The 230,686-nt window shown below is 49.4% G+C and carries 211 protein-coding genes, 9 tRNA genes and 3 pseudogenes (2 of these 223 cut by a window edge); 161 read left to right on the top strand and 62 right to left on the bottom strand.

What is annotated here, in order from left to right; genetic code table 11:
- The 4 genes in view from ACQ5ES_RS05560 to ACQ5ES_RS05545 are tightly spaced (each overlapping or abutting the next) and all read left to right on the top strand, a layout consistent with a single transcriptional unit that may run on beyond the window.
- Nucleotides 1–550, top strand: partial view of a hypothetical protein gene (locus tag ACQ5ES_RS05560; protein WP_445014941.1) — the 3' portion only. 287 nt of this gene lie to the left of the window's left edge; only the last 550 of its 837 coding nucleotides appear in the window; the start codon falls outside the window, past its left edge; the stop codon is at nt 548–550.
- The gene (locus ACQ5ES_RS05555) at nt 531–1,337 is read left to right on the top strand and encodes a GumC domain-containing protein (RefSeq protein ID WP_445014940.1); all 807 of its coding nucleotides are present in this window, start codon (nt 531–533) and stop codon (nt 1,335–1,337) included. Before ACQ5ES_RS05560 ends, ACQ5ES_RS05555 begins: the two co-directional genes overlap by 20 nt.
- On the top strand, nt 1,334–2,602 hold the full coding sequence (locus tag ACQ5ES_RS05550; protein WP_445014939.1) for an O-antigen ligase family protein: 1,269 nt from the start codon (nt 1,334–1,336) through the stop codon (nt 2,600–2,602). The genes ACQ5ES_RS05555 and ACQ5ES_RS05550 overlap by 4 nt, the downstream gene beginning before the upstream one ends.
- Nucleotides 2,574–3,710: a polysaccharide pyruvyl transferase family protein gene (locus ACQ5ES_RS05545; RefSeq protein WP_445014938.1), complete on the top strand. Its 1,137-nt coding sequence runs from the start codon at nt 2,574–2,576 to the stop codon at nt 3,708–3,710. Before ACQ5ES_RS05550 ends, ACQ5ES_RS05545 begins: the two co-directional genes overlap by 29 nt.
- Before the next feature lie 53 nt (nt 3,711–3,763).
- Here the strand turns inward: ACQ5ES_RS05545 and ACQ5ES_RS05540 are convergent, their stop codons facing one another.
- Genes ACQ5ES_RS05540 through ACQ5ES_RS05525 form a run of 4 tightly spaced genes read right to left on the bottom strand, consistent with a single transcriptional unit; the run spans nt 3,764 to nt 7,543 of the window.
- On the bottom strand, nt 3,764–4,834 hold the full coding sequence (locus ACQ5ES_RS05540) for a glycosyltransferase family 4 protein (protein WP_445014937.1): 1,071 nt from the start codon (nt 4,832–4,834) through the stop codon (nt 3,764–3,766).
- On the bottom strand, nt 4,831–5,970 hold the full coding sequence (gene wecB / locus ACQ5ES_RS05535) for a non-hydrolyzing UDP-N-acetylglucosamine 2-epimerase (protein WP_445014936.1): 1,140 nt from the start codon (nt 5,968–5,970) through the stop codon (nt 4,831–4,833). The genes ACQ5ES_RS05540 and wecB (ACQ5ES_RS05535) overlap by 4 nt, the downstream gene beginning before the upstream one ends.
- Nucleotides 5,967–6,800, bottom strand: coding sequence for a glycosyltransferase (locus ACQ5ES_RS05530; RefSeq protein ID WP_445014935.1), 834 nt, complete (start codon nt 6,798–6,800; stop codon nt 5,967–5,969). Before ACQ5ES_RS05530 ends, wecB (ACQ5ES_RS05535) begins: the two co-directional genes overlap by 4 nt.
- 11 nt (nt 6,801–6,811) lie before the next feature.
- A complete protein-coding gene (locus tag ACQ5ES_RS05525) occupies nt 6,812–7,543 on the bottom strand; it encodes a WecB/TagA/CpsF family glycosyltransferase (protein ID WP_445014934.1) in 732 nt (243 codons plus the stop codon).
- A 141-nt stretch (nt 7,544–7,684) separates the two neighbouring features.
- Between ACQ5ES_RS05525 and ACQ5ES_RS05520 the strand changes: the two genes are divergently transcribed.
- From ACQ5ES_RS05520 to ACQ5ES_RS05495, 6 genes are all read left to right on the top strand, one after another.
- On the top strand, nt 7,685–8,851 hold the full coding sequence (locus ACQ5ES_RS05520; protein ID WP_445014933.1) for a nucleotide sugar dehydrogenase: 1,167 nt from the start codon (nt 7,685–7,687) through the stop codon (nt 8,849–8,851).
- 44 nt (nt 8,852–8,895) lie between these two features.
- Nucleotides 8,896–9,996, top strand: a complete 1,101-nt coding sequence (wecA, locus tag ACQ5ES_RS05515) for a UDP-N-acetylglucosamine--undecaprenyl-phosphate N-acetylglucosaminephosphotransferase (RefSeq protein ID WP_445014932.1) — start codon at nt 8,896–8,898, stop codon at nt 9,994–9,996.
- Nucleotides 9,997–10,021: 25 nt separating this feature from the next.
- The gene (locus ACQ5ES_RS05510; RefSeq protein ID WP_445014931.1) at nt 10,022–12,778 is read left to right on the top strand and encodes an SLBB domain-containing protein; all 2,757 of its coding nucleotides are present in this window, start codon (nt 10,022–10,024) and stop codon (nt 12,776–12,778) included.
- A 181-nt stretch (nt 12,779–12,959) separates the two neighbouring features.
- Nucleotides 12,960–14,420 carry a glucose-6-phosphate isomerase gene (gene pgi / locus ACQ5ES_RS05505; protein WP_445014930.1) on the top strand — a complete coding sequence of 487 codons (1,461 nt, stop codon included), beginning with the start codon at nt 12,960–12,962 and terminating at the stop codon, nt 14,418–14,420.
- Entirely contained in the window at nt 14,421–15,026 is a 606-nt protein-coding gene (locus ACQ5ES_RS05500) for a 2OG-Fe(II) oxygenase (protein WP_445014929.1), read from the top strand. It begins immediately after the preceding gene.
- Nucleotides 15,026–16,447: a capsule assembly Wzi family protein gene (locus ACQ5ES_RS05495; RefSeq protein WP_445014928.1), complete on the top strand. Its 1,422-nt coding sequence runs from the start codon at nt 15,026–15,028 to the stop codon at nt 16,445–16,447. Before ACQ5ES_RS05500 ends, ACQ5ES_RS05495 begins: the two co-directional genes overlap by 1 nt.
- 18 nt (nt 16,448–16,465) lie before the next feature.
- Here ACQ5ES_RS05495 and ACQ5ES_RS05490 read toward each other — a convergent pair whose 3' ends face one another.
- Together ACQ5ES_RS05490 and ACQ5ES_RS05485 are read right to left on the bottom strand one after the other, a co-directional pair.
- Nucleotides 16,466–17,731 carry a type II toxin-antitoxin system HipA family toxin gene (locus tag ACQ5ES_RS05490; RefSeq protein WP_445014927.1) on the bottom strand — a complete coding sequence of 422 codons (1,266 nt, stop codon included), beginning with the start codon at nt 17,729–17,731 and terminating at the stop codon, nt 16,466–16,468.
- Between the two features lie 2 nt (nt 17,732–17,733).
- A complete protein-coding gene (locus ACQ5ES_RS05485; protein ID WP_445014926.1) occupies nt 17,734–18,021 on the bottom strand; it encodes a helix-turn-helix domain-containing protein in 288 nt (95 codons plus the stop codon).
- Nucleotides 18,022–18,260: 239 nt separating this feature from the next.
- On the opposite strand from ACQ5ES_RS05485, the gene rfaH reads away from it, so the two are divergent.
- From rfaH to ACQ5ES_RS05380, 21 genes and pseudogenes are all read left to right on the top strand, one after another.
- Entirely contained in the window at nt 18,261–18,788 is a 528-nt protein-coding gene (rfaH, locus tag ACQ5ES_RS05480) for a transcription/translation regulatory transformer protein RfaH (RefSeq protein WP_445014925.1), read from the top strand.
- Nucleotides 18,789–19,029: 241 nt separating this feature from the next.
- The gene (locus tag ACQ5ES_RS05475; RefSeq protein ID WP_445014924.1) at nt 19,030–19,299 is read left to right on the top strand and encodes a hypothetical protein; all 270 of its coding nucleotides are present in this window, start codon (nt 19,030–19,032) and stop codon (nt 19,297–19,299) included.
- Nucleotides 19,300–19,326: 27 nt separating this feature from the next.
- Nucleotides 19,327–20,745, top strand: coding sequence for a YjbF family lipoprotein (locus ACQ5ES_RS05470; RefSeq protein WP_445014923.1), 1,419 nt, complete (start codon nt 19,327–19,329; stop codon nt 20,743–20,745).
- Nucleotides 20,742–22,985, top strand: a complete 2,244-nt coding sequence (locus ACQ5ES_RS05465) for a YjbH domain-containing protein (protein ID WP_445014922.1) — start codon at nt 20,742–20,744, stop codon at nt 22,983–22,985. The genes ACQ5ES_RS05470 and ACQ5ES_RS05465 overlap by 4 nt, the downstream gene beginning before the upstream one ends.
- 15 nt (nt 22,986–23,000) lie before the next feature.
- Nucleotides 23,001–24,146: a polysaccharide export protein gene (locus ACQ5ES_RS05460; protein ID WP_445014921.1), complete on the top strand. Its 1,146-nt coding sequence runs from the start codon at nt 23,001–23,003 to the stop codon at nt 24,144–24,146.
- Nucleotides 24,147–24,318: 172 nt separating this feature from the next.
- Complete coding sequence (locus ACQ5ES_RS05455) at nt 24,319–24,795, top strand: low molecular weight protein-tyrosine-phosphatase (protein ID WP_445014920.1); 477 nt, start codon at nt 24,319–24,321, stop codon at nt 24,793–24,795.
- Nucleotides 24,777–27,008 carry a polysaccharide biosynthesis tyrosine autokinase gene (locus tag ACQ5ES_RS05450; RefSeq protein WP_445014919.1) on the top strand — a complete coding sequence of 744 codons (2,232 nt, stop codon included), beginning with the start codon at nt 24,777–24,779 and terminating at the stop codon, nt 27,006–27,008. Before ACQ5ES_RS05455 ends, ACQ5ES_RS05450 begins: the two co-directional genes overlap by 19 nt.
- Before the next feature lie 175 nt (nt 27,009–27,183).
- On the top strand, nt 27,184–28,458 hold the full coding sequence (tviB, locus tag ACQ5ES_RS05445; RefSeq protein WP_445014918.1) for a Vi polysaccharide biosynthesis UDP-N-acetylglucosamine C-6 dehydrogenase TviB: 1,275 nt from the start codon (nt 27,184–27,186) through the stop codon (nt 28,456–28,458).
- Between the two features lie 10 nt (nt 28,459–28,468).
- Nucleotides 28,469–29,506 carry an NAD-dependent epimerase/dehydratase family protein gene (locus tag ACQ5ES_RS05440; protein ID WP_445014917.1) on the top strand — a complete coding sequence of 346 codons (1,038 nt, stop codon included), beginning with the start codon at nt 28,469–28,471 and terminating at the stop codon, nt 29,504–29,506.
- Between the two features lie 68 nt (nt 29,507–29,574).
- Complete coding sequence (locus ACQ5ES_RS05435; RefSeq protein WP_445014916.1) at nt 29,575–30,528, top strand: Gfo/Idh/MocA family protein; 954 nt, start codon at nt 29,575–29,577, stop codon at nt 30,526–30,528.
- Between the two features lie 2 nt (nt 30,529–30,530).
- Nucleotides 30,531–31,124 carry an acyltransferase gene (locus tag ACQ5ES_RS05430; RefSeq protein ID WP_445014915.1) on the top strand — a complete coding sequence of 198 codons (594 nt, stop codon included), beginning with the start codon at nt 30,531–30,533 and terminating at the stop codon, nt 31,122–31,124.
- Nucleotides 31,125–31,136: 12 nt separating this feature from the next.
- Complete coding sequence (locus tag ACQ5ES_RS05425; RefSeq protein WP_445014914.1) at nt 31,137–32,219, top strand: DegT/DnrJ/EryC1/StrS family aminotransferase; 1,083 nt, start codon at nt 31,137–31,139, stop codon at nt 32,217–32,219.
- A gap of 498 nt (nt 32,220–32,717) precedes the next feature.
- Entirely contained in the window at nt 32,718–33,977 is a 1,260-nt protein-coding gene (locus tag ACQ5ES_RS05420) for a lipopolysaccharide biosynthesis protein (RefSeq protein ID WP_445014913.1), read from the top strand.
- Nucleotides 33,970–34,512 (top strand): acyltransferase, encoded by a 543-nt coding sequence (locus ACQ5ES_RS05415; RefSeq protein WP_445015402.1) that lies wholly within the window; start codon nt 33,970–33,972, stop codon nt 34,510–34,512. Before ACQ5ES_RS05420 ends, ACQ5ES_RS05415 begins: the two co-directional genes overlap by 8 nt.
- Nucleotides 34,513–34,524: 12 nt before the next feature.
- Entirely contained in the window at nt 34,525–35,619 is a 1,095-nt protein-coding gene (gene wecB, locus ACQ5ES_RS05410) for a non-hydrolyzing UDP-N-acetylglucosamine 2-epimerase (protein WP_445014912.1), read from the top strand.
- Complete coding sequence (locus ACQ5ES_RS05405) at nt 35,616–36,800, top strand: glycosyltransferase (protein WP_445014911.1); 1,185 nt, start codon at nt 35,616–35,618, stop codon at nt 36,798–36,800. Before wecB (ACQ5ES_RS05410) ends, ACQ5ES_RS05405 begins: the two co-directional genes overlap by 4 nt.
- Nucleotides 36,801–36,852: 52 nt before the next feature.
- Nucleotides 36,853–38,058, top strand: coding sequence for an O-antigen ligase family protein (locus tag ACQ5ES_RS05400; protein WP_445014910.1), 1,206 nt, complete (start codon nt 36,853–36,855; stop codon nt 38,056–38,058).
- On the top strand, nt 38,036–39,049 hold the full coding sequence (locus tag ACQ5ES_RS05395; protein WP_445014909.1) for a glycosyltransferase: 1,014 nt from the start codon (nt 38,036–38,038) through the stop codon (nt 39,047–39,049). The genes ACQ5ES_RS05400 and ACQ5ES_RS05395 overlap by 23 nt, the downstream gene beginning before the upstream one ends.
- Nucleotides 39,033–39,632, top strand: a complete 600-nt coding sequence (locus ACQ5ES_RS05390; protein ID WP_445014908.1) for a sugar transferase — start codon at nt 39,033–39,035, stop codon at nt 39,630–39,632. Before ACQ5ES_RS05395 ends, ACQ5ES_RS05390 begins: the two co-directional genes overlap by 17 nt.
- A 5-nt stretch (nt 39,633–39,637) precedes the next feature.
- Nucleotides 39,638–40,813: a DegT/DnrJ/EryC1/StrS family aminotransferase gene (locus ACQ5ES_RS05385; protein ID WP_445014907.1), complete on the top strand. Its 1,176-nt coding sequence runs from the start codon at nt 39,638–39,640 to the stop codon at nt 40,811–40,813.
- Between the two features lie 3 nt (nt 40,814–40,816).
- Nucleotides 40,817–41,437, top strand: a pseudogene (locus ACQ5ES_RS05380) (UDP binding domain-containing protein); the annotation flags it as partial.
- 260 nt (nt 41,438–41,697) lie between these two features.
- Here the strand turns inward: ACQ5ES_RS05380 and ACQ5ES_RS05375 are convergent.
- The 3 genes from ACQ5ES_RS05375 to ACQ5ES_RS05365 form a co-directional block, all read right to left on the bottom strand.
- On the bottom strand, nt 41,698–42,090 hold the full coding sequence (locus tag ACQ5ES_RS05375; protein WP_445014906.1) for a hypothetical protein: 393 nt from the start codon (nt 42,088–42,090) through the stop codon (nt 41,698–41,700).
- Nucleotides 42,091–42,118: 28 nt separating this feature from the next.
- A complete protein-coding gene (locus ACQ5ES_RS05370; protein WP_445014905.1) occupies nt 42,119–42,706 on the bottom strand; it encodes a DUF6036 family nucleotidyltransferase in 588 nt (195 codons plus the stop codon).
- A 271-nt stretch (nt 42,707–42,977) separates the two neighbouring features.
- Complete coding sequence (locus ACQ5ES_RS05365; protein ID WP_445014904.1) at nt 42,978–43,688, bottom strand: competence protein CoiA family protein; 711 nt, start codon at nt 43,686–43,688, stop codon at nt 42,978–42,980.
- 100 nt (nt 43,689–43,788) lie between these two features.
- Here ACQ5ES_RS05365 and ACQ5ES_RS05360 point away from each other — a divergent pair, with 100 nt between their 5' ends.
- From ACQ5ES_RS05360 to ACQ5ES_RS05320, 9 genes are all read left to right on the top strand, one after another.
- Complete coding sequence (locus ACQ5ES_RS05360) at nt 43,789–44,763, top strand: hypothetical protein (RefSeq protein WP_445014903.1); 975 nt, start codon at nt 43,789–43,791, stop codon at nt 44,761–44,763.
- A 186-nt stretch (nt 44,764–44,949) separates the two neighbouring features.
- A complete protein-coding gene (galE, locus tag ACQ5ES_RS05355; RefSeq protein WP_445014902.1) occupies nt 44,950–45,960 on the top strand; it encodes a UDP-glucose 4-epimerase GalE in 1,011 nt (336 codons plus the stop codon).
- Nucleotides 45,961–46,177: 217 nt separating this feature from the next.
- Nucleotides 46,178–46,450, top strand: coding sequence for a hypothetical protein (locus ACQ5ES_RS05350; protein ID WP_445014901.1), 273 nt, complete (start codon nt 46,178–46,180; stop codon nt 46,448–46,450).
- Between the two features lie 300 nt (nt 46,451–46,750).
- Nucleotides 46,751–49,003 (top strand): TonB-dependent receptor, encoded by a 2,253-nt coding sequence (locus tag ACQ5ES_RS05345; protein ID WP_445014900.1) that lies wholly within the window; start codon nt 46,751–46,753, stop codon nt 49,001–49,003.
- 17 nt (nt 49,004–49,020) lie between these two features.
- Nucleotides 49,021–50,001: an alpha/beta hydrolase gene (locus tag ACQ5ES_RS05340; protein WP_445014899.1), complete on the top strand. Its 981-nt coding sequence runs from the start codon at nt 49,021–49,023 to the stop codon at nt 49,999–50,001.
- 61 nt (nt 50,002–50,062) lie between these two features.
- Nucleotides 50,063–51,034: a helix-turn-helix domain-containing protein gene (locus ACQ5ES_RS05335; RefSeq protein WP_445014898.1), complete on the top strand. Its 972-nt coding sequence runs from the start codon at nt 50,063–50,065 to the stop codon at nt 51,032–51,034.
- Between the two features lie 195 nt (nt 51,035–51,229).
- Nucleotides 51,230–51,499 (top strand): type II toxin-antitoxin system HicA family toxin, encoded by a 270-nt coding sequence (locus tag ACQ5ES_RS05330; protein ID WP_445014897.1) that lies wholly within the window; start codon nt 51,230–51,232, stop codon nt 51,497–51,499.
- Nucleotides 51,500–51,502: 3 nt separating this feature from the next.
- Complete coding sequence (locus ACQ5ES_RS05325) at nt 51,503–52,018, top strand: type II toxin-antitoxin system HicB family antitoxin (protein ID WP_445014896.1); 516 nt, start codon at nt 51,503–51,505, stop codon at nt 52,016–52,018.
- 11 nt (nt 52,019–52,029) lie between these two features.
- The gene (locus tag ACQ5ES_RS05320; protein ID WP_445014895.1) at nt 52,030–52,473 is read left to right on the top strand and encodes a hypothetical protein; all 444 of its coding nucleotides are present in this window, start codon (nt 52,030–52,032) and stop codon (nt 52,471–52,473) included.
- A 381-nt stretch (nt 52,474–52,854) separates the two neighbouring features.
- On the opposite strand, the gene ACQ5ES_RS05315 is transcribed toward ACQ5ES_RS05320, so the two are convergent.
- Nucleotides 52,855–53,178 (bottom strand): DUF2846 domain-containing protein, encoded by a 324-nt coding sequence (locus ACQ5ES_RS05315; protein ID WP_445015400.1) that lies wholly within the window; start codon nt 53,176–53,178, stop codon nt 52,855–52,857.
- Between the two features lie 62 nt (nt 53,179–53,240).
- On the opposite strand from ACQ5ES_RS05315, the gene ACQ5ES_RS05310 reads away from it, so the two are divergent.
- The 6 genes from ACQ5ES_RS05310 (at nt 53,241) to ACQ5ES_RS05285 (ending at nt 60,004) form a co-directional block, all read left to right on the top strand.
- Nucleotides 53,241–53,420, top strand: a complete 180-nt coding sequence (locus tag ACQ5ES_RS05310) for a hypothetical protein (RefSeq protein WP_445014894.1) — start codon at nt 53,241–53,243, stop codon at nt 53,418–53,420.
- Nucleotides 53,421–53,438: 18 nt separating this feature from the next.
- Nucleotides 53,439–53,915, top strand: a complete 477-nt coding sequence (locus tag ACQ5ES_RS05305; protein ID WP_445014893.1) for a hypothetical protein — start codon at nt 53,439–53,441, stop codon at nt 53,913–53,915.
- A gap of 125 nt (nt 53,916–54,040) precedes the next feature.
- The gene (galE, locus tag ACQ5ES_RS05300) at nt 54,041–55,045 is read left to right on the top strand and encodes a UDP-glucose 4-epimerase GalE (protein ID WP_445014892.1); all 1,005 of its coding nucleotides are present in this window, start codon (nt 54,041–54,043) and stop codon (nt 55,043–55,045) included.
- A 322-nt stretch (nt 55,046–55,367) separates the two neighbouring features.
- A complete protein-coding gene (locus ACQ5ES_RS05295) occupies nt 55,368–56,687 on the top strand; it encodes a type II toxin-antitoxin system HipA family toxin (protein ID WP_445014891.1) in 1,320 nt (439 codons plus the stop codon).
- Nucleotides 56,684–56,992, top strand: coding sequence for a helix-turn-helix domain-containing protein (locus tag ACQ5ES_RS05290; RefSeq protein WP_445014890.1), 309 nt, complete (start codon nt 56,684–56,686; stop codon nt 56,990–56,992). The genes ACQ5ES_RS05295 and ACQ5ES_RS05290 overlap by 4 nt, the downstream gene beginning before the upstream one ends.
- A 603-nt stretch (nt 56,993–57,595) precedes the next feature.
- Nucleotides 57,596–60,004, top strand: a complete 2,409-nt coding sequence (locus ACQ5ES_RS05285; protein WP_445014889.1) for a DUF748 domain-containing protein — start codon at nt 57,596–57,598, stop codon at nt 60,002–60,004.
- Between the two features lie 100 nt (nt 60,005–60,104).
- Here the strand turns inward: ACQ5ES_RS05285 and ACQ5ES_RS05280 are convergent.
- Nucleotides 60,105–60,530, bottom strand: a pseudogene (locus ACQ5ES_RS05280) (GTP-binding protein); the annotation flags it as partial.
- Between the two features lie 308 nt (nt 60,531–60,838).
- Nucleotides 60,839–61,450 carry an HNH endonuclease family protein gene (locus ACQ5ES_RS05275; RefSeq protein ID WP_445014888.1) on the bottom strand — a complete coding sequence of 204 codons (612 nt, stop codon included), beginning with the start codon at nt 61,448–61,450 and terminating at the stop codon, nt 60,839–60,841.
- A 301-nt stretch (nt 61,451–61,751) separates the two neighbouring features.
- Between ACQ5ES_RS05275 and ACQ5ES_RS05270 the strand changes: the two genes are divergently transcribed.
- A complete protein-coding gene (locus ACQ5ES_RS05270; RefSeq protein WP_445014887.1) occupies nt 61,752–62,462 on the top strand; it encodes a ZIP family metal transporter in 711 nt (236 codons plus the stop codon).
- Nucleotides 62,463–62,559: 97 nt separating this feature from the next.
- Here ACQ5ES_RS05270 and ACQ5ES_RS05265 read toward each other — a convergent pair whose 3' ends face one another.
- From ACQ5ES_RS05265 to ACQ5ES_RS05230, 8 genes are all read right to left on the bottom strand, one after another.
- Entirely contained in the window at nt 62,560–62,985 is a 426-nt protein-coding gene (locus tag ACQ5ES_RS05265; RefSeq protein WP_445014886.1) for a hypothetical protein, read from the bottom strand.
- Nucleotides 62,982–63,926: a tetratricopeptide repeat protein gene (locus tag ACQ5ES_RS05260; protein WP_445014885.1), complete on the bottom strand. Its 945-nt coding sequence runs from the start codon at nt 63,924–63,926 to the stop codon at nt 62,982–62,984. The genes ACQ5ES_RS05265 and ACQ5ES_RS05260 overlap by 4 nt, the downstream gene beginning before the upstream one ends.
- Nucleotides 63,913–64,200: a hypothetical protein gene (locus tag ACQ5ES_RS05255; protein ID WP_445014884.1), complete on the bottom strand. Its 288-nt coding sequence runs from the start codon at nt 64,198–64,200 to the stop codon at nt 63,913–63,915. The genes ACQ5ES_RS05260 and ACQ5ES_RS05255 overlap by 14 nt, the downstream gene beginning before the upstream one ends.
- 11 nt (nt 64,201–64,211) lie before the next feature.
- Nucleotides 64,212–65,825 carry a DUF4331 domain-containing protein gene (locus ACQ5ES_RS05250; RefSeq protein WP_445014883.1) on the bottom strand — a complete coding sequence of 538 codons (1,614 nt, stop codon included), beginning with the start codon at nt 65,823–65,825 and terminating at the stop codon, nt 64,212–64,214.
- A gap of 92 nt (nt 65,826–65,917) precedes the next feature.
- Nucleotides 65,918–66,595, bottom strand: a complete 678-nt coding sequence (locus ACQ5ES_RS05245; RefSeq protein ID WP_445014882.1) for an anti-sigma factor — start codon at nt 66,593–66,595, stop codon at nt 65,918–65,920.
- Complete coding sequence (locus ACQ5ES_RS05240; protein WP_445014881.1) at nt 66,592–67,137, bottom strand: sigma-70 family RNA polymerase sigma factor; 546 nt, start codon at nt 67,135–67,137, stop codon at nt 66,592–66,594. The genes ACQ5ES_RS05245 and ACQ5ES_RS05240 overlap by 4 nt, the downstream gene beginning before the upstream one ends.
- A 181-nt stretch (nt 67,138–67,318) precedes the next feature.
- Entirely contained in the window at nt 67,319–68,095 is a 777-nt protein-coding gene (gene cysQ, locus ACQ5ES_RS05235) for a 3'(2'),5'-bisphosphate nucleotidase CysQ (protein ID WP_445014880.1), read from the bottom strand.
- Between the two features lie 80 nt (nt 68,096–68,175).
- Nucleotides 68,176–68,298, bottom strand: coding sequence for a TFIIB-type zinc ribbon-containing protein (locus ACQ5ES_RS05230; protein ID WP_445014879.1), 123 nt, complete (start codon nt 68,296–68,298; stop codon nt 68,176–68,178).
- 285 nt (nt 68,299–68,583) lie between these two features.
- Here ACQ5ES_RS05230 and ACQ5ES_RS05225 point away from each other — a divergent pair, with 285 nt between their 5' ends.
- Both ACQ5ES_RS05225 and ACQ5ES_RS05220 read left to right on the top strand, forming a co-directional pair.
- Complete coding sequence (locus ACQ5ES_RS05225) at nt 68,584–68,973, top strand: cytochrome c oxidase assembly factor Coa1 family protein (RefSeq protein ID WP_445014878.1); 390 nt, start codon at nt 68,584–68,586, stop codon at nt 68,971–68,973.
- A gap of 89 nt (nt 68,974–69,062) precedes the next feature.
- Nucleotides 69,063–69,755, top strand: coding sequence for a transposase (locus tag ACQ5ES_RS05220; protein WP_445014877.1), 693 nt, complete (start codon nt 69,063–69,065; stop codon nt 69,753–69,755).
- A gap of 69 nt (nt 69,756–69,824) precedes the next feature.
- Here ACQ5ES_RS05220 and ACQ5ES_RS05215 read toward each other — a convergent pair whose 3' ends face one another.
- A complete protein-coding gene (locus ACQ5ES_RS05215; RefSeq protein ID WP_445014876.1) occupies nt 69,825–71,381 on the bottom strand; it encodes an MBL fold metallo-hydrolase RNA specificity domain-containing protein in 1,557 nt (518 codons plus the stop codon).
- A 251-nt stretch (nt 71,382–71,632) separates the two neighbouring features.
- Here ACQ5ES_RS05215 and ACQ5ES_RS05210 point away from each other — a divergent pair, with 251 nt between their 5' ends.
- A complete protein-coding gene (locus ACQ5ES_RS05210) occupies nt 71,633–73,537 on the top strand; it encodes a polysaccharide biosynthesis protein (protein WP_445014875.1) in 1,905 nt (634 codons plus the stop codon).
- Here the strand turns inward: ACQ5ES_RS05210 and csrA are convergent.
- Nucleotides 73,534–73,716: a carbon storage regulator CsrA gene (csrA, locus tag ACQ5ES_RS05205; protein ID WP_445014874.1), complete on the bottom strand. Its 183-nt coding sequence runs from the start codon at nt 73,714–73,716 to the stop codon at nt 73,534–73,536. The genes ACQ5ES_RS05210 and csrA overlap by 4 nt on opposite strands.
- Before the next feature lie 377 nt (nt 73,717–74,093).
- On the opposite strand from csrA, the gene ACQ5ES_RS05200 reads away from it, so the two are divergent.
- From ACQ5ES_RS05200 to ACQ5ES_RS05135, 14 genes and pseudogenes are all read left to right on the top strand, one after another.
- A complete protein-coding gene (locus ACQ5ES_RS05200) occupies nt 74,094–74,276 on the top strand; it encodes a hypothetical protein (RefSeq protein WP_445014873.1) in 183 nt (60 codons plus the stop codon).
- A 73-nt stretch (nt 74,277–74,349) separates the two neighbouring features.
- Complete coding sequence (locus tag ACQ5ES_RS05195; protein ID WP_445014872.1) at nt 74,350–77,082, top strand: putative bifunctional diguanylate cyclase/phosphodiesterase; 2,733 nt, start codon at nt 74,350–74,352, stop codon at nt 77,080–77,082.
- Between the two features lie 201 nt (nt 77,083–77,283).
- Entirely contained in the window at nt 77,284–79,227 is a 1,944-nt protein-coding gene (acs, locus tag ACQ5ES_RS05190) for an acetate--CoA ligase (protein ID WP_445014871.1), read from the top strand.
- A gap of 256 nt (nt 79,228–79,483) precedes the next feature.
- Nucleotides 79,484–79,591 (top strand): annotated as a pseudogene (locus ACQ5ES_RS05185) (DNA-binding response regulator); the annotation flags it as partial.
- A gap of 104 nt (nt 79,592–79,695) precedes the next feature.
- Nucleotides 79,696–83,934: a S8 family serine peptidase gene (locus ACQ5ES_RS05180; protein ID WP_445014870.1), complete on the top strand. Its 4,239-nt coding sequence runs from the start codon at nt 79,696–79,698 to the stop codon at nt 83,932–83,934.
- Between the two features lie 19 nt (nt 83,935–83,953).
- Entirely contained in the window at nt 83,954–84,373 is a 420-nt protein-coding gene (locus ACQ5ES_RS05175; protein WP_445014869.1) for a putative periplasmic lipoprotein, read from the top strand.
- A gap of 744 nt (nt 84,374–85,117) precedes the next feature.
- On the top strand, nt 85,118–85,249 hold the full coding sequence (locus ACQ5ES_RS05170) for a hypothetical protein (protein ID WP_445014868.1): 132 nt from the start codon (nt 85,118–85,120) through the stop codon (nt 85,247–85,249).
- Complete coding sequence (locus ACQ5ES_RS05165) at nt 85,206–88,055, top strand: TonB-dependent receptor domain-containing protein (protein WP_445014867.1); 2,850 nt, start codon at nt 85,206–85,208, stop codon at nt 88,053–88,055. The genes ACQ5ES_RS05170 and ACQ5ES_RS05165 overlap by 44 nt, the downstream gene beginning before the upstream one ends.
- Nucleotides 88,056–88,156: 101 nt before the next feature.
- On the top strand, nt 88,157–90,121 hold the full coding sequence (locus ACQ5ES_RS05160) for a S9 family peptidase (RefSeq protein WP_445014866.1): 1,965 nt from the start codon (nt 88,157–88,159) through the stop codon (nt 90,119–90,121).
- Nucleotides 90,122–90,264: 143 nt separating this feature from the next.
- Nucleotides 90,265–90,531, top strand: a complete 267-nt coding sequence (locus ACQ5ES_RS05155) for a DUF4212 domain-containing protein (RefSeq protein WP_445014865.1) — start codon at nt 90,265–90,267, stop codon at nt 90,529–90,531.
- A 12-nt stretch (nt 90,532–90,543) separates the two neighbouring features.
- Nucleotides 90,544–92,259, top strand: coding sequence for a sodium:solute symporter family protein (locus ACQ5ES_RS05150; RefSeq protein WP_445014864.1), 1,716 nt, complete (start codon nt 90,544–90,546; stop codon nt 92,257–92,259).
- A gap of 78 nt (nt 92,260–92,337) precedes the next feature.
- A complete protein-coding gene (locus tag ACQ5ES_RS05145) occupies nt 92,338–94,251 on the top strand; it encodes a DUF294 nucleotidyltransferase-like domain-containing protein (RefSeq protein WP_445014863.1) in 1,914 nt (637 codons plus the stop codon).
- A 5-nt stretch (nt 94,252–94,256) separates the two neighbouring features.
- Nucleotides 94,257–94,907, top strand: coding sequence for a 3'-5' exonuclease (locus tag ACQ5ES_RS05140; RefSeq protein WP_445014862.1), 651 nt, complete (start codon nt 94,257–94,259; stop codon nt 94,905–94,907).
- 302 nt (nt 94,908–95,209) lie between these two features.
- Nucleotides 95,210–97,888: a TonB-dependent receptor plug domain-containing protein gene (locus tag ACQ5ES_RS05135; protein WP_445014861.1), complete on the top strand. Its 2,679-nt coding sequence runs from the start codon at nt 95,210–95,212 to the stop codon at nt 97,886–97,888.
- A 147-nt stretch (nt 97,889–98,035) separates the two neighbouring features.
- Here ACQ5ES_RS05135 and ACQ5ES_RS05130 read toward each other — a convergent pair whose 3' ends face one another.
- From ACQ5ES_RS05130 to rpsT, 4 genes are all read right to left on the bottom strand, one after another.
- Nucleotides 98,036–99,010, bottom strand: coding sequence for a class I SAM-dependent methyltransferase (locus ACQ5ES_RS05130; protein ID WP_445014860.1), 975 nt, complete (start codon nt 99,008–99,010; stop codon nt 98,036–98,038).
- Between the two features lie 48 nt (nt 99,011–99,058).
- Nucleotides 99,059–99,135: transfer RNA gene (locus ACQ5ES_RS05125), tRNA-Arg, on the bottom strand.
- Nucleotides 99,136–99,160: 25 nt separating this feature from the next.
- Nucleotides 99,161–101,104 carry an alpha/beta hydrolase family protein gene (locus tag ACQ5ES_RS05120; RefSeq protein WP_445014859.1) on the bottom strand — a complete coding sequence of 648 codons (1,944 nt, stop codon included), beginning with the start codon at nt 101,102–101,104 and terminating at the stop codon, nt 99,161–99,163.
- A 149-nt stretch (nt 101,105–101,253) separates the two neighbouring features.
- Complete coding sequence (rpsT, locus tag ACQ5ES_RS05115; protein WP_445014858.1) at nt 101,254–101,514, bottom strand: 30S ribosomal protein S20; 261 nt, start codon at nt 101,512–101,514, stop codon at nt 101,254–101,256.
- A gap of 152 nt (nt 101,515–101,666) precedes the next feature.
- Between rpsT and ACQ5ES_RS05110 the strand changes: the two genes are divergently transcribed.
- From ACQ5ES_RS05110 to ispH, 9 genes are all read left to right on the top strand, one after another.
- On the top strand, nt 101,667–101,954 hold the full coding sequence (locus ACQ5ES_RS05110) for a four helix bundle protein (RefSeq protein ID WP_445014857.1): 288 nt from the start codon (nt 101,667–101,669) through the stop codon (nt 101,952–101,954).
- A gap of 90 nt (nt 101,955–102,044) precedes the next feature.
- Nucleotides 102,045–103,586 carry a murein biosynthesis integral membrane protein MurJ gene (gene murJ / locus ACQ5ES_RS05105; RefSeq protein WP_445014856.1) on the top strand — a complete coding sequence of 514 codons (1,542 nt, stop codon included), beginning with the start codon at nt 102,045–102,047 and terminating at the stop codon, nt 103,584–103,586.
- 131 nt (nt 103,587–103,717) lie between these two features.
- Entirely contained in the window at nt 103,718–103,996 is a 279-nt protein-coding gene (locus ACQ5ES_RS05100; protein ID WP_445014855.1) for a type II toxin-antitoxin system Phd/YefM family antitoxin, read from the top strand.
- A complete protein-coding gene (locus ACQ5ES_RS05095; protein ID WP_445014854.1) occupies nt 103,980–104,327 on the top strand; it encodes a hypothetical protein in 348 nt (115 codons plus the stop codon). Before ACQ5ES_RS05100 ends, ACQ5ES_RS05095 begins: the two co-directional genes overlap by 17 nt.
- Before the next feature lie 87 nt (nt 104,328–104,414).
- A complete protein-coding gene (gene ribF, locus ACQ5ES_RS05090) occupies nt 104,415–105,338 on the top strand; it encodes a bifunctional riboflavin kinase/FAD synthetase (protein ID WP_445014853.1) in 924 nt (307 codons plus the stop codon).
- 105 nt (nt 105,339–105,443) lie between these two features.
- A complete protein-coding gene (gene ileS, locus ACQ5ES_RS05085) occupies nt 105,444–108,296 on the top strand; it encodes an isoleucine--tRNA ligase (protein WP_445014852.1) in 2,853 nt (950 codons plus the stop codon).
- Complete coding sequence (gene lspA, locus ACQ5ES_RS05080; RefSeq protein ID WP_445014851.1) at nt 108,289–108,801, top strand: signal peptidase II; 513 nt, start codon at nt 108,289–108,291, stop codon at nt 108,799–108,801. The genes ileS and lspA overlap by 8 nt, the downstream gene beginning before the upstream one ends.
- The gene (fkpB, locus tag ACQ5ES_RS05075) at nt 108,801–109,235 is read left to right on the top strand and encodes an FKBP-type peptidyl-prolyl cis-trans isomerase (protein WP_126762760.1); all 435 of its coding nucleotides are present in this window, start codon (nt 108,801–108,803) and stop codon (nt 109,233–109,235) included. Before lspA ends, fkpB begins: the two co-directional genes overlap by 1 nt.
- Before the next feature lie 36 nt (nt 109,236–109,271).
- Nucleotides 109,272–110,213: a 4-hydroxy-3-methylbut-2-enyl diphosphate reductase gene (ispH, locus tag ACQ5ES_RS05070; protein WP_445014850.1), complete on the top strand. Its 942-nt coding sequence runs from the start codon at nt 109,272–109,274 to the stop codon at nt 110,211–110,213.
- Between the two features lie 30 nt (nt 110,214–110,243).
- On the opposite strand, the gene ACQ5ES_RS05065 is transcribed toward ispH, so the two are convergent.
- Nucleotides 110,244–110,630: a type IV pilin protein gene (locus tag ACQ5ES_RS05065; protein ID WP_445014849.1), complete on the bottom strand. Its 387-nt coding sequence runs from the start codon at nt 110,628–110,630 to the stop codon at nt 110,244–110,246.
- Between the two features lie 107 nt (nt 110,631–110,737).
- On the opposite strand from ACQ5ES_RS05065, the gene ACQ5ES_RS05060 reads away from it, so the two are divergent.
- From ACQ5ES_RS05060 to ACQ5ES_RS04985, 16 genes are all read left to right on the top strand, one after another.
- Nucleotides 110,738–111,283, top strand: coding sequence for a GspH/FimT family pseudopilin (locus ACQ5ES_RS05060; protein ID WP_445014848.1), 546 nt, complete (start codon nt 110,738–110,740; stop codon nt 111,281–111,283).
- Nucleotides 111,277–111,894 (top strand): prepilin-type N-terminal cleavage/methylation domain-containing protein, encoded by a 618-nt coding sequence (locus ACQ5ES_RS05055; protein ID WP_445014847.1) that lies wholly within the window; start codon nt 111,277–111,279, stop codon nt 111,892–111,894. The genes ACQ5ES_RS05060 and ACQ5ES_RS05055 overlap by 7 nt, the downstream gene beginning before the upstream one ends.
- Complete coding sequence (locus tag ACQ5ES_RS05050) at nt 111,884–113,005, top strand: hypothetical protein (protein ID WP_445014846.1); 1,122 nt, start codon at nt 111,884–111,886, stop codon at nt 113,003–113,005. Before ACQ5ES_RS05055 ends, ACQ5ES_RS05050 begins: the two co-directional genes overlap by 11 nt.
- Entirely contained in the window at nt 112,995–114,944 is a 1,950-nt protein-coding gene (locus tag ACQ5ES_RS05045; RefSeq protein ID WP_445014845.1) for a prepilin-type N-terminal cleavage/methylation domain-containing protein, read from the top strand. The genes ACQ5ES_RS05050 and ACQ5ES_RS05045 overlap by 11 nt, the downstream gene beginning before the upstream one ends.
- Before the next feature lie 71 nt (nt 114,945–115,015).
- Nucleotides 115,016–115,624 (top strand): cytochrome c biogenesis heme-transporting ATPase CcmA, encoded by a 609-nt coding sequence (ccmA, locus tag ACQ5ES_RS05040; protein ID WP_445014844.1) that lies wholly within the window; start codon nt 115,016–115,018, stop codon nt 115,622–115,624.
- The gene (ccmB, locus tag ACQ5ES_RS05035) at nt 115,621–116,304 is read left to right on the top strand and encodes a heme exporter protein CcmB (protein WP_445014843.1); all 684 of its coding nucleotides are present in this window, start codon (nt 115,621–115,623) and stop codon (nt 116,302–116,304) included. The genes ccmA and ccmB overlap by 4 nt, the downstream gene beginning before the upstream one ends.
- Before the next feature lies 1 nt (nt 116,305).
- Nucleotides 116,306–117,076, top strand: coding sequence for a heme ABC transporter permease (locus tag ACQ5ES_RS05030; RefSeq protein WP_445014842.1), 771 nt, complete (start codon nt 116,306–116,308; stop codon nt 117,074–117,076).
- A complete protein-coding gene (gene ccmD / locus ACQ5ES_RS05025; protein ID WP_445014841.1) occupies nt 117,076–117,276 on the top strand; it encodes a heme exporter protein CcmD in 201 nt (66 codons plus the stop codon). Before ACQ5ES_RS05030 ends, ccmD begins: the two co-directional genes overlap by 1 nt.
- Nucleotides 117,277–117,281: 5 nt before the next feature.
- Nucleotides 117,282–117,770 carry a cytochrome c maturation protein CcmE gene (ccmE, locus tag ACQ5ES_RS05020; protein ID WP_445014840.1) on the top strand — a complete coding sequence of 163 codons (489 nt, stop codon included), beginning with the start codon at nt 117,282–117,284 and terminating at the stop codon, nt 117,768–117,770.
- Nucleotides 117,767–119,722, top strand: a complete 1,956-nt coding sequence (locus ACQ5ES_RS05015; protein WP_445014839.1) for a heme lyase CcmF/NrfE family subunit — start codon at nt 117,767–117,769, stop codon at nt 119,720–119,722. The genes ccmE and ACQ5ES_RS05015 overlap by 4 nt, the downstream gene beginning before the upstream one ends.
- Nucleotides 119,719–120,273, top strand: a complete 555-nt coding sequence (locus ACQ5ES_RS05010; protein ID WP_445014838.1) for a DsbE family thiol:disulfide interchange protein — start codon at nt 119,719–119,721, stop codon at nt 120,271–120,273. The genes ACQ5ES_RS05015 and ACQ5ES_RS05010 overlap by 4 nt, the downstream gene beginning before the upstream one ends.
- A complete protein-coding gene (locus ACQ5ES_RS05005; protein ID WP_445014837.1) occupies nt 120,273–120,767 on the top strand; it encodes a cytochrome c-type biogenesis protein in 495 nt (164 codons plus the stop codon). The genes ACQ5ES_RS05010 and ACQ5ES_RS05005 overlap by 1 nt, the downstream gene beginning before the upstream one ends.
- Nucleotides 120,764–121,999 carry a c-type cytochrome biogenesis protein CcmI gene (ccmI, locus tag ACQ5ES_RS05000; RefSeq protein WP_445014836.1) on the top strand — a complete coding sequence of 412 codons (1,236 nt, stop codon included), beginning with the start codon at nt 120,764–120,766 and terminating at the stop codon, nt 121,997–121,999. Before ACQ5ES_RS05005 ends, ccmI begins: the two co-directional genes overlap by 4 nt.
- Nucleotides 122,000–122,011: 12 nt before the next feature.
- Nucleotides 122,012–122,761, top strand: a complete 750-nt coding sequence (locus ACQ5ES_RS04995; RefSeq protein ID WP_445014835.1) for an MlaA family lipoprotein — start codon at nt 122,012–122,014, stop codon at nt 122,759–122,761.
- A 35-nt stretch (nt 122,762–122,796) separates the two neighbouring features.
- Nucleotides 122,797–123,681 carry a UTP--glucose-1-phosphate uridylyltransferase GalU gene (gene galU, locus ACQ5ES_RS04990; protein WP_445014834.1) on the top strand — a complete coding sequence of 295 codons (885 nt, stop codon included), beginning with the start codon at nt 122,797–122,799 and terminating at the stop codon, nt 123,679–123,681.
- A gap of 168 nt (nt 123,682–123,849) precedes the next feature.
- Nucleotides 123,850–125,400: a peptide MFS transporter gene (locus tag ACQ5ES_RS04985; protein ID WP_445014833.1), complete on the top strand. Its 1,551-nt coding sequence runs from the start codon at nt 123,850–123,852 to the stop codon at nt 125,398–125,400.
- Between the two features lies 1 nt (nt 125,401).
- On the opposite strand, the gene ACQ5ES_RS04980 is transcribed toward ACQ5ES_RS04985, so the two are convergent.
- The 3 genes from ACQ5ES_RS04980 to cmoA are packed head-to-tail and all read right to left on the bottom strand — an operon-like array spanning nt 125,402 to nt 128,076.
- Entirely contained in the window at nt 125,402–126,301 is a 900-nt protein-coding gene (locus ACQ5ES_RS04980) for a LysR family transcriptional regulator (protein WP_445014832.1), read from the bottom strand.
- An 11-nt stretch (nt 126,302–126,312) separates the two neighbouring features.
- Nucleotides 126,313–127,284, bottom strand: a complete 972-nt coding sequence (gene cmoB / locus ACQ5ES_RS04975) for a tRNA 5-methoxyuridine(34)/uridine 5-oxyacetic acid(34) synthase CmoB (RefSeq protein ID WP_445014831.1) — start codon at nt 127,282–127,284, stop codon at nt 126,313–126,315.
- Nucleotides 127,285–127,335: 51 nt separating this feature from the next.
- Nucleotides 127,336–128,076 (bottom strand): carboxy-S-adenosyl-L-methionine synthase CmoA, encoded by a 741-nt coding sequence (gene cmoA, locus ACQ5ES_RS04970; protein ID WP_445014830.1) that lies wholly within the window; start codon nt 128,074–128,076, stop codon nt 127,336–127,338.
- A 173-nt stretch (nt 128,077–128,249) separates the two neighbouring features.
- Between cmoA and aspS the strand changes: the two genes are divergently transcribed.
- From aspS to nadA, 15 genes are all read left to right on the top strand, one after another.
- The gene (gene aspS, locus ACQ5ES_RS04965; protein WP_445014829.1) at nt 128,250–130,022 is read left to right on the top strand and encodes an aspartate--tRNA ligase; all 1,773 of its coding nucleotides are present in this window, start codon (nt 128,250–128,252) and stop codon (nt 130,020–130,022) included.
- A gap of 10 nt (nt 130,023–130,032) precedes the next feature.
- On the top strand, nt 130,033–130,779 hold the full coding sequence (locus ACQ5ES_RS04960) for a YebC/PmpR family DNA-binding transcriptional regulator (RefSeq protein WP_445014828.1): 747 nt from the start codon (nt 130,033–130,035) through the stop codon (nt 130,777–130,779).
- Nucleotides 130,779–131,318 carry a crossover junction endodeoxyribonuclease RuvC gene (gene ruvC / locus ACQ5ES_RS04955; protein ID WP_445014827.1) on the top strand — a complete coding sequence of 180 codons (540 nt, stop codon included), beginning with the start codon at nt 130,779–130,781 and terminating at the stop codon, nt 131,316–131,318. Before ACQ5ES_RS04960 ends, ruvC begins: the two co-directional genes overlap by 1 nt.
- Entirely contained in the window at nt 131,315–131,935 is a 621-nt protein-coding gene (ruvA, locus tag ACQ5ES_RS04950) for a Holliday junction branch migration protein RuvA (RefSeq protein WP_445014826.1), read from the top strand. The genes ruvC and ruvA overlap by 4 nt, the downstream gene beginning before the upstream one ends.
- A 112-nt stretch (nt 131,936–132,047) precedes the next feature.
- Nucleotides 132,048–133,058 (top strand): Holliday junction branch migration DNA helicase RuvB, encoded by a 1,011-nt coding sequence (ruvB, locus tag ACQ5ES_RS04945; RefSeq protein WP_445014825.1) that lies wholly within the window; start codon nt 132,048–132,050, stop codon nt 133,056–133,058.
- A 477-nt stretch (nt 133,059–133,535) separates the two neighbouring features.
- Complete coding sequence (gene ybgC, locus ACQ5ES_RS04940) at nt 133,536–133,952, top strand: tol-pal system-associated acyl-CoA thioesterase (protein WP_445014824.1); 417 nt, start codon at nt 133,536–133,538, stop codon at nt 133,950–133,952.
- The gene (gene tolQ, locus ACQ5ES_RS04935) at nt 133,942–134,643 is read left to right on the top strand and encodes a protein TolQ (RefSeq protein ID WP_445014823.1); all 702 of its coding nucleotides are present in this window, start codon (nt 133,942–133,944) and stop codon (nt 134,641–134,643) included. Before ybgC ends, tolQ begins: the two co-directional genes overlap by 11 nt.
- Before the next feature lie 2 nt (nt 134,644–134,645).
- Nucleotides 134,646–135,083 carry a protein TolR gene (gene tolR / locus ACQ5ES_RS04930; protein WP_445015398.1) on the top strand — a complete coding sequence of 146 codons (438 nt, stop codon included), beginning with the start codon at nt 134,646–134,648 and terminating at the stop codon, nt 135,081–135,083.
- Between the two features lie 10 nt (nt 135,084–135,093).
- A complete protein-coding gene (tolA, locus tag ACQ5ES_RS04925) occupies nt 135,094–136,017 on the top strand; it encodes a cell envelope integrity protein TolA (RefSeq protein WP_445014822.1) in 924 nt (307 codons plus the stop codon).
- Between the two features lie 76 nt (nt 136,018–136,093).
- Entirely contained in the window at nt 136,094–137,401 is a 1,308-nt protein-coding gene (gene tolB / locus ACQ5ES_RS04920; RefSeq protein WP_445015396.1) for a Tol-Pal system beta propeller repeat protein TolB, read from the top strand.
- A 52-nt stretch (nt 137,402–137,453) separates the two neighbouring features.
- Nucleotides 137,454–137,993, top strand: a complete 540-nt coding sequence (gene pal / locus ACQ5ES_RS04915; RefSeq protein WP_445014821.1) for a peptidoglycan-associated lipoprotein Pal — start codon at nt 137,454–137,456, stop codon at nt 137,991–137,993.
- Nucleotides 137,994–138,003: 10 nt separating this feature from the next.
- Nucleotides 138,004–138,747, top strand: coding sequence for a tol-pal system protein YbgF (gene ybgF / locus ACQ5ES_RS04910; RefSeq protein ID WP_445014820.1), 744 nt, complete (start codon nt 138,004–138,006; stop codon nt 138,745–138,747).
- Between the two features lie 137 nt (nt 138,748–138,884).
- Nucleotides 138,885–138,960: transfer RNA gene (locus ACQ5ES_RS04905), tRNA-Lys, on the top strand.
- 31 nt (nt 138,961–138,991) lie between these two features.
- A tRNA-Lys gene (locus ACQ5ES_RS04900) sits at nt 138,992–139,067 on the top strand.
- Between the two features lie 68 nt (nt 139,068–139,135).
- Nucleotides 139,136–140,191 carry a quinolinate synthase NadA gene (nadA, locus tag ACQ5ES_RS04895; RefSeq protein WP_445014819.1) on the top strand — a complete coding sequence of 352 codons (1,056 nt, stop codon included), beginning with the start codon at nt 139,136–139,138 and terminating at the stop codon, nt 140,189–140,191.
- A gap of 4 nt (nt 140,192–140,195) precedes the next feature.
- Here nadA and ACQ5ES_RS04890 read toward each other — a convergent pair whose 3' ends face one another.
- The 13 genes from ACQ5ES_RS04890 to ACQ5ES_RS04830 form a co-directional block, all read right to left on the bottom strand.
- Nucleotides 140,196–141,017, bottom strand: a complete 822-nt coding sequence (locus ACQ5ES_RS04890) for an NAD(P)H-binding protein (protein WP_445014818.1) — start codon at nt 141,015–141,017, stop codon at nt 140,196–140,198.
- Complete coding sequence (locus ACQ5ES_RS04885) at nt 141,014–141,790, bottom strand: ZIP family metal transporter (protein WP_445014817.1); 777 nt, start codon at nt 141,788–141,790, stop codon at nt 141,014–141,016. The genes ACQ5ES_RS04890 and ACQ5ES_RS04885 overlap by 4 nt, the downstream gene beginning before the upstream one ends.
- Before the next feature lie 65 nt (nt 141,791–141,855).
- A complete protein-coding gene (locus ACQ5ES_RS04880; RefSeq protein ID WP_445014816.1) occupies nt 141,856–142,062 on the bottom strand; it encodes a helix-turn-helix transcriptional regulator in 207 nt (68 codons plus the stop codon).
- Complete coding sequence (locus tag ACQ5ES_RS04875) at nt 142,059–142,457, bottom strand: hypothetical protein (RefSeq protein WP_445014815.1); 399 nt, start codon at nt 142,455–142,457, stop codon at nt 142,059–142,061. Before ACQ5ES_RS04875 ends, ACQ5ES_RS04880 begins: the two co-directional genes overlap by 4 nt.
- Before the next feature lie 185 nt (nt 142,458–142,642).
- Nucleotides 142,643–144,346, bottom strand: coding sequence for a gamma-glutamyltransferase (gene ggt, locus ACQ5ES_RS04870; protein WP_445014814.1), 1,704 nt, complete (start codon nt 144,344–144,346; stop codon nt 142,643–142,645).
- Between the two features lie 100 nt (nt 144,347–144,446).
- Complete coding sequence (locus ACQ5ES_RS04865; RefSeq protein WP_445014813.1) at nt 144,447–144,770, bottom strand: c-type cytochrome; 324 nt, start codon at nt 144,768–144,770, stop codon at nt 144,447–144,449.
- 142 nt (nt 144,771–144,912) lie between these two features.
- Nucleotides 144,913–145,000 (bottom strand) — tRNA-Ser (locus ACQ5ES_RS04860).
- Between the two features lie 171 nt (nt 145,001–145,171).
- Nucleotides 145,172–146,185 carry a mechanosensitive ion channel family protein gene (locus ACQ5ES_RS04855; RefSeq protein WP_445014812.1) on the bottom strand — a complete coding sequence of 338 codons (1,014 nt, stop codon included), beginning with the start codon at nt 146,183–146,185 and terminating at the stop codon, nt 145,172–145,174.
- Nucleotides 146,182–146,652, bottom strand: coding sequence for a bacterioferritin (gene bfr, locus ACQ5ES_RS04850; RefSeq protein WP_445014811.1), 471 nt, complete (start codon nt 146,650–146,652; stop codon nt 146,182–146,184). The genes ACQ5ES_RS04855 and bfr (ACQ5ES_RS04850) overlap by 4 nt, the downstream gene beginning before the upstream one ends.
- Nucleotide 146,653: 1 nt before the next feature.
- The gene (gene bfr / locus ACQ5ES_RS04845; protein ID WP_445014810.1) at nt 146,654–147,130 is read right to left on the bottom strand and encodes a bacterioferritin; all 477 of its coding nucleotides are present in this window, start codon (nt 147,128–147,130) and stop codon (nt 146,654–146,656) included.
- A gap of 36 nt (nt 147,131–147,166) precedes the next feature.
- The gene (locus tag ACQ5ES_RS04840) at nt 147,167–147,391 is read right to left on the bottom strand and encodes a bacterioferritin-associated ferredoxin (protein WP_445014809.1); all 225 of its coding nucleotides are present in this window, start codon (nt 147,389–147,391) and stop codon (nt 147,167–147,169) included.
- An 80-nt stretch (nt 147,392–147,471) separates the two neighbouring features.
- Nucleotides 147,472–147,906: a DUF3429 domain-containing protein gene (locus tag ACQ5ES_RS04835; RefSeq protein WP_445014808.1), complete on the bottom strand. Its 435-nt coding sequence runs from the start codon at nt 147,904–147,906 to the stop codon at nt 147,472–147,474.
- Complete coding sequence (locus ACQ5ES_RS04830) at nt 147,907–148,872, bottom strand: calcium/sodium antiporter (protein ID WP_445014807.1); 966 nt, start codon at nt 148,870–148,872, stop codon at nt 147,907–147,909.
- Between the two features lie 98 nt (nt 148,873–148,970).
- Here ACQ5ES_RS04830 and ACQ5ES_RS04825 point away from each other — a divergent pair, with 98 nt between their 5' ends.
- Complete coding sequence (locus ACQ5ES_RS04825; RefSeq protein ID WP_445014806.1) at nt 148,971–149,930, top strand: CorA family divalent cation transporter; 960 nt, start codon at nt 148,971–148,973, stop codon at nt 149,928–149,930.
- On the opposite strand, the gene ACQ5ES_RS04820 is transcribed toward ACQ5ES_RS04825, so the two are convergent.
- The 3 genes from ACQ5ES_RS04820 to ACQ5ES_RS04810 are packed head-to-tail and all read right to left on the bottom strand — an operon-like array spanning nt 149,904 to nt 153,683.
- The gene (locus tag ACQ5ES_RS04820; RefSeq protein ID WP_445015394.1) at nt 149,904–151,016 is read right to left on the bottom strand and encodes an ABC transporter ATP-binding protein; all 1,113 of its coding nucleotides are present in this window, start codon (nt 151,014–151,016) and stop codon (nt 149,904–149,906) included. The genes ACQ5ES_RS04825 and ACQ5ES_RS04820 overlap by 27 nt on opposite strands.
- Nucleotides 151,003–152,670 carry an ABC transporter permease gene (locus tag ACQ5ES_RS04815; RefSeq protein ID WP_445014805.1) on the bottom strand — a complete coding sequence of 556 codons (1,668 nt, stop codon included), beginning with the start codon at nt 152,668–152,670 and terminating at the stop codon, nt 151,003–151,005. Before ACQ5ES_RS04815 ends, ACQ5ES_RS04820 begins: the two co-directional genes overlap by 14 nt.
- Nucleotides 152,670–153,683, bottom strand: a complete 1,014-nt coding sequence (locus ACQ5ES_RS04810) for an extracellular solute-binding protein (protein WP_445014804.1) — start codon at nt 153,681–153,683, stop codon at nt 152,670–152,672. The genes ACQ5ES_RS04815 and ACQ5ES_RS04810 overlap by 1 nt, the downstream gene beginning before the upstream one ends.
- Before the next feature lie 209 nt (nt 153,684–153,892).
- On the opposite strand from ACQ5ES_RS04810, the gene ACQ5ES_RS04805 reads away from it, so the two are divergent.
- The 13 genes from ACQ5ES_RS04805 to ACQ5ES_RS04745 all read left to right on the top strand — a co-directional run bounded on the left by ACQ5ES_RS04805 (nt 153,893) and on the right by ACQ5ES_RS04745 (nt 167,483).
- Nucleotides 153,893–155,728, top strand: a complete 1,836-nt coding sequence (locus ACQ5ES_RS04805; protein WP_445014803.1) for a cation:proton antiporter — start codon at nt 153,893–153,895, stop codon at nt 155,726–155,728.
- A 177-nt stretch (nt 155,729–155,905) separates the two neighbouring features.
- Complete coding sequence (locus tag ACQ5ES_RS04800; protein WP_445014802.1) at nt 155,906–156,382, top strand: hypothetical protein; 477 nt, start codon at nt 155,906–155,908, stop codon at nt 156,380–156,382.
- A 3-nt stretch (nt 156,383–156,385) separates the two neighbouring features.
- Complete coding sequence (locus tag ACQ5ES_RS04795) at nt 156,386–156,712, top strand: BolA/IbaG family iron-sulfur metabolism protein (protein ID WP_445014801.1); 327 nt, start codon at nt 156,386–156,388, stop codon at nt 156,710–156,712.
- Nucleotides 156,713–156,794: 82 nt separating this feature from the next.
- Nucleotides 156,795–157,976, top strand: a complete 1,182-nt coding sequence (fabV, locus tag ACQ5ES_RS04790) for an enoyl-ACP reductase FabV (RefSeq protein WP_445014800.1) — start codon at nt 156,795–156,797, stop codon at nt 157,974–157,976.
- A gap of 256 nt (nt 157,977–158,232) precedes the next feature.
- Nucleotides 158,233–159,573, top strand: coding sequence for a Na(+)-translocating NADH-quinone reductase subunit A (locus ACQ5ES_RS04785; protein ID WP_445014799.1), 1,341 nt, complete (start codon nt 158,233–158,235; stop codon nt 159,571–159,573).
- Nucleotides 159,574–159,575: 2 nt separating this feature from the next.
- On the top strand, nt 159,576–160,772 hold the full coding sequence (locus ACQ5ES_RS04780; RefSeq protein WP_445014798.1) for an NADH:ubiquinone reductase (Na(+)-transporting) subunit B: 1,197 nt from the start codon (nt 159,576–159,578) through the stop codon (nt 160,770–160,772).
- Nucleotides 160,765–161,553 (top strand): Na(+)-translocating NADH-quinone reductase subunit C, encoded by a 789-nt coding sequence (locus ACQ5ES_RS04775; protein WP_445014797.1) that lies wholly within the window; start codon nt 160,765–160,767, stop codon nt 161,551–161,553. The genes ACQ5ES_RS04780 and ACQ5ES_RS04775 overlap by 8 nt, the downstream gene beginning before the upstream one ends.
- Nucleotides 161,546–162,181: an NADH:ubiquinone reductase (Na(+)-transporting) subunit D gene (locus tag ACQ5ES_RS04770; RefSeq protein ID WP_445014796.1), complete on the top strand. Its 636-nt coding sequence runs from the start codon at nt 161,546–161,548 to the stop codon at nt 162,179–162,181. Before ACQ5ES_RS04775 ends, ACQ5ES_RS04770 begins: the two co-directional genes overlap by 8 nt.
- A 10-nt stretch (nt 162,182–162,191) precedes the next feature.
- Nucleotides 162,192–162,800 carry an NADH:ubiquinone reductase (Na(+)-transporting) subunit E gene (gene nqrE, locus ACQ5ES_RS04765; RefSeq protein WP_445014795.1) on the top strand — a complete coding sequence of 203 codons (609 nt, stop codon included), beginning with the start codon at nt 162,192–162,194 and terminating at the stop codon, nt 162,798–162,800.
- A 60-nt stretch (nt 162,801–162,860) separates the two neighbouring features.
- The gene (gene nqrF / locus ACQ5ES_RS04760) at nt 162,861–164,087 is read left to right on the top strand and encodes an NADH:ubiquinone reductase (Na(+)-transporting) subunit F (RefSeq protein WP_445015392.1); all 1,227 of its coding nucleotides are present in this window, start codon (nt 162,861–162,863) and stop codon (nt 164,085–164,087) included.
- Entirely contained in the window at nt 164,087–165,109 is a 1,023-nt protein-coding gene (locus tag ACQ5ES_RS04755; RefSeq protein WP_445014794.1) for an FAD:protein FMN transferase, read from the top strand. The genes nqrF and ACQ5ES_RS04755 overlap by 1 nt, the downstream gene beginning before the upstream one ends.
- A 14-nt stretch (nt 165,110–165,123) precedes the next feature.
- Entirely contained in the window at nt 165,124–165,336 is a 213-nt protein-coding gene (gene nqrM / locus ACQ5ES_RS04750) for a (Na+)-NQR maturation NqrM (protein WP_445014793.1), read from the top strand.
- Nucleotides 165,337–165,371: 35 nt separating this feature from the next.
- A complete protein-coding gene (locus tag ACQ5ES_RS04745; RefSeq protein ID WP_445014792.1) occupies nt 165,372–167,483 on the top strand; it encodes an aminotransferase class V-fold PLP-dependent enzyme in 2,112 nt (703 codons plus the stop codon).
- Here ACQ5ES_RS04745 and ACQ5ES_RS04740 read toward each other — a convergent pair.
- The 4 genes from ACQ5ES_RS04740 to ACQ5ES_RS04725 all read right to left on the bottom strand — a co-directional run bounded on the left by ACQ5ES_RS04740 (nt 167,443) and on the right by ACQ5ES_RS04725 (nt 171,956).
- Complete coding sequence (locus ACQ5ES_RS04740; RefSeq protein WP_445014791.1) at nt 167,443–168,435, bottom strand: WD40/YVTN/BNR-like repeat-containing protein; 993 nt, start codon at nt 168,433–168,435, stop codon at nt 167,443–167,445. The two genes, ACQ5ES_RS04745 and ACQ5ES_RS04740, sit on opposite strands and share 41 nt — an antisense overlap.
- A 119-nt stretch (nt 168,436–168,554) precedes the next feature.
- Nucleotides 168,555–170,801: a heavy metal translocating P-type ATPase gene (locus ACQ5ES_RS04735; RefSeq protein ID WP_445014790.1), complete on the bottom strand. Its 2,247-nt coding sequence runs from the start codon at nt 170,799–170,801 to the stop codon at nt 168,555–168,557.
- Between the two features lie 24 nt (nt 170,802–170,825).
- Nucleotides 170,826–171,113: a metal-sensitive transcriptional regulator gene (locus ACQ5ES_RS04730; protein ID WP_445014789.1), complete on the bottom strand. Its 288-nt coding sequence runs from the start codon at nt 171,111–171,113 to the stop codon at nt 170,826–170,828.
- A gap of 105 nt (nt 171,114–171,218) precedes the next feature.
- On the bottom strand, nt 171,219–171,956 hold the full coding sequence (locus ACQ5ES_RS04725; protein WP_445015390.1) for a YciK family oxidoreductase: 738 nt from the start codon (nt 171,954–171,956) through the stop codon (nt 171,219–171,221).
- Nucleotides 171,957–172,203: 247 nt separating this feature from the next.
- Here ACQ5ES_RS04725 and ACQ5ES_RS04720 point away from each other — a divergent pair, with 247 nt between their 5' ends.
- The 4 genes from ACQ5ES_RS04720 to ACQ5ES_RS04705 all read left to right on the top strand — a co-directional run bounded on the left by ACQ5ES_RS04720 (nt 172,204) and on the right by ACQ5ES_RS04705 (nt 176,975).
- Nucleotides 172,204–174,594, top strand: coding sequence for a VolA/Pla-1 family phospholipase (locus ACQ5ES_RS04720; RefSeq protein ID WP_445014788.1), 2,391 nt, complete (start codon nt 172,204–172,206; stop codon nt 174,592–174,594).
- A 91-nt stretch (nt 174,595–174,685) separates the two neighbouring features.
- A complete protein-coding gene (gene sohB / locus ACQ5ES_RS04715) occupies nt 174,686–175,675 on the top strand; it encodes a protease SohB (RefSeq protein ID WP_445014787.1) in 990 nt (329 codons plus the stop codon).
- A 12-nt stretch (nt 175,676–175,687) separates the two neighbouring features.
- Nucleotides 175,688–176,257, top strand: coding sequence for a DNA endonuclease SmrA (smrA, locus tag ACQ5ES_RS04710; RefSeq protein WP_445014786.1), 570 nt, complete (start codon nt 175,688–175,690; stop codon nt 176,255–176,257).
- 16 nt (nt 176,258–176,273) lie between these two features.
- Complete coding sequence (locus ACQ5ES_RS04705; protein ID WP_445014785.1) at nt 176,274–176,975, top strand: hypothetical protein; 702 nt, start codon at nt 176,274–176,276, stop codon at nt 176,973–176,975.
- Between the two features lie 23 nt (nt 176,976–176,998).
- On the opposite strand, the gene ACQ5ES_RS04700 is transcribed toward ACQ5ES_RS04705, so the two are convergent.
- Together ACQ5ES_RS04700 and ACQ5ES_RS04695 are read right to left on the bottom strand one after the other, a co-directional pair.
- Complete coding sequence (locus ACQ5ES_RS04700; protein WP_445014784.1) at nt 176,999–178,297, bottom strand: dicarboxylate/amino acid:cation symporter; 1,299 nt, start codon at nt 178,295–178,297, stop codon at nt 176,999–177,001.
- A gap of 206 nt (nt 178,298–178,503) precedes the next feature.
- The gene (locus ACQ5ES_RS04695) at nt 178,504–179,100 is read right to left on the bottom strand and encodes a Yip1 family protein (protein WP_445014783.1); all 597 of its coding nucleotides are present in this window, start codon (nt 179,098–179,100) and stop codon (nt 178,504–178,506) included.
- A gap of 194 nt (nt 179,101–179,294) precedes the next feature.
- On the opposite strand from ACQ5ES_RS04695, the gene miaE reads away from it, so the two are divergent.
- Nucleotides 179,295–180,077 carry a tRNA isopentenyl-2-thiomethyl-A-37 hydroxylase MiaE gene (gene miaE / locus ACQ5ES_RS04690; protein ID WP_445014782.1) on the top strand — a complete coding sequence of 261 codons (783 nt, stop codon included), beginning with the start codon at nt 179,295–179,297 and terminating at the stop codon, nt 180,075–180,077.
- Here miaE and lpxH read toward each other — a convergent pair.
- Complete coding sequence (gene lpxH / locus ACQ5ES_RS04685) at nt 180,034–180,789, bottom strand: UDP-2,3-diacylglucosamine diphosphatase (RefSeq protein WP_445014781.1); 756 nt, start codon at nt 180,787–180,789, stop codon at nt 180,034–180,036. The genes miaE and lpxH overlap by 44 nt on opposite strands.
- A gap of 8 nt (nt 180,790–180,797) precedes the next feature.
- Nucleotides 180,798–181,298: a peptidylprolyl isomerase gene (locus tag ACQ5ES_RS04680; protein WP_445014780.1), complete on the bottom strand. Its 501-nt coding sequence runs from the start codon at nt 181,296–181,298 to the stop codon at nt 180,798–180,800.
- Between the two features lie 134 nt (nt 181,299–181,432).
- Here ACQ5ES_RS04680 and cysS point away from each other — a divergent pair, with 134 nt between their 5' ends.
- Entirely contained in the window at nt 181,433–182,815 is a 1,383-nt protein-coding gene (gene cysS / locus ACQ5ES_RS04675) for a cysteine--tRNA ligase (RefSeq protein WP_445014779.1), read from the top strand.
- 22 nt (nt 182,816–182,837) lie between these two features.
- Nucleotides 182,838–184,367: a M17 family metallopeptidase gene (locus tag ACQ5ES_RS04670; RefSeq protein ID WP_445014778.1), complete on the top strand. Its 1,530-nt coding sequence runs from the start codon at nt 182,838–182,840 to the stop codon at nt 184,365–184,367.
- Nucleotides 184,368–184,405: 38 nt separating this feature from the next.
- On the opposite strand, the gene ACQ5ES_RS04665 is transcribed toward ACQ5ES_RS04670, so the two are convergent.
- From ACQ5ES_RS04665 to ACQ5ES_RS04655, 3 genes are all read right to left on the bottom strand, one after another.
- Nucleotides 184,406–184,804 (bottom strand): acyl-CoA thioesterase, encoded by a 399-nt coding sequence (locus ACQ5ES_RS04665; RefSeq protein WP_445015388.1) that lies wholly within the window; start codon nt 184,802–184,804, stop codon nt 184,406–184,408.
- Between the two features lie 43 nt (nt 184,805–184,847).
- Entirely contained in the window at nt 184,848–187,109 is a 2,262-nt protein-coding gene (locus ACQ5ES_RS04660) for a S9 family peptidase (RefSeq protein ID WP_445014777.1), read from the bottom strand.
- Between the two features lie 98 nt (nt 187,110–187,207).
- On the bottom strand, nt 187,208–189,367 hold the full coding sequence (locus ACQ5ES_RS04655; protein WP_445014776.1) for a TonB-dependent receptor: 2,160 nt from the start codon (nt 189,365–189,367) through the stop codon (nt 187,208–187,210).
- 174 nt (nt 189,368–189,541) lie between these two features.
- On the opposite strand from ACQ5ES_RS04655, the gene ACQ5ES_RS04650 reads away from it, so the two are divergent.
- Nucleotides 189,542–191,179 (top strand): M28 family metallopeptidase, encoded by a 1,638-nt coding sequence (locus ACQ5ES_RS04650; protein ID WP_445014775.1) that lies wholly within the window; start codon nt 189,542–189,544, stop codon nt 191,177–191,179.
- A 58-nt stretch (nt 191,180–191,237) separates the two neighbouring features.
- On the opposite strand, the gene ACQ5ES_RS04645 is transcribed toward ACQ5ES_RS04650, so the two are convergent.
- A complete protein-coding gene (locus ACQ5ES_RS04645; protein WP_445014774.1) occupies nt 191,238–193,604 on the bottom strand; it encodes a zinc-dependent metalloprotease in 2,367 nt (788 codons plus the stop codon).
- A gap of 37 nt (nt 193,605–193,641) precedes the next feature.
- Between ACQ5ES_RS04645 and ACQ5ES_RS04640 the strand changes: the two genes are divergently transcribed.
- On the top strand, nt 193,642–194,082 hold the full coding sequence (locus ACQ5ES_RS04640) for an HIT domain-containing protein (RefSeq protein WP_445014773.1): 441 nt from the start codon (nt 193,642–193,644) through the stop codon (nt 194,080–194,082).
- Nucleotides 194,083–194,090: 8 nt separating this feature from the next.
- Here the strand turns inward: ACQ5ES_RS04640 and fldB are convergent, their stop codons facing one another.
- Nucleotides 194,091–194,615 carry a flavodoxin FldB gene (gene fldB / locus ACQ5ES_RS04635; RefSeq protein ID WP_445015386.1) on the bottom strand — a complete coding sequence of 175 codons (525 nt, stop codon included), beginning with the start codon at nt 194,613–194,615 and terminating at the stop codon, nt 194,091–194,093.
- 139 nt (nt 194,616–194,754) lie between these two features.
- Between fldB and ACQ5ES_RS04630 the strand changes: the two genes are divergently transcribed.
- Entirely contained in the window at nt 194,755–195,033 is a 279-nt protein-coding gene (locus ACQ5ES_RS04630) for a YfcL family protein (RefSeq protein WP_445014772.1), read from the top strand.
- Here the strand turns inward: ACQ5ES_RS04630 and mnmC are convergent.
- The gene (gene mnmC, locus ACQ5ES_RS04625; RefSeq protein WP_445014771.1) at nt 195,030–196,871 is read right to left on the bottom strand and encodes a bifunctional tRNA (5-methylaminomethyl-2-thiouridine)(34)-methyltransferase MnmC2/FAD-dependent 5-carboxymethylaminomethyl-2-thiouridine(34) oxidoreductase MnmC1; all 1,842 of its coding nucleotides are present in this window, start codon (nt 196,869–196,871) and stop codon (nt 195,030–195,032) included. The genes ACQ5ES_RS04630 and mnmC overlap by 4 nt on opposite strands.
- Before the next feature lie 134 nt (nt 196,872–197,005).
- Here mnmC and fabB point away from each other — a divergent pair, with 134 nt between their 5' ends.
- From fabB to purF, 10 genes are all read left to right on the top strand, one after another.
- Nucleotides 197,006–198,217 (top strand): beta-ketoacyl-ACP synthase I, encoded by a 1,212-nt coding sequence (fabB, locus tag ACQ5ES_RS04620; RefSeq protein WP_445014770.1) that lies wholly within the window; start codon nt 197,006–197,008, stop codon nt 198,215–198,217.
- Between the two features lie 107 nt (nt 198,218–198,324).
- Complete coding sequence (locus tag ACQ5ES_RS04615) at nt 198,325–199,497, top strand: 4-phosphoerythronate dehydrogenase (protein WP_445014769.1); 1,173 nt, start codon at nt 198,325–198,327, stop codon at nt 199,495–199,497.
- A 10-nt stretch (nt 199,498–199,507) separates the two neighbouring features.
- Nucleotides 199,508–200,524, top strand: a complete 1,017-nt coding sequence (locus ACQ5ES_RS04610) for an aspartate-semialdehyde dehydrogenase (RefSeq protein ID WP_445014768.1) — start codon at nt 199,508–199,510, stop codon at nt 200,522–200,524.
- Between the two features lie 57 nt (nt 200,525–200,581).
- Nucleotides 200,582–202,585, top strand: a complete 2,004-nt coding sequence (locus ACQ5ES_RS04605) for a FimV/HubP family polar landmark protein (protein WP_445014767.1) — start codon at nt 200,582–200,584, stop codon at nt 202,583–202,585.
- Nucleotides 202,582–203,391: a tRNA pseudouridine(38-40) synthase TruA gene (gene truA / locus ACQ5ES_RS04600; protein ID WP_445014766.1), complete on the top strand. Its 810-nt coding sequence runs from the start codon at nt 202,582–202,584 to the stop codon at nt 203,389–203,391. The genes ACQ5ES_RS04605 and truA overlap by 4 nt, the downstream gene beginning before the upstream one ends.
- 102 nt (nt 203,392–203,493) lie before the next feature.
- Nucleotides 203,494–204,357, top strand: a complete 864-nt coding sequence (gene accD, locus ACQ5ES_RS04595; RefSeq protein WP_445014765.1) for an acetyl-CoA carboxylase, carboxyltransferase subunit beta — start codon at nt 203,494–203,496, stop codon at nt 204,355–204,357.
- Nucleotides 204,358–204,365: 8 nt separating this feature from the next.
- Nucleotides 204,366–205,646 (top strand): bifunctional tetrahydrofolate synthase/dihydrofolate synthase, encoded by a 1,281-nt coding sequence (gene folC / locus ACQ5ES_RS04590; protein WP_445014764.1) that lies wholly within the window; start codon nt 204,366–204,368, stop codon nt 205,644–205,646.
- A gap of 2 nt (nt 205,647–205,648) precedes the next feature.
- The gene (locus ACQ5ES_RS04585; protein WP_445014763.1) at nt 205,649–206,230 is read left to right on the top strand and encodes an SPOR domain-containing protein; all 582 of its coding nucleotides are present in this window, start codon (nt 205,649–205,651) and stop codon (nt 206,228–206,230) included.
- 78 nt (nt 206,231–206,308) lie between these two features.
- Nucleotides 206,309–206,794 (top strand): CvpA family protein, encoded by a 486-nt coding sequence (locus ACQ5ES_RS04580; RefSeq protein WP_445014762.1) that lies wholly within the window; start codon nt 206,309–206,311, stop codon nt 206,792–206,794.
- Between the two features lie 20 nt (nt 206,795–206,814).
- Nucleotides 206,815–208,335, top strand: coding sequence for an amidophosphoribosyltransferase (purF, locus tag ACQ5ES_RS04575; protein ID WP_445014761.1), 1,521 nt, complete (start codon nt 206,815–206,817; stop codon nt 208,333–208,335).
- 72 nt (nt 208,336–208,407) lie between these two features.
- Here the strand turns inward: purF and astB are convergent, their stop codons facing one another.
- A complete protein-coding gene (astB, locus tag ACQ5ES_RS04570) occupies nt 208,408–209,766 on the bottom strand; it encodes an N-succinylarginine dihydrolase (protein ID WP_445014760.1) in 1,359 nt (452 codons plus the stop codon).
- A gap of 225 nt (nt 209,767–209,991) precedes the next feature.
- Between astB and topA the strand changes: the two genes are divergently transcribed.
- From topA to ACQ5ES_RS04515, 11 genes are all read left to right on the top strand, one after another.
- Nucleotides 209,992–212,625, top strand: coding sequence for a type I DNA topoisomerase (topA, locus tag ACQ5ES_RS04565; RefSeq protein ID WP_445014759.1), 2,634 nt, complete (start codon nt 209,992–209,994; stop codon nt 212,623–212,625).
- A 110-nt stretch (nt 212,626–212,735) separates the two neighbouring features.
- Entirely contained in the window at nt 212,736–213,137 is a 402-nt protein-coding gene (locus tag ACQ5ES_RS04560; protein ID WP_445014758.1) for a hypothetical protein, read from the top strand.
- Nucleotides 213,134–214,645, top strand: coding sequence for a secretin GspD/PilQ domain-containing protein (locus ACQ5ES_RS04555; protein WP_445014757.1), 1,512 nt, complete (start codon nt 213,134–213,136; stop codon nt 214,643–214,645). The genes ACQ5ES_RS04560 and ACQ5ES_RS04555 overlap by 4 nt, the downstream gene beginning before the upstream one ends.
- Nucleotides 214,642–215,835, top strand: a complete 1,194-nt coding sequence (locus ACQ5ES_RS04550) for a hypothetical protein (RefSeq protein WP_445014756.1) — start codon at nt 214,642–214,644, stop codon at nt 215,833–215,835. Before ACQ5ES_RS04555 ends, ACQ5ES_RS04550 begins: the two co-directional genes overlap by 4 nt.
- A complete protein-coding gene (locus ACQ5ES_RS04545; protein ID WP_445014755.1) occupies nt 215,832–216,287 on the top strand; it encodes a hypothetical protein in 456 nt (151 codons plus the stop codon). Before ACQ5ES_RS04550 ends, ACQ5ES_RS04545 begins: the two co-directional genes overlap by 4 nt.
- A 1-nt stretch (nt 216,288) precedes the next feature.
- Nucleotides 216,289–217,686: a GspE/PulE family protein gene (locus ACQ5ES_RS04540; protein WP_445014754.1), complete on the top strand. Its 1,398-nt coding sequence runs from the start codon at nt 216,289–216,291 to the stop codon at nt 217,684–217,686.
- Nucleotides 217,674–218,711 carry a type II secretion system F family protein gene (locus ACQ5ES_RS04535; RefSeq protein ID WP_445014753.1) on the top strand — a complete coding sequence of 346 codons (1,038 nt, stop codon included), beginning with the start codon at nt 217,674–217,676 and terminating at the stop codon, nt 218,709–218,711. The genes ACQ5ES_RS04540 and ACQ5ES_RS04535 overlap by 13 nt, the downstream gene beginning before the upstream one ends.
- A gap of 35 nt (nt 218,712–218,746) precedes the next feature.
- Nucleotides 218,747–219,190 (top strand): type II secretion system protein, encoded by a 444-nt coding sequence (locus ACQ5ES_RS04530; RefSeq protein ID WP_445014752.1) that lies wholly within the window; start codon nt 218,747–218,749, stop codon nt 219,188–219,190.
- A 12-nt stretch (nt 219,191–219,202) separates the two neighbouring features.
- Nucleotides 219,203–219,445, top strand: a complete 243-nt coding sequence (locus ACQ5ES_RS04525) for a hypothetical protein (RefSeq protein WP_445014751.1) — start codon at nt 219,203–219,205, stop codon at nt 219,443–219,445.
- Nucleotides 219,442–220,164, top strand: coding sequence for a hypothetical protein (locus ACQ5ES_RS04520; protein WP_445014750.1), 723 nt, complete (start codon nt 219,442–219,444; stop codon nt 220,162–220,164). Before ACQ5ES_RS04525 ends, ACQ5ES_RS04520 begins: the two co-directional genes overlap by 4 nt.
- Entirely contained in the window at nt 220,161–220,844 is a 684-nt protein-coding gene (locus ACQ5ES_RS04515) for a TadE/TadG family type IV pilus assembly protein (protein ID WP_445014749.1), read from the top strand. The genes ACQ5ES_RS04520 and ACQ5ES_RS04515 overlap by 4 nt, the downstream gene beginning before the upstream one ends.
- Here the strand turns inward: ACQ5ES_RS04515 and folD are convergent.
- The gene (gene folD / locus ACQ5ES_RS04510; protein ID WP_445014748.1) at nt 220,841–221,701 is read right to left on the bottom strand and encodes a bifunctional methylenetetrahydrofolate dehydrogenase/methenyltetrahydrofolate cyclohydrolase FolD; all 861 of its coding nucleotides are present in this window, start codon (nt 221,699–221,701) and stop codon (nt 220,841–220,843) included. The genes ACQ5ES_RS04515 and folD overlap by 4 nt on opposite strands.
- Nucleotides 221,702–221,944: 243 nt before the next feature.
- On the opposite strand from folD, the gene ACQ5ES_RS04505 reads away from it, so the two are divergent.
- From ACQ5ES_RS04505 to ppiD, 12 genes are all read left to right on the top strand, one after another.
- A tRNA-Pro gene (locus ACQ5ES_RS04505) sits at nt 221,945–222,021 on the top strand.
- Between the two features lie 17 nt (nt 222,022–222,038).
- Nucleotides 222,039–222,115 (top strand) — tRNA-Arg (locus ACQ5ES_RS04500).
- Nucleotides 222,116–222,144: 29 nt separating this feature from the next.
- A tRNA-His gene (locus ACQ5ES_RS04495) sits at nt 222,145–222,220 on the top strand.
- 29 nt (nt 222,221–222,249) lie between these two features.
- Nucleotides 222,250–222,326, top strand: a tRNA-Pro gene (locus ACQ5ES_RS04490).
- A gap of 167 nt (nt 222,327–222,493) precedes the next feature.
- On the top strand, nt 222,494–223,606 hold the full coding sequence (locus ACQ5ES_RS04485; protein ID WP_445014747.1) for a sensor domain-containing diguanylate cyclase: 1,113 nt from the start codon (nt 222,494–222,496) through the stop codon (nt 223,604–223,606).
- 128 nt (nt 223,607–223,734) lie between these two features.
- A complete protein-coding gene (gene tig / locus ACQ5ES_RS04480) occupies nt 223,735–225,036 on the top strand; it encodes a trigger factor (RefSeq protein ID WP_445014746.1) in 1,302 nt (433 codons plus the stop codon).
- A gap of 105 nt (nt 225,037–225,141) precedes the next feature.
- On the top strand, nt 225,142–225,759 hold the full coding sequence (gene clpP / locus ACQ5ES_RS04475; RefSeq protein ID WP_445014745.1) for an ATP-dependent Clp endopeptidase proteolytic subunit ClpP: 618 nt from the start codon (nt 225,142–225,144) through the stop codon (nt 225,757–225,759).
- A gap of 1 nt (nt 225,760) precedes the next feature.
- Complete coding sequence (clpX, locus tag ACQ5ES_RS04470) at nt 225,761–227,041, top strand: ATP-dependent protease ATP-binding subunit ClpX (RefSeq protein WP_445014744.1); 1,281 nt, start codon at nt 225,761–225,763, stop codon at nt 227,039–227,041.
- A gap of 144 nt (nt 227,042–227,185) precedes the next feature.
- Complete coding sequence (gene lon / locus ACQ5ES_RS04465) at nt 227,186–229,531, top strand: endopeptidase La (protein WP_445014743.1); 2,346 nt, start codon at nt 227,186–227,188, stop codon at nt 229,529–229,531.
- A gap of 305 nt (nt 229,532–229,836) precedes the next feature.
- Nucleotides 229,837–230,109: a nucleoid-associated protein HU-beta gene (gene hupB, locus ACQ5ES_RS04460; protein WP_034773817.1), complete on the top strand. Its 273-nt coding sequence runs from the start codon at nt 229,837–229,839 to the stop codon at nt 230,107–230,109.
- Between the two features lie 7 nt (nt 230,110–230,116).
- Nucleotides 230,117–230,193: transfer RNA gene (locus tag ACQ5ES_RS04455), tRNA-Asp, on the top strand.
- A 110-nt stretch (nt 230,194–230,303) separates the two neighbouring features.
- Nucleotides 230,304–230,686: the 5' end (the start) of a peptidylprolyl isomerase gene (gene ppiD / locus ACQ5ES_RS04450; protein ID WP_445014742.1), read on the top strand. The gene runs 1,510 nt beyond the window's last position; the window shows 383 of its 1,893 coding nt (coding positions 1–383); it begins with the start codon at nt 230,304–230,306; the stop codon falls past the right edge of the window.

Raw genomic sequence — 230,686 nt, 5'->3', positions numbered from 1 at the left:
GGAGGTTTTAAAATCACGAAGCTTCCTGTACGGATTTATTGAACGTCATGAGTTGATGCCTTATCTGGTCACCGATGGAACCGCTGAAGAACTTGAGCAAAGCTGGCGAGGGTATAACGAACTCCGTGAACGGCTGGCGATTGAGTACGACCGTGCTAAAGGTATTGTCACATTGCAACTGACCTACACCGATCCAGTATTGGCAGCGACCTGGTTAACCGTGATGGTGAATGATATTAACGTTTACATGCGCGAGCGCGAACGTGAGCGGGTGAATCAACAGATCACGTATCTGACCAATAAAGCCGATGAAATTCAGCAGGCGGATGTTCGCGAGTCGCTTTATCGTTTATTGCAGGAACAATATAACCGCGCGATGCTCGTTGAAGTGAACGATGATTATGTATTTGAAACCATCGACCCGGCGGTTCCACCGCATCAACCGACTGGCTTTAGTGCAATGGTCTGGTTGGTGATTGGAGCCTTGCTTGGGTTGTTTGCAATGGTTGTCGTTACCTTATTGCGCAGCTATGTACGAAGCAACCCGTAGGCACAGTTTTTCAGCGTATTTCCGCTGGTTAAAGCACTATTGGTGGCTGGCTGCAATTTATGTTGTTGCTGGTCTGGCGATTAGTGTTGGCTACTTTAAGTTGCATCCGAAGTGGTATCAGGCGCAAACCTTATTCGTGGTTAATCCTGAGCTTTTTAATCAGGGATTATTACGTCGCGGGGATGATGTTGTTTTGAATCAGCGCTCGGCATCAACTGCGGTACCATTGACCGTTGAGCCAGAGCTGCGCATTGCCCGTTGGCTTTATAGTGAGCAATTTTCCCGGTGGGTTACCCAGACATTATTTACTGACGCGATCGATGCCGATTATTACCAGGTACGCCGCCACCTTCATTACTATCGTTATCAAAACGATCGCTTCCATTCGTTGCACTGGTCAGCGCCATCAAGAGCGTTGGCGGAGGACCAGCTACGGCAAATTATGGCGTTGCTAGAGCAGCGTTTAGTTGAAGAACGACAACAGGAACTAGCAATCCAACTCGATGCCAACGCTGCACTCCTGCAGCAAGCAAGAGGCAACGATTACCGGCGGGTTCTCCAGCAACAACAAGAAGTATTAAAAACCCGCGCTGCCATGCTGGATTCCAGTTTATTTAGCTTTATCCAACCTGTAACCGATATAGTTGGCAGTCCGAATGCGGTGTACCCGCAGGGGATCCATGTGGTGCTGGCTGGATTATTTTTCTGGCTGGCATTCGGCGTGACGGGGTTACATATCTTTCTACTTCGCCGATCAGGGAGTGACGCTGCGGGGTGGAACCGATGAAGCTACAATTAAGCTCTGATCAGGTTGGCAAAATCCTTCTTATACTGTTGGTCTATCCGGTTATCTGGCTGGATACCTTGTATGGAGTGTTTAGCTTTTTGGGCTTAGATGCGTTGCGTGTCAGCTTGCTATATCGTACCGCTGTTTTACTGCTTGGTTTAATTATTGTTTATACCCGTAGTGGCGTTTTAAGCTGGTTAATCCAGCTGATGATTCTCAGTTGGTCAGTCATTTTAGTGATCAATAGTTATCCGGTGGGAGACATTCAGTTTATTGCAGAGTTCACGCAGTTAACCCGCTGGCTTTATCCCTTTACCGTTGTGATCCTAACCCTTGCGACGCTTGAGCGTTATGGCGCGCACGATCAACTGTTGCTGCGGGGAATAGCCTACTATGGGTGGGTTTTCGGTGCATTTATGTTGTTCTCATTCGCTACCGGACTGGGTATTCCGAGTTATGACGAGGGCGTGTACGGCATCAAATCATTTTACGTGGGCGGAAATGACATTGGCCTGGCGGCGTTAATTAGTTTAGCGACGATGTTGGTGTTATTGCATCAGCGATTTACATGGTGGCGATTGACCAAAATACTGCTGTGTTGTGCCGGACTTGTGTTGCTGGGCACCAAAGCCGGGTGGGTGGGTACGTTGTTATTAGTCGGTGGTTTTACCCTGTTATTTCGACGGGCGCGTTGGGTAGTGCTACCGCTGCTGCTAGTCGGCGGCATTTGGAGTGCAAGCTGGATCCAGACGAATCAGGAAACACTCGCTTATCAGGTAGCTCAGGTGCAGGCTTTGGTTAAGGGTGCGAATCCACGTGAACGGTTAATTCAGGCCGCAGAAGGACAGCTGGAGCACTACCCGGATAAAGCCGAACTGACAGGCGGAAGTTATTCATTTTATGCTGGTAGCGGTCGTGATTATTATGTCACGCACAACAATACAACAGGGGTTGAAACCTTTAAGGCGATTGAGCAGGAATGGTACGATCTGCGCGGTGGTTACGGCGTGCCTTTCGCAGTTTACGTTTTTCTGTGTCATCTTTTGCTACTGGTTTTAACGGCGGCACTGTTAATCCGTCGTCCTAGTGTTGAGCATGTCGGATTTTTTATCGCCAGCTGTTTATACATTGGACATGGAATATTCGCCGGTCATGCTTTTGTTAGCGGTCAGCCAAGCGGCTTGATTGCGATTCTGTATGCAGTGGTTATTTATCGATTAGAATTAGGAGCATTAAGTGCTGAATGTAGAAGTCAAAGGGATTAGTTTCGCGAACAAAGGCGCAGAGTTAATGTTGCATGCGATCATCGCCCAGTTTGCTGAACGAGGTGTTGAGGCACGTTTCGTGGTTGAGCCGACGGGACCCTATGATCGCCGCGTTGCTTTTGGCTTGTGGCAAAAGAGCCGATATATTCGCAAGCGAATCAATTTACTTACGCCGGTGAGCTGGCTACCACAGCGCTTTCGGCACATGTTCGGTATTATCAATGAAAGTGAACTGGATCTGGTGCTTGATGCCTCAGGTTTTGCCTTTGGTGATCAGTGGAGCCCTCTGATTGCGTGGGACCGACTTGGTAGTACCATTGCCCGCCTGCGAGCCCGTGGTATCCCCGTCATCGTATTGCCACAAGCACTGGGACCGTTCAAGCAAAGTGCATCAGCGAAAGCCTTTGCCCCGGTGTTGGAGCATGCCAATCTGGTTTATCCGCGCGATGATCAATCCTACGAGTTTTGCGAGAAGCTGAGTAACGATACCTTTAACCTGAAACGTTGCCCGGACTTTACCAATTTAATTAAAGGGCTACCGGCTAACGAATTTGACCCCGAGCACCATCAAGTTTGTTTTATTCCTAATTCAAAAATGCTGGAAAAACGACAGGACGGTGACCGTTACATTAACTTCATGGTGGCAGCGATAAGCGCTGCACAAAAAGCCGATAAGAAACCTTTTATTCTTATTCATGAAGCCGCTGCGGATCGTCGGCTAACCGCGCAAATTCAGGATAAATTAGACCAGACCGTACCGGTTTTAGATCCTGGGCATGCGTTAAAAATAAAATGGATTATCGGCCAGTCCCATAGTGTGGTCAGTTCGCGATTCCATGGTCTTGTTAGTGCGTTATCGCAGGGCGTCCCCGTGCTTGCGACCGGCTGGAGTCATAAATACCATGAACTTCTGGCCGATTACGGTTGTGCCGAACAACTTATCGATATCGCTGACGGAGATACCGATGCGCTTAATGCCTTGCAGCATTTGTTAACAGACGATGAACAGCATCAGCGCTTAAAAACCACCATCATCGAGCAGGGAAAGTGGCAGCGCGACGCAGTCACAGAAATGTGGAACGAAGTCTTCGCCGAACTCCGCGCATAGAAGGGGCAGCCCCCTCTGAAAAATTGTGCTCGCAGCAGAAGGGGCAGCCCCCCTTAGGTCAAACGCTGACAGAATTCGAGGAAATCTCGGACAGCAATTTCCGGCTGATAGTGTTCAAGAACATGTTGGCGAGCAAAGTACGAGTGCTGTGCATGCTCTGCCATTACCTTCTCAACAGCCACCGCCAGCTGTCCGGGGTCGGGCTGGGAAACTAAGCACCCCGCGCCTTCAGGCACAACATCAACGATAGGGCCGTAGGCAACACCGACGACGGGTAGGCCCGCAGCCATTGCTTCGAGAAAGCCCATGCCAAAGGAGTCTAACTCCGAGGGTAAGAAAAACAGATCCATCCCGCCTAGCAGCTCAGCTTTCTTTTCATACGGCACCCAGCCGACAAAGTGAACGCGGTCAGCTACGTCACAGCGACTTGCATGCTGGCGTAACATATCGAGCTCTGAACCATCACCTGCTACGGTGAGGTGATAGCGGACAGGTAAGTGTTGAAGGGTCGCAATTGCGGCTCCGACATTCTTACCTGGTTCGAGGCGAGTCATGCACAGCATATCGATACGCTCAGAGGGGGGCTGCCCCTCCTTTTTTTGCGGTGCGGATCTTGGGGGGGCTGCCCCTTCTTGTTGCGCGAGCGACAGCAAGCTGCGGTCAAGAGTATTCGGCATAACGTGGATGCGATCGGCAGGATAAGACAAAAATTGCGCAAGCTGCGTGCGCCACCAGGGCGTGAGTACGATTAGCCCATCGAAACGATTCACTAAGCGCTGCATAAGCCAGCGGCCGAGTGGATGCTGCAAATAATGTATGGCTTCAATACCATGCACATGCAACAGCACCCGTGCACCGCGTTTACGCGGCTCACGAGAAAGTAAATACTTACGAACCAACGACAACCAGCGGGCGCCATGGAGCCAGACAATGTCGCCACGGCCTGCGTCAGCAAGAGCAGATTTTGCCTGGCGAAAACTCTGCCAACGCGAGGCGTCGCTCTGGTGGGATTCAACAATTTTGTGGGCAACGTTGTTGGTCTGAAGAACTTCAATACTACTGGTCAGAGCGGTGCTGATGCCGCCCTTGCCATGTTTGATGGCGGTGGCGACTAAGTAAATCACTGGTCAAGCTCGCGGCGCAAAACATCAACAATCTGCGCACAAGCAGTGCCATCGCCGTAAGGGTTATGGGCCTGACTCATCTGCAGATAGTAGTCACTGTCATCAAGTAACCGTTGAGTTTCTCGGACAATCATAGCGCTATCGGTGCCGACCAGCTTCACCGTACCGGCGGCAACAGCTTCGGGACGTTCCGTGGTGTCACGCATCACCAGTACAGGCTTGCCAAGCGACGGCGCCTCTTCTTGAATGCCACCACTGTCAGTCAAAATAATAGTGGCGCGATTCATCAAATAAACAAAGGGAAGGTAATCTTGTGGAGCAATCAAATGCACGTTTGGAATGTCAGACAGTAACCGGTTTACCGGCTCTTGCACATTTGGGTTCAAATGCACGGGATAAACAATTTGCAGTTGCGGATTCTGTTGCGCTAAAGCGCGAAGCGCAGTGCAGATGCGTTCAAACCCGGCACCAAAACTCTCGCGTCGATGTCCGGTAACTAAAATCAGCCGGGTCCCTAAAGGGCCGGTAACCTCTGCAAACTGATCATGAAATTGCTGCTGCAGCGCCGTATCAGTTTCAAGCGCATCGCGAACGTGCAATAGCGCGTCAATCACCGTGTTGCCAGTGACAAAAACATTTTTACAAGTGACCCCTTCATCTAGCAAGTTCTGTTTTGCCATAGAGGTCGGGGCAAAATGCCAGCGTGTGATGCCCCCCACGAGCTTGCGGTTACCTTCTTCAGGCCAGGGCGAGTAGATATTGCCGGTGCGCAATCCTGCTTCAACATGCGCTAGTGGTATTTGTTGAAAGTACGCTGCCAAACCCGTCGTTAAAGTCGTCAGTGTGTCGCCATGAACAAAAACCACATCTGGTGCAAAGTCGCGTAGTACCGGCTCTATATCCGTTAACACACGAGCGGCCAACCTATTCAGCGATTGTTTGGGTTGCATCAAATTCAAATCATAATCAGGGGTGATTTTAAACAGTCGCAGAACCTGGTCGAGCATCTCGCGATGCTGAGCAGTGACACATACCCGCACATCCCAGTCGTTGACCTGCTGCAAAGCTTGCACCAGAGGAGCCATTTTAATCGCTTCAGGACGGGTGCCAAACACCACTAAAAGTTTTTTTGTCATAATGATTTCAGTTTTAAGCCATAACGATAAAGATGGCCAAGTTTCATTTTGAGATGGCCCGCTGGTAACGACTTTAACAGTTCGCTAACAGAAAAGGGCTCTTGAATTCGCATTTTTAGCCAAAATGCATGATTTAGCCGCTGGCGCGTGTTCATATCAGCACCGTGTTTTTGCATAAAACGGGCAAAACCTAAGCGACTTTTGCGCTGGGAAGAAATTCGCTGGCCGCCATGTTCGACAAAAATATTTTGCAGTGGCTGTCCGAGTCGGAACGCTGAGCCGTAAACTTTAATCAAACGGGTAAAACAATCGTAGTCCTGCAATGCTACTAATTCTTCGTCGAAGCCACCGATCGCCAACATTCTGGAGCGCTCGACAAATACCTGATTGGTCGCATGATTGGCATCAAGCTGCTTATCCAGCGTAATAACTAAATCGTTGCACATGGTCGGCTTGGCACGTTTCTGAGTTACCCAGTAATAACCGGAACAGATAAACGCATACTGGCTGTCGTAGTTTTGCAGCAATACAGCCAAACGCTCCGGCACAAAGGTGTCGTCGTCATCAAGCCCGGTTACAAATTCACCCCGAGCCTCTTTAATTGCAAGGTTGCGTGCAGCACAGGCTCCACGCGGCTGGTCATGACGATAAGTACGAACGCGGGGGTCAAGTCTGGTGTAGTCCTGTAAAACCTCCCAGGTACCATCTGAAGAGCCATCATCGACAACCAACAGCTCAAGTTCCTGATGTGTTTGGGCAAGCACCGAATCAATTGCCCGGCGTAGCAGCGGACCGCGATTGTGAGTGGGCATATAAACAGAGATCAACATGCAGGAAAGGCCTAAAGTTGTCGGGTTAGATGTAACGCAAGATATTTCGCCAACGACCATTGTCGGCCGATACGGGTCGGCTGTGCGCACAAACGGTAGAACCACTCTAAGTGCAGGTCACAAAATAGCTTCGGCGCACGTTTAACATGCCCCGTATAGACATCATAAGTGCCGCCAACACCCAAATAAAACGCGTCAGGGTAAAACTCACGTAAACGCACGATAAGCTGCTCCTGTTTTGGGGCACCCATGGCCACCGTTATAATCTTAGGCTGGTGTTGCGATAATGCCTTGCGTAAAACGTCTTCATCATCGAAGTAACCATCTATACCGCAGACAACATTGACTCCGGCTGCCCGAAGCTGAGCAACGGCGGCTTCATTTACCTGTGGTTTTGCGCCAATGAGCATGACCGGAATGTCAGATTTGCCAGCACGAAGCATTAGCGCTTCCCAGAATTCACAACCGGGGATGCGAGTGTTTTTTACCCCCTTACTGGCTATGGTTTTAACCACGCCGATACCGTCAGCAAAGCGTAGTACGGCATTGTTTATATGGGCCATCAACGCCGGGTCACGGCGTGCAAGCATTACAATTTCACTGTTAACCGACACGCCAAAACCAGGCGTTACATGACCGTCGGAGATCACTTGATCGAGCGCATCATCCATCGATGCGAAGGGCATAATCGAAAGGCCGCCAACGTTAACAGGTGAAGAAAAACTCTTACGATATTTCGACATGTGGTGAAAACGTAATTAATTAGAAGATGGCAGGATCTTACACGCGTGACAAAAAACTGCAATGTTCCTCAGGTATAAGGATGACAGCAGCGCGGCGCTTGGTTTAAACTGCTTCGCATCCCAACGAAGTTAGGAAGGAACATGGAAATTGTCGTTGTCGGCACCGGCTATGTCGGTCTTGCGAATGCAGTATTACTGGCTCAGCACAATCAGGTTACCGCAGTAGATATCGTGGCGGAGAAAGTCGCGATGCTCCAGGCCAAGCAAAGCCCGATTAAAGATACAGACATCGAGCATTATCTGCAGCACAAAAATTTGCAGTTGAGCGCGACCACAGATGCCGCAGCTGCCTTTGCTAAAGCTGACTGGGTGTTGATTGCCACCCCTACAGATTACGATCCGGAAACCAACTACTTCAACACCAGCTCTGTCGACGAAGTAATTAAGCAAGTACTTAATTATAATAACAATTGTCACATTGTCATACGCTCGACCATCCCGGTAGGATATGTTGAAAGAATGCGCCAGCAGTTGGCGACTGATCGGGTGTTTTTTGCGCCGGAGTTTTTGCGTGAGGGAAAAGCACTACAGGACAATTTGTATCCGTCGCGGATTATAGTTGGTGAGCGCTCGGCGCGGGCTGAAGCCTTTGCACAACTTTTACAAGCCGGTGCACTGAAAGCTGAGATTCCAGTGCAATATACTGAACCGACAGAGGCGGAAGCGATAAAACTGTTCGCCAACACGTATCTGGCAATGCGGGTCGCGTTCTTTAATGAACTTGATACCTATGCCGCGCATCATGAGCTCGACCCAAGGCAAATTATCGACGGCGTCTGTTTAGACACGCGGATCGGCAATCACTACAATAACCCTAGTTTTGGTTATGGTGGCTATTGCTTACCGAAGGACACACGGCAGCTGTTGGCAAATTATGATAATGTACCGCAGGTCATGATCGGTGCAATTGTCGATGCCAATCGCACGCGCAAAGACTTTATAGCGGATGCTATAGCTGAGCGGAGGCCAAAATGTGTCGGTGTTTATCGACTGGTGATGAAAGCCGGTTCGGATAATTTCCGTTCATCGGCGATTCAAGGGATTATGAAACGCTTGCAAGCAAAGGGCATTGAGTTGGTGGTTTTTGAACCAACATTCACGGAAAATGTTTTCTACAACTGCCGTGTGATAAAAAAATTACAAGATTTTAAAGAAATGTCGGATATAATAATAAGCAATCGTATGGCGCATGAGCTCAGCGACGTAGAGCAAAAAGTCTATACCCGAGACCTTTTTAACAATGATTAATACTAGTGTTCAGCACTAGGGTTTAAACAGGGAAAACCGCATTCATGAGTATCTGGATGGTACTAATAACCGCCACAGCTTTATCGAGCGTGTTATGTAACCTTCTTATTCCAATGGCGTGGCGTACCGCGCTTGTCGATCATCCATGTGAGCGCAAGCAGCATGTTGGCGCCGTACCTTTGGTCGGTGGCCTCGCCGTTTATGGCACCATGGTGATCATGATGATGGCCATCCTGCCGCTGGAAGTCGATATTCGTTTGTTTCTGGTGGCGGCAAGCTTCATGGTGTTAATTGGTGCGCTCGATGATCGCTACGACATCGACGCCGGTGTGCGTTTTATTGCGCAAATGCTGGCTTCCGCCGTTGTGGTTTTTGGCGCGGACGTACAAATCACCCAATTAGGTAACTTATTCGGTACCGGTGTGGTCGAACTTGGGGTGCTTTCCATGCCCTTTACCTTGCTCTGTATCGTCGCTGCAATGAATGCTTACAATATGATCGATGGCATCGACGGCCTGCTTGGTGCGTTAGCGATGGTGGCCTTTGCCGGTATTGGTTTGCTGGCGCTAATGCACAATCAACACTTACCCTTACTGGTTGCGACCATACTCTTTGGCGCCTTGATCCCTTATATCATTCGTAACCTGGGCTTTCGCTTACGTCCGGTGCGAAAAATATTCATGGGCGACTCAGGCTCAATGCTGGTGGGTTTTACCGCGGTATGGATGCTGGTTATGCTGACGCATCCCGAACGGCTTTTAGAAAGCTGGTTCGAAATGGCTCCTGACACTATGGCTGTTCGCCCAGTTGCGGTGCTCTGGCTTATTGCAGTACCGTTAATGGACATGTTCGCCATCATGGCGCGGCGGGTTAAAAAAGGGCAGTCGCCGTTTAAACCTGATCGCGAACACCTGCACCACATCTTCATGCGCGCTGGCTTCACGCAGCGGCAAACGCTGGGTCTCATCAGTGGCATTGCAACGTTCAAGTTGGCCTTGGGCTTAACTCTTGAATGGTTAAACGTGCCAGAGGTAATTGTTCTTAGCATTTTCTTAGCAATTTTTGTACTCTACCTGGTAATGCTCAAAAATATCTGGCGAATTGTTTCTTGGGTTCGTCAGCAACGCGACGTAGAATCATCATAATAAAACAATAACAGGGGAAAACGGCGTGAAAGCATGGTTGCAACAAACGCTAGCGGCAGCCGGGCTGGCGTGTCTCATTTTTGCTGGTGTACCCGGTGCGGCACCTGGTGCTCAGGCGCAAGACCTATCGAGCCTTACACCACAGCAGATTCAGCAAATTCAGAAACTCCCTCGAGCGCAGCAAGAAGCTATCGCGCGGCAGTTCGGCGTAAGCCTAAGCGACATCGAAGCGATGATGCAGGGCAACAGCAAAAGTCAAAGCACTGCTGAAACTATGGGTGAGCGTCCTTCTATTATGGAGCAGCGCGAAACCGCTGATACCCGTCCGTTAAATGAACTCAGCCCCGGTGAACTCGCCGAACGCCTGGCGGAAGACGATAAAGAACTACAACCCTTCGGCTATAACCTGTTCCAGGGTGAGCCGAGTACTTTTGCACCTATGGCCAATGCGCCGGTTCCGTCAAATTATATGCTTGGCGTTGGCGATACCTTGCGTATTCAGCTGTACGGCAAGGAAAATCGCAGTATCGAAGCGGCGGTGGATAACGAAGGCCAAATCGTCATCGAGAACCTGGGACCTATTGCGGTTGCCGGTTTGCGTTATGACGAAGCTAAAGCCTTGATCCAAAGCACCGTGCGTGAGCGCATGATCGGTATGGAAGCTGCGGTTTCTATGGGCGAGCTGCGCAGCATGCAAATCTTTGTCGTGGGCGAAGCTTATAAACCTGGTGCCTATACCGTCAGTTCACTGACCACCATGAGCCAAGCGCTGTTTGTGTCCGGTGGGGTTAGCGACATTGCCTCGCTGCGTACCGTGCAGTTAAAGCGTAACGGCAAAACCGTAGTGACCTTCGACCTTTATAAATTGCTGACTGAAGGCGATGCGTCTAACGACTACCGTTTGCAAGCGGGTGATGTGGTGTTTATCCCGACCCGCGGCGACATGGTGAGCATTGCTGGCGAAGTACTGCGCCCAGCTATCTATGAAATGTTGCCGGGTGAGACTTTGGCTGATGCGTTAAGTTTTGCTGGCGGCCTGCTGCCGACCGCTTATCGTAAATCAGTGCAGTTGCAGCGCATCAGCGATGGTTCGCGGCGCGTACAAACCATCGATTTAACCCGCTCCGACGTGACCCGTCCATTGCAAGCTGGCGATGCCATTAAAGTACTCTCTGTTGCCGAAGATACGGTCGACAGCGTAATGCTGGTGGGTGCTGCTGTGCGTCCGGGAGTTTACGAGTGGCGTGATGACTTGTACGTGAAAGATTTATTGCCTTCTATTGAGGGCGCGCTACTGCCGGTGACTGATCTTAGCTACGGCATTGTGGTAAGGCGCAGTGCCGATCGCCGCTCGATTAGCGTGCTGCAGTTCGATGTTGCTGCTGCAATTAGCGGTGACAATGCAGAAAATTTAGCGTTACAGCCACGCGATCAGGTGGTGGTATTTAGTCGCTACGAATCAGCGCAAGCGGAAGAAAATCAACTCAGTGCCTGGTTAAAGTCTGAGAGTGACCGTGCCCGTGAAGAGCGTGAACAGGTACTCGAGGTTTACCGTAAGCAGTACCTGCAAAAACTTATTACGGATGATCTAGCCTTTGATTCTTTACTGGAACGCACGACGCCAGAGGGCTCGGCGGAGCTGGATGATCAGCTTAGCTCGCTATTTGCTATTGGCGACGATACCGAACAGCGTGATGCTGACTATTATGCCAAGTTCTCGCGACATAATTTACTGCAGCCTATTCTGTATCAGTTGCGCAACCAATACAGCTCTACCGGAACCTTGCCGCTGGTGTATATCGATGGTCAAGTTCGTTATCCCGGCATTTATCCGTTGGTTGCTAATGCTGACGCACAGCAAGCTATTGTTGCCGCTGGCGGTTTGAAAGAGTCTGCTTATTTGGCGCGGGCTGAAATTACCCGAACTGTGTTGCACGAGGGTGAAGCTTCGGCCCAGTACCGACCTTTTAATTTGGCGCAAGTGTTGCGTAATGAAGTCGAAGTACCCTTGAAAGGCCGTGATCGCATTCAAGTGTTGTCGATTCCGCAGTGGCAGAATACCTTGCAGGTGCGGTTGGAGGGCGAAGTACGCTTCCCGGGAACCTACACCATTCGCCGTGGTGAGAATCTGACAGATTTGTTGGACCGCGCTGGTGGATTGACGGAGTACGCGTTTGTTGATGGTGCGATCTTTACCCGCGCCGATTTGCGTGAAGCTGAACGCAAGCGTTTGGATGAGCTCGCGCAACAGTTGCGGCGCGAAATTGCTTCGAACGTCATCACCGATACCGGTGCACAGGTTGCGTATTCAGAAATGAATCAGTTGTTGCGCGATCTGACCAACATTGACGCAGTCGGCCGGCTCGTTATTGACCTTGGTAGCGTGATGGCGACAGGGGGCGCCTCATTACAGCTGAAAGACGGCGATCGTTTGTACGTACCAACGGTACAGAACACGGTGTCGATTATCGGTGAAGTGCAACTTGCCAGCTCCTATCAGTTTAAACCGGGGGTGTCACTGGAAGAGTACATTCAACGTGCGGGTGGCATGCGGCAAAAGGCTGACGAAGAACGTATTTACATCGTTAAGGCTAACGGTTTGGTAACTGTGCCTGAGCGCCGTTCGTGGTTTACCTCGGGCTCGTACGAGCAAATTGAGCCGGGCGATACTATTGTCGTGCCGATGGATACCCAGTACATGAACAACATCGAAGTCTGGACCACCGCCACGCAGATCATGTATCAGGTCGGCGTCGCGCTCGCCGCCCTAAGCGGCCTGTAACCCGCAGCACGGGCGATGGTGGCAACATCGCGATATATGGGATGCTCGCAACATCGCGGCTTATGGGGTAGCCCGTAGTTCTACTACGGGTCAGACCCGCAGCACGGGCGATGGTAGCAACATAATACTATCGGCAGACTAGACCCGTAGTAGAACTACGGGCTACAACAATGGATGGACAATGCAGGTAACGACGGAGCACTTAAATTTAGACTACAGCTTCCAGGGGTTGAGCGCTGATGAGCTGCAGGCCTACGCGAAGAAACGCCTGCCCGCAAACTTCAACGAACAGCGCAAGCTGCTGTTGCAGGGCGAGTATCAGAACCCCAGCGAAGGCCGTAAAGTTACCCACGTGCTTAACCGCAGTCGCCACTCGGTCGTCGCCGCAGGCGGCGGACGCAACCGCTTCTCCGAGATCGTACGCCTGCTGCGCAGCGGTAAATGGCTCGGTGCCACGGGCAAACCCATCACCGACGTCGTGAACATCGGCGTCGGCGGCTCCGACCTCGGCCCCATGATGGGCAGCTTCGCCTTACACGAGTTCGCCGATGACAACGTAGAACATGAACTCGACGTACATTTCGTTAGCTCCATGGACGGCGGCCAACTGTATGCCGTACTGCCAATTATCGACCCCGAAACCACCGTATTTATCATTGCCTCGAAAAGTTTCGGCACCATCGATACCCTGGCCAACGCTGAGACCGTTAAACGCTGGGTTGAGTCGGTGCTGGACCAATCAGCGTGGCTGGAAAAACACGTCATTGGCGTGTCGAGCAACAATCAGGCGATGACCGAATTTGGTATTCCAGCCAGCCAACAGCTGAGCTTTGCCGATTCCGTCGGCGGCCGTTATTCGTTGTGGTCAGCTATTGGCCTGCCGATTGCCTTAACTGTCGGTGCCAACCAGTTTGCCAAGATGCTCGAAGGCGCGCGGCACATGGACGAACACTTTGGCTCTGCGCCGTTGCTGGAAAATATCCCGTTACTGCTCGCGCTACTGGGCGTCTACAACCGCGAAGAACGCGGCCTGAATAACGTCGCAGTGTTGCCTTACGATGGCCGGCTGCGGTATCTGCCGAACTATCTGCAACAGCTTGATATGGAATCTAACGGCAAGCAGCAAAACCTTGCCGGCGAGGCGATTGATTATCCTACCGGACCCATTATCTGGGGCGGCTTTGGCCCCAACGGACAACACGCATTCTTCCAACATTTGCATCAAGGCTACGATAAATTTGCCGCGGATTTTGTAGCAGTATTGCGCCGTCAAGCTCCAGGCTTTGCTGCTCCCGTGCAAGCAGGCCTGGCTAGCCAGCAACGTTTATCCGTTGCCAACTGTTTGGCGCATCGCCGGCTGATGTGGTTTGGAAATGGCGACAGTTACCCAGGCCAGCATCCGTCGAATTTGCTGTATGTGGATGAGCTAACACCACAAAGTTTTGGTGCACTGATTGCTGCCTACGAGCATAAAGTGTTCAGCCAAGGCGTGATTTGGAACATCAATTCATTCGATCAGCCAGGCGTTGAGCTTGGTAAAAACGTCGCGAAAGAAGTTTTGGCCGTGATGAACGGCGCTGTTGAGACTACAACAGAGACTGCTTTTGACGAAAGTACGGACAGCATTATCAAGAGGATGTAAATGGATAACCCGACTACGCACATTTTATGCAAGGATCCCACCATCTATATCATGGACGACTTTTTCACAGAGTCGGAGGGTAAACATCTGGTGAACGCGGCCATTAAGCAGATGGCACGCGCCAAAGTCAGCTCCGACAAAGAGGGTGTGTTGAGCAAAGCGCGTACCAATCAGTTGGCATGGATCGGCCATACCCACGACATGATCGTGACTTACTTAGGCACCCGCATCGCCAAAGAAGTGGACCTGCCATTGGAAAATGCTGAGAGCTTTCAGGTGATTCATTACGGCGAAAAAGAAGAGTATCGTGCGCATTTTGATGCTTACGACATGAATACCGAGCGCGGCAAGCGTTGCACCAGCCGCGGCGGGCAACGCGTGATCACCGTGTTGGGCTATATCAATACCCCTGAGGGGGGCGGTTCGACCTACTTCCCAAAACTTAATTTAAACGTGCAGCCAAAACCTGGCCGCCTGTTGTTCTTCGAGAACGTGGTGCGCGGCTCTACCGATGTACATCCGAAAAGTCTGCACGCCGGCATGCCAGTGAGCAAAGGTGAAAAATGGGCGTTTAATCTCTGGTTCCATGAGCGGGAGTTTAAATAGTGCGGCGCTGTGCGACATCTGGTGACGTGGATAGTTCTTGCGCGACGTTTAGCGTCATGGTCTGGTGGCGGCGTTGTGCGACGTTAGTTGTCGCGCTTTTTGCCTTGACGGGTGCAGCAAGTGTTGCGGCAACGCCATGGCTTGATGCCGAAGAACTGCACGTACGTCATTCGTTACAAGTATTGGCCGACGCTGGCTTATTGCGCGCCCCGGTCACAACTTTTCCGGTGATGTGGCGGCCGTTGCTGGCCGATCTCGAAGCGATTGACCCAGAACAGCTGAGCGAGCTGCAGCAGGTTGCCTATTACAAATTAATGGCGCTTTTGAGCTATCACAAAGGCAGCGCTTACACCTCGTTACGCGTCGCCGGAGTGACCGACACAGGTGCACAACCGAGTTACCAGCGACCGATGGAAGGCAAAGCTTCAGTTGCAGTGACCCATGAGCGTATCGGTCAGTCGGTTGCGGGGCGCATCCGCACCACTTATCGTGACAGCTCGTTGAGTCTGAATCCGCGGGTCAGCACCGACACTATTTCCTGGCAGGGCAGTTATGCCGCGGCCATGGCCGGCGACTGGATGGTTAGCGTTGATCAGTTGCACACCTGGTGGTCACCGGGGTCAGCACAAGATGGCTTACATACGGTCAGCACCTTACCCTTGCGCAGTTTGCGCACAGTTTATGCACCTTCGGCGGCGTCGGCTTTTTCCGAACTGAGTTTTACCGCGTTTTACGGTGTCAGCGAAGAGAAGTTTCTGGTGGAGCCAGCGTTACAGATCTGGGAGCGTGAGCAAGCCTTTGGCGCCCGGGTCGGCTGGCGGGCCCATGAACGGCTCGAGTTAGGGCTGCATTATACCCGCTCATCGCTGGGTGGCGTTGTGGTGGCCGCCGATTCTGGCACGACGGCTGGCGATGATGATGCTGACAGCCTGGTGTTCGATGCACGATTGACCTTGCCGTTGCAGTTTAACTTCTATGGCAGCATCAGCGAGCACGATGTGGCGGGGCCTTTCTCGCTGGGCGACGTACGCGGCAACGGTCACATGGTCGGGCTCGACTGGAGCTTTGCTGAACCCGCGCACCTGTCACGCTTTTATGCTGAACACGACCGCAGTGACCTCCGCAGCCTGACCACTTTCGGCTACGCGTCGTTTCGTAACAACGGCCTCGGTTGGGACTTCCGCATTCAAGACACCCGCATACGCCGCGATCACAACAATTTCGGCCGCGCACCACGCTTTGAGCTGCTCCCCGAATTCCGCCCCGGCATCGCCCGTATTGAGCAGTTTGAGGCCGTGGTGTTCTACCCCGTCGGCAACGGCTTACTCGAAGTCGGCCTGCAAGCCTGGCAAGACACCTACGAATCGGGCCGTAAAGATGAGTTTGGCAACGTTATCGCCTCGTTTGAGTGGCGCTGGTAAAGAAGGGGCTGCCCCTTCTTAGAGATGAAAGTCGGGGTGGAGGCGTTGCCAGTGAGTGATGAGGGCTTGCTTGTGGGCGTCGAGCATTGGAAGTTCGCTAAGCAGCTGTGGCCATTGGTCGCGGGCGCGCTCAAGCGTATCCTGCAGATGAACTTTAATAGCGGGCCACGGCACTTGCATTCGCTTGGACCAGGTTTCGAATGCAGCGTAGTCGAGCGAATAGAAATTATTCTGCTTGGCCATTTTGAGTGCTACGGAATCATCTCCGGCAACATAAGGCAGAGTAAAGACAATATCGTAGGCCGGGGAGAGTTGCGGACGGAGTTTATTGCGATAAATCAATGACCAGTTTTTAAGGTGAGCATCGCCGTTGCCAAGCAAAATATTGACCAGCAGTCGGCGTGCCATTTGCTGAACGTCGGCTAATCCGGTCGCACTGTGCTGAAAAAGCGCACTGCCGATTTGCTCATAATTGAATTTTTTGTATTTGTCGTTGGGATAGACCTGGAATATCTGCGCAAAATCTTCGGTGTGTATTCGTCCAGCGTGTCCACGATCAAAACGCTTGATCGCATAAGCATAGGTTTCATTCGGTAACTGAATATCCGGAAGGTGATCCAACCGATCACGTTCAACTAGTTGGATATCTGGAATGACGACTCCAGCGGCTTGTGCCAGACGCATCGCCGTGTACTCGTTTTCGGGTACGTTTTTGTGGATGGTGGATGGTGTTTTTATGATCCAGCTCTCTCCATCGGCATCGAATTTAAGATTGAACCTGCCGTCCTGCTTAGTAGAGGAGAACTTCATTTGCACCCCAGCAAGTGAAAACTTTGCGGTCGTATGTTCAATATCAATTTGTATCGACTCAATTTGGCGGCGGTGATCAAGCGCCCAGTCGGGCAATTCTCCTGCCGAGATTGGGGTCGCTCTTAGTGCGCCAGGCAGGTTATGACTCATGTGCGCAAAGAGTGGGAACTCGTTATCGGTATGCACTTTTAATGAAGTTGCCATCCATTCGCGTAATGCTCCTTCAGGAAGAAGGTTTGACAATAGCGGCGTCAATTTTTGGTGACTCACCAGTGGCTGCTGCAACATTGCTGGAGCTGCGAGTTGAGTCAGGGTAAAGGGGTGTCGCTGCTCGACGGGAAGCGTCAGATAATTTGGCGAAAAGACGAGTATATTTTTCCCGCCGCTATAGTGTGTGAGCACAGCAAGCTCTTGCGAACCAAGTGTCAGTTTAAGCCCCGCGACACTTTCAATGTGCTTGTGGGAATTTTGCATGGTTAATCGTCCTTGAGGTGTCGCTGACTATGCGACCAAAAATCACCGGGTTCTTCCACTGATGTGCTGGTGGTTTCCGACCTTGGTTGCATAGGATCGGCGAATGCCAGTTCTAATCCTAATCCCGCAAGTATACGCAATAACGTGGACAGCCGCATATCCTGGCCAGCTTCCACCCGTTGGTATTGCTGCTGTGACATACCAATCAGCATGCGCATATCGGTTTGCGAGAGATTCCTCTTCTTGCGCTCTGTTGCGAGCATGTTTGCGACGTCGTCGATGGTCTTCATAAATACAATCCTTGCGTTGTAGTGCATTAAATATACAACCTATAAATTGTAAAGCAAGCATTAAACTATTAGTGAATTGTAAAAAAAGGAGGGGCAGCCCTTACAATGTAAAGAAAAAGAGGGGGCTGCCCCTGCTGAATCTTTACATTGTAAGGGCTGCCCCTTCTGGTTGGGGTTAACGCGGTGGGGGAATGGGTGTATAATCTGCGGATAGAATGATGGCTGATTCAGGGAAACGAATGTCAGATTATCTGTCAGAGAATAAGCTGGAAACATGGTATGTGGTGCAGACGAAGCCGAGGCAGGAGCTGCGCGCCCATGAAAACCTTGAAAATCAAGGGATTGAAGCTGCTTTGCCCATGATCACACTCGAGCGGATCCGGCGCGGAAAGCGGGTGCCAATCCGCGAACCTCTCTTCCCTGGTTATATTTTCGTAAAGTTCAGTAATTACTCACAAAACTTTCATAAGATACGTAGTACCTTTGGGGTCACAAAGCTGTTAAAGTTTGGGGAGTGCCCTGCTCGAATATCAGATTCGCTTGTAAAGGAATTGTTGGCAGTTAACAGTGATTCTGCTGAAGTTAAAGAATTACAACGGCATACAGTGCCGCAGGTCGGTGACAAAGTGCAAATCCTCGATGGGCCGTTCACTGGGCTGGTCGCTGAAATAGTTAAGCTTGACGGCCCCTCACGCTGCATTGTTCTGCTAGACTTATTGCATAAGCAGGTTCGCGCAGAATTTGACCTAGCAAGCATCGAACGCTAGATAAGCTTTGCTGCAGTCACTTGGAAGTGGACTTTTCGCGCAAGGAAAATTAAGAATCCCGCAGGTCGGGGCGCATTTAGGAGCGGTAACCCTAAGGGCGGTAGCGTGTTTTTTGCCCGGGTTTTTTAGTTTTTTGCCTGATTTTTTGGGTGTTTAGTGTACATTTACATGAATTAGAGTTTGACCCGTAGTAGAACTACGGGCTACTATTTAAGCATATTCGAGAAGTAAGGAGCTCAACATGAAAGTATTTACAACTATCGCAGCGGCAGCTGCATTGGCGTTCAGCGCATCAGCTGTAGCTAATCCAGAGCCGAAGCCAGAACCAAAGCCAGCTCCGAAGCCAGTTATGGAGGAAGCTAACGCTTCCAGCAAAATTGTTAGCTTGGGTGGCGTAGAAATGACTATGGCAGAAGCACTAGCTATAGCAGCAGGTATTGGCATGGCTATTGTGGTCGTGACTAGTGATGATGACGGTTCAGGGTCAACCGTAACTCTTACGAACAACTAAGTTAGTATCAGGTTGGACGTCACACGGATGCGTGGTGTCGCTATTGCCGCAGCCTTACTCGGTCTTTCCGGGGGGCTATCGGGATGCTCGTTACTGAGCTCCCAGGAATCTACTGAAAGCACTGCAGCGACCGAGTCGCTGCAGTTTTTCTTTGCGGATACACCAGCTGCGCCAGACCTGGCGACACTGCAGCAATTTCCTTATCCAGTTACCTACGTGCAGTTTGCGGACGCGCCGCGCACTATTTTGGTGCTCGCAGCCACAGGCAATCACGGGGAATACTGGTTCTCGGCGGGCAACGAAGCCCTGACGATGTGGCAAGGTCGCGTCATTCGCACCAGCGCGCTGGAACGTGAGAATCGCGTACACACCGATCAGCTGCACAAGGATCCGCTGGCTTGCTACCTCAAGCACGAGCCAGCCCAGCAGCAAGCCCAGCAGCAAGCCCAGCAGCCAGCTCAGCAGCCAGCCCAGCAGCCAGCCCAGCAGCCAGCCCAGCAGCCAGCCCAGCATCAAAACTGCGCCACCAGCTGGCAGCGGAACATCCAGATTCAGCGTCCCATCGCCAATTTTAATCCGCACGACCCGCAGCACGAAATCGTCACTTTGCAGGTGCAGTCCGAGTTTCAGCGCAATGGCCGCGATCTTACGGAACAGGGTACAGCGACAGAATATGTCGCAGGCAAGGCGGGGCAGACCCACGACTTCAGCAATACTTACCGCTTGAGCATCGACAATCAGTACGTGATCAGCAGCAAACAGTGGCTGAGTCCGCAGCATGGTTATGTCGAGCTGGAGATGGTCAATCTCGCACGACCCATTGCGCCACGCGGCGACGCGCAGGTTACCCGCTTCCAGGTGCCAGTTACGCCAGACGCGCAACCAAGATTACGCCATTTCGTTGAAGCCATGCAGCAGCACTTTTATCCTGACAGTTACTGGCCGGGACTGCGCATTCACAGCGACGAACTGGACCAACGCTTTGCCGGCCGTCATACCGGGATGCTGAAGCGCTTGCGGATGCTGGCGGAAATCTATCAGCATGACGGCGACACCGAATTAGAACAGGCTGCGCGACAACTCATACAACAGTTTCAGCAATGGCCGATGCGGGCAAGCTATATCCATGGCATCGACCCGGCAAAGATGCGCTCGACCTTAGAGCACAATCCGGTGCTGAACGCCCGCGATGCCGAAGACGCGTATGAAGTGGTGCTGGCACCGGCAAGCAGCACTGAAGTCGGCGTTAGCAATCTGACAAAAAACGAGCGCTGGCTGATTCAGCCTAATGGCAGTATCCGCGAGCTCGAGCAGCGGGAAAAATTAAATGACGGTCAGCCGGGTATTGTGCTGACCAGTATCGACGAAAGTGATTTACCGTCAGGCTTCCGAGATATCAACGCACAGCTCGCGATGTTCCTGCAGCACTGGGATTACTCGCAATGAGATATTACGTTGCAGCAGCCCTGATTTCAGCGCTAGGTGTCACTATCACGCAAGCACAAGCGCAAGCGCAGGAATATAATCCAGACCCTTACACCACCAGTGATTTCGGTGGCGTCGGTCTGTTACAAACGCCGACCGCGCGCATGAACAGCGAAGGCCACATCACCATTGGCTACAGCGACACCGACGACTACCGGCGCACCTCGATAACCCTGCAGGTATTCGACTGGATGCAAGCGACCGCGCGCTACACCGATTTCCGTTACTCGTTTTACTCCGATGACCCGGGATTCAGCGGTGACCAAACCCTGAAAGATAAGGGCCTGGATCTTAAATTCCGCCTGTACGAAGAATCGAAATGGCTGCCGGAACTAGCCGTTGGATTTCAGGATCTTGGTGGTACGGGATTATTCGCCGGTGAATATTTCGTTGCCAGTAAAGCCTACGAAACCGAAAAGCTTGGCGTTTTTGATTTCCATCTTGGCTTGGGCTTCGGCTATTTAGGCCGGCGCGACAACGCCTTTAATCCATTCTGCGAAATCACCGACGAATTCTGCGAACGGCCCGGCGGTTTCACTCAGGGCGGCGGCGATGTCGAGTGGGATAAAATGTTTAAAGGCCCGGCGTCAGTATTTGGCGGGCTGGAGTGGCGCACGCCGCTTGAAGGATTACGGCTAAAAGCTGAGTACGATCCGAACGACTACCAAAGCGAACGGTTGCCGAATCCGATTGACCCGGAAAATCCGCGTGAAATCGTGGTCGACAGCCCATGGAACGTCGGCGCGGAATACGCCTTGAATAACTTTATAAACCTGAAGCTTGGCTATCAGCGCGGCAACACCATGACGTTTGGTTTCAGCCTGCGCTACAACCTGGCGACGGCCTATCAGATAAAGCTTGAGCCGGAAATGCGTGATGCGAAGTACAGCACCACCAGTAATTTCAGCGAACTGGATATCCAGCGTCTGAGCCAGGACTTGCTGAATGAAACGGGTTATCGGGTGAGTGCAATAGCGACTGATGAAGAGCAGGAGCGGGTAACTCTATACGCCGAGCAAACGCGCTATCGCGATCGCGAAGAAGCGGTCAGCAAAGCCGCCCGTATTCTCAGCAATGAACTGCCGGAAGATGTGACGCGCTATGAAATCGCCGAATTGAAAGACGGCCTTGGCATCGTGCAGTACAACGTCAACGCCCCCTATTACAAAACCGCCGCCCGCGGCGAGCGCTTCTTCCGCGACGAACACGATGCCATCAGCATCGGCCACGTCCGCCCCGTTGATCTCACGCCGTCTGCAACCTCGGCAACACCTGCGACACCTGCAACACCGGTAGCCCGTAGTTCTACTACGGGTCAAACCACCCGCACCGGCAATGCTGGCAATGGCAACGACACCCGCAGCAGAACCACGGGTTACAGCTTTACACCCAAGCTCAGCCAGTCGTTCGGCGGCGCAGAAGATTTCTATATTTACCAGCTGGCGCTTATGGCCGACGGCTACTACGCCTTCAGCCCGAACCTGAAGCTCAGCGGCGAAATCGGCCTGAACATCATCAACAACTACGATGAATTCAACTTCCTGGTCGATGATCTCGAAAATCCATTACCACGCGTGCGCACCCGCATTCGTGAGTACGCCGACAATCAAAGCCTGTGGCTGCAAAACGCCCAGCTGGTGTACACCGACCAGGCCAGCAGCAACACCTATTACGCACTGTACGGCGGCTACCTCGAGCGCATGTTCGGTGGCGTCGGCGCCGAAGTATTGTACCGTCCGCTCAACTCGAGAGTAGCCTTCGGCCTCGACCTCAACTACGTACAGCAGCGCGACCCGGATAACAGCTTCAGCTTCGAAGATTACGACGTGCTGACCGGCCACGCCAGCATGTACTGGCAGCCAGAATTGCTGCCAAACAGCCTGATTAAAATACAAGCCGGCCGCTTCCTCGCCGGCGACGAGGGCGTGCAGTTCGACTTCTCGCATCAGTTTGACTCAGGCGTCAGCGCCGGAGCTTATGCCGCATTCACCAATGTCTCCCGTGAAGAGTACGGCGAAGGCGGCTTTACCAAAGGTTTTTACATCAGCATCCCATTCGATCTGTTCTTTGTACGTCATACGATGTCCCGCGGTACCGTCGGCTGGAACCCAATCACCCGCGACGGTGGACAAATGTTGAACAGAAGCATTAACCTCTATCAGACCACCGAAGCACGTGGCTTCAGACCTGGGCAGAACTAAACAGGAACAACAACCATGAAAACGAAACTGACCGCAGTATCATTTATCGCCTTGCTGCTGAGCGGTTGCTCACTGGCCCCGGGCGGCCATATCCCAGACAGTAGTAGTGGTGGCCTGTTCAGCGACGACACGCGCAATGCTTACGAGCAAGAATTCAGTGAAGCTGAGCTCAGTAAGCTGGTGGACACCTATCAAATCTCGCCGATGTTACTGGCCGAGATGCAGACCCAGCCGCCGAAGCCACAACTTAACGATGCGCTAGAGCAGGCGCGCAGCAACTACGACTACACCGTAGGCCGTGGCGACGTGCTGACCATCACCGTATGGAACCATCCGGAACTAACGATTCCCGCAGGCTCAATGCGTAGCGCACAAGAGGCGGGCAACTGGGTGCACAACGATGGCACCATTTTCTATCCGTACATTGGCGAAATTCAGGTGGCAGGCAAAAAAGTCACCGAGATCCGCGATTTAATCACCAAGCGTCTGGCGAAATACATCGAAAGCCCGCAGGTGGACGTGACCGTGGCCGCTTTCCGCAGCCAGCGCGTGTACGTAACTGGCGCAGTAAATGAGCCGGGCACAGTGCCGGTGACCAACGTGCCGATGACCTTAATTGAAGCGGTGAACGCGGCCGGTGGCTTAAGCGAAGCTGCCAACTGGAATCGTGTTACCCTGACCCGCGGCGAGCGCACCTTAACCTTTAACCTGCGCGAGCTGTATCAGTCGGGAAACACCGACCAGAACATCATGCTGCAGACTAACGATGTGGTGCATGTCGCCCGCAACGACGACAACAAGATTTTCGTACTGGGTGAAGTTCGTAAGCCGCAGTCGTACATGATTGGTCAGTCGGGTACTACCCTGGCCGAAGCTTTAGCTGACGCCGGTGGCTGGCAGGAAATTAGCGCCGATGCCGCAGGTATCTTTGTGATTCGTCAGCCAGAGCCGGATTCAGGCAAAATCGCCAAAGTGTATCAGCTGAACGCCGAAAACGCTGTGGCCTTAGTTATGGCCGAGCAGTTCGAGCTGCAACAACGTGATATCGTGTACGTGACCGCTGCGCCAATCAGCCGCTGGAACCGCGTCATCAATCAGCTGCTGCCGTCAGTCACAGGTTTATATAGCCTCGGCCGCTTCAGCGACGACGTAGCTAATTAAGGGCGAGAGCGTTCTTCGTTATTCGTACGCTGCGCTGTTCGTACGGTCGCTTCGCTCCCTGCTCGTTATTGGTGGGGTAGCCCGTAATTCTATTACGGGTCCAACCACCCGCTGGCTCGGTGTATGTTAAAACAACCCAATAACCATTATCGAATAACAAATAACGGGTTCAATGTTCAATAAAATCCTAATCGTCTGCCTCGGCAACATCTGCCGCAGCCCGACCGCCAAATTCCTGCTGCAGCAGGCGCTGCCCGATAAACAAATCGACAGCGCCGGCATCACCGCTATGATCGAAAAAGAAGGCGAACAAGGCAAAGGCTGGGACATGGACGCCAAAGCGCGCGACATCGCCGCCAAAAACGGCCACCAGTTCGACGTACACGAAGCCAAACAACTGACCCGCGAGCTCATCAGTAACTACGACCTCATCCTGGTCATGGAAAACGAGCAGCGCAGTCACATCGCCAAGCGCTACCCCGAAGCCCACGCCAAAACCATGCTGCTGGGGCATTGGCTCGACGCCCAAAGCGGCGCAAGTGGCAAGGGTAAAGAAATACCCGACCCGTATCGCCGTAGCGACGAGGTCTACCAACACGTATTTGAACTCATCGAGAAGAGCTGTAACGAATGGAAAACAAAGCTGTGAACACGACTAAGCCCGACCTGGCCGCAGAGCGCCGCGACGACGACGAAATCGATCTCGGTCGCCTGTTTGGCATGCTGATCGATCGCCGCTGGCTAATCATCGGCGTCACCTTCGTGTTTATGGTATTCGGCGTCCTGTACGCCGTGCTAAGCACACCCGTGTACCAGGCCGACGCCCTGCTGCAAGTGGAAGAGAAATCGAGCGGACTGCCAGCCTTAGGCGGCGAGTTCGGCGAGATGTTCAGCAGCGAAAGCCAGGCCGCCACCGAAATCGAGATCATGAAGTCACGCATGGTGGTCGGTGCCGTCGTCGATCAGCTTGACCTGACCACCAGCGTCACCCCGGATTATATGCCGATTATCGGCGACTGGTTAGCCCGTCGCACACCAGGCGAAGACGAACTCAGCATTACCCGCTTCAACGTGCCGCGCGGCTACGAGGGGCAGCCCCTTTACCTGGAATTTGCTGACAACGGCCTTAGCTATGATGTACGCGACGACGATGGCGAACTCGTCATTGCTGGTAAAGTAGGGCAGTTGGCAGTGCTCGACGGCTTTGAGTTAATGATTAATGATGCAGTACTCACCGACACCGATAGCTTTGTTCTGGTTAAACGTAATCGCCTGCGCACCGTGAAAGACGTGCAAGCAGGCCTTGGCGTCAGCGAGCGTGGTAAGCAAACGGGCATTCTGAGCGCGAGTTTTCAAAGCACCGACACCGAGTACGCCGAAGACGTATTAGGCGCAGTGGCAAATGAGTACATGCTGCAGAACATCCGTCGCAACGCCGCCGAAGCTGAGAACAGCCTGCAGTTTATCGAGCAGGAAATGCCAACGGTGCGTGCTAATCTGACCGCCGCTGAAAACAAACTCAACGCCTACCGCCTGCAAAGCCAGTCGGTGGACTTGTCGATTGAAACCGCCAGCCTGCTTGAGCGCGTGGTGGAAATCGAAAAGCGCCTGAACGAACTTGAACTAAAAGAAAAAGAGCTCTCGCGTTTATACACCCGCGAACACCCGACCTATCAGTCACTGCTTGAACAAAAAGCCCAGTTACAACAAGAACAAGAGCAAATCAACGAACAAGTCGGCGATTTGCCAGAGACCCAACAGGAAGTGCTGCGTTTAGCGCGTGACGTGGAAGTGTCACAGGAAATCTACGTACAGCTGCTGAACCGCATGCAGGAACTGAACGTGCTTAAAGCCGGTACCGTCGGCAACGTGCGTATTCTTGACGAAGCGGTAACGAATCCGTCTCCGGTAGCGCCGAAGAAGAGCCTGATCGTGGTCTTAGCGACCATGCTTGGCGGTATGGTGAGCGTGGGCTATGTGTTCTTAATGGCGGCGCTTAATCGCGGCGTGGAATCGGCAGAGCAGTTAGAAGAGATTGGCGTGAACGTGTATGCGTCGATTCCGCTGTCGCCGGTGCAAGATGATTTGAATACCAAGTTAAGTAAACTGACGGCCAAAGAGTCGGTGAAACGCGACTTGCCGTTCCTGGCCCTTGAAGACCCCGCGGATTTAGCCATTGAAGCCTTACGTGGCCTGCGCACCAGCTTGCACTTTGCCATGTTGGAAGCGCAGAACAAGACCATTATGATCTCAGGCCCGGCGCCTGGCGTTGGTAAGAGCTTTGTCACCGCGAACCTGGCGGCAGTACTGGCACAAGCTGGACAAAAAGTGCTGGTGATTGACGGCGATATCCGTCGTGGTTATTTGCACCTGCAGTTTGGTATCGAAAACAACTATGGACTGTCGGATTTCCTGGCGAGTGTGCAGAAAACCCAGGACGGCGGCGAAATTGATAAGAACAACCTGGCGGCCATTATCCACAAGACCAAAGTGCCAAACCTTCACGTGGTATCACGTGGTACAGCCGCGCCGAACCCGTCGGAGCTATTGATGCATCCACGGATGGAAAAAATGCTGACGAAGGTGAACGAATACTACGATTACGTGCTCATTGATACGCCACCGATTCTGGCAGTCACCGATGCCGCCATCGTCGGCCGCTACGCAGGTACGACACTCCTTGTCGCACGTTTCGGCGAAACGCCGGCGAAAGAAGTCCAAGCCACCGTGAAACGCTTCGACCAGAACGGCGTGACCGTACGCGGCGTCATCCTGAACGGCGTCGAGCGTCGTGCCAGTGGCTACTACGGTTATGGCTACGGCTATCACTACGGCTACAGCTACAAATCGGATAATGCATGATCGGTAACCCGGTATACCTGTAGCCCGTGGTTCTACCACGGGTCCAACGCGCCGCTACCGTGATATTAATTCCGTTAACCAAACTCAAAAACAGCGCAAAATAAAAAATCCCTACAAATTGCGCTGTTAAACCAAAATTCTACGTCGTAAACCTCCAACCCTGGATAGTGCCTTCATGGATTTGAATAACATTAAAATAGCCGTCATCGGTCTCGGTTACGTGGGCTTGCCGTTAGCCGTTGAGTTCGGCAAAAAATACCCAACCATCGGCTTTGATATCAATCATAAACGCGTCAATGAGCTCAACGAGGGTCACGACCATACCCTGGAAGTCGAACCCGAAGAGCTCAAACAAGCAACACAGCTGAGCTACAGCGCCGATGCGTCAGATTTAGAACAAGCAAACATCTACATCGTTACCGTGCCAACGCCGATCAACAAGTTTAAGCAGCCTGATCTGACGCCGCTTATCAAAGCCTCAGAAACTATTGGTAAGACGCTTAAGAAAGACGATATCGTTATCTACGAATCGACAGTTTACCCAGGCGCGACAGAGGACGATTGTGTACCGGTACTTGAGCGGGTATCAGGCCTGAAATTTAATGAAGATTTCTACGCCGGCTATAGCCCAGAGCGTATTAATCCTGGTGACAAAGAACACCGGGTAACCACCATCCTTAAGGTTACCTCGGGCTCAACACCTGAAATTGCAGATTTTGTAGATAGCTTGTACGCATCGATTATCACTGCGGGCACCCACAAAGCACCAAGCATTAAAGTCGCTGAAGCAGCAAAAGTCATCGAAAACACCCAGCGCGATGTGAACATTGCACTCATTAACGAATTAGCGATGATATTTAATCGAATGAATATCGATACCGAAGCTGTGCTAAAAGCTGCGGGCACCAAATGGAACTTCTTACCGTTCCGCCCCGGTCTTGTAGGCGGTCACTGCATTGGCGTTGACCCGTACTACCTGACACATAAAGCGGAATCCATTGGTTACCATCCTGAAATGATCCTGGCAGGGCGGCGAATTAACGACAATATGAGCCGTTATGTTGCATCAGAGTTCGTTAAAGCTTTGCTGCAGAAAGGGATCACTGTAAAGGGCGCGCGCATTTTGATAATGGGGCTAACCTTTAAAGAGAATTGCCCTGATATCCGTAATACCAAAGTGGTCGATATTATCGATGAGCTGGAGCAGTTCGGTGCCAATGTGGACGTTTACGACCCTTGGGTTGATGCCGAAGAGGCACGTCAAGAATATGACGTAAGTCCGGTGAGTGAGCTTAACGATGGCTCATACGACGGCGTAGTCGTTGCTGTAGCCCACAAGCAATTTATCCAAATGGGCATTGATGGTTTGAAGAAATTGGCAAAACCTGATCATGTGATTTATGACCTAAAATACATTGTATCGAACGAATTAGCCGATATTCGACTTTAAAGTGGTTCAAATGACTAAATATGACGAAATCAAAGCTCAGCTATTGAGTGAACCAAAGGTTTGGTTAGTGACCGGTGTTGCAGGATTCATTGGATCAAACCTACTCGAAACGCTGTTAAAACTAAATCAGTATGTCGTTGGCCTTGATAACTTTTCGACGGGCTTTCAGCGTAACCTGGATGAAGTCCAGGACATTGTCACGAAAGAACAGTGGCAACGTTTCCAGTTCGTCGAAGGTGATATTTGCGATCTGGAAAGCTGCAAAGCGGTTCTTAAGCATGCGACAGCCGGTGACGTAAATTATGTGCTTCACCAGGCAGCGCTTGGCTCTGTGCCGCGCTCGATTGACGACCCAATAAATACCAACAAAAGCAACATCGATGGCTTTCTAAATATACTTGTCGCATCGAAAGACGCCGGCGTCGATAGCTTCACCTACGCTGCCAGCAGCTCTACTTATGGTGACCACCCGGCTTTGCCAAAAGTGGAGGAGAACATTGGCAATCCGTTGTCCCCCTACGCGGTAACGAAATACGTGAATGAGCTTTACGCTGACGTATTTGCGCGGGTGTACGGCTTTAAAACCATTGGACTGCGTTATTTCAATGTGTTTGGTCCCCGGCAAAACCCAGATGGTGCTTATGCTGCGGTGATCCCGAAATGGACAGCAGCGATGATAAAAGGAGACACCGTATTTATAAATGGTGATGGTGAAACAAGTCGTGATTTTTCGTATGTATCCAACGCGGTTCAATTGAACATTCTTGCCGCTAAAGCTGAGAATTCAGCAAAAAATGAAATTTACAATATGGCGTTAGGTGATCGAACAACATTAAATGAATTGTTTATAGGTATTCAAGATGCACTTCGAGATAACGGCGTCGATTACTTAGGTGAGCCAATTTACTGTGATTTTCGCCCGGGAGATGTGCGTCATTCACAGGCGGATATTTCGAAAGCTCAAGTAAAGATAGGCTTTGCACCAATACACCGAATTGTCCAAGGCATTCATGAATCGATGCCTTGGTATGTGAGAAATATCTCTTAACGATAAACAAGTCATTCCGCCCCAAAGTCAAAGTATATCTCTTTAAATTAATTTCAGGATTTTCATAGATGAATAATTTTGCGCTTATAGGTGCAGCAGGGTACATTGCACCCAGACACATGAAAGCAATCAAAGATACTAATAATCAATTAGTCGCTGCTTTAGACACCAATGATTCTGTTGGAATCATTGATAGTTACTTTCCAGATGCCGATTTTTTCACAGAGTTTGAAAGATTTGATCGGCATATCGATAAACTTAGCCGTATAAATAATGGCCGTGCTATTGACTTCGTGTCGATTTGCTCCCCAAATTATCTTCACGACTCTCACATGAGATTCGCATTACGCTCTGGCGCAGATGCAATTTGTGAGAAGCCGTTGGTGTTGAATCCTTGGAACATTGACGGGCTTCTCGAAATAGAAAGAGAATCTGGTCGTAAAATAAATACGATTCTGCAGCTAAGATTGCACCCATCGATTCTTGCTCTGAGAAACAAGGTTGCGAACAGTGGTGCTGGTAAGAAATTCGATGTCGACTTGACTTACATTACGTCACGAGGACATTGGTATTTGCAGTCCTGGAAAGGTGACGATAAAAAGTCTGGTGGGATCGCGACTAATATTGGTGTCCATTTCTATGACATGTTGCATTACGTTTTTGGTAATCTTCAAGAGAATAAAGTGCATTACTCGTCAGCAACCAAAGCAGCGGGATATCTTGAGTATGAGAAGGCTCGAGTGCGGTGGTTTTTGTCAATAGACTCTAATGATATCCCAGAGGATATCCGAATCTCTGGACAACGTACGTATCGTTCAATAACCGCAGATGGCGAATCCGTTGAGTTTTCAGGTGGTTTTACGGATTTACACACTCAAAGTTATGAACAAATATTACAAGGTCATGGTTTTGGTTTAGAACAAAACCGAATCGCAATCGAAACAGTTGCTCACATTCGCACAGCTGAGCGCTCTTCACTCACTGGGGACTATCATCCCTTCTTGAACAATATTAAGCGCTAGCAATGAATTACTTTAAGCATGAATCAGCGATAGTTGATGACGGAGCACAGATTGGTGAAGGGAGCCGTGTGTGGCACTTTGTTCATGTATGTGGCGGAGCCACAATTGGCAAAGGTGTCTCGCTCGGCCAAAACGTTTTTGTCGGCAATAAGGTAGAGATTGGTGACAATTGCAAAGTTCAGAACAATGTATCTATATACGACAACGTTTATCTCGAGGAAGGCGTTTTTTGTGGCCCAAGCATGGTATTTACCAACGTTTATAATCCTCGGTCACTTATCGATCGGAAAGACCAGTACCTTGACACGCGGGTGAAACGCGGTGCCAGTCTCGGCGCGAACTGCACCATTGTTTGTGGTATAACCATAGGCGAATACGCTTTTGTTGGTGCTGGTGCCGTAGTGAATAAAGATGTTCCTGCGTATGCATTGATGGTGGGCGTTCCGGCAAAGCAGATCGGCTGGATGAGTAAATACGGTGAGCAACTTGATTTACCATTGAGCGGAGACGGTGAAGTTGGATGTGCCCACACGGAAAGCCGGTACATCCTTAAAGGCAACGGTGTAACATGTATTGACGTGAAGTCTAAAGAGTAGGTAGCGATTCTAATGCAATTTATTGATTTAGCTGCGCAGCAGGCACGTATTAAAGACAAAATTGACGCTGCGATTCAACGCGTATTGGCGCATGGTAAGTATATTTTAGGACCAGAGGTAGCCGAGCTAGAAGAACGCTTGGCAGATTATACCGGAGCAAAATATTGTATTACTGTTGCAAACGGTACTGACGCCTTACAAATTGCGCAAATGGCGTTAGGGATTGGGCCGGGCGATGAAGTAATCACACCGGGTTTCACCTATATTGCGACCGCTGAAACGGTGGCGCTGTTGGGCGCTAAACCTGTTTATGTGGACATTGACCCGAAGACGTACAACCTTGATCCGGCACTACTTGAAACGGCGATTACGCGGAAGACAAAGGCGATTATTCCAGTAAATCTTTACGGCCAATGCGCTGACTTTGATGCGATTATTTCAGTTGCCAATAAATATGGCATTCCAGTTATTGAAGATGCGGCGCAAAGTTTCGGTGCTACTTACAAAGGCCGGAACTCGTGTAATCTAAGCACCATTTCATGCACGAGTTTTTTTCCAAGCAAGCCTTTAGGTTGCTATGGTGACGGCGGTGCAATTTTTACCAACGATGATGAACTCGGAATTGTCCTTCGACAAATTGCTCGGCACGGACAGGATCGACGTTACCACCATATTCGTGTTGGTGTGAATAGTCGCCTAGATACGATTCAAGCTGCAATTCTTTTACCAAAATTAGATATTTTTCCAAAAGAAATTCAGCTGCGGCAAGAAGTCGCAGAACGTTACACTGAACTGTTGACAAAATCTGGATTCACAGCGACACCACTTGTGGAAGCTCACAATACAAGCGCATGGGCACAGTACACGATACAAGTCGAAAACCGTGACAAAGTACAAGCGAAATTGAAAGAACAGGGAATTCCAACGGCGATTCATTATCCGATACCTCTTAACCAGCAACCCGCTGTCGCAGCTATTGACAGAGTGTTGCCTTTAGGAAATAGAGTTTCCAAGCGCGTTATTAGCTTACCAATGCATCCATACCTATCTGAAAAAAATCAGGAAGCAGTTGTTCAAGCCTTATATAAACGTTAAAAAATAAAAAATATGTCCGCTGGTATTAATTGCTACCGTACTCTGTATGCACATTGCCACACACTAAACTTGTAATTAAATAGCTAAGATTACCTATTATAATACTATTACGTTAATAATTGGGACGCTGGGGATATTTTACGCTCGATTTAAACGCAGAGCGTTAATTTCGAGATGCTACGAGTCATTAAGATTGGAACACAAAAAATTGGTCATTATGCTTAATGCGTTATAAGAGAGCGTCCATCCTACTTGAAATAGCTTACTCTCAGATAGGATGCTATTGGTAAATGAGCAAACACATAACAGTCGGATTTGATTTCACGTACTAAAATGGTTTGAACGTACACAATATGAAAAATCAACTTTGATATTATAAGTATATTGATACTCGGAAGCGTAGCCAAATTGTTTTCATCAATTAAAATCAGTCCTGCAGTTAAAAGGGTGCTAATTCTAGTAACTGGAACAGGACTAGCACACCTCATAACATTTTCAATGTTACCAATTCTGACTCGATACTATACTCCTGTAGAGTTTGGTTATCTTGCTTCTTTTGTAGCGGTAATTGCGATTTGTTCTAGTGCCGCCGGTTTGAGGTATGAGGTTGCAATACCTTTACCAAAGACTAAAAAAGTAGCTTTAAGTCTTTTGGTACTTTCAACAATTGCAAGTTTAATATTAGCTCTGCTTTCCACTGTATTTATATTTATATTCGATACCTATTTAAACGATATAACAGGATTGAAAGGGTGGTTGATTTTACTTATCCCTGTGGGAATTTTATCCTCTGCATTATTTAATATATTCCAATATTGGTACACAAGAGAAAGAGCATTTGGAATTATTGCGAAAACCAAAGTTAAGCAATCAATAATAGGAAACAGCGTTCAATTATATGGTGGAGTAAAAGAGCTAACGTTTGGATTGATTTTGGGTCATTTGTTTCTTTCTTCAGCGGGCGTTTTGGCTTTTTTAGTTAATTTATTAAAAAAAGAGTATAAAGCTATAAAGTGTATAAAGTATAAAAATATTAAATTTGCCGCTAAAAGATATAGCGTATATCCAAGATTCTCAACGCTTGATGTGCTAGCAAATAATGCAGGCTTACACCTTCCTATTTTAATTATCACAAGCTTCACCGTCTCATCAGAAGCGGGATTTCTGTTATTAGCTATGAAAGTCATGCAAGCACCTATGAGCCTCATAGGTGGCTCCATTTCGCAAGTGTTTTATTCAGAAATAGCGAGTGTTGATAGCCAGAATAAGAGATCAGAAATCTGCAGTAAAGTACTTTCCATCTTAATTAAGGTGGGTTTCGGGCCAATACTGTTTGTTGGTATAATTGCTCAACCAATTTTTGGGCTGGTTTTCGGTCAAGACTGGGCACGAGCGGGTTTACTAGTGACATGGTGTTCATTGTGGTTTGCGTTTCAATTTATTTCTTCACCAATATCAATGATAATGCATGTTATGCAAAAACAAAAAGAAATGCTTATTCTTACTACGCTGGGGGGAGTATTTAGAGTAGTAGTAGTATTCTTTTTTGCGTTGTATTCTAGTACCTATGTTAGTGAAGCGTTTGCGGTGACTGGCGCTTTTTATTACTTAATATGCTTAATAATTTTTTCAAAGCATGCGGATTTAAACTTTAAAGATTTATTTTATCTCTTTGTTATCAATATTAAGCACCTAGTTGCTTGGTTGGCTTTGGGATTGCTAGTTTTAAGATTTACAGGAGGCTATCTTGATGCGTAAATTTTTGCGCCCCATTTCCAAATTGTTTTTTTCAGTATTTTTCGATAAACGATACTTGAAAGGTAGATTATTCGATTGTGAGTATGGTGGATATCGTCTTTGTTTAAAATCTTTGTGGCAACGAAATATACTAAGATTAGGGCGCAAATATCCTTTCCCAGTAGGATTAACATGCACTTTGTCAAAGCCTGAAAATATTACTTTTCATGTGGATGATCTAAATAATCTATCCTCGCCTGGAACATATTTTCAGAATTTTTTTGGCCATATATTCATTGGAAAAGGAAGCTATATCGCACCAAATGTAGGAATCATCACTTCTAACCATGATTTTTATGATCTAAGAAAACATTTACCGGGTAAAGATGTAGTTATTGGAAAGAACTGCTGGATAGGGATGAATAGCGTAATATTGCCCGGCGTCGTTCTTGGTGATAGAACGATCGTTGCCGCAGGTTCTGTAGTAACAAAGAGTTTTTGTAGCGGGAAGGTGGTGATTGCGGGAAGTCCGGCACAAATCATCAAACAACTATAAATAGGTAAAAAGATGTTAAAGATTGTCACAATAGTCGGGGCAAGACCTCAATTCATAAAAGCAGCAGCAGTAAGTAGAGCTATAAAAGATCGAAATCTAGCACATGCTGGAGCAACGATTAAAGAGATAATTGTTCATACGGGTCAACATTATGATGTGAATATGAGTGACATTTTTTTTAATGAAATGAAAATCCCTAAACCAGATTACAACCTCGGAATTGGCGGGGGAACTCACGGAGAAATGACGGGGAAACAGCTGCAAGTCATAGAAAGTATCCTTATTGATGAACGTCCCGATGCGGTTTTGGTGTATGGTGACACAAACTCGACGCTCTCAGGAGCGCTAGCCGCGTCAAAATTGAAGATACCCGTTATACATATTGAAGCTGGTTTACGTAGTAACAATATGCAAATGCCGGAGGAGATTAATAGGATTTTGACAGATAATTTATCAACATTGTTATTCTGTCCATCAAGCGCGTCGGTGCATAATTTGCATTCCGAAGGGTTTAATTTAAGGAAACATTGTAAGATTTATAATGTAGGCGATGTCATGCACGATGCAGTTAAATATTATCGTGTTTATTCGGAGAAGCCAAAAGGGCTTGTGAGTAGTAACTTTATTTTATTAACTTTCCATAGAGCTGAAAATACCGATAATTTATATAATCTTAAGAATATCGTAAACTCAATAAATAAGTTATCAGAAGATATAGATATCGTTATCCCGCTTCATCCCCGAACAAAAAAGATTTTAGAAAATAATAATATTACGATAAACGCAGAAATAATTCCTCCCGTTGGTTATTTCCAAATGTTATGGTTGATCGAAAACTCAAAGGTCGTAATGACAGACAGTGGCGGCCTACAAAAAGAGGCATATTTTTTAGGTAAGGGTTGTGTAACCTTAAGAAACGAAACTGAATGGACAGAATTAGTTGAAGAAGGATTTAATTTTTTAGTTGGCACTGAAGAAAATGCAATATTAGCAGGGGTTTCTAACGCTGTTAACATTAATAGCGAGATGTTTTCTTCGCGGATGTTATATGGAGATGGCGCAACATCAAAGGTAATTGTTGAGGTTATGACGGAGCACTTTAAGTGAAAAATAAGAACTTGATAGTTTTTTGTGCCCCCCACAGCATTCTAAAAAAGCACTTTTTCATCACAGATGATTCCGCCGGCTCGCCGGCACCAATGAAGGTAATTGAATATTTACCCGTAGGATTCGACTCAACCCATATTTTTTTACATCAAGAAGAAAATTTGGAAAGGCGCGACCAGAAAGATTTAGAAAATACCTACAATATAAATATTCACTATGTGTCGAAATACCGAATCGTAGGGCTCGTTCAGCAAATAATTATCTATTTTAAATTATATTTTGATAAACGCGATGAGTTTTTTTTCTGTTATGGAATGGGGTACAACTCAATTGCCTCTTACATATGTGCGAGGTTAACAAGAAACAAGTCTATTCTGAGACTTTATGGAACCTTTCTTTACGAATATGTATGTCGCCGAGACAGGTCTATTTATAAAAATCCTAAGAGGTTGTTAGAATTCATTACGTTAAAGTTGAGACATGACAAAGTAGTTGTCACGGAAGATGGTACAGGGGGTAGAGAGGTATTAGACTATTTTAAAATACCCACTGACAAACAGTTCGTAGCATATAATGGGCTTGATATAGTATCTTTTAGGCAAATACCAGAATTTTATGATTTCGTGGGCAACAGTGCCAATATATTTGTATCTGTTTCAAGGTTGGCTCGGTGGAAAAGAATTGATCTCGTTCTTAAGTGGTTTTCCCAGTTAGTGGAGTCTGGAATCATAGAATGCCCAAAACTTATAATTATAGGGGATGGAAGTAGACTTAAAGATTATAAAGTTGAAGCTAAATTACTTGGAATTGAACAGCATGTTTTATTCACCGGGGGAATATCTTCCGACAGGGTAAACTGGGTCTTAAAAAAATCTAAGTATTTTGTGTCATTTTATGAAGCTGGGAATGTCGGGAATACCCTGTTGGAAGCAATGAGATTAGGTTGTATACCTATAGTTCGAGATACGGGTTTGACTCGACAAACGATTAAAGACGACGTGAATGGATTTTGTTTGCCTGCACTCGAAGAGCGGCTGCTTGATAATTGCGGAAATTTTGCAAGAAAACTGGCTGAATTAAATTTGGAAGAAATTGAAGCGAATGTAAATAAGTTTAGTTTTGAGAATATATCCAGTTGGAAAGAGAGAATGCAAAGAGAGCTTCTTTTTATAAAAGGTTAAATGAGTGATATACTTTTTTGAGTTTATATATGTAACCTTTGGATTGGCCGTAATGGCATACGGTTTTAAGGGTGAAAAAGCGATGCAACATGTATTCACGTTCGCATTTGCCGTAAACGTTTTTCCTGTAGCCTTTATGCCTCAGCAATCGATGGCTGAAGCTAGATTTCTTGGTATTCCCCTAGCGTATATACCAATATTATGTGCAGGCGTTCCATATTTATTAAAATTAGGCTTTATTAATAGTCGCCTTAAAAATCTTATAGTTTTAATGTCCATTTTTATTTTTTACATAACGGCAACATCTTTCTATCCTAGATTGCATTCGGGGACATTCGTTTATTATTTTTCATGGATTTTTAATTTTTTATTGTTTATCGCGGTATATAGCTATTTTGCAAAGAAGAATATAGAAATATTGGAGGATGTAATCACTAAATTTTTTACCGTTTTAATTGCCGCATGTGTTGTTGGTATTGTTAGATATTTTGTTGGATTTTCGTCGGATGCTAACTTTATGCCAATGGTAAATAGAAATGGCACGGTAGTTTTTTTAGTGATGGCCTCCTCGTTACTCTTCTATCTTATGGAGAGGAACGTTTGTAATGGGAAGAAAGCGATCGTTTACTGGTCGATTATTTCGATCACATTATTGTTAATGCAATCAAGATCTGGTTTATTTGGGTTTATGTTTGTAAGTTTTATTTATTTCTTCCGAATCGAGAAGCGATCTCTGTCAATGTTGACTTTAGTTTTTGTAATTGCGCTCGGCGTATTGTTTAGCCCTCTGGGCGATAAAATTTCTGACAGGGTTCTACACACTGGAACGACCCTATCTCAGACGATAACGGTTGGTATCGAAGATGGAGAAAATGATCATACGCGATATATGTTGATGTTGTCCGCAATTGAGATTTTTAAAAATAATCCGGTTTTCGGTGTTGGTGTGGGTTTACCAAACTATAGAGCGGCGTTTGATGAACATGTGGGATTTTATGACCGGGACTCAAAAGCGCACAATTTTTATTTAAGTTACTTGGCCGAACTCGGTATATTCGGTTTTAGTTTGTTGTTATTAATTTTGCTCTCCATATACCGTCTTCTAGCGCCAATGAATACTAAATATAGAGCTTTCAGGGTTTCGTTTCTAGGTATGGCATTCATGATGACTATGAACGAGTACATACTATTGCCCGAGTTATGGTTTTTTTACGGAATGCTTGGAGGGATGTCGTATGCAGTATCAAAACAAGCCTAGTATTTCAGTTTTATTAGTCGTTTATAATGAATCAAAGCATATTGAGCGAGCTTTAATGTCAGTATTAAATCAATCGCTGGCGACGGATAAAATTCAATTGATCATTGTGGATGGTGAATCAAGTGATGATACTCTCTCTTTGTGTGAGCGCTTTAAAAACCAGCAGCAGTCAAAGTTTTACAGTATTGAAATACTTTCGAATTCAAATAAAACGTTAGCGACTGGATGGAATATGGGCATAGAGGCGAGCAAATCAGATTATGTTATTCGTTTTGATGGGCATAGTACTCTCTCAAGCGATTATCTTAAAATTGCCGTGACTGAGATTGGTCAATCTTCAAATAATGTTGCTGGTATCGGTGGCTGGATGGAGCACAAAAGCAACACTTTTTTCGGAACTTTGGCTTGTCTATTTTACTCAAGTAGGTTCGGGGGAGGTAGCGCAGACTTTAGACGACGGCCATCCAAAGCAATAGTCGGTGACACAGCGTTATTTGCAGTTTATAAGAAAAGGTATTTGTATGAAGTTGGTTTGTTAAATGAATATTTAAAAAGAAACCAAGACATTGATTTGCATAAGAAAATGCGAGCGTTAGGTTTTATATTTATCACTAGTCCGAAACTTCGTATTGACTACTACGTTAGGTCTTCGGTTTTTCAATTACTAAAAAAGGCGTATCAGGATGGCTTTTGGGTTGGCGCGTCTAAAGGCTATTATCTTAGGCATTTAGTGCCATTGTTTTTTCTTATCTACCTAGTTTTCCTCCTAGCTATATTTATTTTTTTTAAAAATTTTGCGATTCAGATAGTCTCAGTAGTTCCTTTGATTGTTTATTTTACTGGAGTAATAGGTTCATTGACCTGCACGAATGCAGGCGCGCTAAATATTGCAATGTCGGTACCTATTTTCCTTGCGTACCATATTATTTATGGTTTTGGTAGTTTTTTAGGCTTTTTAAGAAGGTTAGCGCGGCGTGACAAAATTCGATAAGTTGGCTAAAAGAACATTTGATATTTTATTAAGTCTTGTGTTGATCATCATATTATGGCCGATCATTTTAATTTGTTGGTTGTTAGTTTCTTTTGAAACGAAGAGTCATGGATTATTTGTTCAAAAGAGGGTAGGTCAAAACGCTGCCATCTTCAACGTTTATAAGTTAAAAACAATGATAAATAAGGGCGCGGGAAATAGGCCTTCTATAACAACTGCTAATATGAAAGAGATCACCAAGTTAGGTCGTGTTTATCGTAGGTACAAGCTTGACGAGTTGCCGCAGCTGTTTAATGTACTAAAAGGTGATATGAGTTTTGTCGGTCCTAGACCAGATGTGCCAGGCTACGCGGACAAGCTAACAGGTGAAGATCGAATGATTTTAGACTTGAGGCCGGGTATAACAGGTCCCGCTTCAATAAAGTATAAAGATGAGGAGACGCTTCTATCTCAAAAAGGAAATGCACGGGAATATAACGACTTAGTTATATGGCCAGATAAAATCAAAATTAACAAAAAGTATATTCAAGAATATTCGTTTATGAAAGACTTGGTCTACATAATTAAAACATTAAAGAGTTGAGCGCTATGCTAAATACCTCATTCTCCCCTTGGCCATCATTCACAGAAGAAGAAGCCAAGGCAGTTTACGATGTCGTTTTATCAAATCGTGTAAATTATTGGACCGGCACAGAATGTCGAGACTTTGAAAAGGAGTTTGCGATTTATACCGACTCTAACTATGCTGTCGCTCTGGCCAACGGTACACTGGCTCTAGATATAGCTCTGCGCGCACTCAGCGTAAGTGCCGGCGATGAAGTAATTGTTACTCCACGAACCTTTATCGCATCAATTTCAACTGTGGTTAATGCTGGTGCGACTCCAGTATTCGCTGATGTTGACGGTGATAGCCAAAACATCGAAGCACACACCATTGAGCCTGTGATCACGCCTAAGACCAAAGCTATCATCGTCGTGCATCTTGCTGGGCGGCCAGCGGAGATGGATGCAATCATGGCTCTTGCGGAAAAGCATAACCTTTATGTGATTGAAGATTGTGCACAAGCGCACGGCGCCCGCTACAAAGGTCAGTCGGTCGGTAGCATCGGACACATCGGTGCCTGGTCGTTCTGTCAGGACAAGATCATGACCACCGGTGGTGAGGGCGGTATGGTCACCACCAACGACGAATCCCTATGGCGCAAAATGTGGTCGTTTAAAGATCACGGCAAGAGCTATGAAGCCGTTTATGAGCGCGAACACCCACCAGGCTTTCGCTGGCTGCATGAAAGCTTCGGCACCAACTGGCGCATGATGGAAATGCAGGCCGCAATTGGCCGCATTCAACTGCGCCGCATGAGTGACTGGACGGCTGCGCGTCAGCGCAATACAGCAGCGATCACCAACGCTTGCTCTGGGTTTTCTGTGGTGCGTACACCAGTTGTTCCCTCGCACATGGAGCATGCATGCTATAAGCATTATTGCTTTGTTGAGCCTGCTCATTTCGCGGAAGGTTGGACACGTGATCGCGTCGTTTCTGAAATCCTTGACCGCGGTGTACCTTGCTTCCAAGGTTCTTGCTCTGAAGTGTATTTAGAGAAAGCATTCGATAACACCGGTTGGCGCCCGTCAGAACCGTTACCGATAGCTCGCGAGCTTGGTGAGACGTCGTTGATGTTTTTGGTGCATCCGACGTTGACCGACGCTGAAATTGAGAAGACGTGTTCGGTTATTCGTGAAGTTTTAGCACTGGCGCAAAAATAGGGCATCCGGGTTCTGCTCTCGGACTCGACCGAAGCCGAAGCGATCAAGCTATTTGCCAATACCTATCTGGCGATGCGTGTTGCCTATTTCAATGAACTCGATACCTACGCCCAGACCCATGGGTTAGACGCTCGCCACATCATCGATGGCGTCTGCTTAGACCCTCGTATCGGCAATCACTACAACAATCCTTCCTTTGGCTATGGTGGCTATTGCTTACCCAAAGATACCAAGCAGTTACTTGCCAACTACGACGATGTGCCACAAACGATGATCAGTGCCATCGTCGATGCCAATCGCACGCGCAAAGGCTTTATCGCCGACAGCATCATTAAGCGCGCACCGCGCGTCGTTGGCGTCTATCGCCTGGTGATGAAGCAGGGCTCAGATAACTTCCGCTCGTCTGCGGTGCAAGGCATCATGAAGCGCATCAAAGCCAAGGGCATCGAGGTCATCGTCTACGAACCTGCTTTGCCGGACGCCGAATTCTTTAACTCGCGCGTCGTCAGCGACCTCGACGCCTTTAAAGCCGAAGCCGACGTCATCATCTCGAATCGCATCGCCACCGAACTTGACGACGTCTCCACCAAAGTCTACACCCGCGATTTGTTTGGGAGTGACTAACCCGTAGCCCGCAGTTCTGCTGCGGGGGAAGCCTGCCGGCATCGCGTGTGCCTGTTCAAAATAAAGCGGTACCTGCTTGCGTAGGTGCCGTTTTTGCGTTTTTTGAACCTAAAAACAGTTCAAATGACTAGTTTGGTTATTTTTTGGATAGTGGGTACAGTTTATAGAGGCATTGTGGTGGTGGAGGGTTAGACCCGTAGTAGAACTACGGGCTACAACGTTATTTAGCGTTAGTTAACTGTTACGCTTCGTTCTATCGGTCAGACTGCCGCATGGTTTTCTTGGTAACGACTAAAGTTACGACGTTGCAATGGCAGCAAGGTGCGGAACTCTTTTTTGAGATCTGCAGATGCTCCCCACTTATTTGCTAGCATGTCAGCGGAGTTGCGAGAAGGAGCTTTGTTAGCTTTAAGTTCTAGCTCAGTAAGCACCGCTCGTAGTAGTACCTTGTTAGACGTATCTAAACAATTGTAGCGGCTGAGTTTATCCAATACATAGCCTGCTTGAGCAGCTTCAACACCGTCAAGTTCATCTAGCTTTGGCACAAACCCCTTATACCACAATGCAACTGCAACCTTTTCAAGATCAACCTGTGCATTTTGTGCTGTAGGGTTTTTGACCAAAGAATCAAAAGATTTTTGGAAATTATTCATAACTATAAACTCATTCATACTCAAAGAGTCAGGCCGACTCGAGCTTTAGTATAACGTGCTCAATATTTAATCGCAATTTTTGCTCATCGTTGCTGTACTTCGCAGCTATATTAGCAGCTTGTCTGAACTCCTCGATCATGAAATGGCCGTTATTATAAAGAGCAACAATATCGTTGACATCGTCGACTGCGCATCTCGAAAGCTTAGAGATTGATATATCGATGGGGTGTGCGATATAGGTATGTAAAACGTGTGCACCAGTTTCTAGTTCAAAAGCCCGTCCCTTGTAATCAGGAATCATTACAGGCGAGATGGATGGGTTAAATGTGTCGTCCAAAACCAGTTGTGACGCCCCTAACTCCGGGTCTTCGTAGTAGACGTCTTCGACATCAATTAGTAGATCATTAATTTCCAATAAGCGCGATGAGTCTAGATAAATATCTAAATCGTTACTGCCCCTGGAGTTTGCTAACAGATGTACTGCGCAGCCTCCAAAGATATAGGCCTTAACGCTTCCGTCGGGTGCGTTGTTGAGACGTTGTGCAATAGCATTATCGATTTGGTGTAGAAGCTCAAAAATGGCTTTAGACATTGCGGTGTCGGTGTGTAATCTCATATAAAATCCTTGTCTGAATGCGTGATAAAGTATTGCTGGCCTGTAAAGAAGAGCACATCCGGTTCTCTGTGAGCTAAGTGACAGTTTTAACATTGCATCTAACAGCCATTCAGGATAGTTCGATTAACGGTGTTTGGGAACTTTTGATTATGTATCTTTAACTTGTCAACGAGGAAATTCGCTCAAGCGAACAGGGTTGACTGGGGCAGTCCTTCTCGGCCTGGCTGATAGAAACCTCCTCTTCCGTTTTCTTTGTTAAGTGCGAGCAGCATCATGACAATGCCTCCCGCAAGACCATCAATGGCGAACAGCATAGGTCGCAAAGGTTCTTGTATTCGTGACCCTGCCAACTGTTCCCACACGTAACGCAGCCAAAAGCGTACTGTGGACGCAGCGGGAAGTCGCATTTATCAGGAGACCGACGCCAATATTTACTGGTGATGCAATTAGAAAGGGATTTCAGCACTACGTCTTTCAGTTTGGTTGGATCGGCACTCTTGAGTTCGGAATAATATTCATGAAGTCTGATCTCAAGTATCGCAATGTTTCTGGACAATCGGTTCAATAGGTCGCTATCAAATGGATGTTGTGCATGGGTTAAGCACACCGCAATACAGGCGTCTTGCGCATAAACGATAAAGTCGATGGGGTAATCATCTTCTAGTCCTGTTTCTATAGCATCAACAATTAGGTTCCGGTTTTTGAACATTGCGGTACAGGGAACAAATATCTCCGTTAATTTGTTTAGCTCTTGCCAAATCATGCAGCGAAGTCCAGCTTCAAAAGCAAAGGAACAAGGGTCATCTTCCTCTAATTGATGATGCGAAAAATGCCACCGTTTTCTATCGCCTTTTCTTGCTACCAGGTCACCACCGCAGCCGGGGCAAATGCAGCTGCAATCAAGTCCTGAGTTAACTGCTGAAATATCGACAAGTTTGCCTGTTGATTCTTGTATTCCAAATGGAATGAATGGTTTGTTCATGGCTGGTTCCTCGTGTAATAAACGTCGTATTGACGTATTTCAGATAACCAGGGAAACTGAACAAAAGTTAGCGAAACATAGAGAATCACCGAGAATCGTTATGGAAAAACAATCACTTATAACTGCGGCACGTTGCGCCAAGGAATGGGTAGATGAGCTGTACAAGAAGAAAAAGCGCCCGGAAGCGTTTCATAAGATGCTGAAAGAGATGAGTCAACAGGTATTGGATTCCGAGGCGGAAACCCTGGTTTTTACGTTAACTGATTTGGTCGATAAAACCGAAAAAGTCGAGAGTAATAGTGCGTATGGGAAAGCCTTTTCGAAGTCTGAGGAGAAACTAGAGCGGTTTTCGGATGCGCTGCGGCAATACGCGATAGACAATGACTTCGACTTTATTCCAGCAATTAAGATGGATAAATCACAACGCATAAATGTAATTCACTTCAGTGCAGTTGAATCCGCGCTAGAAGGGATTCGCGCAGCTAGGGAGATCCCGGCTGGCGCAATTCGTTATACCTTTGATGAGAAGCATCGGCTGTGGCGTGTGTTTGGGTTTCTTTCGGGGATGCGGTTGCGCACTTGGCCAATGGTACTTGCGATCGTTATGATTTTTACGTTTGCGCTTGGTTACTTGGTGGTTGCGGTTTTATTGTTGTTGGCATCCATTTCAGCACCGTCGCTCAACACCCTTCTTGGCTTCGTTGCTAGCCTTTTTGTTGGCTACATCGTGTTGCGTTTATTACGATCCTACGATCGCTTCACGACGACTCGAATTACGCTGGCGCATGACGTTTTAGCAAGTATATCGGCACCACAGTCAGTCGTTGTTATGAAGCCCAACGGTGATGAAGATCCCACCTTAGAAGTGATCACAGCGAGCGCTACATGCCCAATTTGCGAGGGCGAAATTCGGCTTCGTAAGCCACACTTTAAATGCTCTCATGAAGTCATTGGTGCGTGCCGAAATAATCCTACGGAACATTGCTTTAGTTTTGACCATGTAACGCGGCTGGGCTGGCCGATTACGGAGGCGGCGCGGCGTCACTCGCCAAGTTCTTCTGTAGGACATGGCTAAGGCAGTAAACGGACCCCTGTTCAATGAGGCCCGATTCTTTTAGAGAATAGTTACAGGATCCTTGCTTCGGCAGCGGCTAACTCGTAGCCCGCAGCTCTACTGCGGGCGAGACTCACTCTACCAGCAAAGTAATCCTGCTATACTCCTGAAAACTCCCCAGAAACAAGCTGTAACAAGGAAGAAAACATGATTTTAGTAACTGGCGGTGCCGGATACATCGGCTCGCATACTATTGTCGAATTGCTCGAAGCTGGTCATGAGGTACTTGCGCTGGATAACTTAAGCAACAGTACCGCTGAAAGCTTACGTCGGGTGGAGCGGATTACTGGCAAAAACCTGAAGTTCATCGAGGGTGATATTCGTGATGCGGAGCTTCTTCGTCAGATTTTTACCGATCATGCCATCACTTCTGTTGTGCACTTTGCCGGCCTAAAGGCCGTCGGTGAGAGCGTCGAGCAACCGCTGCGTTACTATGAAAACAATGTGTCAGGGACGTTAACGCTGTGCCAGGTCATGGCTGAGTTTGATGTGAAAAACATCGTTTTTTCATCTTCGGCAACGGTTTACGGTGATCCAGCATCCGTACCTATTAATGAAGATTTCCCCGTAGGTGGTGCGACGAACCCGTATGGCACCTCCAAATATATGGTCGAGCGTTGTTTGGCTGATCTTTGTAATGCTGATCCGGATTGGTCTGCTACAGTGCTGCGTTATTTTAATCCGGTTGGCGCTCATGCGTCGGGACTCATCGGTGAAGACCCCAATGGCATCCCCAACAACCTGGTGCCTTATATTGCCCAGGTCGCAGTGGGTAAATTGGAGCGCTTACGTGTGTTTGGTGATGATTATGCGACGCCAGATGGCACCGGAGTGCGCGACTATATTCATGTGGTCGACCTTGCCAAGGGGCACTTAGCTGCACTTGACTGCCTCGCACCAGGCTTCACCGCCATTAACCTCGGCACCGGCAAAGGTGTCTCCGTGCTCGAAATGATCCGAGCCTTCGAAGCCGCCTCCGACCGCTCAGTGCCTTATGATATCGTCGCCCGCCGTCCCGGTGACATCGCACAATGTTATGCCGACCCCGAGTTCGCCTTCCGTAAGTTAGGCTGGCGCGCCGAGCTTTCGCTCGACGACATGATGCGCGACACCTGGCGCTGGCAGTCGCAAAACCCTAACGGCTACCGGCTAAAATAGAACCATGGCATCGACATTTATTGATTTATTGAACCATAAAATAAGTTATCTGAACATATGGTGGCAATTAATGACCTATGCGATTTAGACTATGATCTTTGGCTAATTGCTAAGCTTACTTTTCACTGACATGTTATCCGGTAACAATTGAAGTAATTTCATACAACAAGGTACTTCTTTGAATCATCGACAGTGATAGTCAGATAGGATAAGCCCAATGAACTCTCAGTATTCCGCGCTCAAGCGCTCACCACTCAGGCCCGCAGAAAAGATGCTCTATGCCGGGATTATTATCGCCGGAATTCTTTATGCTATCCGCTACTTCATCGATGTATTCGTAATTGCCAGTGACGTCGCACTCACGACGCTATATGCCAGCCCCCTGGCGCAACTACTTGAAGTTGCACCACCCTTTATCAGCTACCTGTCAAGTGGCATCCTCTTTCTTGCGCTGGTCCAATACATCGTGCGCGAGCTGCCCCGGGATTGATTGCGGATTGCTTGTTTTTTTTGGCTTGATCCCCACTCCCGCTACCCTTGAACTGACCGAAAAGTAGCCCACCGTTCTACTGCGGGGGGAGCCTGTTGGCATGCTCTGTGTATGTATGGGCATTGCGGTGATGGAGAGTTGGACCCGTAGTAGAACTACGGGCTACTATTTGGCAATTGATTTGAGCGAATTTGTCGGCTCAACTTGACGTTTTATGTCCTTGTTCGGGCACAAGGACGGCGTAGTATCGTCTGCACTAACGCTCATTAAAACGATAAAAATAACAGAGGATGCCCGAAAATGAGTCACCGAAACCATACATTGACAGCCTGTGCGGCTGCGGTACTCGCGACCCTGGCGAGCCCAGCTGTGCTGGCGCAGCAATCCGGGAACACTACCGAAACAAAGGAAGAGCAACGTAAGTCGATTGAAGTTATTGAGGTAACTGCAACCCACAGAACCGAGAACTTACAACAGGTTCCTATCGCGATTACCGCACTCTCCAGTGACGAGCTGCAAGACATGCATATCGAAGACTTGGGAGATTTGCAAAGTCACGTGCCGAATTTAAGTCTGCATGTTGGCGATGCCTCTAACGCTGTGGTTTATTTGCGGGGCGTGGGGCAAATCGATTCAATTTCATTTAACGACCCGGGTGTCGGGGTTTATTTAGACGATGTTTATCTTGGTCGGGTACAAGGCTCTTTCCTGGATGTCATTGATCCTCAGCAAATAGAGGTATTACGCGGCCCGCAAGGGACACTTTATGGGCGTAATACCATCGGTGGCGCAGTTAAGTTCACCAGCGCTATGCCAGGTGACTACACCGAAGGCTATGCGGATGTCACGCTGGGAAACTATGGCCTGCGCAGTCTTAAAGCTGGATTAACCGGCGCACTGGTTGAAAATGTACTGTCTGCGCGTGTTGCGGTGGCTGGTACGACGCGCGATGGGTATGCTGACAATTTATTCGACGGCGGTGAGGATTACGATAAGAAATCGCAAGCCTATCGACTTTCGTTTTTGTATCGGCCAGCGGAAGACTGGACCGCATACCTTGTTATTGATGGTTCAGAGAATGACCCTGATCGCTCCCGCACACCCCATCGCGAAACAGCAATTTATTCTTTAAGCGAAGGAGGCTTCCGCGAGCCAACCGATGACCCTTTCACGGTCAACGCCAATTACAATGACCTGGAATCGCTGGACACCTCTGGCGTGGCGCTTACGCTGACCTATCAGGCGGGTGATCACACCTTCAAATCGATATCTGCGCGGCGTGACATGAGTTATCGCACGCACCTGGATCTTGATGGTACGCCCGACAGCTCGTTTGGTATCTATAACTTCGAAGAGCAAGAGCAGTTCAGTCAGGAATTTCAGTGGCTTTTCGCCAACGATACGGTGTCAGTGGTATCCGGGCTCTATTATTTTAATGAAGACGACTGGAGTTTTGGCGGCGCCGTGGCACCGGAATTTTTCGTGCCTCTGGGCGGTGGGGTCTACTTCCCGTTCCCTGTGGTAAACGCCGGTGAGCGTATACAGGAAGTCACCAGCAAAGCCTTGTTTAGTAACGCGACATTTGCCATTTATGAGCGCCTGAATGTAACGGTCGGTGCGCGGCTTACCCAGGAAGAAAAGCATATGGTGAATCGTGGTGAAGAGTTTGCCGGCACGGGCATAACCACCGCCGAGGAAATGGAAGCGGCCTTTGGTACCGGAGTGGGGTATGGCGAAACGGGCTTTGTCGCCGAGCAGGACTGGACTGAGTTTTCGCCGAAAGTTGCGGTGGATTACCAATGGTCCGACAGAACCATGGTGTATGCGAGTGCGAGTAAAGGCTTCAAAAGCGGTGGCTTTAATGGCCGGCTGACATCATTCCCGCAACCTTTCGAACCCGAGGAGTTGTGGAGCTACGAAGTCGGGTCAAAGTCGATTCTCGCCGATAATAACGTGCGTCTTAACCTGGCGGCCTTCTACAACGACTACGAGAATTTTCAACTGAGTCGCTTCTCGATTGATCAGGACACCGGCGCGTTTCTATCACTCTTTGAAAACGCCGGTAAAGCGACGATCTACGGCGCTGAAATGGAGCTCCAGGCGGTGCTGTCCGAACAACTGACGTTTGACATGAACGCGGCGTACCTGGGCGGTGGTTACGATGAGCTTATTGGCGATTTTGAGCAGGAGGTCAGCGATCAACGTGAACTGGTGAATGCACCGAAGTGGTCAGGGCGTATCGGAGCAACCTATTGGTTTGACGGATTCGAACAGGGTGATGTCAGTTTTCAGGTGGGCTTAAGTTATCGCTCGAAAACCTATTTAACGGTGAGCAGTAGCGAGGTGTTAGCGCAAGACGGTTACAGCTTGCTTGATGCATCGTTGCGCTATGAAACTGCTGATGGTCGCTGGCAGGCAAGTCTGTTCGGGAAAAACCTTACCGACAAAGAGTATCGCGAGCATGCGTTTGATTTGAGTGCGTCGCCGGGGGTGCAGCTCGGTTACTACGGCGCGCCGCGCACTGTAGGCATTAACATACGCTACAACTTTTAACGGCGACGCGGGGTGCAATGATGTTAGATAAGGAAACGGCAGCACTGGTTGCAACGATGAACGCCGCGCAATCCGACCTTCACGGCAAAGAGATTTCTCTGCAGGAAGCGCGTCTGGGCGCCAGAGAGATGTTTTTGTCACTTGCCGGAAAAGCGCCGGCTGAGGTGGATGTCACTGAGTCTGAAGTGGTTTATGACGGTGGTCGCGTTCCCATCCGTAGTTACCGTCCGAGTTCTGCTGGCGCGGATGTTTTGCCGGCGGTTATTTTCTTTCATGGTGGCGGCTGGTCGTTAGGTGATCTCGATTGTTATGACACGCTTATGCGCGATCTATGTTTCCGCACGGGTTTACAGTTTATCAGCGTCGGCTATCGCTTAGCGCCGGAACACAAATATCCTGCCGGGCTGAATGATTGTCTGGCGGTGGTCCGCTGGTTGCACAAACATGCTGATCAGTACTCTGTGGACGCCACCAGACTTGCGCTGATGGGCGACAGTGCCGGTGGTAATCTGGCGGTAGCTGTTGCGCATCATTTGACGGACGATCCGATCGCAATTACCGCGCTGCATTTAATTTACCCGGTGCTGGACGTGTATTCCCCCCACCAACATTACCCTTCGCGGCTGAAATTTGGTGACGGTGATTTGCTGTTAAGTCGCGAGGCGATTGCCAATACTGCGGTGTATTACGCGGAAGAGCCACAGCAGGTGCACAACGTCGATGTGTCGCCGATGGCATTGCAGGACGTGTCTCATTTGCCGCCCACATCGGTACTTGTAGCGGGGTACGATCCTTTGCATGACGAGGGTGCGCAATTTGCCCAGCGCTTACTGCAGGCCGGGCGTTTACGTCATTACAGCTGTTTCTCGAGTACTATCCACGCGTTTTTCTCCTTTGGTACGCTTCCGGTAGCCCATCGCGCCCGGCAGTTGGTGGCTGCGCAACTACGGACAGACTTGTCAGAAGGCTCGTCGCTGGCTGTGGCACTAGCTCGTTGAAGTTTGGACAAAAATCGCTATGCTCTTAACTTGTTTCCGAACAAAACCAGAGCAAAAACCTGTGAACACCGATGTGCTGAATACCATGTTGCAGTCAGCCCAGTTATCGTTGGCTGACTTGCTTGAACAGCTCGACATGTCGCGCGAGACCAGCGTCGATGAGCTTACGCTTGTCGATGTGTTGCGGCTACTTGAGCAATATGCAATTGCGGTTCATGATGAGTCGTGGCATCTGTCGCAACGTCCCTTGTTACCTGGTACGAACGACTTCGTATTAGCACAGTTACCCCAGTGCAAAACGTTGCAGGACATGCTGGAGCAATTGGCGCAGTCGTATAATTTTATCCATGGTGGCAACTACAACAGGGTGGAGCTGCGGCAACGTGCTTTGGTGTATGTCGTTGATGATGCCGATTTCCCCTATCAGCGCGAAAACAAATCCGACTATATTAGTTTCAATTTGAACTGTGTGCTTATGTACATTTACGGCATCGTCTGCACTTTGCTGGAGCAGACAGCACCCCTACTTAAAGTTGAAACGAAGTCGACGCAGGGGCTCGCTAACCCCTTGTTTGGTGAGTTTTGTGAAACGGCCATTCGTTTTGAAAGCAATGTTTATGGGTTGCACTTTCCGATTGAGATGGCGGCAAACGAGATTCGTTGGCCGGCTGACAAAGTACTTACTTCGGCGCGGGTTTATCAGGAATTACAGCAGCGTTTACACTCTTCACAAGCGGTTCCGGGCTCACGTTTTTTGCAGCGTGTGCGTACCGAGGTTGCCAATGGGACGACATCGCAGGAGCAATTGGCGAGTCAACTCGGCTGCAGTGTGGCGACCTTAAGGCGTAAGCTTGCCGCCCATTCGACTTCGTTCCGAAAGGTCAGGGAACATGTGTTAAATCAGCGCGCAAAGACGCTGTTGGCGCAAGGTTTAACATTAGAAGCTATTGCGTTACAGCTAGGTTTTTCCGACAGCCGCAGTTTTAGCCGCGCGTTTAAGGCGTGGAACGGACATTCGCCAAACGGCCACTGATTTTTGCCACCCCTCCACCGTCGACCTGTCGTAGCCCGCAGTTCTACTGCGGGGGGAGCCTGCCGCAGGAATACATATGGTTGAAATTCACGCAAACGCTTCTATGATGAAAAGCGGTATGACAAGATATATTTTTGCACTTATAAATTAATTGCAGAAATTTGCCAGTGAGCTAAAATCAACGGACGAAACTAAATGACTAAAGCGGAAAAGCTTAGAAGAAGGATCTTGAGCTCGCCCACGCCTAGCGACATAACTAATTATGAGCTCAAGACCTTCCTTGAGCAGCTTGGTCTAAAAGAGATATCGACAGGAAAAACCGGAGGCTCAAGAATCAGGTTTGCTAATCCAAATAATAGAAGTGAGCAGATTCGTTTGCACAAGGCTCATGGGAGCACTCCTATTGATCGAGGCGCGTTGAAGGCCACAATCAAACAACTCAAGGAAATGGGATTTTTGGATTAAGGTATGGCGACTAAAATACTTAAGCATAAAGGCTATCAAGGTACTGTAGAGGTCGATTTTGAAAATAATCGCCTTTCCGGAAAAGTCTTGCATATTAAAAGCCTCATTACATATTGCGGCGATACCCCAGAGGCATTACATGCAAGCTTTGAAGAAGAAGTTGATGAGTATATCGCTGATTGCGAAGCGTTAGGTGTGGAGCCTGAGAAGCCATTTAGCGGTACTTTTCAGGTTCGAACAACACCTGAGCTACATAAACAACTTACAACTCAAGCCGTTGAAAAAGGCGTAACCTTTAATAAGTTTGTGACGTGGATTTTGGAAACTGAATGTCAAAAACCGCCTCTGGCTGAATTCGCTCGAATAGGTGAAAAGTTAAATGTTGCTGACTGGAAGCATGTTGCTCCCATGTCAGAGGTCATGGGTATTAGAACGACTCGACTGACTCCTTCACTAGAAAAGATTGGTGAGAATAGCAAACAAAATCTTATGTCATATGACTACGGGAAATGCCACTAAAGGAATTTTAAATGGAAGTGATTGAACTGGCGCAAAAGTTAAAAACGCTAAACTACGTCATACTCCGGTCTGAGTTTAGGATTATTGATGGTGTAGATGAGTCGTCAATAGATTTTGGTAAATTAGCACTAGATGCGGGCCTAAATTGCGAGTTCAAATTTTCAGATTGCGATGATGATCTGCTCCCGTTCAACACCCATACGCAAGTTAAGGTGGAGGCGACACAAAGCCCCACAACAGAAGACCACAAGCCTATTGATATTTTTCTTTTTGAACTTGAGTTTAATACATCATTTGTGATTGAGTTAGACGGGAGTGATGAGCAAGAACTCAAACAGTCCTTACTTGACAATGAATGGATTGTAAGACGGCGAAACGCCATTATCAGCCATTTTCTCGGCGAAAGTGTGCTACAAAAAACACCATTTAAGTCTATTCGATTGCCTTTAAACTAGGTTCCCGCGACCTGTTTAGCAGCGCCTAACTGTAAGCCAGCATTTCTACTGCGGGGGAAGCTCACAATTTTCTTCGATGCTCGCTTATGAAAAGCGGTATCTGCTGACGCAGGTGCCGCTTTTTTAGTTCAATTTCTAGTGTCTAACTAACGTGGAAATGGACAGGGCATGTGCCTCAGGTGGGTCAATTTTAAATTACCGTTAGTGGGTCAGTTTTACATTGCCGGTGACACCCTGAAGGACACTCGAGAACTTTTAACTCGCGAACGAATCCTGAACGGTCTTGCTGAATCGATATTCTGCAGACTTGATCATTCCGAGCTTTCCAACGTCCTAATTACACGTCCCTTGCTTCGCCAGATCCAGCTCAGCGATCGCAGCTTACGCTTTCTGTTCATTCACTTCTTCAAGGTTTGCGCCGCCAACGAAAACGCCGATTTTTACATATTGCCGCAGGTAGTAGTTCTTGCCTTCTTCCGTGTAGAGCACGAAGTCATTGGGCGAGAATTCCGATTCAGTCGAAATAGTATGCTCTTCGTCACCAGTTACCGGCTGATAGAAGAATACGAATGGCGCACTCTCACCCAGGCATTCACCATCAACCCATAAACTTTTCTTCAACGCGCCACCCAGCGAACTATCGCGGTAGATGTAGAGTCCTGATGTTCCTGCTGCCGGGGTTGAAAATTCCTTTGCTTGTTTTATATACAGCGACTATCATAAACATCCACGATGAAATGAACGCAACGCTCATGGAGAAGCAACGCATGTCACGCACTTATGATGATGACAATACCAACTACACGTATGACCTGCCACGGATGGAAGCCGCAGTCGAAGGTCGTGATAGTGAAGAAGTCATTGAGCTTTCTGGCGCGATGACACCCGAAGAAGTTCAGCAGCAGCTAGAGCAAGCCTATTATCGGATGCAATCGCTTGAGGGATAAGCATTAGGGAAGACTGTCATGGAACGACAAATCACCGTAAGTTACCACTTCTTGAAAATTTATATGAATGCGAGTGAGCAACCACCGCATTGCTATCCCTCTGAACTTTCAGACAAGCAGAAATTCAACCACTTCATTTCAGCCTACCTCACACACGGATTTGGCGATCCGGATTTGTTTCCCGGGCGATTGAAGGAATCGACGGACGTCGACAAAGATGATCCGAAGTTTATAACGAAAGTGAATTACGCTAGGAAACATCAGCTTTGGCATTATCACATCGGCATCCCTTGTTATGATGATTCCGAAAAGCGGCCTCGTGGTGATTGGCTATCGGCTTACTTGCTTAACTTCCAGAGACTTTCAGAAATTAAGATTAAGCTTGTTGACTTGAACAGTCATCCACCATTCTCGTTCCCAGCTGAGGAGTATCTTGAAGGTGACGAAACTTTAGCTCGATCGCCGAAAAAGCCGCAGCTTCGTCTAGTGAAGTGATGGGAATGTAGTGGTTAAGAAAAACTGGCCCCAGTTTAAAGCGGGCGAGACTCACTCTACCAGCACAGTAATCCTGCTATACTCCTGAAAACTCCCCAGAAACAAGCTGTAACAAGGAAGAAAACATGATTTTAGTAACTGGCGGTGCCGGATACATCGGCTCGCATACTATTGTCGAATTGCTCGAAGCTGGTCATGAGGTACTTGCGCTGGATAACTTGTGCAACAGTACCGCGGAAAGCTTACGCCGGGTGGAGCGGATTACTGGCAAAAACCTGAAGTTTATCGAGGGTGATATTCGTGATGCGGAGCTTCTCCGTCAGGTTTTTACCGACCACACCATCACTTCTGTTGTGCACTTTGCCGGCCTAAAGGCCGTCGGTGAGAGCGTCGAGCAGCCGCTGCGTTACTACGAAAACAATGTGTCAGGGACGTTAACGCTGTGCCAGGTCATGGCTGAGTTTGACGTGAAAAACATCGTTTTTTCATCTTCGGCCACGGTCTACGGTGATCCAGCATCCGTGCCGATTAATGAAGATTTCCCCGTAGGTGGTACGACGAACCCGTATGGCACGTCCAAATATATCGTCGAGCATTGTTTGGCTGATCTTTGTAATGGTGATCCGGATTGGTCTGCTACTGTGCTGCGTTATTTTAATCCAGTCGGCGCCCATGCGTCGGGACTCATCGGTGAAGACCCCAATGGCATCCCCAACAACCTGGTACCTTATATTGCCCAGGTCGCAGTGGGTAAATTGGAGCGCTTACGTGTGTTTGGTGATGATTATGCGACGCCAGATGGCACCGGAGTGCGCGACTATATTCATGTGGTCGACCTTGCCAAGGGGCACTTCGCTGCACTTGACTGCCTCGCACCAGGCTTCACCGCCGTTAACCTCGGCACCGGCAAAGGTGTCTCCGTGCTCGAAATGATCCGAGCCTTCGAAGTCGCCTCCGGCGGCCCAGTGCCTTATGATATCGTCGCCCGCCGTCCTGGTGACATCGCACAATGCTATGCCGACCCCGACTTCGCCTTCCGTAAGTTAGGCTGGCGCGCCGAGCTTTCGCTCGACGACATGATGCGCGACACCTGGCGCTGGCAGTCGCAAAACCCTAACGGCTACTTGTAGCCCGCAGTTTTACTGCGGGGGGAGCCTGCTGGGATGCTCTGTGTCTGATTAGGCATTGCGGTGATGGAGGGTTGGACCCGTAGTAGAACTACGGGCTACCGGGGGGAGCATGCCGGTGTAACCCCCCCATTTTAAGCAGCAGTTATTCGTAGAATTGATAAACCGTGACATCATCCACTTTGCACACTCCACTCCAATGTCTAGTATAAAAGACAAAAAGTTATCAAAACCGCTATCGAGGTCTAATATAATAGACATACTCTTGACGATATAAGCTTTTACGTCTAATTTAGTAGACATTAAGTTCGAATGAGTGATGATAATGAAGGTTATACTTCAACTATTCAATGATAACGTCTGGCACGATGCTTACACGCTTCACATCGAGTCGCCCGGGCAAGGTGCTACGAGTCCTGTGAAATTTGAAGTCATACGTGACTATGCCGTGCGCTATTTCGGCGAAAAGCACTCGCGTAGTTTTTCCGCAAATTATGAAGTTAACCCGATGGACATAACCCGGTTCGCGCGTTGGCCAGCATTACTAGACGATGTATTACCAACTGGATATGCGCGGCAAAAATGGCTGGAGATTCTGGGCTTGCAACAGGCCCCAAGGAGTGAGCAAGACATCGCCTTACTTACTCAGGCTTCGATTAGTCCAATCGGCAACATGCGCGTGAAAGAATCGGTGGAGCAGGCACGCGCGGAAGCAAATTTGGGCCTTGAAACGATGCGTTTTACGCAAGCTGATGTCGTTGAGCGCGACCATGATTTTTTAGATTATGCGCGTGCACGAGGTGCTTTGTCCGGCGGAGCAACAGGGGCCGGAGGTGTCGCACCTAAGTTGTTACTTCGGCTGAATTGCGAAAAGCAGGTGTGGATCGACACCCTTCAGGAAGATGATTTAGCTGACGCGCATTATTTGGTTAAATTTCCCCGGGGTAACGCCGCGATTCACGCCGATATTCTGCGCGCGGAAGCCGCATTCTATCGAATTCTCGACCAATGGCTTAACGTAAGCAGTATTGATACGCAAGCGATGTCTCTGGTTGAAGGGCAACGTCAACCTTCATTATGGCTACCGCGCTTCGATCGCGTCATCACTGATACAACAGTCTATCGATATGGGCTTGAGTCGGTTTATTCACTACTGAATAAAGATGCTGGAAGCTTCCTGAAACACGAGGATGTATTAGCTAAACTTGTGGGTTTAGTGGATGCGCAAAATTCCGAGGAACTTGTCATCGAATACCTTAAGCGCGATCTCCTGAACGTGGTCTTCGGCAATACCGACAATCATGGACGTAATAGTGGTGTGCTCAAAACGGACAAAACATCGTCTCTGGCTCCGATTTTCGATTTTGCGCCAATGAAGGCCGATCCTGAACAAATTATTCGTACAACGACCTGGTCGAATCAATTCGAGCGCGGCGGGCAAATCGATTGGCTTAAACTATGTGAATCACTCGCAGTTTATGGCGATACCGAACGTTTCAAATACGAGCTCATTGCTTTTGCAAAAAAGTTAGAGGGACTCGAGGATGTCCTCGATGGCTTTGGGGTGCCAGCGTCAATCATTGATTTCCCCGCACTGGCATTGGCGAACACTAAGGACAAGTTTAAGCGTTGGGGGCTGGTATGAACAAATCTGAAATCGATCGTTTTGAATTAAAAGCTGAGCTGACGCAACGCATGCTGCGTGGTGAGATCACCATTGGCGAAGTTGGTAAGCGGATCCGCACCGAGGGCCTGCAAATGAGTCAACAGGAAGTGTGCAAATTACTTGGCCTCAGCCGGCAAGTGGTCAGTGATATCGAGAACAATGCTGGTAATCCTCGACTCGATAGCCTGCAAAAATATTTCCGGCTGATGGGATATGAAGTTGCGCTGCTGCCCCGCCAACGCTCGGAGCTTATACAGGGACGGCGTAGTATCGGCAGCGCCTAACCGTAGCCCGCAGTTCTACTGCGGGGGAAGTCTGCGGGCATGCTCTGCGTCTGATTAGGCATTGCGGTGATGGAAGGTTGGACCCGTAGTAGAACTACGGGCTACCAGGCAAAGCGCTTCGCGCCTATGGCTTGCGCGGCTTCCACGCCTTTTTCCTACCACTGCTACTCGCATCTGGAACCTCGCTTATTTTGTTCGGTGAATTTGAAAAGGGTATGCGTACCTACGTCTGCGTGGTGCTGAGTGCGCGGGAAGTGGATTGCGATTTAGGTTGGATCGAGCGTGCGGTAGATTACATCGCCTAGTAACAGAACAAAACTCATTCCAATTAATATGGAGTAGAACCACCTAGCGATATTACTTCCCTTACTGATCTTGTACGGGAAAATACAAAATAAGGCCGTGACCGCTAGGTTAACGGCAAACTCATCGGTGGGAAGGTTACCCATCCACCTGTCCACTAGTATGTTGAGTACGGATATGGCGCAGGTGTGAGCGCCGGCAGAAGAAGAGACATACTCATGACGCCAATCTCGGTCTACACTGTAGGGTAGTATTCATTATCATCTTTACACCCATATTTAGTTCAACGGAGGCTGGCTTATGCAAAGCGGTTCACTTCAGCAGTTTGGTAGCGACCTACGCACAAAATGGGCGTCGCCACGGCGGATTCGGTTTTGGTTGCTGGCACTGGTTATTGTGTACACCTTGCTGGGCTTTTTTGGCTTGCCGTGGGTGATTCGGTACGTGGCTGTGCAGTACGTTGCAGAAAGAACGGCGCCGGAAGGCTCTGCTCGCGAACTTCGCATCGCGTCAATACAAACTAATCCTTACACGCTGACCGTGCAGCTCAACGGCGTCGAACTTGATGATATCGACAATCGCCAACTGCTCGGTTGGGACCGACTGTTCGTTGATCTTACCTGGGCGAGTATCACCAACAGAGCCTGGACATTCGAAACCATCCAGCTCGACCAACCGCTGATTCAGGAAGAGCGCTTCGCTTCCGGTGAGAGTCGCTTGTTGCGCTTTGCTGCCGCGGGCGCTGGTGAGGCACCGGTCACCGACGAACCCGCGCCGCTACCGGCGTTACAGGTCAAGCAACTGCAGATAGTGGGAGGCCTGCTGCACTTCGCTGACAGCCGGAATACTGTCGTGGCAGATGGCGAAAAACCGTCGCAAGTGACGCTGGCGTTGCAGAATGTTGGGTTGTCGATCAGTGATTTTTCGATACAGCAAGGTACACCGTTCCCAGTGCATCTTGAGGGACAGTTCGAGCAAGGTGGCACGTTTAAGTTCGACGGTACATTACAACTGTTGCCGACGCTTGCGGTAGAAGCGAGTGCCAGCATCAATGAATTGGCACTGCAACAGGCCGAGCCGTACCTGCGGCAGTTCGTCGATGTGCGGCTTGATAGCGGCGCGCTGACACTTAATGGCCAGTTCCAGACAGACGCACAGCAACCTTTTGTATTCCTGGGCTCTGCTGCTGTGGATGCGTTGCGTATTAGAAATGGTCTGAATGACGAAGCGCTTATCGGCTGGCAACGTCTTTACACGCAACAGCTCGAGGTTAATCTTGGTGAGGGTCAGATTGAGACTGATCCAATTATCGTTGAGGGTTTGTCCGGCCGGGTCATTATTTATTCGGATCAGAGCACGAACTTCGGGCAGCTGGTGAAACCTGCTCCGGTTGGTGTTGACTCGTCGGCGGATGCCGGAGAGTCTGGCGAGAGCCGCCCGCCGTTCAGTGTTGTTATCGAGAGTATTGCGCTGAACGACGGCGCGGTGGACTTTGCCGATAACTCACTGCCGTTGCCATTTTCGACCCGCATTCACGCGCTGAAAGGTGAGATATCAACCTTAAGCTCGAGCTCTGCTGAGCCCGCGCAAGTGAAGCTCGAAGGCGATGTCACAGAGTTTGGACTGGTGAATGTTGAGGGTGTCATTCACGCCTGGCATCCCATGCGGCAGACCAATGTTCAGCTGAGCTTCCGCAATCTGCAGATTCCTGAGTACTCGCCTTATACGGTCAACTTTGCCGGCCGTAAGATTGCTGGGGGAACCATGGATCTCGATCTCGACTATCGCATCGACGACGGTCAGCTCGACGGGCAAAACAACCTAGTACTGCATGATCTGAAGCTTGGCGACAAGATGGCTTCGAGCGATGCTATGGATCTGCCGCTCGATTTAGCCATAGCTCTGCTGGAGGACAGCAATGGTGTGATTGATCTCACCTTGCCGGTGAGCGGCGATGTGGGTAACCCCCAATTCGACATCGGTAAGGTCATCCAACAGGCTGTGGGCACGGCGATTACTTCTGTGGTGACCGCACCGTTCAGGTTTTTGGCAAACTTAATTGGTGCCGACGAAGAAGATCTGGGTAAAGTTGAATTCGCAGCTGGGCGTGCGGAATTACTGCCGCCTCAGCGTGCGCGTATTGGTAAGCTCCGCGAAGCGCTGAATCAGCGGCCGCAGCTGGTATTGGAGCTGGCCGGTCCCTTTAGTCAAAGCTTCGATGGTGCGGTGCTGCAACGAGAAAAAGCTATTGCAGCGTTGCGGCAACGGCTTGCTGAAGACGGTGATGCCGGGAGCGTTGCTGAGGAGGACGGTGTCGCTGAGGAGCCGAGCCTGACAGCCGAGTCGAATCAGGCCGTTGTCGAGACGATGTTCAGTCGTTTGTACCCGAAAATGCGGCTGGATGTGTTGAAGGATTATTTCACTGAGGAAAGCGTTGATTCAGCCGCTGATTCAGATGGTGAAGGCCGGTTCGATGCCTTGGCGTATCGCACTTATTTGGCGGAACAGGTTATTGCCGCGCAGTCGGTGACAGAAACGGAGCTTGAAGCTGTTGCCAACGCCCGCGCCGAAGCGGCACGCGACGCGCTGGTTAAGCCAGATGCAGACAATGGTATCGCCGCCGATCGCGTGCGTATTCTGCCACCCAAGGCCGTCGATGCAGTAGATGGCGAGCGCATCGCCATGGAAGTTGCCGTGCGCGCCAGCTGATGCGTGTGGAGCTGCATGAGAAGTACGGCTACAGGTAGTTGTTGTCGGTCAGGTAGGTGACGACGCGGTCGGCAGCTTGCGCGATGGTTAATCTGGAGGTGTCGAGGTACTCCATCAGCGTGCGGCCGCGGAACCATGGGGTGTTGTCGCTACGGTGCACGACGTTGTCCATCTTGTTGACGGCAACGATGACGTGTTTGATACCCAGCAGGCTGACAATGAAGCTGTGCCGTTTGGTCTGGGTTTGTACGCCTTTTTCCGCGTCGATGAGGATGATCGCCAAATCGCTGGTGCTGGCGCCGGTGGCCATATTGCGGGTGTACTGTTCGTGTCCGGGGGTGTCAGCGATGATGAATTTTCGTTTTTCGGTGCTGAAATAGCGGTACGCGACATCGATGGTGATGCCTTGCTCGCGCTCGGCTTGCAGGCCGTCGACCAGTTGCGAAAAATCGACGCTGTCATTGGCGGTGATTGCCTGCAACTGATCTTCGTAGATCAATTGGCTGTCGCGATCGATGACGCGGCCCTGGCGCTCAGACGTGGTGGTCAGGAGCATTTCCTGGATGATTTCTGGCAATGTGGTCGCGCTGGACTCAATTGCTCCGGTCAGTGGATAGCAGCCAAGGGTACGGAAGCGCACCATTCTGGCTTGTGGCTGTTCGTTGGGGGCGAGCGGCATGCGGTCGTCGTCGACCATGATCAGACTACCGTCGCGTTCGACTACTGGGCGTTCTTTGGCGAAATACAGCTGCGGGATCTCCGTCCTAAGGAGGGGCAGCCCCTTGTGGATAACTTCGGCAGTGTTGCCACTTTCGACTTTCGCTGTGACTGGGATTAATCACAAATCCTATCGCGCAATGCGCGAATTTCGTCACGTGAGCTGGTGGTGAAGTTATAAATCAGCATAACGCGGAGGTATCGTGTTACGTATTGGCAGTGGAATTTTTGGTTGGGGGGCAACCAATCGTAGGGACCGCGTGCGCCCTTGCTGCGGTTGAGTTCGAGCTTTACAGCGAATAGGTTGATCGGGTCGTTGGCGAATTCTTTGCGCCGCGGTGCGGACCAATCTGCCGCACCGTGCTGCCATGCCCAAGCGAGCGGCACCAGGTGATCGACATCCATGTCTGTTGCATCGAAAATAATTTGTCCTGAGTAAGGATCGTTCCAACGACCCCGCAGCACGCGGCAACCGTTGCGTGTGGTGGTGACCTTGACCGTGGATAGTTTGGTTAATAATTCATGCCGCGTGTTTAAACAATCGTTGTCTTCGTCAATCCAGTGCAAGTAGGCGCTGCGGGAGTAGCTATTGCTTGCAGGGGGCCGGGTGCTTTTAGGAAGACGACCTCCATCGGCGAGACAGGCGTCAAGTGACGGATAGCTGGTGAATGTTTTTACCCGTTCATAGTAGGGGCTGCGCCAGTCGTGGCAGATCTTCGATTTACTCATCTTAACCGTCGCCGCCATAGCAGATTGCGTCGGCACACCTGCAATGAGTAAAGCGCAGCACACACCGACGAGCATCGCAGTGTTTTGAACAGCAGTGCGCACCCATTGAAAGCATTTCATGCGACATTGACCTATGATGTTGTAAGTCCTTCGCTTATCGTAAGGTATTTCCGTGGCACCGCCAACAGAAGGGGCTGCCCTTACAATGTAAAGACGTTTTCGCGAAGGGGGTCTGCCCCTGCTGAATTTTGGCAAGCGACCAGGAGGGGGCTGCCCCTTCTGCAGGAACTGGGAGGGTTAGATGGTATTAAAAATGCTGCTGGTTACCTGGCTTGCGGGCCTTGCGGGGTTTGTCGGCGCGGTGCTGGCGAAATGGGAAGGCAGGGCTGGGACGCTTTTTAAGCAGCGTTTTGTGCATGGTGTGGTGGCTGCAGGCGGTGGTATTCTACTGTCGGCGATCACTTATGCGCTGTTGCCTGAGGCGAATAAACACCTGCCAGTGTGGGCGGTGGCCTTGGCGTTTATCGGTGGTGGCGTGGCGTTTTGTGCCATCGATGAGTGGCTGGCTAAGAAAATGAGTAGCGTGTCGCAACTGCTCGCCATGTTGCTTGATTTCATCCCTGAAGCATTGAGTCTGGGTGCGATGTTTGCGGTAAATCCGGGCTTTGGCATGCTGCTGGCGCTATTTATCGGCTTACAAAACTTTCCCGAAGGTTTTAATGCATTTCGTGAGCTCGAGGACTCGAAAGTGTCCGGCCGGCACCGGCTCCTCGGATTTTTTCTAGTTTCCTTTATCGGACCTATCGCCGCATTGGTCGGCTTCTATTGGTTATCAGATTTCCTCCAAACCACGGCGGTCATCATGGCTGCCGCCTCTGGTGGAATTTTGTATCTGATCTTCCAGGATATCGCCCCTAGTTCGACCATGCATCGACACTGGACACCGCCGCTTGGCGCGGTCATTGGATTCGTGATTGGTATGGTGGGACATCAGCTATTGACGGGATCATAAAAGGGGCTGCCCTTACATTGTAAAGACGTTTTCAGGAAGGGGGGCTGCCCCTGCTGAGTGCGGAATCTTTACAATGTAAGGGCAGCCCCTTCTGTGGTTAGCGGAGGATTTTGTGGTCGGGCAGGCGTTGGTGGATGAGGTGTGGGGTGACCTCGAGGTCAGCGGAGTAGGCGCAGGGGGCGGTGCCGCTGAAAGTGACGCTGCGTTCGCCGGCGTGTACGCTTTGCTCAACGTCTGCGCTAGGCTCGAGTTTGCACGAGGTGCCCAGGGTGAGCCATTGAGACAGCGCCGGTAAGGCGTCCGCGGGCTTGCTGGTACCGACCAGGACTTTAAGGTCGTGCTCGGTGAAGCGCCACTGCCATTGCAGCTGTGTAGCGTTTTCACTGGGCTTGAGGGTTAAAAAGCTGGTACTGAAATCGTGAGCATGCGCCGCGAAAGACAGGGTAAGCAGAGGTATCACAACGAAAGCTTTCGTGCGCAATGATTTCAGCACCAGCGAACCTAAATTGATGAAATGTCTCATAACAAATCCTTAGCTGCATCGAGCAGGCGTTGGTCTGCAGGCTCTTTAGCCACTTGGTAGTTTAATTCAGCGTAGCGAAGTGCCTGCGCTGGATCTAATTTAACGTAGGCGAAATAGTAGCCGATATCAGCGGTGTGCAGGGCGTCGTCGCGGGCAATGCGGATCTGCATGCGATCGCGGGCGAGTTGCTGCCAACACTGTGCGGATTCATCGCCGGTGCTAGTTGCTGGCGCGGCTGTCATTAACCGTTCAGCATGAGCCAGCCGCACAATCACGCTATCTTCAGGCAAAGCACCAACCTGGGGGCAGCGCGTGTATGCCGCCAGAACCTGGGCGGGCTGCTGTAGTGCCAGCCAGGCATCCAGCATAAGCTTCTGGTTGACGACCGGATGTGAGGCGAAATCGCGGTCGGCAAACCATCCGACAGCGGCCTCATAATCGCCAAGGGCAAAGGCTTGTTCAGCCAAGATTTGCTGTTGCCAATGGCGTACAGTTTCACCGGCAGGTTGTTGTTGGTATAACCTGCTAAGTTGCGTATAGGTGGCTTCTAACCGATCAGGGTTCTTACGACCAGCCACTTCAAGTAAACAGGTGGCGGTTATGGCTATATCGACTTGCCCAAGCAAGGCTTGACAGCTTTGCTGAGCGGCCGCTAAAGAACCTTGAGCTAAATGAATACGGGCCTGCATCAGGCGGGCTTGCAAGTGTTGCGGTTGGCGTGTCAACAGCTTGTCGAGTAGCGTCAGGGCATCGGCGAAGCGATGTCCGTATTGCAGGTCGTCGGCTGCAGCAAGCAAGGTAACTTCGCCGTCCTTGGCGAAGTTATCCCCGGTAAAGCTGGGTGCTGCACGTGCCGCGGTAGCTGCGATACTCCCTAACACCAGCAAAGCCAGTGCCAGGGAGTGCAGTGCCGCAGAAGGCGTGCGGTTAACCTTGTCCATTGATCGTCCCCGATGCGATAAGGTCATCAAATTCCGCGGTATCAAGCACATCAAAATCAATGTCCTTGTCGTTCACCGTGATCGGCTCCGCGGTCGCTTCTTGCGCATAAGCATCGCGCACCAGTATGCGGAATGACACTGTGTCATCACCACCTCCAGTAGCAGGAGGTGGCGTCGCCGCACGCGGTGAGTCGTTGTTACAACCGACCAACGTCAGCGCGGCTGAGGCGACCAGTAAGGTCATTAAAATCGAACGTAAGTTAATAGCAAACATCGTTTTATCTCCTATTCAGCTGAGCCTGAGATTGGCGTGATCAAGTATGGGAAGCTGCTATCGACGAAGCTGGCATCCAATGGCGCACCATCGGTAAACGGAGCATTGCCGACGTTAGCATCTTCTGGTGCACAGTAACCTAAGTTTACGGGTTCACCGTTCACAGGGATGTCGTGACACAAGGCACCCATCATTACGCGCAATGCGATATCAACCACGTCATCACCAGGACGACGACCGTTAGGGAAGCCAGCTAAATCATCACCGGCGACGCCATAAGGCGATTGCATTGCTGCTGGTGTTGCTGGGATCGCAGTATTCAGACGCAGCATTTCGGATGCAGTAACCATAGCTTGTTGGTTCACGCCCGGAAAACCGGTTAAGAATGCCGCTACCAGATCTTCGCGCGGATAGTTGGTTGGCGCGATGGTTTCGTAGTTGGTACCTAACGTGTTATTGACCGCATCGCGGAACAACAGGTCCAAAATCACTGGTAGGGTTGGGTGTGTCACGAAGTCAGCAAACTGACCGTCGTCGCTTGGGTGTGCACCGCTGAAACTGTCTTTGGCATCAAGACCGATAACGAGCTCGTTGACCAAAGGTGAGCTGAGTCGTGATACTTGCACTAAGGCACCGCCGTTAACTTCAGGCTTGGCAAGATCGGCTTCAGGGTTAAGGATGCGCGCCTGTGGCAAGCTAGCCGTAGTCCACGCACCGATAACACCGTTGCCTGAGTCGGCGACACATGAAGTTGGTACTTCTAAGGCGATGGTGTTGACGTTCTTATCAGCCAAATCATCGTTCGCGGTAGATTGAGTAATGCCTCCTGGGAAGCCGCCGCCATCACCTGCACCCGGGGCACTGTCGCCTTCAACTGGAACATAGTTTACCAGGTCGAAGGTTTTGCCGAGGTTCACGGTAAAGGGGTCTTTGCGTTGACCAACAAATACGCGGCCTGGGCTTGAGCAGTTCGGAATGTTGATGTCATATACGTACTGATCGGCGTAATCCTGGTAAGCGCTGGCGCTACTGAAGGTTTTGTCACCGACGTAGGCGTAAGGCTTCACAAATTCCATTTCTCCACTCGAGCCGTTGACTGTGCTGCGCGTACCAGAGTCTTGGGCACCGCTAACAAGTTCGACTTGATAGGTTTCACGGAAATTGAGTGCGCTGTTGTCACCGGCACTGACGCCGCCAATGTGTTTCAAGGGGACACTGACGTCGCGGCTGTTGCCATCGGGTCCAACGGTAAGTTTGACGCCGCCATTTGGCTGGTCGTTTTGGAAACGAAACTCGAAGGTGTAGTCTTCAACGGCGTCGCCGTCAGCATCAATATGGATAGCGTAAACTGCGGCTGGATCCATGGCAAAGTAGTTAGGACCGCCGTACGCATCTTGTAACGGCACGTAGTTGGCAAGCAAGGTAACATAACCTTCGCGGCCAGTTTCGTAACTGTTAAAGAGGTAAAAGTCGGTGGAGTCAACAGTTGGAAAGCGGCTGATATTTGGCGCTTCACGGTGACTCGATGCTTGTGCTGCACCAGCTAACAGTAGTGTGGTAACAGCGACCGCCACACAGCTTTTCTTGGCGGTGGTACTGGTTTTATTGAATGTTACGTTGTTCATGGTAATCCCTCGCAATCGTTGTTGTTAAGTTGTCTTGCATTAACAACTCCGATCGTGAGGGGATTTTGGATGCAAAAAAGTTTCAGTTTTTTTTAACTCTTTGAAACCTTTATGAAATCTGTGGTGAATAGAACAGGACCGCTGGGCCCTGCGAGCGGCGAACCACCGATTGGCTCACGACTGACGGCCAGGGCTGCGATCTCTTGCAGATTGACGTTTGCCGGAACGTTAAGGGGTCGGGTTCCCTGTTGCGGTAACAGACCTAAACTAATAGGGGCTGCCCCTCCTTTGGGAAGCATCCACAACTCATAATCTTCGTTGCTGAGCGGAGTAATTGCGCCCACTGCGGCGACGTTGAGTACTTGTTCGCGCTGTTCGAGCAACCATAAGGTGCGAGCTTCACTTTGAATGACGGCAATGCGCTCAGGTTGCGGTGCGCTTGGCATAAGTAGCGCTTGGTTGAGCGTGAGCACGACCAGTACCGTCGCAAGTGCGGCGGTTAGCCAACGCCATCCTGAGCTCGATGTGGCGGTTTGCCGGCGCCAACCGAGACGAGTTTCGATGGCGTCCCAAGTGCTTTTTGGTGCTGCTTTGTCGGGCAGTTGAGCGGCCAGCTCATTGAGGTGCAGCTCCCAGAATGTGACTTCGTCGCGTAAGTTTGGATGCTCCATTAACAGGCGTTGGAATTTCCTGCGAGCCTGCCCACGCATGCTGCCAAGGACGTAACGCGCGGCGAGTTCATGTTGTCGTTCGATAAATTGATAGTTCATCGTTGTAAGCACCCCTTCAGACTTTCGAGACCGCGGCGGATCCAGCTTTTGACTGTACCTAACGCTTCGCTTAAGTAAGCACTAACTTCGTGGTGACTTAGGCCATAAATAAATGCCAGTTGGATACTTTGCCGGGTGTCTGGTTGCAGCTCGTCGAGACAGCGTTCGAGTTGGACGGCGTTTTGGTTATTGCTGAGCTTGATCTCCAGGTGCTCGCTTTCACTCGAGGGGAGGTCAGGCAATGCATCACTGCCGAGCGTCTGGTTGCCCTTGCTGCGCAGCATGTCGATGGAACGGTAGCGCACCATGCTAATTAACCAACTCATGACGCTGCCGCGTTGCGTCGAATAATCGCTGGCGCTGTGCCAGACCTTGATAAAAGCGTCTTGTAAGGCTTCTTCAGCCCAGTCTTCGCGCCTGAGAATGTGCATGCTTACTGAGTAAAGTTTGTCGGACGTGGCGAGGTACAGCTGCTTGAACGCCTCGCGGTCGCCCAGAGCGATCTGTTGCAGATGCCGCCCCAGTTGTTCGGGTGTACTCATACGTGCTCCTTTTGTTGTTCTAAGTTATTTGGTGTGTCCTAGTATAGTACGTTTTAGTGGAGTGTTTGGATGCAGTCAATCCTAGAAGGGGCTGCCCTTACAATGTAAAGATGCTTTCAGCAGGGGGGGCTGCCCTTACAATGTAAAGATGCTTTCAGCAAGGGGGGCTGCCCCTGCTGAACTAATTAACGATAAAATGCTGATTTAAAAGAGATTCTTTGGTGTTGTAAGATAACGGCTTATGATCGAGTGTGTTTACTTCGCCGCCGGCAGCCAGCACTATCGCATGCGCGGCTGCGGTGTCCCACTCAGAAGTGGGGCCCAGGCGTGGGTAGAGGTCGGCTTGGCTTTCAGCGATAAGGCATAATTTCAATGAGCTGCCCATAGGGACCATTTCGTACGGCTGCTTTAGCTGATCGAGGTATGCTTGCATGTCGGGTGACTGATGCGAGCGTGAGCCGACGATTTTGAGCGTTTCCGGTTTAGCGTTTTGCCGCGCATGAATAGGGCTGGAGTTTTTAAACGCGCCGAGTTGTTGCGATGCACTGTACATGGTGTCTGTCGCTGGTGCATAAACTACACCGGCAATCGGCTGACGTTGATGGATAAGTGCAATATTAACGGTGAACTCGCCGTTGCGCTTGATGAATTCTTTGGTACCGTCGAGCGGGTCGATGAGCCAGTAGGTTTGCCATTGCTGACGTTCTTGCCAGCTTATGGCGGCCGACTCTTCGGATAGTTGTGGTAAATTTGCTAGCGCGGCGTCTGAAATGGTTGTGAGCTTCGTGTGAATTATTTCGTGCGCTGCTAAATCAGCCTGCGTCAGCGGACTGTCATCGCCTTTGGCTTGCACCGAAATGCGCGCGGGGAAATCATTCGCTTGGTAAAATTCCATGATCGCGGCGCCAGCCTGGCGCGCGATCGTTTCAACTTCCTTTAATACCTGATTGCTGATCATCTGTAGGCAACTTCCTTTTGTATGACATCTACTCATTCGTCAGCGTGGGATGGTACTAGTTTCGATTACAGCGGAGCAAATTAAAAGTCGAACAGTTCACCGCGGTCTAGCCACACTCCTCGGCATTTCGGGCAATAGTCGATTTCCACACCTTGTCGATCGGTCATCATCAGATTTTCTTCAGGGCATACAGGACATTTCATAGCTTCCACCTAGTTAAGTTTGTTTGTATTTGAATGAGATGCTTGACGTTGCGCAAAGTTCCACGGCTATAACAAACCTCAGAGGAGGGGCAGCCCTTACAATGTAAAGACGTTTTTCGAAAGGGGGGCTGCCCCTCCTTGTGACGTGCGTGCAAATTCCGTGTGGAAAACGCTATACTCCCGTCATCAGTACGGATACTTATAAGGGCAAAGAATGATTTTAGTAACTTGGCATGCAGAATCCGGATGGCTACCGCGGAGCTAACAATTTAAAAGGAATTGTAAGTGAATAGAGATCTTAAGTGGCTGATTTTTGGGTTGGGTATTGCGGCTTTATTAGCAGTGATTTTTGCGGTGTTCATTTATTTTATAATGAACCTGATTAAGGGTGAGGCTTACGAACTTTCGCTTACGGCTGTTTCTGAACATGCTGCAGTAGAGGCGTTGATCGGTGAGCCTATCGAACCTGGATTGCTGGTGCTTGGTAATGTGAATATCAGTGGCCCAAGCGGCAATGCTGAGCTGCAATACGATGTTTCAGGTCCTAAAGGTGAAGCTACAGTTTACGCTTATGCCATTCGCGATGCTGGCGAGTGGCAATTAATACGGGTCATTGTTGATGTCGACGGGGCACGCGAGCGGTTCGATGTGGTGGCGCCGAACGACTCGCTTTAGGGGGGCTGCCCCTCCTTTTTGATTGCGGCTCAGGAAGAGGGGGCTGCCCCTTCTGCTATAATTAACCTCCACACAACAAGGAGGTTGTTATGCCAAATCGTAAAAGAAACGACGTGCCTGGGGTTGCGCTGCATATTACGCAGCGAGGGAATAATCGCCAGGTGATTTTTCAGGATACGGAAGACTATCAGCGCTTTGCCGGATTGTTGATCAAGTATTCAGATAAGTATGATATTTCTGTGCATGCATGGATGTTTATGCCCAACCACATTCACTTACTAGCAACGCCGGCTGAACGCAAAAAAACTGGGCGTATGATGATGTGTATAACGGGGGCATACACCAGTTATTACAACCGGAAATACCAACGGACGGGCACTTTGTATGAAAAGCGCTACCATTCGTCGCTGGTTGACGATGATGAGTATGCCATCACTGCTTATCGTTACATTGAGCTAAACCCCGTAAAAGCACGGCTGGTCTCGCATCCGAGGAAATGGCATTGGAGCTCGTACCGACATAATGCTGAGGGACTGCAATCTTCTTTCTTGATTCCACACTTCTCATTTCTGCGACTCGAAGATACTTTACCAAGGTGTCGGAAGGTCTATCGCCAACTGGTTAACGAGACTGATGTTCATGGTGCCGCGTACGCTGCGATTCGTAAGCAAATTCGTCACGCACAGCGACGGCAGTCTGCGTTTGGCAGCGAGGCCTTTCGTGAACGTATGGAAGCAAAACTGGGATACAAATTCGCAAAAAACGATCCTGATAAAAGTTAAGGAGGGGCAGCCCCTCCTAGCGAGCGCCTCTTTACAATGTAAGGGCTGCCCCTTCTTTGGGGATTGGGTTTAGGGTGAGGGGGCTGCCCCTTCTGTGGGCAGGAGTGCGGCGAGCGCGGCGCGGGCGTCGTCGTCGCCGTGGATGAGGCGAATTTCGCCGACCGGCGGCGAGGCGCTGCGAACGAAGTCGATAAGCTCGGCTTGGTCAGCATGGGCGGAGTAGCCGCCGAGGGTGTGGATGCCGGCGCGGATAGTGATTCGTTCATGGTCGAGGTCGACGTAGCCACCGCTGGGGCCGTAGCGCTGTATGTCGCGGCCGGGAGTTCCAACAGCTTGGTAGCCGACGAAAATGACATCGGTACGTGGGTCGGGGAGCAGTGCTTTTAAGTAGTTGACCATGCGTCCTCCGGCACACATGCCGCTGGCGGCGATCACGATGCAAGGCTCTCCGGACGACTTCAAAAAATTCACAATATGTTCGTGATCGTCATGGCTCTCCACCGTATGCAGCCGTGAAAAATCCAATGGATTACGTCCTTTGGTCTGCAAATTTAAAGCTTCCTGGTCCCACAAATACGATAGCTGCTGATAAAGCGCGGTGAATTCAGCAGCCATCGGTGAGTCGAGAATGACCGTAATCTTCGGCCAGATACCGTCGTTACTGGCAATGATATCTTCGATTTCGTACAACAGTTCCTGGGTACGTCCTATACTAAAAGCAGGGATAAGTACGGCGCCGCCGTCGGCAACACAACGTTCGATGACGCCGCGCAACCGCGACGATCGATCGACACGTGATTCGTGTAAGCGATTGCCGTAAGTACTTTCTAAAAACAGTAGATCGGCGCGCTCCAATGGCTGTGGGTCTGGCAATAGCGGTGTGTTGCGACAGCCCAAGTCACCGGAAAAGACGACGCGATAGCCGTCGGATAAGTCAGTTAGCTGTGCGCAATAAAAAGGTTTGGAGCTAGCGGATTCAAAGGCTGCCGGTGCGTTAGGGGGTAATTGGTGGAGCCACTCGAATTCGACGTAAGCGGAGCCGAGAATATGTCCTGCCTGACGAAAGCGCAGCCGCACAGCCCGCGCCGAACCCAAACCCAACCCAGAACCCAACCCCAACCCAGAACCCAACCCCAACCCCAACCCCAACCCCAACCCAGAACCCTCCCCCAACCCAGAAGCCGAACCCTCCCCCGTAACCGCCAGCCAGCACCAGTCGTCATAGTGCACCGGCACCAGCATTCGGCGCAGGCGTGACAATACTGCGGCAATCAATTCGGGGTCGCGGGTGACGCCAAGTTTAAGCGCATCCTCGATGACCAGCGGTAATAAATGAGCCGTGGCCGAGGTGCAATAAATTGGTCCGGTAAAGCCTGCCATCAGCAAGTAGGGTACGCGGCCAACGTGGTCGATGTGGGTATGAGTGATGATTAACGCCTGTACCGCATCCAGCGAGAATTCGATCTCGGGGGATGAAGAGCCGGCGCCACCGCCGGAAACTTCAGCGCCCTGGAATAGCCCGCAATCGATCAACACCGAACAGGATTCGCCGAGGAAAAGTTCGTGACACGAGCCGGTAACGCCAGCGAAAGCGCCATGATGCTTAACTCGAGGTGACCGAGTCATAGGCTATTATTCTCGGCCAAAACGGCGGTTTTCAATTGCTGTAGGGGGTGCATAAATCCTCACGAATTAGAGTAAGAAATCGGCAAATAAGCTAATCATTTAAAAACATAAGAAACACAAAAAGATTACACTGGCTATGAATATCTGCCAAGAAAAAATTTGGTAAAGGTTGTCGGAAAATGCAAGTGTCGCTATACTTTCGGCTATAAGGAATCCACGATAGCCATTCATTTACTGGGATGTAAATACACGTGAAACTACTTACCTCTTTATTACAACTGCCTCGAGCTGCCAAGCGCGCTATTAGCGTGATCATCGATATTTTTGCAATCCTGCTGTCACTCGCTTTGGCTTTAGTTTTAAGCCGTGACGTACTTAGCATTGAATCTGCTCTGAGTTGGATGGCGGTAGTAACCTGGCTATTGATTGGCTCGATTGCGGTGTTCATCAAACTCGGACTTTATCGTGCAGTGGTGCGCTATGTTTCGGTACGCGCATTTGGTGTTGTGCTTATCGGGGCGGCGATTTCCACCCTGTTTTTGTGGGGGCTGTTAGTCGCCTTTGGGGTGAATTTGCCGCCCACGGGGATTGTCAACTACGGCTTGACTGCGTTGCTGATTATTGGTGGTAGCCGGTTTGCCATGCGTGAGTTGTACCATCGCATGGTCAGTCGCAAAAAAATTCCGGTAATGATTTACGGTGCCGGTTCTGCCGGGCGTCAGTTGGCGCAAGCATTGAACAATGGTGAAGAGTTTGCGCCGGCGGTGTTAGTCGATGATGATAAAACCTTGCAGAGCACCTTGCTACTTGGCATACCGGTGATTGATCCGTCGCAAGTGACTGAGGCTGTGGAGCGCTATGGTATTCAGCGTATTTTGCTTGCGCTACCCAGTGCCTCGCGATCGGTTCGAAAACAAATTCTTGAATCTTTAGAGTCACTTAATGTGAAGGTTCAGACGGTTCCTGGAATGGCTGATATGGTTAATGGCGACATGTCTATTGATCAGTTGCAGGATGTGCGGATTGAAGATTTATTAGGTCGTGATCCGGTTGCTCCCGATCCGGCGCTGATGCAGCAGCATATTCGTAATAAGGTGGTGTTGGTGACAGGTGCTGGCGGTTCCATTGGTTCGGAGCTGTGTCGTCAGATTGTCCTGCAGAAACCTAAAGCTCTGGTTTTGTATGAAATTTCGGAGTTTGGTTTATACAGTATTGAGCGTGAGCTAGCTGAAATTATCCAGCGACATAACCTTGAAAACATAACGATTTACCCGATTATTGGTACCGTGCAGCGGCGCAATCGTATTGCCGCCGTGATGAAATCCTTTCGTGTGCAGACGGTTTACCACGCCGCGGCATACAAGCATGTGCCGTTAGTCGAGTTCAATATGGTCGAGGGTGTGCGGAACAACGTGTTCGGCACTTGGCATACGGCTGAGGCGGCGATTGCAGCCAATGTTGAGCTGTTTGTGCTGATTTCTACTGATAAAGCGGTGCGCCCGACCAACGTCATGGGTACGACTAAACGCCTGGCTGAGTTGGTTTTACAAGGGCTGGCGCAACGCAACGGTAGTGCGACTCGTTTTTGTATGGTGCGGTTTGGCAATGTGTTGGGATCGTCGGGCTCGGTAGTGCCGTTGTTTAAAAAGCAGATTGAGCAGGGCGGTCCGGTGACGGTCACGCATCCGGATATTACCCGCTATTTTATGACCATTCCCGAGGCGGCTCAGCTGGTGATTCAAGCCGGAACTATGGGCGATTCGGGCGCGGTATTTGTGTTGGATATGGGCGAGCCAGTGAAGATTATCGATATGGCGCGCAAGATGATTCATCTAAGTGGTCGCGAGATCTGTTCGAAGCAACATCCGACCGGTGATATTGAGATCGTTTACAGTGGCTTACGTCCGGGCGAGAAGCTTTACGAAGAGTTACTGATTGGCGACGACGTGGTGGAGTGTGATCATCCGCGCATCTGCCGCGCTCGGGAGTTGACGATGGCTTGGCCTGAAGTGGAAGTGTTGCTGGAGCGCTTGAATGACGCGTGCCAGAATTTCCGTATTGACGATTTGCGTCAACTGCTACTGGATTCACCTACGGGATACAAGCCCAGTGAGGAAGGTATCAATGATTTGATTTGGGCTAAAATGCAGCCCTAGTTATTCTGCTCAGCTAATTCTTGCTGAATTTTGTAGTAGACTTCTTCGCGGTGCACCGCAATTTCACGCGGTGCATCAATTTGAATCCGCACCTGTGAACCGCGGACTTCCGCAATGGTAATGGTGACGTCGTCACCAATTTTTAATGATTCCCCTACCTTCCGACTCAAGATGAGCATAGTATTGATTTCCCTTGTTATTCTTATTATTCCAAGCATTTTGAATGTTTTAGTAATGTGAAGTATAAATGATTTCCGTGTGATATTTCGAGGATTTTTTTCAGATAAATATATTAGCGTACTGCAGTTGCCCCAGCAGCGCAGTGCAGCTGCACTGTTGCCCAAATAATGGCCCAAGCTATAACCCAACAAAAGCAGTGGTTACGGCCTATTTAAAGCGCCACCGACTCCACATATTTGTCATTTGTCATATATTGCGTAAAGCTTGCGTGCCGTTTTAGGATCGTGAAATAAAGTTTTAAAAGTAAGGATGCTGGATCATGAGATCGAGTCGGAAATTAAGGAAAATAACGCTATACCGTGGCGACGAGTCGGTCATGAACTACTCCCAACATGCGACAGATTCTGTCGTTGCTGCTTTAGGTTCAATTCGCCGTGAATTTCGTCGCAATCCTGGCCTAACCCACGCTGTAGTGACAGATGGTAGCGACCGTACTTGGCATATCGGTAGAAATCTGAGCCATTTGAGAGTTCTTTGGTTAAGTTTTCGCTTAAAGTAAAAGCGCTATTCAACTTTAACGAAGTATGTTTATATGGTTTGAACGTTAATGTAAACGTATAGACAACTGGCCGATGAAAATAATAAATACAGACTTGCAGGCTAGAGCAGTTTTACAGCTAGTGACGGCAACGGCACTGTTTTTCGCTGGCACACTGATTTTCGGGTATCGCCTGCTCGAGCCAACCCAACAGTTAGTTTACCACTCCATCAGCTCATCATTCCAAGTGCTGATGATTGCTATTGGCGGCAGTGTATTACTACGCAGTTACAAGCGCGAACATAAGCACTATCGTCGTTTTGCTTCTCTGCTTGCGGCACTAGCCGTTCTGGCCATTATCGACGGTAGTACCGGTAGCATATTTGATCATTTCGACGCGCAAATTCCAGTTTACCTGTACCTAATATACTTGCCGCTGGCACTTAGTTTATTGCCTATATTTCCGCCAGCGGAGCAGCGCCGTGCGTGGCAGCAGGAATTTATCAAGCTTAATGCGGGTTATGCGCTGGGTGTTGCCAGTTTGTCATTCACTTTTTTGTTGCTGCATTTGTTTCTAAAGTCGCCTCTGGTGGCGAAACACCCCACCGGAAGTCTGGTTATTTGTGTCACCGGTATACTTGCAGGGGTAGCGATATATAGCACCCATTACCGAGGCCGTAGGCCGTTACCGAGGTTATCCAACGCATCGGCAAATTTCACCTCACTCGCTATCTTTGTGGTGCTGATCTTTGGGTTAGGCATGTTTCATAGCGATATGTCAGGGTTAAAACTAAAGGGCGATCGCGCCATCAAACAACTGCGTGATAGCCGCATCGCATTGGGCGAGTCAAATATCAAACTATTCGAACGTTTAGGTGAACGTTGGAAACTCTATCCCTACGCTGCGCACTCACGTTTGATGGAAGTTGATATTAATGCCTACCTGCAACATATCGATTATCTCGACGCGTTGCTGCTGGTTTCACCTGATAATGAGGTTGTTTTTGAACGGTTGAAGCCATCGCGCCCGAGCTACCTTGATGAAATGATGACGGATCCCGTGGTACGGCAGGCGCTAGAACAGCCTCCACAAGCAACCCAATTAATAGTTCCCATGTTTGCCGTGGAAAGCCTCAGTGCAAAGGCTATTGTCCGTGTCGCGGTAGATTTTGTTGAGCCAGAGGGTACCGCCGATAGCGGCGTTTATTCCTTGCTTGCATTGCTGGACGTGCGTTCGATGCTCGATTCTACTCTGGTCAACAACATGGAAACCGACATCGAAACCTATACCGAAGTGATGCCTGGCGCCTGGATGGATCGTTCTGGTTTTTGGATCAGTGCTAGCACTCGTGACTATCTTGAAGAGACCGCCATCCGATTGAAATTAGACAGTATGGATATGTACTACAGTAAGGGTGCGCCGGTAATGGCTTATCTGTATAAACTGGATAATCTACAAGAGACGTCAAACCTGCAAATGCTTATTGTCTTAGGTGGGATTAGCTTGGTACTACTGGTGGTACTTGCGGTCGAGCGTAACGTAACGCTGGAAGTACAGGGCAAACAGCTGTTTTATCAGGCGCATCATGATGCCCTAACCGGCTTAATGAACCGCAGCAGCATTGAGGAATACATTGGCCGGCACTTCCATGATAGTCAGGATGTGACAGTACTGTTTATTGATCTCGATGGCTTTACGTTGATCAACGATAGTCTTGGTTTACATGTTGGTGATGCGATTTTGATCCAGTTAGCAGAGCGACTGCAAGGGCAACAGCCACGCCGCAGCGAACTGGCGCGCTTTGCCAGTGATGAATTTATTCTGGTGTTGCAGGGTGCGGTAAATTTCCCGGAACGGGTGAGTACACTGGCGCAAGACATTATGTTAACGGTTGCCCAGCCCTATCGCATTAACGAACACAAAATCTACCTGACGGCCAGTGTCGGAGTAGCGCACCAAACGGGTGATGTACGCTCACCACTGGAATTGATTCAGCGCGCTGATATGGCCATGCATCAGGCGAAGCGTCTGGGTTACAATCACGTGCAAGAATACGACAAGAGTATGGCGCAGCGCTTGCTGTCGACCACGGCGATGCGTAGCAACTTACAGGAAGCTATTGAGCAAGACGAGCTCGAGCTGCATTATCAACCGATCGTGCGCTGTAATGATCAGCAAAGGGTGCAGGTGGAAGCGCTACTACGCTGGCAGCAACAGGATGGTAGCTACATCCCGCCAAGTGAGTTTATTCCACTGGCGGAAATGACCGGGCAAATTGTACCGCTAAGTGAGTGGGTGTTCCGCCGCGCTTGTCACGATGCCGTCAAGCTGCAGCAAAGCGCGAGCAAATTGCGCATGTCAGTGAATATTTCGGCGTTGCATTTTAATCGCGCTAATTTCGTCGACTTTGTCTTGCACACGCTGGCAGAAACCGGTTGCCAGGCGCAATGGTTAGAGTTGGAGCTGACGGAGTCAATTTTACTGGAAGGTACTCAATACGCCATTGAACGTTTGCAGGCCTTACGCACCTATGGCCTGACCATCGCGTTGGATGATTTTGGTACCGGTTTCTCAAGCCTGAGTTGCCTGAAGCGACTGCCGATAGATACCGTTAAAATCGACCGTAGTTTTATTGCTGGCATTCGTCATCATAAAAGTGATCGGGTGCTTGTTGATAGCGTTATTAAAATTGCGCAGAGTCTCGATTTTGCGGTGCTGGCCGAAGGCATCGAGACACGGCAGCAAGCGGAGTTTGTGTCAGATTTGGGTTGTAACTATATGCAGGGTTACTACTTCGGCCGCCCAGTACCATTCAAAAACCTCTAAAGGCAACAGCGATTGGGTTAGAGTTGTGTGCAGCATTGCGGTGCTCCTTTGAAGATGATGTTATTTGCACGAAAAATCATCGATGGGTTGAAGCAAATAATCAATCTAGACTATGGTCTAATGGTCTCGCGCAGACGAATAGCTGAAGGTATACAAAAAGCGAATAGCGAACATCGCTGTTCAAAGTTTTCGGGAGGTTTTATGCAGCAGAACGTATACAAAGTGCCGGTGGAAGCGAAAAACCGCGCCCTTATCGATAATGACCGTTACCTTGAGATGTATCAGCACAGCGTTGCTGATCCGGACGAGTTTTGGCGCGAGCATGGGCAGCGGATCAGTTGGTTCAGCCCCTATAGTAAAGTGAAAAATACCAGTTTCGCGCCGGGTGATATCAGCATTAAGTGGTTTGAAGATGGCACCTTGAACGCTTGTTACAACTGTGTCGATCGGCATTTAGCTGAACGCGGCGACAAGACGGCGATTATTTGGGAGGGGGATGATCCTTCGGTAAGTGACGAAATCAGCTACGAGCAGCTGCATAAAGAGGTTTCGCGGTTTGCTAATGGCCTGAAAAAATTGGATGTTGAAAAAGGTGATCGGGTTGCGATTTACATGCCGATGGTTCCAGAAGCGGCCTACGCGATGCTGGCTTGTGCCCGCATTGGTGCAGTGCATACGGTAATTTTTGGTGGTTTTTCGCCGAATGCGATTGCTGATCGCGTCAATGACTGTGGTGTGAAGGTAGTGATTACGGCTGATGAAGGTCGTCGTGGTGGTAAAACCACGCCATTGAAAGCCAACGTTGATGAAGCTTTGAAAGACGATCGTTGCCCTACTGTTGAGCATGTGGTGGTAGCGAAAGTCACCCACGGTGATGTCGGTTTCGACGACCAGCTTGATGTTTGGTGGGATCAGTTGGTGAAAGATGTACCAATGGAGTGTCAGCCGGAAGTGATGAACGCTGAAGATCCGCTATTTATTCTGTACACATCGGGTTCGACGGGTAAGCCGAAAGGTGTTTTACATACCACCGGTGGTTACATGGTGTGGGCCTCAATCACCCACGAGTATGTATTTGATTATCATGAAGATGATGTTTACTGGTGTGCAGCTGATGTGGGGTGGATCACGGGTCACACTTACATTATTTACGGACCATTAGCGAATGGCGCGAGCACCTTGATGTTTGAGGGACTACCTACTTATCCAGGCATTGGCCGAATTGGTGAGGTAGTGGATAAACATGGTGTTAATGTTCTGTACACGGCACCGACGGCAATTCGTGCATTGATGGCGAAAGGTACGGCGGCGGCGGAAACCAGTAAACGTACCTCGTTGCGTACTTTGGGTTCAGTCGGTGAACCGATTAACCCGGAAGCCTGGGAGTGGTACCACAAGGTCATTGGCGATAGTCGTTGTCCTATTGTTGATACCTGGTGGCAAACGGAGACTGGCGGCATTATGATCACGCCGTTGCCGGGTGCAACGGATCTCAAACCAGGCTCGGCGACACGGCCATTTTTTGGTGTACAACCAGCGCTAGTCAATGCCGATGGCGAGCAAATGGAAGGTGCTGTCAACGGCAATCTGGTGATTAAAGATTCCTGGCCTGGTCAGTCGCGAACCTTATGGGGCGACCATGAACGGTTTGAGCAAACCTATTTCTCCGCCTATAAAAACCTGTACTTCACCGGTGACGGGGCGCGTCGCGACGAGGACGATTACTACTGGATCACTGGTCGCGTTGACGATGTGCTGAATGTTTCTGGCCACCGTTTAGGTACTGCAGAAATAGAAAGCGTGTTAGTTGAGCATCCGGCGATTTCTGAAGCGGCGGTTGTCGGTTATCCACATGACCTGAAAGGGCAGGGTATTTATGTGTATCTTATTGCGATGGAGGGAACTGAGTTAAGCGATGACTTAACTAAAGAAGTGCGTGATTGGGTGCGCAAAGAGTTAAGCCCAATAGCGACGCCAGACTTCATTCATTGGGCACCTGATTTGCCGAAAACACGTTCGGGTAAAATTATGCGTCGTATCTTGCGCAAGATTGCAGCCAACGAGTTTGAAAATCTCGGCGACACCTCTACGCTGGCTGATCCAAGTGTGATAGATTCTTTGATAGAAAATCGCCTGAACAAGTAACCCGTAGTTCTACTACGGGTCTAGTTGGCCGCGCATGCGTTGGTTGTAACGCACGTTAAACCGTAATCTTATTCGGTGCTGCGAACGCTCCTACGAATTGGGTGGTTGATTCAACCACCGCGAAAATCGGGAGAATTTTCCCGTGAGAGAACCACGGGCTACAGCGCATGGCTAAATTTTTAATTGCTGATGATCACCCATTGTTTCGCGAGGCACTGCAAGGTGAGCTTTGTTTTATCCCTAAATCGCTTCGGCACATATTGCCGAAGCGACAGATGCTATTTTTCGCAAACTCGGGGTGTACAGCCGCACACAGGCGGTACTATTAGCTGAACGTCTGCAGTTGGAAGTTCCTGTCAGTTAAATCTTGTTAAGTTTTGTAACATTCTTTACACACTTTCTGTACCTGATCCTTTTATGCCGTGGTATCGTTGAATGATAAAAGGATAGAACAGGAAGGTAGGCAAAATGAAAGATGTATCTCAGGTTATACGACCCGCCGTGGTCGCGCTTGCCGTATTGTCATCATTGACGGTAACGGCTGCAGTGGCGCAACAACTGCGCACGCAAACCATGCAGTCGCCGGAATTAGTTCAGCAACATAGGGTTGCAAAGAAATCCTCGCTCGCTCAGCGCATGGTTAAGAAATACGATGTGACGCGCTTTATTGTTGAGCTAAATGAACCTGCTGCGGCAGTGTATAAGGGCGGCATCGCCGGTTTTGAGCCGACGTCAGCATTGGCAACCAAGAGCGAGCGCTTGCAGCTTAACTCGCCGGCGGTAAAAACCTACCAGCAACACTTGTTGAGCAAACAAACTGAAGTTTTACGTGAACTCAAAGCACGCGTTGGCCAGTTAGAAGCTAAGTATCACTTGACCTTAACTTTCAACGGTCTGGTGGTCGAAATGCCGGGTAAAGTGGCAGACCAACAAGCATTGATTGCGCAGCTTGAGCAAGTGGCTGGCGTGAAGCGCGTCTATAAAGATAAAAAATACTTCGCCACCACGCCAAGCTCAATGGATTTGATCAGTGCACCTGGTGTTTGGAGTCAGCTCGGCGGCCAAGCGGAAGCTGGGCGTGATATAAAAATTGCTATTATCGATGGCGGTATCGATCAGGACCATCCGTTGTTCGCGGACAATGGGCATCCTAGTGTGAGCCGTCCGACGAAAGACGATTACTGCACCACAGAGCCGACTTTCTGTAACGACAAAATTATTGTTGCACGTTGGTACGAGCCGACGGGCGATGTGCACCCTGACGAAACCGAAACACCTGCTGACCACAATGGTCACGGCACTCACGTTGCGGGCACTGCTGCGGGTAACCCTGGCTCGTATACCAGCAACGGCGTAGCCCTAAATGTGACCGGTGTCGCGCCAGGTGCGCATATCATGGTTTACAAAGCATTATTTAGCGACGTTGATGGTAGTGGTAGCGGTAGCAGTTCACAGTTGATTCCCGCACTGGAAGACGCGGTCGCTGATGGAGCCGATGTTATCAACAACTCCTGGGGCAGTGGTCCTGGCGGCGATCCGGCAGATAGTCCGTATCGCTCAGCTTTTGCAGCGGCGCATGAAGCCGGAGTGTTAACGGTAACTGCCGCCGGTAACGATGGTCCTGGTGATCGTACCGTGGGCTGTCCTGGTTGTATCGAAGACGGCTTAACCGTTGCTAGCAGCCAACATGGTCGTGAGATTAGTCCGCGGGTTGCTGCTGCGGGTTTACCTGAAGTGAATGCAGTGATCGGTGATGGCAACTTCTCGATCACGCAAGATATTACAGGGGCTCTCGCGCTAGCTAGTAACGTTGGTGACAATTTAGCCTGTTCTGCTTTCCCGGCAGGAAGTTTTGATAATCAAATCGTTTTAGTCCAACGCGGTAATTGTACTTTTGAGAGTAAGGCGGGCAATGTACAGAATGCTGGCGCTGATGCGATGATCGTGTACAACAACGAAGCCGGCCTGTTGACCATGTCGATGAACGCAGCGACGCTACCATCGGTGCTGATCACTCAGCAAGCGGGTGATGCGATTCGAGCCGAATGGAGCAGTGCAGCTACGGCAACTATTAAAGCACCACAATTAAGAATTATTGAAGAGCAGGAAGACAGCATGTCTTCGTTTAGCTCGCGTGGTCCGAACGGTGACTCCAGCTTCCTGAAACCAGACATTACCGCACCGGGTAGTAATATTCTCGCGCCGGTACCCGATGACACCATCGGTAGCTTGTCGGGCACGTCAATGGCCTCGCCACATGTCGCGGGTGCTGCAGCGCTATTATTAGATCAACGTGGAAGCTTAACGCCTGATCAATTGAAGTCGTTACTGATGACTTCAACAGATAACGGTTTACGTGACGATGACACCATTACTCCAGCAACGCCATTTGACCGCGGTGCCGGACGTTTGAACGTCAGTGCAGCAGCAGGCAGTTTTGTCGTTGTCGATAAGCCATCGCTGGCTAACAATGCTTGTTCATTAAGTTGCTCATTTACTCGTACCTTTACTAACACAGGTAGTACAGCGGTTAGCTTTTCGGTCGAATTTAACTCGGAGAATCCTGAGCTGACGGCTGTCATCGACGAGCCAATCTTTAATTTGGCTGCGGGTGAAAGTAAAGACATCACTTTTGAGCTCGATTCACGTTGGTTGAGTGACGGTTGGGTTTTTGCCGAAGTATTAGCTACCACCAGCGCTAGCAGTCATCCAACCCTGCGTTTACCGGTAGCAATTTATGCGGCATCTTCTGATAACGAAGCCATTGTTACGGTGGCACATACTGCCGGCACTGTTGACGTCGGCACACCTTTCACAATCAATGCGAGGGGTGGGCTTGGTAGCAGCAGTGACCCGGTGACTATTGATGTGCAGTTACCAGACGGCGCAACAGTCGTTGACGGTTCAATAAGCTTTGCTGAGACCCGTTCATCAGCGACAAATAAAGGTCTTGCCGCCGATGAACGCAGCATCACCTGGACTGGCTCGCAAACGGACGAAGCAAATATCAAGTCGTTTACGATCGCTAGCAGCGAGTTTTTCGCGGGTCAGACGATCGAGGATGTAACAGGTTCGGCGCCGTCGAATTCAATCTGTGCTGATGGTTGTGATGACTCCATCTTTACCTTAGCAATTGGGGATTTTGGTGGTGTGTATCTTGATAACGTGCTTTATGAAACCGTGACAATTTCGACCAACGGTATTATCGCGGCCGGCGAACAATCAGCCGCAATGAGTGGTACTGCGAGCAACAGACAAGTTCCAGATAGCTCGCGCACAGCGGGTTTCTGGGCCCCGTTCTGGACAGATCTAGAGATGGGTACCAATGTTGGCGGTGGCCAGATCAACTACGCGGTCGTGGGTGATGGAACCACCGATTATTTGGTTATCGAGTTTGAAAGTGTACGTGAGTGGGATGATGAATCCGGTGATCGTTACAGCTTCTCGATTTGGTACGAGTTGGGGACAGCCAAAGTTTACTTTAACTACATCGATTTGCCGACCAATGAACCTCAGGCGCTAACAATTGGCGCTCAGGCGCCAGCGGATTCGCTCGGTAACTTAGGTATTCAACGCTACTTTGATGGTGTGGGAAGTTACCCCAGTAACGGTACTGTGTTGCAGCCAATGCTTGAACGTGGCGAACGTGCAGCCGTTGAGGTGAGTTTTGACCTGATGGTTGACACTATCGCCGATGCGCCGAATCGCGTGGTACAAACCCAGCGTGATGAAGCGGTTACCATCGACTTAAGCACTGAGTTCGCGGCACCAGGTCGTGACTTGTTAACTCTGGCAACGGTAAGCTCTGGCTCGAGCAGTTACAGCGCGGTGCTGCCACAACAAATCAACGCCGAAGGTGATGTCACAGTTGAAGTTGTCGGCAATGCGAGCAATGGCTCGGTCGAAGTGTTGACTAACAACAACCTGCGCTATTTACCGAATGCAAATTTCGTCGGTACTGACAGCTTTACCTACCGTGGGGTTGATGCCGCAGGACAGTCAACCACAACAGGTACGGTCAGCGTTACGGTGGTTAACAATCCACCAGTAGCGGTGGTCGAATCAATTAGTGGTGGTCAGCAAGCTGACACTGAAGTTGAACTTGATGCCAGCGGTAGTAGTGACCCTGACGGCGATACTTTGAGCTTCAGCTGGCAGCAACTGTCGGGTACCACAGTAGAAATTGCTGATAGCAACCAGGCTGTTGCGCGCATTGTGGTGCCAGCGGTCGAAGAATCGGAAACTGCGGAATTTGAAGTGACAGTATCCGATGGTTTGCAAGCAACGACCGCAACAGTCTTGGTAATCTTCCAGGGCCCAAATGTGGCGCCTAATGCTTCGGCCAACAGTGCCTTGACGCGCGTACCTAGCGGACAGCTTGTCACGCTGAGTGGCGAAACCAGCGGTGACCCAGATAACGATGTTTTGTCGTACAGCTGGGCACAAACAGCAGGTACGGCGGTTGAGTTATCAGGCGCAAATGAAGTCACCGCAACCTTTACTGCACCAACGGTGAGTTCAGAAGAAGATCTAACCTTCCGTCTGACGGTAAGCGATGGTCAGTTGGAAGATACCGATGACGTTACTATCAGTGTTTATCCGCGTGAGTCTGGTGCTGATGGTGAGGAATCATCAGGTAGCTTTGGTGTTTGGTTAGGTTTGTTAGCATTACCGATTATTTGGCTGCGTCGGCGCCCGCAGCGCTAAGGTACAAGGAGTAGTAGCTATGAAATATCTTATCACCAGTGTGACCCTGCTGTTGCTGGCAGGCTGTGGTGGCCCTAAAGAGGAGCCGCTACCTAAGCAGCCTTCGCAACCCATAGAGGTAGAAGAAGCTCAGGCCCGCATGGCGGGTCTTGACCAACAGATTCGCTCTATGATTGGTATGGCGTACGCAGATAACCTTGAGCAATGTCGTTTAGCTGAAGTTGGCCACCGGCCATGTGGTGGTCCACAGTACTATATGGCTTACTCAACGACTGCGTTGGATGAAGAGGCGTTGTTGGAATTAATCGCCGAGCATCGTCAATTGCAAACCAGTTACCAACAACAAAACGATATTGTTGGTACCTGTGAGGTGCTGCCACGGCCAGTGTTAACTCTGCAAGGTGGCCGTTGTATCGCTAGTCCAACCGCCGAGCGTTAAGCTGTAAGTGTTTGAGTAGCGCTTTTAAAGCCGCCGCCAGTTCATTAATAGAGAACTCAGTCAATGCCGTGGTATTTTCGGTAAGTAGGCCCAACCGAAGTTCGCTGCGTTGCCTACTGCGCCAAAGTGAGCAACTGCAAATAGTAAGGCGATATAAGCTAGGGCAACAACAATCAGCAGTAAAGTCATGGTGGTCCGAGTGGGTCTCGTTGGTAAGCGAAAACAGTAGCTTGGTCAGGGCTTGCTGGTCAAGTTCGACGTTGGTCTAGTGGAAGTTATACAACTACCGTTTAGCAAGCTAATTTTGGCATGTTTTAGCTTGCTAATTTGGGCAACATTTGGTAACACGCAAAAAAAGGTGAGTTACCGGATCCTTCTCTCGCTATTGCTGTATAGACAATAAGCGTCCTAACTATATGAAATATAACATTTGTTATATTTGGTTTTGTTAATCTATTAAAACAGCGCTAGAACATGAATTTAAGTATGTAACAAAATGTTGACAGACACCTGTGTAGAATGATCAGAAAAAGTTGCACATAACTCGTACATTTAATGTGTGTACAACTTGCTTTAAAACTATTGTAAAAGATGCAGAACTGTGGTTGACTGAGCGCCGGAAGTAAGCTGCAGCCTAGTAGCATCTTCCGTAAATCCATAATCTACGGTTATAACAATAGAATTTTAAACAAAATTCTATTGAAACCTAACTTACAATAATAATTAATTATCAGGGAGACTCACATGGCTAAGCAGTCATATTTGTCGAGTTCAATCCGTTCTATAATGATGGCAGGTTTTGGTACTGCGTTTTTAGCTGGCGCTCCAGCTTTTGCGCAAGATCAACAATCTGAGGACGACCAGCAAAGCTGCTAATGAAAAAGAAGTTGTTGAAAAGATTCAAGTCACGGGTTCACGTATTCGTACTGATGGTCTTGATAACCCAACTCCAATTGAAATTATTACCACTGAGCTTGCTGAAGATCAGGGTCTGAATACGCTTGGTGAATTATTACGTACATCAACTGTCGCGTCAGGTTCTGACCAGTTGATTTCTGCTTACTCGGTTGGTTATGTAACCAACGGCGGTAGCGGTGCAGAATCGATTTCAATGCGTGGTTTGGGTGCAAGCCGTACACTCGTTCTATTGAACGGTCGTCGTGCAGGACCTGCAGGTACTCGCGGTACGGTTAATGCGTTTGATATGAACGCATTACCAATCAGCATTATCGAACGCGTTGAAATCCTTAAAGATGGTGCATCATCTCTTTACGGCTCTGATGCGGTCGCTGGTGTCATCAACATCATCACTAAAAAAGGTGCTGGCGGCGAAGTTAACGTGTCTGGCTTAGCTCCTTTTGAAGGTGGCGGTGAAACTTATCGTATTAACGCTACTTATGGTGAAGCGTTTGACCGTGGTTCATGGCGTGTAGTTGCTGACCACAACGTCAATACTGGTCTGAAACGTGCTGACCGTGAGTACTTCGACTGTTCAGAGCGTTACTTGTTTACTAACACTGTAACCGGTGAGCGTGCTGATCCAATCGATCCACGTACGGGTGAGTATCACTGTAGCGAATCAGGTTTTGGTCTATGGCACTGGAGTCCTGCCGGTACTGGCCGGGTGCAATATAACTACGGCGATTATGATGTACCACACGTAACTGAAACTAATCCGGGCATCACAGCTGCTCCAGATGGCTGGTACTGGGCGGGTTATGATCGTGAGTCTGATGGCTTGTTAGATGGCGGCGGTCATCCGTTCCGTTTGGACCAAACGATGATTCCTGAAACTACGGTTTCATCTGTATTCTTACAAGGCGACTACGACCTAACTGACACTATGTCAGCTTATGGTGAATTGTTGCACAGCCGTCGTAATACTGAGTCGCAAAGCGCACGTCAGTTCTGGACTGCAGATTTGGGTGGTTATGTACCTGTTAGTTCTCTAGACGGCTTTGAGGGTACTAGCTGGGTCATGCCTGTTCACTACACCAACCACTACGGTAACGAAACGACTATCGATTACACCCGTGCGGTTGTTGGTTTAGAAGGTTCAATCGGTTTCTGGAACTGGGATGCTTCTTACCAGCGTTCACACAACAGTGGTACTTACGAACAGGATATTATCCTTCGTGATTCTATGTTGATGGCGCAGGACTTGTTGTTTAATGGCACGAGCTGTGACGGCCGTGTAACAGAGTTCTCCGGTCGCGACTGTCATGCATATGACTGGTTCGATCCACAAAACATCTACGGTAACCCAAACCAAGCGGCTCGTGATTTCCTGTTTGGTCGTGACGAGGGTAACACCACGTATAAACAAGATACCTTTGATGCGTACATCACTGGTGACTTGATGGATTTACCAGCAGGTCCGTTAGGGACTGCGGCTGGTGTCTACTGGCAACGTGATGAAATCAACGATGTCCCTGGTGAAAACACCCGTAACGGTAACTCGTGGGGCTTGTCGTCAGCTGGTATCACTGCGGGCGAAGCAACAACTAAAGCTGTTTATGCTGAGTTTCAGGTTCCGGTGGTACGTGATTTACCATTTGTTGAAAGCTTAGACGTAACCGCTTCTGGTCGTTGGACTGATGTCGATGCCTACGGCGACGACACTACCTTCAAAATCAGTGCGAACTGGACAATCGGTTCAGGCTTCCGGGTACGTGCTTCACGCGGTACTTCATTCCGTGCTCCGGCATTGTTCGAATTGTACTTAGAAGGTCAAACTGGCTTCTTAGGTCAAACTGCTGACCCATGTTTGAACTATGTCGAGTCGACTAATCCACGGATCCGTGAGAACTGTGCGGCTGCAGGTATTCCTGAAACCTACACATCAACTGCTGGTAGCAGTAGTGGTTCAATGACTACCGTTACTGGTGGTGGTGCTGGCGTATTGGAAGCTGAGACTTCAGTTTCTGAAGGTATTGGCTTAGTCTACTCGAGCCCAGAAGGTACTTTCGCAGCTTCTGTTGACTACTATGACGTAGTGATCAGCAACCAGATCTCGAGTGTTTCTGGTGGCGCGGTATTGTCTCAGTGTTACACCTCTGAAGATTTCGCTAACGAACCGTTCTGTAATCAGATCGACCGTCGCGATGGCTCTCAAGATGGTGACTGGGCAATATTGGAAGTTCGTGGTGGTTATTTGAACACTGCAATGCAAACGGTTCGTGGTCTTGATTTTGTAGTAACTTACCAAGACTCGTTTGATTTTGGTGACTTACGCATTAAGTTAGACCATACCCATCAAATCGAGCGGTCATTCCAGCAGTTCGCAACAGACACTCCTGTGGATTCATTAGGTTGGAACGGTAATCCGAAGTCTGTCGGTACGGTTAATACTACCTTGACTCGCGATGACTGGAGCTACAACTGGAACATGGCTTACTATGATCGCACAGAAAACTACTCTTACTACGGTGTTAACGAAACAACCTACCGCGGCGAGACAGTAAAATTCTATGCGCATATTCCAACGTATGTGGTTCATTCACTTTCAGCGAGCACCACGTTCAGAGATGATATTGACGTGACTTTCGGTATTGGTAATGTGTTTGACAAGCAACCACCAAAAGTGAGCTTCGGCGCACGTGTTGGTAACGTGCCGTTGTTTGCGTCACAGCTTGACTACTTAGGCCGTCGTGCGTTCTTTAACGTTTCATACAGCTTCTAAGCTTTAGAATCGGTATGTAAATATGAACGACCAAAGCCCCACCTTCGTGGGGCTTTTTTATTGAATAACAATAAGTTACGACTATATAAAATGAGGGCTTTATGAAGTATTCAATTTTATTAGGACTGGTCGCTTTAGCCATTCCAGCATTGAGCTTCAGCTCTACAGCGGACACGGAGCTGTTGGAAAGCTATGCCAGGCACTCGCAATATCTTGATGTGAAAATATCGCCTGAAGGCGACTACTTAGCGGCCACGTCAAGAACAACAGACGGAACCGTGCAGCTCACTGTAATTGATATTGGCGCGAGCAAAATTATTTCCGTTACTCAAGGCAGAGGTAATGAATCAGTGGGGTCGTTTCAGTGGGCGAACAATGAGCGCTTGGTGATGACCATGGCACGTGAGGTCGGTTCATTAGACCAGCCAGTGCCCACTGGTGAACTTTTTGCAATGGACGCTGATGGTTCGAAGCAGGTGATTCTTACTGGACCACGCTCAGACAGTGGTGAATATGTATTTGCGCAAGTCGTCGACTACCTGCCGGAACAACCTGATGCGGTGATGATTTACCAGCGCTCGTTCACTTCGGCTGAGCCATACCTTGACTTGTACACGATGAAAATCACTTCAGGGCGGAAACGCTCAGAAGGACGAATTCCGTTAAAAGCTTACCGCAGTACCAACGTGCAGGTGATTCTTGACGATAAGGGTGTCTCGCGCATGGTGCTCGGAGTTGCTCCTGAAGAGGGTAATAAAACCGTAATTCTTGGCCGTGACGGTGCCAACCAGGAATGGTATGAGGTGATGAGTTACCACGAGGAAGAGGGGGGATTTGTACCCTTGATGATGTTGCCAGGTACTGATCAAGTTCTTGGTTTAAGCGATAGCACGTCGGATACTCGTGCATTGAGCGTGCTCGATATCAGTAGCAAAGAAGAAACCATTTTGGCTGAACATCCTGATACCGATTTAATGCCTATTATGAGCGTTAAAAATGGTCGTGCGAATGAGGTCATCGGCGCAGCATTTGAGCATCAGGGTATCGATGCGTTTTTCTTCAGTGATGTAGCAGATGCAGACTATTCAAAACTGGTGCAGAGTTTAATCGCGACATTCCCCGGTAAGTCGGTGTCGATCAATTCATCGACGCGGGATAATGGTATTTTGACTGTGCGGGTTGATTCAGTTAACTCACCGACTAAATTCTATATGTTTGACCGCGATAAAGGTAAATTGGCATTGATTGCCGCGGCCAAACCTTGGTTAGAAAATCACGACATTCCAACTACCAAGACTATCGTTTATAAGAGTCGTGATGGACTCGATATTTACGCCTTGTTGACCTTGCCGAAAGGTGGCGATGTTAGCGATTTGCCGTTGATTTTATTACCGCACGGCGGGCCACATGGTATACGTGACACGATGACGCGCATGGACAGCGACGCTAAGGTATTCGCGGAACACGGTTATGCGGTAGTGCAGCCGAACTTCCGTGGTTCTGGTGGTTATGGTCGTGAGTTTTTAGAACTTGGCTATAAAAACTGGGGTACCACCATGATCAACGACATGACCGACGGCGTGCAACACCTGATTAAAGAAGGTATTGCCGATGAAGATCGTGTTTGCGTTTATGGGGCTTCCTATGGTGGCTATGCGGCGGTACAAAGTGGTGTGCGCGAGCCCGATCTGTATCAATGTATTGTCGGTTTTGTTGGCGTGTACAACTTAAACCTGATGTACGAACAGGGCGATATTCAGGAGGCGCGTGCGGGCCGTAATTACCTTGATCAAGTACTGCCTTCTGCTGAAGAAGGCCGCGAAGCGCAATCACCGGTCAACAATGTTGACAAGCTCAAGGCACCCGTATTCATCATTCAAGGTGGTGCCGATGTTCGCGTGCCAGAAGCGCATGCATTTGGCTTGCGTGATGCTTTGAAGGAGCGCAATCATCCGTATGAGTGGATGTACAAAGAAGCAGAGGGGCATGGTTTTTATAAACCTGAAAATAACGTCGAGCGCTGGCAAAAGATGCTTGCATTTTTTGATCAGTATATCGGCGAGTAAATTGTTGCTTTAACCATTAAAAACACTGCTTCGGCGGTGTTTTTTAGGTGATTCGACCAATGTCGTATTTCTCCTTCGGCACAGTGCGACTAGATTGCTAGGTGAACAACGTAAAATAACAATAGAACAACCTGGAGGGCGTTATGGCTTTTAAAAGCGAAGAACTCGCTAAAGCCTACTGGCGCGAGAATATTGGACTGGTACTTAAGCTGTTAGCGGTCTGGTTTATCGTGTCGTTTGGTTTTGGAATTATTTTGGTGGACTGGCTTAATCAGATCACCTTTTTTGGCTTTAAGTTGGGTTTTTGGTTTGCTCAGCAAGGGTCAATTATCACTTTCGTCATTCTGATTTTTATTTACATAAAACGAATGACGGCGCTCGATAACAAATACGAAGTTCACGAAGACTAAAGAGGCCGAAACATGGATATTCAAACGCTTACGTTTATTATCGTCGGCCTTACCTTCGCACTTTATATCGCAATTGCGATTTGGTCACGGGCCGGTTCGACGAACGATTTTTATGTTGCCAGTGGTGGTGTGCATCCAGTAATGAATGGGATGGCAACCGCGGCAGATTGGATGTCAGCAGCATCCTTTATTTCGATGGCGGGGATTATTTCTTTCGCCGGTTATGATGGTAGCGTGTACCTGATGGGTTGGACCGGTGGTTATGTGCTGCTTGCGCTGTGCCTGGCACCGTACCTACGTAAGTTTGGTAAGTTCACCGTGCCAGATTTCATTGGTGACCGTTACTACTCGCAAACCGCACGAACTATTGCTGTGATCTGTGCAATTTTGATTAGTTTCACCTACATTGCTGGTCAGATGCGCGGGGTTGGCGTGGTGTTCTCGCGTTTCTTAGAAGTTGAAATCGCCACTGGCGTCTTTATTGGTGCAGTGATTGTATTCTTCTACACCGTACTCGGTGGCATGAAAGGTATTACCTATACCCAGGTTGCCCAGTACTGCGTCTTGGCATTTGCTTACCTGGTCCCGGCGATTTTCATTTCGATTTACATGACCGGTCATTTCCTGCCACAAACTGGCTTCGGCGCAACAATTGCCGAAGGTGTTGTGGGTGAGGGGAATTATTTGCTCGCACGACTCGATGGACTTTCCGAGGAGTTAGGCTTAGCAGCATATACTTCTGGCGTGAAGTCGAAAATTGACGTGTTTGCCATCACCGCCGCGTTAATGGTGGGGACTGCAGGTTTACCGCACGTTATCGTGCGTTTCTTCACTGTACCGAAAGTTCGTGATGCACGCCGTTCAGCGGGTTGGGCGTTAGTGTTTATCTCAGTGGTCTATTTGACCGCGCCATCAATTGCTGCCTTTGCCAAAGTTAACTTGATAAATACCGTAAACGGTCCTGATTTGACCGGTGTCGAGTATGATCAGGCACCGTCGTGGATCAAGAACTGGGAGCAAACCGGCTTGATCTCATGGGAAGACAAGAACGGTGATGGCGAGATGTTCTACTCAGGTGACGAGCGTAACGAGATGAACGTTGACCGTGACATTATGGTTTTGGCTAATCCCGAAATTGCTGACCTACCTGCGTGGGTAGTGGCATTAGTTGCCGCCGGTGGTGTTGCCGCAGCGTTATCAACCTCGGCGGGTCTACTGTTGGTGATCTCCACCTCGGTGTCACATGACTTGTTGAAACGAACGCTGGCACCGAATATTACCGATCGGCAAGAGTTGATGTGGGCGAGGGTAGCAGCCGGTCTGGCGATTGCGCTGTCGACCTGGTTCGGTATTAATCCGCCCGGTTTCGTAGCGCAGGTGGTGGCGTTTGCCTTCGGCTTAGCGGCGGCAAGCTTCTTCCCTGCGATCATCCTGGGTATTTTCTATAAGCGTATGAATAGTACAGGTGCTATTGCTGGCATGGTGATTGGTGTTCTATTCACTTTGACGTATATCATTTACTTCAAGTTCGTGAACCCAGCAGCAAATAACGCAGATAACTGGTTATTTGGTATCTCTCCAGAAGGTATAGGAACCTTGGGCATGCTGATTAACTTTGTTGTATCGTATGTGGTACACAAGTTAACGGGCGATGCGCCGCAAGCGACACAAGACTTGGTTGAGTCGATTCGGTATCCGAAAGGTGCCGGTCAGGCGACCAGTCATTGAGTTATCAGCCCGGCTTCGCGCCGGGCTTTTTTTAATAAGGTAAAGCAACAGCGAACATCGCCGTTAAAGGTTTTAACTATGCAGCCGGATTTTGCTGAACTGAATCGTTTCTTGCTCGACTGTCCGCCGTTCGATCAGCTTGATGCTGAGCAGCGGCAGTGGATAGCTGGGCAAATTAAAGCCGCTTATATCAATGAACACAATGTGGATGAGTTCTTCAAGAGCTACAGCCCGGCATTGTACATTGTGCGTTCAGGCGGTTTTGATTTGCTTGCGCCCGACGGTCATTTCATTGAACGACTGGAGTCACACGACCTGTTCGGCTTTCCTTCGTTACTCAGTGGCCGCGACGTAGTGAATCAACTTGAGGTGATTGAAGATGGCATTATTTTTATTGTTGCTGCTGCCGACTTCGACCACCTTCGCCGGAATTCCCGCGCATTCGAACATTACTTTATTCGCGCACACGAACAACGGCTCTTAACTGAGACCAGTTTCAGCCAGCCCAACCGCAGCTCCGCAACTTATCCAGAAGGGGCAGCCCCTGCTTATCCACAGGGGGCTGCCCCTGCTGGATATGTGGATTCGTTGCAACGGCCGGTGGGTGAGGTGGTGCAGCGTGAGGCGGTGTGTTTAAGCAGTACGGCGACGATTAAGGAGGCGGCTCAGGCGATGCGGGAGGAGAAAATTTCCTCGATCATGGTGGTCGATGACGGACGTCTGAATGGCATTCTAACCGACCGCGATCTACGCAATCGGGTGGTGGCGCAGGGGCTTAGCTATGACATTCATATCAATGCGGTAATGACTCAGGCGCCGGCGACCATCGGCGTAAAGCAGAGTCTGTTGGATGCGCTGGCCTTAATGACGCAGGAGAACATTCATCACATTCCGGTAGTGGGCGAGGATGGCGAACCTATCGGTATGTTGACCAATACGGATCTGATGCGGCAGCAAAAAAGTGAACCAGTGATGCTGATCAGTGCCCTGAACAAGGCCTCTGATCCCGCGGCTTTGATTGCCGAGGCCGCACATATTCCAGATTACATGCACAGCTTTGCCGCACGCGTGAATGATGCTGGCGCGGTGGGACGGTTGTTGGCGAGCCTCACCGATACCATGACGCGGAAATTGATTGATTTCTATGAACAGGAGCACGGTGTTGCACCAGCCTCCTATGTTTGGCTGGCGTTTGGTTCGCAAGGTCGGCAGGACCAAACGTTAAGCTCCGATCAAGATAATGGCTTATTGTTAGGCAATGATTTGAATGAAAAGCAGTTAGCTTGGTTTGCCGGACTTGGTGAGTTTGTTTGCCAGGGACTAGCCGATTGCGGCGTTCCGAAATGCCCGGGCACTATCATGGCTTCAAATGCAGATTGCAGGCGCACGCGCGCGGGGTGGTTGGAACGGTTCGAAAGCTGGACCCGGAGCCCGACACCGAAGGCGTTGATGTATTGTCAGATTTTTTTTGATAGTCGCAATGTGTGCGGCAACAAGCGTCTTTATCAGGTCTACCGCGACGACGTGGCCAAGTTGGGTCGTTCCGAGTTCTTCCTGGGTAATCTGGCACGTTTACAAAGTAGTGTGCAGGTACCCCTGGGTTTGTTTAACCGTTTTCGTGGTACCGAATCGGGGAAAGACAGTGATTGGGTTGATATCAAGCGTTATGGAATAGCACTTATTAACGATATCGTGCGGCTTTACAGTTTACACGAGGGGTTAACGGAGCCACGCACACTAACCCGACTGCAATTGTTGGAACACTCCAAACTGCTAAGTGAGAAAGATAATCAATCACTTGCCGAAGCTTGGCAATTCCTCACTCAGTTGCGATTACAGCACCAATTGGCGGTTTGGGGTACCGAACAACCGAAGAATGCGCTGGACCCAAATGCCCTTAGCACCCTGACGCGACGCCAGCTGAAGTCAGCTTTTCGGATTGTGAAAGACTGCCAGCAAGGCATTGGTCTGAAATTCGGGCGCATTGGTTAAAGGCCATGAGTACGTTTATGGACAGCTGGATAGCAAGTTTGCAGCGTTACTGGCAGCGTCACCGCAGTTTGCAAAGAAGTTGGCGGCAACACCGTTATGTCGCACTTGATCTAGAAACCAGTGGCCTTGATCCTAAGTCAGATCAGGTACTGGCGATGGGCTGGGTAGTGATTGAACCGCCGATTATCGATTACCAACAAGCGCAGTATTTTGTTACCCAGGCACAACCTGATTTAAAGCAATCGCCTGTTGTTCACGGCTTGGTTAGCCGCGATTTCGTCGATGCTACGCCGCCCCGGCAAGCTTTGGAGCAGTTGGCTTCGGTGCTAAATGGGGCGGTTTTGGTCTGTCATCATGTGCAGTTTGACTGGCAGTTTTTGGAACGGCTGGCCAAACAACATCAGCTTAAACTTCAGCCGTTGGCCACATTCGATACCCTAACCTTCGAAGCATCACGGTTGCGGCAGCAACAACATCATATTGCCCGTGGCAGTTTAACCTTGCCCGCTTGCCGGAAACGTTTTGGTTTACCTGGGTATGACGCCCATCATGCTTATAGTGATGCCGTAGCGTGTGGTGAGCTATTTCTCGCGCAGGCTTATCAATATGCAGGTAGCAGCGAGGCATCGTTGCAGGAGCTATCAGGTAAGGCCTAGTTTTTCTGCGAGTGACGTCAGGGCCTCGCGATGCAGAACCCAATCTCTTGTAGTAAAAATGTTAACTTATTTTAGAGGTAGTAAACAGAATTATACATTTGGGCGCGAGGAAAACACCACAAATACCTATTTTTAGCAGATTCTATGTTGCCGAATGGGTTTTTTTTGATTAGTATCGGATATGACAAGTTAGAGAACGTGAAGTTCGTCACGTTTTTTTTCGCGTCTATAACTTGCAATTGGTTAATCTAATTGCCTGTTCAAACTAGTCATCACTATTAAAAGTGATCCAGGGAGAAGATATGTATACTAATAACAAATTAGCTAAGTCTATCCGCTTAGCTCTAATGTTTGGTGGCGCCTCACTTGCGATGTCAGGTGCAGCTATGGCGCAAGACCAACAAGAAGAAGAAGAGCAAGCAGAAGAAGCGCAAGAGCGCATTACAATTACCGGTTCACGCATTCAGCGTACCGATATGGAAGGTGCAGTTCCGGTTACCGTAATTGACCGTGAAGCGATTGACCTTTCAGGTGATATTTCTGTTGCTGATATCATTCGTAACACAACGTTTAACTCAACCGGTTCATTCCGTCCGCAATCTGGTAGCTCTGCACAGGGTGTTTCTCAGGTTGACTTACGTGGTCTAGGTGCCTCGCGTTCACTCGTGCTTGTCGACGGCCGTCGTTTAACTATGTCTCCGTCAACCGGTTCAAGCCAAGATTTGAACTCTATCCCACTAGGTGCTGTAGAGCGTATCGAGATCTTGTCTGACGGTGCATCTGCAATCTACGGTTCAGACGCAATCGGTGGTGTAATTAACGTTATCACTCGTAAAGACTACAACGGTGCGCAAATCACTTTGGGTAAAGGCGAAGTGTCTGTTCCACGTGAAGGCGGTGACCGTGAGAACGGTAGCATTTTGATCGGTTCATCTGATGGCACAACCTCTTTGTTAGGTGGTGTATCTTGGAACAAACGTGAAATCGTATACGAAAATGCTTACCCATGGGTTGATAGAGGTTCTTCTATCTTTGGTGCGAACTACTACCCTCTTGACGAATTCTTTAACTTCCAAGGTATCCCAGGAGCTTGTGGCGCTGAGAACTTCTTCAAAGATGGCAATTTGTGTCGTTATAACTTCAACGCGACCAACGCGAACGAAGCATCTTCAGCGAACGAATCTTTGTTCTTGAAGGGTGAGCATCAAATTAATGCGGACTGGAAATTCTACGCGAACGCTAGCATCGCAGAAACCGAATCATTTGGTCGTTATGCTCCAGCACCGGATTCGAACTTCTACTATGGCGGTTCTCTAGATACCCCAGCTGATAGCTACAACAACCCAACTAACCCTGATGCATGGTTCTATGATCCAAACAACCCTAAAGCGGTTGCATTTGATCCAGCCTATGTAGGCGCAAATCGCCCAGTACACTTGTGGCACCGTTTCGCAGCAATGGGTAACCGTGATACTACTGTAACCAACAAAAACAAAGATTTGTTACTTGGTTTCGAAGGTAACATCGGTGACGTGGTTGTTGACTTCGGTTACCGCCGTGTACGTAACAACACCACTGAAATTGGTGACGGCTACCTTTCAGCAAACACTGCTTGGGGTAACATCAACGACTTCAACCCAGGTTACTGTTCAGATGGTAGCTTCGATCCTGCAAACTGCCGTTTTGGTTACGATATCCAAAGCCCAACTCAAAACCCTGACGATGTATTGGCAGCTGGTGTTGTAACTACCTCACGTATCTCTGACTTCGACATCGATGAGTACTATGCGAATACGTCGTTCGATATCGCTTCAACTGACGCAGGTATGGTTCAAGGTTTCATCGGTTTCGAACACCGTTCAGAAATTTACAATGACAAATATGACTCACAATCAGAAGCTGGCTTAGTAGGTGGTTCTGCTGGTAACTCAGCTGGTGGTGGTCGTACTGTGAACGCGGCATTCTTCGAAGTATTGGTTCCTGTAACTTATGACTTCGAATTGAACTTTGCAGGCCGTTATGACCGTTATTCAGACTTCGGCGGTAACTTCGCTCCTAAAGTGAGCTTCCGCTGGTCATTGAGTGACGATATCGTATGGCGTGGTTCATATGGTGAAGGTTTCCGTGCACCGTCACTGGATATCTTGACTCAGAAAACTTCGTTTTCTGCTGACTCTGTAAATGACCCGCAAACATGTGCGGTACTTGCTGGTGACCCAGACGACCAATGTCAAATCAGTGCGTTCTACATTGCTAACCCTGACTTGGGTGCTGAAACATCTAAGCAGTTTTCAACTGGTTTAGCGATGAACGTTACAGAAGGCATCAGCTTCGCTGTCGATTATTACAACATCGAAATCGAAGATCGTATCCGTGCGTTTGGTTCACAAACCTTGATCGACCGCAGCTTGGCGGGTGACCCAATTCCAGCTGGTTTGGGTGTAACTCGTAACCAAGACGGTGTTATCACGCGCATCGATGCAGGTTTTGGTAACGAAGGTACACTTGAGACCAGCGGTTTGGACTTTAACATTCGCGCGAACTGGGACTTCGGTGACATGGGCGCATTGACCAACAACTTCCAGTTAAGTCATATGCTTGACTTCGCGGTAGATGGTGGCCGTAATGTTGTTCGTGACCCAGGTGTTCCTCGTCAACGTGGTGTATTGTCGAATACTTACACGCTGAACGACCTGACAGTTGCTTATAACATCAACATGATCGGTAAACAGTACACTAGCGTGACCGCTGATCCTGATGGTGCTGATGGCGTATCACGTACCGGTTCTGTTGGTACATGGGTAACGCATGACATCCAAGTGTCTTACGATACTCAGTGGGACAACAAGGTGACTGTAGGTGTTCAAAACGCGTTTGAAAAACTACCTGAACTGATTTCGTTCGGTGGTCGCGACTACAACTACGGCCTATACAATGGCTGGGGTCGCATATTCTACGTACGTTTCCAACAAAACTTCTAATCTGGAAGTTGGTTAGAAAGAAACAAAAACGGGACCTTCTGGTCCCGTTTTTTTGTTTGGTGATAACTGCGCGTTGGTCTGATTATTAGCCGCAAAAAAACCGCAGCTCTGGAGCTACGGGGGCTTAGAATAAGAGAAAGAGCATCCTTATTTGATAAGGGTAAGCGTCCAACCAAAGGGCGTGTCATTAATAGTAAGAACATCCAATTTAGCTGAGGCACCGGCCTTTTCCGCGGCCTTGACGATAGTGTTGGCGTCTTTCTTCGTCAATGTTGCAGTAAGCTGATCTTTTAAGCGTAAACGGTGATCATTAAGTAAATGGTATTCGAAAGCTAACTGGCGCTTACAAGCGTTAAGGTTTTCCGCATTCATTACCTCAAAAATGCGTGCAATGCGTCGCACAACATCGTTCACGTAGTTTAATTCTGCAGGTTTAGAAAACTTTTCTTGAAGTGTTTTCATCGTCCACTGAATACTGCGGGTAAGTATTTGATTATGTGGGTAACTTTCCCATCCTTCCGCGCCGATTTGTGGAATGGCCTGGCTCGCCAAATCGAGTAGCATATCGCTTTGTTGAAACACGGGTGAATTCTCGAGTATCTCGGTGAGAACCGCCACGCCAATTTTAGAGTCCTTAACCATTTCGCTATCGTTGTGATGCATAACCGTAACGAGCTTTCCGCCGCTTTTTAACGTTTGTAAGACTTCTTTCAACGCGTCATTGCGGTCTGCATATTCAAATGCAAACTGGGCTATCATTACGTCAATGGAGCCCTCATCGAACGGCAATGACTCGATGGGGGTCTCACTATGAAAGCTTATTTTTTTCAATTTCTTAGCAAGCGCGGGGGACTTCTCGAATTGTTTTACCGGGTCAATTTGTGCGGCATCAACCCCATGTACCGAAAAGTCTTTTTGGTTGGTAACACTGAAGTCCCGTGCGAGTAAGGCTAACGCACCGTTACCGGTACCAAGATCAACGACGGTCGCGCCTTGGGGTACATCGTTTAATTGTTGTTCCCAGAACTTCTTTAATTCGCCGGTGTAACCACTGTTGGCGTCGCCTTCAGCAAAACTGTTCAACACACCAGCTGTGTGCCAATACTTTGACCAATGTTCCATGTTTACTCCTCACTTGTCATCATGACATTTGTCATCATGACATTGTCATGGCGTCCCCGGCAGGATTCGAACCTGCGGCCTGCCCCTTAGGAGGGGGCTGCTCTATCCAGCTGAGCTACGGAGACATGCTTATTCATTTGCGCGCCAAAGTTACTTAGCGCCAATATGTTTTGCAAAAAAGGCTTCTAGACTGCGGTAGAGTTCGAAACGATTTTCTTCAATTTGATAGCCGTGCCCTTCGGGCTTAAGCATCGATTGGTAAGGTATACTTTCGGCATCTAATGCCTCAGTCAGGGCTTCATATTGTTCCATCGGCACACGAACATCTTCAGTGCCATGAACAATGTAAAGCGGTACTTTGATTTTATCAACATTGTAGGCCGGAGAATTGGCTTTCAATACCTCTTCATCTGTCCCTAGAACATGATCAAGGTACTTGCGACCACTACGATGTTTTACGATATCGCCCCAACGTTTCATGACCGGTAAGCTATAAACGCCAACATAGCCTACCGAGCATTGATACAAATCGGGTTCACGAATGACGCCCATTAACGAGGCGTAGCCGCCGTAACTGCCGCCATAGATGCAGATGCGATCCGCAGCCGCATATCCTTCTTCAATTGCCCATAACGTGGCGTCGGTGACATCGTCTTGCATCTCACGGCCCCATTTGCGGTAGCCTGCTTCTTGAAATGCTTCACCGTAACCACCGGAGCCGCGGAAGTTAATTTGTAAGACAGCATAGCCGCGATTAGCAAAAAACTGATTTTCTGGAGAAAAACCCCAAGTGTCACGCGGACCATGTGGCCCGCCGTGTACGTTAACGATAGTTGGTAACGCTCCATCCGTGGCTTTATCATAACTATTAGGCAAGGTTAAATAGCCGTGTAATGCCAAGCCATCACGAGCTTCAACCTTGATAGGTTGCACCGTTGCCATGTCGGTTGCAGCAAGGTTGGGGTAAGGTGAAGCAATAAATTTTGCGGCCAAAGTTTTCATATCGAACAGATAATACTGCCCAGGGTTGGTATCCGAGCTAACGTGTACAACTGCTAACTTACCATCTTCCGTTGTACTAGTAATTGAGACCTGCTGATCGCCAAAAGCAGCTGTTAAAGCTTTCAGAGCGTCGACGTCTTCACTTTCGGTTAGGTAGTGCCGTTCTATTTTGCCGGGCATTGACTCCACGCCGATGGGGTCGCCGTCCGTACCGTAAATAATATCTGAGATATCTGCAATAGTGTTCACATAAAGCCGCTCAAAAGCTTCAGTTGCAGTGTCAAACTGATAGAGAGCTCGGGTTTCTGTTTCAAAATCTGCACTAACGAAGGCGTAACGATTGTCTTGCGAAAAGCCAACAAAACTCAGTCTGCCGCCCTGATCGAACTGCTCCATGTGAAACTTCTTCCACTCATCCGATTCGAAGGGTTTATAGTTGAGGATAAAAGTCCCTTTGCTGTAATCATCGTCGTCGGTTTCTTCATAATTGAAGCTAGCGCGCAATTGACCGGTATTGTCGGCGAGCAAGCTACCGGGCTCTTTAGGTTGGTCGTTCAAGTAATAGGTGCGGCCGTCGTTGATGTTGAGTTTATGCGCGAACATTCCGTCTTCACTACCATACAGCTTGCCAATCATGACATGCTCGTCATCGTCGGGAAGAAGACTTAATAGTGTCCAACCAGAACCTCCCCAGCGAATAAGTTCGCGCCGATTAGAGCCATCAGCGTTCGCAGCATAAAGGCTCGGTGGTGAGCCGCGCTGATCCAAATAACCGACAAATTTACGGCCGGTGAAGATAAGTCGTTCGTCATTGACCCAACGAATATTTGAAAACCGTTGGTATTCGCCGAAAGCAAATTTGCTGACTAATTTTTGTTCTTCGCGGTCAAAAACAAAAATGGCATCATTAATACCTTCGGTGGATTTGATAGCAAAATACTTACCTGACGGGGATATGATGACCCCGTTATAAACAGGGTGGGTGAAAAAATCCTGGACTGCATACTGCTTTACTTGCTCATTTGCCTGCACTTGAGGTGCAAGACTGAAATATAGAGCTGTAAGAACAAGAAAAAATGTAATGTGGCGCAAAATGAACTCCTAATCCCTAATATGTTAACGTTTTTATCGTTTTTGTAACATTTCCATTTTGCCAGAAAGTTCGTTAACAGCCAATATTAACAGGCATAAAAAAACCGGCCAAAAGACCGGTTTCTTCAGAAACGGAGGAATTTAATTCCTTACAGCGCGTTGATTTTCGCGCTTAAGCGGCTCTTATGACGAGCTGCTTTATTCTTGCCGATAAGGCCTTTGGTCGCGTAACGGTCAAGCACCGGTTGAAGGCCAGTAAATGCCTGCTGGGCAGCCGCTTTATCGCCTGCTTCAATCGCAGTAATTACTTTTTTCAATTGGGTGCGCATCATTGAGCGACGGCTCGCGTTGTGGCGACGGTTCGTTTCCGCTTGTACCGCACGCTTTTTAGCAGACTTAATGTTAGCCAAGGTGAACTCCTAAAATTCGTTATCTGTGTGCATTGGTTTAATAGGGCGGGGAATATGCCTGTTTTTGGTCGTAAAGTCAAGTGCGATGTTCGCTATTTGCTGCTGGATGTTTGTTTAAAGCGGTTAGGCTTAAATTCAACATGGAGGTTAAAATGTATAAAGATTTGCAGGTCTATCAAACGGCAATGGAATTGTGTGTGATGGTTTATGGTATCACGGAGTATTATCCTCGCTTTGAAACTTTCGGTTTGGTTAGCCAAATGCGCCGATCTGCGGTTTCAATTCCCAGTAACATTGCTGAAGGTTCGGGAAGAAGATTCTTTAAAGAGCAGCTTAGATTTTATTATATTGCCAGAGGCTCGATTGCTGAGTTGGAATCACAACTCGAATTAAGTCGTCGGCTCGGATACATTAGTAAGAATTGTACTACGTCTACGTAAATAGTTTACCATTTTGCTAAATGGTTTGATTCGTAGCACAAAACAACGAACAGCAAACAGCGAATAACTAACATCGAAGTTGAGGTTCCATTGTCTAGAACACTTGCTAAATCTGGGATTATCGTTAGCGCTATGACCTTCATCTCGCGCGTGCTGGGGCTGGTGCGCGATGTGGTGATCGCCAACTTGATGGGCGCTGGTGCGGCGGCTGATGTGTTCTTTTTCGCCAATAAAATTCCGAATTTTTTGCGCCGTCTGTTTGCTGAGGGTGCTTTTGCGCAAGCCTTTGTGCCCGTGTTAACAGAGTATCGGCGCGGTAAAGAGCTAGATGAGCAGCGCCTTTTAATCGCGCGTGTTTCGGGTACCTTGGGTACCTTGGTCACCATTATCACTCTGGTGGGCGTTGTCGGCTCACCAATTATCGCCGCGCTGTTTGGTGCCGGGTGGTTCCTGGATTGGTATAACGGTGGTCCGCAGGGGCACAAGTTTGTACTTGCCGCCGATTTATTGCGTATTACTTTTCCGTATTTATGGTTCATTACTTTCACGGCGTTGGCGGGTGCGATTTTAAATACGCTGGGCAAATTTGCGGTGGCAGCCTTTACCCCAGTTTTCCTGAATATCGCAATTATTGTTTTTGCGCTGTGGCTTGGCCCGCAGATGGACAACCCCGAGTTTGCCCTGGCCTGGGGCGTTTTCGTTGGCGGTGCGGTACAGTTCCTGTTTCAAATCCCTTTTTTAAAGCGTGCGGGGCTTTTGGTTCGGCCGCGATGGGGTTGGCGAGACCCGGGGGTCACGAAGATTCGAAAATTGATGATCCCGGCGTTATTTGGGGTGTCGGTGAGTCAGATTAATCTATTATTCGATACGCTGATTGCTTCGTTTTTGATGAGCGGCTCCATCAGTTGGTTGTATTATTCCGATAGATTACTGGAATTTCCGCTGGGCTTGTTTGGCATTGCCATTGCGACGGTCATTTTGCCAGCTTTGAGTTCGCGCCATGTTGACAAATCAGCGGAGGAATTCAGTAAAACCCTCGATTGGGGAATTCGCACGGTGGTAGTACTGGGGTTGCCAGCCATGGCCGGCTTGATCGTACTGGCCGAACCCATGCTGATGGTGCTGTTTATGCGTGGCGAGTTTACTCCGGAAGATGCGCGGTTGGCGTCGTACAGTTTGTTTGCTTATGGTTCGGGTCTACTCAGCTTTATGTTGGTAAAAGTGTTGGCAACAGGCTTTTACTCCCGCCAGGACACCAGGCGTCCGGTCAAGTACGGCATCATCGCGATGGCGACCAATATGGTGTTCAACGTGATTTTTGCAATTCCCTACGGTTATGTTGGGTTGGCTATCGCGACGTCGTTGTCAGCTCTGGTGAATGCGGGTTTACTCGGCTATAACCTGTGGCGCGATGGGGTGCTTAAGCGTTATCCGGGAACCTTAACTTATTTTGCAAAAGTTACCCTGGCGGTGGTCGCGATGATCGCTGCGCTGCTCTACTTTACTCCTGGCCGGGACTGGTGGTTAGGCGCTGAACTTACTGCACGGATCTGGAAATTGACGCAATTGATTGGTGCGGCAGGGGTACTTTATCTGGTCAGCTTGCTGGTTTTGCGGGTGAAGCTGCGCTAGCGGAAGGGTGAGAGGTGTTAGAGGGAGGGGGCTCTGCCTGCGTCATTTAGTCCAAATATGGACCAAATTTGGACTTTAGATAGTTTGGCAACTAAACTGAACGTATGCGGATTTGCCAATAAGGTGTTCAAATGTACAAGGCGAATAAACTTCGGATGACTACTGTTTCCGGGTTCAAGAAAGAACTGGCAACCATGAATGTTAGCGAGCCGTTGTTGGTGACGCAAAATGGTGAGCCGTTGTATGTTGTACAAGACCCCGTTCAATATGAGCAACAGCAAGAGCAAATGGCTTTATTGAAAATGGTTGGTCTCGCTGAACGAGATATTCGTGAAGCACGTTTATTGAATCAAGAAGACCTCTTTAAAGGACTATCAGAGGAATTCAGAGATCATGCCGACAACGATTAAGTTCACAACTCAATTTAGAACACAAGCCATTCATCAGGTCCGATATCTGGCTGCTGAGCGCGGAACTAAAGTTGCGGCCGAACTTGTCGATGAAGTTGTTACGCGTTTTGCCAATCGCGTAAGTACGTTTCCCAAGGGCTCTGTTGAGTGTTTCCAGCTTGCGCAAATGGGGTTGACGAATTACTTTGAGTTTATAGATGTCGCTGCGCAAATTCGCATTATCTATCGAGTCATTGAAGAGCCCCAACCTATGGTGGTCGCGATGCTATTTTTAAAAACACGGCAGAATCTTCGCGATCAACTTGTTAATCTTGTTTTAATGCATCCTTAGCGTCTGGTTACCGCTTGCCGAGCCTGCTATAATCGCGGCTTTCTTGTACAAATTCGGTCACAGATACCGGCATAATCCTCGAGAGCTATGCAATTAATTCGTGGAATCCATAATATTGCCCGCGAGCAACGCGGCTGCGTACTCACCATCGGTAACTTCGATGGTGTGCATTTAGGTCATCGGGCGGTGCTCGCCCAGGTCAAAGCCCAGGCACTGGCGCGGGGTGTATCGTCAGCGGTGATGACGTTTGAGCCACAACCGCAGGAGTTGTTTCAACCCGACCGGGCTCCCGCGCGTTTGACTAACTTTCGTGAAAAGCATGTGGCGTTGCGGGATCAGGAGCTGGACCAACATATTGTCATCGAATTTAACCGCAAATTTGCAAGCTTACCGGCGCGTGAATTTATTGAACGGGTGTTAGTGAAACAGCTGGGCGTCAAATTCCTGGTGGTAGGCGATGATTTTCGCTTCGGCCAGGGTCGTGAAGGTGATTTTGCACTGTTACAGAAAGCTGGCGCAGAACTTGATTTCGAGGTCGTTGATACGCACAGCTATCGGCAACAACAACGCCGGGTCAGCAGTACTGCAATTCGACAAGCGCTCAGTGATGGTGATTTTGCTGACGCCGCTGCCATGCTGGGCCGTCCGTATGCGTTTCAGGGCCGCGTGGTTCACGGTGAAAAGAAGGGCCGCACGATAGGCTTCCCGACCGCCAATATCAAACTCAAACGTTTGCAGTCACCATTACGGGGTGTTTTCGCGGTTCAGGTTGCAACTAAGGATGGCGCAGAGTACCCAGGTGTTGCTAACATTGGCCGTAGACCGACGTTAAACGGTGAGCAGGTGCAACTTGAGGTGCATCTGTTCGATTTCGCTGGCGATTTATATGGCCAGCAATTAAAAGTAACGCCGACGCGTTTTATTCGTGCCGAGCAGAAATTCAGCGATTTTGCCGCTTTAAAAGCGCAAATCGCCCAGGACGCCAAAAACGCAAAATCAGATAATGAGTAGCCCGCAGTTCTGCTGCGGGGGGTGCTTATAGCTTCGGCGATGGCATTGAAGTTACCCGTAGTAGAACTACGGGCTACAACAAATATTTTTTAATAGGAACCCATAATGACCGACTACAAACACACGCTGAATTTACCGGAAACCGAGTTTCCGATGCGTGGCAACCTCGCACAACGCGAGCCGCAAATGTTGCAACAGTGGTATGCCGACGATCTCTACGGCAAAATTCGAATTGCGAAAGCGGGTCAGCCGGTCTTTATTCTGCATGACGGCCCTCCGTATGCAAATGGTCAGATTCACATTGGTCATGCAGTTAATAAAATCCTTAAAGATGTCATCGTTAAAGCTAAAACGCTTAGCGGTTTTGATGCGTCGTATGTGCCAGGTTGGGACTGTCATGGTCTGCCAATCGAGCTGCAGGTGGAGAAAAAACACGGCAAGCCAGGTAAGAAGTTGTCGATTGCCGAGTTCCGTGAAAAATGCCGTACCTATGCGCTGGGTCAAGTCGAGCAACAACGTGAAGAATTCAAACGCCTCGGTGTATTCGGTGATTGGGACAACCCGTACCTGACCATGAACCCGAAGCAGGAAGCGGATAGTATTCGTGCGCTAGGTAAGATCATTGCCAACGGTCACATGCAACAAGGTTTCAAGCCGGTGCATTGGTGTACCGATTGTGGTTCCGCCTTGGCAGAAGCTGAAGTTGAATACCAAGATAAGCACTCACCAGCTATCGATGTGAGCTTTGCAGCTGTCGATCAGACAGAGCTGGTTGGAGCCTTTAATCATCCGCCGGAGCACGCTGGTGAAGGGGAAGTTAGTGTGGTGATCTGGACCACTACGCCTTGGACTATTCCAGCCAACCGCGCAATTTCACTGCATCCGTCATTGGATTATGCGTTGGTGCAAGTTGAGGCATCAGACGAACGTCCGGCGCAACGTTTTGTGCTGGCAGATGAATTGGTTACCTCTGCGATGGATCGCTGGGGTATTGATGATTACCACAAGCTGGGTTTTGCCAAGGGCGAAGCACTCGAAAACATGAAAGTCCATCATCCGTTGTATAGTGACATTCAGGTGCCGCTAATCTTAGGTGAACACGTGACCACGGAGTCAGGTACTGGCTGTGTACATACCGCCCCTGGTCATGGTGTTGACGACTTCTTAGTCGGCCAGCGGTACGGCATTGAAGTTTATAATCCGGTTGCCGACAACGGCGTTTATAAAGACGATACGCCAATGTTTGCCGGCCAGCATGTGATGAAAGCCAATCCCAATATCGTCGATGCGCTGCAGGAAGTTGGCCGTTTGGTGTTTCACGAAGCCTACAATCATTCGTATCCGCATTGCTGGCGTCATAAAACGCCAATTATTTTCCGTGCTACGCCACAGTGGTTTATCAGCATGGACAAACAAGGTTTACGTGCCAAGGCGCTCGAACAAATTAAGCGTGTGCGCTGGGTTCCTGAGTGGGGCCAAAGCCGCATCGAAAGTATGGTTAACGGCCGCCCTGACTGGTGTATTTCGCGGCAGCGCACCTGGGGTAATCCGATTGCGGTATTTGTTCGTCGCGATAACGACGAGCTGCACCCACGCACACTAGAATTATTGGAAGAAGTCGCCAAACGTGTCGAAAAAGATGGTGTTCAGGCGTGGTTTGATTTGGAACCAGAAGAATTGCTTGGCGATGAAGCGAAGGACTATCGCAAAGTCACCGATACCCTCGACGTCTGGTTTGATTCAGGCGTTACTCACGAAGCAGTGTTAAACAAAACTCCTGGTCTGCAATGGCCTGCAGATTTGTATCTGGAGGGTTCTGATCAGCACCGTGGCTGGTTCCAGTCTTCGTTGTTGACCGGCGTGGCGATGTATAAAGAAGCTCCGTATAAGCAAGTGCTTACCCATGGTTTCACCGTTGATGGGCAAGGCCGCAAGATGTCGAAGTCAATCGGTAACGTAGTGGCACCGCAGGAAGTTATGAATAAACTGGGTGGCGATATTCTGCGACTGTGGGTAGCGGCAACGGATTACTCAGGTGAAATGACGGTTTCTGACGAGATCCTGAAGCGTTCAGCAGACAGCTATCGTCGCATTCGTAATACTGCGCGATTCTTATTGTCCAATCTCAATGCTTTTGATCCTACCCAACATGCGGTGCCAGTTACGCAAATGGTTGAGATGGACCGCTGGATTGTGGCGCGTGCTGGCGCGTTGCAGGAAGAGCTACTGCAGGCCTATGACGACTATCAATTCCATGTAGTGGTGCAGAAATTAATGCACTTCTGTTCAATTGAGCTCGGTAGCTTTTATCTGGACGTGATTAAGGATCGTCAGTACACGGCGAAGCGTGACAGTGTTGCGCAACGCTCATGTCAGACGGCGTTGTACCACATCTCTGAGTTATTGGTCCGTTGGTTAGCGCCGATTTGTAGCTTTACTGCACAAGAAATTTGGACCGCACTACCAGCCCATGACGGTGCAGGGAAGAAGCGTAGTGACTACGTGTTTACCGAGGCTTGGTACCGCGATGCTGACGGTATTACGGTAAGTGAAGCTGATAATGCGTTCTGGCAACAACTGCTGGAAGTGCGCGATGCAGTAAACCAGGCGCTTGAGCAAGCTCGTCGTGATGATGTTATCGGTGGTTCACTGCAAGCAGAGGTAACCTTGTATGCGCAGCCTGACCTGGCCGGCCAGCTCAACCGTTTGGGTGAAGAGTTGCGTTTTGTGCTGTTGACGTCAGATGTGGCGGTTACCACGGCCGACGCGTCATCAGCAGAGGCGATTGCGACTGAGGTAGCTGGTCTTTCGGTAAAAGTAGTGAAAACGCGCTATGAAAAATGTGAGCGCTGCTGGCATCATCGGCCAGAAGTAGGCACTATTGCCGAACATTCAGGCCTTTGCCAGCGTTGTGTAATCAACGTTGACGGAGTCGGTGAGGAGCGTCATTTTGCCTAAGCAAAAAACTGATATAAAAAAACGTATTAGTGGGCTGCAGTTTCTGTGGCTCTCGCTGGCACTGATTATTATTGATCAGGTAACCAAGCAGTGGGTGATTCGCGTTTTTGACCTGTACGAAAGTATCGAAATCATGCCTTACCTGAACTTCACCTATGTACAGAACTTTGGCGCAGCCTTTAGTTTCCTGAGTGATCAAGGTGGCTGGCAACGTTGGTTATTCACGTTACTGGCCATCGCTGTCAGTGCGATCCTGCTGATTTGGTTGCGGCGCAATCCAGTCAATATGTGGCGGCAAAATTTAGCGTTTGCACTGATACTCGCCGGTGCTGTCGGTAATGTGATCGATCGTTTGGTCTATGGTTATGTTATTGATTTCATCGATGTCTACATTGATAACTGGCATTGGCCAGCGTTCAATGTTGCCGATATGGCGATTACTATCGGTGCTGTTTTAATGTTGTTGGAAGCGTTCTTTGAACAACGTCAGGAGCAACAAGCATGATCAGTCGTCTCCCTATTGAGCATGGCAGGGAAGTGGTTTTGCATTTTACCATCAAGCTGACCGATGATTCGGTCGCCGACAGCACCAAAATGTCGGGTAAGCCAGCAAAATTCCGTGTTGGTGATGGTTCACTGACGGAAAACTTTGAAGCCTGTTTGGTAGGTTTGAAAGCAGGTGACGATCGTGAGTTCGAGCTCGCGCCGGAAGACGCGTTTGGCATGCCGAACAAAGACAACTATTATCAGGTAGAGACGCAAAAGTTTGCGGAACGCCCCGAGGAAGGCCAAATTTTTACCTTCCCACAGCCGGGGGGTACAGAGTTACCGGGAATCGTACGTGCGATCAATGAGCAGTTTGTGACCATAGATTTTAATCATCCATTGGCCGGGCAACGCGTGCGTTTCGCAGTAGAAATTATCGAGGTAAATCCTTAGAAAACAAATAGCGAATAACGCTTTCGAGGTTGTTATATGCAGATTTTGCTAGCTAATCCGCGTGGGTTTTGTGCTGGTGTCGACCGCGCTATTACTATTGTCGAGCGGGCACTGGAAATTTTCGAGCCGCCTATTTACGTGCGCCATGAAGTGGTGCACAACAAATATGTGGTCGACTCATTGCGCGATGCTGGTGCGGTATTTGTCGATGAGTTGGAAGAAGTTCCAGACGATAGCATTGTGATTTTTTCGGCGCACGGGGTTTCACAGGCGGTGCGTCTAGAAGCTAAGAACCGCGGTTTACGAGTCTTTGACGCGACCTGTCCACTGGTCACTAAAGTTCACATGGAAGTTACTCGAGCCAGCCGTAAAGGCCATGAATGTGTGTTGATTGGTCATGCGGGGCATCCTGAGGTCGAAGGGACCATGGGGCAGTATTCAAATCATGCGGGTGGCATTTACCTGGTTGAGTCGGTCGCCGATGTCGCTAAACTCGAAGTAAAAGATCCGTCGCAGTTACACTATATGAGCCAAACCACATTATCTGTTGATGACACCGCTGATGTCATTGATGCGCTGCGGGAGAAGTTTCCTGAAATTCAGGGGCCGCGCAAAGATGACATTTGTTACGCCACACAGAATCGTCAGGATGCGGTACGTGAGTTAGCTGCGGAGGTTGATTTGCTGCTGGTGGTTGGCGCTCGTAACAGCTCAAATTCAAACCGTTTGCGCGAGTTGTCTGAGAAAATGGGCACGCGAGCGTTTTTGATTGATGACGCCAGTTGCATTGATAAGACTTGGTTAACTGAAGTTGAGCGGGTGGGCGTGACCGCCGGCGCATCAGCACCAGAAGTGTTGGTGCAAAACGTGATCAAGCGCTTACAGGACTGGGGTGGTAAAACCGTAAACGAGCGCAGTGGCCGCGAAGAGAATATTACCTTTTCTATTCCCCCCGAATTACGCGTTGTTGAACTCTAACTGGATTTACTTTAATTGGGGGAGTGCAGTTTAGCGCTCCCAGCAATCCGCCGGCGTTTTCTGATCGTTCTGATTAATCGAGATTGCGGTACAGCCGGTGTCATTAGCCTGACTGCCGGTAGCAGTCGCCGTAAGGGTATAGGTTTCGGCACCGATGTTAGTCGCCGAAAAGGTATAAAACTCACTGCTAACCCCAGCCCCTAGCGTGGCAATATCTGCATAGGCGGTATTCTTCAACCGATACTCTTCTTCTGCCATTTGCAAGGTAAGTAATTGCCCCATTGCATCAGCGCGACGTGCTTCTCGCACATAGTCAACAAAATTAGGATAGGCAATGGCAGCAATGATGCCGATGATAACGATAACGATCATTATCTCGATCAAGGTCATGCCTGACGTTTTTAATTTCGCTTGCATTTGTTGCCCTTGTCGTCAAAGATGAAATTTTAAACTACACTGTGAATAGTTAGTGTAACAATAGTAGATACGCTATTTTTGGCAAATACGCAATGCACAGACAACTTATGACATTATCAGTGATCCCACAGCGTGGCTTCACCTTGCTTGAGTTATTGGTCACCTTGGTGATTCTTTCCATTATTCTTGGCGCGGGAGTGCCTATGATGCTGGGGCTCGCCAAGTCGATGCGCTTACAAGGCGCAGCTCAGGATACCTACGCGCTGTTACAGTACGCTCGCTCTGACGCGTTACGCACCACCGAGAATCGGTTTGTGGTCTGGGATGAAGCAACAAGTGGTGAATGGTGTGCGGCCGTAGCCACAACTAATGGCTGTGACTGTATGACAGAAGATTGCAGCATAAACGGCGTTTTGCGGCAGATTAATAGTGCTGACTATACCAATGTTAGCGTCAATGCAGCTTTCGCTGCTGGTGACTATACTCGGTTTGATGGTATGCGTGGTCTCGCTGAAGGTCATGCGGGTTCAGCACAATACCAGTTAATGGATGGTACAACTGTTGAAGCAGAGGTGCGCGTCGTGGTCAGTCTGTTGGGGCGTATTCGTTACTGTACGCAGTCGGGTGATATCGGAGATTATCCAGCATGTTAAAACGGCAACAACGTGGGCTCTCTATTGTCGAGCTGATGATAACTATCTCGCTGGGTTTGTTGTTAATGGCAGCATTAACTGCGGTGTTTGCGAATACCCTTGGAGTTAACTCCAGAAGTTTGAAATTGAGTCAGTTACAAGAAGAGTCAACCACTGTAATGGGGCTGATTGTCGGTGATTTGCGGCGAGCGGGTTACCGGGGCGATGCGGCGGAGTTGGTGTTTGACCCGGCGAACGCCAGTATCGCATTTAACAATACGATTATTATCTCCAATTACGGTGGCGAAGCGCCCAATAGTTGTATCGTGTTTAGCTATGACGAAGATGGTGACGGGGTACATGATGGTGGAGCTGAAAATTTTGGCTACCGCTTGGCGGGTGGCCGCATACAGCGCCGCCAGAGCTCGTCAAATTGTAACAGTACGGGGTGGCAGAACTTAACCACCAACGAGATGATTAACGTCACTCGTCTCGAGTTCGCATTAACCGAGCAGATGTTTAATTTGGTCAATGAACAGCGGGTGACGGTGACACTTGAAGTTGCCATGCCAGAAGATAGTGAAATCAACCGGACCTTAGCAACAGAAGTGGTTATTCGAAATGCGTTTTAATCAATTACGGCGGAACAATTCGGGCTTTGCTACGGTAACACTAACAGTGTTGCTGCTGGCTATTATTATTCTGGTGACGCTGTATACCGCGAAGTTTAAAGCGCAAGAGCAGCGCATAATGCGTAACCATATGGCCATGATGGAGGCGCAAACTGTTGCCGATGCTGCACTTGAGCAAACTATCATGGAAATTGATAAAGACCGTAACAATCTGAACCGTACCATTACAGGTAGCATTGGCGGCGCAAATTACACGGCAACACTAACCAATGTCACTTATGCCAATACCCCGCGCGGTAACGTCGATGTGGTTGAGGTTGACGTGGTTGCTAATTCAGTTGATGGCTCAGCAACACAGCGTTCGGCACTGGAATTGATCGTGATGGGGTTGGTGCGCAGTGGGCCAAATGTACCTTTAGCTATTCGTGGCAGCATTAACGTTTCCGGTAGTTTTCAAATTGCTGCTAACCCTAACGGCGGCGGCGATGGTGTACCCTTATCGATCTGGAGTCGAGACGACGTTGATATCAATGGTAACGGCACGACATGCGGTCAGTGGGAGTTTGCAAACGGCGTTTGTGCATCGCAAACATTGAGTGAACGCGGTGACCATGGGATCGACATCCTCGATTCTGACCCTGCGTTCCCCGATGATTTATTGGATTATTTGTTCGGTATACCAGAAGAAAACTGGGAAGATCTGCGCGCCATGGCCAATGAAGAGTTGAATGGCTGTGGTTCGTTGGGACCGAATTCGACCGGACTTATTTGGATTAACGGCAATTGTGACATGCCTAGCAATAATGTCGGTTCACCAAGCGCACCTGCCATCATTATTGTTCATGACGGTGATTTTAAAATGAATGGTAACGTAACCTTGTACGGTATGGTTTTTCAGTTTGTCACACCAGGCCAGGCATCACCGCCGCAATATGAGATCACCCTGAACGGTGGTGCATTTGTCGAAGGCTCGATAATGGCAAGCCAAGATCCCAAGTTATCGAACGGTAACTTGACGGTGCGTTATAGTTCTGAGGTGTTGCAAAATATAGTCACCAACGATGAGTTCCGCAGAGTTTACCGAGTAGGAGGAAGCTGGCATGATTTCTAATCGCAAAGCACGAGGCTTCACTTTTGTAGAGGTGCTGGTTGCCCTAGTCATTATTGCCATTGGTGTGGCGGGATTAGTGAGCCTGCAACGGATGTTTATTCAATCGTCGACGCGGGCTACGGAACGCACTGCAGCGATGGAAATGGCTCAGGAAAAAATTGAGGAGCTACGCTTCACTCAGTATTCTTTACTTGCGGCAGGTACCGATACTGAACAACGTGAGGGGAAAACCTTCAGCCTTACGTGGACGAGTACCGATCAGTATCTGGTCGCTGGCACCTGGGTTGCGGAAGGCAGTGCAAGTGTACCGACTCCGCTACCCTCGGAAGCAGATGCAAAAGCCATAATTGTTACCGTAAGCTGGACCGAACGTGCTGGAGGCGCCGAGAGCCTCGCGCTGGAAGCTTGGTTTAATAATGTTGAAGGCAGGGATGGTGGACTTGTGGTGACCCAGCCGAATCCACGTCAGCGTCCAAGTGTGACCTATAATCCTGGTGTCGCGCCGGAAGTTATCGCAGTTCGACTAACCGATGATGACACCGCAACGCAGTATCTGGTTAAAGAAACCACCAAACCGACGCCACAAGTGGAACGTCGCGGTGATCGGCTGCAAGTTACCTTTGATACTGTGACCTACGATGAAGCAACGGAAACTCAGCGTATCGAAGATTTTGTCACGGTAAGTTGTGGTTGCAGCTTCGTGGGTGTTGGCGATACGGGTAAAACCCCTGCCAGATTAGTGTTAGAGGGCGGTTATTTAGTACTTGACCCTAATGGCTCGCAACCCACTACGAAAATGGTGGGGCAACCTGCGGATAGTAATCAACCGGAGTTGTGCTCGCTATGCTGCCGTGATCACCATGACAGTAATGAAATGCATCAAACGGGTAATGTGTATCGTGAAGAGAATACCTTAGCTCGTCTAGCGAGTGGTAATCATCGTCACTTTACCAATATTAACGGGAACTTAGTGCAAGCATCGCTCGGCGATGTTTATGAAGAATCATGCCGCATGCGCCGTGTGGATGGTTACTATGTGGTCTATCCAGACTGGGATATTAAATCCGTTAGCGTGATGAGCTCGCAATACTTGGTGAACTCAGTAACTAACTCGAATTATACCGATTATGTTCGTAGTGTCATTCGCGCTTTAGTACTTGGGCAAAGCTTGCCAGCCGAGCCTACGGATCGGGATATTGAGGTGGAGCCAGGAGCTTACCAGCTGATTGGTCGCGCCATTTACCTTGATAAAATGACATCTTCGCACCTTGATGCGGTTAAAACAGCGATTCAGAATGGTGAATCAGATTGGCCTGCCAAGGTTCCTTTTTATGAAGTCAACCTTACCCTGTTGGGTGACTGGGAGTCGTCAAATCCCGGTGTAGCCACGGTTACCAGTGAGCCGATTGAAACCATTGTTGAGCCCGAAAATAACTATTACGGCACTTATAGTCGTGGTCGTTTACAAACGGTCAGTGGTGGCACTACCACGGTCGATATTGATGTGGGCAAAGGTAATGCCAGTATTTTAGGAACTGGAGCCATTCATACCAACGATTCTGGTGTGAGCTATTCCAGCGCGCTAAATGTAACGGTTGTGGCTCAGGACTCTGATAATGTAGATCTGTACTCAATTACTGGTGAAATTAACTGTCTTTACAACAAGACCACTGGTAATACATCGTCGTGGGAAGCATGCAAGTCAAATGACTTCCGCAGCGTTGTGGTGTCTTCGTCTGAGCCCAATGTATCCTGCCAACTTTCGACAATTGGCAATACTAATACTACGGGGTACTCGTGTGATGGCGTTCGTGCCGGCACTAGCTTGACCGTTTCATTTACTAGCAGTGAACCAAACACGACATTTACACCCGCAAGTTTTACCGTGCAGGACATTGCAGCGGATGTGACGCAAAACATAGAAATGCGGATAAACTGATCCCTCAATTATTAAGTTATGCTACTATCGAGGCACTTAAAAAGTTGCCTCGGTAGTCGTGCTTATTCATCATGTCGACTCTTTTAACAGTTAAACAGCTTGTCTCACAGCGTGCCGGGCGGACGCTGTTTGCTGACCTCTCGTTCACCTTGCAACACGGCGACGTGCTGCATGTTGAAGGGGTCAACGGTGCGGGGAAGTCGACGTTGTTGCGTGCCCTGGTGGGTTTGGTTCAGTTGCAAGGCGGAGCGATTCACTACCATGAAGACGACTGGCGCGAGCAGCTGGTATTTATGGGACACAAGGCGGGCGTCAAAGCGGAACTCACCGCTCTTGAGAATGTAAGTTTGCAGGCACGGCTAAGTGGTAACGCCAAGGTAGACCCATGGCAGTTGTTGGCGACGGTCGGCCTTTTAGGTCTCGAAGACTTACCCGCGGGGCAACTATCGGCAGGCCAGCAACGCCGCATTGCTCTGACCCGTTTGTGGTACACCGACGCTTCGCTATGGATTCTCGACGAACCTTTCACCGCGCTTGATAGCGATGGCATCACCCTGTTACAGCAACGCTTTGCGGAACATACAGCAGCTGGCGGCGCGCTCATTATGACCTCACATCAATCCTTAACCTGGCAGCCGCAGCGCTTACAACGCTTGCGGATAACCGGAGGGGAGGAATGACACGAGCCTCTAGCTGGACCGCATTCACTATCACGATGCGGCGTGACTTAATGGTTGTCATGCGGCGGCGCAGCGACGTGTTGAACCCCTTGCTATTTATTCTCATGGTGGTAAGCCTGTTCCCGTTGGCAGTGGGGCCCGGACCTGACATTCTTGGTCGCATTGCAGCGGGTGTGATTTGGGTTGCTGCACTATTGTCAGCTTTGCTCGGTTCAGAGCGCTTATTCCGTGACGACTTTCTCGACGGCTCGCTTGAGCAATTAACCCTGTTGCCTCATCCCTTACCGCTGCTCGCGGCGGCTAAGATCGTTGTGCATTGGTTGCTGAGCGGCTTGCCATTAGTGATCCTGGCACCGTTATGTGCGTTATTACTAAAACTACCAAGCGAGGCTTGGTTGACATTGATGGGGACACTATTGGTAGGAACTCCGATTTTAAGTGCAGTAACAGCTATAGGAGCGGCATTAACCGTTAGCCTTGGACGCGGTGGGGCGCTGTTAAGTTTGTTGCTGCTACCGTTGTTTATTCCTTTATTAATTTTCGCTAGCGGGGCTGTTGAAGCTGCGTTAGTGGGTACAGCTGCGTGGCCGCAGGTGTTACTATTAACGGGTTTAAGTCTATTAACCTTGCTGCTGGCACCCTTTGCGGTAGCCGCGGCGATACGAGTGAGTGTGAATTGACATGTGGCGTTGGTTACATCCTTACGCAAAACCTGAAGTTGTTTATCATTTACTGGGTCGCTGGTTGCCTTGGGTAGCCGGTGCTGCGGCAGTAACTTTAGTGACTGGCTTGGTCTGGGGCTTGGCATTCGCACCTGCTGATTACCAACAAGGTGATAGCTACCGTATTATCTTTGTCCATGTACCTACCGCAATGTTCTCGATGAGTCTCTATGTTGCGCTGGCGATATCGGCGCTAGTGGGCCGTGTTTGGCAATTAAAAATGGCTGATTGGGCGCTGGCAGCGATTGCTCCTGTTGGGGTTACCTTCACCTTTATTTCGCTGGTGACCGGCGCAATATGGGGTAAACCTATGTGGGGGACTTGGTGGGAATGGGATGCGCGGCTCACCTCACAGTTAATTTTATTGTTTCTCTACATTGGCGTACTGGCGCTTTATCACGCCTTCAGCGACAATCGTAACGGCGCCAAAGCGGCTGGAATTTTGGCAATGGTGGGCGTCATTAATATCCCCATCATTCGTTATTCGGTTGAGTGGTGGAATACCTTGCATCAAGGTGCGACGCTGACCGTATTTGAACGGCCGCCAATGGCCAACAGTATGCTGTTCCCGCTGTTAGTGGCCATTTTAGGGTTTGCCCTGCTGGCGGCAGCATTGATCTTTCAGCGTATGCGTAATGAAATATTACGCCAGGAGTTACGCCGGCCATGGGTTAAAAATGAGCTTGGCAAAAAACTCACCAAGGAACTCAGCAAGGCGGAGCAAGCCTAATGGTATTCGATAGTTGGCAAGCATTTATTGCAATGGGCGGCTATGGCTTTTATGTCTGGTTGGCGTTTGCTATCAGTTTTTTTGCTATTGCTGTATTAGTGGTAAGTGGCTTGCGTGCACGCACTAAATTACTGCACGAGTTGGTTAAAGAGCAACGGCGACAACAGCGCCTGACACAACGGAAGAAAGAGGTATCCTAGTGGCGATGAATCCCCGACGAAAAAGACGATTGATGTGGGCGCTTGGCTTAGTTGCAGGAGTTGCTGTGGCCTTTAGTATTATTTTGTATGCGCTATCACAGAATATTGACCTGTTTTACACCCCCAGCGAAATCGTTGAAGGCAAAGGTAACGATGCCGTGAAGCCCACAGTTGGGCAGCGTCTGCGTATTGGTGGCATGGTGGTCGAAGGTTCTGTTAAGCGTGATCCGGAAACCCTGGAGGTCGAGTTTCTTGTCACCGATCTTGGCCCCGCAGTGAAAATCTTATACACCGGCATCTTGCCGGATCTGTTTCGTGAAGGGCAAGGTATCGTCGCGCAAGGCGTAATGGTCGAACCCAGGGTAATGAAAGCCTCTGAAGTGCTGGCAAAGCATGACGAGGAATACATGCCTCCCGAGCTTGCTGAGCAAATGAAGGGCATTAAACACGTCAATCCGAACCAGCCCGATGCGTTCGAAGGGAAACAACAATGATTGCTGAAGTAGGACAGTTTGCGTTAGCACTGGCTTTGGCCTTTTCGATCGTTTTGGCAGTGTATCCGTTGTGGGGCGCATATAAAGGTCATAGTGGCGCGATGCTGCTGGCGCGGCCTTTGGCTTACGGACAGTTTTTATTTACCGCGATTGCCTATGCTGCGCTGACCTGGGCCTTTGTGGTCAATGACTTCAGTGTTGCCTATGTTGCTGCAAACTCGAATACCCAATTACCGCTGGCTTACCGTATTACTGCGGTCTGGGGCTCGCACGAGGGCTCGTTTCTGCTCTGGATGTTAATGCAAGCGGGTTGGATAGCAGCTGTTGCAATGTTCTCGCGGCGTATGCCGGTGACGATGATGGCGCGGGTATTGGCGATACTGGGTCTGATTAGTGTTGGTTTCTACTTGTTCATGCTGAGCGTGTCGAATCCATTCGATCGCACGTTGCCGTGGATCCCCGTTGATGGACGTGACTTAAATCCGTTGCTGCAAGACCCCGGCATGATTATTCATCCGCCGATGCTTTATATGGGCTATGTTGGCTTCTCGGTGGCTTTTGCATTCGCGATTGCGGCCCTGTTAACCGGTAAATTGGATGCCGCGTGGGCACGTTGGTCACGGCCTTGGGCTACGGCTGCCTGGGCGTTTTTGACGCTAGGCATTGCTCTTGGTAGCTGGTGGGCATACTACGAACTCGGTTGGGGCGGCTGGTGGTTCTGGGACCCGGTAGAAAATGCTAGCTTCATGCCCTGGTTGGTGGGTACCGCATTAATCCACTCGTTGGCGGTGACCGAAAAACGTGGTGCATTCAAGTCCTGGACCGTTTTGCTGGCCATTTCAACTTTCAGCTTAAGTCTATTGGGAACTTTTTTGGTGCGTTCCGGGGTCATTGTATCGGTGCATGCCTTTGCCACAGATCCCGCGCGAGGGTTATTTATTCTCGGTCTGCTAGGCGTGGTTATTGGTGGTTCGCTGTTGTTATTTGCGCTGCGCGGCGGCGTGGTCAACAGTCATACCAAATACGAGGGCGTATCGCGCGAGGTTATGTTGCTGGGTAACAATATTCTGCTGATGGCGGCGACCCTGGTGGTGCTGTTGGGAACTTTGTTGCCGCTGGTGCATAAAGAAATGGGGCTGGGGTCGATTTCCATCGGCGTGCCGTTTTTCAATCAAATGTTCACCTGGTTGGTTGTGCCATTTGTTGCGTTGATGGGCTTAGGTCCGCTGTTTCGTTGGCGTCGACAAGCTTTACGGCCGCTGCGCAACAGCTTGGCACTTGCACTGGTGTTGGCGATTGCGTTGGGTTACCTGCTGCCCGTAATCGTTGCTGAACAACTTCATGCCATGGCGGTATTGGGCTTGATCATGGCGTTTTGGATTACTTTAACCTTAGTGACTGAGTTACGCCTACGAGTGCAGCAGCGTAAACAAGGTTTAGCTGGATTAACCAAACTTGGCCGCAGTCATTGGGGCATGGTGTTAGGGCATATGGGTTTTGCCATCACCTTGATTGGCATCGGTGCGGTATCGCAGTACGAAGTTGAGCGCGACATACGACTGGCGCCGGGTGAGAGTGTTGTGGTGCAGGGCTACCGTTTTCAGTTTGATGAGTTAAGCCAGCAGCGAGGACCCAACTACATCACTGACCATGCCGAGTTTTCGGTATATTCAGGTAACCAGAAAATTAGTGACTTGGTAAGTGAAAAGCGTTTCTATACGGTACAACGCATGAGTATGACCGAGGTTGGGCTGGACGCTGGTTTTACTCGCGATTTGTATGTTGCATTGGGTGAACCATTGGATAACAGCGATGCCTGGGCGATTCGCATTTACATTAAACCCTTTATTCGCTGGATCTGGTTGGGTGCTTTACTGATGGCACTCGGTGGCTTGTTGGCGATGACGGATAAGCGCTACCGAGCCTTTAAAAAGGCTGGGGGTGAGCGATGAGTAAGCATTGGCGTTGGGCAGTCCTATTACTACCTTTACTCGCGTTCATACTGCTGGTGGGCTTTTTGTTACGCGGACTTTTTTCCGATCCGACAGAACTAAGCTCAGCATTGGTGGGCAAGCCGGTACCGCAATTTACCGTGCCCGACTTGTATGATCCGAGTCAAACCTATAACCAAGATGTGCTGCGTGGTGAGCCAATGTTGCTTAACGTTTGGGCCACTTGGTGTCCGACCTGCCGTGCCGAGCATGAGTATTTGAACCAGCTGGCAGCGCAGGGCGTGCCAATTATTGGCTTAAATTATAAAGACGACTCGCGCGATAAAGCGGTGAGCTGGTTGAATACCTTAGGTGATCCTTATCGCTTAAATTTATTTGATGCCGATGGGGCGGTTGCCCTGGAACTAGGTGTCTATGGGGCGCCAGAGACCTTTTTAATCGACCCTGAGGGGCGTATTCGCTATCGCCATGTCGGTGATGTTAATGAACGTGTTTGGCAAGGCGAATTAGGCCAACGTTATCGTGCTTTGCTGACACCGGGAGAAGGCTGATGCCAGGACTTCGTACGACAATTTATGTCGCGCTAACCTTAATGATCGGGCTAACCCTGATTGGAAAACCTGCCTACGCGCAGGATCTTGAGGTTTACACTTTTGCGGAACCGGCGAAAGAAGCGGTTTTTCAAGAGCTGATCGATGAGTTGCGCTGTCCGAAATGTCAAAATCAGAGTATTGCGGATTCCGACGCAGATCTGGCGCGAGATCTGCGTGATCGTACCTACCTGATGATTAAGAGTGGCGCGACCAAGCAAGAGGTTATCGATTTTATGGTCGCTCGGTACGGTGATTTTGTGCACTATCAACCGCCAATGACTATAGCGACCAGTATTTTGTGGTGGGGCCCGTTTGCGGTATTGATGATTGGTGGCATCGTGGTATTGGTGCGGGTCAGAACGCAACGCAGTTCAGAAGTTGAACTTAGTCCGGAAGATCGTACGCGATTAGCAGAGCTGCGCAAAGCCCAACAAAAGGATGACGAGGTATGAGCTGGATGTTAGTGACCAGCATGGTGGTACTAGCGCTGCTGGCGCTGGTATTAGTTGTGGTGTTTGGCGTGCGCCAGCAGGCGCAGCGTCACACTCGATTAGACGTTAATCGTGAGCTTTATGAGCAACGCCGGCAAGAGCTGGTGCAAGAGCATGCCGAGGGCTTACTAACCGATAAAGCGTTAACCGCCGCCGAGCAGGAACTAGACAAACGGTTTATCAGTGAAAACACCGAGCTTGAGCAGTTACAGGAACAAGCGATTGGTCGTGGCATTTGGTTACCCGCACTTATCATCGTGGTGCTCGCGGTTATAGGTTATGTGCTGTTCGGCAGCTGGCAACAACAACAGTTTGCGGAGCGGGCACGGCAAGCACTGCCATCGCTGGCAGAGAAAGTGATTACTAACCAACAGGCTACGCCAAGCGAAGAAGAGTTGCAGTTATTTGCGCTCGGTTTACGTCAACGCTTGCATGAAGATGGTGGTGATGCCCTGGCGTGGATGCTCTATGCCCGCGCTGCCGCGGCATTGCAGCAGTATGAACAGGCGCTTGCGGCTTATGAACGAGCTTACCAAATGGACAGTGAGCGCGCGGGCGTACTGCTCGGTTATGCGCAGCTGCTGATCAATATTGGCGGTGCCGAACGGTTGCAACGGGCGGCACAGTTATTGTCGAAACTGTTGCAATTGCAGCCGCAGAATAGTGATGCGTTATCGTTAACTGGCGCAGTCGCTTATCAACGTGGTGATTGGGCGCAAGCAGCGCAGGCCTGGAAGTTATTATTACAAATTATGCCGAAGGATGATCCACGGTATACGGCGGTACAAAACGCCCTGGCCGATGCTGAACAGCGCCAGGCAGGCACGCAGCGTGAACTCAGGGTCACCGTTGAACTTGCTCCTGAGTTGCGCGCCCGATTGCCTGAGCAAGCAACGCTATTTGTGTTTGTGAAAGCTCCTGATGGTGCGCCTATGCCAGCAGCAGTTGTGCGCCAACCGGTAACTGAGTTTCCGGTGGAAGTGACGTTGTCAGATGCCAATGCCATGCTAGCAGATTACCAAATGAGTCAATTAAACCAGTGGCTGGTGGAAGCACGGATATCCACCGATGATCGCATTGAAATCAGCAGTGGTGATTTGGGGGCTACCCCGCAAACAGTGACTGCGGATGCGCAGGTTAATCTGACTCTTACGATCAATAAAATTCTTGAACCGGCCTCTCGCGAGGATTAAAAGGAGCGACTTTTGAAAGCCTATTTGCTACCTGTAGTTGTACTTGTGTTGGGTTTGGGAGGCTGTGCCACCGCTCCCGACGATCCCTATGCCGAACCACGAGATCCGTATGAAGAAGTAAACCGTGATATCTGGGATTTCAACGAAAGTCTTGATGATTATGTGCTTTGGCCTGTGGCGCGAACCTACGGCAAGGTTCCGCAGCCGGTGCGTTCCGGTTTATTAAATGCTGCGGAAAACCTCAGCGAGCCGTCTTACCTGGTGAACAACACCTTGCAGGGCAAATTTAAAGATGCCGGGGTGTCGTTCTGGCGCTTCTTGATAAATAGTACCGTGGGTGTGCTTGGTGTATTTGATGTAGCGACCCCGATGGGCCTGACAGTGCGTGAAGAAGGTTTTGGTGAAACCTTAGCAACCTGGGGAGTGGGTAATGGTCCGTACTTAATGTTGCCGGCTATGGGGCCTACGGTACCAGTAGATCGCGGGGGAGACGTTGTTGATGGTCTATACTTTCCGCTGGATGATTTGAATACACCAGTGAGTATTGCCCGTTTCACGATAAAGGTGTTAGAAATGCGCTTGCGTCTGCAGGAGCAACAAGCATTGATGGAAAACTCACTTGATTCCTATAGTTTTGTTCGAGAAGCCTATTTTCAAAACTGGCGTGACAAAGTTTATGACGGTAATCCCCCCGCGGAACTGAATGAGAATGATGGCACGGAAGATCTTGGTGATGATTTTTATGACCAATTCGACAAATAGTCAAATTTATTGATAAACAACAAGGACCCGATGACATGGTAAAAAAAGTAGTCATCCCCGTTGCCGGTCTCGGTACACGGATGTTGCCCGCCACTAAGGCGATCCCAAAAGAGATGTTGCCGTTGGTGGATCGCCCTCTTATCCAGTTTATCGTGGAGGAGTGCGCTGCGGCAGGCTTGACCGAGATTATTTTGGTTACCCACTCGAGTAAGAACTCGATCGAGAACCATTTCGATACCAGTTTCGAACTTGAAACAACTCTGGAAACGCGGGTGAAGCGACAATTACTCGCAGAAGTACAAGCGATTACCCCACCAGGCGTGACTATCATGCATGTACGTCAGGGCGTTGCTAAGGGCCTCGGGCATGCTGTATTGTGCGCGCGACCGTTGATTGGTAACCAGCCGTTTGCTGTGGTGCTGCCCGATGTGCTGGTTGACGCCTCAACCTGTGATCTGAAAAAAGATAATTTGACCGAAATGATCCGTAATTTTAACGCTAACGGAGCAGCACAGGTCATGGTGGAAAAGGTTCCGCGCGATAAGGTGAATCAGTATGGTATTGCCGATATCGACGGCGCGGAGCTTGAGCCTGGTGAGCAGGCGGCAATTAAACAATTGGTGGAAAAGCCTACAATAGATAAAGCACCGTCGGATCTTGCTGTGGTGGGCCGCTACGTCTTTCCATCGGCATTATGGGGTCTGCTCGAACGCACCCCGGTAGGTGCTGGCAACGAAATCCAGCTTACTGACGCCATGGATATGCTGCTTGCACAACAACCTGTTCATGCTTACTACATGAAAGGCGGCAGCAACGACTGCGGCAATAAATTTGGCTACGCCCAAGCTTTCGTCGAACATGCACTGCGCCACCCAGAGCTCGGCGACGCAATGCGAACCTGGCTAAAATCCCAACTCTAACTAAAAAAACTCCAGCAGGGGCAGCCCCCTCTATTTCTTTACAATGTAAGGGCTGCCCCTGCTGTTAATTCTGCAATTGAGCTTTTTCTATTTCTTTTTGTGCGCGAAATCGGTAGGGTATTACGGTTTTGATACGCTAATAACAACAACAACAGTGAAGGCATAGGTATGGAACCTAAAAATACGCAACAACAGGACAATGGTTTTTTCGGTCAACCGGCCGGTTTGCAAACCTTGTTCTTTACCGAAATGTGGGAACGCATGAGTTATTACGGCATGCGTGCGCTACTCGTACTTTTCATGACCGCAGCAATTCAAGAAGGCGGTCTGGGTATGACAGTAGCAGTGGCTACCGCCATTTATGGCTTATACACTGGTGCGGTTTACTTCATGGGGCTACCAGGCGGTTGGATTGCTGACCGTTTGATTGGTGGCCAACGCGCAACCTGGTATGGCGGTATTGTGATCATGTGTGGTCACATCGTGCTGGCTATTCCTACCGACACATCATTTTTCCTCGGTCTAATTTTAGTTGTGCTCGGTACTGGTATGTTGAAACCCAACATCAGTGCCTTAGTTGGACAGCTTTATGACGATGGCGATGACCGCCGCGATGCGGGTTATACCTTGTACTACATGGGTATCAACATTGGTTCATTGATTGGTTACCTGGTAACCGGTTATCTGATGGAAAATGTCGGCTGGCATTGGGCCTTTGGCGCCGCGGCAGTGGGTATGTTCTTTGGTCTGCTGCAATACCGCGCAACCTTGCCTAAATTGGGTAGTATTGGGGTCGATGCTCCGAAGCCTCTGTCCCCGCAAGGTCGCCGTATAAGCTGGTCGATTATCGGTTTATTCCTGGTTGGTCTGGGCGTGGTCTTTGTCGCGACAATTAGCGGTGCGATGACGATTGATCCAGTTGCTATTGCACAATACGTAGCGCTTGCTGCGACCATTGTGTTCTTCGTTTATTACCTGAGTATCTTCATCTTCGGTAAACTTACGAAAAATGAAGCTAAACGATTAGGCGCGCTGTTTCTGGTGTGTATTGCGTCAATCTGCTTCTGGGCAGGCTTTGAGCAAGCCGGTTCATCGCTGAACTTGTTTGCGCGTGACCTGACCGACCGCATGATTGGCACGTTTGAAGTGCCTACCGCTTGGTTCCAGATGCTTAACTCTGGTTTCTTGATTGCGTTGTCACCATTTTTTGCCGCACTTTGGGTGAATTTAACCAAGCGAATGATAAATCCATCGTATGGTTTCAAGAGTGCGCTTGGCTTAACTATCATGGCCAGTGGCTTTATTGTGATGTTCTTTGCCTCACAAGCCGCCGCATCGGGTATGAAAGTATCACCTAACTGGTTGGTTGCGGTTTACTTCCTGCACACGGTCGGTGAGCTCTGCTTGAGCCCGGTAGCCTTGAGTGCCGTAAGTAAATTGGCGCCGCGTCGTATGGCTGGACAAATGATGGGTATTTTCGTACTGACGTACTCAATCGGTAGCCTATTAGCAGGTTTGATAGCGGGTAACCTCGATCCAGAAAATACCTCGACCATGCCTGACATGTACATGCAAATCACGCTGTTCGGTATTGGGGTGGGTGTTGTGGTGTTCTTTGTCTCGCTGAAAACGCGTAAATGGGAAGAGCTTGCGGGTCAACCGGATCCTGAGCACGTGGCGATCAACGCTAACGAGCCAATCGATAAAGCTAAGTTTTAAACTAAGCTGAGGTGTTGGTGAGTTCGCTCACCAACATATCGTACAGTAACCGGGCGCAAGGCCCGGTTTTCTCGTCTTTGGGTAACACTAAATACATCCCACCTTCGCGCCGCGAACTGCCCGCTAAGGTCAATTCAGCCAGGTTATTAGTTGCACCCGTGACGAAAGGCGGCAACCAGCAAAAACCAATGCCTGCTTCCACAAGATGTAACGCCTCGGTGAAATTATTGACCGTCCAGCGTTGTTCCGCTTTTAGCCAACCCTCAGCTTCAACGGGTTTACGGGCGGTATCGCGAATGACGATCTGTAAGTATTGACTGAGTTGATCAGGGCTAACCGGCTGTGGCAGTTGTGCCAGGGGATGACTGGCGGCCACCACCAGCTGCATTTGGTAATTGGTTAAGGGTTCACCGACAACACCACGCGGCAATTGATGGGTAATGACGATATCTGCGGTTTGTTCAACGATGGCTTCAACTGAACCGGTTAATACCGCATCCTCAATAATTAATCGGCTGCCACGACTATGTAACTGAAATTCGCGCAAAACTGGCAGTAATTGCTTACGGTCGAATACCATTTCGATAGCCAATTTTATTTCCGGCTCCCAACCTTGTTTCAAATTTAAGGCCAACTGTTCGAGTTCGGTTACTAAAACGGTCAGTTGTCGCGAACGCCGCAGCATCACTTCACCCGTGGTCGTTAGTTCAGCTTTGCGACCCACCACCTTAAGTAACTTGACGCCAAGACTTTGCTGTAGCTTGGCGACCGCATGATTCATCGAACTCTGGCTCTTGTTAAGAGCTTCTGCGGCGCGCGCATAGCCACCGTAATCAACAACTGCTTGCAGAATACGCCATTGCTCAAGCGTGGTCTTTGGGCGGAAGTTTAGTGTAGCCATGGACGCGTTCCTTAAGCTTTGGCGATGATGACCGCACGACGCGGTGCCGGGTAGCCTTCAATGGTTTTACTGGGATCATGTGGGTCAAGAAAATCAGCCAACGATTGTCCGGTCATCCATGCGGTTGCGCGTTGCTCACTAATGTCGGTGACCGACTCGTCAACCACTCGAGCATCACGAAAGCCGCAGCGTTCCAGCCAGTGCAGCAAAGCCAGAGAGCTTGGAATAAACCAGACATTGCGCATCTTGGCATAGGTTTGTCCGGGTACTAGAACAGTCGTGGCGTCGCCTTCTACCACCAGGGTTTCTAGTACCAACTGGCCGTGGGAACGGAGCTGCGCTTTTAATTGAGCCAGAAAGTCGATGGGTGACCGGCGGTGGTACAGCACGCCCATACTGAACACGGTGTCAAAAGCACGCAGTTCGGGCAAATCTTCGACACCCAGTGGGAACCAGTGAGCTCGAGCTTGCAACTTTGCCGGCATAAAGTGACGGATGGCGAGAAATTGTGCTAAGAAAAGCTGGCCAGGGTCAACGCCCCAAACCTGTTCGGCACCACTTTCAAGCATGCGCCAGAGGTGGTAGCCACTGCCGCAACCGACATCCAATACCTGATGACCGCTGAGGTCGCCAATGTGCGGTGCGACCCGCTGCCATTTATAATCTGAACGCCACTCGGTGTCGATATGCACACCGTGTAGGTTGAACGGGCCCTTGCGCCACGGCGTCAGCTGTTGTAATAAACCACGAATACGACTTTGCTCGCCGTCAGTAACGTCGGCGCCTTGCACGGTAACAGTGTCAGCGAGGCTGACCTGTTCAGCGGCGAGGTTTGGCAGCTGTGCCACGCATTTCAGCCACTTGCGTAGTTCACCGTGTTGCTGTGCCTGTTGCCAATGTTCAAGCTGCGCTGGCAAGTGGGTAAGCCAGTGACTGAGCGGCGATTGCGCCAGCGCAATCAAATCATTTTTGAATAAAGTCATAAAATACCGTTGGTTTGAACAAACAGCGAACAGCAAATAACAAACGACGTCTTAGTTTTTTACGGCAATTAAGGCGGTGAAGTTGTAGCATTGAAACCACACCTGCACTGCGGTGAACCCGACATCATGCAAACGTTGCTGATGCGTCGCCAATGAATCAACGCGCATCACGTTTTCAATCGCGGCGCGCTTTTGACTGATTTCTAATTCACTGTAACCGTTCGCGCGTTTAAATTCATGGTGCAAGTCAACCAGCACCTCATTCAGGTCAGCGTTCTCGCTTTTAAATTTTTCCGAGAGCAACAGTACGCCGCCCGGTTTGAGCCCGTCATAAATACGTTGCAATACGCTCTGGCGCTGGTCCTGAGGAATAAACTGCAGGGTGAAGTTCATGGTCACCACTGAGGCATTGTCAATATCGAGTTCGCGAACATCCGCACACACCACCTCGGCAGGGATATCACTGCGAAAGCCTTCAAGGTGCAAGCGGCAGCGCTCCACCATGGCGACGGAGTTATCTGCGGCGACGATCTGCAGGTCAGCAATCCCCGCAAGATTTTGTCGCATAACCAAAGTTGCCGCGCCGAGTGAACAGCCGAGGTCATATACCTTGCTATGAGGCTGGGCAAAGCGCTGAGTGAGCTGGCCAATGCCATGTAAAATGCTTTGATAACCGGGCACCGAACGGTTGATCATGTCTGGGAATACTTCGACCACCTTCTGGTCAAAAACAAAATCACTCACCTGAGTGAGTGGTTCGGCAAAAATGGCATCTTTTTTGCTGTCGTGCACGGCCAGTCCTTTCGTTGAACGGTAATTCAATCTTGTGTGCACAGTTTAGCGCAAGGCGCGCCTAAACTTCATTTTTTTCTTTGCCCGATTTTCCGTCTGCGCTACTGACAATCGCTGCCAGTCCGTTATAATGTGGCGCTCGGTAATTTTTAATTTGTGGTAGGGACAAACCCATGCGTAGCCATTATTGTGGACAGCTTGAAAAAAGTTTGGTCGATCAACAGGTAACTCTGTGTGGTTGGGTCAACAAACGTCGCGACCTCGGTGGTCTGATTTTTATCGATATGCGTGACCGCAGCGGTTTGGTGCAAGTCGTTTTTGATCCCGATCAAGCTGCATTGTTTGACACTGCGAACAAACTGCGGCAGGAGTTTTGTATCCGCCTGAAAGGTAGTGTGCGGGCTCGTCCAGACAGTCAGGTGAATGCCAACATGGCCACCGGTGCGGTGGAAGTCATGGCCGCCGAACTGGAGATTTTAAGTCGCTCTGAGCCTTTGCCGATCGACTTTAACCAGCACGTTAGTGAAGAAGCGCGCTTGCGGTTTCGCTACCTCGATTTACGCCGTCCCAATATGAATCACAACTTGCAGTTTCGCGCGCGGGTGACCAGCGCTGTGCGACGCTTCATGGACGATGCCGGCTTCCTCGATATTGAAACGCCAATGTTGACGCGTGCCACACCAGAGGGCGCACGCGACTATCTGGTGCCAAGTCGTACGCACAAAGGGAAATTCTTTGCCTTGCCGCAGTCACCACAGTTATTCAAACAGTTGCTGATGATGTCGGGCTTTGATCGCTATTACCAAATTGTAAAGTGCTTCCGTGATGAAGACTTACGTGCCGATCGCCAACCGGAATTTACCCAAATCGATATCGAAACTTCGTTTATGAGCGCTGAGCAAGTGATGGACGTCACTGAGCAGATGGTATGTAAGTTGTTCAGCGACTTACTCCAAATCGATCTTGGTAAGTTTCCGCAAATGAGCTGGCACGAGGCGATGCAACGCTTCGGTAGTGACAAACCTGATTTGCGTAACCCGCTGGAACTGGTTGATGTCGCCGACTTACTTAAAGACGTTGAGTTTAAAGTTTTCTCTGGTCCGGCAAATGACCCTAAAGGTCGTGTCGCGGCGCTAAAAGTTCCAGGTAAAGCTGCTGATATTTCGCGCAAAAATATTGATGAATACACCAATTTTGTCGGTATTTATGGCGCCAAGGGCTTGGCCTGGATGAAGGTCAATGACCTGAGTGCGGGGCGTGAAGGGGTGCAGTCACCGGTATTGAAATTTATTCCTGATGACGCCTTGCAAGGTATTCTCGAGCGCACCGCAGCTGCCGACGGCGATATCATTTTCTTCGGTGCTGATAACGCCACTGTGGTGGCCGAAGCCATTGGTGCGTTGCGGTTGAAAGTGGGTGAAGACCACGGCTTTGTTAGTAACGAGTGGCGGCCATTGTGGGTCGTCGACTTCCCTATGTTCGAAGAGCATAATGGTGAATTGCATGCGATTCACCATCCGTTTACCGCGCCGGTCGGCGTTACGCCTGAAGAATTAAAAGCGGATCCAGCCAACACTTTGTCGAATGCTTACGATATGGTGTTAAACGGTGTTGAAGTGGGTGGTGGCTCAGTGCGTATCCATGATAATGCGATGCAACAAACGGTGTTCGAAATTCTTGGTATCGAAAAAGACGAGGCACAAGAGAAATTTGGCTTCTTGCTCGAAGCCTTAAAGTACGGCACACCGCCTCATGCTGGGTTGGCGTTTGGGCTGGATCGTCTGGTGATGCTAATGGTGGGCGCAAGTTCAATTCGTGAGGTCATTGCCTTCCCGAAAACCACAACAGCAGCGTGTGTACTGACCGACGCACCAGGGTTAGCAAACCCGGATGCCTTGCAGGAACTTGGCGTAGCCGTTAGGGTAGCAGAGGAAACTAACGACTAGAGGGGGCACGATGGCAGGTCATTCGAAATGGGCCAACATTAAACATCGCAAAGCCGCGCAAGATGCCAAGCGCGGCAAGATTTTTACCCGTCTTATTCGTGAAATTGTGGTTGCCGCCCGTGAAGGCGGTGGCGACCCAGATACCAACCCGCGGTTACGTGCGGCAATCGATAAAGCGCTCGCCAATAATATGAAAAAAGACACTGTCGATACTGCGGTCAAACGCGGTAGTGGTGATCTTGATGGCGACAATCTCGATGAACTTACCTACGAAGGTTATGGTCCTGGCGGCGTCGCTATTTTACTCGAAACCATGACCGATAATCGTAATCGTACGGTTTCAGAAGTACGCTATGCTTTCAGTAAACACGGTGGCAACTTAGGTACCGATGGTTCGGTGGCGTATTTGTTTAATAAGCGTGGGCTACTAAGTTTTACTGCGGAAACCGACGAAGAAGAGTTAATGGCAGCGGCGCTTGAAGCTGGAGCAGAAGACTTTATTACTAACGATGACGGCAGTTTCGATGTATTCGCCACACCAGAAACCTTTAGTGCAGTAAAAGATGGTTTAAAAACTGATGGTTTTGTACCGGCGCATGCCGAGGTCGGCTTGTTACCAGAAACTCGTTCACCGCTTGAAGAAGCCGACGCCGAGAAGTTCCTAAAACTGATTGACGCGCTTGAAGAGCTGGACGACGTGCAAGAGGTGTATCATAACGCCGATATCGCCGATGACATTTTGGAGCGCATGAGTTAATGGCCATTATTCTGGGTATTGACCCAGGTTCACGGTTAACCGGCTATGGCATTATTCGCCAGCAAGGCAACCAATTAACTTATGTGGCCAGTGGTTGTATCAACGCTACAGGAACGGCCCGTAATCCCTATACACTTGCCGAGAAGCTGAAGGTCATTCATGATGGTGTGAGTGAGCTGATTGCGCAGTTCCAGCCTGATGAGTTTGCCATTGAACAAGTTTTTATGGCGCGTAATCCTGATTCTGCATTGAAGTTAGGCCAGGCACGGGGCGCCGCCATTGTCGCCGCGGCGCAGGCGCAACTACCTGTGGCTGAGTATGCTGCGCGATTAATAAAACAAGCGGTGGTCGGCACTGGTGCTGCCGATAAAACCCAAGTTCAACATATGGTGGTGGCGATGCTAAAACTGAGTCATCGCCCGCAAGCGGATGCTGCCGACGCATTAGCGGTGGCGTTGTGTCATGCCCATAGCCGTAAGTATGCGGCAACAATGGCAGGCAGTGTGAGCACCAATAAAACAACAAGGAGAGGGCGTTGATCGGACGACTCACAGGCTTGCTGATAAGCAAACAGCCGCCAGAAATTATGATTGATGTGCAAGGCGTTGGCTATGAAGTTCAGATGCCAATGACCTGCTTGTACGAGTTACCAGATATCGGCGAGCCGGTCACTGTGATAACGCATTTTGTGGTACGCGAAGACGCGCAATTGCTGTATGGTTTTAATACCTTTGCGGAACGCGGATTGTTTCGTCAGCTGATTAAAGCGCAAGGGGTCGGACCGAAACTGGCACTGACCATTATGTCGGGTATGACCGCGCAACAGTTTGTCAATGCGGTAAGTCACGATGATGTCTCGAGCTTGATCAAGTTACCAGGCGTGGGGCGAAAAACTGCAGAGCGTTTGGTGGTAGAAATGCGTGATCGATTGCAGAATTGGGCCAGCGCGACGCCGGCAACGGATGCTGCACCCGTCGATTACGGCGATTTGCAGCCGACGATGGCGGCCAGTTCGCCTCGTGACGATGCCACTGGTGCGTTAATGGCCTTAGGCTATAAGCCCGCGCAAGCAGATAAAGCGATTGCGGCAGCAATGAAAACCAACAGCGAGGCTTCGAGCGAAGAACTCATCCGCGCAGCGTTGAAAAATATGTAAACCCAAGAACGTTATTGGTTATTAGATAGTAGTTAGTGGTGTACAGACTAACAATGAATAGCCAATACCAATAACCAATAGCTGATAGCTAATAGCGAAGTTGCTCTTAAAAATGATTGAACCGGATCGTATTAACCAGCCGCAGCAACAAACCGATGACGAGGTCATCGACCGTGCAATACGGCCAAAGACGCTTGTCGATTACACTGGGCAAAAACACGTTGTCGAGCAAATGGAGATCTTTATCCAGGCGGCGCGGCAGCGCGAAGAAGCTCTCGATCATTTATTAATTTTCGGTCCGCCGGGACTTGGTAAAACTACTTTGGCTAACATTGTGGCCAACGAACTCAAGGTAAACATACGGCAGACATCAGGCCCGGTGCTGGAAAAAGCCGGCGACTTGGCGGCCTTGCTGACCAACCTCGAGGCCCACGACGTACTCTTTATTGATGAGATTCACCGTTTAAGCCCGGTGGTTGAAGAGATCCTTTACCCGGCGATGGAAGACTATCAGCTCGATATTATGATCGGCGAGGGGCCAGCGGCACGCTCAATAAAATTGGATTTACCGCCATTTACGTTGATTGGTGCTACTACGCGAGCGGGGGCACTCACCTCACCTTTGCGTGATCGTTTTGGTATTGTGCAACGCCTTGAATTTTACGATGTTAACGAACTCACGACCATTATTCGTCGCTCAGCGAATTACTTAAACCTTGACTTAGATGATGCTGGCGCGCGTGAGATTGCGCGGCGTTCGCGCGGTACCCCGCGGATTGCCAATCGATTATTGCGCCGCGTGCGTGATTTTGCGGAAGTTCGTAACGATGGCAAGATTGATCTGCCTATCGCCTCTGCAGCGTTAAAAATGGTCGATGTTGATGAGGCGGGGTTTGATTACATGGATCGTAAATTACTCTTGGCGATAATTGAGAAATTTCTTGGCGGCCCGGTTGGCTTAGATAATATTGCCGCGGCTATTGGTGAAGAAAAAGATACTATTGAGGATGTGCTGGAACCTTATTTGATTCAACAAGGCTTTTTGCAGCGCACGCCACGCGGCCGTATTGCAACGCCACATGCCTACGCCCACTTCGGCTTAGCAAAAGACAGTAGCCCGTAGTTTTACTACGGGTTAAGCGCGACGCATGGGGCAATGGTGAGGGCTTCCCCGTAGGAGAACTACGGGCTACAAAATTCAGGCAAAAAAAAGGCCCGCGGGGAAGCGGGCCAAAACTACAGAACAACAAGGAAGTTAAATCCAGGGGATACTAACAGGAACAAGTGACAACCGGTCTCTTGGTAACTGATATGCTGCGTATTATACGGAGGCCCGACCTCTGTTCAACCGAGAAAAATTGTATTCTCGCATTAGTAAAACTAATATCGCGATGTAACGAGTGAATAAAAAACAATCAGATTGAAATTGGTAAGACCAAAAATAACCAAATAAAACAGTTATATTTTGATGAATGGTCAATATTTTAGTATAAAAAAAAGTCTGGCTATTTTTTATCCATGTAAAATATTTACATAAATTTTTAGTCACCTTGCGTTGCATCATAGTCAAAAAAACGGAAAAGTAGGGTTGATGAGGGATATGAGTGAATTTTCCTGGCCTATCCGAGTCTATTATGAAGACACGGATGCAGGCGGTATCGTATATTATGCTAATTATCTCAAATTCCTTGAGCGAGCTCGTACTGAGTGGTTACGCTCGCTAGGGATAGAACAAGACACATGGTTGCAACACCGGCTTGGTTTTGTGGTTCGCCAGGTGCAAATGGACTTGTTACGTCCGGCAAAGTTTAATGATGAACTGCGGGTGACCGTTGTGGTCGAACGTTTGCGACGTGCGTCAGTAGAATTTTCACAACAAGTGCTGGACCAACACGGCACGATTTTATGTCAAGCCCAGATAAGAGCGGCTTGTGTTCAATTAGGGGAAGCGGGTAGTGCGGTTCGCGCAGTACCTATGCCAACAGCAATTATAGAGGTATTAAAGCGTGCAAGCTGAGATGTCAATTACTGCGTTAATTTTGGAAGCTAGTTTTGTGGTGCAGTTGGTGATGTTGTTACTGCTTGCCTTCTCGGTCGCTGGCTGGATGATGATCTTCCAGCGCCGCAAAATTATTCAAAGCGCAAGTGAGCAAGCCACGGCGTTTGAAGACCGGTTTTGGTCTGGCGTTGATCTTGCCCGGCTCTATCAAGAGATTGGTGCGCGAGCACAAAACGCCAATGGTATGGAAAAGCTATTCTATGCTGGTTTTAAAGAATTCGCACGGCTGCGCAGTAACGCTGCGCTTAATCAGCAACAAGTGCTGGAAGCTTCATACCGTGCAATGCGCGTGGTTCACTCGCGCGAAGTTGATCGGCTGGAAAACAATTTGAGCCTGCTAGCGACCATTGGCTCCATCAGTCCTTATATCGGTTTGTTTGGTACGGTATGGGGCATCATGAACGCCTTTATCGGTTTAGGAGCGGTGCAACAAGCGACCTTAGCAATGGTTGCACCAGGTATTGCAGAAGCATTGATTGCTACGGCAATGGGTTTGTTTGCTGCGATTCCAGCGGTTATTGCATACAACCGCTTCGCCCACCGCGTAGAAAAAGTCGATAATCAATATTTGAACTTTATGGACGAACTATTGGCGATTTTACAACGTCAGGGTAGCGCGCCGCCGAAAGCAACAGGTCATGCGTCATGATAATGATGACGGCGAATCGTAAACGGCGTAAACCCGTTTCCGAAATCAATGTGGTGCCCTATATCGACGTGATGTTGGTGCTGCTGATCATCTTTATGGTGACGGCACCGTTGATCACGCAAGGGGTGAAGGTTGATCTGCCAAATGCAAACGCCGAGCCGTTAGATGCTGAAAGCAAGCCGCCGATTATTGTCTCGGTCGATCGCGATGGGCAATATTTTGTTAGTTCCCTTGCGGATTATAACGATCCGAATGACCCATTAGATCTGGAAACCCTAGCAGCACGCGTGCAAGCGCAACTTACGCTTGATCCGGAAACCCGAATTATGGTGAACGGCGATGGTGGTGTTTCTTATAACCAAGTGGTTCGACTCATGGTACTGTTGCAGCAACTCGGTGTCGATTCTGTCGGCTTAATGACCGAAGACACGGATAATTAGAGAGGCACATGTGAAGATCGGTAAGTTTACATGGCCAAGTGAATTGACGGTGCCGCTGCTACTTTCGGTAGCCTTGCATTTAGGTATTGTTATTGTGCTATTTGCGGGCTTTAAGTGGTCGCCAAGCATTCCTGAATCAATGGATGTGCAGCTTAATGCACCATTGCAGGACGAAGCGGTGACAGAAGAAAAAATTGTCAACGCAACTACTGTAGACAAAGCGAAAGTTCAGCAGCAGGTCGAAGCAATTCAAGCGCAAGAACGCGCTCGTGAAGAAGAAATAGCCGAGTTAGAGCGGCGTGCTGAAGCGGCGAAGAAACAACGTGAATTGGAACAACAACGGCAGCGGGAGTTAGAGGCGCAGCAACGCGCTGAGCGTGAACGCTTAGCCCGCGAGCAGACCGCCGCAGAGAAGAAACGGCAAGAAGCGGAAAAAGCGGCGGAGGTGGCTGCCGAACGGCGCAAGCGCGAAGAGGAAGCGGCACGTAAAGCTGAAGCTGAGCGTAAAAAGCGTGAAGCAGAAGCCAAACGTTTAGAAGAAGAACGTAAACGTAAGGAAGAAGAAGCACGGCAACGGGCCCAGCGCGAACGGCAATTGCAAGAACAACTGGCTGAGGAACGCCAGGCACGGGCAGCAGCAAGGTCGCGGCAGGTTCAAAGCGAAGTTGGCAAGTACACGGCGCTGATTAAAAGCACCATTCAGCGTAATCTGATCACTGATTCGTCGATGCGTGGTAAAGAGTGTAAAGTTCGCATTCGCGTCGCTTCCAGTGGATTTGTGATTTCCGTTGACACTATTGGCGGTGATAACGCAGTTTGCCAGGCAACGCAGAATGCGGTGTTCAAAGCAGGGACCTTGCCAGTGTCGAAGGATCCGGAAATTTTCAAAGAAATGGAAACTATCGATCTAACCGTACAACCAGAATTCAATTAACCTATGAAGTAATTGTGATAACACTATGATGAAGAAACTTGTATTACTACTTATTACCGCAGTCGCGTTAATAACCATGCTACAACGGCCCGCAAATGCGTCGTTGGAGATCGTTATCACCGATGGCGTCAACAGTGCGCGGCCGATTGCTGTGGTGCCTTTCCGTTGGTTGGGCGAGGGGCCTGCACCGCAAGGTTTAACTGAAGTCATTGCTGCAGATTTAATGCGCAGCGGTAAATTCAATCCGATACCGCAAAATGCGATGCCGCAAATGCCCAGTACTGAAAGTGCGATCGACTATCCAAGTTGGGCAAGTCTGGGTGTTGAAGCACTGCTGGTTGGAACTATTGAGCCCTACGCAGTAGATCGTTACACCGTGTCGTTCGAAATCGTTGATATCTTGCGTGGCCAGATCACCAGTGGTACCCGTATGTTGCGCAACGGTGAGCTGGTCAGTGCTCAGGATCACATTCTGGATGCGCGGCGTAGCGTGATTAATGGTGACCAATTCCGCCAGTACGCGCACCGTATCTCAGATGTGTTTTACGAAACTATGACGGGTGAGCGTGGCGCGTTCATGACTCGTATTGCCTATGTTACCGTCAACTACAATGACGAGAAGCCTTATCAGTTAGTGGTTGCAGATTACGATGGCTACGACGAGAAAGTCTTGTTGCGCAGTCCGGAACCGCTGATGTCACCGTCTTGGTCACCTGATGGTAATAAATTGGCTTACGTAAGTTTCGAGAACAAGCGGCCCGAAATCTTTATCCAGGATATTTACACGACGCGGCGGGAAAAACTGACTGCGTTTTCTGGCATAAATAGTAGTCCTGTCTGGTCCCCAGACGGCAAGCGGATGGCCATGGTGCTGTCAAAAGACGGCAATCCAGAACTTTATGTCATGGATATCGCCAGCAAGGAGTTGCAACGTGTCACCCGCCATCATGCCATCGATACCGAACCAAGTTGGTCACCCGACGGAAAATCGCTACTGTTCACTTCAGAAAGGGGTGGCAGACCGCAGATATATAGCGTAAATTTAGATTCAGGTCAGGTGCGCCGGTTAACCTTTGAGGGTGAGCAAAACCTTGGCGGGACATGGACGCCTAATGGTAAGCAAGTGGTCATGGTAAATCGTACGCAAGGCAACTATCATATTGCTAAACAAGATTATCCGAACGGTGCGCTGCAGGTGCTTACCCAAACATCATTGGATGAGTCTCCGAGTCTGGCTCCGAACGGCAGTATGGTGATTTACAGTACGACCCATAATAACCAACAAGTGTTAGCGTTGGTTTCGGTGGATGGTCGTTTCAAAGCGCGACTACCTGCTCGAGAAGGTGAAGTTAAGTCACCTGCTTGGTCACCGTTTTTACGTTAACGCAAAATTTAAACAGTTGAACTAATAAACATTAGAACTAAGGATCGCGGACATGAACGCAAATCAGTTACTTAAAAGTATTCTTATCGCTGTACCTATGTTGACGTTGGCAGCATGTAGCTCTAGCCAGGGTGCAGACGATGCTGCAAATCAGCAAACCAATCAACAGCAGCAAGCTCAGCAAAGCGGCTCTGGTGTTGAGCTTGACGCTGCAGAGCGCACTAAAACTCCAGCAGAAGTACGCGCAGAGAAAATGCAAACGTTACAACGCGAAAACATTATTTACTTTGCATTTGATGACGCACGTGTAAGTTCTGAGTACGGACAGTTATTAGCCGATCACGCTGAATTCTTGGTTCAAAACCCAAACGTTAATGTGACCATCGAAGGCCATGCGGACGAGCGCGGTACACCAGAGTATAACATTGCTTTGGGTGAGCGTCGGGCGAAAGCTGTAGTGCAGTACCTGCAAAATCTTGGCGTCAGCACAAGCCAACTTGAAACCGTTTCTTACGGTGAAGAGAAACCACTAATTAATGCTTCTACACAATCTGCGTATGCGAAAAACCGTCGCGCGGTCCTAGTTTACTAAGGTTGAGCTAATGCAAAAACTAATTCTAGTAGTGGCCTTGCTCATCCCCGGAGTCCTGTTCGCACAGGCTCCGGTGTCGAAGTTAGGTAGTGGCAGTGTTGAAGAGCGGCTTGAGCAGTTAGAGCGAGTTATGGATGCTCGTAACGCTGCGCAGATGGCGCTACTCGACCAGATGTCGACATTACAAGATGAGGTCGCAGACTTGCGGGGCAGAACTGAAGAACATGCCTATCAGCTAGAACAAATTTTGCAGCGGCAACGTGAGATTTATCAGGAGATTGATCGTCGTCTGGCAGCAACGCCAGTGCCATCAAGTACAGCCGATAGCAGCTCTGCCGCAGCGAATGAATCCAGTATGAATGGGTCGTATTCGAGCGATTTGGGTGAGAATGATGCCTATGATAAGGCAATTCGGTTGGTGATGGAGGATCGTCGCTATGATGCTGCGATTCCTGAATTCCGTAGTTTCATCAAGCAGTTCCCGAATTCAACTTATGTGCCCAATGCCCATTATTGGCTGGGACAACTGCTGTACGCTGAAGGCGACTTTAGTGGCGCGAAACAAGAATTCAGTACCGTCGCAGATCGCTACCCTGATAGTAACAAGCGTGCGGACAGCTTATTGAAGTTGGGTATTGTTGCACAGCAACAAGGCGAAAAGCAGCTGGCACGTAGTTACTTTGAGAAGGTTGTCGCTGATTACCCAGGTGGTACTCCTGCTGATTTAGCAGCCAAGCGCCTGGATGATTTGTAACATCCTTGTAAGTAATCACGGTAAATGTTCGCAAATTGAGCAAACGCACCGTATATCTGCAATTTGCAGTTGCAACGAGCGGCATTTTAAGTAAACTATGCCGCCGTTGCCGCTGATAAGTAGCAACAGATGAGAATGGGTCGTTAGCTCAGTTGGTAGAGCAGTTGACTTTTAATCAATTGGTCGCAGGTTCGAATCCTGCACGACCCACCACTCTCTCTCATCACTTTATTATCCAATCGTTGGGTCGTTAGCTCAGTTGGTAGAGCAGTTGACTTTTAATCAATTGGTCGCAGGTTCGAATCCTGCACGACCCACCACGATTTTTTACCCGCACGCAATTTTCCTTTATACTATGCAAACGTTTCCCATGTAGTGAAGTAGTAGCATGAGTATCACCGAAGAAATCCAAGCACGCGTCATCAACCAACTTGATTATGCCTTTCCAGCAAAACCTAAACCGCTCAATGCCAGCGAAAAAGCTGAGTATGTTGCGCGTATTAAACAGTTGCTGAAAGATAAAAACGCAGTGCTGGTTGCCCATTATTATACTGACCCGGAAATTCAGGCCCTAGCTGAAGAAACGGGCGGCTGTGTGTCCGACTCGCTGGAAATGGCGCGGTTTGGCGCAAATCATGATGCCGATACCCTGATTGTCGCCGGCGTTAAGTTTATGGGTGAAACGGCGAAAATTCTGACACCGAACAAAACGGTACTAATGCCGACCCTTGAAGCGACATGCTCGCTGGATATTGGTTGTCCCATTGAGGAGTTCTCGGCGTTCTGTGATGCCCATCCGGAACGTACAGTGGTGGTTTATGCCAATACTTCGGCGGCAGTAAAAGCGCGCGCTGACTGGGTGGTGACTTCGAGCATTGCGCTGGATATCGTTGATCACCTGGACGCCGAAGGCGAAACCATCCTCTGGGCACCGGACAAGCATCTTGGCAACTATATTCAAAACCAGACTGGCGCAGATATGATCATGTGGCAGGGTGCATGTGTGGTACACGACGAATTCAAGACCAAGGCGCTGGAAGATTTGAAAAAGGTGTATCCTGAAGCCGCAGTGCTGGTGCATCCTGAGTCACCAGCGCATGTTGTCGATTTGGCTGATGCAGTGGGATCAACTTCGCAGCTGATCAAAGCAAGCCAGGAACTACCCAATGAAACCTTTATCGTTGCAACTGACCGCGGTATTTTTTATAAAATGCAGCAGTTGTCGCCCGCCAAGCATTTCATCGAAGCGCCCACCGCGGGTAGTGGAGCGACCTGTCGCAGCTGTGCACATTGCCCCTGGATGGCAATGAATGGCCTTGTAGCCATCGCTGAGGCGTTAGAGCACGGCGGCGTAAACCACGAGATTCAAGTGGATGCCAAGCTGGCTGAGCAAGCCATGAAGCCCTTACAGCGTATGCTGAACTTTAAAAAAGCTCAGAGCTAAATCGCTATCTCGGGTCATAAGTCGGATGGAGTAATTGGTAACCGCTAGCATGGAGCGCGCGGTTACGGATTCGTTTACTGCCACGACGACCGACCTCATCGGTATGAGGTATCGACTTGATGTCTACACCGAGACGTTTGGCAAGCCGAGCATAAGCTTCTTCTTGCAACAAAGGTTCATCGTCGCTAACTAAAAATAGCGGCTGCTGATGCTCTGGGTGTCGCACCAAATATGCAATAAAACCTGCAACATCGTCGGCATGAATGCGATTGGTCCATGCTGGGGTAATCTCTACCTGGCCTGAGATCAGCAGCTCAGCCAGACGGGTTCGGTTCGGCCCATAAATACCCGAGCACCGCAAAATACTTACCTGCTCGCTGGCACTGGATATGAGCTGTTCCGCTTGCACCAGCATTTCCCCCTGGTGATTATTGGGTTCAGCTGGCGTAGTTTCGTCGATCCACTCACCATTTCTTTGAGGGTAAACACCGCTACTGGCAACATAGATAATGCTTGGTGTTAACCCTTTGCTTTTTAAATGATTCTGCAGCAAACGTGCGGGAACCACATAACCGTCATAGTAACTATCGTCGCTGGCTCGACTTGGGGTGAGGGTAACGACAATCACATCGGTATTGGCAGTGACAAATTTGGCTAAGTCGTCTGCGTTGGCAGCATCACCAGCAATAAGCTCGATATGGGCCGGATTGTTTTTCGTTTCGGGGCTTCGGCAAAGCCCACGTAATTCCGTGTAGCCGTCAAAGCTGAGCACACTGCTAGTGCGCTCAGCGATATCACCATAACCTAAAAAAGCGATTGTCTTCATGCTGCCAACCATACGTCGAGGAATAACATAACCACCAAACCTACCATTAAACCTGCAGTCGCACGTTGATGATGACCACGGCGATGAGTTTCGGGTATGATCTCGTGACTGATAACAAAGAGCATAGCACCTGCCGCGAAAACCAGCCCCCACGGCAGTAAAACTTGCGACAAGTTAACAAAAATACCGCCTATAATGCCGCCTATGGGTTCAATTAAGCCAGTAAGAGCTGCAATAACAAAGCTTTTAATGTGGCTGTAACCGACCGCGACCAAACCGACAGCAACTGCCAGGCCTTCAGGTAGGTTCTGCAAACCGATACCTAATGCCAACGAAAATGCGGCATCTGTTTGACCACTACCGTAAGCGACGCCGACCGCGAGTCCTTCAGGAAAATTATGAATAGCAATAGCAAAGACAAATAACCAAACCCCTGCGATTTTCTCTGATGCCATGCCTTCCGGACCGGTAATAAAATGTTCGTGTGGGAGCAAACGATCCAGTACCGCAATTGCCACAGCACCAAGCAGTATGCCAAATACCGCGATAAGTGCCGGTGCTGGACCCTCGCCATAGAGTTCCGTCGAAATTTCAATTGAAGGTACGATAAGCGAGAAGAAAGAGGCTGCTAACATTACCCCGGCAGCAAAGCCGAGCAAGGTGTCATTAAAGCGTTCAGAGGGTTTGTGACCAAGTAATATGGGCAGCGCACCGACAGCGGTCAGTGCACCGGTAATGAAACTTGCGATTAATGCGGTTAACACTAAATCCATGCAGCCCTCACCTAAACTAAAACTTGGTTTTACTTAGCTTAACCTAGGCTTGGGCGGAATGGCAGTTAGATTAAGCGATCATCATCATCGAAAAAGATCTGTTCGATAGGTAACTCGAATAATCGCGAAAATTTAAACGCTAAGGGCAGGCTTGGATCAAATTTATCCTTTTCTATAGCGTTGATGGTTTGCCGTGAAACGTCGACGGCAGTAGCCAGATCTGCTTGGGTCCAATCGCGCTCTGCACGTAAAACTTTCAGTCTATTTCTCATCGATAACTCCGCATGCCGACGAAAATACTGATCAGGTAGGTAATACCTAGTGCCATGATTAAAACTGAAATTTCAGCATCGCCACTAATTACATCAGTAATGTCGGCAAGTGAGTAGGTAATACCGCCAATGACCGCTACCCCCAAGGTAATTCCCATGGCCTGCAGGAATACCTTTTGCTGCAATTCATCTAATGCCAGTATATAGCGGCGATTCACATTGATCATGACCGCGCCTATGGTGATATTAATAAGTAATAGAACCACTTTCACAGCGTAATGCTCAGGCCAAACAAGTAGCGAGCCGAAAGTAGCGACCGCTGTTGAAATGACCCAAAGAGACGTCCACAAAGCGAGCTGAGTAGTAAGTTTTTTCAATTGTTGTTTTCTTGACATAAGGCACCTATAAGTAAAGTGTATTTTACATATAGTTGTTCAAATCAATCATTAAGTCAAGTGTGCTTTACTATTAATTTGAATTACATCGGTGTGACCATTTGCGTTTCGGCAGTCAAGTCAATTGCCAGAAACAACAAAGCCGCCCGTAGGCGGCCAAGTTTTTATTGCTTTTTCCTTACGCTTTAGAAACCTGCGGCATGACCGTCTTTACGGCTTTCAGACGCGCCATAATAAACATCTTCCTGATGATTTTTCCAGATCGCCTGATAACCGCCATAAGGCCCTACCGCTTCTTGCAGGGTGTGACCCATTTTGATCAGCTCACGGCGGGTGTGCTTAGAAAAACCGTTTTCCAGGCTTATGACACCACCATCTGTCATGTGCTCACCGGTCGGCTGACTCGAGCCTGAATGGAGGATGCGTGGCGCATCACCAGCTTCTTGTAAGTTCATACCGAAGTCGATGATATTGATCAGAATTTGCGCATGCATCTGGGGCTGCGTGGCACCACCCATAACGCCATAGCTCATCAGTGGCTTACCGTCTTTGGTCACGAACGCCGGAATAATCGTATGAAACGGGCGTTTACCTGGCGCAAACACATTTGCGTGACCTTCTTCAAGGGCAAATAATTCGCCACGGTTTTGTAGTACAAAACCAAGACCGGTTGGCGTAACACCTGAACCCATACCGCGGTAGTTACTTTGAATCAACGAAACCATGTTGCCTTGCTGGTCCGCCGTAGTTAAGTAAATGGTATCGCCTTCGGTTGGCGGGTTGCCAGCTTCAACGACCCGCGCAGGCGTGTTGGCATCGATCAACTCTGCTCGCTCTTTGGCATAGTCTTTGTCGAGTAGACCCTCAACTGGAGCTTGACTAAACGCCGGGTCGGCGTAATATTTGGCGCGGTCTTCAAAGGCGAGTTTTTTTGCTTCGACGAAATGATGAATGTAGTCCGCACTGTCGAAACCCATCTCGGCAAGGTTAAAGTTTTCCAGGATATTAAGGATCTGTTGTGCTGCAATACCTTGGGTATTGGGGGGCAGTTCCCACAGGTCATAACCGCGGTAGTTGCTCGATACTGGTTCTACCCAAGTAGAGTCGTGCTGGGCAAGGTCGTCATACGAGAGAAAACCACCGTGTTCAGCAACAAAGTCACTGATGGTGTGGGCAATTTCGCCCTCATAAAATACATCACGGCCTTGCTTGGCAATTTTTTCTAACGAATTAGCAAGATCAGGATTTTTAAAGCGTTCACCTTTTTGGGGTGGCTTGCCATCGGCTAAGAACACCTCTGCGAATCCCGGTTGGTCGCCGATAACTGCAGCGTTACGGGCAAAGTAATAGGCAATAACTTCAGTTACTGGGAAACCTTCACGGGCGTAGCGAATTGCTGGTGCGAGCACTTGCTCCATGGGTAGTTTGCCAAATTTATCGTGCAGCTCGAACCAGCCATCGACAGTACCTGGCACGGACAAGGGTAAAACGCCGCGGGCAGGAATTTTGTCATAGCCATTTTTGACAAAGTAGTCGAGTGACAAACTTTGTGGTGAGCGGCCTGATGCATTCAGTCCATAAAGCTGCTCGGTCTCTGCATCCCAGATGATGGCAAATAAATCGCCACCAATACCATTGCCGGTCGGTTCAACTAAACCAAGGAGGGCGTTCGCCGCTATAGCGGCATCAACGGCATTGCCACCTTGTTGCATGATATCGAGTGCAACCTGGGTTGCTAGCGGCTGACTGGTCGCCGCCATGGCGTTAGGCGCCATAGCTTCAGAGCGCGTTGCGAAATGATGACCGGTGATACGGTCAGCAGCTGTGGCAGCACTGGTGATTAAGGTAAGACTCGTTGCTAATGCAAACGCAAGTAATGAGGATTTCATGGTCGCCTCCTAGTGGACTAAGTTGCTTCACTATAACGAGGCGACGCCTAAGGTGTTAGTTTATTCGACGGATGTCATTATCGATTCGATGACTTACCGCTTACTTCATGCCAAGAATCCACTCCGCCAACAATGTCACTTGTTCATCAGACAGCTGGGGTTGTGCTGGCATAGGAATTTGTCCCCATTTGCCTTTCCCACCATTTTTGATGCTCTGCTTAACTTTAGCCAAGGCTTCAGGGTCGTCAGCGTACTTCGCTGCAACATCTTTATAGGCTGGGCCAACAATCTTGTTATCGATGCCATGACACGCGGTACAGACATTCTGCTGTGCGAGTTTTTCGGCTTCTTCGTTGGCCTGTACATTGGCAGTGAACAGCAATGTCGCGAATACAATCGAACTACCAATTAGTTTCTGTAACATGAGCAGGACTCCTTGATGAAATAATCGTCAACACCATCATAACCACAAATGGTGTCAGTTCCAAAGAGTACGTAATTATCAGACGATTGGATTGATGCGGACGCAGATAAAAAAACCGCCACAAGGGCGGTTCTTTTGTGTCTGGCGGAGAGAGAGGGATTCGAACCCTCGATACGTTGCCGTATACACACTTTCCAGGCGTGCTCCTTCAGCCACTCGGACACCTCTCCAAAACGGCCGCAATAATAGGCTATCGAGCCTTTAAAAACAAGAGCGATGTTAGCTATTTGCTGTTGACTGTTCGATTAAAAACCAACAGCGAATAGCGAAGCGCTCGCCGAAGTGAACCCGGCTGAGTGTGTGGTCATTGGTGTCGACGAACTACGCCGGCAGTTAAAGAATTAAAGCTCCCCGGCGGCGTCGTTTTTAGATGGTGGTTCAGGTGCTGGTTGTTGTTCGCTATCCGATTTAACGGCGGTGTGATCGCGCATAACATGAACCTGTGCTTTTTCGCCGTTCCAGGATTTGATGTGTAAATCGCGTTGCGGGAATGGAATTTCGATTTTGTGTTCCATTAACGAGGTGTGGATTTCCCAGATAAAAGCAGCATGTACGGCACCCGGGCGATTCACCGCTTCGGGTTTAAGCCATACTACCAATTCAAATTTCAATGCGCTGTCACCAAACTCCACCAGCCAGACCTGTGGTGGTCGATGATGGGTATCCGTCAAGGTATGGGGAACGCGTCCGGCAGCTTCGAGTACGGCCGTTTTCACCAGTTCTTTGTCGGTACCATAGGCTACGCTAAATCCAACTTTGATGCGGCGATAGGTGTCGCGCATGGTCCAGTTGGTGACCCGGCCACTGACAAATTCTGAGTTGGGCACAATGATGTCAATATTGTCGTTGGTGGTAATAATGGTGCTGCGAATGTTGATTTCCTGCACTTCACCAGTGACGCCAGACTCAAGCTCAACAAAGTCGCCAACCTTTAGGGTTTTATCGAACAACAAGATGATGCCGGAAACAAAGTTACTGATGAGGTTTTGCATACCAAAACCGATACCGATACCAAGGGCGCTGGCAAATATCGCAAACTTGGTCATCTCGATGCCGACGGAGGTGACAGCGATCAAGAAACCGACCAACAGGACGGCGTAATGCGTGATGCGTTTCAAGGCATAGATGGATGACGGTGCGAGGCTGTTTCGATAATCTGCATAACGCTGCAAGGCCTTCTGCAGCACGAACGACAGAATCCATGCGGCCACCAGTATGAGCAGAAAGCGCACCACAGATCCATAGGTGACGGCAGTTTCGCCGACACTAAAAATTTCACTATTGAGCCAGTTAAAGGCTTCTTTAATGGTCGTTATGATAGTAGATACGACGTCCGGTGTTGCCGCTGTTGTCACATTTGTGCCTGTAAATAAAGTTCTAGTCCCAGTCGATCGATCAATTCAAGTTGCTGGCGCAACCAATAGGCATGATCTTCTTCTGTGTCTTTCAAAATACCCACGAGCATGTCGCGGGTGACGAAATCGCCAGCTTGTTCGCAAAAATCAATTACTTCACGCAAGGTTTTCGCATTGTTGCGCTCTAACTGCAAGTCATTTTTGAGCATGGTCGGCACGTCGTCAGCAATGCTATGGTTCTCGCGATTGTCCATATCGGGGCGACCGCCTAAAAACAGCATGCGCCGAATCAATAAATCGGCATGGCCACGTTCGTCATCGATTTCATGGTTGATGCGCTCGTAGAGTTTATCCAGCCCCATGTCTTCATAGCGCCGCGAGTGGGCGGTGTATTGATCGATCGAGGTAAGTTCAAACGCCAATAAGCGGTTAAGTTGCGTCACAACTGCAACAGAATCTAAAGCCATGTTACGACTCCTTGTGAAGTTTAGTTTGTAAGTAGGTACTCAAGCCTAAATGCGTGATGAGTTCGAGTTGGGTTTCCAGCCAATCAAGATGTTCCTCTTGTTGGTCAAGAATCTCGCTAAGTTCATCACGGGTCACGTAATCCTGATGTTTTTCACACAAAGTGATGGCTTGGCGCAGCGCTTCAACATCTGCAGCCTGTACCTTATGGTCCAGCTCTAGCATTTCGCGTGGCTCTTCACCGATATAGAGTTTGCCGAGATCTTGCAGATTGGGTAGACCGCCGAGAAATAGCAATCGCTCAATAACCTCATCGGCGTGTTTCATTTCTTCGATGGAAGCTTTATAAATAGTGCTATTTAACACATCAAAACCCCAGTTTTTGTACATACGAGCATGTAAAAAATACTGGTTGATGGCGGTGAGTTTACGGGTAAGGATTCGATTGAGTTCTTGCAGAACTTTAGGTTCGCCTTGCATGGCACACTCCTGAACTAGATGATTAGTAAATCTAGCTTAAGTGTAGCATACCGCAGTTGGTAACAAAGCTTCTTCAAGAAAACGAGTGTTGCGTTCTTTTACGGCGTCTGTGAGAACCTCTTTAGCACAGCTTTTGCAGCAAGCACATTGCGACGCTACGCCATACTGTTGGCGAAGTTCACGCATGCTGCTAATGCCTTCATCGTGCACCGCCCGGCGAATAGTTTTATCTGTGACACCTTTACATAGACAAACGTACATAAGGACCTCGTTTCAAGCTTAGTCCAAATAGTAATACAAATACGAACGATTCGCAACCGTGTTTTATCTTGAGCTCGTTGTTACAAAGAAATGATGATCAAAATGACATGCAGAGCCACTACGGTGAAGGTCAAGCGCGAGCGTAGTTCAATGTACCAAAGATGGTGGCCAAGATGCCGTTTGTCGAAATTGAGCCAAAACAAATGGGTAAAGGCCAGTACCACCAGCATGGTCAGTGGCGTAATCCATACGCCGGCGAAAAGTAACAACAATCCAATGATGGTGGGTACCATACTCCAATGCAGCAAACGTGTTGGACTGTCGTCACGCGCCATGGCCAGCCCCCATTGAACGCCACCGAGAAAACTTAGAATAAGTGCACTGTAGAGCACGAACAACCGCAGTGAATGTTCAGAGTACACATCTAAAAGACCACCGAAGGTAAACGCGAGAAAAGGTATTAGTCCCGCATAACCAAGTCGCTGAGCTGTGCTAATGCCTTGTTCCTGCATCATTTAAAAGCCTGTTTTCAGTAGGTAGAGGGTATAAGAAGTATAACAAAGTAATAGTATGACGCCCTGAATTCGGTTCAATCGCGTCGGACGATCCATGCGAAAGCTAAAGATTGCCAGCAAGAACGTAAGCGCGGTCATGGTTAACCAGTCGCGGCTAAGTACCAGAGCTTCCAGTTGTATCGGTTGGATTACCCCGGCAATACCGACTACGGCGAGGGTATTAAACATATTTGAGCCGATCACGTTACCAAATGCGAGATCATGCTCATTTTTGCGTACTGCAGCGATGGCTGAGGCGAGTTCGGGCAACGATGTGCCGATGGCGACCACGGTAAGTCCGATGACTAAATCACTGACGCCAAGAGCACTAGCTATATCGACGGCACCCCAAACCAGAATACGCGAACTAATCACCAATAGGATTAAACCGATAATTAGCCAAACGATGGCTTTGCGAACGGGCATTTGATGCGCTTTGATTTCTTGGTCAAACTCGCCGGCGAGACTGTCATCCTTACCGCGCATACCTTGGTAAATACTCCAACCCATGTAGGCAGCGAAGATTGCTAATAGCATCCAGGCTTCAATGGTGGTGATAGTAAGGTCGTAAAGCGGCCAGGCAGCTAACAAGGTGACCGCAATAAGAATCGGCATTTCACGTTTCAAGACCTGGCTACTTACAGCTATGGGAGCTAATACCGCAGTAATACCGAGAACCAGTGCAATATTAGTAATATTGGAGCCATAGGCGTTACCAATTGCGAGGCCTGGATTACCTTGCAGTGAGGCCAGCGCTGACACCACCATTTCTGGTGCGGAGGTACCAAAACCGATGATAACCATACCAATGAGTAGTGGCGGCATACCGAAATGATTAGCAGTTGCGGCCGCGCCGTCAACAAATCGATCGGCACTCCAAACCAAGAGCGCGAGGCCAAAAAGTACAGCGGCAACAGCAAGTAACATGAAGTGTCCTTTCAATTAAAATTAGTGTCGAAACGGTTTGTGACTGCTATTGTAACGTTAAACATGAGTCGTTGGGAATGTGATTTCAAGGAGTAGGTATGACACAGCAGCGTCCCGAATTTATGATCGATAGTTGGGATTTCAGCACGCACCCAGCACAACATATCGACGATGGTTTTCACGAAAGGCAGAACAGCTGGTTTCATTTCCAGCGCGATCTGCCCGGTATAAGTGCGTGGTTGCTTGCAGCTGGAATCCCTGAGCCGCTTATTGATGCAGTACTAGAGGAAGACACGCGGCCACGATTTGAACGAACCACCGAAGGTTTTCTGCTTATTCTGAAAGGGGTGAATCTCAACGAAGGTGAACGGCCGGAAGATATGTTGAGTTTGCGGATCCTTTACTACAAGGGAAATATTTACAGCTTCCGCAGGCGACCGTTGCGCTCTGTGGCAATTCTCCGCGAACGTTTGCAACGCCAGGATGGGGCAGAGTCGTTGCACGATTTTTTGATCATGTTGATCGAAGAACTGAACAGTCGTTTGGAAGAGTTGCTTGATGTTATCGAAGTAGAAATGGAAGTTCTGGAGGATAATGACAAAGGCTGGACGACATCCTTGCGTCAGCAAAAACTATCTCTACTTCATCGCCGTATGCTGCGGTTGGTTCGATTTGTTCGACCGCAACTTGCAGCTGTCGAGCGGTTGGGTATTGATGCACAGAAATGGCTGGAAAGCGAGAATTTACAGTGGCTCACCAATGAACGTGATAGCACTCAACGGGAGTTAGAGTCGTTGGAAATGTTATTGCAGCAGGTCGGCATGCTGCGCGAACAGCTGCAACAGGAAGTTGCTGAGAAAATGAATCGCAATACCTACTGGCTGTCTGTTATTGCTGGGGTATTTTTACCGTTAACCTTTCTAACAGGTATCTTTGGCATCAACATTGGCGGCATGCCTGGTGTGGATAGCGATCAGGCGTTCTGGATTTTCTGTGGTTCTCTGACCGTAATTGCCGTGATCGAGTTTCTTTTACTGCGCCGTTTGCGCTTTTGGTAACACTGGACTGAAAGCGGGCGGCTGGCTATGTAAGCCAGGTAGTTCGCAATGATCAGCCGCGAACACGACTAAGTGATCGAAGTCTGGTCGCAGACCAATTTCTGCACCGACTTCGAGCTGCTCGTGGGACGGACTCAGGGTTAACACTTCCACACCACTGACTAACTCAACGCTATAAAGGTTATGTGCGCCGCGAAAGCCCCGGGCTTTGATTTTACCGCGTAGACGCGAGTCAGGATCAGGCACCAGGTCATCGGGGCGAACCAAAAAGTTGACCGGGGTGCCGCCTTCAACGTTTTCCAGGCTGGCATGTTCTAACATGCCTAACGGCGATGCCATAGCTCCACAGGCGTTGACGGTACCCTGCAGTAACACGCCATGACCAATAAAGTCAGCGACCATTTGATGACGGGGCTGATGATAGAGTTGGTAAGGTGTTTCCCATTGCAATAACTCACCTTGATACATGACACCGGCTTTGTCAGCCATGGCGAAGGCTTCTTGTTGATCATGGGTCACCAGTAGCGCCGTGATATTTTCATTTTTCAGTAAAGCGCGGACTTCAACGGCGAGGCGTTCGCGCAATTCCGCATCGAGGCTGGAAAAGGGTTCATCGAGTAACAGCAAGCGCGGACGAGGTGCAAGCGCGCGGGCCAGAGCAATACGTTGTTGTTGGCCCCCGGAAAGCTCGTGTGGGTACCTTTTTTGATAGCCCGGTAAGCCGATTCGATCGAGCAGTTCATCGACGCGGTGACGCTTCTCACTGGTACTTGCATGGCGCATACCAAAACTGATATTTTCGGCCACGGTCAGGTGCGGAAATAAAGCAAAATCCTGAAATACCATGCCGATGCCACGCTTTTCTGGTGCTTGGGTAAATGCTGGTGCTGAGACGGTTTTATCCGCCAAGCTGATGCTGCCCGTGGCGACCGATTGGAAGCCGGCAATTGCCCGCAGTAAGGTGGTTTTACCACAGCCGCTAGGGCCGAGCAGACAGCCGATTTCGCCCGCTTCAAGGCTCACGGTTACGCCGCGAACAATGGCTTGTTGACCAATATTGACTTGCAAATGATCAAGCTGTAACAGGGACAAAATCTTGCTCCTTTAATGCGTGTTGTTGCGACTTTAACATAGCTCGCGAAAGCAGAATAACAGGAATCAAACCTACCAGAACCATCATCAACGCCGGTGGTCCAGCATCGGCAAGACGCTCGTCACCCGCCATTTCGTAGGCACGCACAGCGAGCGTGTTGAAATCAAAGGGGCGCAATACCAAGGTCGCTGGGAGTTCTTTCAGTACATCGACGCCGACTAAAATAATCGCGGTGAGCACGCTGGGTCGCAGCAGTGGTAAATGGATGCTGCGTAGCACTTGGAATGGCCGGTAGCCATGAATGCGAGCTGCTTCATCCATGCTGGGTCGAATTTCTGCCAGGCCGGCTTGCACAGTTTGTAAGGCCACGCTGAGGAAGCGCACCGTATAGGCGAAAATTAGCGCGAATAAGGTACCTGACAGCAATAGCCCCGGATTCCAGCCAAGCCAACGTTGGCTTGCGGCAATGATGACCTGATCGACTGAACTGAGTAAAACCAGTAACCCCACAGCAATGACCAAGCCTGGAATGGCATAGCCTAGTCCGGCGAAGGCGACACTGGTGCGTACCCATTTGGTGGGCAACTGGCGGCGACCATAAGCCAGCCAAAGGGCGACCGTCACGACTAATAAAGCAGCGGTAAACGCTAATCCGAAACTATTCCAGGCGAGTTGCCAGAAGTCAGGCTGGGTCCAGACTTGCCACCGTTCAATTGACCAACCGGTAAGCTGTAAAGCTGGCAATATAAAACCCAGCAGCAATGGCAGCCAACAGGCGAAGCTGGCTAGCCAGGCTTTTCCACCGCTGAGTTGAAACGGTGCTGCTGGGCGCGGATTACGTTGATCGTAACGTGCTTGTTTGCGCGACCAGCGTTCTATCAAAATGAGGGCGATCACCGCCGTTAACAAAAGTCCAGCCAGCTGTAATGCCCCATTGAGGTCACCCAGACCATACCAAGTGCGGAAAATACCGGTGGTGAAGGTGGTAACGCCAAAGTATTGCACGGTACCGTAGTCGGCCAGAGTTTCCATGAGCGCGAGCGTAGCACCGGTAACAATAGCTGGTCGTGCTAGCGGTAGTGCGATCCGCCAGAAACACTGCCAGGGGGATAATCCTAAACTGCGCCCAGCTTCAATGGTAGTTGCGGATTGCTGCAAAAAGGTAGCGCGAGTGATTAAGTAGACATAGGGAAAGAGTACCAGACTCAAAACGACAATTGCGCCACCAAGACTTCTGATCTGCGGGAACCAGTAATCGCCGTAATTCCAGTCAAAAACGTCACGTAACGAGGTTTGTACGAGGCCACTGTAGTCTAGCATTCCGGTGTAGGTGTAGGCGGTGATATACGCGGGCATCGCCAGTGGCAGTAATAACGCCCAGCTTAACAGGCGTTGCCCGGGGAAGCGGCAGCTGGTGGTTAACCAAGCCGTACCTACCCCGAGTGTTATGACGCCTATGGCAACCCCAATCATGAGTAGCACTGAGTGGCGAATGTATTCAGGGATGACGGTCGCCCAGAGGTGGCTCAAAGTGGTGAAGTCACCACCAAACACCAAGGTCAATAATGCAGCAACAATAACAAACAAAGGTAGCCCCAGTGCGAGCGCTGAGGCTACCAGTGAAAGTTGTCGCCACTGCTGTAGCATTAACGCCAGCCTGCTCGGTTCATTAATTTAACAGCTGCAGCGTTGTTTTCGCCAAGAACACCCATTTCAATGTCGTCCATTTCAAATGAGCCCCAGTTTTGCAGGCGCTCACTCCATTCAACTCCGGTCACTGCCGGGTATTCATTATTGGTGGCGGCGTACCATTGTTGGGCTTGTGGTGAGAGCAAATAAGCTAACAATTGCTGTGCAGCAGCTTTATTTTTGGCATGTTGGGTAATACCGATACCTGAAACGTTAACGTGGGTACCAAAGCTGGTCTGATTGGGCCAAAAGATGGCAACTTTACTTGCTGCTTCGCGTTCATCGGCGTTTTCTGAAGCTTCCATTAAGCCGAGGTAATAGGTATTGGCGACAGCGATATCACAAACTCCTGCGGCGACTGCCTTGATCTGGTCGCGGTCACCACCAACGGGCGGCTTGGCCAAGTTATCGACTAAGCCTCGGGCCCAACTTTCGGTTTTCTCAATGCCCCAATGCTGGATTAGAGCAGCAGTTAGCGACTGATTGTAGATATTGTCAGATGAGCGAATACAAACGTTGTTGTGCCACTTGCTATCGGCCAGATCCTGGTAACCGCTTAGCTGACTTGGGTCAACGCGGTCTTTGGCATAGAAAATAGGCCGTGCACGCAAACTTAAACCGATCCAGAGATTATCTTTGCCGTGCAAGTGTGAAGGAACTTTACTTAATATTTCCTCACTGGTGATCGGCTGAAAAATTCCAGCTTCAGCAGCGCGATGCAAATTGCCTGCGTCAACCGTGAGAAATAGATCCGCTGGGGTATTTTTACCTTCGTTTTCAAGGCGCGCGAGCAAAGCATTACCGTTACCGGTTAATAAACGCACTTCAATACCGGTTTTTTCGCTAAACTGTTCTAACACGGGTTTGATCAAGGCTTCTTTTCGCGCAGAATAAACGTTTACTGTTGCTGCGTTAGCTATTGATGCCGAGAAAGCCAAAGCTAATGCACTCAATGATAAGAGTTTTTGCATGTTAGGTAATCTCATAATCGGGTAACCTCGTAATGGTACAGAAAGAAACTTTGGATATTGTACTTAAATGCGAATGATTATCAACTAGCAATTTGAAGTACTCAATACTAGGTAAAGTCAGCAAGTAAACTGAACTTTACAGCGATATCATCAGCGCCTAGTAGTCAGGCATTGGAGTCGATTTCAATAGACAAGGAGTAACTTAGATTATGTCGAATATGTCAGCGCTTGCGCTTATAGGTGTGCTGTCAATCATGTGCCAGTGGTCGGCATGGCGATTGAAGATTCCCGCTATTTTACCATTGTTGCTGGTTGGTATGGTGGTAGGCCCGGGGTTGGGGTGGCTGCAGCCTGATGCGGTGTTTGGTGATTTACTTTTCCCGTTAGTGTCGCTGTCTGTCGCAATTATCCTTTTTGAGGGGAGCTTAACCCTTAAAATTGAAGGGATTCGGGGTCACGGCCGTATGGTCACGAATTTGGTAAGCATCGGTGTTTTGGTGACTTGGCTAAGTATCGCGATGCTTGCTTATTTTCTAATGGACTTTGGCTGGGAGCTTGCTGCGCTTTTTGGAGCCTTGGTGGTGGTCACCGGCCCGACGGTGATCATGCCAATGATCCGCTCGGTGCGCCCGAAGTCGAATGTGGCAAACATTCTGCGTTGGGAAGGGATTATCATTGACCCTGTCGGCGCTTTGTTAGCGGTATTGGTGTATGAGTTTATTATTGCCAGCCAGGGCGCGGGTGCGGTGCAGGCGATGGAAGCCTTTGCAATTACCATTGGCGTCGGTTTCGCCTTAGGTTACGCAGCAGGTAAATTGCTGGGTGTGGCCCTGCGCAAAGGTTGGTTCCCGCATTATCTGAAAAATGTTGCAACCTTGGCGATGGTGCTAGGTGTATTCGCACTATCAAATGCAGTGCAACACGAGTCTGGATTGTTGACGGTTACCGTTATGGGGATGGTCATGGCCAACACCCGTAACCTTGACCTTGACGATATTCTCGAGTTTAAGGAAACCTTGAGTGTGCTGCTGATTTCGGGCTTGTTCATTATTCTTGCGGCACGCTTGAATATGGAGGCATTCAGCGAATTAGGTATGCCGGCAGTGATTTTACTGGCGGTCATTATTTTCGCTGTGCGCCCGCTAAGTGTATGGATTTCAGCTATTGGTACCCAACTCAACTTTAAAGAAAAATTATTACTGTCATGGATAGCGCCCCGCGGTATTGTTGCCGCCGCAGTTTCAGCGCTTTTCGCATTGAAATTACAACAAGCGGGATGGGCTGAAGCTGACCTGCTCGTACCCTTAGTATTTTTGGTTATCCTGAGTACTGTGGTATTACAAAGCCTTACCGCCAAACCGCTGGCGCATGCCCTGAAGTTGCGGGAGCCGCCAGCCCATGGTTTTTTGATTTTTGGTGCCAATATGACCGCGCGGCGCATCGCTAAAGCTCTAAAAGAGCATGACGTACCGGTACTGCTGGCGGATACCAACTGGGAAAATATCAAGCAAGGTCGGATGGAAAATCTGCCGGTTTATTTTGGTAACCCGACCTCTGATCATGCCGAAAATAATATGGATCTGAAAGGGATTGGCCGTGTGTTGATCTTGTCACCCTATAAACAACTCAATCCGGTGGTGGCATTGCATTTTATTGATTGGTTTAGTACCGATAAGATTTTTGGTTTACCAAGTAACGAACATGAGGGGCCGGCGCGCAACCAGTTATCTGAGAATTATCGCGAGCGCTTGAAGCTATTCGGTAAGGGTGTCACCTTCTCGAAATTAGCGAGTCTCACTTTCCAGGGCGCGCAAATGAAAACCACTAACCTGACTGAGAATTTCAGTTTTGTCGACTATCAGGAGCGTTATGGCAATCGCGCTATTCCGATGTTTGCCATGGATGAGAGGAAAATGTTTCACGTGTTTACCACCGACCACACTTTTGAGCCGAAACCTGGCTGGCAAATTATTGCATTGGTAACGGCAGAGGATTCAGCGGCAGAACAAGCAGTTAAACAACATAGCGATAAAGAAGAATCATAAGTTTATAAATTGTTGATTTCTTCTGTTGAACTTTGTAATAAAGTTGTATAGAGTCAGTTAAAGGAATTTGAAATGGAGTTAAGGACTAACACCATTTCGTCTGAACAAGGATGTTCTCCTCTCTTTTTATCTGCGTTATGATGACACCTCGATTGGTTCGCTAAAGAAGCATTGCGCATGACAAAGTACTACGGTAGACGATTCACAGCTTTATTCTCACTGTTGGCTCTGGTGGCTTGTGTGCCAGCGTCGAATCCAGACGCTACAGCGGTTGCACGCGTACAAAGCATCGATCTTCTGCAGCTCCCCAATGCCGATTGGCAACTAAGCAAAGGTTCATTGCAATTAAGTTTTTGTCGTAACCGGGTCAATGATGCGTTATTGGCAACAGCAGAGGAGTTGAACCGCTGGCGTTTAGTCGCGCAGCCATCTGCATTTCCAGCGCACCGGGCCCGTGGTTTGGCAGAAATCGCCGCCTTGTATAGTGAGCATAATGTGATGCTATGGCAGGAGTGGGGCACAGTGAGTTCACAATCGTATCGTATCGTCACCAAACAAGATGCCGCCCCATCATCGTTGCTCGATGCTTTGGCTCGATTAGGTCGTGATGAGCGCATTTGTTTTAGTGAAATTAATACCTCGGCCGAGGATTAACCTATGTTAACTCAACCTACCGCAGATTTTATCGAGCAGCAGCTCAACGCTGAGCTACCGATCATGAACTTGCAGGTGATCAACGAGAGCCACTTGCACGGCACGCCGACCGATGATTCACATTTCAAACTTGTGATTGTTAGTACAGCGTTTGTCGGGCAGCGATTGCTGCAACGCCATCGCACCATAAACAAGCTGTTGAGTGAGGCTTTAGCCGGACCTGTTCATGCTTTAGCATTGCACACCTATACCCCGGACGAATGGCAAAACCTGCATGACGTGCCCGACTCACCCGCATGTCGTGGGGGCAGCAAGGACAGGAATGACTAGCTAACGGTAACTAATCAGATGTGTTTTCCGCCTCTGGTCGGTTAAACTGCCCCTTAAAGCAAGACAAGCAATAGGACAAATTATGGTTATCCAACCGAAAATTCGTGGTTTTATTTGTACCAATGCACATCCAAACGGTTGTGCTGCGCATGTGCAAGAGCAAATCGATTACATCAAGCGACAAGGTAAAATTACTGGCGCCCCGCAACGTGTCTTAGTGATTGGTTGTTCTACCGGTTATGGTCTGGCTTCGCGCATTACTGCTGCGTTTGGCGCTGGCGCCAAGACGTTAGGCGTATGTTTTGAAAAAGAACCAACCGAGCGAAAAACGGCAACGGCAGGTTGGTATAACACTGCAGCATTTCATGATGCAGCCCATGCTGAAGGCCTGTATGCCCACTCCATCAATGGCGATGCTTTTTCTGACGAAATTAAAGCCGAGACCATTGCGAAAATCAAAGCTGACTTAGGTCAGGTTGATTTGGTGATTTACAGCTTGGCATCACCTAAACGCAAAGACCCGGAAACCGGTGAAGTTTACAGCTCGACGCTGAAACCGGTAGGTCGGGCCTACACGACAAAAACTTATGACACTGACAAAGATCAGGTCAAAGAAATCACTTTGGAACCGGCAAATGAGGAAGAAATTGCTAATACCGTCAAAGTGATGGGTGGTGAAGACTGGGAACGCTGGTTAACGGCCTTGGATGATGCTGGTGTACTTGCTGAAAACGCCAAGACAACAGCTTATACCTATATTGGTAAAGAGTTAACCTGGCCTATTTATGGTCACGCGACTATTGGTAAGGCGAAGGAAGATCTCGATCGCGCCGCCGCCGCGATTCGTGGCGATCATCGTCAGTTAAATGTAGAAGCTTATGTGTCCTCCTTGAAGGCTCTGGTCACGCAGGCCAGTTCAGCAATTCCGGTTATGCCGCTTTACATCTCTCTTATTTATGGCGTGATGAAAGAAGAGGGTACTCACGAAGGCTGTATCGAGCAGATTTATCGCTTATTCACTGAGGGACTTTACGCCGCCGATCCAACCATGGATGGCGCCGGTCGTTTACGGATGGATGCGAAAGAAACGAACGAAGCAACCCAGGCGAAAGTTAAAGCGTTGTGGGATCAAGTGAATCAGGAAAACTTTCATCAGTTGGCAGATTATGAAGAGTATCATGCTGACTTTCTGAAACTATTTGGCTTTGGCATGGCGGGTGTCGACTACGATGCGGACGTCGACCCACAAGTCGATTGGTCTTAAGTCGAGTCGATTTACGTAACACTTCTTATAGAGTTTAAGTACGACAAAATTTGTGCCGTGTAAGGTGGTAACGCACGGCACAAAAGTGCTAAAATGCCCGCCCTAGGTGACTGTGTACAAAATTCGGTCAGTGCAGTGAGTTTTCGGCTTGCCCAAGCTTGTTGCGCTAACCATATGATTTATCAGGTTTCAGGGGCTGTTTAAGCAGCGTTACTGAAGAAAGATTCATCTTCCCTAACGAGTAGTGCAAACGCGTATGATTACGATCAAGAAAGGGCTGGATATACCGATTATCGGAGCTCCCCAGCAAACTATCGAAGATGGTGAGTCCATCACCACCGTTGCCGTTCTGGGTGAAGAGTATGTGGGTATGCGCCCAACCATGCATGTCAAGGTTGAGGACCGTGTAAAAAAAGGCCAGATACTTTTCGAGGATAAGAAAAACCCAGGGGTAAAATTCACTGCACCAGCTGCCGGCGTCGTTAAAGACGTTCTGCGTGGCGCGAAGCGTGTCTTGCAAGCTGTGGTCATCGAAATTGATGGTGACGAGCAAGAAACCTTTGCCAAGTACGAAAGCAAAGAGTTGGGCAACATTGATCGCGAAAAAGTTGTCGAGCAATTAAACAACTCAGGTCAATGGGTTGCTCTACGCACTCGCCCTTTTAGCCGGTCGCCACGACTCGATGCTAAGCCTGCCGCTATTTTTGTTAACGCCATGGACTCCAATCCATTAGCTGCTGACCCTGCGGTTATCGTAGCAGAACAACAACAAGCTTTTGTTGACGGTTTGAAAGTGCTAAGCAATCTGACCGAAGGCAAGCTTTACGTAACTAAAGCTGCGGATGCGAAAATTGATATTGGTGATGCGACGGCCCAAGTAGAGAGTTTTAAAGGCCCTCATCCTGCTGGCTTGGTCGGAACTCACATTCATTTCCTCGATCCAGTAAACATGAAAAAGCAAGTTTGGCATATCACTTATCAAGATGTGATCGCCTACGGTAAGCTTTTCACCACTGGTGAAATTTATACTGACCGAGTCGTCGCTCTCGGCGGACCTGGTACCAAGCAGCCTCGTTTACTGCGCACGCAAATGGGCGCTAACCTAACTGAATTGACTAAAGGTGAACTGACTGAAGGTAAGCAGCGCATTGTGTCGGGTTCAATTTTGAACGGTCACAAGGTTGATGATGCACACCAATGGTTAGGCCGCTTCCACATGCAAGTGAGTGTTTTACCTGAAGGTGATGAAAAAGAATTTCTTGGGTGGATAAAACCAGGTGTAAATCAACACTCGGTGACCCGTGCTTTCGCTGGTCATTTACTGCCGAAGAAGTTGTTTGCCATGAACACTTCAACCAATGGTTCAGACCGTGCAATGGTGCCGATTGGCAACTACGAACGCATCATGCCATTAGATATTCTTCCAACAATTCTGTTACGCGACTTATTGTCAGGCGACTCCGATGAGGCTCAGCAGTTGGGCTGTCTGGAACTTGACGAAGAAGACTTGGCACTATGTACCTATGTTTGCCCTGGCAAATATGAGTACGGTCCAGTGTTACGTAACGTGTTGACCACGATCGAGAAAGAGGGCTAATCATGGGCTTAAAAAATTATCTTGAGCAGATTGAGCCGGCCTTTGAAAAAGGTGGTAAGTATGAAAAGTGGTATGCCCTCTATGAAGCCGTGGCAACCATTCTCTATACACCTGGCAAAGTAACCAAAAAGACGACTCACGTTAAAGACAATGTCGATCTGAAACGCATCATGATTTTGGTGTGGATGATGACCTTCCCGGCAATGTTCTGGGGCATGTACAACGTGGGTAACCAAGCGGCTATCGCACTTACCAGTGGCTACGAGCTTGCCGATGTTTGGCAGGTCGGGCTGTTCCAACTCTTCGGTGGTGATTTGGCCGATGCCGGTTGGGCTACCAAAATGTGGTACGGAGCCTGCTTCTTCGTACCCGTTTATGCCACCACCTTTATTGTTGGTGGTTTCTGGGAAGTGGTGTTTGCGACCGTACGTAAGCACGAAGTTAACGAAGGTTTCTTTGTTACCTCAGTGCTGTTCGCGTTAACCCTGCCAGCGACAATTCCATTGTGGCAAGTTGCTTTAGGTATTACCTTCGGTGTGGTCATAGGTAAAGAAATATTCGGTGGTACCGGGCGGAACTTCTTGAACCCAGCCCTTACCGGTCGCGCGTTCTTGTACTTCGCGTTCCCTGCACAAATCTCAGGAGACAAAGTCTGGACTGCGGTAGATGGTTTCTCCGGTGCGACCTTGCTCGGCCAGGCAGCGATTGGCGAGAACTACTTTGATAACATGGAGATGTGGTGGAGCGCTTTCTTAGGTAACATCCAGGGCTCTATGGGCGAGGTTTCGACGCTGATGATTTTGATTGGTGGTCTTGCCCTGATCTACTTCCGCATTGCCTCTTGGCGCATTGTCTCCGGTGTATTCATTGGTATGGTGGCGATGGCGTTGCTGTTTAATACCATTGGCAGTGATACCAACACCATGTTCGCTATGCCCTGGTACTGGCACTTGGTAGTGGGTGGTTTTGCCTTCGGTATGATGTTCATGGCGACTGACCCAGTATCGGCCTCGTTCACCAATCGCGCGAAGTTTGTTTACGGCTTCTTGATTGGTGCTATGACCGTACTTATCCGTGTGGTGAACCCGGCTTACCCTGAGGGCATCATGCTGGCCATTTTGTTCGCCAACGTGTTTGCACCCTTGTTTGACCACTTTGTAGTTCAGGCGAACATTAAACGGAGGTTAGCTCGTGGCTAAGAAGAATGAATCCTTAGGCAAAACCTTATTTGTCGTAATCACTCTCTGTTTAGTGTGCGCGATCATCGTTTCAGGTGCAGCTGTTGGTCTGAAGCCGATTCAAGAGAAAAATGCCGCGTTAGATATGCAACGTAATGTGCTCGACGCCGCAGGTTTGCTTGAGCCGGGTACAGATATTGTTGCGCTATTTAACGAACGTGTTGAAACTAAGCTTATCAACCTAAACAGCCTCGAGGTGGTTGACCAGGCGAACGGTCAAAATGCGAAGAATTATGATCCGATTGCTGCTGCTAATAAGCCGGATTGGAGCACCAAGTTAGAGAAGAACAACGATACCGCTGGTATTGGTACACGTGAAAACGTAACTAAGGTGTACTTCATCAATGGTGAACAGGGCGAGCTGGAAACCTTAGTGCTTTACATCCGTGGTTATGGATTGTGGGGCACCATGTACGGCTTAATCTCGTTGCAACCTGATCTGACTACGGTGCGCAGTGTTAACTTTTACGAACACAGCGAAACTCCAGGTTTAGGTGGTGAAATTCAAAATCCGAAGTGGGTAGCTCAGTGGCAAGGTAAAGAAATTTACGGCGAGAACAATGAGCAGGTTGAGTTTGATGTAATGAAGAAGCCGACTCAAGAAAACCACGATGTTGACGCGCTATCAGGTGCGACCTTAACCAGTAATGGTGTTGATAATTTGATGCAATACTGGTTCAGCGACAAGGCCTATGGCCCACTTTTAGAAAAAATTCGCAAGGGGGAGCTGAGCAATGGCTAGTAGTGCAAAAGAAATGAAGGAAGTCCTGTTTGGACCGATCTTTGCTAACAACCCTATTGCCCTGCAGATTCTCGGTATTTGTTCGGCATTGGCAGTGACATCGAAAATGGAAAACACCTTGGTCATGTGTATTGCACTGACCTTGGTAACAGCATTTTCGAACCTGTTTATTTCACTGATCCGGAATCATATTCCATCGAGCGTTCGAATCATCGTACAAATGACGATTATTGCGAGCTTGGTTATTGTTGTGGATCAGGTGCTTCGAGCGTATGCCTATAGTATCGCGAAAGAACTGTCGGTATTCGTGGGGCTTATCATTACTAACTGTATCGTTATGGGGCGCGCGGAAGCGTTTGCCATGAAGAGTTCTCCGGGCCTTTCATTCCTCGACGGTATCGGTAATGGTTTGGGTTACTCGGTGGTGCTGTTATTTGTCGGCTTTATCCGTGAACTCTTTGGCTCAGGAAGCCTGTTTGGGTATCAAATACTGTCGCTTGCTTCAGAGGGCGGCTGGTATCAACCGGTTGGCTTGTTGATTCTACCGCCAAGTGCGTTCTTCATTATTGGTGGATTCATCTGGATACTGCGTACTTTCCGTCCAGAACAAGTAGAGCCGAAGGGGTAAGGAGCCGATCATGGAAGCTTATATTAGTTTATTTATTAAGGCTGTCTTCGTTGAGAACCTTGCTTTGTCATTTTTCTTGGGCATGTGTACCTTTCTCGCGGTATCCAAAAAAGTTACAACTGCCTTTGGCTTAGGCATAGCGGTTATTGTCGTACTTGGTATTTCGGTACCGGTAAACAACTTGGTGTATCACAATATTTTGGCGCCAGGCGGGCTAGGTTGGGCTGGATTTCCAGACGCCGATCTTAGCTTTTTGCGATTCTTAACCTTCATCGGCGTTATCGCGGCGTTGGTTCAGATTTTGGAAATGACCCTCGACAAATACGTGCCCGCGCTCTACAACGCACTAGGTATTTTCTTGCCGTTGATCACGGTTAACTGCGCTATCTTCGGCGGCGTATCCTTCATGGTTGAACGCGATTACAACTTCACCGAAAGTATCGTCTACGGTATTGGCGGTGGCGTAGGCTGGGCATTAGCCATTGTTGCCTTGGCAGCGGTGCGCGAGAAACTGAAATATTCCGACGTTCCAGATGGATTACGTGGTCTGGGTATCACCTTTATTTCAGTCGGTCTCATTGGTTTGGGTTTTATGTCATTTTCTGGCGTATCCCTGTAATAGCACCGGTAACGATAGCAACAGATAAATAAGAGGTACGAGTCGATGCAAGGGCAAGAATTGACATTAATAGCGCTCGGCGTAGGCATGTTTACCCTAATCGTACTGATTTTGGTGGCAGTGATTATGTTTGCCAAATCAAAATTGGTGCCGCAGGGCGATGTCGAGATTTTGATTAACGAAGACGATGACAAGAAGATCATCGCACAACCAGGCACCAAACTATTAGGCGCTTTGGCTAACGCAGGTATTTTTGTGTCGTCGGCGTGTGGCGGTGGTGGTTCATGTGGCCAGTGTACCGTAAAAATAACAGAGGGCGGCGGTGACATCCTGCCGACCGAACGCGATCACATTAATAAGAAAGAGGCACGCGAAGGTGTACGTCTTTCTTGTCAGGTGAACGTGAAGCAGAACATGAAAATCGAGCTTCCTGAAGAAGTCTTCGGTATTCGTAAGTGGGACTGTACTGTGAAGTCGAACGACAACGTCGCGACCTTCATTAAGGAGTTTATCGTACAGTTGCCTGAAGGCGAAGATGTGCCGTTCAAGGCTGGTGGTTATATTCAGATTGAAGCTCCACCGCATCACATTAAGTATAAAGACTTCGACATCGCCGAGAAATTCCGCGGTGACTGGGAACGCTTCGGTTTTCTGGATATTGAGTCAAAAGTTGATGACGAAACGGTACGTGCGTATTCAATGGCTAACTACCCAGGCGAGAAAGGCATCATCATGTTGAACGTGCGTTGTGCAACGCCACCGCCGAACAACCTGAGTCTACCTGCCGGTAAAATGTCGTCATACATCTTTAGCCTGAAGCCAGGTGATAAAATTACCATTTCTGGGCCATTTGGTGAGTTCTTCGCGAAAGAGACCGAAGCTGAAATGGTGTTCATCGGTGGTGGTGCTGGTATGGCACCAATGCGATCGCATATTTTTGATCAGCTGCGGCGCTTAAATACCGACCGTAAAATCTCCTTTTGGTACGGTGCGCGTTCGAAGAAAGAAATGTTCTATGTTGAAGATTTCGATATGTTAGAACGCGAAAATGAAAACTTTAAATGGCATATTGCGCTCTCAGATCCTCAACCAGACGACGATTGGAGTGGCGATACTGGTTTTATTCACAACGTTCTTTATGATCGTTATCTGAAAGATCACGAAGCTCCGGAAGACTGTGAGTTTTACATGTGTGGTCCGCCAGTGATGAACGCCGCGGTCATCAACATGCTCAAAGATTTGGGTGTGGAAGATGAGAACATAATGCTGGATGATTTCGGCGGATAATGACGGTGAATTACTCATCATTACGTTTGATTTGGCTAGCCCTGGTGGGGCTAGCCTTTTTCGTTTCATGTAGCCATGCGCCGCAGCAGATCGCTGTGTCTGGTGAAACCATGGGTACCACTTACCACATACGTTATGTGTCCGCTAATCCGCGGCACGACGCAGACAAAGTGAAAGAGCGGGTAGATGGACTTTTGGCGCAAATCAATAGCCAAATGTCGACCTACGATCCAGATTCAGAACTATCAAACTTCAATGCCAGGCAGACCACCGATCCGGTAGTGATTTCTCGTTCCCTCGAACAAGTGGTGCGTCGCGCGTTGGAGATCGCTGAAGAGACTAATGGTTTGCTTGACGTGACAGTAGGCCCCTTAGTCAACCTGTGGAGTTTCGGTCCAGAGCAACAACCTGAAGTTGTTCCATCTGCAGCAAAACTTGCGGCGGCGCAAGCCGTTACCGGTTACCAGCACTTGGCAGTCGAGAACCATCAATTACAAAAAGCTATTCCGGAGTTGTATGTTGATCTCTCAACGATTGCTAAAGGTTACGCGGTCGATCGGGTTGCGCGCTTGCTGGAGCAGATGGAAATTCAAAACTATTTGGTTGAGATCGGCGGTGAAATGATTATGAAGGGCACTAAGCCCGGCAATCAACTCTGGCGAATTGCGATTGAACGCCCAGATACCATGCAACGAGCTGCCCAACGTATTATCGAACCGGGCAATAATGCCGTCGCCACCTCCGGGGATTATCGCAACTACTTTGAGCAAGAAGGTGTGCGTTATTCGCACATTATCGACCCAAGAACCGGAAAGCCGATTCAGCATAATTTAGTTTCGGTGACCGTGGTGACCGAAAGCTGTATGGACGCCGATGCCTACGCTACAGCGCTGACGGTAATGGGGCCAAAAGATGCGCTTGCGTTTGCGGAGGTGAAACAACTCGCAGTGATGCTGATCACACGTGAAAACGGCGAGTTTAAAGAGTACACTAGTACTGCGTTCAAACCTTTATTGCAGTAACTCAGGAGGTCCGCATGGGGTTATTTTTAGTAGTGTTCGCCATTTTTTTAGTGGTGGTGTTGGCCATGTCGGTTGGGTTTATCGTGCAACGCAAATCGATTTCAGGCAGTTGTGGTGGTATTTCTGCGTTAGGGATGGATAAAGCTTGCGACTGTGATGAGCCTTGTGACAAAAGAAAAGCACGCATGGCCAAAGAAGAAGAATGGCAAAAAAATCAGATTAATTAACTTCTAAAAAAGCATTCAAAAGTAAAGTGGTAACTATGGTGACACCTGTTCACATACGCCCGAAAGATGATGAAATTTATCTTGATTGTAATGCGACCACGCCGGTACTACCGCAAATCGCGCATGCGGTATCGCATACTATGGAGCAGGTGTTTGGCAATCCGAGTAGTAGCCATATTACCGGTCTGCAGGCACGCTATATTCTCGACAACGCACGCCGTCTGGGGCGCGATGTTATCGGTGCTGAACGTGGTCAACTGGTCTTTACTAGCGGTGCGACAGAGGGTATTCAGACTGCTGTTTTGTCGGCCTTGATTGCTGCCCGTAAGCAAGGGACCTCAACTGAGGGTAAATACTTATTGTATGGGGCGACTGAACACAAGGCAGTACCACAAGCGTTAGCACATTGGAACGAACTACTTGGCACCCATGCTGAGTTAAAAGCTATCCCAGTCGATCGTAACGGTCTCCTCGACCTTGATTTTATTGCCGCGAACCTACCTGACGCCCTACTTATTTCAACCATGGCAGTAAATAATGAGACCGGCGTACGACAAGATTTAGCCACCCTGGAAAAAATTATCCGACGCCATGGACCTAAGGTTCCCTGGATGGTGGATTGTGTGCAAATGTTGGGTAAAGGCCAGTTGCATTTGGCCCAGACCAGCATTGACTATGCCCCGTTTAGTGGTCACAAGCTGTATGGACCTAAGGGTATTGGTTTCTTATATGTGAGGGAACACGCGCCGTTTACCCCGTTGATTATTGGCGGCGGGCAAGAACAGGGTTTCCGTTCTGGCACCGAAAACCTGCCTGGAATAGCTGCACTGCATACCTTATTCGAGCTGTTGCTGGATCGTGAGCAACAGGTATTTAAGCCGGTTGCGACGCTGGTTAACTATCGCGATCAGCTACTTGATGCCCTGCGTACTGCATTTCCTAACCTAGAGCTGAACCATGCTTTGGAATACTCGGTGCCGACGACATTGAATTTCTCGGTGCGAGGGGTTCCTTCGCGTGACATCATGGATGTGTTTGATGCTGCAAATATTCGCGTTAGTTCTGGGTCTGCTTGTAGCTCAAAAGTTAGTCGCAGCTTCGTGCTAGATGCTATGGGGTTGGAAAATTGGCGATCGCGATCAGCAATTCGTCTATCATTCGGTCCAGCAACTGAGCAGGCGACCATTGATGCGGCTTGTCAACGTATCGAAGAAGCGGCACAGGCCTTACGCCACTCGTGTTTGCTGCTAAGTGATACCAACGAAGATTTTGATAGTGAACTGGACGGTGTTGTGCAGTTGCGATTTGATGCGCGATGCTGTTATCTGGTGATCGATCGTACTGCCAGAGAAATGGCAGTAATTGACCCGATACCTCAACTCGCAGAGCGCATTGAGAAGTTGGTCGACTGCCAGCATTATCGGGTTAAAGCGGTGGTAACGACGGAACCACATGCGGGTGATAGCACCGCCGCAATGCTTGCGCAGTTATTGTGTGCTAGCGGTTGTGATGCGGAGCGCGACGCGGTGGGTTGGCCTTTGCATGCACAAACGGATTGCAGCGTACCCAAGGATTGTGATGTCGCTACCGACGGGTGTTTGTTGGTTGGCAACCGCCGTTTATATCGCGTGGGTAGTCGGCAACCCATGTACTTGCTGAGTTCACCTATTACCCCAACCGCTGAAGCTCATGTCGATTTTGCTTTTGTCGGTGAGCAAGCGGTGCTAGAAACGTTAACGGCGGTGCTGAGCGCTGAAACACTTGTCTGCCGCAAATGGGATGATGAGTTTGCGATCGCCACGCAGTTAAAAGAATTAAAGGGTGAGGGGCAAACCTGTGAACTGGTGAATATCGCACCAGAACAACAACACGAATGGTTGTGTCGTCCAGAAACCTTAGTCGTAGATGTGCGTGAACAGCAAGAACACCAGGTTACTCCACTGCAACTACCAGCGCAGGTAATGAACGTACCTTTGACGCGCTTGGTGCAATTTATTTATGACCACCGCACTGATTTTAACAACCGGCCAATTATTTGCCTGTGCCGCTCAGGCAATCGTAGTGCAGTAGCGGCTCAGGTGCTGACCCGATTTGGTTTTTGTAACGTTAGTCACGTGTCTGGGGGGATGGCGTTATTGGCAAACTAACTTTTGCCGTGTAGCCACTTTTGCCAACAAAGTAACAAACACTGTCATGACACGCTGAGCTCCAGATATTGGCATCACTTAGTCGTAGCCACTCAGTGCTGGTGACCGTAGGCAATAGAGCGGCGCCAGAGGGGTTAGTAACAATGAGAGCTCCGTTAGAGGTTACGGTTAAACCGTATAGTGCTCCAGTTAGCGGTGGCTCGCTTAACGGGGTGAATTCGTCGTCTTTATACTCGACAATGCGCGGGCGCCGCTCGGGGTGATTTAAATCGCCTCCCACTAGCAATACATGATCTTCTGTAAACGGCCAGACACTGGCAATTCCAGCACTTGGTCCCGCAACGATTGGCGTATCAATAGCTTTAAACCGAATGCCAAAACTGCTTTTTACCAGTAGTCGGGCGGTGCTGGCGTTAGCAGTTCCCATAGCCCATACACCTTTGGTATAGCGCACACAGCCACCACTTGCTGCCAATCCACCCTCAGCGCTTAGTGGCGGGCTGTCGACCGCATTACTTGAGGATAACCAGTTACGTCCGTCAGTTGAACGCAGTAAATCCCACTTGCCATCAATGCTGTCACCAAAACCCCAAACTTCGTTGGTCTTCGGCGCAATTGAGAAGCAGTTTAAAAATTTTTCACCGCTGGCCCGATAGCGCAATTGCCAACTAGTGCCGCCATTGCTTGTGTAATAAATACGAGAGTTACCATTTTTACCAACACTAAGGGCGAAGGCGTGCTGTTCATCGAGTGCTTCGATGTCACGGAATTGCAGATCGGTGTTGGTGGGTTGACTGTAATTCCATGTTTGACCACCGTCTAAACTGCGTGCAATTGTTGCTTTGTTGCCGCTTATCCACACGACATCGGGACTAGGAACACTCAGACCGATCCAGTTCACGTCAGGACGCGTTGGAAGAGGCTGCAAATTTACAGCCGCGGTAGTTGCCATTGTACTCGCGATAATACTTGCGATCATGCTTGTGATCATAGTTTACTCAAGGTTACGAACTTACCGTCTAAGATAAACTAACCGCGGCGCTGCTACAATGGTTGTCGCGTTATGTCGCGTTACTTCGAGAGCTTAGCGCGCTGTAAGCGCAGGGCATTTAACACCACGGAGACGGAACTCAGTGCCATTGCACCGCCGGCTAACCAAGGAGCGAGCAAACCTGAAGCCGCGACTGGAATACCGAGAGTATTGTAGGCAAAGGCCCAAAATAAGTTTTGTCGAATATTGCGTAAGGTGAGCTCACTCATTTCAATAGCATGCACTAAGGTTTCCAGATCAGCCCGTAGCAAGGCTATATCTGCTGCCTCGATAGCAACATCCGTACCACTACCCATGGCGACGCCAACATCTGCTACGGCGAGCGCAGGAGCATCGTTTACGCCGTCACCTACCATAGCCACACGCTTACCTTGAGATTGTAGTTGCTTGATGTGATTTGCTTTATCTTCTGGTAGTACTTCAGCGATCACCTGATCCATACCCAGCTGTTCGGCAATGGCATTTGCCGTGCGCTGATTGTCACCGGTCAACATCACTAGGGTTAAGCCGCGTTTGCTTAGTTTATCCAGCGCCGACTTGGTACTTTTGCGCAAGGTATCCGCCACTGCTACATAAGCAACAAGTTCGCCATCGACGGCAATGGCCATGACGGTTTTGCCTTGCTGCTGCAATTCTTTGAAACGCTGCTCGGCGGCGTCGTTAACCACCACATCACGGTCGATTAATAGCCGCAAACTGCCAACCAGCAAGGTTATCGTTGGTTTATTTTCGGTTGCTGTGCCGGCCTCAGCGACCTTAGCGCAAACGCCTTTACCCTGCACGGCCTGGAACTCATCTACGGTGAACTGTCGGGTTGGCTCTATCAGGTCACGAGTACCTTCTACGATCGCTTGAGCAAGTGGGTGCTCTGATTGTTTTTCAACTACGAATAGGTAACTTGCAAGCAAACTTTTATCGACCGTCTGACTAAACAGTGCAAAGTCGGTTAGTTTGGGCTTGCCTTCGGTTAGAGTACCGGTTTTATCAAATACAATAGTGTCGATGGCGTGGGTGGTCTCTAACACTTCACTTTGTTTAAATAATACCCCAGCTTGAGCGGCGCGGCCTGATCCAGCCATGATTGAAGTTGGCGTCGCAAGACCCAAGGCACAAGGGCAAGCAATGACCAACACCGCTACGGTCGCCTCAAAAGCTTGCCGCCAATTCCCGGGAGCGAAATAAAACAGCCAAGCGCAGAAAGTGATAAGCGCAATGACTAGAACCACCGGAACGAAAATACCGGCCACCTTATCCGCCAAACGCTGAATCGGTGCCTTTGAATTTTGCGCCTGTTCAACCACTGCGACGATTTTAGCCAGGGCGGTACCTGCACCCGTTTGTTGAACCTCAACGCGAAGAAACCCGGTGGTGTTGAGGGTCCCGCCAATAACTTGGTCGCCGGTAGACTTGGTTACCGGCATGCTCTCGCCGGTTAGCATGGATTCATCTATGGCGCTATCACCGCTAATAACTTTGCCATCCACTGGAACATTTTGGCCCGGTCGCACCTGCACAATGTCGCCAACGGTTAAGCTCGCGACGGCGACTTCCTGGGTGTCATCTTTACCTTGTTCGAGTAGAGCCTTCGCCGGCTGCAGCTCGAGTAGCTGGCGAATAGCATTAGATGAGCGGCCTTTAGCACGTGCCTCAAACCATTTGCCGAGCACTATGAGTGTAATTAAGACGGCGCTGGTCTCGAAATAAAGACCTTCATGGGGATTATAATCTGCCGCGAACCAAGCCAGATAAATACTGTAAAAGTAGGCTGCTGAAGTACCGAGTGCAACCAGCACATCCATGTTGGCAGTGCCGCCGCGTAAGGCATGGTAACTGCCGCGATAAAACTGCCAACCGATAATAAATTGGACCGGTGTAGCTAGCAGTAATTGCAGCCAGGGCGACATTAAAACAGCAGGAACTGGAATGTTTTGGGTCCAGCTAAAGTGACCGAACATGGTGTACAGTAATGGTAGCGAGAGTAGAGCGGCGATCACAAACTTAATAAATTGTCGCTGTTGTGCTTGTTCACGCGGATCATCACCGAGGGGTTGGTTATGGTCGACGAGCTCAGCAGCATAGCCGGCATCTTTCACGGCGGCGATAAGTGCTTCGGTATCTAGGTTGGAACCTTTGACTGCAGCTATTTCTGTGGCAAAGTTTACCTGTACCTCGTCGACACCGCTAACATCAGTAAGTGCACGCTCGATACTTTTGGCGCAGCCAGCACAGCTCATACCGCTTAGCTGAAGTTGTATATTTTGTCTCATAGACTGCTCCTGTGATTGACTGGGCTAACGTTTTAAGAGTCGTTCAATGGTGGTGTCGAGTTCATCGAGAACCGCATCGTCGCCGGCGGCAAGGCGTGTTTTCACGCAGGTGTGCATGTGCTGGCTCAGTAGTTTTTTGGCTACACCGTTTAGCGCGGACTGCACTGACGCAACCTGCATCAGCACGTCGTCGCAATAGGTATCGTTTTCGATAAGCTTTTGTAGTCCGCGAACCTGTCCCTCGATGCGGCGTAAACGCTGGCCAAGATTGTCTTTGAGAGCTTGAGAATGAGGGGCTACTGTTTTTTTCATTTGCTGCAAAACCTATTTCACTGAATTTAACTTCTAAGGTAAAGTATACCCCCGTACCCTATATGTCAAGCAAAAAAACCTCGCCCGAAGTCGAGGTTTAACAATTCACTGAGCATCGATAGATTGACCATTAACCTTAACACTGTGATCACTCATTAAGTAAAGATAGGTCGGCATTAGATCTGCAGGAGTCTTCAGTTTCATTGGGTCTTCGCCCGGGTAAGCTCGTGAGCGCATGGTGGTGCGGGTTGCTCCCGGATTGATGACGTTGATCCGAACGTTGCTGCCCTCGTATTCATCAGCCATGACTTGCGCCAGACCTTCGGTGGCGAATTTGCTCACCGCATAAGGTCCCCAGAATGCCCGACCTTTTCGGCCAACACCCGACGAGGTGAAAACAATGCTGGCGTGGGGTGATTTTTTTAGGGCTGGCATGAGTGTCTGAGTCATCATGAACTGTGCCGTAACATTTACTTGTATCACGTCGTTCCAGCTGTCGTGGTCGATGTGTTCAAATGGTGAGAGCACGCCCAGTAGGCTGGCATTTTGCAATAGCCCGTCGAGGTGCCCGAATTGTTCAATAATCGTCGCGCAAAGGCCCTGGTAATGAGTTTTTGTTGCACCCTTCATGTCGAGTGGAACAATCGCTGGCTCAGGGTTACCAGCTGCAACTATGTCATCAAAAACGTGCTCTAATTTACTGACCGTACGACCAAGTAAAATGACGGTAGCACCTGCGTCGGCAAAAGTTATCGCAGCCTCTTTGCCGATACCGTCGCCTGCCCCCGTGACTAAGATTACTTTCCCTTCGAGGTCGTAATTTGCTACGTTATCTTTATGCATATCTGTCATTTTGGGCTTACACTTGCTGTGAATGTTGTGCGTCAGTTTACTGGTTTTTGCTTGGATTCTCAGCTACGAGTGAGAAATTCTTGAAAAATACTTTCAACTTTGGCGTCAGCGGTGTATAAAATTTTGTTAACTGTGCGTCTTGTCCTACCAGTTAGAAAGAGCGATGATAGGCAGGATAAACAAAAGCATCTGCAGGTGCTCAATACATAACAACACGAACAAGGATTGGGGAAGCCTCATGAAAAAACTCTTGCTTGTAACGGCCATTGCTAGTGCCTTTACCTTAGCTGGTTGCGGAAGCGGCGAAGAAGCGCCACCATCAGCAACCACAGAATACCAAGTTAACGCGACTCGAGCCGTATTTGACCCGAGTAATGGTAAAATACCAGTGCCCTCTAATATCCTATTGAGTGGTAGTGTTGACGGTACCTTAAATATTCCAGTAGCGGATCCAGCGGATAATAGCGATCCGCAAGTCGCGCTCAACGGTCTCGACGGGTGGGGAACGCATTCCACATTGACCTTTAGTTTTTCATTGCCGCAAGACGAAAACGGTAACACCATCGAAATCGACGCGGCATCGTTGGAAGCTCCAGGTAGCATTCGTTTATTCGAAACCATTATGGGTGGTACTGCGGTCAGCGCCGGCTGTGCTGCGGCAAGTCCAGCCGCGACCTGTGCGGTTGCTGGTGAGTTGACCCATGGTGTTGATTTTGTTGTTCGCGCGACTGGCCCAGCGGGTGTTGCGGTTATTCCATTGCGGCCATTAAAAGCAAAAACCGGTTATGTTGCGGTTTTAACCTCCAACATCCAGGACACTATGGGGCGTGATGTTAAACCGTCACAAACCTATGGCTTAATGAAGCGTAATGCAGATACTGATCCAGTGTCTGGCGACGCCTCAGGGGTGGGCCTGCAGCGCTTGATTAACAGTCATGAAGCTGCGTTAGCGGCAGCTGGTGTGAATAGTGAAGAGATCATCTTGACCTCAAGCTTTACCACCCAGTCAGTAACCGACGTATTCAATGCGATTAAAGGCCTCATGACACAACAATTTTCGCAAGGTGGCGGTCCAGCTCTTATGGCCCAACCTACGGGGATGACAGTCGGTGATGTGCTGGTGGCCGCGGGCCGTTTAGAAGCTAATCCGCAAGATCCTGCTTACTTATCTGCCGCTTCTGCGAAGTTGTATCAAGGACAGGTGACTTTACCGTATTATTCTGCGGTACCTACCGCTGAAAACCCGCAAGCGCCGTTAAACGGTCGTTGGCAGGCTATGTGTGATAGTCCGGCATCTATTCTCGGTGCGGTGCGCGCGGGCGTTTTACCTGCTGCTGCGATTGATCCTTTAGGTATCGAAGATCCAACGCGATTATTGCCGCCCCATAACTGTTACGATTTCCCTGGTATTGATGAAGAACGTCACTTGACCAAGTACAACCCAGTACCAGCAACTACTGCTGCTGTTGATGTACCTGCTATCGTGACTGTTCCAGACGTCAACACAGCAAACATGGTTCGTGCTGCCCAAGGTCTTGCACCACTTACTGAGCCTGCTAATGGTTGGCCAGTGGTAATTTTCCAACACGGTATCACGGGCGAGAAAAGTAACGCCTTCGGTATTGCAGGCACTTTAGCGGTGTTCGGTTTCGCTACTGTTGCGATTGACCATCCATTGCATGGTGATCGTGGTTACGGCCCAATTAATGCGACAACCGGTAGTGCAACGGCGTACATGAACTTGGGTAGCTTGTTGACTGCACGTGATAACTTGCGCCAGTCGATTTCAGATCTATTAGGTCTGCGCTTGAGCTTAAATGCTGCGATGGGTGCTCCATTGAACGGTCAGGATGTATTCTTTGTTGGTCATTCATTAGGCGCGATTGCAGGTACCGGTTTCACCGCCTTAACAAATGAACCTATGTCAGGTGCGCTGGCTCCGGCGTCGGGCTTGTTTAAAGTTAATGCAAGTACGTTAATGGCCCCAGGTGCTAGTGTTGCGAACTTCTTGTTGGCTTCACCATCATTTGGTCCAGTTGTTAAGAGTCAGTTACTGTATGCAGCGAACGCAGACTTCGCAGCGGCGGTGACGAATGCAGCACAGCAAGCCGGTGTTTCACCGAGCTCACCGCAGTTCCAGGGCTTATTGATTCAAGTGTATCAGCAATTCTGGGCGAGTTTGTCAACGGCCCAGCAAGCAGAAATCAATGGTGTTTTTGAACAGTTCGCATTCGCCGCGCAGGCAGCTATCGACTCAGCTGATCCGATTAACTTTGCGGCGCAAGCAGTTGCCAACGACAGTCCGTTCCACGTGATTGAAGTAGTGGGTAACGGGGCCGATGTATTGCCTGACCAAGTGATTCCAAATGCTGTGCAAGGCAAGCCATTAGCCGGTACTGAGCCGTTGATCAGCGCACTACAGTTGCCAGCTATTACACAAACCACGGCCAGCACTGATGGTTCGAAGATTTCTGGTGCAGTACGCTTTGTCGCCGGTGGGCATGGTTCAATCGTTGACCCGAGTGCTTCGGCAGCGGCAACTATGGAAATGCAATTGCAAGCGGCCGGCTGGTTTAGCACCAATGCTACGGCGCTGCCAATTACTAATCCTGCAGTGATCAAGCAATAATCTGTATACTTAGACTACTTGAGTTGCAAAAGGGCCGCTTGTCGGCCCTTTTTTATGTGATGAATTAAACCAAGCTGCAGATGAGGAAATTATGACGTTTATTTTAGAGATAGCTGACTTTGTCGTAAAAGCGGCGATTATTGTCATGGCGATTATGCTGATCGTAGCCGTGATAAGTAACGCCGCGCAACGACAGCGTCGACAGGAAGGTGAGCTGCAGGTGCGAAATCTGGCGCGGGATTTGCGTTATAGCGCGCAAACCATTGAGTTGGAGACCCTCAACAAAAAACAACGTAAACAGGCTAACAAACAAGCAAAGAAGGCAGAGAAAAGCGAAAAGCCGAGTGAGCAACGGGTGTTTGTAATTGATTTTAATGGCAGCATGGATGCCCACGAAGTTGAAAATCTGCAACGCGAAATTAATGCGGTAATCGGCGCGGCGAAAGCTGGGGATACCGTATTTGTGCGGCTAGAGAGCCCTGGTGGAGTGGTGCATGGCTATGGTTTAGCTGCGGCACAATTACAACGTTTACGCGATGCTGAACTGAAACTGATTATAGGTGTCGATAAAGTAGCGGCTAGTGGCGGCTATATGATGGCTGCTGTGGGCGAGAAAATTATTGCCGCACCCTTTGCGATTATTGGTTCTATTGGCGTTGTTGCCCAATTACCGAACTTCCATCGTTGGTTAAAGAAGCACGACGTCGATTTTGAACAAGTTACCGCCGGCGATTACAAACGCACCTTATCGGTATTCGGCGAGAACACTGATGCCGGCCGCCGCAAGTTTAAAGAAGACCTTGAGCAGGTCCATAAGCAGTTCAAGCAGCATATCGCCGACTATCGACCGCAAGTCGACTTAGCTAAGGTAGCGACCGGTGAGTACTGGACTGCGCAGCAAGCCATCGACTTTAAGTTGGTTGATGAAATCTGCACGACTGACAGCTGGCTGCTGGCGCGTTGCCACGATCATGGCATCTACCATATTCGTTACCATGTTAAGCGGCCATTAGGTGAACGGATCGGGAAGAACGTTACCGCCGTACTGACAAGTATTCGGGAGTTTTTGACAAAGTCGTAAACTGGAGTTGTTATGCGTGACGATGTTGATGAGTTTCTACGTGAGATGGCCGGGGTGAAACCTCTGGCTAATGACGTGATTGAGCCCAAGAAAGCCAAGCCAAGTGCGGCTCAACTGGCACGCCGCGAGGCAGCAGAGAAGAACCTTGAAGACGACATCAATTATTTGTCGATGGAGTTTGTCGACTTTGTTGCGCCGGAGCAGGAGGTTGAATTTCGTCGTGACGGTGTGCAGCACGGTGTATTTAAACGTCTGAAACAGGGCCAATACACCCTTGAGGCGACGTTGGATTTACACCACCACTCGTTACGACGGGCGCGCGAGGCATTGTTCGATTTTATTCAACTTTGCCATCGCCGCGGCGTACGCTCGGCCATCGTGGTACATGGTATGGGACGGCACTCAAAGCCCCATCCGGCATTGCTTAAAAGCTACGTCGCCAAATGGTTAAAACAACTCGATCCAGTTATGGCCTATCACAGTGCGCAACGCCATCACGGTGGTGCAGGGTCGGTCTACGTGATGTTACGCAAGAACGCTGAGCAAAAACACGAAAATCGTGAGCGCCATCAAAAGCGTTGATATTCAGGAGTCATTTATGAAATTGTCGTTACTGAGCGCGGGCATTTTGGCATTAACGCTATCGGGCTGCGCGGAAGCATTGCCGGAACAAACCCTGTCCGAGAGAGTCGCGCAGGATCTGACTGAGCGGGTGGATGAAAAGTACAATGCCAGTTTTAGTTATCACGATTTTGAGTTGAATACGTTGACTGCGGAGTTGGTGGCGACAGATGTTGGGGTGAAAACACGCGTGCAGCAACTCGATGCTGGACTAAATCAGTTATTGTGGGCTGAGCGTGTCAGGTTAACCGGTGATTGGCTTACCCAACAGCAGGACCAGCTACGTCTCGAAAGTGCTCAGATTGTCAATGCGCAACTAACTATCGCGTACTATGGTAAAGGGCAATCAAACCTTCATCAACTGATTGAAAACGTTCAAGCACAACTTCCGGTACAGCGCGCCAGTGAACAAGTTATCTGGCAAGTGGATGAGGTCGCCCTTGAAGATGTGGTCGTGAATTTGTTTGATCAGGGGCAGCCCCTGTTGAGCGTGAAGTTAGAACGTTTGGTGTTGCCGCGGATCCATAGCCAACAGAGTAGTCAGGAATGGGTTGATAGTCTGTTGGGGCCGTTGCTTGAGCAGTTTATACAGCAAGCTATTCGTGGTAACACGGAGACCATGACGGTCGATATGCAAGAATTGATGCGTTTTGCCTGGCGGGAAATGGGGGCGTTTTAACAACACCCCCTTTTGTCATTCCGTTAAAGTTGCTCTGAAACGTCGCGTTCTTTGAGATCCGCTTCGCTATCGTTGAAAACTTTCTCATTCAGCTCACCTTCGCTTTTAGCGACGATTAAGCTCACCATAGCGTCACCGGTGACGTTAACAGACGTACGGGTCATATCCAGCAAGCGGTCGACACCGATAATCAGACCGATACCCTCGACCGGGAGACCAACTTGGCCAAGTACCATCGCTAGCATGATGAGGCCTACTCCGGGAACGCCTGCAGTACCTACACTCGCTAGGGTTGCAGTTAGCACCACCATCGCATAGTCGGCGATACTTAAGTCAACCAGGTAGACCTGAGCGATGAACACTGTCGCTACACCTTGCATGATGGCGGTACCGTCCATATTGATGGTGGCACCTAAAGGCACAGTAAATGAACCAATACTGTTGCTTACCCCAAGCCGCTTGGTGACCGTCTCAAGCGTTACCGGAATGGTGGCATTACTACTGGACGTACTGAATCCGAAAATTTGTACTTCGCGCATTTTCTTCAGGAAGGTCCACGGACTCAAGCCGGTCAAGCCCTTCAAGATGAGTGAATAGGTGATGACGCCATGAAGAATCAGCACAAAGAAGACTAATAAGAAGTATTTGCCAAGACTGAAAATGGTTTCAAACTGAGTTTCGCTAAATAACTTAGCCATCAACGCGAACACACCATACGGGGCAAGGTTCATCAGGATGATAACTAGTTTCATGATGACTTCGTTAAAGTCATCAAAAAAAACTTTCAAGCGATCGCCAGACTTACCAATCAACGCCATCGAGATACCGAATAACAGAGCAAATACGATAATCTGCAGCATGTTACCGTTGGCCATAGCCGAGAACGGGTTTTTCGGAAACAGGTCGATAATGACTTGTGCTAACGACGGAGCCTGACTAGGTTCGAAGGTTGCGTCTGATTGCAGCTCTATACCGGCACCAGGTTGTATCAACACCGCAGCAAAAATAGCAAAAGAGATCGCTATAGCGGTAGTAACCATATATAAACTTACGGCTTTACCACCAAGACGGCCGAGCTTACTTGGGTCGCTAATGGAACACGTGCCGACCACCAGTGAGACGAACACCAGCGGCACCACCAACATCTGTAGCGAGCTAATAAAGATCTGCCCGACGACGTGGAATAACCCTTTGGTAAGGTAGCCTTCGACTAAAATACTGTCCGGAAACAACAGTTTAAGTAGGAAACCAACGGCGATACCCGCGAACATACCAATTACGATACGCGTTGTTAGGTTTAGCTTTTTCTTATTATCACGCATACATTTACCTGTCGTTGAATGGTTTAATCTGGCACAGATTATCAGAATTTTAGAAATGATTTTACTATTGTACCCATAAGCTGCCGTAAAACCCTACCAACTTGCGGTAAAGAGGGGGCAGAATATGACGGATAGTTTTCTCAAGCAGACCAGCGAACAAGTATAAAAAAAGCTGGCCTGAGCCAGCTTTTTTTTAACTAAAACCCTTACATATATTGTGGTCCGAAGCCATTAGTCCAAACCATTGCAGAGGTGACCATAAGTACCACCAACATGATTAAGCCAGCAGTTACCACGGAACTGGCATAAATAAAGCCACGTTCTTCTGGAATATGCATCAAAATTGGAACTCCAGAGTAAAGCAAGTAGACGGAATAGGCGATGCCAGCAAGAAATGCCATAGTGACAAACCATAATTCTGGATACAACGCTGCAACGCCAGACATAATCGCTGGTGTTGCGGTATAGGCCGCAAGTTCCATTGACTGGGTAAACGTAGGGGCAGCACCAAAGGTTTTGGCCATCCAATGGATCAGATAAGCCAGCGCAAAAGCCGCCACAATGATGCCAAGGTACATGGCGACAGAAAGTGTTATCGCGCTGCTTTGGGTTAAGTAGGTAGCCTGCCGTGCACCGATACTCCAGCCTAGCTCAGCCGATGCATAATACGCTGCCACACACGGAATTAATGCGATGATGAGGATATGGCTTAATGCAAACGTCATACTTTCATGGCGTTCATCAATACTCTTCCACTCTTCGCGTGGGTGTGCGTACAGTCCCCAAATGTGATTCAAAATCATGGTGAACCTCTACTTCTCGTTGTTTTATAAAATTTATTATTGTTTTTGTATGTCGATTTTTTTAGCCGACTTCGCATCTATATTGGTCGGATTTACAGCAGAGTCAAGGCTTTTTCAGTGACAGCTTTGGCAATTTCTTAGTACACTAGCACTTCAATTCACCGGTCCATGATTTTTTGAATTTCGGTTTCGCTATGAATCTTACTGCTATCGAACAACTTTTAATCCCCATACGACAATTTCTTCAGTGTGAAACCCCTGACGAATGGGTGAAGGAGGCGAAAAAGCCGGAGAATCTACCGGTATTGTTGCGTGATCATCTGGTGTGTGAGCTGAAAGCAGCACAAAGCGCGATGTTGCTGATACGACGCTACGCCGTCGATGCGGCTAGTGCTGAAGCTTTACTGCAATGGTTAGAGCCTTATGAAGCTTTCACTTATCGGATGGAAGGAGATTGGCGGACGCTGGGTCGAGATAAAGGCTTGAAACGCACCATGATACCGCGTGAAGACAAACCCTACAGTCAGGCGCTAATTGATAAAATGGTGTTGCTGATAAAAGAAGAGTTGCATCATTTTTATCAAGTGCTTGTAGTGGCTGAGGCACATGGCATCGCGTATCAGCAAGTTCGTTCAAGTCGTTATGCCAAAGAGCTGCTCAGGCATGTACGCACCCATGAGCCAGCGACTTTGGTCGATAAACTTATTTGCGGTGCTTACATTGAAGCGCGTTCCTGTGAGCGGTTTGCCATGTTAGCGCCCCACCTTCCTGCCGATCTTGCTGACTTCTACATTTCTTTGTTGCGCTCAGAAGCGCGGCATTATCAAGACTATCTTACGCTAGCTGAGAGTATCGCTGAGGGTGATATTAGTGCGCGAATTGCGTACTTCGGTGAACACGAAGCTGAATTAATTACGGCGTTCGATGATGACTTTAAGTTTCATAGTGGCCGACCTCAGGTAACGGCTGCTGGGTAAGTTCACAACTGTGTGCGGTAACTTTCAGCATACTTCCCTGAGTGTACCAATCACCAAGCACGATGCGTGTTGCATGCTGCCCGGATGCTAGCTCATGTTCATGGGTTGCTGGCCGATGGGTATGACCGTGAATCATCTGTTGTACATTGTACGTGTTGAAATAGTCAACAATGGTAGTGGGGTTGGCATCCATAATTTCCAGCTCAGCTTCGCTAAGAGGTTGTTGAGTTTTGCTGGACTGCCGCAACTTCGTCGCAATTTTCATACGAAGCGTCAAGGGTAAGCTAAGCAGTACCCGCGTTAACCAAGGCTTACGAATCCAATGACGAAAACGTTGATAATTGTGATCGTCGCTGCATAACAAGTCACCGTGTAGCAGCAAGGTGGGCGTGCCATAAAGGTCAATCACGGTGGGGTCGTCGAGTAATTCGACACCAGTTGCTTCTGCAAATGTATTGCCAACCAAAAAGTCACGATTGCCGGCAATAAAATAAGTTGGAATTCCGTGGTCGGTAAAATGGCGCAACTCCTGCTGGACTTGCGCCGCAAAGACACTGGTATCATCATCTCCAATCCAGGCATCGAACAGATCACCAAGAATAAACAGGCGATCTGCACCGCGAGCTGAATCGCGCAAGAAATCAAAAAACAAATGCGCAATATCGGGACGCGACGGGCTCAGATGCAAATCAGAAATGAACCAGGTTGCCATGGTCGGGCTTATTCGCCGTCGACCGTGGCTTTTTCGATGACAACGTCGTCTTTGGGTACGTCTTGGTGGAAACCGGCTTGGGTGGTATACACCTGACCGATCTTTTCAACTACGTCCATACCTTGCACAACCTCACCGAACACGCAGTAGCCCCAACCGCCAACGCTCTCGTTTTTAAAATTCAAGAATTCATTGTCAGCGAGGTTGATAAAGAACTGACTGGTCGCCGAATGTGGATCTTGCGTACGGGCCATGGCAACGGTGCCTTTTTTGTTCTTCAAACCGTTATCAGCTTCATTCTCAATAGCGTCATGCGGGTTTTTTTGCACCATTTCATCATTGAAACCTCCGCCTTGAATCATGAATCCTTTGATCACACGGTGCATTAAAGTTCCGCTGTAAAAGCCTTCGCGGACATAACGCAAAAAGTTGTCAACGGTTTTTGGCGCTTGCTCTGGATACAATTCCAACGTAATCGCACCCTGATTCGTGTGCAAAGTAACTTGCATGGGGTCACTCCATTTTCTGGCTGTTAGATTAGATGTGAAATAAAACTGGCATTAGTTTAGCACTGTTTGTGAGAAGGCTACACCATGCGTTATCATAACCAGCTTAGGAATCTTAGTTTGGAGCCGAAAATTGCATGTTGACCATTTTTGATACGTTACGTCGTAGTAAAGAAACTTTTCAACCGATCACCCCAGGCGAGGTGAAACTCTATGTCTGTGGCGTAACGATTTATGACTACTGTCATATTGGACATGCACGGACTTATGTCGCTTTTGATGTGGTTGTGCGCTACTTGCGTGCGAAAGGCTTCAAAGTTACTTATGTACGTAATATCACCGATGTGGATGACAAGATCATTCGCCGTGCCAACGAGAATAACGAAGCGATAGCAGCGGTTACTGAGCGTTTTACCAAGGCGATGCATGATGACTTCGACGCATTAAATTTGTTGCGTCCTGATATTGAGCCAACGGTGACGGCGCACATGGGTGACATCATTACGATGATTGAAACCTTAATCGCTCGCGGTCACGCTTATGTGGCTGACGATGGCGATGTATTGTTTGATGTCAGCAGTTTTGAAAATTACGGACGTTTGAGTAAGCAGGATCTGGACCAGTTGCAAGCGGGCTCGCGTGTAGATGTTGCGCAAAATAAAATCGATCCTCTTGATTTCGTGTTGTGGAAACGCGCTAAAGCAGACGAACCAAGTTGGGCATCACCGTGGGGCGAAGGGCGTCCGGGCTGGCATATCGAATGTTCAGCGATGAACAAGCGCCACCTTGGCGAGCATTTCGATATTCATGGCGGTGGTTCCGATCTTATTTTTCCGCACCACGAAAATGAAGTTGCACAAAGCTGCTGCGCCAACAACAATGATTATGTGAACTTTTGGATGCACAGTGGCATGGTACAAGTAGATGCGGTGAAAATGTCCAAGTCGTTGGGTAATTTTTTTACCATCCGTGATGTGTTGGCGCAATACGACGCCGAAACTGTGCGCTATTTCCTGGTGTCGAGTCATTATCGCTCACAATTAAATTATTCGACCGATAACCTTGATCAGGCGCGCGCTGGATTGGAACGTTTGTATACCGCTTTGCGTGATGTACCGGAGACTGCAGTGGATACTGCACTGGCCAAGCCTTATAGCGAGCGCTTTGAAAAGGCGATGGATGACGACTTTAACGTGCCCGAAGCACTGCCAGTACTATTTGATTTGGCCCGCGAAATCCATCGTGCCGAAGCGCCTGAGCGCGCCGCGCAATTCGCTGCTTTACTTAAACAGCTGGGTGGTATACTTGGTTTATTACAACAGCAACCGGAAATGTTCCTGCAAAGTGGCGCCAGTAGTACGACGACGGATAGCACAGCAATCGAAGCGTTGATTGCCACACGTGATAGTGCCCGAGCGAATAAGGATTGGGCTGCCGCAGATGCAGCTCGTGATGAATTAATTGCACTAGGAATTGAACTTGAAGATACCCCGCAAGGCACACGCTGGCGGCGCATCTAATTTGACAACAACGAGGATAGCTATGGCATTTCCAACAGTTGAAGTAGTTGAAAGTTACAGTGCTGCACATGATGACTATGATGCAGTTATCTTAGTGGGTGATTATGAGCAGGCGGTGCCCGCCGAATTTGCTGATTTTGTTGGCCGCGCCCAACAGTCTGATCTACGCGTAGGTAAGCAGCCGTTAATGGTCGCTTCAGATGTCTTTGGCGGGCGTTTGATCACTGCGCCGACGGGACCGTTAACGCGTGATTATGATGATGTACGTAATATCTCCGACGCGGCTGGCGCAGGTGCACGAATTGCGCAGCAAGCCGGGGTGCGCAAGCCGTTACTGGTGGTATTTGGCACGCAAAATGATGCGCGCTATGGTCAGGCTGAAGCGGTCGCGTATTGGGGCTTGTGTCAGGCACTCTATGAGCCACTTGAAGCACGCGAAGCGCTGGGCGAAGAGGCCATCGAAACTATCACTAATGTGGGTGTGGTGGGCACTCTGGACAGTGCTTGGTTGACTGCGGTCGAAGCCGGTAAGCGGGTGGCGCGTGACCTTTGTGGTACCGAGCCTGAGCGTATGGCACCACCGCGCTTTGCTGAATATTGCCAGCAAGCCTTTGCCCACACACCAGTTAAAGTTACGGTAATTGATGACGTGCAACAGTTGCAGCATGAGTACCCGTTGTTGATGGCTGTGGGCCGCGCATCGCTTGATGTTGAACGTCATTGGCCATGTGTGGTGCGGCTGGAATACACCGCGCCAGCTGCGGAACAAACCCTAATGTTTGCAGGTAAAGGTATTGTTTATGATACCGGTGGTGCCGATTTGAAAACCGGCGGACACATGGCTGGTATGAGCCGCGATAAAGGCGGCGCAGCTGGAGTTGCCGGATTCATGAAAACAGTCGCGGAAATGCGTCCAGAGACGGTTAGTGTCGTCGCTGAACTGGGTGTTGTGCGTAACAGTATTGGCGCGGATGCCTTTGTGGCCGATGAAATCATAAAAGCTCACAGTGGGGTGCGAGTGCGTATCGGTAATACCGATGCCGAAGGGCGCTTGGTGTTGGCAGACTTGCTTTCGCATTTGCGGGTACAAGCTGGCAATTACCCACGTCCGCAACTGTTCAGTGTGGCAACCCTGACCGGTCATGCGGCGTTAGCGAAAGGTCCATACAGTGCCTTGGTACCCAATGGACCTGCTCATGCGCAAGGGTTACCTGATCGACTTTGGGAAGCCGGTGAAGTGTATGGCGACCCAACTGAAATAAGCTGGTCACGGCGTGAAGATTTTGCCTTTGTTGCTCCGCACACCAAGTCTGATGATGTACTTTCCAGTAATAATGGGTCCTCTGCGACGACGAAGCGTGGGCATCAGTTCCCCATGGCATTTTTAACGATCGCGGCAGGGCTTGATGGTCATGGCAATGACAGTGATCATCCAATTCCTTATGTGCATATCGATATTGCCGGTAGTGGCGTCGAAGGAGGGGATTGGCAGCACGGTAAGCCAAGTGGTGCACCGGTGACCTGTTTTGCGGGCGCGTACTTACATAAGTAGCGTCTAGACAACAACCTTAAGAGCGAAAAAACGCCGGATTATTCCGGCGTTTCTATTTTAATTGAATCGAGTTGTTCTTTCGTTTTTCCGTGCGGTTGTGGTTGGCGACTTGCTGGATCGATGTGAACAAAGACAATATCATCAGCCACACAAATATTTTGTTTGGTCTGTTTATTACGTACCACGCAGGTCAAGGTGACTGAGCTACGCCCCACCTGCTTCACCCCGAGACCAAACTCGACCACATCACCTTGATAGGCTGATGTTTCAAAACTAATGGCACCAATGTGTTTGGTCACTAAGCTTTTTGTATCAAGTTGGCAGGCGGCAAAAATATAAGCTTCTTCATCGATCCACTCGAGAATACGGCCACCAAAAAGTGAACCTGCGAAATTGAGGTCGTTCGGCATTACTAGTCGCCGGGAAAGAAAGCGCATCATAAAATCACTCCGTGAATCAAATTGATGCGCTCAGTATATCTTATTGCAAGTGGCGCGCAAAAAAGTCTGCTACCAATTGATACCGATGAATTGAGGTTTCCCGGCCGCGCAGACCATGTTGCTTGCCAGGATAAGCCATCAGCTCAAAGGGTAGTGTGGCTTGTTGTAAGGCGAATGAAAGTTTCGCTGTGTGGGTGTAAAGCACATTGTCGTCGGCCATACCATGATAAATCAATAACGGTTGCGCTAATTGCTCGGCGTAGGTGAGAACATCAGCAGCTTGGTAGCCATCGGGATTGTCTTGCGGGGTCCCCATATAACGTTCCGTATAGTGGGTATCGTACAAACGCCAGTCGGTCACTGGTGCGCCTGCGACTGCTGCACTAAAGTCCTCTGGGTGACGCAAAATCAAATGCAATGCCATGTAGCCACCGTAACTGTGACCGAACACACCAATCCGTTCATCATCGATATAAGGTAAAGATTTTAGAAATTTTGCGCCGACAACCTGATCGGCGACTTCAGCTTGCGCTAAATTTCGGTAGAGGACTTGTTCAAAGCGCTTACCACGATTACCACTGCCGCGGTTGTCCAGTTGAAAAACCACAAAACCCTGTTGGGCAAGATACTGACTGAAGTAGTCGCCCCAACTATTAGTAACACGCTGGGCGCGGGGGCCGCCGTAGACCATCACAACAACTGGATAGGATTGATTATCAACCATACGTGCTGGCTTAGTCAGCTGATAATACAAAACTTGATCGTCCGCGGCACGTAACTGGCCAAACTCGGGATAAGACCAGTTTGCTAAGTAGCTCGCCAGCGGATGTTTTTCATCGATTAAATTTTGGTGTAACCAGACAATTCGTTCACCGGTTGGCCCGTGCAGACTGACTTGCGGCGGTTGGGTGCTACTGGAGAAGCTATCAATGTAGCTGCGTTGATCGCCGGCGAAAGTAATGCTGTGCATACCCGGCCGTTGACTAAGTTGCGTCGGTTGGTTCGGACTTGATGTAGTCATGCTGGCGCGAAATAAATGGCGCTCCAGTGGCGTGGTTTTGCGACCAGTAAAATAAACAAAACCGGTGGTGTCATCGACCGCACTAACGCTATCGACCTGCCAGTCACCACTGGTTAATTGCCGTATCAGGCTACCGTCAGTACGATATAAATAAAGATGTTTGAAACCGCTACGCTCGGATGCCCAGATAAAATGTCGGGAATCTTCTAAAAAAACCAAGTCATCATGTAAATTGACCCAGCTGCTGTTGGTTTCACTGAGCACCGCTGTGGCGTCTTTGGCGTTACGGGCCTGGAGATAGAGGGTTAACTGTTGTTGGTTGCGGGTCTGCCATTGATAGCTTACCTGAGAACTATCCGGTAACCATTTGACGCGTGCCAGATAACCTTCGCGATGACGTTCGGGCAAGTTAAGCCAGCGTATGTTGTCGGTTGCGCGATGGTACAAGCCTAAATCGACAGTTGCATTGGCAGTACCAGTAAACGGATAACGCTGTTTCATCAATTCTGTACGATCAGCATAAACGTCGGTGCGAGCATGCACATTGACGGCACTAGTATCAACCCGGGTGAGGGCTATGGTTGTCTCATCAGGGCTCCACCAGTAACCGGTCATACGCTTCATTTCTTCTTGCGCAACAAACTCGGCGGTGGCATACGTCACGGTCGCACTGCCGCTTGCGCTGATTTGTTGCAGTTCACCGGTCGCCAGTTCAATGATAAATAAGGCGCCATCATTAACAAAGCTGACGAACCGACCTCGCGGTGAGAAGCGGGCGTCCGTCGCTTTCGTGTCGACACTGACTAACTGTTTCACAGTTGATTGTGCGGCCGGCTCTGCGTCCAGTGAAACTAAGTGAAGTTGGCCGGCGATGGGAATTAACAGCTGTGAACCATCAGGTGACCACTGATAGTTAACAATACCGCTACTGCGAATGCGCATACGCTCACGCCGTGCACGTTCGGTTGTGGACATGGCGGTTGGGTTGCTCACTAGCTGTGTTGCGGCAACCAGTAATCGGTGTTGCTGCTGGCGCACATCATACAGCCAGAGATCATTAACGTTGGGGTTTGCTGAATTGGCGCGCAAGTAAGCAATACTGTCACCACCAGGAGCAAACTGCAGATTGCTTGGCGCTATGGTGGTGAGACTTGGCGCCGAAAAGATGCGCTCGATAGAGAGTTGGGTGCTGCCAAAATTTTCGTTGCTGGCAGTGCCTTGGGCGGCGACGTCTGCGGTCACCAAAAAACTCAATAGAATACTTACCGCGAACGCTCGCATGCCTGCTGTCCTTGTAATCGTTCAACTTCAAACGCTACTAGTGTAACAAAGCAGGCTGCAAGCAACCCTACACTGCGATAGATCGTACAAGGAATGCGCTAGAATTCACCACGCAGGCCAATACTGAAATTACGACCAGCAACGGGTGCTGTGTCTTTCAGGAATGACGTATGCACATAGCCCAATTTATCAGTCAGGTTTTCAGCTTTTAGATAAAGACTCAAATTATAATCGGTACCCGCTTGTGGGAACCAGTTAAACTGAGCATTCAGCAGTCCATAACTCGGCGTTGCTGACTCGTAGACCGCGGTGCGTGACTGTTGGCTGTACCATATATAGCCGAGCTGGGTTTCCCAATTTCCTTGGTTGTAGGTTACATCAGCCCCGATTCTTTGGGCCGGTAGGCGCGGCAGGTTTTCCTGATTATCAGTGGTGTAAGCGCGGGTATAATCACTAAATGCAGTCAAACGCCACTGCTTGTCTAACTGCCACCGGCCGTTGATCTCGTAGCCGAAAAGCAGCACATCGCGCTGAGTATATTGAATGACCGGTAGTCCTTCTTCGTGGTCATGCTCAGCTTCAGCTTCCGGTTCGTGCCCGACTTCGTCGTCATGGCCGTGGTCATCTGCAACAACCAGATCAACGCTATTGATAGGTGTGAAGGACTCATAGACATAATTGTCGATACGGTTGGCAAACAGGTTGATATGCAAATGATTATCACCTGATTCAATATGCGCACCTAAATCAAGAGTGTTGGACTTTTCCAGCAACGGACGACGGTCATTTGCTTCAACGGCGTAGACATGTTCAGCCTCCTCATGGAGTGCGTAACCTAAACCTAGCTCGTAGGTTTGTGTTGCCAAATGCTCACCGTTAGCGAAGAGTTCATTCGCCGATGGTGCGCGTTGTGCGTGGCTGAAATTGGCATTTAAACGAACCCCAGGTTGCCATTGATAGCTAACCCCGAACGAGGCTGAGAAAGGTTCGAACTCATAACTTGGCGTGCCAAGAGCTAGCGTAGGCGCATCAATAGATACCCGTTCGTAGCGAATGCCAGTCTGCCAGTTCAGCTCTTGGGCTTGGGTTTCGGCAAGCCAAAAGAAACCGTGGCGGTCAGTTTCACTGGGCGGCGTGTAGGCCTCTTCGCCAAAGGCTTGTTGTTGTTGGCTAAAGCCGTGATAACCAATGGCGCCATACCAATTTCCGGTCAAATGATGGTTGGCAGTGATGCGCAATTCATGCTGATTATTAGTAAAGGTCGTGGAGGGACTAGAGTTTTCCATCTCCTGGTGCTGGTAATCAGTGTAGCCGTAGCGAATTTCCAGCTTTTCTATGCCTTCGAATGGGTTGCTAAAACCGGCGTGCAGCTGCACTCGATCTTGCTCGAGATCGGCGTAAGGAAGAGCTTCTGCTTCGTTGCCGTGGTCGTTTTCAAGCTCAGTTTCATGTTCGTCGTGATGATGTCCAGGAATGCCGTAACTTTGCTCGAGACGAGAATAAGATAATCCAGCATAACCCTTGTCGAATAAGTAACTGGTGCCAATTGTACCGCCGGTGGCATCGACAAATGAGTTTTCAATAGTGGACACGCGCTCATCGTCTTCATTGGTAAATTCGGGAACTTGGTAGTCGTCACTTGAGCGCGTAAAGCCGTCGAAGTGCCATACGGTGGCACCGACATCGGTGCTCATGCCTGCACTGAAATCACGTAAGTCGTCGACGCTGGCAAGGTTGCCACCAAAAAAACCGCGGGTGCCGCCGACCGAGGCTTGTGCGATGCGCTCATCGACGACATTAACAACCCCACCGATTGCGCCACTGCCATACAGTAAGGTCGCTGGACCGCGTAAGATCTCAACTTGTTGGGCAACAGAAGTTTCCGTGGTAACGGCATGGTCGGGACTTCCACGTGAAACGTCGGCAGTATCAAGCCCATTTTGGGTGATTTTTACGCGCGGGCCATCAAGGCCACGGATAATTGGACTTGAGGCAACCCGGGCGAAATGCGTGGCGTTAATACCTGGCTCTTTTGCCAAGGTCTCACCGAGTGTGTGAGCTTGTTTTTCGCGCAACTCATCGCCACTTAACACCGAAATAGGCTGTGCTGAGTTAAGCTCAGTTCGTGCCAACGGAGAAGCATTGATAAGGATAACTTCGGTATCTTCGTGTTGATGTGTTTGTTCCTGTTCGTCTGCCCAAGCTGGGGTAGCAAGTACTTGAGCAAGGAGCAAAGCTAGAGGACTGTACTGCAACATAGGGTCTCCTGAAAGCTGGTATTATCGAGTTCAGATGTAATGTTATAATATAACATACACACTTGATTTCAAGTACTTTGAAACAATCGATTACAAAGCTTTGTAACATTCACTCGTTTCTGACGTGGTGCTTGGTTAGAATCATGCTTTTAGACCCTTGAAATAGGAAGAATTATGCGAATTCGTACTTTAATGGGAGCAGCACTGTTGTCGACGGGCTTGTTTGCCTGTGCTGAGCAAGCCGTGCCGCCTGTCCATGCCAACAACGTCAGCGCGGATGCCCAGACGTTACAAGCGCACTTAGAATTTCTTGCCAGCGATGCTTTAGAAGGGCGTGATACAGGTAGCCGTGGACATGAAATTGCCGCGCAATACATCGGCTCGAATTTCAAGTCGTTAGGGCTACAACCGGCGGGTGACGATGGTACCTATTACCAACGCATAAAATTTCGTCGCAGCAGCTTGAAAGAGGGCAGCGCGAGCTTTGTCGTCGATACCGGTAGTGAACAGTTCGAATTAGAGTTTGGTAAAGAGTTTTTGACCGGTCCGAGTGCCTACGCTGAACAAAACGAAGTGACAGCGCCAGTGGTTTTTGTTGGCTACGGTCTGGTATCGGAAGAGTTCGGTCTGAATGATTACGCAAATGTCGATGTCGATGGCAAAGTCGTGATGATGTTGAGCGGCCGTCCGGCAGAACTGCCGAGTGAAGAGGGCGCACATTTAAATAGCAGCAAAACAAAATTCGCCGCGGAACGTGGTGCAGTGGGTGTGATCACCTTGCACACTCCGGCACGAGAAAAAGTTCGTCCGTTTAAAGTGAGTGCCATGTATCAACGTGCGCCGAGCGTCACTTGGTTGAGCCCGGACGGCGCGCCAAACGTTGCCTACAAGACTATTGTCGGTGGTGCCTACATTGATTATCAGGCGGCAGAGCCTTTGTTCGCCAATGCTGCCATTAGCCTCGACGAAATTTTAGCGCAACTGGCAAAAGAAGAGCAGCCTAAACCGTTTGAATTAGGTGTTTCTGTAACGATGACCCGGGTGTCAGAGCATGAAGAGATCAGCAGTCCTAACGTAGCTGCTATTTTGCCGGGTAGTGATCCAGAGCTGAAAAACGAGTACGTGCTTTATACAGCGCACTCGGACCACATTGGTATGACGCAAGACTTAAGTCAGGACGATCATATCAATAATGGGGCAATGGATAATGCCAGTGGCGTGAGTGTATTACTGGAAACGGCGCGGATGTTTGTCGAAGCGGCAGAACGACCAAAACGTTCGATTATCTTCTTGTCAGTAACTGCTGAAGAACGTGGTTTATTAGGTGCTGACTATTTTGCACACTTCCCAACAGTGCCGCTGCAACAGATCGTAGCTAACGTAAATCTTGACATGCCAGTGTTACTGTATGACTTCGCAGATGTGATCGCATTTGGCTCGACCCATTCTACCTTGGGTGAGTCGGTTGCTGAAGCCGCCGGTCAGTACGGTATTGAACTCAGTGAAGACCCCATGCCGGAACAAGCGATTTTCACCCGTTCAGATCATTATCCGTTTGTGAAAAAAGGCGTTCCTGCAGTGTTTTTGATGACCGGCTTTACCGCTAAAGGTGAAGATGAAAACGGTGGTGAGATATGGGGAGAATTTTTTGCTGAGCATTACCATCGCCCCAGCGATCAGCCAAGCTTACCGATCAATTATGAGGCCGGTGTGGTTTTTACCAACATTAACTATGAGATTGGCAAAACCATAGCGAATGCTGCGGAGCGTCCACGTTGGTTGGCGGATTCGTTTTTCGCTGATTTGGACTAAACAGTTAACGAAAGACAAAAAAAACAGCGCCGCGGCGCTGTTTTTTTATGTCCATCGATTAAATAGGTGAACCCGGAGGTAATTCTGGAGCAGCCTGTAGTGGCCATTTCCCGTGTTGCAAAAGTTGCTCAATAGCGTTTAATGCAAGTGTACGTGCGGCGCTCTCTGGAGCATCTTGCCAAGCACTTTGTTCCGCTTGTAAGAAGTGTAAAACACGCCCCTTAAGTACTGGGCTTAACGGCTGCAGGTACAGTTCGGCAATCGCCGTCAAAGCTTCAAACGCGATGCGTTCGGCCACGGTTGTGGCGACACCGGTACGCGCCGGGGCGATGGCTGTGGCGGCAATTTCATTGAGTACGGTTTGCACGTTGGGTAACTCGGCGTTGTACTGCTGTTGCTGTACTAAACGTTCAAGACGATCTGGGTGCAGCAACAGTTGCAGACTGAACCTCGCCGCGCTCGCAGCCATAGTATCCGGATCAGGAATCAATCCGGTTTTTCCGGTGAAGTTTTCCCGCGTTGCGGAACTTCCATAAGCGAAGGGTAACAACACTTCACGCACGCTGGCAGGTAGTGCTAAACGTTCAGCATCGAAGGTCTGCGTAAGCACTTGCAATGCCCGCTGTTGCTGGGTGGCGTTAACGGGGCGTTGTTGTACCTCTCGATCACCTTTAACCGCATAGTTATAGTGCACTCCAGCGAGCATTTTCACTGCGGCTTCAGTTTGATAGCGATGCAATAAGTAGGTTGGAACCAGGATGGCGCGCAAGTCACTGACCGGCAGACCTGTTTGCAGGTTCGCTAAACCAAACTGCTCAAGTGCGGTAGCACGGACGGCAAGGATACGTTCAAGTTCAGTGACAGCGTCGCTACCGTTATCCCATAAATGCGCATCTGGGTGAGCTCCGCCCACCGGGCGTGCGTCAGGGTCAGAAATAAAAGTTAGTCCGAGTTGACGATTTTGACGAACAATTCGGGCAAGTGAGTCACCGCCTTCACCGTAACCATAGCGCACTACCTGTTTGTCCCACAAACCAATACCCTCGGCGTAAGCGTCGGCTAGAGTGAGCTTTCCGGTGTCTGTAGCGATACTGATCAACGGGTGAGGGTAATCCATGACTGAGGCACGGTCATGACTACTGGCGGCGAAGTTGTGCGCAATGCCTAGGGTATGACCCACTTCGTGTGCGGAGAGCTGACGAATACGTGCTAACGCCATCGCTTCAATATCAGCTTCAAGTTGTTGTTGTTGCTCGGTACTGAGGTTTTCGGCATAAGGGGCGAGCAAACTCTGCGCAATGAGCATATCCTGGCGCACACGCAGCGACCCCAGAGTTACGTGGCCTTTAAGTATTTCACCACTACGCGGATCAATGACTGATGAACCATAAGACCAACCGCGGGTAGCGCGATGTACCCATTGGATCACGTTGTAACGAATGTCCATTGGATCAGCGTCAGCCGGCAGTTCCTTAACGGCATAGCCGTGCGGATGACCTGCCGCAGCAAAGGCTTCCTGCCACCACCTCGCGCCTTCGAGTAACGCACTACGCACGGGGTCCGGTACGCCGGGGTCAAGGTAATAGGTGATCGTCTCACCTTGCTTCAGACGATGACGAGGAATGTATTTGACCGCCATTGATTCGCCCAAAGGTGCGGCATAGTCGCGGTGCTCTTCAGCCCAAAAACCACTTTGCGAATGAAATGCGCGGGTGGCGTAATTGGCATCAGGTAATCGAATAAATGAATGGTGTAAATGTAAGGTTAAATGATCGGCATCCGGTGCAACTTGGCGCACATACTGACCTTCGCCTTTGCCGCTAAAGGTGACTTTGGCTTCCAACTCAGTGTTATCAGGAAAGGCCTTACTCCGCGCTGGATACACCACGCTACGGTCGCTTGCTACAGTGAAGCTGCCTTGTTTGGTTTGTGCTAAACGCTCAACCACGCCGTGGGTATCACTTAGTAAAAACGGCGTATAGTCGATAACTACTGCATCGGAGTCCCTCGCGACCACGGTGAAACCGGCAATCACGGAATCGGCAAATGCCTCGTTAATACTGGCGCGTTCGGCGCTGTTTTCAGAGTTTGCCCGAAAATAGGTATTGTGGTGTGTCAGTAACGCTTTATCGCCTTCAATGGTAAAGCTGGCAAGACGCGTCGTACCTAGCTGGCCACGATCGAGGCCAATATCGTTAGAACCCAAACCCCAAGGTAAGCTGGTCTGAAAAATAAACCGCTGTTCCGCGCGCGGAATCTTGAGGTAATACTGACCACTGTTGCGATCATGATAGAAGGTAAAGAAGCCGTTGTGTGCTTCCATGTCCGCGGTATAATCGCTGATTGATGGTGTGGCCCAAGCATTTGCGGCAAAGACACAGCAGCCGATGATTGAGAACATTAGTGCCAACATGAGCTTTTTCATGAGGGTATCCTTTTACAGAAACTTAAACGAGTTATGCATGCGTTATAACAAACCTGCGAATGAAAGTAACCCGTTCATGCTTGATCAGCGGTTAGCTCACGATTGTTTGCGACTAGGTGCGTTCGACTTATGTGAGGTGTTACTGTTTGATGACACGCGATATGACTGGCTGGTGCTGGTGCCACGCGTGCCTTCGGTGGTGGAGTTTTTAGATTTATCCGTCGCGCAGCAACAGCAACTTGCCTTGGAGATTCAACGGGTGAGTCGTGTTCTGAAACAGTGGCGGCCGACGGCGAAACTCAATGTTGGTGCATTAGGGAACCTAGTGTCACAGTTACACGTACACTTACTTTTGCGTGAAGCTGGCGATCCAGCGTGGCCAGGACCAGTATGGGGTCATTCTCCGGCCAGCAAACATTCGCCGACTAGCGCTAAAGTGCAGTGTGAAATCTGGCAGCAACGGCTGGCATTGGTGTAACAGTTGATTTAGCCGACTTCAGTGAGCTCGTGTTGGAGTTGTGCCACCCACTGCTGGATGCGCTCTTCGCTCAGCTCATATTGGCTATCTTCATCGAGTGCGAGTCCAACAAAAAACTCATCGTCAGCAGTGAGTGCTTTGGAGGCGGCAAAATCATAACCTTGATTGGGCCAGAAGCCGATACGCGTGGCACCACTTGCGCCAAGCTCATCATGCAACATGCCTAGAGCATCCTGGAACCAATCGGTGTAGCCGACCTGATCACCCATGCCGAATAGCGCAACAATTTTGCCCTGTAAATTAAGTTGACTGATTTCATCCCAGCGGCTCTCCCAATCTTCCTGGATCTCGCCGAAATCCCAGGTCGACAGGCCGAAGATTAACGTTTCAAACTGCTCAGCTTCGCTTAACGCCACATCTTTAATATTAAAGAGTTCAACCTGTCCAGCTGGAAATTGTGCTTGAATTTTCTCCGCGGCAATTTCTGTGTAACAGGTGGTGGAACCGTAAAACAGGCCTATTTTTTCCGTCATGTTGCTAACTTTCGCCTCGTCGCGTGGGGTGGCATAAATCGTAGTTCCAGTGTACCAGAAAGCCATGGTTTTGTGATATTCTGCCGCGCTATTTGCAAGTCAACTTGCAGCCAAACAGTGCAGCGCAGTGAGGTAGAACGTGCAACAGAATAGTTTTGATCAATTCATTCAACAGTTAGAGCAAGTTTTTGATCAAGCCGTGCAAGACGGTGATGACGACGAATTGTTCGCGAGTGGTTACCTTCGTGGTCATTTTGATTTGGTAGTGGCGCAGTTAGAGTTACAGGAAAAAGCCGAAGTCGAGGTAGTACTACCTAGCTTAAAGGCGGCTTTAGACGAAACCAAGCATGAATTAAGCCCAGCTGATCAGCAACACATTGCAGCGATGGTAGCGAAGCTCGAAGCTGTGGCCGATTAGGGCGTTAGTAACCGCTGCGGTTGCAGTCGCTGCCAGAGGAGCGTGGGCAATGGCAACGGGCGTTTTAATAAAGCTGCGGTGAGTACGTTGGCAGCGAGCGGCGCTGCGGTAAAACCTCGCGAGCCTAATCCGCCAAGTACCCAAAGCCCTGGTTCAAGTTCACCAACCAGGGGTAAATGATCTTTTGTGGTATTACGAATGGCTGCCCGATCGGCACAGGGCACCAATTGTTCGGGCCAGCTTGCCGGAGCCAGGTTCTCTGTTAAATGACTAAGATTCTCGTGTTGGTCCGTCGCCCGGACCCGCAGATCCTCGCTATCGCGGTCATAAGTTGCACCAACACAATGTTTTCCTTCGATCGCCGGGGTGAAGTAACCTTTGTAGCAAATCACTAAGGGGCATTGCGCAGACAAGGCACTGGCCGTTACCTGAGTAACCTGACCACGGACATTCTGCAGTTGCAATGCAAACGGCTGCAGTAGCTGTTTCAAACCTGCACCGCAGGCAAGGATAACAGTGTTGCGTTCGATGATCTGACCATCAGCAAATTCAAGTCGCCAGACAGTGCCGCCATGCTGCGGCCGAGAGATTCCAGTTAATGCGGCGGAAGCGTTGAGCTGATGACCGCTTAGCAGCTTGGTGACCACCGCTGCGGGAGTTAGCCAGCCGCCAGTTGGGTAATATAAACTCGGGTACGCGGGTAGCTCTTGCCAAAGTTGTTGGGTGGCAGGGGCACTGCATAACTGTACCATGGCACGATCGTAGCCGGGGCCACCAGCAGCTCGCTGCCGTGAAATTTTTTCATAGCGATGCTGGCGCGCTTGGGTGTACGCAAGCTGCACTACGCCGGTGGGATACCAATGGTTGGGCGTCTGTTGCTGGAAGAAGTTAGTAGCGTAACCAAAAGCCATGCTGAAATATTCAGCAAGGGGACTGCGTTCGGCGTGCAGCAGTGGATAGACCGCTCCTTGTGGATTGCCCGAGGCAGCATCGGCAACACCGTAGCTGATGATCTCGGTGGTTACCCCGGCAGCTGTCAGTTCATGAGCCAGGCATGCTGCAGCGATACCGCCACCAATGATGGTAACGCGCTCAGGTGGTGGGGAAACGGGTGACGCTGTACTTTTAATCTGCCCGTAAAGCATTTCGCGTTTGTTGCCGAAGCCTTTAGCCTTTTTTACCAATACACCAGCTTGCAGTAGTCCGCGCCGCACATCTCCGGCGGCGGTGAAAGTGGCAAAGGTCGCATCGGGCGCCGCACTCTGTACCATCGCCTGATACAATGCGGGTTGCCACATTGCGGGATTTTTATCCGGTGCAAAGCCATCGAGAAACCAAGCATCCACTTGATGTTGGGCATGTGGTAACCAGGCTTTAAGTTGCGCGTCGATGGCTCCGACCCAGAGATCAAGAATAATCCTTCCCTTAGCAAGATAACGACGGTGGCATCCAGGCTCTGCAGGCGGATAAACTTCGAGTAATTCTGCCGCAAGTTGATTTAGCTCGGGAAATGCGGCAAGTGCGCGACGTAAATCGTCGTGCTGTAGTGGAAACTTTTCGAAAGAGATAAAATGTAGTCTTAAATCGGTTGGAGCTTGCTCAAGAAGTAGCTGCCAGCACGCCAATAAATTGAGACCGGTACCGAATCCGCTTTCCGCAATAACAAAAGGTCTATCGCGATGGGTTTGCCAGCGTGTCGTGAGATCATTATGCTTAAGAAAAACGTAATTGGTTTCGGCGAGACCGTTTTCATTGTTAAAATAGATATCATCGAAAGCGGTAGCTACCGGTAAGCCAAATTCATTAAACGTAACTTGCGCGTGAGTAGGGTCTGACACCGAAAAATCTCGAATTTTTAGCGTTGTGAATACACAATAGTGTAACAATATTTACTTAGAATTGCGGAAAGCAGACCACTTTTTTACAGAACTAAGCTACCATACACGTGCGCTCAGCAAGACAGGAAACTAGAATGAGAAGAGCAGTGATAACCGGTATCGGCATCGTGTCGAGCATCGGCGTGAACCAGAAGGAAGTACTTGAATCGCTCAAAGCGGGGCGTTCAGGTATTGAATATTCACAAGAATTTGCCGATATGGGCTTGCGCTGTCAGGTCTGGGGACCGGTCCGCGCGAATCCACAAGACCACATTGATCGCAAAGCTTTGCGTTTCATGGGTGACTCTGCGGCTTATGCTTACATGGCAATGGCCCAGGCGGTCGAAGATGCTGGACTGGATGAGTCGGAAGTTTCCAATCATCGCACCGGCTTAGTTGTCGGCTCAGGTGGGGCATCGGGCGAGCATCAAGTTGCTGCTGCGGATATCTTGCGGGAAAAAGGTGTGAAACGTGTAGGTCCTTACATGGTCCCACGTTGCATGGCTTCAACGACCTCCGCATGTTTGGCGACGCCATTTAAGATTAAGGGGGTGAACTATTCAATTAGTTCAGCCTGTGCAACCTCAGCCCATTGTATTGGTCATGCCGTTGAGCTGATCCAACTCGGTAAACAAGATCGTGTGTTTGCCGGTGGTGGTGAAGAGCTGCACTGGACCCTCGGCATGGAGTTTGATGCTATGGGTGCACTGAGCACTAAGTACAACGATGATCCAAGTAAAGCGTCGCGCACCTATGATACTGGTCGTGATGGTTTTGTCCCGGCTGGTGGTGGCGGTATCGTGGTGGTTGAAGAACTCGAAACTGCTTTGGCGCGGGGCGCAAAAATTTACGGTGAAATTATCGGATACGGCGCAACATCTGACGGCTATGACATGGTTGCACCATCAGGTGAGGGTGCAGTACGCTGCATGCAGATGGCTATGGCAACCGTCGATACTCCGGTCGATTACCTCAATACGCACGGTACCAGTACACCGGTTGGTGATACCAAGGAACTGGAAGCCATTCGTGAAGTATTTCCTGAGCAAACACCAATGATCAGTGCGACCAAAGCGATGACCGGTCACTCACTAGGCGCGGCCGGAGTGCATGAAGCGATTTATTCATTGCTGATGCTCGAGCATGGTTTCGTTGCACCATCGATCAACGTTGAAAACCTTGATCCAGGTGCTGAGGGCATGCACATCATTACTGAAATGAAGCCTATTGAATTGACGACGGTAATGTCGAATAGTTTCGGTTTCGGTGGTACCAATGCCACTCTAGTAATGCGTAAATACAAGTAAAGCAGAGACTTTGCAGAGTTAATTTACGTTATTAAATAAGCTTGAAAAGGTGCGCTACGGCGCACCTTTTTGTATGCTTAACTTTTAAGTTTCAGCCTGTGGATATCATGCACTTACTTGCAGATGCAAATTTACCAGAACTCGACACTTTAGTAGCCGCGGTCGCGCGGCAAAACCCTGAAGCGATAAGCTTAGAGTATTTTAATGGGCGAGAGCCGAGTGCAGAGCAGTTAAGGCGTGCTGAAGTGATGTTTATTCGTTCGGTAACTCAGGTAAATAAAGCGTTATTGCAGCAGACGCCGAGGCTGCAATGGCTAGGCAGTGCAACTATTGGCACGGATCATGTCGACCAGGAAGCGATCGTTGCTGCGGGAGTGACCTTTCATAGCACTCCTGGAGTGAATGCCAATGCGGTCGGTGATTATGTCGCAAGCGCTATGGCTGCCCTGGCGCTAGAAAACCATGGATTACCAACTGGCGAAGTAGCAATCATTGGCGCTGGTAACACTGGGCGCGCCGCGGGGGAGCGCTTGAGTGGCCTCGGATTAGAGGTGCACTATTATGATCCGCCATTACTCGCAAATGGTAACTATCAAGTTCCAGTACATGATAACTGGCAACGGGTACTGAACTCTGATGTCATCAGCTGCCATGTTCCCCTACAACGACAAGGGCTTCATGCAACGCATCATCTTATTGGCGCTGATGATCTGAGCCAACTACGCCCGGGGACCGTGCTCATAAATGCCAGTCGCGGTCCCGTGGTTGCCGAGCAAGCACTGCTTGAACGATTAAAAACAGGGGCAAACCTGCAAGTGGTGCTCGATGTCTGGGAGCATGAACCGCAGATTTCCGGGGAACTGCTGGATTGGGTCAAATTGGCAACCCCCCATATTGCTGGACATAGTCTGGCCGGTAAGATCGGTGGCAGCTGGCAATTGCTGAACAAATGGTTGACGGATCAACAGCTCAGCTTAAAATTGCCATCATTGAATGAGTTACTGGCGCGTTACCCACAGGGGCAGATACACGTCGTTTCGATGGCTAACGAGCCGCACTGGCAAGATCTGGCGGACTGGATTTTGCGCTGTTACGATGTTCGCAACGATGATCAGATGCTGCGAGCGGCACCCTGTGACGCTGCGAGTTTTGATGCCTTACGCTCGAATTACGCCGTACGCGGCGAACTAAATCAGCTACACTTAAACGCAGGCCAATGGGCGGAACGTGGTGACTGGCAACAGCGACTCGCTCAACTTACATTTCAGATAGCAAACTAAAGGAGAAAGCATGTCTCGAGCATTCAACGTTGCGGTATTAGGTGCGACCGGATTGGTGGGTCAGCACATGATCGAATTATTGGAGTCCCGAAAATTTCCAGTGGCTGACTTGTTTCCACTGGCAAGTAGCCGTTCCGCGGGGTCTACGATTAAATTTCGCGGCGAAGAAATTGAAGTGCTCGATGCTGACACCTTTGATTGGACGCAAGTTGAATTAGGATTTTTCTCCGCTGGTGGAAACATTTCACGACTATATGCTCCGCGCGCCGCCGAGGCGGGCTGTATTGTCATCGATAACACCTCGGAATTCCGGTACGAGGAAGATGTTCCTTTGGTGGTGCCAGAGGTCAATGCGCACGCACTGGCTGATTTTCGTAACCGCAATATTATTGCTAACCCGAACTGTTCAACAATTCAAATGTTGGTGGCGCTGAAACCTATTTACGACGCGGTTGGTATTGATCGAATTAATGTTGCGACCTATCAGTCAGTGTCTGGAGCTGGTAAAGAAGCTATGGATGCATTGGCGCAACAGACTGCACAACTGATGAACGGCCGGCCGTTAGAAAGTGACTATTTCTCCCGTCAGATTGCTTTTAATTGTATACCGCAAATTGACGTATTCATGGACAATGACTACACCAAAGAAGAGATGAAAATGGTGTGGGAGACACAAAAAATCTTTGCTGACCCGGCAATACGGGTGAATGCGACAGCGGTTCGTGTGCCGGTATTCTACGGTCATGCCGAGGCGGTACACATTGAAACCCAACAGCCACTTGATGCCGAACAAGCAAAAGAGTTACTTCGTCAGGCTCCGGGCGTGGTGCTGTTTGATGCGAACGATGATTACCCAACACAAGTGAGCCATGCTACCGGACATGACGAAGTTTTCGTTGGCCGAGTGCGGAATGATATTTCGCACCCGCAAGGTCTCAATTTATGGGTGGTTGCAGATAATGTGCGAAAAGGTGCGGCAACGAACAGCATTCAAATTGCCGAACATTTGATAAACGACTATATTTAAATAAGCTTTTGATTTCATTCGAATCGGATAATAACAGCTAAAAGGGATGGAAACGCGATGGCACGAATTATTTTAGCTGCGGTTATGGCAGCACTTGTTGCATTTTCGGCTGCTACTATGGCGCAGCAGAGCTCGCGCGCCTCACGCTGGCAGCCGGAACAATTCGGGCCCATCGTTCAGACTGACACGATGTGGAGTATCGCGACCTATTACGGTCGTCAACGTGGCGTTAGCGTCTATGAAATGATGGACGTTATCGTGGCGGCGAACCCTCGTGCATTTAGAGATAATCGTCCTGACTTTATGCTAACCGGCTTTTATCTAGAAATTCCCGATATTGGTACCTTAGCGCAAACCAATAACACCCCAAAAGCTGTAGTGCCGACATCTCCTGAGACTGCTGCAACGAAGCCAGCCGAAGCAACCGACTTGCCGCCAGCCACTGATGCCGGTAGCGGCGAAGAAGTCTCAATAAACACCACACAAGTTGAATCAGAAATTGCGATTTCAGTGTCTGAGATGGAAGCGCTGCGTGGTCAGTTATCTGAATCAATCAATTTAATTGAGAGTTTGCAGACTGAAAACACGGATTTACAACAACGTTTGGAGGCTGTCACCAAAGAACTTACGGTACTGCGTCAGCTAGCCGCTGAAGAACAACGCGCTTCTGCCGAAATGGAGTCGATTGCGCAAGAAATTAACTCGCAAGGAGCTAACGAGCTGACAGCTGCTACGGTAGATGAACAGCCGAGTGAGAGTAACCCCGCGCTTGATACCACGACGGCCGAAGAGGCTAGCGCAGAACAAGAACCTACGACTGCAGTTGAGCAGCAAGATGCGGTGACAACGGTAACTGAACAACCGGCGGAAGATGTAAAACCAGCGGTGACACGTTCACGTAACAAGCAAACAAGTTGGTTGGACTGGCTGTTAAAACCTTTGCATCTCGGTGTCATAGCTTTGCTATTGGTCATCGTTTTAGGCGCTTTATGGTACTTCGCTTACGTACGTCGACTAGAACGCGAAATGGCGGCTGATCAAGTCGCTGATAACACTGACGAAAGTAGTAGTCGGACCGAAGCTGACGAAGATGGCAAGGTTGCAGCTGTTGCGCAGGAGCAAGAACAAAGTATCGCGCGAGATGGGCACGACCTTACCGCTGTCGATGATACTGCAGATGAAGACGCTACCGATGAATTGGTCAGAACGACCCGTGGCGAAATCGAGGATGAGGAGATTGATCGAACCAGCGAGCAATTTGCGGACGAGTCGACGGCTCCATCAGAGACGGATGACTTGCAGGAACAAGCGCCGGAGCCGATGACCGAGCAGGGCCAGGATGTTGAGGTCACTGATGTTGATTTGGATGCGTATTTACGTGAACAGGCTGATGACTCTGCAGCGGCTCGCGACGATGATGAAGCTCACGACGATGATGACGACCCAATGTCGAGAGAAGTCGATGCGTTGTTAGCATTTGAACCGAGTCTTGACGAGGATGAAAAGTCGGACGAGTCTGTCGATCCTGAAGAGGTGAGTGAGTATCGTGTTGTTGAGGAGCCGGAAGGTGACGAAGCAGAAATGGATTCGTTTGGCGGTCTGCGGTTAGACGACGATATGACGACGACGCCAGTGCCGGCGCAAGAAGATACTGAAACGGAAGATACTGAAGCCGAAGATACTGAAGCCGAAGAAAAAGGCAATGATGATAACAAGACAATCGCTGAGGACGATGACTACTTATCTATTGAAAGTCTAATGGATGAAGCAGATACCGAAGCAAGTGAAGAACACGAAGATCCTTACGATAAAGAAAAGATCAACGAAGCTTTGGCGGGTGAAGACATAGAAGATGTTGACTATGACCTGTCGACGGAAGCCATGCTAGATGAAAGTAAATCACCAGCAGCGCGTTTAGACCTGGCGCAAGTGTATATCGATATGGGCGAAGTCGAAGACGCGCGCAGTTTGCTTGAGAGCATTCAAGGCTGCGATGACGAAGAAGCAGAGCAAGAAGCTGCTGCACTACTGAAGAAACTAAGTGAACAGGGCGGGCGATGAGTAGTACGCGCTTTGCGCTGGGTATTGAATACAACGGTAGTAACTATTTTGGCTGGCAACGACAACGTGAAGTGACCGGAGTGCAAGAGGTTCTGGAACGAGCCTTAAGCAAGGTGGCTGATCATCCCGTTGACGTTGTTTGTGCTGGCCGCACCGATGCTGGTGTACATGCCACCGGGCAAGTTGTGCATTTCGACAGCCGCGAGGCGCGCAATGCTCCAGCATGGACCATGGGGGTGAACAGTAATCTACCAGCTGACGTTGCCGTACGTTGGGTACGTCAGGTTCCAGACAACTTCAGTGCCAGATTTAGCGCAACTGGACGACGTTATCGTTACATTATTTGTAATACCCGGTTACGCCCGGCGATATTAGGCCGCGGCGTGAGCCATTATCATTTTGATTTAGATGTCGCGCAGATGCATCAGGCTGCACAAGCATTGTTGGGTGAGCATGACTTCAGTGCATTTCGTGCAGCTCAATGCCAATCCCATTCCGCCAACCGTTGTATCACCCATATCCATGTAACTCGTCACGGCGATTATGTGGTGATCGATATTGGCGCCAACGCGTTCTTGCATCATATGGTGCGCAATATTGTTGGTAGCCTGCTGGAAGTTGGTAAGGGTGTGGAATCGTTAGAATGGCCAGCGCAGCTGTTGGCGCAACGTGATCGTACGCTGGCAGCCGCGACCGCTAAAGCGGAAGGTCTGTACTTAGTGCAGGTTGATTATCCGGCAGAATTCCAACTACCGAAGCTCACTGCTGGGCCACTTTGGCTACCTGAAAGCCCCCCGCTAGAGTGACTAATAAGACCACTTTTTACTGCAAGGTCAGCGCAGAATGTGCTTTAATACGGGGAGTTTAGGCAATTTGCCATTATCACCAATTGAGATGAATGAAACGATATGAGCTGGATTGAGCGAATTCTTGCAAAGCCAAAAAGCGGTAAACGTCGCAATATTCCTGAGGGAGTGTGGGCGAAATGCAGCAGTTGCGATGCCATCATCTACAGCGCAGATTTGGAGCGCAACCTGCATGTTTGTACCAAATGCGATCATCATATGCGGATGTCGGCGCGCCGTCGATTAGACAGTTTCTTAGATAGCGGCAGCGGCAGCGAAATCGGTGCAGAACTTGAGCCAAAAGACATTCTGAAGTTCCGTGATTCAAAAAAATACAAGGACCGCATTGCTGCAGCACAAAAGGCAACTGGTGAAAAAGATGCGTTAGTGGCGCAAAAAGGCAAATTGAAAGGCATGCCTGTGGTGGCTGTGGCATTTGAATTCGAATTCATGGGCGGATCGATGGCGTCTGTCGTTGGCGCGCGTTTTGTCAAAGCCGCAGAAGTTTGTTTACGGGAACGGATTCCATTGGTGTGCTTTTCTGCATCAGGTGGCGCTCGTATGCAGGAAGCTTTAATGTCACTGATGCAAATGGCGAAGACCTCAGCTGCGCTGGCGCGCATGAGTGAAGAGGGCTTACCTTATATTTCTGTGCTTACCGATCCTACCATGGGTGGCGTATCGGCAAGTTTAGCTATGCTAGGTGATGTTAATATCGCCGAACCGAAAGCGCTAATCGGCTTTGCCGGGCCGCGGGTTATCCAGCAAACCGTGCGAGAAACTTTACCTGAAGGGTTCCAGCGGGCCGAGTTTTTAGTCGATCATGGCGCAGTTGACATGATTGTTGATCGTCGTCAAATGCGCAATCGGATTGCAGCGCTGTTGGCGAAATTCCAGCACCACGCACCGTTGGCTGACGAATACTAAGCTAACGTATGAGCAAAACTCTACCAGCACCATCATCAACAGCCGGGCTCGATGCCTGGCTGTGTTATTTAGAGGCGCTCCATCCTAGTGCAATTGATCTTGGTCTGGAGCGTATAGCACAAGTCGCAAAGCGTTTAGGTATAGCTCCGATTAAAGCGCGGGTGATCACGGTGGCCGGTACCAATGGTAAAGGCTCCACAGTGCGTTACTTGGAGACTATTCTGCAAGCTGCCGGCTACGGCACTGGGGTGTACATTTCACCACACCTGCGGGTGTATGAAGAGCGTGTGCGCATTGATGGCAAGCAATTGCCTGCGACAATGCATGTGCAAGCGTTTCAGGCGGTGGAAGCAGTTCGGGGTAAAACCTCACTCACCTATTTCGAATTTGGCACGCTGGCAGCATTGTGGCTGATGCAGCAGCAAACATTAGATGTCTGGATCCTGGAAGTAGGACTGGGCGGACGGTTAGACGCGGTAAATTGTATCGATGCTGATGTTGGCGTGGTCACTTCCGTGGGCATTGACCACGTTGCTTTTCTTGGTTCAGATCGAACCGGTATCGCGCGCGAGAAGTCGGGTATCTTTCGACCCGGAAAAGCCGCAGTAATAGGTGAACCAGATTTTCCCGCAGAAGTTGTCGCTGAGCTCGCGGCAAAAGCGATTTACCCTAGCAGCGTCGGCACCGAATTTAATTATCGTCGCGCCGCCGATTTGCGGCACTGGCACTTCAGTAGTCCTTGCAGTCAACTACTTGACTTGCCAGTGCCGCAGTTACCGTTACCGAATGCGGCTACCGCGTTAATGGCGCTCGAGTTACTCGCTCTGCCGGTAACTGAACAGGCGATTCGAGAGGGATTAAGTGCGGCACGAGAAACTGGCCGACTAGAATTTAAGGCTGGGGATCCAGATTATTTATTGGATGTAGCGCATAATCCCCACGCTGCGGCTTTCCTTAGCGATTATTTGCAGCGACGTTTTCCTCAACGCCCGATTTATGCCGTGGTGGGCATGCTTAAGGATAAAGATATCCCGGGTACTTTGGCGGCCCTTGAGTCGGTCGTGAGTGCTTGGTATCTTGCTGATTTGGAAGAACAACGTGGAGCTTCCGCGGCGGAACTTGCGAGCGCATTGAACGGCGGATCAGGGCAACAACCCGTGGCGCAATTCACGAGCGTTACGCAAGCCTTTGCGGCCGCTTGTGAGGCCGCACGCGAATCCAGTGAGCAACCACTAGTATTGGTGTGCGGCTCGTTCTACACTGTGGCTAAAATCCCTGAAGCGGAGTAAGCATGGCATCGCAATTACAAAATCGAATTGTCGGCACTATTATTTTGGTCGCGTTAGCGGTAATTATTTTGCCTGAGTTATTGGACGGTAAACAGATCCGCCAGGAACAAGATTTTGAAGCCATGCCATTGCAGCCGGAAGCGGATGTGGTTGAACAACAAGTAACGCTGCCCGCCACGGAGCTTGAGGGGACAGCGATTAATGTTACTCCAGACGCTAACAGTGAGGTTACCCTTACCGCTGAAGATGCGCCGAACTTAGATGAAGCTGCGGTGGCTGCAAGGAGTGAGAGTCAGAATAGCACGACTAAAGCAGAAGCTGAGCCGACTCAGGAGTCGTTACAAGAACCGGGCTGGGTCATCCAACTTGGTGCGTTTAGTAACGCTGATTCAGTGGATAAACTGATGCAACAGCTACAAAATCAGGGCTTTGCTGCCTACCGTGAGACAACTCAGGTCAATGGCAAAACCTTGATCCGCTTATTGGTGGGTCCCGCACTTACGCAAGCCGAATTAGAACAGCAACTTCCAGAGCTAAAAAAACTCACTGGGCTGAATGGTAGAATCGTACGCTTCGAACCGTAAAGCTGAATAAAAAGTGACGTTTTTCTTACTGATTTCTGATAGACTTCGCGCGTCTTTAACAGCCTTAGGATAGCCCTCATGGTCTGGATTGATTATGCCATTTTAATTGTAATTTCGCTGTCGACACTAGTGAGTCTGGTGCGCGGTTTCGTTAAAGAAGCCATGTCGCTTGCGGTCTGGGTCGCTGCATTTTTTATTGCTAGTTGGTATTACCAAGATCTTGCCAGCTGGTTTACCCGTCTTGATGATCCTATGGTGCGGAACGCCGTCGCCGCGTTAGCTCTGTTCGTTAGTACCCTAATAGTTGGCGCCGTAGTGAATTACGTGCTGGGTCAACTGGTCCACAAAACTGGCCTGACTGGAACCGACCGTTTACTCGGTGGAATCTTTGGTGCGTTGCGTGGGGTATTAATCGTAAGTGCATTATTATTCTTTATGGATAGTTTTACCGCACTGGCAAGTATTGAATGGTGGCAACAATCGATGTTGATACCGCATTTCGGTATTTTTATTCAATGGTTTTTCGAATATTTTGAGCAAACTTCAAGTTTTCTCCCCAACTAAGCAAATGAGGTTGTCGTAGCATGTGTGGCATTGTGGGTATAGTGGGTAAAGATCCGGTCAATCAGGCCTTGTACGATAGCCTGACGATGTTACAGCATCGCGGCCAAGACGCTGCCGGTGTGATGACCGTGCATAACAATACATTGCGATTGCGCAAAGCCAATGGTTTGGTGCGCGATGTGTTTCGCACCCGGCACATGCACCGTTTAGCGGGTCGGGTCGGTATTGGTCATGTGCGTTACCCAACTGCCGGTAGTTCCAGCTCAGCTGAGGCGCAACCGTTCTACGTGAATTCGCCCTTTGGTATTGCCATGGCACACAACGGTAATCTGACCAATGCAGATGAATTGCAGGAGCAGCTGTTTGCCAAGGCGCGCCGACATATTAATACCACCTCAGATTCAGAGATTTTACTGAATATCTTTGCGCATGAGGTTTATCAGCAACAAAGCTTAAAACTTACACCTGACGATGTATTTGCCACCGTAAGCCGCGTGCATCGTCAAATCCGGGGCGCCTATGCGGTAGTCGCGATGATTATCGGCCACGGTATCGTAGCATTTCGCGATCCCTGGGGAATTCGACCTTTGGTGTTGGGCCAACGTGAGACAGCCAACGGCAATGAGTACATTGTTGCCTCGGAGAGCGTTGCGATTGATGGTACTGGTTTCAAATACATGCGTGACGTTGAGCCAGGTGAAGCGATTTACATTACTGACGATGGCGAGCTGTATTCGCGTCAATGTGCGGATAATCCCCAACATTGCCCGTGTATTTTCGAGTATGTTTATTTTGCCCGACCGGATTCCTTTATTGATAAAATTTCAGTTTATGCGACGCGCGTAAATATGGGGCGTAAGTTAGGCGAGAAAATGAAGCGTGACTATGCTGATCTGGACATCGATGTGGTGATTCCGATCCCAGAAACCAGTTGTGATATCGCATTGGAAATGGCAAACGTATTGGAACTGCCTTATCGTCAAGGTTTCGTAAAAAACCGTTACATTGGTCGAACCTTTATCATGCCAGGGCAAACGCTACGGCGGAAATCAGTGCGCCGTAAACTAAATGCGATAGGTGCTGAATTCCATGGTAAAAATGTGTTGTTGGTAGATGATTCTATCGTGCGTGGCACTACCTCAGAGCAAATTATTGAGATGGCCCGTGAGGCAGGTGCTAAAAAAGTTTATTTTGCCTCAGCAGCACCAGAGATTCGTTTTCCTAACGTTTACGGCATTGATATGCCAAGTGCGAATGAACTCATTGGGCACGGTCGTGAAGCCTCAGAAATCAATGCGTTAATTAAAGCGGATGGTTTGATCTACCAGGATCTGGAGGATTTGATTGCTGCGGTGCAGGAAGAAAATACCTCAATCACTCAATTTGAAACCTCGGTATTTAATGGTGAATACATCACCGGTGATATTAATCAGGGTTATCTGGATCGGTTGGATGCGGCGCGGAATGATATTGCGCGAAATAGTGAGGGTGACACGGAAGATGCGAATCTCGAAGTCCACAACGAAGACGACGAGGACTAAAGAGCGAGAGCGTTATTCGCTACCAGATACTGGATACCAGAGGAAAAAGCCCGCGTTTGCGGGCTTTTTTGATTAGTCGATTTGGAATGGATAGACTGAGCCGAGTTTTAGGATTTGGGTGAGCTCGTCAAGCGCCGAACGTGATTCCATTAAGAGCTGTGGATCGCGCAGGTCGTCAACACTTAGCTCGTCGCGATAGTGTTTGTCGACCCACTTATTCAATCTGTCGAATAAGCTATCATTCATAATCACCGCCGGATTCACTGCGGCAAGCTCATCATCATTAAGCGCGACACGCAGGCGCAGACATGCTGGGCCACCACCATTACGCATACTCTGTTTTACATCAAAGTAATGAACGCGCTTGATTGGCGTGTCACGTTGCACCAACTCTTCTAAGTAGGCAGCAACTCTTGGATTTTCCTGACATTCAGTCGGCGCGATGATGGCCATGGTGCCGTCCGGCATCGTTAATAGTTGGGTATTAAATAGGTAGGTCTGTACCGCATCGGCAACCGCGACTTCACTGGTTTTCACGCAAATAAAATGCACTTTTTCGTCGCCGAACTTTTGTTGAATTTCAGCAAGCTTTGCTTCGGTATTGAGAAAGGCTTGTTCATGGAAGAACAAGACATTTTTGTTGCCGACGGCGATGACGTCGTTGTGAAACACGCCTTGATCGATGACCTCAGGATTCTGCTGAATGTAGACGGTAGTCTCATCAGTTAACCCATGCAGACGCGCAATTGCCTGTGACGCTTCAAAGGTTTGTCGCGCCGGAAATTTTGTCGGCGCTGGTTTGCTGCTGTCGAAGGCATAACGGCCAAAGGTGAAGATCTCAACCCCAGCATGACCGTAATTACTGCTTAAGCGAGTATGGTTTGCGGCGCCTTCGTCACCGAAGTGCTCATTGTCAGGCAAATGCAGGTGATGATCGAAATAACGTGAATTGGCAAACATCGCTTGTAAAATACGACCGCTGGTCATGGGTTCCAGTGAGCGGTGAAATTTATTGGTCAGGTTTGCCGGGGTAAAATGGACTTTGCCATTAGCGGTATCAGCCCCGGGTGAAACCGTGGCGGCATTGGCTGTCCACATGCTCGAAGCAGAGCATACCGCCTGATAAATTTGCGGTGCTTGAGTTGCTGCTTGGTGCAGAACTTCACCATCATTGCCGGTGAAGCCAAGACGCCGTAAGGTGTTGATATCCGGACGTTCATGGGGAGCAAAGACGCCTTGCACCATGCCCATATCGTGTAAGGCCTTCATTTTGGCCAGACCTTGCTTGGCAGCTGAACGAGGGCTCGAAGCCGCTTTAGCGTTGGAGAGCGATGCCACGTTACCAAAGGATAATCCTGCGTAATTGTGGGTTGGGCCGACTAAACCATCGAAGTTCACTTCAAAATGTTGAGCGCTCACTAATTCCTCCATTGCAGTTGCAAGCAAGTTAACAAGCGCTATTATACGCACATGTGGGCGCTTGTGTAAGTAGTGATGTTGCCCAACGCCGCGCCATTCGAGGTGATCCGAGAAGTACTTGCATGGCTATAAGCAATTAACGAATTTTTATGAATTTTGCACAGCATGGTTGTTTCGTCTGTGTATAAACGATATATCTAAAAAAGAATCCCATCATACTAGGTTGCAAAAAGACGCATGGCAAAATCGCTAGTTATTGTCGAGTCGCCAGCCAAGGCGAAGACCATTAATAAATATTTAGGGAACGATTTCGTAGTGAAATCGAGCGTCGGCCACGTGCGCGATCTTCCGACACGTGCGACGGCGGAGGTGGCAAAGAAGTCACCCGCGGAAGTACGTAAGATGTCACCAGAGAAAAAAGAAGCCTATCGGCAGCAACGTGAATTTCGCAAATTAGTCGTGCGTATGGGCGTCGACCCTGAACACGGTTGGGACGCGCACTATGAAGTGTTGCCCGGCAAAGAGAAAGTGGTAAACGAATTGCAGAAGCTCGCCAGTAAGGCCGATGCCATTTACCTCGCAACGGATTTGGACCGCGAAGGGGAAGCTATTGCCTGGCATTTACGCGAACTTATTGGAGGTGACAGCGATCGTTTTCGGCGCGTGGTATTTAATGAGATTACCAAAAATGCTATTCAGGAGGCATTTTCTCAGCCCGCGTATTTAAATATTGATCGCGTGAATGCGCAGCAGACTCGGCGCTTTCTCGACCGTGTCGTTGGTTTCATGGTCTCACCATTGTTGTGGAAGAAGATCGCCCGTGGGCTCTCTGCGGGGCGCGTGCAGTCGGTTGCAGTACGCTTAGTCGTTGAGCGCGAGCGTGACATCAAAGCGTTCGTGCCAGAAGAGTATTGGGATATTTACGCTGATTTGAATACTGCGCAAAAACAAGATTTGCGGGTACAGCTAGCGAAACATTTAGGTAAAACCTTTAAAGCGACGGATAGAGAGCAGGCGCAAAAAGCTGTTGCAGCGCTGCAGCGAGCAGAATTTAAAGTTCTTGAGCGGGAAGATAAGCCGACCAGTAGTCGACCTTCAGCACCGTTTATTACCTCGACGTTACAACAGGCGGCGAGCACCCGACTGGGGTATGGCGTTAAGAAAACCATGATGTTAGCGCAGCGCTTGTACGAGGCAGGTCACATTACCTACATGCGTACGGACTCGACCAACCTAAGTGGCGAGGCAGTTGCCAGTTGCCGTGATTTTATTACTAAGCAGTTTGGTAAAGAGTACTTGCCGGAAAAGCCAAACGTTTATGGCGCGAAACAAAATGCCCAAGAAGCACATGAGGCTATTCGCCCGTCGAGTGTAAAGATAAAGTCGGAACAACTGAAAGATATGGAGCGCGACGCGCAACGGTTATACGAGCTGATTTGGCGGCAATTTGTGTCTTGCCAAATGACACCTGCACGTTACGATGCCACAACCATTACCGTCGGTGCCGGTGACTATGAATTGAAAGCTCGTGGGCGCGTTATGCGCTTTGCGGGTTGGACCAAAGTGCAACCGCCAGCAAGTTCGAAAAGTGCTGAAGATGCTACGTTACCAGACGTGAAAAAAGGTGAGGCATTGGCGTTGCAAGAGCTGGACCCGCAGCAACACTTTACTAAACCGCCGGCGCGCTTCAGCGAAGCTTCACTGGTTAAAGAGTTGGAGAAACGAGGTATTGGCCGACCTTCGACCTATGCATCGATCATCTCGACCATTCAAGACCGTGGTTATGTGCGCGTCGAAAGCCGCCGTTTTTATGCCGAGAAAATGGGCGAGATTGTTAATGACCGCCTGGTGCAAAACTTCTCACGTCTGCTGAACTACAACTTCACAGCAGAGATGGAACAAGCGCTAGATGATATCGCTGAGGGTAAGCGCGATTGGAAAGAAACACTGGATGCTTTCTACGCCGAGTTCTCGAAGAAATTAGAACAAGCGGAAATGCCGCCAGAAGAAGGCGGCATGCGTGGCAACGAGATGGTGCTCACGGATATTGACTGCCCGAAATGCGGTCGAAAAATGGGAATTCGTACCGCATCAACGGGGGTATTTCTTGGTTGTTCAGGGTACGAGTTACCTGCTAAAGAACGCTGTACCCAAACCATTAATTTATTGTCCGGCGAAGAAGCGGTTAAAGTTAGTGATGACGAAGAAGCGGAAACCGAAGCCTTACGGGCGAAAAAACGCTGCGCTGAATGCGGTACGGCAATGGACAGCTACCTCATTGATAAAGAGCGCAAGCTGCATGTTTGCGGTAACAACCCAGCATGCCCGGGACAGTTGGTGGAAGTTGGCGAGTTCAGAATTAAAGGCTACGACGGACCGGTGCTTGAATGTGACCGTTGTGGTAGCGATATGCAGCTGAAAACCGGTCGCTTTGGTAAGTATTTCGATTGCAGTAATGATGACTGCAAGAATACCCGGAAGTTATTGAAAAGTGGCCAGCCAGCGCCACCGAAAGAAGATCCAGTACCCTTTCCGGAATTGCCATGTGAAGACTCCAACGCCTACTTTGTGCTGCGTGATGGCGCATCGGGCGTGTTCTTGTCTGCTAATACCTTCCCTAAATCTCGTGAGACTCGAGCGGTGAAGGTTGCTGAACTTAAACGGTTTAAAGATCGTATCCCGAAGAAGTTTTACTATCTGGCCGATGCTCCTACCGAGGATAGTGCAGGTAACCAAGCCATTGTGCGCTATAGTAGAAAACAGAAAGAACAGTACGTGATCACCGAAGAAAACGGGAAACCGACAGGTTGGCAAGCCTATTACCGTGATGGTGAGTGGGTTGAAAAGGAAACCAAAAAACGTAAGAAATAATTCGTTCAAAGTTGCGTCTTTGGACGCTTGAACGACCTCATCCTAGCGACTAGAGTTGCTAGACATCGTCAAGGAAGGCGATGTTTGAATGACACGGAGGTCGTATGCTTATGCAATCTACTTGGACACCCGTCCAATGGCGTTTCGTCGCAAGCAGTATAATATTAAGCTGCTTGTTGACGGCGCCAGTCGAGGCACAACAAAGCTGTCAACCGTTTGCGTTTGAAGCAAGCGCGCCGACACCATCGAAACCACCTGCTGAACGTATTGAACTCAGCCTCACGGCTGGCTTGTTGCGACCGCAAATCGAAGCCGTATTACATCAGCATTTTGCGATTCGTCAGCTTGATTGGCGGGCATCTCCCCATTACCGCTGGTCGACCGATTTTACGCTGGCAGCTCCGAGTTGGGAAAGCGCACTGGAACAAGTGTTGCGTCCCTATCAATTGCAGTTGACGCTGTATGCAAATCACTCGGCGGTGGTGAGTTCTACCACGGGAGCTGCGCAATGAAACTCCGAGTGTGCGGCTGGCTACTGTTCAGCGTCGTAGTTACCTCTAGCTGCAGTGTGACGCCAGCTGGGCAGAAGCTACAACAACAAAAAGCTCGCGCGTTAGCCGAGTTAGCAGCACTAAATCCACAGCAAAAAATCTCCGTAACTGATGCAACAATCACCCGTACGCAAGAGTTGTATGTACCGTTACAAGCACAAGACACAAGACTCTTACCTGTCTGGTACAGCACACCAGTTACCATCGATGCGTCGGGCGTTCCCTTTGCCGACCTGCTCACCGATGTGTTGGAAAATGAATCAGTAAGTTTGTGGTTTAGCCAACCTGAGTTGAAAGCGTTTCCGTTACAGTTAAGTTTTACCGGTACCTTGGGTGAACTGCTGCAACGTCTTGCTGATCACACTGGCTGGTATTACGAATTTGCGGCGAATCGAATCAGTTGGAGCCGCTGGCGAACGGCAGAATTCGATGTGGCGTTTATTGCTGGCGCCAGTGAGTTCTTTATGGGGAATAAGGAACTCAAGCAAGGCAACCAACAGCAACATCAGAGCCAGGGTTCGACTACTGCTGCTGTGGTGGGCAGTGATCAGTTTAGTAATTTCAGCAATGTTGGAGCCAGTGTCTGGCAGGATTTACAACGCGCACTGGCGCTGCTTCTGTCGGAGCACGGGGTAATGAGCATCAATCAAAGCTCAACGTCGGTGCTGGTAAAGGATTATCCCCATCATGTGATACAAGTTGAAGACTATCTGCGTCAGCAGAATGAGCGCCTTACCCGGCAAGTTGCGATTGAAGTGCAAATTATCGAAGTCAGTTTCAGTGACGACGATCAACTTGCGGTCGACTGGCAAGCGTTGGCCCAAACTGCCGGGGGAAATGCGATTTTAGGGCTTGGCAGTGGTGCTTTGGGGAAACTTGGTGGAGAGCTGGGAGGACAACTGTTCTGGCAGCGTGAAAACGGCCGTGCTGCGGGATCAGAGCTGTTTATTGAAGCGTTACAACAACAAGGACTAGTGCGAATCAACAACCAACCGCGTTTACTCAGTCTCAACAATCAAGTGGCGAAAATTGCCTTGCAAGACAACGCCACCTATCTCGCTGCAGCGGGGACCACCAATACGGTCAATGTTGGGGCGACGACAAATTTACAGCCGGGCTTAGTTACCACCGGTTTTGAGCTGTATGTGCTGCCCAGTATTCGTGAAAACGAAGTGATTTTGCAGCTTTCAACCGAATTATCCGATCTACTGCGGATTGATGAAGTTCGGTCCGGAGACCAGTTAATTCAAACACCACACACCAACCGCAAGCAATTTTTTATGCAAGCGGTGGTCGGTGATGGGCAAACCTTGCTGCTGTCTGGGCTACGCAACGACCGTCAGCAATTGACCGAGCAAAAGAGTTGGCTGAGCTTTCTTTTGGGTGGTAAACAACTGCAGCAACAGCATCAAAGTGAAACCCTGGTGTTGTTGACACCGACCATTATTAACCGGGGGACTGCGTTATGAGTGACTTCTGGTTGGTGAATGGATGGCGTCAACAAAGTTGTGCAACACGAGATGTCGATCGTTATTTACGTCAGGCCCGCGAGCGAGGGTTTCACAATTACGCGCTGGTGCGACAAGGGCGCTGGTACTGGTTGGCGTGCAGCGCCGATGCAACGCTGACCCAACAGTTCGATCTGGCATTGACGGTGCGGCGCACCTTTGCAAAGTTGTATCAGGGTATTTACCTCGCACTCTGGCAAGGTCAGGTTGTGTGTGTGGCTTGGCAAGGCGAACGTTTGCAGCATTGTGTCGCCTGCCAGCATGATGCTGATGGGTTACATCATATTGAACTGCTAGTGCAGCGTATTGCCAGTAACGGCAAAGGCCAACCCTCGGTACTTTTCGCCAAACAAACGCCAGCAGATATCGTGAACTTATGTGAACGCCATTTGTGTCAATGGCGCTTATTGTTTGAGCAATGCACAGTCAAAGAGCTACAACCACCTCGTGCTGCTAAGTTAAAGTCGTTGCAGCTTGCGCCACCATGGCAGCAGCGGCAGCGTGTTTTAGCGGTGTGCCTGGTGCTGATGCTTGCTGCGGCGGCAGTCGGATGGTACCTGTGGCCGACCAGTACTACCCCAGTAACGGCGACCTCAGTGGTGCGAAAATTAAGTCCACCGGCGGGAGTTGAGATTGATTTACTTAACCAACTGCCTCAGCTATTTGCCGGTTTTCAGCACCTTGCCGGATGGCAATGGCGTTCGGCGCAACTGCAAGGCGAGCAGTTGCAGGCAATTCTGGTGCCAAGCTTCGGGCGGGCCGAAGAGTTACGCGTTCAGTTGCCCGCAGGCTGGGAGCTACATGATCAGGGACCGCAAGTGCTATTAAAGCACTCACGTTCGGCCAAACGTTTGGCTGTTAAGGGAGCCAGTCAAACCTTGAGTTGGCTCGATACCAGTCAGCGTTACTTCCCTTCACTGGCCATTCAGTCGGGCACTCCGGGCCAGAACACGACCTATCGATGGCAGCAATGGCAGTTGCGCTTACCGGCGACGGACTTGCTCGAGTTAGCCCGGTTGGCGTCACTATTGCAGCAAAGCAATCTACGCATTACCAGTTTGCGGATGCAAAACGGCAGCCGCTTGCAGGCAGAATTGACCATTCGCTTGTATCAACTTTTACCGATTTCGCATGGAGAGCGTACCTCATGATTGGATTCAGTCTCTGGCTACTGGTGTTTAACGAAGCGGTAGCAACTCCGCCGGCTGTGGTGCAGCCAGCACTGCAACAGCAGTTGCAGCAAGTGAGCGAACTACGCACCGAAGAACTCGCCGAGTTGCGTGCTGCAGCGCAAGTACGAAAATTACAGCATGAACTCAAGGTGGCGCAATTACGCAACCAAATATCGGCTTTGGTTGAGCCTGATCTGGGCGTAAAAAACTCAGTTCAAGAGCTGGAGCACCCCTTAGCGGCACTCGAGTTACTCAGTGTGGTGCGCAGTGGCGAACAGGTAAGTGTCTGGCTACAGCGAGCGCAGCAACGCTTTAGCGTGCAGCCCAATACGACCAATGCTCACAACTTACAGGTGCAGTTGCAGCGTAATCGGTTAACCCTGGTTAAGGGTCCACATGAGCGTACTTTTTACTTACAGGGAGAGTGGTAATATGCGCTACATCACGCCTGCAGAGTGGCAAGAAGCAGAAGCCGATCAGCATTATTTACGTGAGTGCCTGAGGCTAACTGAGCAACAACATGAGGCTGACACGGCGGTTGTAGTAACCACCGATGGTTGCCTGATTGCTACGCCTAAGGCTTGGCAAATGGCATCGCTGCAATTGCTGAACTTGCGGGTCGAGCTGCAGGCCCGGCAGCTGTTTCGTACCAGCTTGCTGGCCGAAGCGCGGGATGTCAGAAGTTTCCTACATGATGCCGAGGCATTGCAGGAGCAGCAACGACAGCAACAGGGTGATACCAAGTTTGATCGAACACGAGCGCAACTTGCCCTTGAAGACTTAGTTTCCCAGGCATTAATACTTGGTGCCTCCGACATTCACTTAGTATTTGACCCGCAACATGCGACTTTAGCCTTTCGTGTTCATGGACGGATGGTTGGACATATCGAGCGCCCTCGCGAGACCCTTGCAGCAGCGATTGCAGCTGCTCTGAACACGAGTTCTGATGACTTCCGTGAGTTATTTGATGAGCAACGCTTATCGAGTGCCAGTATTAACGTGGTTGTTGTGCATGAAGGCGCACCGCAACGCTTGCGATTACGGGTACAAAAATCACCAACCCGTAATGGATTTGCGGTCACCATGCGCGTGCAATTGGAGCGTCAAGCGATTCAACGATTTGAACAGTTAGGCGTCCCTTTAGACTTGATTGCCAAACTGCGTCTGGCACTGGAGCGTCCCACTGGGTTACTGATTGTCGCCGGGCCTACGGGACAAGGAAAAACTACCAGTCTTGCCGCGCTTAACTTGATGATTCCACCGGATCACAAAATTATTTCCCTAGAAGACCCGATTGAGATTATCCAGCCGCATATTGAGCAAAAGCCTGTGGCAGCGGACCACCCTGAACTAAATTTTGCCAACATGGTTAAAGTCGCATTGCGCGAAGATCCTGACGTTATATCAATCAGTGAAATCCGTGATCACAAAACTGCACAAGCTGCTTATACAGCTGCATTAACCGGGCATCTGGTTACCGCGACCCTGCATGCCCATGATTGTTTTGGGGTGTTACAACGGTTAAATGATTTGGGTGTGAGTAACACTGTTCTGGCACAACCTGGTGTGTTGTGCGGCATTCTGGCGCAACGTTTGATGAAGCAGAACTGTTCGGTTTGTAACGGCGATGTGCCGCCGAGCGGTTGCAACCATTGTCAAAATACCGGCGTAGGCGAACGCCGCTTTGTCGCCGAATATTTAGCGCCATCAGCAGAGTTGCTGCGCGCGCTGCGCAGCGGCCAACTGGAAGCCTACCGAACAGAGCTTGTGGCTGAGGGATGGCTGACACTTGCGGCGCAGTTGCAGCAGGAGGATTTATGCAGCGCTTAAAAGCTTCATTAAGTCGGTCGAGCCAGCTGGCATTATTAGAAGACATCGCTTTGGCCGTTGGCGACGGCCTTTCGGCGGCGCAAGCATGCGAAGAGTTGCAGCAACATGCACAACAGCAGGGGTTGAAGCGTGAAGGTGAAGCTATAGGTGCAATGCAGGGTGCAGTATTTCGCGGTGTTCCTATGGCAACCGCAATGCGCGATTGGTTTGCCAACGATTTGTGCATGCTGGTTAGTATTGGAGAGCGCAGTGGACTGTTAGATCAACTTATTGCTGCACAACGGCAGTTTGAATTACAGCGCGCGGCGGCGATTCAGGGGTTTTGGCGTCCGCTTATTTATCCGCTAATTATGGTGATCATTACCATGTTTGCCTGTTATGCCGTTGGGCAAAAGGTGATGCCAAAGTTAGCCGATGGTCTGGCTGAATTGCATTGGCCGCTTTTGAGTCAGCATCTATTAGCTATTAGCGGGGGCTCTTGGTTGTTGGTTATTGGCCTGCTGTTGGGGTTGGTTGTATTTATCTGTTGGGGACCGTATCCAGCAATTGATTTTCGGTTTAAGTGCTGGCGTTGGTGTGCGCAACGGGGGGCTTTTGTGATTCGACGTTATTTTGATGGAGTGTTGCTACTGCAATCACTTACCGTATTACTGAGAGCTGGAACGCGACTCGACCGAGCGTTACAAGCGATGCAAGAGTTTGGTTCTGGCTCTTTGGCTTACGCACTGCCCGAATTACGACGACGCTTAGCACGCGGTGAACGTCAATTGGTGGCGATTTTAGATTGCGGATTATTGTCACCACGCATGTTGTTTCGACTCAGTAATGGCAGTCGAAATGCTACCGAGCATGGCACCTTGCAACGGGTTGCAAATTACGCTGCCGCAGATGCGGTTGCGGCCTTGCAACGCTTGCGAGTGGCTATTCAAGTCAGTTGCTACGCACTGATTTTATGGCTGTTAGTACTCACCGTCGGCGGTATGGGCGCAATGCTCATGGCGGTTACGCAGCAACACGTACGTTAACGAGTATAAGTTTTAACCTAAAACATGGAGTGTTTATGATGAAAAATCAGCAGGGTTTTACCTTTATTGAAGTTCTCACTGTGTTGGGAATTATTGCCTTGGCGACCATTGGTACCTTGGCGGTGCGCGATTGGGCGGTGGGTAATTCACGGGTAAGTGAAGCGAAAAATCAGATCATTACGGTGCAATCCGGAGCGCAACTTTGGCGACCGCGCAATGGTGATTTCACTGGTATAACAATGACTTCTATGTCCGAGATTGCCGCAGTACCTGAGGCGTGGGGCGACGGTTCGGGGATGAACCCGTGGGGAGGCGCAATTAATGTCGAAGCGGATTTGAGTGATACCAGTCGTTATGTGGTGACCTTATCAGGTATTGCGCAAGACGGGGAAGGCGCACGCCTGGCTCGCGACTTTACCGATTACACCATCGACAGCACTTATAGCGCGGGCACATTGACCCTGCGCTTCCAAGGATAGGGAGACTTAAAGATGCCAAGCAACCTCGCTTCACCCAAACATGCCGGTTACCTGATTTTGGAGTGGGTTATCGCGACAAGTTGTTTAGCGGGGTTTGCTTTGTTGGTGTTGACCCTGTTGCAACAGCGTGAACCATTAATCGTGAATCAACAACAACAACATCAACAATTACAACAGCGGTATCAGCAACAGCAACAGGCCACTCAGTTGGCTGAACAACGCTGGCTGTTACAGATGCAACGAGGACCGTTATGAAACAGCGTTACGGTTACATTTTGTTCGAACTGGTATTAGCCCTGAGTTTACTCGCAGGACTGATGCTAATGAGCCATCAGTGGTTCGCCCGTCAGCAGGCGGTACAGGAGCGAAATAGTTGGGAGATCGAAGCCAAATCATTCATCGCAGCGATTGAGCGGTTCTGGCTTACTGAGCGCCGGGTGCCAACCCCCTTAAGTGAATTGGTCAGCAAAGGTTATATCGCTGATATTTGGCGACCCTGGGGTGCGCCATGGGTAGTGGAAACACAAGACAATTTGTTGCGTTTGCAAACGCAAGCGCCGACCACCAGCGATGCCAACTGGTTGGTGCGACACATCGCTGGAGCCAGTACTAATGCTGATGATGAAGTGCAACTACATGTTTGGCAGCCTATTGTGTTGGCTCTACGAGAACGTTACCTGCAACGTATTGCCGACCCGATAGCGCCAGAGTACAACACGATGGACTCGAACCTTGATATGAATGGCTTCAGTATTAATAACGTTGCAACATTGCAAACCAAAGTTTTGGTGGGAACCCAGGCAACAGTGCAGCAGGCGGAGTTGACAGATCTGCGAGCCAGCGAGGTATCGGCTACCAATTTTAGTGCTAACGCGGCCACCATTGCTGGTTACGACGTGTTAGCCGTTATCCAACGTTTACAACAATTGGAACAGAAATGGCAGGCTTGTCGTGCGCAGGGCGGTTGTCAATGAGACAACGCGGGCAGGCTGTGGTCGAAACAATGTTGGTACTTCCGGTGGTGCTGCTGACGTTGTTGTTGGTGCTGCAATTATTGTGGTTAGTCTTCGCTAGTGCGACATTTCGTGTCGCAGTAAGTTACAGTCTGCGGGCAGGGAGTATTAATCATGGCTCGCTAGATGCTATGGAACGCACACTTGTTGCCGGTATGGCGAGTCTGCAACCGATCATTCCGGCAACCAAAACTGGTGGTGAACCGAGTCGATTGGAAGTGCAGCGTGCGCAGTTGGAAGCGACGGCGCGACAGTGGCTACATTATCAACTGAGCGGAAAAATTAAGGTGCATCAGCCAACAGCTGAAGTGCTACAGACTTACGCCGAACGTCGTTATGACCTCGCTTCGGGAATATGGGTAAACGAGCTTGCTGTTGATCATGCTTCGGTACGCATGCAAGGCGTCGGTACCGAACGATGGCAGCAACAACGCCAGTTGGAAATTGAAGTTTGGTGGTGCTTACCGCTGGAAATACCGTTCGCGGCGCAAGTATTGACTGAGCTTAGGCAATGGTGGAAGTCAGCCGCGCAAGCTCACTGTCGGTTACGCGAAGAAGTTGTTGGTCGTCCCTTATGGGCTCTGCAGCAGCGAATTAGTACACCGCTGCAAAGTGGTTACCGCGAGGGACTTAATGATTAAGCTGGCGCATGCCAGGTATCGCAGGCTTGTAAGGTATTTTGTATTAATGTCGCGACGGTCATTGGACCGACACCACCGGGAACCGGAGTGATATAACTGGCGCGTTCAGCGGCAACATTGAACTCGACATCACCGATAAGCTTGCCGTCAGCACTGCGGTTAATACCGACATCGATCACCACCGCGCCGGGCTTGATCCACGCGCCGGGGATAAAGTTTGGTTTGCCGACCGCTACTACCAGAACATCGGCACGACCAATATGTTCTTGCAGGTCACGGGTGAAACGATGGCATACAGTGGTGGTCGCTCCACCGAGTAGCAATTCCAGGCTCATCGGCCGTCCAACAATATTTGAGGCGCCAACAACCACTGCGTTAAGGCCATGTAAATCGAGTCCGATAGCTTCCAACAAAGTCATAACACCGCGCGGTGTGCAAGGGCGTAAAGCTGGATTACGTTGCGCTAACCGGCCCATATTGAAGGGGTGAAAACCGTCAACATCTTTAAATGGGTGAATGCGTTCAAGTAACGCCTGAGCATCGAGATTCTCTGGCAAGGGCAGCTGCACTAAAATGCCATCAACGCTGGTGTCGGCATTGAGTTGATCAATGAGTTGCAACAGCTCTTCTTGGCTGGTGCTGGCCGGCAAATCATAAGATTTCGAGGTAAAGCCAACTTCTTCACAGGCACGTCGTTTACTTCCAACATAGACCTCGGAAGCTGGGTCATCGCCAACCAGGATAACCGCTAAACCTGGCGCTCGAAGACCCTGTTGCAGGCGTTGCTGTACCCGTTCCCGAACCTGATTACGAACCTGTTGAGCGATTTTTTTTCCGTCAATAAATTGCGCGGTCATGCTATTCCTCAAACTAACTGAAACAAAAAGGTTTGCCAGGACGCATATTTTTGCATGTTTCGGTGCACGAGTGTAGTTAAGTTTGTGGCAGGAGAAGGTACTGGTGACGAATTAACCGACGAATTGTTGTAAAATCCAGCAGTCAGCCGAATTGACCAAAAAAATGTTTGACGCTGCCATAAGCAGCAGGTAATATTCGCCCCCGTTGTCAGGCCGCGTCCTGTACGGGTTTTAAAAAGATGTCGGCGAGTAGCGCAGCTTGGTAGCGCACTTGTTTTGGGTACAAGGGGTCGCTGGTTCGAATCCAGTCTCGCCGACCATTCTTCAGTAGTACCATGCGCCCGTAGCTCAGTTGGATAGAGCAACGGCCTTCTAAGCCGTGGGTCGCAGGTTCGAATCCTGCCGGGTGCGCCAACTAGCCCTGGCATGACATAAAAGTAGTGGTGGCTGTAGCTCAGTTGGTAGAGCCCCGGATTGTGATTCCGGTGGTCGTGGGTTCGAATCCCATCAGCCACCCCATTTTCTGAATCTCCCCAAAAGTATACGTTCGGCGAGTAGCGCAGCTTGGTAGCGCACTTGTTTTGGGTACAAGGGGTCGCTGGTTCGAATCCAGTCTCGCCGACCATCTGTATACAATAATTCAATCTGCCCTTCTCGCAGGTTGAAACTTCCTTTAAGTTAGCGCATATTGTTTAACGTTTTGTTAAATAAATCGTCTGCGCTACAGCATGACTTGCTAGCCAGTTTTATTTTGTTTGGTCATTTAGCTCATTAAAATAATAAGTAATCGCTATGGCTCAGAATTCTGACAACTCTTTTACGCATGAACATCCGCCAGCTTCGGAGGCTTTCGCCTACATCATTTCTGAGCTGAGTACGCACCTCATTAATGCAGCTCCAGATGAGGCCGAAATTCATATTGAACGTGCCCTTGCGGCCTTAGGTAGTAATGATCGCAAAGATCGTTGCTATGTTTTTTTGTTTGACGAAGACTACAAGCAGATGAGCAATACCCATGAATGGGTGAATCGTGGCATCAGCGCACATAAAGATGAACTACAAAATGTTCCGATAGAAGCGATGCCGTGGTTCTTTACCAGCATGCGCGCTGACGGGCATGTTGTGGTGTCCAGTGCAACAGATTTGCCTGAGGTTGCCGGTGGATTCAAAGAAGAGCTATTGCGCGAAAACATTCAATCCATGATGGCCGTTGGTATGTATCTTGAAGGTCGGCTGATCGGGTTTGTTGGTTGCGATCTAGTTAAACGTTCGTGTAATTGGTCGGAGCAAGATTTGCGACAAATGCGGTTGGTGGCCGATATGATCACCAATACCCTCGCGCGCCATCGGGCTGAGTCGAAACTGCATCAGGTGCAGTCTGAGCTGCGTGCGGCAAATGAGCGTTTGGCGCAGTTGGCGAACGAAGATGGCTTGACTGGACTGCTTAATCGCCGCGGGCTAGATGCGGCGCTTGACTACGAGTTACGTCGCATGCAGCGCAAGCAGCAAGAACTTAGCGTACTGATGGTCGACGTCGATCATTTTAAAGTACTTAATGATCGTCACGGGCATTTGGCCGGTGATGCAGCTTTACGGCGGGTGGCAGATGAATTGCAACAGATGTTTAAACGTAGCGGTGAAATTGTTAGCCGCTTTGGCGGCGACGAATTTCTGATCATTTGCCCGACCATGACTGAGGTTGAAGCGGAACAGCGCGCTGCAGCTTTGCTGGAGAAGATTTCCCTGTGTGAGGGAATTGCAGAAATTACCATCAGTATCGGCGTCATTAGCTTTATTCCATCGCCAGATACCACCCAGGATGAAGTGATGCGGCGGGTCGACAGAGCTGTCTATGAGGCCAAAAATCAAGGCCGAAATTGTTTCGTTCGCTTACCCTACAACTAACTTCAAGCAAAAAGATAAGCCGCACCACTCGACTCGAGGAGCCGCCTTCGCTATAATGTTGCGTCATTTTCAAGAGCGCCACTAGTTGGTGGGCTCAAGGCCAATAGTGAAGCCGAGGTAAGAAAGCAATGCAGGTTTCTGTAGAGACAACCCAAGGATTAGAACGCCGCGCCACCATTACTGTGCCAGCGGCAACCATCGACGAGAAAGTCAAAGAGTTTTTGAAAAGCGAGTACCGTAATCGCCGTATTAACGGCTTCCGTCAAGGGAAGGTACCACCTAATGTATTGCAAAAGCTGTTCGGCACCGAAGCTCGTGCGCGCGCTGCTCAGGAACTGATGCAGAGCAAATATTTTGAAGCGATTATGCAGGAAAAAATCAACCCTGCAGGTCCTCCTTCAATCGAACCAAAAGTAAACGAAGCAGGCAAAGATCTTGAATTTGTTGCAACGTTTGAGGTTTACCCAGAAGTGGCGGTACAAGGCTTAGATAAAATCAAAGTCGAGCAACCCGACGTCACCGTGACTGACAAAGATGTCGACGGCATGCTGGAAACCTTGCGCAAGCAACACGCCTCATGGAAAGAAGTGAAGCGTAAGTCGAAGAAAGGTGAGCGCATCACTATCGACTTCACTGGTCGTATCGACGGTGAAGAGTTTGATGGTGGAAAAGCAGAAGACTTCGCTTTAGAACTTGGCGAAGGTCGTATGATCCCAGGTTTTGAAGACGACATCATCGGCATGAAAACCGGTGAAGAGAAAACGATCGAAGTGACTTTCCCAGAAGATTATCACGCAGAAAATCTGAAGGGTAAGAAAGCTGAATTTGATATCGTCGCGAAGAAAGTCGAAGAGCAGGTATTACCGGAACTCAACGACGAATTCGTAGCCACGTTCGGTGTTACCGATGGTGGCGTAGAGGCATTGAAAGCTGAAGTTCGTAAAAATATGGAACGCGAACTGAAAAACACCGTGCAAAGCAAGGTGAAAGAGCAAGTGCTTAAAGGTTTGGTCGACAACAACGATGTTGACTTGCCAAGTGCGATGGTAAAACAAGAAATCGATGGTCTGCGTCGTCAGGCGATGCAGCGGTTCGGCGACAATCAGGCACAAATGCCTGAATTGCCGGCCAACTTGTTCGAAGAGCAAGCCAAAGAACGCGTTAAAGTCGGTTTATTATTGGGCGAAGTCATTCGTAGCAACGACATCAAAGTTGATGATGCAAAAGTCGACCAGATCATTGCCAACAATGCTTCTGCTTATGAAGACCCGGAAGAGGTTGTTGCCTACTACAAAGGTAATGAAGAATTGCTGCAACAAGTACGTAATGTTGCGCTCGAAGAGCAGGCAGTTGACTTCATTATCGGGCAGGCAAAAGTATCGGCGAAGAAAGCTAGCTTTGATGAGTTGATGAACCCAAAACAGAAGTAAGTTTGCTGATTCCGAACGCTAGGCGTTGACGGAGTCACTCGCAACTTGGTTTAATGGCTCGTATAGTCTTATACGAGCCATTTTTATTTGCAGGAGTAGTTTTCTATGTCGGAACTTGGGCACGACCCTCTCGCGCAATTAGTCCCTATGGTGGTTGAACAAACCGCGAAAGGTGAGCGTTCATACGATATTTTTTCACGCTTATTAAAAGAACGCGTGATTTTTTTGTGTGGTCAGGTGGAAGACCAAATGGCAAATCTGATTGTAGCGCAGCTACTGTTTCTAGAATCAGAGAGTCCGGATAAAGATATCTTTTTATACATTAACTCGCCTGGTGGCGCGGTCACCGCAGGCATGGCGATCTATGACACCATGCGCTTTATCAAGCCTGACGTTAGCACTGTATGTATGGGCCAGGCGGCTAGCATGGGCGCGTTCTTGTTGGCGGGTGGCGCGCAAGGTAAGCGTTATTGTTTACCTAATTCGCGGGTGATGATTCATCAACCGCTAGGTGGTTTTCAGGGACAGGCATCTGACTTTGAAATCCATGCTCGCCAAATTTTGGATATTAAAGAACGGATGAACCGCATGTTAGCGGACAATACCGGTCGCGACTACGAGCAAATCGCGAAAGATACTGATCGTGATTACTTCATGTCGGCGGAAGAAGCTGTAAACTACGGCGTTGTCGATAAGGTACTCACCCAACGAGCTGGAGAGTAGCATGACTGATAAAACCGAAGGTAATGGCGACCAGCCATTGTTTTGTACCTTTTGCGGGAAAAGTCAGCACGAGGTTCGCAAACTTATTGCTGGACCCTCAGTTTTTATTTGTGATGAGTGTGTCGAGCTGTGTAATGATATTTTGGAGGAAGAAATCCAAAATATTGCACCGCAAGAAAGTTCTGATCGTTTACCGACGCCAAAAGAAATTCGTGACCACCTGGATGCTTACGTCATAGGTCAGGAATTTGCAAAACGGGTATTAGCGGTAGCGGTGTATAACCACTACAAACGCTTACAGAGCTCTGGTAAAGGTAACAAAGACGACATTGAACTAGGTAAGAGTAACATCTTGCTGATTGGTCCAACGGGTTCAGGTAAAACCTACCTGGCTGAGACTCTTGCACGTTTTCTGGATGTGCCATTTACCATGGCCGATGCTACCACTCTGACCGAAGCCGGTTATGTGGGTGAAGATGTCGAGAATATCATTCAGAAATTACTGCAAAAATGTGATTACGACGCTGAAAAAGCGCAGCGCGGCATTGTCTACATCGATGAAATCGATAAGATCTCACGTAAGTCGGACAATCCGTCAATTACGCGCGATGTTTCAGGTGAAGGTGTGCAACAAGCGCTGTTGAAGCTGATCGAAGGAACTGTGGCGGCAGTGCCACCGCAAGGTGGTCGTAAGCATCCGCAGCAGGAATTTGTGCAGGTAGATACCTCTAAGATTCTATTTATTTGTGGTGGTGCTTTTTCCGGTCTCGATAAAGTTATCGAGCAACGGGTAAGCATAGGTACAGGTATTGGTTTCGGCGCTCAAGTGAAATCCAAAGCTGCTGAAATGATGGCTAACTTAATCAAGCAAGTGGAACCTGAAGACTTGGTTAAGTACGGTTTAATTCCGGAATTTATTGGCCGTTTGCCAGTGTTAGCGACACTGGAAGAACTTGATGAAGATGCTTTGGTTCAGATTTTACAAGAACCTAAGAATGCGCTGACTAAGCAGTATGCGGCGTTATTTGACATGGAAGATGTAGAGCTGGAGTTTCGAGATGACGCGTTACGCGCCATAGCCCGTAAAGCTATGACCCGTAAAACGGGGGCCCGGGGCTTGCGTTCAATCGTTGAAGGTGTGTTGCTGGATACCATGTACGAGTTACCATCGACAGATAACGTAGCTAAAGTGGTGATTGACGAATCGGTGATTACCGGCGAGTCGAAGCCCATTATGATCTATGAAAATCAGGAACAAGAACGACAGGCTTCTGGTGAATAACTTACCCATTTAGTTTGATATTTGTGCAAAAAGGGCCACTTTGGCCCTTTTTTTGTGCAAATCATTGAACTTTATCTGCATGGCCTCATATTAGAGAGTAAGATAACTACATCTGACATGACGTCAAAGAATCTGGAGACATATATGAGCGAAGAACGGGTTGAACACCTGAGTATTCCTGTTTTACCACTGCGTGATGTAGTGGTGTACCCGCATATGGTCATCCCACTATTTGTGGGACGCGAGAAATCGATCCGTTGTCTGGAAGCAGCAATGGATAATAACAAACAAATTTTCCTGTCAGCGCAAAAAGATGCCGCAATCGATGAGCCCGAAGAAAAAGACATTCATAGCATTGGCACTGTAGCGAATATTCTGCAATTGCTTAAATTGCCCGACGGCACCGTTAAGGTTTTAGTCGAAGGCGCACAACGGGCAGAAATTGACGCTTTTGAAGCTCACGAAGACTTTTTTAGAGCTAAAGTTCACTACCTTGATTCGGAGGCGATGCCGGAGAAAGAGGAAGAGGTGATGATCCGGTCAGCGGTGAATCAGTTCGAAGGCTACGTGAAACTGAACAAAAAAATTCCACCTGAGGTTTTGACCTCATTGTCAGGGATCGAAGAATCTGATCGTTTAGCCGATACTATGGCGGCGCACATGCCGTTGAAACTGAATGATAAACAGAAAGTACTAGAGATTACCGAAGTACGTGAGCGACTCGAGTTCTTGATGGCGCTGATGGAAGGCGAGATCGATTTGCTGCAGGTTGAGAAGCGCATCCGTACGCGGGTGAAAAAGCAAATGGAAAAAAGTCAGCGCGAATACTATTTGAATGAACAGATGAAAGCCATTCAAAAAGAACTGGGTGAAATGGAAGACGGCCCGGACGAATTCGAAGCGCTGGAGAAAAAAATCCAAGACGCGAAGATGCCAGAAGAAGCTGAGATCAAAACTCGCGCAGAACTGCAAAAACTGAAGATGATGTCACCGATGTCAGCTGAAGCTACTGTTGTGCGCGGCTATATTGATTGGATGGTTTCGGTGCCTTGGAAAAAACGCTCACGGATCAAAAAAGATTTGGCCCACGCGGAGAAAATCCTGGATGCCGATCATTATGGTTTAGAGAAAGTTAAAGAACGCATTCTTGAATATTTAGCGGTACAACAACGTACCAATAAAGTTCGTGGCGCAATCCTTTGCTTGGTCGGGCCTCCTGGCGTAGGTAAAACCTCGCTAGGACAATCGATAGCTAAAGCTACTGGGCGTAAATACATCCGTATGGCGCTGGGCGGCGTTCGTGATGAGGCAGAAATTCGCGGTCACCGGCGCACGTATATTGGCTCAATGCCTGGTAAGTTGATTCAGAAAATGGCTAAAGTAGGGGTGCGAAATCCTCTGTTTTTGCTTGATGAAATCGACAAGATGGCAGCCGATATGCGTGGTGACCCGGCGTCCGCGCTACTAGAAGTGTTGGACCCCGAGCAAAACATTAACTTCAACGATCACTACCTGGAAGTCGATTATGACTTATCGGATGTGATGTTCGTTGCCACTTCAAACAGTATGAATATTCCAGCACCATTGTTGGATCGGATGGAAGTTATCCGGCTTTCCGGCTACACCGAAGATGAAAAGCTTAACATCGCTAAGCGTCATTTATTGACCAAACAGCTTGAGCGTAATGGTTTGAAAGAAAAAGAACTAACCATCAAAGACGATGCGATTACTGGGATTATCCGTTATTACACCCGTGAAGCAGGGGTGCGTAACCTCGAGCGTGAAATTTCACGACTTTGTCGTAAAGCGGTCAAAAAGATTGTGTTGGATAAACGCATCAAGAAAGTTGAAATTAACGCAGATAATTTAAACGAGTTTCTCGGCGTACAACGCTTCGATTACGGTAAAGCAGAAGAAAAAAATCAAATTGGTCAGGTGACAGGCTTGGCCTGGACCGAAGTTGGTGGTGATTTACTTACCATTGAGGCTACCAATGTTGCTGGTAAGGGTAAGATTACCTCGACGGGCTCATTAGGTGACGTCATGCAGGAATCGATTCAAACAGCATTAACCGTGGTTAGAAGCCGCGCGGACATGCTGGGTATCGCCGACAACTTTCATGAAAAACGCGATATCCATGTACATGTGCCGGAGGGTGCGACGCCTAAAGATGGGCCGAGCGCTGGTACTGCCATGGCCGTTGCATTAGTGTCTTCGCTTACCAAAATACCAGTCCGCGCTGAAGTGGCGATGACCGGTGAAATTACCCTACGCGGTGAAGTGTTACCGATCGGCGGCTTGAAGGAAAAGCTACTAGCGGCACATCGCGGCGGTATTAAACATGTGTTGATTCCCAAAGACAACGAACGTGACCTTGAGGAAATCAGCGACAATGTCAAAGGCGACTTAATCATTCAACCGGTACAGTGGATCGATGAAGTTTTACAGGTGGCGCTTGAGCGTCAACCAGATGACAAAAACGCCGAATAAAACGTGAAAATGCGGCCTCCAAGCACCTAACATCGCTACAGGCCGCATTCTTTCGTTAAAAAAATTGTGAAAAAGGGTTCTCAATCGAAATTCTTGTGGTAGCCTAGAGTCAAAGTGATTGGTCAGACATAACCTAAACAAAGATCTGATATACCACTTGAACGACAGGGATACGTAATTGTAGTCGGGGACCTGTTGAGTTGCTTGAACGAATTGTTCAAGCTTGTTATAACCTTCGCTGGCCCATTGGAATTGCAAATGGAACCACGCAAAATCTGATAATAACAATCTAAGGGGATGATACTGTGAACAAGTCTCAGTTAGTTGATAAAATTGCAGAGGGAGCAGAAATTTCTAAAGCTGCCGCTGGACGTGCTCTGGACTCTTTCATTGAAGCAGTAACTGATGCTTTGAAAAAGGGTGAGCAAGTTGCATTGGTAGGCTTTGGTACTTTCAGTGTACGTGAGCGTTCAGCTCGCACTGGCCGTAATCCGCAAACTGGCCAAACTATCCAAATCGCTGCAGCGAAAGTACCTTCTTTCAAAGCCGGTAAAGCGTTGAAAGATTCAGTAAACTAATTACTGCGGAGCGGTAGTTCAGCTGGTTAGAATACCGGCCTGTCACGCCGGGGGTCGCGGGTTCGAATCCCGTCCGTTCCGCCAGCGAATAGAGAAAGTAACCCGGAGCATGTCTTCGGGTTATTTTTTTTCCGCGTTATGGGATAGAATAATGCGCGGGGAAAAATGGAACACTTTTTGAGGTTAATAGAATTATGTTGGACAGGATTCGTGAAGGGTCACAGAGCTTTCTAGTTAAAGCCATACTCGTGGTTATTGCGCTGACGTTTGCACTCGCGGGGATCGGAGGGTATATCTCAAATACTCCTGAGCCGGCAGTTGCGCTCGTTAACGGAGAACAGGTAACCCAGGCTGAGTTTGACCGTGCAGTAGAAAATGAGCGTGCACGTCAACAGCAACAACTTGGCGATTTTTATGATCAGCTCGCAAGGGATCCACGCTACACGGAGAATCTTCGTGCGCGCGTCGTCAACGACCTGGTCAATCAAAAGTTATTAGAGCAAGCAGCGAAAGCCCAAGGGTTGCGCGCATCAGCCGCGCAAGTTAAGGCTGCGATTCGTGATATTTCCAGTTTTAA

This window comes from Pseudidiomarina xizangensis (assembly GCF_052541995.1).
The sequence above is the reverse complement of the archived record's forward strand: the minus strand, read 5'-3'. Positions and strand labels throughout refer to the sequence as shown.

What these genes read in the sequence shown, in the direction of transcription:
- ACQ5ES_RS05555 (WP_445014940.1), top strand. Translation starts at nt 531, where the DNA reads ATGTACGAAGCAACCCGTAGGCACAGTTTTTCAGCGTATTTCCGCTGG.
- ACQ5ES_RS05550 (WP_445014939.1), top strand. Translation starts at nt 1,334, where the DNA reads ATGAAGCTACAATTAAGCTCTGATCAGGTTGGCAAAATCCTTCTTATA.
- wecB (WP_445014936.1), bottom strand. Translation starts at nt 5,970, where the DNA reads ATGACAAAAAAACTTTTAGTGGTGTTTGGCACCCGTCCTGAAGCGATT.
- ACQ5ES_RS05530 (WP_445014935.1), bottom strand. Translation starts at nt 6,800, where the DNA reads ATGTTGATCTCTGTTTATATGCCCACTCACAATCGCGGTCCGCTGCTA.
- ACQ5ES_RS05525 (WP_445014934.1), bottom strand. Translation starts at nt 7,543, where the DNA reads ATGTCGAAATATCGTAAGAGTTTTTCTTCACCTGTTAACGTTGGCGGC.
- ACQ5ES_RS05520 (WP_445014933.1), top strand. Translation starts at nt 7,685, where the DNA reads ATGGAAATTGTCGTTGTCGGCACCGGCTATGTCGGTCTTGCGAATGCA.
- wecA (WP_445014932.1), top strand. Translation starts at nt 8,896, where the DNA reads ATGAGTATCTGGATGGTACTAATAACCGCCACAGCTTTATCGAGCGTG.
- pgi (WP_445014930.1), top strand. Translation starts at nt 12,960, where the DNA reads ATGCAGGTAACGACGGAGCACTTAAATTTAGACTACAGCTTCCAGGGG.
- ACQ5ES_RS05500 (WP_445014929.1), top strand. Translation starts at nt 14,421, where the DNA reads ATGGATAACCCGACTACGCACATTTTATGCAAGGATCCCACCATCTAT.
- ACQ5ES_RS05490 (WP_445014927.1), bottom strand. Translation starts at nt 17,731, where the DNA reads ATGCAAAATTCCCACAAGCACATTGAAAGTGTCGCGGGGCTTAAACTG.
- ACQ5ES_RS05485 (WP_445014926.1), bottom strand. Translation starts at nt 18,021, where the DNA reads ATGAAGACCATCGACGACGTCGCAAACATGCTCGCAACAGAGCGCAAG.
- rfaH (WP_445014925.1), top strand. Translation starts at nt 18,261, where the DNA reads ATGTCAGATTATCTGTCAGAGAATAAGCTGGAAACATGGTATGTGGTG.
- ACQ5ES_RS05475 (WP_445014924.1), top strand. Translation starts at nt 19,030, where the DNA reads ATGAAAGTATTTACAACTATCGCAGCGGCAGCTGCATTGGCGTTCAGC.
- ACQ5ES_RS05470 (WP_445014923.1), top strand. Translation starts at nt 19,327, where the DNA reads ATGCGTGGTGTCGCTATTGCCGCAGCCTTACTCGGTCTTTCCGGGGGG.
- ACQ5ES_RS05465 (WP_445014922.1), top strand. Translation starts at nt 20,742, where the DNA reads ATGAGATATTACGTTGCAGCAGCCCTGATTTCAGCGCTAGGTGTCACT.
- ACQ5ES_RS05460 (WP_445014921.1), top strand. Translation starts at nt 23,001, where the DNA reads ATGAAAACGAAACTGACCGCAGTATCATTTATCGCCTTGCTGCTGAGC.
- ACQ5ES_RS05455 (WP_445014920.1), top strand. Translation starts at nt 24,319, where the DNA reads ATGTTCAATAAAATCCTAATCGTCTGCCTCGGCAACATCTGCCGCAGC.
- ACQ5ES_RS05450 (WP_445014919.1), top strand. Translation starts at nt 24,777, where the DNA reads ATGGAAAACAAAGCTGTGAACACGACTAAGCCCGACCTGGCCGCAGAG.
- tviB (WP_445014918.1), top strand. Translation starts at nt 27,184, where the DNA reads ATGGATTTGAATAACATTAAAATAGCCGTCATCGGTCTCGGTTACGTG.
- ACQ5ES_RS05440 (WP_445014917.1), top strand. Translation starts at nt 28,469, where the DNA reads ATGACTAAATATGACGAAATCAAAGCTCAGCTATTGAGTGAACCAAAG.
- ACQ5ES_RS05435 (WP_445014916.1), top strand. Translation starts at nt 29,575, where the DNA reads ATGAATAATTTTGCGCTTATAGGTGCAGCAGGGTACATTGCACCCAGA.
- ACQ5ES_RS05430 (WP_445014915.1), top strand. Translation starts at nt 30,531, where the DNA reads ATGAATTACTTTAAGCATGAATCAGCGATAGTTGATGACGGAGCACAG.
- ACQ5ES_RS05425 (WP_445014914.1), top strand. Translation starts at nt 31,137, where the DNA reads ATGCAATTTATTGATTTAGCTGCGCAGCAGGCACGTATTAAAGACAAA.
- ACQ5ES_RS05420 (WP_445014913.1), top strand. Translation starts at nt 32,718, where the DNA reads ATGTTACCAATTCTGACTCGATACTATACTCCTGTAGAGTTTGGTTAT.
- ACQ5ES_RS05415 (WP_445015402.1), top strand. Translation starts at nt 33,970, where the DNA reads ATGCGTAAATTTTTGCGCCCCATTTCCAAATTGTTTTTTTCAGTATTT.
- wecB (WP_445014912.1), top strand. Translation starts at nt 34,525, where the DNA reads ATGTTAAAGATTGTCACAATAGTCGGGGCAAGACCTCAATTCATAAAA.
- ACQ5ES_RS05400 (WP_445014910.1), top strand. Translation starts at nt 36,853, where the DNA reads ATGGCATACGGTTTTAAGGGTGAAAAAGCGATGCAACATGTATTCACG.
- ACQ5ES_RS05395 (WP_445014909.1), top strand. Translation starts at nt 38,036, where the DNA reads ATGCAGTATCAAAACAAGCCTAGTATTTCAGTTTTATTAGTCGTTTAT.
- ACQ5ES_RS05385 (WP_445014907.1), top strand. Translation starts at nt 39,638, where the DNA reads ATGCTAAATACCTCATTCTCCCCTTGGCCATCATTCACAGAAGAAGAA.
- ACQ5ES_RS05375 (WP_445014906.1), bottom strand. Translation starts at nt 42,090, where the DNA reads ATGAATAATTTCCAAAAATCTTTTGATTCTTTGGTCAAAAACCCTACA.
- ACQ5ES_RS05370 (WP_445014905.1), bottom strand. Translation starts at nt 42,706, where the DNA reads ATGAGATTACACACCGACACCGCAATGTCTAAAGCCATTTTTGAGCTT.
- ACQ5ES_RS05365 (WP_445014904.1), bottom strand. Translation starts at nt 43,688, where the DNA reads ATGAACAAACCATTCATTCCATTTGGAATACAAGAATCAACAGGCAAA.
- ACQ5ES_RS05360 (WP_445014903.1), top strand. Translation starts at nt 43,789, where the DNA reads ATGGAAAAACAATCACTTATAACTGCGGCACGTTGCGCCAAGGAATGG.
- galE (WP_445014902.1), top strand. Translation starts at nt 44,950, where the DNA reads ATGATTTTAGTAACTGGCGGTGCCGGATACATCGGCTCGCATACTATT.
- ACQ5ES_RS05350 (WP_445014901.1), top strand. Translation starts at nt 46,178, where the DNA reads ATGAACTCTCAGTATTCCGCGCTCAAGCGCTCACCACTCAGGCCCGCA.
- ACQ5ES_RS05345 (WP_445014900.1), top strand. Translation starts at nt 46,751, where the DNA reads ATGAGTCACCGAAACCATACATTGACAGCCTGTGCGGCTGCGGTACTC.
- ACQ5ES_RS05340 (WP_445014899.1), top strand. Translation starts at nt 49,021, where the DNA reads ATGATGTTAGATAAGGAAACGGCAGCACTGGTTGCAACGATGAACGCC.
- ACQ5ES_RS05330 (WP_445014897.1), top strand. Translation starts at nt 51,230, where the DNA reads ATGACTAAAGCGGAAAAGCTTAGAAGAAGGATCTTGAGCTCGCCCACG.
- ACQ5ES_RS05325 (WP_445014896.1), top strand. Translation starts at nt 51,503, where the DNA reads ATGGCGACTAAAATACTTAAGCATAAAGGCTATCAAGGTACTGTAGAG.
- ACQ5ES_RS05320 (WP_445014895.1), top strand. Translation starts at nt 52,030, where the DNA reads ATGGAAGTGATTGAACTGGCGCAAAAGTTAAAAACGCTAAACTACGTC.
- ACQ5ES_RS05310 (WP_445014894.1), top strand. Translation starts at nt 53,241, where the DNA reads ATGTCACGCACTTATGATGATGACAATACCAACTACACGTATGACCTG.
- ACQ5ES_RS05305 (WP_445014893.1), top strand. Translation starts at nt 53,439, where the DNA reads ATGGAACGACAAATCACCGTAAGTTACCACTTCTTGAAAATTTATATG.
- galE (WP_445014892.1), top strand. Translation starts at nt 54,041, where the DNA reads ATGATTTTAGTAACTGGCGGTGCCGGATACATCGGCTCGCATACTATT.
- ACQ5ES_RS05295 (WP_445014891.1), top strand. Translation starts at nt 55,368, where the DNA reads ATGAAGGTTATACTTCAACTATTCAATGATAACGTCTGGCACGATGCT.
- ACQ5ES_RS05290 (WP_445014890.1), top strand. Translation starts at nt 56,684, where the DNA reads ATGAACAAATCTGAAATCGATCGTTTTGAATTAAAAGCTGAGCTGACG.
- ACQ5ES_RS05285 (WP_445014889.1), top strand. Translation starts at nt 57,596, where the DNA reads ATGCAAAGCGGTTCACTTCAGCAGTTTGGTAGCGACCTACGCACAAAA.
- ACQ5ES_RS05275 (WP_445014888.1), bottom strand. Translation starts at nt 61,450, where the DNA reads ATGAGTAAATCGAAGATCTGCCACGACTGGCGCAGCCCCTACTATGAA.
- ACQ5ES_RS05270 (WP_445014887.1), top strand. Translation starts at nt 61,752, where the DNA reads ATGGTATTAAAAATGCTGCTGGTTACCTGGCTTGCGGGCCTTGCGGGG.
- ACQ5ES_RS05265 (WP_445014886.1), bottom strand. Translation starts at nt 62,985, where the DNA reads ATGAGACATTTCATCAATTTAGGTTCGCTGGTGCTGAAATCATTGCGC.
- ACQ5ES_RS05260 (WP_445014885.1), bottom strand. Translation starts at nt 63,926, where the DNA reads ATGGACAAGGTTAACCGCACGCCTTCTGCGGCACTGCACTCCCTGGCA.
- ACQ5ES_RS05255 (WP_445014884.1), bottom strand. Translation starts at nt 64,200, where the DNA reads ATGTTTGCTATTAACTTACGTTCGATTTTAATGACCTTACTGGTCGCC.
- ACQ5ES_RS05250 (WP_445014883.1), bottom strand. Translation starts at nt 65,825, where the DNA reads ATGAACAACGTAACATTCAATAAAACCAGTACCACCGCCAAGAAAAGC.
- ACQ5ES_RS05245 (WP_445014882.1), bottom strand. Translation starts at nt 66,595, where the DNA reads ATGAACTATCAATTTATCGAACGACAACATGAACTCGCCGCGCGTTAC.
- ACQ5ES_RS05240 (WP_445014881.1), bottom strand. Translation starts at nt 67,137, where the DNA reads ATGAGTACACCCGAACAACTGGGGCGGCATCTGCAACAGATCGCTCTG.
- cysQ (WP_445014880.1), bottom strand. Translation starts at nt 68,095, where the DNA reads ATGATCAGCAATCAGGTATTAAAGGAAGTTGAAACGATCGCGCGCCAG.
- ACQ5ES_RS05230 (WP_445014879.1), bottom strand. Translation starts at nt 68,298, where the DNA reads ATGAAATGTCCTGTATGCCCTGAAGAAAATCTGATGATGACCGATCGA.
- ACQ5ES_RS05220 (WP_445014877.1), top strand. Translation starts at nt 69,063, where the DNA reads ATGCCAAATCGTAAAAGAAACGACGTGCCTGGGGTTGCGCTGCATATT.
- ACQ5ES_RS05215 (WP_445014876.1), bottom strand. Translation starts at nt 71,381, where the DNA reads ATGACTCGGTCACCTCGAGTTAAGCATCATGGCGCTTTCGCTGGCGTT.
- csrA (WP_445014874.1), bottom strand. Translation starts at nt 73,716, where the DNA reads ATGCTCATCTTGAGTCGGAAGGTAGGGGAATCATTAAAAATTGGTGAC.
- ACQ5ES_RS05200 (WP_445014873.1), top strand. Translation starts at nt 74,094, where the DNA reads ATGAACTACTCCCAACATGCGACAGATTCTGTCGTTGCTGCTTTAGGT.
- ACQ5ES_RS05195 (WP_445014872.1), top strand. Translation starts at nt 74,350, where the DNA reads ATGAAAATAATAAATACAGACTTGCAGGCTAGAGCAGTTTTACAGCTA.
- acs (WP_445014871.1), top strand. Translation starts at nt 77,284, where the DNA reads ATGCAGCAGAACGTATACAAAGTGCCGGTGGAAGCGAAAAACCGCGCC.
- ACQ5ES_RS05180 (WP_445014870.1), top strand. Translation starts at nt 79,696, where the DNA reads ATGAAAGATGTATCTCAGGTTATACGACCCGCCGTGGTCGCGCTTGCC.
- ACQ5ES_RS05175 (WP_445014869.1), top strand. Translation starts at nt 83,954, where the DNA reads ATGAAATATCTTATCACCAGTGTGACCCTGCTGTTGCTGGCAGGCTGT.
- ACQ5ES_RS05170 (WP_445014868.1), top strand. Translation starts at nt 85,118, where the DNA reads ATGGCTAAGCAGTCATATTTGTCGAGTTCAATCCGTTCTATAATGATG.
- ACQ5ES_RS05160 (WP_445014866.1), top strand. Translation starts at nt 88,157, where the DNA reads ATGAAGTATTCAATTTTATTAGGACTGGTCGCTTTAGCCATTCCAGCA.
- ACQ5ES_RS05155 (WP_445014865.1), top strand. Translation starts at nt 90,265, where the DNA reads ATGGCTTTTAAAAGCGAAGAACTCGCTAAAGCCTACTGGCGCGAGAAT.
- ACQ5ES_RS05150 (WP_445014864.1), top strand. Translation starts at nt 90,544, where the DNA reads ATGGATATTCAAACGCTTACGTTTATTATCGTCGGCCTTACCTTCGCA.
- ACQ5ES_RS05145 (WP_445014863.1), top strand. Translation starts at nt 92,338, where the DNA reads ATGCAGCCGGATTTTGCTGAACTGAATCGTTTCTTGCTCGACTGTCCG.
- ACQ5ES_RS05140 (WP_445014862.1), top strand. Translation starts at nt 94,257, where the DNA reads ATGAGTACGTTTATGGACAGCTGGATAGCAAGTTTGCAGCGTTACTGG.
- ACQ5ES_RS05135 (WP_445014861.1), top strand. Translation starts at nt 95,210, where the DNA reads ATGTATACTAATAACAAATTAGCTAAGTCTATCCGCTTAGCTCTAATG.
- ACQ5ES_RS05130 (WP_445014860.1), bottom strand. Translation starts at nt 99,010, where the DNA reads ATGGAACATTGGTCAAAGTATTGGCACACAGCTGGTGTGTTGAACAGT.
- ACQ5ES_RS05110 (WP_445014857.1), top strand. Translation starts at nt 101,667, where the DNA reads ATGTATAAAGATTTGCAGGTCTATCAAACGGCAATGGAATTGTGTGTG.
- ACQ5ES_RS05100 (WP_445014855.1), top strand. Translation starts at nt 103,718, where the DNA reads ATGTACAAGGCGAATAAACTTCGGATGACTACTGTTTCCGGGTTCAAG.
- ACQ5ES_RS05095 (WP_445014854.1), top strand. Translation starts at nt 103,980, where the DNA reads ATGCCGACAACGATTAAGTTCACAACTCAATTTAGAACACAAGCCATT.
- ribF (WP_445014853.1), top strand. Translation starts at nt 104,415, where the DNA reads ATGCAATTAATTCGTGGAATCCATAATATTGCCCGCGAGCAACGCGGC.
- ileS (WP_445014852.1), top strand. Translation starts at nt 105,444, where the DNA reads ATGACCGACTACAAACACACGCTGAATTTACCGGAAACCGAGTTTCCG.
- ispH (WP_445014850.1), top strand. Translation starts at nt 109,272, where the DNA reads ATGCAGATTTTGCTAGCTAATCCGCGTGGGTTTTGTGCTGGTGTCGAC.
- ACQ5ES_RS05065 (WP_445014849.1), bottom strand. Translation starts at nt 110,630, where the DNA reads ATGCAAGCGAAATTAAAAACGTCAGGCATGACCTTGATCGAGATAATG.
- ACQ5ES_RS05060 (WP_445014848.1), top strand. Translation starts at nt 110,738, where the DNA reads ATGACATTATCAGTGATCCCACAGCGTGGCTTCACCTTGCTTGAGTTA.
- ACQ5ES_RS05055 (WP_445014847.1), top strand. Translation starts at nt 111,277, where the DNA reads ATGTTAAAACGGCAACAACGTGGGCTCTCTATTGTCGAGCTGATGATA.
- ACQ5ES_RS05050 (WP_445014846.1), top strand. Translation starts at nt 111,884, where the DNA reads ATGCGTTTTAATCAATTACGGCGGAACAATTCGGGCTTTGCTACGGTA.
- ACQ5ES_RS05045 (WP_445014845.1), top strand. Translation starts at nt 112,995, where the DNA reads ATGATTTCTAATCGCAAAGCACGAGGCTTCACTTTTGTAGAGGTGCTG.
- ccmA (WP_445014844.1), top strand. Translation starts at nt 115,016, where the DNA reads ATGTCGACTCTTTTAACAGTTAAACAGCTTGTCTCACAGCGTGCCGGG.
- ccmB (WP_445014843.1), top strand. Translation starts at nt 115,621, where the DNA reads ATGACACGAGCCTCTAGCTGGACCGCATTCACTATCACGATGCGGCGT.
- ACQ5ES_RS05030 (WP_445014842.1), top strand. Translation starts at nt 116,306, where the DNA reads ATGTGGCGTTGGTTACATCCTTACGCAAAACCTGAAGTTGTTTATCAT.
- ccmD (WP_445014841.1), top strand. Translation starts at nt 117,076, where the DNA reads ATGGTATTCGATAGTTGGCAAGCATTTATTGCAATGGGCGGCTATGGC.
- ccmE (WP_445014840.1), top strand. Translation starts at nt 117,282, where the DNA reads ATGAATCCCCGACGAAAAAGACGATTGATGTGGGCGCTTGGCTTAGTT.
- ACQ5ES_RS05015 (WP_445014839.1), top strand. Translation starts at nt 117,767, where the DNA reads ATGATTGCTGAAGTAGGACAGTTTGCGTTAGCACTGGCTTTGGCCTTT.
- ACQ5ES_RS05010 (WP_445014838.1), top strand. Translation starts at nt 119,719, where the DNA reads ATGAGTAAGCATTGGCGTTGGGCAGTCCTATTACTACCTTTACTCGCG.
- ACQ5ES_RS05005 (WP_445014837.1), top strand. Translation starts at nt 120,273, where the DNA reads ATGCCAGGACTTCGTACGACAATTTATGTCGCGCTAACCTTAATGATC.
- ccmI (WP_445014836.1), top strand. Translation starts at nt 120,764, where the DNA reads ATGAGCTGGATGTTAGTGACCAGCATGGTGGTACTAGCGCTGCTGGCG.
- galU (WP_445014834.1), top strand. Translation starts at nt 122,797, where the DNA reads ATGGTAAAAAAAGTAGTCATCCCCGTTGCCGGTCTCGGTACACGGATG.
- ACQ5ES_RS04985 (WP_445014833.1), top strand. Translation starts at nt 123,850, where the DNA reads ATGGAACCTAAAAATACGCAACAACAGGACAATGGTTTTTTCGGTCAA.
- ACQ5ES_RS04980 (WP_445014832.1), bottom strand. Translation starts at nt 126,301, where the DNA reads ATGGCTACACTAAACTTCCGCCCAAAGACCACGCTTGAGCAATGGCGT.
- cmoB (WP_445014831.1), bottom strand. Translation starts at nt 127,284, where the DNA reads ATGACTTTATTCAAAAATGATTTGATTGCGCTGGCGCAATCGCCGCTC.
- aspS (WP_445014829.1), top strand. Translation starts at nt 128,250, where the DNA reads ATGCGTAGCCATTATTGTGGACAGCTTGAAAAAAGTTTGGTCGATCAA.
- ACQ5ES_RS04960 (WP_445014828.1), top strand. Translation starts at nt 130,033, where the DNA reads ATGGCAGGTCATTCGAAATGGGCCAACATTAAACATCGCAAAGCCGCG.
- ruvC (WP_445014827.1), top strand. Translation starts at nt 130,779, where the DNA reads ATGGCCATTATTCTGGGTATTGACCCAGGTTCACGGTTAACCGGCTAT.
- ruvB (WP_445014825.1), top strand. Translation starts at nt 132,048, where the DNA reads ATGATTGAACCGGATCGTATTAACCAGCCGCAGCAACAAACCGATGAC.
- ybgC (WP_445014824.1), top strand. Translation starts at nt 133,536, where the DNA reads ATGAGTGAATTTTCCTGGCCTATCCGAGTCTATTATGAAGACACGGAT.
- tolR (WP_445015398.1), top strand. Translation starts at nt 134,646, where the DNA reads ATGATGACGGCGAATCGTAAACGGCGTAAACCCGTTTCCGAAATCAAT.
- tolB (WP_445015396.1), top strand. Translation starts at nt 136,094, where the DNA reads ATGCTACAACGGCCCGCAAATGCGTCGTTGGAGATCGTTATCACCGAT.
- pal (WP_445014821.1), top strand. Translation starts at nt 137,454, where the DNA reads ATGAACGCAAATCAGTTACTTAAAAGTATTCTTATCGCTGTACCTATG.
- ybgF (WP_445014820.1), top strand. Translation starts at nt 138,004, where the DNA reads ATGCAAAAACTAATTCTAGTAGTGGCCTTGCTCATCCCCGGAGTCCTG.
- nadA (WP_445014819.1), top strand. Translation starts at nt 139,136, where the DNA reads ATGAGTATCACCGAAGAAATCCAAGCACGCGTCATCAACCAACTTGAT.
- ACQ5ES_RS04890 (WP_445014818.1), bottom strand. Translation starts at nt 141,017, where the DNA reads ATGAAGACAATCGCTTTTTTAGGTTATGGTGATATCGCTGAGCGCACT.
- ACQ5ES_RS04885 (WP_445014817.1), bottom strand. Translation starts at nt 141,790, where the DNA reads ATGGATTTAGTGTTAACCGCATTAATCGCAAGTTTCATTACCGGTGCA.
- ACQ5ES_RS04880 (WP_445014816.1), bottom strand. Translation starts at nt 142,062, where the DNA reads ATGAGAAATAGACTGAAAGTTTTACGTGCAGAGCGCGATTGGACCCAA.
- ACQ5ES_RS04875 (WP_445014815.1), bottom strand. Translation starts at nt 142,457, where the DNA reads ATGTCAAGAAAACAACAATTGAAAAAACTTACTACTCAGCTCGCTTTG.
- ggt (WP_445014814.1), bottom strand. Translation starts at nt 144,346, where the DNA reads ATGAAATCCTCATTACTTGCGTTTGCATTAGCAACGAGTCTTACCTTA.
- ACQ5ES_RS04865 (WP_445014813.1), bottom strand. Translation starts at nt 144,770, where the DNA reads ATGTTACAGAAACTAATTGGTAGTTCGATTGTATTCGCGACATTGCTG.
- bfr (WP_445014811.1), bottom strand. Translation starts at nt 146,652, where the DNA reads ATGGCTTTAGATTCTGTTGCAGTTGTGACGCAACTTAACCGCTTATTG.
- bfr (WP_445014810.1), bottom strand. Translation starts at nt 147,130, where the DNA reads ATGCAAGGCGAACCTAAAGTTCTGCAAGAACTCAATCGAATCCTTACC.
- ACQ5ES_RS04840 (WP_445014809.1), bottom strand. Translation starts at nt 147,391, where the DNA reads ATGTACGTTTGTCTATGTAAAGGTGTCACAGATAAAACTATTCGCCGG.
- ACQ5ES_RS04835 (WP_445014808.1), bottom strand. Translation starts at nt 147,906, where the DNA reads ATGATGCAGGAACAAGGCATTAGCACAGCTCAGCGACTTGGTTATGCG.
- ACQ5ES_RS04830 (WP_445014807.1), bottom strand. Translation starts at nt 148,872, where the DNA reads ATGTTACTTGCTGTTGCCGCTGTACTTTTTGGCCTCGCGCTCTTGGTT.
- ACQ5ES_RS04825 (WP_445014806.1), top strand. Translation starts at nt 148,971, where the DNA reads ATGACACAGCAGCGTCCCGAATTTATGATCGATAGTTGGGATTTCAGC.
- ACQ5ES_RS04815 (WP_445014805.1), bottom strand. Translation starts at nt 152,670, where the DNA reads ATGCTACAGCAGTGGCGACAACTTTCACTGGTAGCCTCAGCGCTCGCA.
- ACQ5ES_RS04810 (WP_445014804.1), bottom strand. Translation starts at nt 153,683, where the DNA reads ATGCAAAAACTCTTATCATTGAGTGCATTAGCTTTGGCTTTCTCGGCA.
- ACQ5ES_RS04805 (WP_445014803.1), top strand. Translation starts at nt 153,893, where the DNA reads ATGTCGAATATGTCAGCGCTTGCGCTTATAGGTGTGCTGTCAATCATG.
- ACQ5ES_RS04800 (WP_445014802.1), top strand. Translation starts at nt 155,906, where the DNA reads ATGACAAAGTACTACGGTAGACGATTCACAGCTTTATTCTCACTGTTG.
- ACQ5ES_RS04795 (WP_445014801.1), top strand. Translation starts at nt 156,386, where the DNA reads ATGTTAACTCAACCTACCGCAGATTTTATCGAGCAGCAGCTCAACGCT.
- fabV (WP_445014800.1), top strand. Translation starts at nt 156,795, where the DNA reads ATGGTTATCCAACCGAAAATTCGTGGTTTTATTTGTACCAATGCACAT.
- ACQ5ES_RS04785 (WP_445014799.1), top strand. Translation starts at nt 158,233, where the DNA reads ATGATTACGATCAAGAAAGGGCTGGATATACCGATTATCGGAGCTCCC.
- ACQ5ES_RS04780 (WP_445014798.1), top strand. Translation starts at nt 159,576, where the DNA reads ATGGGCTTAAAAAATTATCTTGAGCAGATTGAGCCGGCCTTTGAAAAA.
- ACQ5ES_RS04770 (WP_445014796.1), top strand. Translation starts at nt 161,546, where the DNA reads ATGGCTAGTAGTGCAAAAGAAATGAAGGAAGTCCTGTTTGGACCGATC.
- nqrE (WP_445014795.1), top strand. Translation starts at nt 162,192, where the DNA reads ATGGAAGCTTATATTAGTTTATTTATTAAGGCTGTCTTCGTTGAGAAC.
- ACQ5ES_RS04755 (WP_445014794.1), top strand. Translation starts at nt 164,087, where the DNA reads ATGACGGTGAATTACTCATCATTACGTTTGATTTGGCTAGCCCTGGTG.
- nqrM (WP_445014793.1), top strand. Translation starts at nt 165,124, where the DNA reads ATGGGGTTATTTTTAGTAGTGTTCGCCATTTTTTTAGTGGTGGTGTTG.
- ACQ5ES_RS04745 (WP_445014792.1), top strand. Translation starts at nt 165,372, where the DNA reads ATGGTGACACCTGTTCACATACGCCCGAAAGATGATGAAATTTATCTT.
- ACQ5ES_RS04740 (WP_445014791.1), bottom strand. Translation starts at nt 168,435, where the DNA reads ATGGCAACTACCGCGGCTGTAAATTTGCAGCCTCTTCCAACGCGTCCT.
- ACQ5ES_RS04735 (WP_445014790.1), bottom strand. Translation starts at nt 170,801, where the DNA reads ATGAGACAAAATATACAACTTCAGCTAAGCGGTATGAGCTGTGCTGGC.
- ACQ5ES_RS04730 (WP_445014789.1), bottom strand. Translation starts at nt 171,113, where the DNA reads ATGAAAAAAACAGTAGCCCCTCATTCTCAAGCTCTCAAAGACAATCTT.
- ACQ5ES_RS04725 (WP_445015390.1), bottom strand. Translation starts at nt 171,956, where the DNA reads ATGCATAAAGATAACGTAGCAAATTACGACCTCGAAGGGAAAGTAATC.
- ACQ5ES_RS04720 (WP_445014788.1), top strand. Translation starts at nt 172,204, where the DNA reads ATGAAAAAACTCTTGCTTGTAACGGCCATTGCTAGTGCCTTTACCTTA.
- sohB (WP_445014787.1), top strand. Translation starts at nt 174,686, where the DNA reads ATGACGTTTATTTTAGAGATAGCTGACTTTGTCGTAAAAGCGGCGATT.
- smrA (WP_445014786.1), top strand. Translation starts at nt 175,688, where the DNA reads ATGCGTGACGATGTTGATGAGTTTCTACGTGAGATGGCCGGGGTGAAA.
- ACQ5ES_RS04705 (WP_445014785.1), top strand. Translation starts at nt 176,274, where the DNA reads ATGAAATTGTCGTTACTGAGCGCGGGCATTTTGGCATTAACGCTATCG.
- ACQ5ES_RS04700 (WP_445014784.1), bottom strand. Translation starts at nt 178,297, where the DNA reads ATGCGTGATAATAAGAAAAAGCTAAACCTAACAACGCGTATCGTAATT.
- ACQ5ES_RS04695 (WP_445014783.1), bottom strand. Translation starts at nt 179,100, where the DNA reads ATGATTTTGAATCACATTTGGGGACTGTACGCACACCCACGCGAAGAG.
- miaE (WP_445014782.1), top strand. Translation starts at nt 179,295, where the DNA reads ATGAATCTTACTGCTATCGAACAACTTTTAATCCCCATACGACAATTT.
- lpxH (WP_445014781.1), bottom strand. Translation starts at nt 180,789, where the DNA reads ATGGCAACCTGGTTCATTTCTGATTTGCATCTGAGCCCGTCGCGTCCC.
- ACQ5ES_RS04680 (WP_445014780.1), bottom strand. Translation starts at nt 181,298, where the DNA reads ATGCAAGTTACTTTGCACACGAATCAGGGTGCGATTACGTTGGAATTG.
- cysS (WP_445014779.1), top strand. Translation starts at nt 181,433, where the DNA reads ATGTTGACCATTTTTGATACGTTACGTCGTAGTAAAGAAACTTTTCAA.
- ACQ5ES_RS04670 (WP_445014778.1), top strand. Translation starts at nt 182,838, where the DNA reads ATGGCATTTCCAACAGTTGAAGTAGTTGAAAGTTACAGTGCTGCACAT.
- ACQ5ES_RS04665 (WP_445015388.1), bottom strand. Translation starts at nt 184,804, where the DNA reads ATGCGCTTTCTTTCCCGGCGACTAGTAATGCCGAACGACCTCAATTTC.
- ACQ5ES_RS04660 (WP_445014777.1), bottom strand. Translation starts at nt 187,109, where the DNA reads ATGCGAGCGTTCGCGGTAAGTATTCTATTGAGTTTTTTGGTGACCGCA.
- ACQ5ES_RS04655 (WP_445014776.1), bottom strand. Translation starts at nt 189,367, where the DNA reads ATGTTGCAGTACAGTCCTCTAGCTTTGCTCCTTGCTCAAGTACTTGCT.
- ACQ5ES_RS04650 (WP_445014775.1), top strand. Translation starts at nt 189,542, where the DNA reads ATGCGAATTCGTACTTTAATGGGAGCAGCACTGTTGTCGACGGGCTTG.
- ACQ5ES_RS04645 (WP_445014774.1), bottom strand. Translation starts at nt 193,604, where the DNA reads ATGAAAAAGCTCATGTTGGCACTAATGTTCTCAATCATCGGCTGCTGT.
- ACQ5ES_RS04640 (WP_445014773.1), top strand. Translation starts at nt 193,642, where the DNA reads ATGCGTTATAACAAACCTGCGAATGAAAGTAACCCGTTCATGCTTGAT.
- fldB (WP_445015386.1), bottom strand. Translation starts at nt 194,615, where the DNA reads ATGACGGAAAAAATAGGCCTGTTTTACGGTTCCACCACCTGTTACACA.
- fabB (WP_445014770.1), top strand. Translation starts at nt 197,006, where the DNA reads ATGAGAAGAGCAGTGATAACCGGTATCGGCATCGTGTCGAGCATCGGC.
- ACQ5ES_RS04615 (WP_445014769.1), top strand. Translation starts at nt 198,325, where the DNA reads ATGCACTTACTTGCAGATGCAAATTTACCAGAACTCGACACTTTAGTA.
- ACQ5ES_RS04610 (WP_445014768.1), top strand. Translation starts at nt 199,508, where the DNA reads ATGTCTCGAGCATTCAACGTTGCGGTATTAGGTGCGACCGGATTGGTG.
- ACQ5ES_RS04605 (WP_445014767.1), top strand. Translation starts at nt 200,582, where the DNA reads ATGGCACGAATTATTTTAGCTGCGGTTATGGCAGCACTTGTTGCATTT.
- truA (WP_445014766.1), top strand. Translation starts at nt 202,582, where the DNA reads ATGAGTAGTACGCGCTTTGCGCTGGGTATTGAATACAACGGTAGTAAC.
- accD (WP_445014765.1), top strand. Translation starts at nt 203,494, where the DNA reads ATGAGCTGGATTGAGCGAATTCTTGCAAAGCCAAAAAGCGGTAAACGT.
- folC (WP_445014764.1), top strand. Translation starts at nt 204,366, where the DNA reads ATGAGCAAAACTCTACCAGCACCATCATCAACAGCCGGGCTCGATGCC.
- ACQ5ES_RS04585 (WP_445014763.1), top strand. Translation starts at nt 205,649, where the DNA reads ATGGCATCGCAATTACAAAATCGAATTGTCGGCACTATTATTTTGGTC.
- ACQ5ES_RS04580 (WP_445014762.1), top strand. Translation starts at nt 206,309, where the DNA reads ATGGTCTGGATTGATTATGCCATTTTAATTGTAATTTCGCTGTCGACA.
- purF (WP_445014761.1), top strand. Translation starts at nt 206,815, where the DNA reads ATGTGTGGCATTGTGGGTATAGTGGGTAAAGATCCGGTCAATCAGGCC.
- astB (WP_445014760.1), bottom strand. Translation starts at nt 209,766, where the DNA reads ATGGAGGAATTAGTGAGCGCTCAACATTTTGAAGTGAACTTCGATGGT.
- topA (WP_445014759.1), top strand. Translation starts at nt 209,992, where the DNA reads ATGGCAAAATCGCTAGTTATTGTCGAGTCGCCAGCCAAGGCGAAGACC.
- ACQ5ES_RS04560 (WP_445014758.1), top strand. Translation starts at nt 212,736, where the DNA reads ATGCAATCTACTTGGACACCCGTCCAATGGCGTTTCGTCGCAAGCAGT.
- ACQ5ES_RS04555 (WP_445014757.1), top strand. Translation starts at nt 213,134, where the DNA reads ATGAAACTCCGAGTGTGCGGCTGGCTACTGTTCAGCGTCGTAGTTACC.
- ACQ5ES_RS04550 (WP_445014756.1), top strand. Translation starts at nt 214,642, where the DNA reads ATGAGTGACTTCTGGTTGGTGAATGGATGGCGTCAACAAAGTTGTGCA.
- ACQ5ES_RS04545 (WP_445014755.1), top strand. Translation starts at nt 215,832, where the DNA reads ATGATTGGATTCAGTCTCTGGCTACTGGTGTTTAACGAAGCGGTAGCA.
- ACQ5ES_RS04540 (WP_445014754.1), top strand. Translation starts at nt 216,289, where the DNA reads ATGCGCTACATCACGCCTGCAGAGTGGCAAGAAGCAGAAGCCGATCAG.
- ACQ5ES_RS04535 (WP_445014753.1), top strand. Translation starts at nt 217,674, where the DNA reads ATGCAGCGCTTAAAAGCTTCATTAAGTCGGTCGAGCCAGCTGGCATTA.
- ACQ5ES_RS04530 (WP_445014752.1), top strand. Translation starts at nt 218,747, where the DNA reads ATGATGAAAAATCAGCAGGGTTTTACCTTTATTGAAGTTCTCACTGTG.
- ACQ5ES_RS04525 (WP_445014751.1), top strand. Translation starts at nt 219,203, where the DNA reads ATGCCAAGCAACCTCGCTTCACCCAAACATGCCGGTTACCTGATTTTG.
- ACQ5ES_RS04520 (WP_445014750.1), top strand. Translation starts at nt 219,442, where the DNA reads ATGAAACAGCGTTACGGTTACATTTTGTTCGAACTGGTATTAGCCCTG.
- ACQ5ES_RS04515 (WP_445014749.1), top strand. Translation starts at nt 220,161, where the DNA reads ATGAGACAACGCGGGCAGGCTGTGGTCGAAACAATGTTGGTACTTCCG.
- folD (WP_445014748.1), bottom strand. Translation starts at nt 221,701, where the DNA reads ATGACCGCGCAATTTATTGACGGAAAAAAAATCGCTCAACAGGTTCGT.
- ACQ5ES_RS04485 (WP_445014747.1), top strand. Translation starts at nt 222,494, where the DNA reads ATGGCTCAGAATTCTGACAACTCTTTTACGCATGAACATCCGCCAGCT.
- tig (WP_445014746.1), top strand. Translation starts at nt 223,735, where the DNA reads ATGCAGGTTTCTGTAGAGACAACCCAAGGATTAGAACGCCGCGCCACC.
- clpP (WP_445014745.1), top strand. Translation starts at nt 225,142, where the DNA reads ATGTCGGAACTTGGGCACGACCCTCTCGCGCAATTAGTCCCTATGGTG.
- clpX (WP_445014744.1), top strand. Translation starts at nt 225,761, where the DNA reads ATGACTGATAAAACCGAAGGTAATGGCGACCAGCCATTGTTTTGTACC.
- lon (WP_445014743.1), top strand. Translation starts at nt 227,186, where the DNA reads ATGAGCGAAGAACGGGTTGAACACCTGAGTATTCCTGTTTTACCACTG.